We start from the raw sequence: 229,588 nt of genomic DNA on the forward strand, positions 1-229,588 counted from the left end.
ACCAGGCTGATCAGCAAGGCGGCCAGCGAGCACAGGACTAGAAGCACGATCAGAAGCAGGCTGCCTGCGGTGTAGCGGGCTAAAGAGTAATAAACACTCCAAAAGTGCTTAAGCGCTTGCATACCTTAGTTTCCGGCGCACCTTATGGCCAACTGACTGGAACCACTGCCTAGCAAATTGTGATACGAAGGCGCCTTGCCTTCCATTTCCACTACATCAACACGGTGCCCATAACCGCGCAGCATCCAGGCAAACTGAACCTGCAGATGGAATGGCGTATTGGTATCCCGAGGATCACCAACGATATACAGCTGACGAGTGTCATCAGGCACCACACCCTGAACATGGAAAACAGGGTCATAACGATCAAAAATTCGCTGGCTCGCCGCATTAAAGTCCAGCGAACGATGTCGACTCATGCGCCACAAAATGTTCCTGGCCATATAGTTGTACGTACCTGAACTCATGACAGCGCACTGTATATCGTCTCGTCCCATTGTCAGCAAAGACGCAATCACGGTAGCCCCACCACTATGCCCCAACAGAACCAGCTTTTTAACGCCATAGCGCCTCTTGAGTTCATCCAAGGCCCGGCCTAAAACCACAAACTCTTCTTGATAACGACGCTTTCGATGGTCACCGCTGGAACCGTACGTCCCTGGCCTGGCCATGACCAGCCATGGCCGACCAGCCAATGCCGCTTGCTTTTCGGCATAGGCTTGTTGCGCCAACAAGGTATTGTTTTCAATATCCTCGGGCGCTTGCCGCAAGGACTTATCCCTATCGCCATAAAATTGAACGATAAGCACCTCGGCCTTCTCCAACTGCCCTGCCGCAAAATATCGAATGCACGCAGGCCCCACACCCCCTTCAACCCACAAGTAGCTAGGCGCATTGGGGCACTGCTGGCTATTAGCCTGGGCACTCCACGCCAAAGGCGCCTCGTCCACGGCGACCGTATACGCCCAAGCTGGCTTGACAGAAAGTCCGGCCATCAAAATAGCGAACACGCCCGCCCGGACACGGGCTTGTAAAACGTAGCGCCCTTTCATGCATCCACCAGTTCAAGAGAAAACGCATGCGTCAACAGGGCGTGCACCACATCACGTCCGCCTTGGCTAAAGCAGAAGCGGGCAAACAGAGGGTCAGTCGTCACATCGACGACATGCCATTCTTGTTCATCTGCCGACTTCCGCACCGACTGGGCTCGAATACTGAAACCGAGGTGCACCGGTCCATACATGGCCTGCCTAAGTTGGCTCGCAACCCGAGCCCAGCTGCCATGTACCTGTTCCGTGCAGTCCACGTACGCTTTTGCATCATCCTGTGGTTGCGCAAGAGCCGCCACAATCGAGTTGCCCACCACAAAAAAGTGGAACTCGCTGCCACTTACCTGCGCCTCGCAATACATAGGCCGAAGTTTGCGGCTGAGTTTGTCCCATTCCTGCTCGAAGGCTTTTCCGTCAGACTTGTTAACGGCATAGGAAAGCAGGTTGCCCCTCTTTAGATTAGGCTGAACAAGCATCTCCGTCTTTTTCGAGCATACATATTTCCACGCTTCCGACACCTGCTCAGGCTTGAACAAACGGCCTGCGGGAACCGGCAAAGCGGCACGCTTCAACGCCCTTAAGGTCCAATCACGATCATTGCTGGCACGACGTGCCAACGAACGACTTAAGGAGCACAAGCCCTTCTGAAAACCCAAGCGCTGACTCTCGGACGAAACCACGGTCAGGGTTTCACTAATGGCATCCAGCTTCAAGCCCAAGGCCAAGGCCGAACGACGCAGCAAACTCACTTGATCTCTCTGGCCTGCTAGCTCATTTGCAAGATTCTCGTCAAACAGAGGAGCAGGCTCTATCTGAACCGGACCAGTCTGCCTGTTGGCAGTCATGTATTCCCCACGCTCTATAAACTCCAGCAACTTCAAAGGGATATTGACGGCCTTGCCATAGACATTGAAATAAGGGCTGGTCGTGCCGCAGTTATAGTTAATTTCAAGAATAGCGATATTGCCCGGTTTGCCATCGCCCTTGAAATCCTTGATCAGTACATCAAAGCCCAACAAGGTCGCACCAGGGATGGCCGCCGCAGCCTGCTCAATGCAACGAATAATCCGTTTATCGATCTGCTCAGTCAGATTGACGCTATCGCCCCCCATGCCCAAGTTGGACACTGAGCTTAAACGGACATGCTCTCCTGCCGCTGGGACATCCGACAGCTCTCGCCCTTGCGCAAGAAAATAGTCAAAGTTACGAATGGGATGAATCCCCAAAAGCGGGTTCAGCATCCGGTGCTGATTCTTCGTGTCGATCAGTTCCTGCACGGTGCTGCTGCCATCGCCCACTACAAAAGCAGGTACCCGACACAGAGCCGCCGCATACTGACCACCTACCGTGATTATTCGTACCTCATCGCCCTGTACAAAATCCTCTACCACCACACGCCGCGCACCCCGCTCGGTCGCCAGACTCCAGGCACGATCAAAAGCCTGCCTTCCTTCAATATTGGTGCTGATCCCCTTCCCGCCCGAGCCTTGAACAGGTTTGACAACCTGCGGGATACCCCGCTGCTGCAAATAGTTGAAGGCCTTTTCCTTATCTGTAAACTCCGCGCCTTGAGGGCATGGAAAACCGTAATACTGCAAGAACCGCTTGGTTAAGCTTTTGTCGGCCGTCAACGCAAAAGCGAACATCGAACCCGCCGGATTATTCTGTGAAAAATACTCTGTACGGCCCCCATCAGGCAGCGTCACACTAAAGACCAGTCCCCGTTCCGAACGCACTGTGCAAGCTTTTTTAACTGCGTAATGGCTAACAACCGTCCGCACAATATCGCCCTTCCAGCCCAGAAAAGGAGAGTCCTGGAACAGGTTTTCTCCCTGTGCCACCACCTTCTGAATAATTTGCTGGTTAGCGGGCAGGTCGGACTTTCCCAGGATTTCTCCAATCGTCCCGAAGTCCGAGTCTCGTCGAGACCCCTTCAATAGCACCAAGTCGCCTGTGCGAATTTCCTGATGCAGAAACTCAAGGACTTCAGCTGCATTCTGGCAATGCGGTCCTAATAAGGAAGCAGGCAACTTGTTGCGCAAGGCCAGCATTTCCTCGCCCTGTGTCACAACAAGAGAAAAACCGGTTTGCATGACAGGCTCAGCCAAACCGGCATGCAGTTGCTCAGCCATATCCCCTAAATGAACAATCCGGCCCAGTACGGCTATTTTTCGGCCAGTAACCTCCATGGCGCCCACCACAGAAAACGCATTAATCATCGACAACACCTCTGCGTTATAGCTGTCGTCAATCAAATCAAATGTGCGATCTCCCAGCGAGGCACAGATACGCTGCAAGCGCGCATGCGGCAACTGATAAGCCTCAACCCCCTCTCGACAATCCTCCAGGTGATACCCGGTTGCCAAAGCCGCGGCGATTGCGGCGGCGGCATTGTGCCTGCCCCCCACGCCAGGAACAGGCACTCGGATTACTGCGGTATCCGTCCCATAGGTGAATTTGATGAGCGAGCCCGACTCATCCTCTGACACCAGCTCCAACTGCAGTCCACACGTGCTGGACTCCCCGTACACGATGACCTGGGAGGCAAAGTTACGTGCCTGCTCCAAAATGTATTCAAAATGAGGGAGGTGCTCGCCAATCACAGCGACGCCACTGTCTTGCAAGGAATCAAAGACTCTGGACTTCCAATGGGCAACATCTTTCAGGCTGCGAATATTGGCATTGGTTTGTGATAAACCGACCTCCGTCAAGATCGCCACCGTCGGCTTTAGAAGGCGGGTGACCGGCCCCCGTTTCATCCAGAGTGCACTTTGCGCGACCTCAACAATCGCCGCAGAGTAGTCTTGAGCAAGGCTGGCCAGCAATGCGGGCGCACCAACACGCGAGTTGTAGTTATCAATACTGGCCAGAATCTTCCCGCCATGCCCTTGCAAAATGCCTTTGAGCATATCGGAAGTTGTTGACTTACCAACTGTTCCCGTCACAGCAATCAAAGGGCCGGTATACCGTTGACGGGCCGCCAGACCTAGTTCTATCAAGGACTTGATCGGATCTGCTACATAGAGCACAGGGAAATCTGCCGGTAAGCCCTGCACAGGCTTGCTGACAATAGCACCAACCACTTTGCCGCAAACACGAGCCAGGACGCGGTGCCGGTCAAAATTCCTGGCAGGCATACTGGATTGCTCATGCCGTTGTCGATCAAACGAATCGTGAGCAACAAACAAGCTCGGACCAGGCAACATATCAATATGCTTTTCGCCGGCGACAAGGGACTTTACATACCAGCCCTCTGGAGGCTGAACCAACCAAATGCCCCCTGTAACCTGAGCCAGCTCGTCGGCCGTCCATGTCTTGTCTTGCTCATCCCTGCGAGTGATAGCCGGATAGTCCGTGCGATATGTGTGCAGCCCTTTTTCAGGGCGTAGCTCTTCATCTCTACCTGGAATCGCCAAATGCACCACGCGCGGAAGTTTGACCCGCGCGAAAGCCGCCTCGGCACTCTTTAATCCCACTTCCAATTGAAGGGGGACGTTCTTGAGTTTGGGCAAGTACGGGGGACGCAGACTATAGAAGTCTCGGTATATTTTCCCCGCCTGCCAGCGAGAGGTCGGCATCATCCAATCGCAAGGATCATGATCCATGGCAATCCCCCATGGGCTCATGGAAGTGCGCCGTACGGGAGCTGCTCGAAAGTCCAGGCGAAAATCCGTTCCAACCGCCTCATCAGCAGTCCAGAATGACTCCACCCACAAGCTCGTACGGTGAGTAATCACCGAGGGCGAAACTCGCAGCCCTAGCAAACGCAAAGGGCCAATCTTTACCGGAGGAATAACAGCATCTTCCGGAACCTGCGCTACCGTCCACTCCTTATTTTCGGGTACACGCAAGGATTTTGCTCTGCGAGGCGCCGGAGTGGCTGCCAAATCAACAGTGCGCGGGGCGCCTCTGGCCGTCAGCACCAAGTCCACATAAACAGTGCCATCTTTGGTGCAGTGGACGGCGGTTCCTTGTGACTCACACAATTGGGCATAACGACGGGCGGCAGCGACAGCAGCGTCTCCCTCCAAACATAGGGTTTGTCCAAAGCCGACGCCGACTGGAATAAAGCTCACCCGCTTCACCCCCCTGGCATTGATTTCCAGCTTGAATACCCCGGAATCCACAAAATCCTGCCGGATCGCATCAAATAACAGGTCACCCGCATCGTGGATAATCGGGCGTCCCTGATAGATCTCTATACCTTGCAGTACGTGAGCCGACGACCCAAGAACCGCATCCGCTCCGGCATCAATCACAGCACGCGCCGCCACCACATCTTGCTCTGCCGGTTCGTCCGCCAAGTTCGCTCCATAGTGCACCGCAACCAGCACAACATGGGCTTGCTTGCGAGCCGCTTTCACCAAAGGAGACAAGGTCTTTCTAATCAGGTCTGGATCATCAGGCGCAAGATAGGCCGTCCCAGGCTCCGCCTCCTTCGCAGCGAAACGATGCTGAGTCATATCAATTGCAAATACCGCAACGGTCAGGCGGCCCGCTTTTGCAAAAAAAGGTTTGAAGGCTTGTCTGCGGTTCGCACCACTTCCAGCGTGAGCAATAGCCATGGCATCCAACAGCTCTGCCTGCTGCAGCAAGGCCTGCCCACCATAGTCACCCGCATGGTTATTCGCGGTGACTACCGCGTTCACCCCTGAGCGCAACAAGACTTCCAGCATTTCGGGTCTGGCCCTGAAGTAATACGGCCCCCCTTCCCCTTTGGAAATGCCTTGTGCGCCCTGCGTCGCAATAACGCATTCCAAATTAACGATAGACAAGTCCGCATCCCGCAAAGGAGGAACCTGCAAGACCTTGTCAGCGCCCAATTCTTTAGTTCGGTAATGCTGGCGCCGTCCCAAGTTCACGTCCCCGCCCCATACAATCGACGGGCCTACATCTTCCGGCGTGTCGACAAGAGGTCCTGCTGCCAGCTGTGGGGTCCCTATAGAGAGTCCGATGCCCTGGGATTTCAAATACTTCAAATACGCCACATACCCCGACAAATAGTGCTCAATATCATCAATCCGCACTCGGAAACTATGATGACGGATAAAGAAGCCATTCAGGATACGTGCCGGATTCTTGAAGTACATGGCCAGCTCAGGCCAAAAGAAACCATCCAGCAAGCTGCGGGCGCGTATTTCCAGTGCCTGATAAAAAGTGTCCAGCGGGAAGCCATCAAGCATGGCCTGGATCTGCGGATTGGCGTCAGACTGCATGCGCACAATCATGCGCTGGGCCGCCATCATCAATTCCAGCAAGGTAGGAAATGTGGTGATGCGGTTTTGTACAAAGTCCAGATAACCGTGCACATTGTCCAGGCCAAACTGGTAGTAGCGCGGCTCCGGTTTGTACAAGGTCAATTCGTTGACGCAGTAGCTCAACCAGTGGTCATGCGCGTTCCAGTGCTCGGCTTTGATGAAGAAGTCAAAAGCCTTTTCAACCGTGGACAACCAGCGGGCATCGCGGGTCAAACCATACAGGCGCATCAGGCCAAAGGCGGCCTCACCGTCGTAATAAATAATCCGGTGCTCGTCCTTCAAGGACAGATCAGGATAGTTCAACACATGCACAAAGGACCCGGACTCAGGGTCTTGCATGAAAACAATACCCAGCGCCAATTGTTCCAGCAAAGGCAGGTACCGCTGATCGCCCGTCAGCTCCGTATATTTCACCAGGGCCAGCAAACAAACAGCATTTCCCCCCAGCTTGATCTCATCGCCTGTGTCCACCAGAAAAGCGGCAGTAGAACCATCAGGCAGGCTCATTACCTTGATCAGGCTTTCAGTCAGATACTGCAAGGCGCGTTCAATCGCCTGCTTCTGATTGTCCAATCCCGTGACTTCCCATCCTTCCAGCAAGGCATAGGTGGAGCTGGCATGACGCAAGGCGTTGTAAGTGGGAATTGCACGGTCAAAACATGGAAACCAGCCATAGTGATACTGGCCAGTTTGTTTAACTTGCTCAGCCAGATACTGGGTACTGGCATCAATGGTATGACGCACACGCCCAGGCCCCCAGTCCAGCACCTTGCGGTAGCCACTGTGACGGCCCTGGTGTTCTATCTCATGCACGTCCTGGCCATCGCTGAACACGGCCATCGTCTTGAACCGCCAGACCGTCTCCTCGGGGTTTTGTGGCCAATCCAGCGCCTGACCAAAACGCAGGCGGGAATAATGGGCCAGATTCACCGCATTGGGTGTGGCCTCGCCCAGCTTGCCGTCATATAGAATCGCGTTGGCGGCCAGTTCCTGCTCCAAAAACGCGATTGAAAAATCTGCCTTGAAGGACAGGCCAAAACGAAAGTAATTACGCTTGGACAGACTCATGCGTTCTTGTTGATCGGCCCAGCTATACGCCTCTACCCGATTTACCAAATCCACACGCAACCATAATGCGGGCTTATCCTGCCCGGCCATCCAGGAGTTCAAGGTCTGACTGCCCTGCTCCCATGCCTGCTCAAAACTCTGCCCTTGAGAAATCTGCACATGGGCACGCTCCTGGCCATTGCAAACGCTGAAAAACAATACGCAAGCTGGTACGCCTTCTGGCAAGTCGCTCACCGGCTCGGAAGCCAGTTTCGTCGCTAATAGCGGCTTACATTGATTCAATAAAATAGACAGGCTCATCTCAACGCTCCCGCAAGGCTTCCTGCGCCCGATTAATAGGCTTGATCAGGTACTCAAATACCGTTTTTTCGCCTGTTTTGATGTCTACCGTGGCAATCATCCCCGGCACAATGGGGTAACGAATGCCGCTTTTCTCGTTCACCAAGGCGTCATCAGTGGTACGGATAAAAGCGCGGTAATAAAAAACTTCGGGTTTGATTTCGTCCTGAATCGTGTCGGGTGACACAGTCACCACCTCGCCATTCAAGGCGCCATAAATGGAGTAGTCATAGGCTGTGACTTTGACCTTGGCTTCCAGACCTGGCCGGATAAAGGCAATGTCGCGCGGCGAGATACGTGCTTCCACCAGCAACTGATCTTCCATAGGCACAATCACCATCAAGCGGCCATTGGGTGGAATCACCCCACCTTGCGTGGTCACTTCAATATCTTTCACCACACCGCGCACGGGCGAGCGCAAAGTCAGGCGGGACAGCGAGTCCGAGCGTCCACGAATGACCTCTTCCAAAGAGTCCGCCTCGGCCTTGGCACGCGCCAGCTCTTCGCGCGCTTTCACCATGTATTCGGCCTGGCGCTCGGTAATCTTCAAACGAATTTCCGACACCTGACGTTGCAGCTTGAGTACGTCCACATGGCTGGCAGCCCCGGCTTTGGCAAGCGACTGGGTCAAGCGCAACTCTTCGCTGACAATGCCCAAGGACTGCCTCAGGCCTGATATGGACTCATTCAAGCCAGCCTGACGCGTGTTGTACAAACGCGTTTCGGCCTGAATCAACGAGGGGAACTCGTTCAAGGACTCCGGAAAGCTCAACTTGGTGCCGTTCACTTCGGCTTCCAGTCGTGCCACGCTGGCTACTGCCGCCCTGTGTTTGGCCGCGCTTTCACCGACGTTCGCTTCTGTTTTAGTCAGATCCAGCTGAGCCAGAATTTGCTGCGGCTCCACAATGTCGCCCTCGCGCACATAGAGATGGGAAATAATCCCGCCCTCCAGGGACTGAATAACCTGCTCACGCGAGTTGGGAATGATCTTGCCGGTTCCCGAGGAAACCTCTGTTAACTCCGCAAAGTAGGCCCAGGCAATCAACACCACCAGGAGCAAACCAAAGAACCAGATAATGCGGTTGGAGCGCACAATCTGCGCTTCGCTTACGTCGTCCTGATATTGGTGCTGGTCCCGATTGGGATCAAAAAGCAACACCGCGTCCAGACTTTGATCCGACTTATCCGAGCTCTTGGACTTGTTTGAGTTCTTAGTTGTCATTGGCGGGCTCCTGCTTTTTCTTTGTGCCTTGAGCCAGCTTGTCCAGCACGACTTGTTTCTTGTCATCCATCACGATCTTGCCGTTGCTGACCACCAGAATCCGGTCCACTAGTTCCAGCATGCGCAGCTTGTGCGTAGCCATAACCAGAGTCTTGTCTTGTGCCCAGTGATGAAGATGACGAATGAAGTGCCGTTCGCTGGCATCATCCATGGCCGAAGTAGGCTCGTCCAACAACACCACATCCGGATTGGCCAGAATCAGGCGTGACAAAAGCAAAGCCTGCCGCTGCCCGCCCGACAAACCTTTCCCACCCTCGGTCAACACATGATCCAGACCAGTGGGCAGACGTTGAATGAACTCGATCGCGCCTGTCATGGTCAAGGCTTTCAGAATGTCCTGATCGCTGGCCAGCGGTGCACCCAGGGTAATGTTGTCGCGTATGGTTCCGTAGAATAAAGACGCGCTCTGACTGAGCAGGCCCATATCGCGTCGCAAATCTGCCGTATCAATGTGCGCCAGACTGACACCTTCGATCGTCGCGGTGCCTTCAGACGGAATCAGCAAACCTGACAGCACTTGCAGCAAGGTCGATTTCCCCGCCCCGTTGCGCCCCAAAATACCGATTTTTTCACCGGCATGAATCTGCAGATCTTTAATGGACAAGGCCGGCGTGGGATTGTCGGAGCGGTAGCTGACCTGGCAATCCTTGAACACATAGTTGCCACGAACATTGGCAACATGAATGCGCCCTTCTTCTGCGCTGTCATCATCAGTAGGCAAGGCCATTAATTTGTCGACCGCCCCAATGGCTACTTTGGTCTGCTGCCAGCGCGATAGAACCGCTGTCAACTTGGCCATCGGAGCCAACATACGCGTGCCCAAAATAGAAGCGGCAATGACAGAGCCTGTGCTGAGCTCACCGTCAATGACCTTGAAGGCGCCAAACATCACGATCAAAGCAAACACCGAACCTTGCACAGTACTGGTCCAACTGCTCAGCCAGCTGTTTAACGAACGCAGCTTCAAGGCTACATCCGCGCTGGCAGCGTTGAAGTTATTCCACTGATTCTGAAAGCGCAGCTCCGACTGCGTGGTTTTGATGTCCTCGTAGCCTTGTACCGCTTCCACCAAAATGGCATTGCGTAAGCTGGCCTCGCGAGCGGACTGGCTGGCGTACTGTCGCAAACGTGGCTGGGCCAGCAGGCTGGGAGTAACCATCAAGACCACGGCGATCAAAGGCACCCACACCAGGCTGCCGGCCAGATACCAGAACACGACGCAGAACAACACAAAGAACGGAATATCCACCAAGGAAGTTATCGTGGCAGAAGTCAGCATTTCACGGATGCTGTCCAGCTCTCGAACCTGGGCAATCAGACTCCCCGTGGACTGTGGCCTGTCACTATTGCGAATGCGTAACACCCGGCCATAGACCCGGTCGGATACTCGTAAGTCAGCTCGCTTGCCCAGCATGTTAATAACCTTGCTGCGGGCAATTCTGAAGATGAAAGCGAAGACCAGGGCCACCATCACGCCGCTGAACAGTACATACAAGGTGGGATAGGACTCGGCCGGAATCACCCGGTCATAGACCTGCCGGGTAAATAAAATCCCCGACAAGCCCAACACATTGATCAGAAAAGACGCCACAAACAAATGGGAATACGGGCGCCACTCACTAAAGACAATTTGCTTGAGCCAATGCTTTTCAAAAGGTTTGACGTAATCATCCACGCGGGCATCGGCCACGGCATGAATGGGCCGCATCACAAACGCCGCCCGAACATTGCTCAGCAGATCCGCAACCGCCACTTCGCTAAGCAAACCTTCATCGCCGCTATAACGGATACCCAGCAAACCGCCTTCATTGATCTGTTCAACCACCCCGACCTGGCCATTCTCCAGCTGTACCAGCAAAGGCAGGCGCCAGATATTCAAGTCCCCCTCGCTTAAGGTAACCGGCTTTACGTAGAGGCCGGCTTCTTTTGCCAGACGGCGCAGGACGTAAGCAATGTCTTTTCCTTTCAACCAGTTGGCCGTCAATTCCAGATTCTGGGGCGAGACATCCAGGCGGTAATGTCTGGCAATCGACAAAACAGCTTCAATCCAGGGTTTGTACAAATCCTGGGGCCTGGCCTCGGGGGCTGCGTCAACAGATACGGCTTCCTGCAATGGCATGCATTCATCCTTGTGAAATACAACGATCAAACGTCTTGTCATTGACCTGCCTACAGGGCAGTGACAAGAGGTCTGCAAATAGGCAATCGCTACAAAGACAGCGCAGACAGAAAAGCACTGGGCTTTACAGCCCAGTGCTCCCGGAGATGAATTAGCCTACAAGGCTGTGCTCATCCAGCTCGTCAATGACGGGGTCAACTTCGACTTCCGGTACCAGCACGTCTTCTTCGCTGATGCCTTCAAACGAGGTTGGCTCGCCAGCGGCTTGGCCAGACTGCTCCTGTTCATCCTCCAATGCGCCCAGATCAACGTCCGTTTCCTCGGTACCCTGAAGCTCAATGCTCTCTTCAAGAACCGCAGGCTCTTCTGTTGTCTCTGGCGTATGGTCTTCAACGTTGTCCAAGGACAAGGCGGATTCATCTGCCCCCACCTCGTCAAAGTCAGCGCTGAAGGCGGACGCTTCAGGAACATAAGGACCGTCACCGTGCTCAACGCCCACCGTCAGGGTGGCATCAGCCGTAGTGCCGTTTGGATGCTCCAGACGGTACTCAAAGACATCCTCATTACCAGTCTCTTCCAGACCAGGTTTAGGCTGGTAGGAGTAGCTGCCGTTGGTGTTGATCGTCAGCGTGCCATGCTGACCTTCCACCGTGGTTTCATTGATAACTTCCACAAAGTTGCCGTTGGCATCCTTGATCAGGAACTTGGTGTAGGTCGAGGCCAGATGATCGTCAGCCAGAACATTACCGCTCGCGCCGTGAATGTTCTTGATGACATATTCATCCAGATGCGTGACCGACTGAGTCTCGTAACCCAACTCCAGCTTGCCGCCCGTGCCTGTACCACTACGCTGATACGTTGCCGTAACGGTGTAGTTTCCAGCCTCAAGCCCTTGCAGCATTTCCTGAACACTCAGGTTGCTGAGCAGACCGCCCGACCCGGTGTACGTCTTGGAATATCCACCAGGACCGGTCACCGTCACCGTCAAGCTATCGGTAACGAGAAGCTCGTCGGGTGAAGAGGCCGTGATCTTGACGTTAGCCTTGCTGTTTGGATCAACCGTAAAGCTGACCGATGTGGTCTTGGTAACCGCTCCATCAAAAACTCCGCCAATATTTTGGCTAGGAGCTTTCTGGCTAGGTCCACCTTGGGTCACACGGTAGTCACTGTCGATAACAGCTTCGCCCGTGTTGCTGTTGGCAACCAAGTCAACTTCAGCTGGCTGGGACGGATCTTCGGGCCAGATCAGGCCTTGGCCATCACTGTCGATACGGACGTGGATCTTGGCGGTGCTGATGGAACCATCAGCGGCCTTGATCGTGTACTCGAAGGTTTCCACCTGGCCAATACCGGAGCCATCGGTGTTGTTTGGCGTGTAAGTAAACTCGCCATCTGCACCAATAGTCAGCGTGCCGTATTCACCTTCAAACGTCGTTGTACCGTTGGCACCTACTTGCTCCCCATTGATATGGGTCACTTTGGCGCCTTCGCCAGCAGCGTCGTTATCGAGCACATTGCCGCTTACAGCGGTAACATCAAAACCGCCAATTTCAGTATGGTCAAACAGATCCACATCTGCATTAACGGTCAGAAGCGTACCAATGCCCACTCCACTGGCACCACCCATCACGCGATATTCCCCAGCAGGCAAATCTTCCAGCGTAATACCGGCCTTGCTTCCACCTAGTCCAATCAAATCAATGATGCCATTGTTGCCAATGCTATTGACTGGAACCCAGTTGCCGTGCTCATCCTTGACTTCAATCTTGGCCTGAGCACCGGAGAACAAGCCCACCAAAGAACCGGCACTGACAGTAATGGATGCATTACCGCTGTGATTCTCGTCAATGGTGAAACTTACGCGTGGATACTGATTGAAAATCGCTTGCCCAATGCCACCCAGATCAACCAGGATCAATGCCGTATCTGTCTCATGCAAGGAACCATCAGAAGCAGGCAAGATGCTGACGTTCGCCGTGAAGTAATCGTCTGAGACATCAGCGTCGGCATCGGCGTCAGCGTCTGCGTCTGCGTCTGCGTCTGCGTCAGCATCGGCATCGGCGTCGGCATCAGCATCCGCGTCGGCATCGGCGTCGGCGTCAGCGTCTGCATCCGCGTCTGCGTCGGCATCTGCATCGGCGTCTGCATCAGCGTCTGCATCAGCATCCGCGTCAGCATCGGCATCGGCATCGGCGTCAGCATCAGCATCCGCATCGGCGTCAGCATCCGCGTCAGCATCAGCATCGGCGTCGGCATCCGCGTCGGCATCGGCATCGGCGTCAGCATCAGCGTCAGCGTCGGCATCTGCGTCGGCATCGGCGTCAGCGTCAGCATCCGCATCGGCGTCGGCATCAGCATCAGCATCGGCGTCGGCGTCGGCGTCAGCGTCGGCATCCGCATCAGCGTCGGCATCCGCGTCGGCATCTGCGTCAGCGTCGGCATCGGCGTCAGCGTCGGCGTCAGCATCTGCATCGGCGTCTGCATCCGCATCAGCGTCTGCATCCGCGTCGGCGTCAGCGTCGGCATCTGCATCGGCATCGGCATCAGCATCGGCATCCGCGTCGGCATCCGCATCTGCGTCGGCATCGGCGTCGGCATCCGCATCAGCGTCTGCATCCGCGTCGGCGTCAGCGTCGGCATCTGCATCTGCATCGGCATCAGCATCGGCGTCAGCATCTGCATCTGCATCAGCATCCGCATCTGCGTCTGCATCCGCATCAGCGTCTGCATCCGCGTCGGCGTCAGCGTCAGCGTCGGCATCTGCATCGGCATCGGCATCCGCGTCGGCATCGGCATCCGCGTCGGCATCGGCGTCAGCGTCGGCATCCGCATCTGCGTCGGCGTCAGCGTCTGCATCAGCATCCGCGTCGGCGTCGGCATCGGCGTCGGCATCAGCATCGGCATCCGCGTCAGCATCTGCATCAGCATCTGCATCCGCGTCAGCATCCGCGTCAGCATCTGCATCCGCGTCAGCATCGGCGTCTGCATCGGCGTCTGCATCCGCGTCAGCGTCAGCATCGGCGTCTGCATCGGCGTCTGCATCAGCATCCGCATCGGCGTCGGCATCAGCATCGGCGTCGGCGTCGGCATCCGCGTCGGCGTCAGCGTCTGCATCAGCATCCGCGTCAGCGTCGGCATCCGCATCAGCATCTGCGTCAGCGTCGGCATCCGCGTCAGCATCGGCGTCAGCATCAGCATCGGCGTCGGCATCCGCGTCGGCATCTGCATCCGCGTCAGCGTCGGCATCTGCATCTGCATCGGCATCAGCATCGGCATCCGCGTCGGCATCGGCGTCAGCGTCGGCGTCAGCGTCAGCATCGGCGTCGGCATCCGCGTCGGCGTCAGCGTCTGCATCAGCATCCGCGTCTGCGTCGGCATCGGCGTCGGCGTCGGCATCAGCATCGGCATCAGCGTCAGCATCTGCATCCGCGTCAGCATCTGCATCCGCGTCAGCATCGGCGTCGGCATCCGCGTCGGCATCCGCGTCAGCGTCGGCGTCAGCGTCGGCATCCGCATCAGCATCGGCGTCAGCGTCGGCATCCGCGTCGGCATCAGCATCCGCGTCGGCGTCGGCGTCAGCATCTGCATCAGCATCAGCATCCGCATCAGCGTCGGCATCTGCATCTGCATCGGCATCAGCATCGGCATCCGCGTCAGCATCAGCATCGGCGTCGGCATCAGCATCAGCATCAGCATCGGCGTCGGCATCTGCATCCGCATCGGCGTCGGCATCCGCGTCGGCATCGGCGTCAGCGTCAGCGTCTGCATCCGCATCAGCATCCGCGTCTGCGTCAGCGTCAGCATCCGCGTCTGCGTCGGCGTCGGCGTCGGCATCTGCATCGGCGTCGGCATCAGCATCAGCGTCTGCATCTGCATCAGCGTCTGCATCGGCGTCAGCATCAGCATCCGCATCAGCATCGGCGTCGGCATCGGCGTCAGCGTCGGCGTCAGCGTCGGCATCCGCATCAGCATCCGCGTCTGCATCGGCATCGGCGTCGGCGTCAGCATCCGCATCGGCGTCGGCGTCAGCGTCTGCATCCGCGTCTGCGTCGGCATCTGCATCGGCGTCTGCATCAGCATCCGCGTCAGCATCGGCATCGGCGTCAGCATCCGCATCGGCGTCGGCATCAGCATCGGCGTCGGCATCCGCGTCGGCGTCAGCGTCTGCATCAGCATCCGCGTCGGCGTCGGCATCGGCGTCAGCGTCGGCATCAGCATCTGCGTCAGCGTCGGCATCCGCGTCGGCATCTGCGTCAGCGTCGGCATCGGCGTCAGCGTCGGCGTCAGCATCTGCATCTGCATCTGCATCAGCATCCGCATCTGCGTCAGCATCGGCATCGGCGTCAGCGTCAGCATCGGCGTCAGCATCAGCATCGGCGTCTGCATCAGCATCCGCATCTGCGTCGGCGTCTGCGTCTGCGTCGGCGTCGGCATCTGCATCGGCGTCTGCATCAGCATCCGCGTCTGCGTCGGCGTCGGCATCTGCATCGGCGTCGGCATCAGCATCAGCGTCTGCATCCGCGTCTGCATCAGCATCGGCGTCGGCATCCGCGTCGGCATCGGCGTCAGCATCGGCGTCAGCGTCAGCGTCAGCGTCAGCATCCGCATCGGCGTCGGCGTCGGCGTCGGCATCCGCATCGGCGTCTGCATCGGCGTCGGCATCAGCATCCGCGTCGGCGTCGGCATCGGCGTCAGCATCCGCGTCGGCATCGGCGTCGGCATCTGCATCTGCATCCGCGTCAGCATCAGCATCGGCGTCGGCATCCGCGTCGGCATCGGCATCAGCATCCGCGTCTGCATCGGCATCGGCATCGGCATCGGCGTCAGCGTCTGCGTCTGCGTCCGCATCTGCATCAGCATCGGCGTCTGCATCGGCGTCCGCATCGGCATCAGCGTCCGCATCGGCGTCGGCGTCTGCATCAGCATCAGCATCAGCATCAGCGTCGGCATCCGCGTCAGCATCAGCATCGGCGTCCGCATCGGCATCGGCATCGGCGTCCGCATCGGCATCGGCGTCAGCATCAGCGTCGGCATCAGCGTCTGCGTCCGCATCTGCATCTGCGTCAGCATCAGCGTCCGCGTCGGCATCAGCGTCGGCATCTGCATCAGCGTCAGCATCGGCATCGGCATCGGCGTCAGCATCTGCGTCGGCATCGGCATCAGCGTCTGCGTCTGCGTCTGCGTCGGCATCAGCGTCGGCGTCGGCGTCGGCATCAGCATCAGCATCAGCGTCAGCGTCAGCATCAGCATCAGCATCTGCATCGGCATCAGCGTCGGCATCCGCGTCAGCATCAGCATCGGCGTCCGCATCAGCGTCGGCGTCGGCGTCGGCATCAGCGTCGGCGTCGGCGTCGGCGTCGGCGTCTGCATCGGCGTCTGCATCGGCGTCAGCATCTGCATCGGCGTCCGCATCAGCGTCGGCGTCAGCGTCCGCATCTGCATCAGCGTCAGCGTCCGCATCTGCATCGGCGTCAGCGTCAGCGTCAGCATCGGCGTCCGCATCTGCATCGGCGTCAGCATCAGCGTCCGCATCTGCATCGGCGTCAGCGTCGGCATCTGCATCAGCATCAGCGTCTGCATCGGCGTCAGCATCTGCATCGGCGTCAGCATCTGCATCGGCGTCAGCATCTGCATCGGCGTCAGCATCTGCATCGGCGTCAGCATCTGCGTCGGCATCAGCGTCAGCGTCAGCATCTGCATCTGCGTCGGCATCTGCATCAGCGTCTGCGTCTGCGTCGGCATCTGCATCTGCATCTGCATCAGCGTCAGCATCTGCGTCCGCATCGGCGTCAGCATCAGCATCAGCATCTGCGTCTGCGTCTGCATCAGCGTCAGCGTCGGCGTCGGCGTCAGCGTCGGCATCAGCATCGGCGTCCGCATCGGCATCGGCGTCAGCATCAGCGTCGGCATCAGCATCGGCATCAGCATCGGCATCAGCGTCAGCATCGGCATCGGCGTCCGCATCAGCGTCTGCGTCTGCATCGGCGTCAGCATCTGCATCGGCGTCCGCATCAGCATCAGCATCGGCATCTGCATCGGCGTCGGCGTCAGCGTCCGCATCTGCATCGGCGTCAGCATCAGCGTCAGCGTCTGCATCAGCATCAGCATCAGCATCAGCATCAGCGTCGGCATCCGCGTCAGCATCAGCATCGGCGTCCGCATCGGCATCGGCGTCCGCATCGGCATCGGCGTCCGCATCGGCATCGGCGTCAGCATCAGCGTCGGCATCAGCGTCTGCGTCCGCATCTGCATCTGCGTCAGCATCAGCGTCCGCGTCGGCATCAGCGTCGGCATCTGCATCAGCGTCAGCATCGGCATCGGCATCGGCGTCAGCATCTGCGTCGGCATCGGCATCAGCGTCTGCGTCTGCGTCGGCATCAGCGTCGGCGTCGGCATCAGCATCAGCATCAGCATCAGCGTCAGCATCTGCATCTGCATCGGCATCTGCATCACCGTCGCCATCATCAGGATCTACTGGTCCCTTGCCGCCCGAGCCACCGGAGGAATGGCTGGATGCCATTGCAACGCCTGTCAAGCCAGCCAGCAGCAGGCCAAGGACCCACGGTGGAGGTGTGCTAGTGCCAGCGGCAGCAGCGCACACAGTTTCGGAAACAACAGGAGCCGTATTTGCAAATACGGCATCCTGGGCGGAGATTTCTACCAGCTCTCCGCTGCTATTGAGCCACCACAGTTGGCAGGCTGAATCTTCCAGAACCAGCTCGCTATGTTCGCCGTCTGGGTTTTCGTTAAAAAAACCTTGCAAGGTGACCTGTTGACCATTGGCCATCACCAGGACAAGGTTATTTCCTTGGCGGGTAATACTGACAATATCGCCAGGACTCGCGTTCAATTTGACGAGATGTGGGGTGGCCAGCACTTGATCCGCTAATTGCGTCTCCAGTACTGGCTTTCCCACTCCCGATCGTTCTGCTAGGATCATTTTCATGAATAGCCCAACCTTTTAATAATAAAAATGGCCACAAGGCCCCTCTTCACAACGGTTAATTCAAGGCAGGCACATTGAATCCAGCGCTCAACAATCCCTGGGAGTAAGCGCACTCAATCTGCGAAGCTTTCAAATCCAACTCACTGTTCAACACCTCGACACGGGCCTGGTGGTATTCCTGTTCGGCATTCAATAAATCGACCAGTGAACGCGTACCTAAATCCAAATACTGTTTTCTGTACAAATCTTTCGTGCCACTAATGTTCACGACACGATTGGCCAGCAGCGTCTTGCGACGCTCAAGACCTTGATAACGATTGACCTGGTCGGCCAGGCGCTGCTCCACCTGCAGGCGGACTTGAGATTTTTCAGCGCTGGCAGCGCGCAAGGCGCCCGAGGCTGCGCGTTTACGCGCCGACAGACCGCCCCCTTGATAAAAGGGCATGGAGAAATTCAGGCGTACCCCGGTCTCAACACGGCTGCCATAGAGCGGGGTCGCATTCAGAGCACGGGAGGCATTAGCTTGCAAAGAGAGGGTTGGCCATTCTTCTGAGCTGGCCAGATCGACATCAGCCACCGCTTCTTCGGCCGCCATGTCAACCATCACCACTTCAGGAATGCGCTCCCAATTGATGCGGGAGATCGTGCAGCTTTGATTGAGTTCAGGTGGGAACTGCGCCAAGGACACGGCGCTAACGTCAGGAAGTTGTGCAAGCAATGCAATTTCCTGCAGCCATTTGCGATATTCCGCTTCGACGTTCAATACCAGCGCCTGAACGGAATCCAGGCGGGAACGCGCTTGCAAGACGTCCGACAAGTTGCTGGCGCCTTTTTCGTGGCGCTGCTCGACCAGACGGGTTAGCTGTTCCACTTCCTGGACATGTGCTTGGGCCAAATCCAGAAAGCCCTGATAACGAACCGCTTCCAGAACCGAGTTAGACGCTTCGCGAACCAGTTGCTCCACGACCAGGTCAGTTCTGGCCTGGGCTTTGAGTTCTCCAAACTCGGCCTTTTTAACGGAATTGGCGGTTTTGCCGAAGTCGTACAGCAACTGCTGTACATTCACATCCAGGCTTTGCAAGGCCTTCTCGTCATAGCGACCGGAACGGTACTTTTCATAGCTACTAGAAACACCTCCGCTGACTTGCGGGTAGTAATGCGCTTTGGCGACATCAATCATCTCGCGTGCGCTTGCTTCGTAACCCATGGCACTTTCCCGCCCAGGGTGACGCGCAAGGACGCGATCAACCACGTACTCAATACTTAAGGGTGCGTCACGATCGGCTTGCTCCTGAACGGCTTTCTCCTGAAGACGCTCAAGCATCGTTTGGGCCTTGCTCGATGTAGCAAGAACGGCCAGAGCCAACACGATCCCCACTGTTTTTGTTCTAGTCATAAAGCACCCGGGCAAGTGACTTTCTATATCCACAACAGCTGGAACAAAAAGCCGCACATTCAACACAAACGCACTCTCAAGAGGTAGAATCACCGGACGCAGGGCGCAAAAAAGCCACCTGCTCATCCAAAAAGCAAGCAATGCAAAACTGTCATTTACCTGGATTGCGCGCTACCTCCGACACGCCTCACACAAAGAAGCAGACGCAGCACAACACATTCTTATCGAGAGAATCGATTTTGTGAAAAAAGAATAACCTGTCGCCTGAAATTGGCGTTTTTGTGTAAAAAAGCGTATTTCCGGTTAGTTTTCTGTTCAGGAAGAATATTACGACAAGATCTTGTCGCTATCAAGCGATTACTTGTCGACATTGAAAAGAATTGACAAGAACATGAAGAAAAAGACGCAGGATCATAAACTAGAACTGTTGGGGCCCCTTACCACCACAACCTTTGGGCAGACCAAACTACACACATATGGAAAATGAATTTAAAGACTTCTCGGACCGGATAAATCTAGCGATCGCTCGTGCAGGCGGAGCCAAGAACTTGGCGGACAAAATGGGAATGTCCACTTCTGTACTGCGAAGCTGGCGCTCTGGAAACTCCGACCCATCCCGATCCAGCCTGGTCAAAATGGCTCAGGCCAGCAACTTGTCTGTCAGCTGGCTGGCCTCGGGAGAAGGCAACCCATCCCCCTCGGAACCCTCTTCAACCTTGGTTGATCTGGACATCCTGGAAGAGATCATCGCCAAGACCCAACAACTATTCCAAGGTCAAAACGTGAACTTGAAGCCAGAAGCCGAGGCACGCATCATCCGCTTGGTCTATGAGTTCTACTTGCGCCAGGGGCAACAAATGGATGAAGCCAGTTTGAATAATCTGATTGAATTGGCTTCATTTCGATAAAAACACACCAGAATACTCAGGCTGGGACCGGGAGCCGCCTGCGAAGTGACTTCGCTTGAATATGAAAGTCATAAGCAACTTCATGCCTGGCGATAACCCAGCCTGTTATTCACTCCCCTTCTTTAAAACGATCAGGGTTTGCTCACGACTCAAAAAACAAATTCTGGCTAACGAGCAGAAAACACATAACCTACGCCCCATACAGAACGAATGGGCAAACGCTCGCCGTGCTGTGCCACCTTACGTTTCAAGCGGCTAATGACGACATCAATGTAGCGACTAGGTGTTTGATCCCCTTCCTTTTCGCTCAACAGTTTTTCCCGTGCAACAGGCTCAGGGCTTTCCGCCAGCAGTATTCGCAGTACGCGTCGCTCCGCCCCTGTCAAGGTAATGGCATGTCGTTGTGGTGTCATCAAGCGCCACCCGTCCTCCAGCAAGTCCCAGCCGAACACAGGCTCCTGACCGATTCCGTTCGACCGGCTTTCTGAAAGCGCGATCGACAGGGACTTGTCGTTTACATCCGAATACTTGGCTCTCAGAGCCAGCTCCCGCCTGCGCAAGGCCTGGATACTGGCCAGCACTTCCATACTGTGAGTTCGTTCATCAAAACAGATATCTGCGCCAGCCAATAGCAAGAGGCTGCTATGTTCAGGAGTCAGCGTTCCCTCAAAGCGCAAGACCACCAAACCCATTGCGGGAGACTGAGCCCGCAAGCGCCCCACATCCCTGAGCAGATCCTCATTCGAAGAGTGCAACATGATCAGCTCACCTGCATCGGTCTGTTCATCGTGAGTGAATGACACCGCACTTTGTGCTGTAAGCACTTGCACTGGTATGCCCCACAAGGCCAAATCATCGATCAGCTTTTGTATCAAATCGCCGTTATCGAATAACAGCACGATTCTCTCTGTTTTCAACAGTACCAAGCCTCCCTCTCCCCAAAACCGTGGCTATCATTGCCCTGTAGGCCTGCACGCGTTCATGCGGCTTTGCCCGGCGCTCACCAACGTCTTTTTTTGTGTTTCTTACTCACCCAAGACCTGGCGCGCCTACAGCCGATCTGTTAGCAAGGCCACTCTGTCTTTCTGCTCCTGGCCCTCAAGGGCCCGATGCGCATCCCTTCCGTGACGCGCCCCACTCAGCATAAGCACAAAATCTTGCCTAAACAGTCAAGTTCTTAAAACAAAAGTAAGAAAACCACATCATTTACATTTTTTATGCAAATTCTTGTGTAGTTAACTTGGTTTTCTGTTCAAATTGAATAATAAGGCAAGTATATATCACCATCAAGCACTATCTTGGCCAAATAACCAATAACGACAAGAACATGCAATCTCTGGAGGTGGCAATGTATTTCAAACACTCAGTAAAGCGATTAAGCCAGGCCGGTCAAAATAGCGTAGAGGAAAGCTCCCCCAACTTCCCGGAACGAATCAAACTAGCGATTGAGCAGGCAGGAGGAGCACAGAAGCTGGCAGAAAAAGTTGGTGTGTCTCAGCTGATACTACAAGGCTGGCAATCAGGGAGAACAGAGCCATCTCGACTGGCTTTGATTAAGTTGGCAAACGCTTCCAAGCTGCCCATTCAGTGGCTGGCTTGCGGCGATGACAGGCTTGGTAAGCACGCTTATCCCCAAACAAATCCCAGCGTGGTGGACATGGACTCCCTGGAAGAGATCATTCTAAAAATACGGCGGCTGTTTGTGCAGCAAAAGCTCAGCCTGCGTTCTCGAGCTGAGGCCCAAGCGATTCGTCTCGTGTACGAGTTCTATCTGCTTCAAGGACGCCAAATGGATGATGCCAGCCTGAACAGTTTGATTGATCGCCTGACGCCTCAGTAAAGGTCTGCTCACGAAATAAAGCACCTATGTACAAGCCAATAAGCGGGTGCCCATTCGTCTTCTATTGATTCAACCCCAAGTCTTCCTGTATTGGCGGGCGTTTAACCTGCCCGCCCTGCAAGATCCTGCTTTAAAAAAGCATCGTTATGTTCTATCTGTATCAAATTCTATTCTCCGTTCGCCACATGAGTTCTTATTTATATAAGCCTGAAGGTTTCAGGTTTGAATGAAAGAAACTTAAGCTTAATAAGCGAAATTCATACAAATCTCTCCAGTGGGAGATAAGCATAAACCCTAGGAAAAGTTATAGGCTTCAGTTTTATCCGAGCAGAAAATTAAAGTATCAGGCATCTGATGAGATGCAGAAAAGGAAAGATGAGACTTAATGAAAACCTGCCTTTAAACGCCTTAGCCATTATTTTTATGTATAGATAACAGGCGGAAATCGAGTCATTTTTTTTGAGCAGTTTAGTGTAGTCAGAGAGCGGACCCAGACCGGGCGCCCAACGACACATAAGGGATTGAGCTAAAGCTTACTGTCCAGTGTTAAACGACATTGCAAACAGGCCCCAGCCCCCTTAGACACACGTTTCCAGATACTTCGCATCTGCAGATACAAAAAAGCCTGCAGAATATGCAGGCTTTTTCTATTACAGCATCCCTAGTTGCAAGCGGGCTGATTCGCTCATGCGCTCCCGGCTCCATGGCGGGTCCCAAACCAGGTCCACCACCGCCTTTTCCACGCCCTGGATGGTCTCCAGCTTGTAGCGGGCCTCGTCGGCAATCATCGTACCCATACCGCAACCCGGAGCCGTCAGCGTCATTTCCATGGTGATGGAAAAGGTTTCAGGCCCGGTCTGGTTCACGTGACAGGCATACACCAGCCCCAGGTTCACGATGTCCACCGGAATTTCCGGATCGTAAACGCTGGAGAGCACAATCCAGGCAGCATCTTCAATGGTTTTTTCGCTCAGGGGCAGCTCGGGCACAAACACTTCGGGCTTGTCCTGGGACTCAAAACCCAGCGCATCGGCATCGACACCTTCAATCCGGTACAGGTTGCCCTCTACCATCACGGTATAGCTGCCACCCAGCTTCTGGGTAATCGTTGCTGTACAACCCGCCTCGATCGTAACGGGAGCACCGTAAGGGATACTGACAGCCGGACAATCCCGGCTGACCAGCACATCATGTCGTTCAAAATAGCTCATGGCTTGCTTGCGCCTTTATTCGGTTTGCGCGGTTTCTTTGGCCTGATTGATGGCGTTGTGCAGGGTATGCCAGGCCAGAGTGGCACATTTAACCCGTGCGGGAAATTCACGCACACCAGATAACACTTCCAGCTTGCCCAGATCTCGATCGGGATGGGCCTCTGTCAGCATGGCGTGCATATCTTGAAAGAGAGACTCAAACTCGGCCAGACTCAGGCCCTTCACGGCTTCGGTCATCAAGGATGCCGAGGCTTTGGAAATAGCGCAACCATGCCCCACAAAGCTGACTTTCTGCACAATGCCGTCTTCAACCACGGCGTACACAGCCAGTTGATCCCCGCACAGAGGATTGTGGCCATTGGCAAAATGGCTGGCGTTTTCTATTACTTCAAAGTTACGCGGGCTACGGTTATGGTCAAAAATGACCTCTTGGTAGAGCTCGCGCAGCCCGTTGAAATCCTGGCTCATTTAGCCAACTCCAAATAGTTTTTGAGCTTTGCGCAGGCTGCCCAGCAAAGCGTCAATATCAGCGTAATCGTTGTACAAGGCAAAAGAGGCACGAGCCGTACCAGGAATGCCAAAGCGCGTCATCAAGGGCATGGCACAGTGGTGGCCGGCACGCACGGCAACGCCGTCCATATCCAGGATGGTGCCCAGATCGTGTGGATGAATGCCGTCGACCAGGAAAGACACGATGCCTGCCTTGTGTGCGGCCGTACCGATAATACGAATGCCAGGCATGGCCAGCAAGGCCTCGGTGGCGTAATCCAGCAGCAGCGCTTCGTGATCAGCAATACGCTGCATGCCTATGCCCATCACATAATCGATGGCGGCAGCCATGGTAATGGCACCCGCGATATTGGGTGTACCTGCCTCAAAACGCTGTGGCACGGGCGCGTAGTTGCTTTGCTCGAAACTGACTGTGGTGATCATGTCACCGCCGCCCATCCAGGGCGACATGCTGTCCAGAATCTCATACCGCACGTACAGAGCACCCATACCGGTGGGACCGTACAGCTTGTGCGCCGAGAACGTGTAGAAGTCAGCATCCAGAGCCTGCACGTCCACCACACAGTGGGGAACGGATTGGGCCCCGTCTACCAGCACCTTGGCGCCGACGGCATGCGCCTGACGGATCATTTCAGCAACGGGGTTGATCGTGCCCAGGGCATTGGATACATGGACCAAGCCCAGCAAACGGGTTTTCTCGTTAAGCAGCTGCTTGAACGCTTCCTGATCCAGCTCGCCGTTGTCCAGCACAGGCACCACGCGGATGACTGCGCCCGTGCGTTGAGCCACAAGCTGCCAAGGCACGATATTGGAGTGATGCTCCAGGCCTGTCAGCAGGATTTCATCACCCGCCTTCAGGTTGTCCATGCCCCAGCTATAGGCCACCAGGTTGATGGATTCTGTGGTGCCACGCGTAAATACAATTTCTTCATCGCGCGCAGCATTCAGAAATGCCCGCACTGTACTTCTGGCCTGATCGTACAGCTCAGTAGCATGCTGAGACAGCCAATGCACACCACGATGGATATTCGCATTGGACTGCTCATAGAATCGCGCCTCGGCTTCAATAACCGAGCGCGGCTTTTGCGTCGTCGCCCCGTTGTCCAGATAGGACAGGCGTTGGCCCCGAATGGGACGAGCCAGGATAGGAAAATCCTCGCGGTGATTCAGCAAACCAGCAGCAGTTACGGGCATAGGCGCATTCATGCAAGATCTCCAAGGGCAAGACCGCCAGGCAACAAAGCGTTGATACCGACCGTGGCACGGCTACGCAGGCTCTCGGAAGCAATGCGTTCCAGGGACTGGGCCGCAAATGCGTAGATCAGCATATTGCGTGCATCTTCCATGGTCATGCCGCGCGAACGCAGATAGAACAGACTGTCTGCATCCAGCTGACCCACCGTAGCACCGTGTGCACACTTGACGTCATCAGCGTAGATTTCCAGCTCGGGGCGGGAGTCCGCACGGGCCATCTTGGACAAGAGCAGGCTGTCCGAGCGCTGTACCGAATCCGTACCATCCGCGCCCTTGCCGACCAATACACGACCGCTGAATACACCACGGGCGGTGTCGGCCAGAATACCGCGGTAAAACTCACGGCTTTGGCAGTTGGGCTGAGCGTGATCAATGATGGTGTTGTGGTCGACGTGACGGCGGCCGTCTACAAAGTACAAACCATTGAACAAGGTTTCGCAGCGCTCGCCATTGAAGACGGTAGCAATGTCGTTACGGGCAATACGGGCACCGAAGGACAGGGAGTGCGAATTGAATACCGAACCACGACCTTGCTGCACATCAATTGCAGCCAGGTGGAAGTCTTGCAGCGCTTCCTGCTGCAACTTCATATGCGTCAGGTTGGCATCAGGCGCCACGTTCAGGCGAGTCACGACGCTGCTCAAGGAAGCATCCGTTCCTTCCTGACCTACATAGTGTTCAACCACCGTTGCGCTGGCACCGGACTCCAAAGAAATCAGGTTACGCGTGAAGCTGGCGCTGCCACCTTGGGTGCGCACAAAAACCAGATGAACAGGCTGCTCCAGGTGCTTGCCCGCAGCGATGTGCAGGGCCGCGCCATCCTGGGCCAAAGCCAGGTTCAAGGCGGCGGTCGAGGCGCCCAGGGACTCGTCACCATAAGCCTGCTGCAACCAGTCTGCATCCTGTTCCAGACAGGTGCTAAGCGAAGACAAACGCACGCCCGCTGGCAACTCATTCAGGTGCGACAAAGCCGCATCGTAGTGACCATCTACGAAAACCAGGAAATACCCGTCTTCTTGCTGGCGCACCGACGCCACCAGTTCTGCAGCCGAAGCCGACTTCTGAGGCGCAAAGCTTTGTTGTTCCAACAAGGCCAAGGAGGTGTGATGCCAGGCTTCAATACGCGTAGTTGGCCAGCCTTCTTGTGCGAAACGATCCAGCGCGCGCTGACGCACAGCGCTTAGCCATGGCAGGCCGGCTCCAGGTGCTTGTGCAGCCTGAGCGGCAAAGCTGTTGACCCAATCCGGCAGACTCATACCGCAGCTCCCTTGGCTTTCTGTTCGGCGGCTGCTTGTTCCAGCACCCAGCCGTAGCCACGCTCTTCCAGTTCCAGAGCCAATTCACGGCCACCGGAACGAATGATCTTGCCGCCGGCCAAAACGTGCACAAAGTCAGGCACGATGTAGTCCAGCAGACGTTGGTAGTGAGTGATCACCAGCAAGGAACGCTCGGGGGAACGCAGACGGTTCACGCCGTCGGCAACCACGCGCAAAGCGTCAATATCCAGACCGGAGTCGGTTTCGTCCAGAATGGCCAGCTTGGGCTCCAGCAGGCTCATTTGCAGAACTTCGTTGCGTTTCTTTTCGCCGCCGGAAAAGCCTTCGTTCACGGAGCGGTACAGAAACTCTTCACGCATGCCAACCGTCTTCATTTCCTCTTTGACGCGCTTGAGGAAGTCCATGGCGTCCAGCTCGGGCAAGCCCTGATGACGACGCACGGCGTTCACGGAAGCACGCAGGAAGTAGGCGTTGGACACACCGGGAATTTCGATGGGGTACTGGAATGCCAGGAACAGACCGGAACGGGCGCGGTCTTCAATCTTCATTTCCAGCAGGTCCTGCCCCAGCCAATCAACCGAACCACCTTCCACGGTGTAGTCTTCACGACCAGCCAGAACCTGGGACAAGGTGCTCTTGCCCGAGCCGTTCGGGCCCATGATGGCGTGGACTTCACCGGGTTTGATTTCCAGGTTCAGGCCTTTAAGGATAGGTTTATCTTCAACCGAAGCGCGCAAATCTTTAATCGTCAGCATTTCATTATTCTCCTTAACCTACACTGCCTTCCAAGCTGACGCCGAGCAAATTCTGTGCTTCGACCGCAAACTCCATGGGCAATTCTTTAATCACTTCTTTACAAAAGCCGTTCACGATCATGGAGACGGCATCCTCGGCAGTCAGGCCGCGCTGCATGGCGTAAAAGAGCTGGTCCTCGCCAATGCGCGAAGCAGTTGCTTCATGTTCCACACTGGCGCTGGGGTTCTGCACTTCCATCGTGGGGAAGGTGTGTGCAGCGCAGCGCTTGCCAATCAGCAGCGAATCACACTGGGTGTAATTGCGGGCGTTTTCTGCCTTGGGGGTAATACGAACCAGGCCGCGATAGGTGTTAATACCTTGGCCAGCCGAAATCCCCTTGGAGATAATCGTGCTGCGGGTATTGCGACCCATATGAATCATTTTGGTGCCGGTATCGGCTTGCTGGCGGTGGTTGCTCAGGGCAACCGAGTAGAACTCGCCTTGGGAGTCGTCGCCGCGCAGCACCACACTGGGGTATTTCCAGGTAATGGCCGAGCCGGTTTCAACCTGCGTCCAGGAGATGTGCGAACGTGCGCCACGGCATTCGCCGCGCTTGGTGACGAAGTTGTAAATACCGCCTACGCCGTCCTTGTCGCCGGGGTACCAGTTTTGTACGGTGGAGTACTTGATTTTGGCGTCGTCCAACGCGACCAGTTCCACGACCGCTGCGTGCAATTGGTTTTCATCGCGCATCGGCGCCGTACAGCCTTCCAGGTAGCTGACCGAAGCGCCCTCTTCCGCAATGATCAAGGTGCGCTCGAACTGGCCGGTGTCACGGGCATTGATACGGAAATAAGTGGACAGCTCCATCGGGCAGCGTACGCCTTTGGGGATGAACACAAAGGAGCCATCGGAGAACACGGCCGAGTTCAATGCAGCGTAGAAGTTGTCGCTAGGCGGAACCACCGTACCCAGGTACTTTTTGACCAGTTCCGGGTATTCACGCACTGCTTCGGAAAAGGAACAGAAGATCACGCCCACTTCTTCCAGCTCTTTGCGGAAGGTGGTGGCAACCGAGACCGAGTCAAACACGGCGTCAACGGCCACACCGGCCAGACGAGCGCGTTCGTGCAAGGGCACACCCAGTTTTTCATAGGTGCGCAGCAATTCGGGATCCACCTCGTCCAAGCTCTTGGGGCCGTCGGCCTTGCTCTTGGGCGCGGAGTAGTAGCTGATGTCCTGGAAGTCGATAGGTGGATATTCCACAATCGACCACTTGGGATATTTCATGGTCAGCCACTGGCGGTAAGCAGCCAGGCGCCATTCCAGCATGAACTCCGGTTCGCGTTTTTTCGCGGACAGGAAACGGATGACGTCTTCGTTCAAACCTTTCGGTATGGTTTCAGACTCGATGTCGGTGACAAAGCCTGCCTCGTAATCACGATCGAGGAAGGTGTCCAGATGTTCGTTGACGGTACTCATTCGGTTAACTCCACGTTGGAGGTGTTCGCCTTGTTTCTGTTTTTCAATTCGGGACCCGGCTTGTGTGTCAGGGGAAATTCGTTAACGGGCACGCGTATCATGTCTGCAACACTGACCTCTTCGAGGGTGCGCCGGACAATATCGTTGATACGCTGCCAATTACTGCGTATATGGCAATCTGACTCCACGGAACAGGCTCCAGGAGTAGCTACACATTCAGTCAAGCCAAAGGGTTGATCTTCCAGTGCATCAATAATCTGCGCTACACTAATCTGTTTGGCGGGGCGGCCCAACACATACCCTCCGCGTGCGCCTCGGCTGCTGATTACCAGCTCGTGCTGGCCCAGCAGTTTAAGCACCTTGCTGACAGTTGGTTGGCCCAAACCCAGGATGGCGGCCAAGTCAGACGCACTGAACACACGGTCTGGATCGCCAGCCATGTGTGTCAGCACCAAAGTGCCGTAATCAATGATTTTACTGATTCGCAGCATTCCTTCTCTCTGAACAGGTCGTAGAGCCATATAGTACTGCTTTGGTACTATATGGTCAAATTATCCCTCCAGACTTTGCTGGATATTCCACATACGGGCATAGGCGCCATCCAGGGCTAAAAGCTCGCTGTGTGTGCCCTGCTCCACGATCTGTCCGCGCTCCAGAACCAGAATCAAATCCGCGTCCGTAATCGTGGAAAGACGGTGAGCAATGATCAAGGTGGTGCGGTCACGGGCAATCTCGTTCAACTCCGCCTGAATTGCCCGTTCCGTGCGCGTATCCAGCGCACTGGTGGCTTCATCCAGAATCAGCACCGGCGGGTTCTTCAGCAAGGTACGGGCAATGGCCACACGCTGCTTTTCGCCCCCGGACAATTTCAAGCCACGTTCTCCCACAACGGTTTCGTAACCATCAGGCAGGCTTTCAATGAAGTCATGAATACTGGCGGCACGAGCCGCAGCCACGATTTGCTCTTTGCTGGCCTCAGGACGGCCATAGGCAATATTGTGCAAAATCGTATCGTTGAACAGGACGGTGTCCTGGGGAACGATACCGATATGACGGCGCAAGCTCTCCTGCGTCCATTCGCGCAGCTCACGGTCATTGAACAGGATGCGGCCTTCCGTCACATCGTAGAAACGGAACAAAAGGCGCGACAAGGTGGACTTACCCGCGCCCGACGAGCCCACAACCGCTACAGTCTTGCCTGCGGGAATCTCGAAACTCAGGTTCTGGATGACCTTGCGGCGGCTGTCGTAGGCAAAGCTGACGTTCTCGAAACGAACACCCGCCTGTTCACAGGACAAGACCTGGGCATTCGGCGCATCCTTCACCTCTTGCTTGCGACGCAGCAAGGAGAACAGGCGCTCCATATCGGCCAGGGAGTTCTTGATCTCGCGGTACACAAAGCCCAAAAAGTTCAAAGGCGCATAAAGCTGGGTCAGGAAGGCAGACACCAGCACAACGTCCCCCACGGTCATGGTCCCGGCCAGCACACCTTGCGCCGACATGAACAGCAAGGCCGTCACCCCGACACTGATAATCGAAGCCTGACCAATATTGAGCAGATTCAAGGAGACCTGATTACGCACGGCAGCCTGAACCCATTGGCCCATATTCTGGTCATAGCGATTGATCTCGTAGTCCTCGTTACCGAAGTATTTGACTGTCTCGTAGTTGAGCAAGGCATCAATCGCGCGGGAATTGGCGCGGCTGTCCAAGTCATTCATGGCTCGTCGATAACGCATGCGCCGCTCGGTCACTAGCAAGGTGAACACAATATAGGCAGCAATCGTCCCCAAGGTGACCGCCGCAAAGGCCCAGTCGTAACGCCAGAGCAAGATGCCACAGACCAGTGCGATTTCCAGCAAGGTAGGCAGGATATTAAAGACCAGGAAATTCAGCAGAAAGCTGACACCTTTGGTGCCCCGTTCAATATCCCGGCTCAAACCACCTGTCTGACGTTCGGTATGAAAGCGCAAGGACAGATCCAGCAAGTGCCGAAAGACGTGGTTCGCAATCAGGCGCACCGAGCCTTGCGTGACTCGGGCAAACAAGGCATCCCGTATTTCCCCAAAAGCGCTGGAGGCCAGACGTACGGCGCCATAGCCCAACAAGGCCGCCACCGGCAGCATCAGCGCGGTAGCGGGCAGGCTCAGCGCATCGATTACCTGCTTCAGATAGATCGGCATCATCACCGTGGCAACTTTCGCCAGCAGCAAACAGGACAAGGCCAAGACCACGCGAGTCTTGAATCGCCAAACGTAAGGAAATAAGGATTTCAGGGTGCTCAGACCACCGGAGACACCATCAAGCACTTCAGGACGAGGAGGCACACGCAATAGGTCCGTGCCCAACAGCACAAAGCCGAAGAACCGCGGACAGCTTAAAAATAAGTTGCAGCACAACGCTGAAATCAAGGCAGGACAAGCGCAAACGCTTTCCACTGGCAGGCAGGCCCCTGCTATGTCCTTGATGCGAATACAGAAATGAGGCTCTTTGCCTAAGTAAAGATCAACAACACTCAGGCAGCACATAACTAATAAGTATAGCCTTTTGCACTGCTCATCCCCGCCAAGACCCTGCCGTCGGCGTGCTTGTTTGGCTGATTATTGGCCTGCAAACCACAGTCGTGAAAGCAATGGCCCCACCACCAAGCATTCCGTGCTGAAAATCAGGAAATTCACGTCTAGCCACTGCAAAGAAAATGCTGGCAATCCAGCACTTTGTTACCTTCAAGCCTTCAGCGAAAGGCATACAATACCTGCTTGTCTGAAACAGGCGCGGACAGAATGAAAACAGCGCCTGATACCGGACATCTGGCTCATGAATCCCTTTACCGTGCAAAATCCATCCATGCCGTCTTCTTCTTTTTCGTATTCTTCTTCCCTGGATCAGTTAGCCGCACAAGACAGCCAGGCGCTGGATGTGCTGTACGACCAGGAAGCACCCTTGATGCTGGCGTTGGGCCAGGCCGTATTGGGCCGCCGCATCGATGCCGAAGAGGTTCTGCGCGATAGCTTTGTCTTGCTGTGGAAGAATGCCGCCGGCTATGACCCCGAATTGGGCGAGGGGCGCGCCTGGATTTACAGCATTCTGCGCTTCAGGCTGCTGGCTCGTCTGCGCCAACGCACGCAAAGCGGCGACAACAATTACGCCCTTCCCGCCATCCAACCGCAAGCCGGTCAGCGTTTCATCCCTGCCATGGGCAAGCTGGATGGCACCAGTCAACGCGCCATGATCCATGCTTATCTGCATGGCAATAGCTACGAGCAGCTAGGCCCTCAACTGAACCGCTCCCCCGCCCAATTGCGTGCGGTGGTTCAGCATGGCTTGCAGCAGCTCACCCCCCTGATCAATGAAGGCAATGCCAACGATCCGCGTCATGCGGTGATGATTGGCGAATACACCTTGGGCCTGCTCAGTCAGCACGAACTGGCTCAAGCCCATACTCTGATGCAGCAGAACGATCAGGCTGCGCGTCTGGCTCTGGCTTGGGAACAAGCCTGGCTGGAACTGGTGGATTGCCTGACCCCGACATTGCCTGCGCCCACTAGCCTGGCTCACATTCACCATACCTTGGGCTTGCCTCCTCCTGCCTCACGTCGTCAGGCTGGGAGCACAAGCAGTCCGGCTGCTGAAGCTCCCAAATCGGAAAGCACCGGCAACGCCAGTACAAGCGCTCCAGCTATCAAAGCAGTGCGCCAGGAACCCAGTATCAAGATCAGTACTTCGGCAGACCAGGGCACTAAAGCGGAAGCTGCCACTCGCACTGAGCCTCGCTGGTCCGCCAACAGCTCGAACGACAAGACTGACGATCACACACCGCCCTTCCCCACCTTGCTGCGTGCAGACTCCGACCCAGCGACCAAAACAGCGACTGTCACAGCCGAAGCAGTGCCGACAGCACCAACCAAGGTCGCAGACAAGAAAAAGCCCGCCAAAAGCGAGCCTGAGTCAGTCACAGTAGAGAAGAAACGCAAACCCGAACCGGTTGAAGGCGAAGGCAAGTCCCGTGGCTTTGCCATGCCCATGCCTGTTTTGTGGGGCGGCTTGGCTGCGGTCGTGATTCTGGGCCTGGTGATTGCCTTGCTCATGAACATGAATTCAGAGCCACCCATCAACGTCATAGAAATGAAGCCACGTCAGGCGGCCATCCTGCAGGCCCCTGGCCAATCCTCTACTCCGGCCTGGATTGCGACGGTGGACCCACAAGGCAATGTCCTGCTGGTGCCCAAGGTCAGCACTGAAGTCAAAGCAACTCAGTCGGTACAGCTATGGACACACACCCCACGCGGCACACAAATTCGTTCATTGGGTTTGATTGATCCCAATCGCCCCATCACCGTTCCTGCAGCCTTGATAGGCACCGTGGAAGATGAGCAGATTTTTGAAATGACACTGGAAACGGAAGGTGGCTCCAATAGCGGTGCACCGGAAGGCCCCGTTCTGTATATTGGCCGCATCGTCAGTTTCGGGCAGCTGGATAACCTGCCCAAGCCCAATACCGAAGTTAACTCGTCGGCAACCCGCTCTTGAAAGCGGCATCCAGCCGTTCCAGCTCGTCGATTTCCTCGACAGTGAAGCCCGCCTCCAGGCGGGCTTCGCGATTAAAGGGGCCGCGCAAACGCGGTGCACGATAGCGCTGCGCCAACTCGCCATAGGTGTCAAAATCAGGCAGACCTTGCTCCTGACACACTTTGCGATACCAGTAATTCCCCAAGGCCACGTGCCCGACTTCATCGCGCAAGATGATGGCAATAATCGCAGCGGCTTTTTCATCACCGGCGTCCAGCAGCTTCCGGTGCACCAGGGGGCAAGCATCCAGGCCTCGCGCTTCCAGAGTACGGGGCACCAAAGCCATACGCGCCAGCAGATCAAAGCGCGTTCGCTCTGCCATCTCCCACAAGCCATCATGGACAGGCAAGTCCCCATAGCGGACACCCAGCGTTTGAAGATGGTTGCCAAGCAGTTCAAAATGCAACGCCTCCTCCACCGCCACCTGCAACCAACCTGCATAGAATGCGTCGGGTAACCCGGGATAACGCCACAGCACATCCAAAGCCAGATTGATGGCATTGAATTCAATATGCGCCAAGGAATGCAATAAGGCTGCTCGCCCCTGGATAGTCCGCACCGAACGTTTAGGCACCTGCTGAGGGCTCACAAAACGCAAACCCTTGGGCCGTCCAGGCACGCCTGGCGGCTCCTCCAAATGTTCATCCGCCCCTACGGGCAAGCCATGTGCAATCGCTCGTACCGCTGCCAGCTTGGCAGCCGGTTCTTGCACTAACAAGGCCTTTAAAGCCTGACGACGCAAGTTCACTGCTTATCCCTTCCATGAAAAAAGGCCGGCCCCAAGGCCGACCTTCATTCCTGCTGAACAATCCCGGTTTACTGGGCCGAGCCCGGATCCGTCATCGCCAAGGCTTGATCCAGCATCGCCTGGATCTGGCCCAGATTGGTGCGCAAGGCCTGCATCTCCTGACCGGTCAGTCGCACAGCGGCTTCCTGATCAAAAGGCATATCCGGACCATCGCCCAGACGATTGCGCGCACCACTGATCGTAAAGCCTTCGTCGTACAGCAAGCCGCGAATCCGGCGTATCAGCAGCACCTCATGGTGCTGGTAATAACGTCGGTTACCGCGTCGCTTGACGGGCTTTAACTGCGTAAACTCCTGCTCCCAATAACGCAGGACGTGGGGCTTGACCAAGCAAAGCTCACTGACTTCACCGATTGTGAAATAACGCTTGGCAGGGATAGGTGGCAAGGTCGCCGTCTTTTCGTTTGTGCTCATGGCCACTGATGCTCATCGACAATAGGAGTGATTTTACACGTTCAGTCAGGCAAAACTGTACGCAAACGTACCAAGGCTCAGTCCTGGTCATCCTCAGGCGCCACCGGCGCCCCTTCGACTACACTTTTGAGCTTCTGACTGGCATGGAAAGTCACCACTCGGCGGGCCGAGATAGGGATCACTTCGCCAGTCTTGGGGTTACGGCCAGGACGCGGGGGTTTGTCCCGTACCTGGAAATTACCGAAACCGGACAGCTTGACCTCTACGCCATCGGCCAAAGAATCGCGGATCTCGGCAAAGAAGGTATCCACAATATCTTTGGCTTCACGTTTATTCAAGCCAACACGCTCAAACAAGAGTTCGGCCAAATCCGCCTTGGTCAAAGTACGCTCTACGTTCATTGTGTCTCCTTATGCCCTTGCCCGTGCGCCATGCGCGGATACCAGTGCCGCCAACAATACCTCCAGGCATTGCTCCACGCGTTCATCATCCAGCGTGCTCGCGCTGTCTTGCAGCCAGAAACGAATCGCCAGACTCTTTTCCGATGCATCGTTCTTGTCGCGCCAGACGTCAAACAACTGAATGTCCTTGACGATGGCTGCTTGTGCTGCCGTGCTGCGCACCTGGTTCAATGTATCCAGCACAGCTTGATAGGATACGTCCTTATCCAGCCAAACTGCCAGATCTCGTTGCACCACAGGCTGCTTGGATACTTCCTGAGCATGCACTACGTCGTCGTGAGAGATGGCATCTACATCCACCTCAAAGACCACGGGTGCCTGATTCAGGCCAAATTCGCTCAACCACTGAGGATGGATTTCACCAATCCAACCTATGGTTTTACCATCCAGCTTCACACTGGCGCTACGGCCTGGATGCAAGGCGGGGTGAGCCTCAGGCTCGAAACGAACTTGAGCAGCACGTTGGCCCAACAAGGTTTCCAGATCGCGCTTGACATCAAAAAAGTCAACCAGACGATCAGGCTGACCCCACTGCTCAGTCACAACAGGCCCCCAGGCAGCGGCCGCAATGCGGTTGGGCTGATGAATACCCGCCACAGTCAAAGGACCGTTTTCTTGGGAAGCATCGCGCATGAAGACACGGCCGAACTCGAACACACGCACGCGCGACTGACGACGGTTGGCGTTGCGTTCAATATTGGCCAGCAGACCCGGAATCAGGCTGCTACGCATCACCGCCAACTGGCTGGCAATGGGGTTCAGCAAACGGATAGGATCAGCCTGCCCATTAATGTCTTTTTCCCAGGACTCCTGCACAAAGGAAAAGTTGATCACTTCCTGATAGTCCTGGGCAGCCAGCACAGCGCGCAAGGCGTGCGGACCACGCAAGGACTCGACCGGCACACGCATTTGCGCGGCGGCGACCGGAGGCAGGTCAGGAATATTTTCAAAACCGTAAATACGGGCCACTTCCTCGATCAGGTCTTCTTCAATCGTCAAATCGAAACGGAAGCTGGGAGGGTTGACCGTAAAGACACCGTCAGCCACCGAGAAGTCCAGGCCCAGCAAGGTGAAGATGCTTTCAACCTGCTTTTGATCCAGAGGAATACCCAGAACACGGCGGCAGCGATCCAGGCGCATGGCCACTGGCTTGCGCTCGGGCAAGGCCACAACCTGATCATCCATAGGACCGGCCTGGCCACCGCAGATTTCCAAAATCAGCGCTGTGGTGCGTTCCAGATGCTGGGTTATGGAGTCGAAGTCCACGCCACGCTCGAAGCGGTGGCTGGCATCGGAAGAGAACTTGTAGCGACGGGCACGGCCCATGATGGCTTCTGGCCACCAGAAAGCCCCTTCCAGATACACATCCGTCGTGTCCAGCGTGACGGCACTTTGTTCGCCGCCCATGATACCGGCCATGCTTTGCGGTACATCGTTAACCGCGATCACGCCAACATCAGTATCCAGCTCGACGTTCAAACCGCTCAGCAGCTCCAGTTGTTCGCCTTTACGTGCCCAACGCACTTCCAGACCAGACTGTACGTGCTGCAAATCGAACACGTGCGTAGGACGGCCCAGTTCCAGCATGACGTAATTGGAGATGTCCACCAAAGCAGAGATCGAACGCTGGCCGCTGCGCTCCAGACGGGTTTTCATCCAGTCCGGGGTTTTCGCACGCGCATTGACGCCGCGAATCACACGTCCGGCAAAGCGGCCGCACAGATCAGCGTCTTTCACGGTCACGGAAACGCGATCTTCAATCGTGACAGGAACAGGTGTGAAGTCTGGCAGTGTCAGTGGCTCGCCCGTCAGAGCGGCCACTTCACGCGCCACGCCCAGCACGGACAGGCAGTCCGCACGGTTAGGCGTCAATTTCAATTCAATAATCTGGTCGTCCAGATCCAGCAGTTCACGCAGGCTTTGACCCACTGGCGCGTCTGCATCCAGTACCAGCAAACCATCGTGATCTTGCGACAGACCCAGTTCGCGACCCGAGCACAACATGCCGGCGGACTCCACGCCACGCATTTTGACCGGGCCAATTTTCATGCCACCGGGCAGTTCTGCACCAACACGGGCGACCGGGATCTTAATGCCTTGAGCCGCATTGGGCGCACCGCACACAATCTGCAGCAGCTTGCCCGAGCCGTCATCGACCTGGCATACGCGCAGGCGGTCAGCGTCGGGATGAGGGGCAATCTCGGCAATAAAGCCAACGACAACATTCTCGAACGCTGGCGCGGCGGCTTGAATTTCTTCAACCTCCAGGCCAGCCATCGTCAGTTGATGACCCAGTTCTTCAGTTCCCAGTTTGGGATTCACAAAGCGGCGCAGCCACGATTCGGAAAATAACATGATGCAAAGATGGAGACGTAAAACGGCGTATACCGGAACCGACCGGGCCTAAGAGGCCCAGCGGCGCGAAGTAGGAATCAACGATTGAACTGCTTCAGAAAGCGCAGATCGCCTTCAAAGAACTGGCGCAAATCGTTAACACCATAGCGCAACATAGTCAGGCGCTCCAGTCCGGAACCGAAGGCGAAACCGATGTAACGCTCTGGGTCCAAACCGAAATTGCGCACCACTTGCGGGTGAACCTGCCCGGAACCGGAGATCTCCAGCCAACGGCCCTTGTTGGGACCGGAGGAGAACATCATGTCAATCTCGGCGGATGGTTCGGTAAAGGGGAAGAAAGAAGGTCGAAAGCGTACGACCAGATCGTCGCTTTCAAAGAAGGCACGCAGAAAGTTCGTGTAAACGCCTTTCAGGTCAGCAAAGGAAATATCCTCGGCAATCCACAGCCCTTCCACCTGGTGGAACATGGGCGAGTGGGTGGCATCACTATCGACACGATAGGTACGGCCGGGGGCAATAACCTTGATAGGTGCCTGATTCATGCGGGCGTAACGCACCTGCATGGGGCTGGTGTGCGTGCGCAGCAAATAGGGCAAACCTTGCTCGTCGTTCATATCGATATAGAACGTGTCTTGCATCGAACGAGCGGGGTGATTCTCCGGATTATTCAGAGCGGTAAAATTTGTCCAGTCATTTTCGATTTCGGGGCCGTCAGCCACATCGAAACCGATAGAGCGGAAAATGGCTTCGACACGCTGCCAGGTCTGGATCACCGGGTGAATACCACCGGTGCCACGACCACGGCCGGGCAAAGTCACATCAATCTGTTCTTGAGCCAGTCGCTGGTTCAATTGTTCTGCCGCCAGGGCAGCACGACGATCGTTCAGCAGATCTTCAATTTCGCGCTTGAGCACATTGATGCTGGCACCTGCTGCTTTTTTCTGCTCCGGCTCCATCTGGGCAAGGCCTTTCATCAAGGCAGTGATGGCACCTTGTTTACCCAAAAATCGAGCTTTAGCGTTTTCCAGCGAGGCGGCGTCCTGAGACTGCTCAAATAAGGCCCGAGCCTGGGCAATCAGATCGTCGTGAGAGGAAGTCATGGCGTGTTACTTTCCAAAAACAAACGGAGCCTCAAAGGCCCCGTTTGTGAACTATACAGTCAGATACCGCTTAAGCAGCCAGAGCGTTCTTAGCCTGTGCAACAACAGCAGCAAAACCTGCCTTGTCTTTAACAGCCAAGTCAGCCAGAACCTTACGGTCCAAAGCGATGGAGGCTTTGTTCAGGCCGGCGATAAACTGGCTGTAGCTCATGTCCAGTTCGCGGCAAGCTGCGTTGATACGGGTAATCCACAGCGAGCGGAATACGCGTTTCTTGTTACGGCGGTCACGGTAGGCGTACTGACCTGCCTTCATGACAGCCTGTTTGGCTATACGGAATACATTACCGCGACGGCCGCGAAAACCTTTGGCCTGGGCAATTACTTTCTTATGGCGTGCGCGTGCGTTAACACCGCGTTTTACTCGTGACATGTTCGATTCTCCCTAATCAAGCGAAAGGCATCATTGCTTTTACGGAAGCGACGTCGGCTTTATGAACCTCGACGGCACCGCGCAACTGACGTTTGTTCTTGGTCGTCTTCTTGGTCAGAATGTGACGCTTGAACGCTTGGCCCCGCTTGATGGAACCGCTACCACGAACCACAAAGCGCTTGGAGGCGCTTTTTTTGGTTTTCATTTTAGGCATGAAATTACTCGACTAATTTGTGTCTGCGGGTGGTCGCCTAGGAAGCTGGCTGACACTTGTATGACCCAAAACAGGCACTTATTTTTTTCTTTGCCCGCCGCCAGAACAGATCCAAACAGGGGAAAAGCTCTTGATTATAGGGTGATTCTTGAAGGATTGTCCAGATATCAAAGGGATTTTTTGCAGTTGAACCGTTGTTGGCAGGCCATCAAGGAAAACAAGAAACGGTGCCCTCGGCCGGATGCGCGTCAGCGTCATGGCGCCTGTCGGCCCTTAGCTTGTCCGATCCTGCCACACCTGGCGACGTCCGCCTTCCTGTTGGCTCGGATTCACGGCAACTCAGGCCTGAACTGCAATGCTTCGGCAATATGCGGTCTGGCAATCTGATCTACTCCGGCCAGATCCGCAATTGTCCGCGCCACCCGCAAGACTCTACCCTGCACGCGCTCAGACCAATGCCAGCGTTTGCGTGCACTGGCCAGCAGTTGCAAGGCCTCCGCAGACAAACGCCCATACTCCTTCAAACTCGCTACCGATAGACGAGCGTTACGTACCGTCTGGCGTGCCAACTGCCTCTCGATCGCCTCCTGTACCCGCAGCCTGACCTGACTGGATGCCTGAGCGGCCTGATCACGCTCCGGATCGGACTCGCTTAAGGTCACCAAAAGATCAATTCTGTCCAGCATCGGCCCCGATAGGCGCTGCCGATACAGCTCTCGTTGAGCAGGAGAACATCGACACGCCCGATGGCGACTTGCCGCCCAGCCACAGGGACATGGATTCATGGCAGCCACAAATTGAAATTGTGCCGGGAAGACTGCTTGCTTCTGCGCACGAGAAATATGTACGCAGCCCTGCTCCAGAGGCTCTCGCAAGGCCTCCAGAGAGCGCCGGCTGAACTCGGGCAGCTCATCCAGAAACAGCACTCCATGATGCGCCAGCGAAACCTCCCCTGGCCTTGGGCGGCTTCCCCCGCCAATCAAGGCAGGAGTCGACACGCTATGATGCGGGGCGCGAAAAGGCGGTCGCCTGCTGAAAAAGTCCTGCTCTTGCACAAAGGAATACAAGGCGGCCACTTCCAGCTGAGCGTACCGATCCAGATCAGGCAATAAACCCGGCAGGCGTTGAGCGAGCATGGTTTTACCCACACCCGGCGAGCCATTCAACAAAAGGCTATGTCCACCAGCCGCAGCTACTTCCAAGGCACGACACGCCAAAGCTTGTCCCTGCACGTCCGACAAACAAAGCTGTTGAACATCATTCGGCTCTGCCCAAGGCTTGGCCAGCGCAGGTTCCAGTTCCTTGTCCCCTCGCAGATACCCCGCTGCCTCAGCCAGACTGGCAACCCCGCAGACCTGCAGATCAGGAACATGGGCGGCAACTTCAGCACTCTGCGCGGGCAAAAGCAAACAAAGTTCCGGATGCCGACGCGCCATACCCAAGGCGATCGTCAAGGCGCTTTGAACCGGAACCACGGCTCCGGTCAAAGACAGCTCTCCGGCCATGACGTAACGCTCCAGGCCTGTAATAGCCTGCTCACGCTGCTTGTCGTCTGGACGGCTAAGTTGGCCGCTGGCCAGCAAAATTGCCAAAGCCACGGGCAAATCAAAGCGCCCCGAATCCTTGGGCAAATCAGCAGGCGCCAGATTGATGGTCAGTCGGGCTGCAGGAAAGTCAAAACCACTGGCTTGCAAGGCGGCGCGTATGCGCTCCCGGCTTTCGCGAATACCGGCATCGGGCAAACCAACAATATGGAAGGCGGGTAATCCTGGAGCGACATGCGCCTCGACACGCACGTCTATAAAATCCAGGCCCGACAAAGCGCAGCTATTTAAAACGGCCAAGGACATATGCCCTTCTCCCTTTCCAAGGCAAACGTTCAGTCTGCCTGTCAGGAAAAAGAAGCTCCAGATATCTGCCTTAAAACATCACTGGGTACTTGTACGACACACAGGTCTTACTGAACCTGCACGCCCATGGAGCTGACCAGCTGGACGGCCTGCTCTACGGACAAACATGCGCCTTGGAAAGAGTTATTCAAGTCGTACAAGGTGATGCTGCCCAGTTCCACACTGCGAAGGTCTGCTCCCTTGAAGTTCACCCCTCTCAGGCTGGCGCCCCTCAAGCTGCCGCCTTCAAATACGGCATCCTGAAAATTGCAGCCGCCCAGATCGGCATCGGAGAAATCCAGTTGCACCAGATTTTGTTTACGGAAGTTAATCGCACGCAAGGTGGCACCGACCAGCTTGCATTCACGCAGACTCAAATCCAGACCACGGGTTTCGTTGAAGATGGCCCCGCTTAGTTTGGAGTCCTCGATGTGCATGGAAGCAATCTGGGCACGCACCCACTTGCTCAAGTGCAGATCACACACCCGAAAGCGCGCCGAACTTAAATCAGCCAGGCTGAAATCCACTTGTCCCAGCTTGCAGCGTTGCCAGACTGTGTCTTGCAGATGCGCCCGTGCAAAGCGGGTATTCAAAAAGCTGCAGCCCGAAAACTGCACACCGTCCAGTTCCAGACCCGACAGATCCTCATCATCAAAGGTGCAGTTCTCGAAATTCAAAGACTCATGCGAGGCGGCCAAAAGATCGACCAACTCATCTCTTGTGACCTGGACATTACTGGCGAGCATCTTGCTGCTTTCCCCTCAAAAAAAACAGAGCCAGCATTATCGAGCTGGCTCCTTCATGATCTGATTCAGACGACCCGACTCCGATCAGAGCAACGCTTAACGGCCATTTGGCAGAACCAATCGAGACAAGCACCAGGCAATGATCAAGCCCAAAACAGCAAAACCAACTGTCGCGATCCAGGCCCACTGCCATCCGCCCAAAACATGCACAACCGATGCCACAACAGGCGGCCCTACAAACTGCCCCAATGAAGAACATTGCTGCACCCAGCCCACCGAGGTTGAGGTGGTCTCTGGCGAGGGGGCTGCCGTGACTGCCAGGAAGAACAAGGTAGCGGGAATTAAGCCACCCACAATCGAAAACAGCAGGATGGCGACAAACTGAACCACCAAACTTTGTGTCAGCCCGAACGCAACGATAGCACACGCGATCATACCCAAATAGCCTGCTTGCAGCAGCCTATGGGGCGGAATACCCGCATGCAGACAACGCCCTGCGCCCAGATTTCCCACGACATTCCCGGCCGCAATCAGGGCCGTCAGCAAACCGGCGGTGCCGACTGCTATCTCTGCCTGGTTATAAATAGTGGGCATAAAACCGACGACCGCCGCCCACTGTGCGGCATACACACCGAAGGCCAAGGCCAGCAACCAAACCCGGCCGGAACTTAAAGTGGTGCGCAGCAGACTGGACCAGCGATGAGCGGAGGCATGCTGTGCTGCACTTCTGGTTTGAGTCTGAGAGTCTGGCGGCACCAGCAGAAAGGTCAGGACCATGAAAATGACCGTCAATATGCCCAGAACCACCCACAAGGTACGCCAGGAACCAACTGCCAACCAGGCAGCGCCAGCCCACAGCATCAAGACTGCCCCGGCAGGCATGTAACAGCCCCACAAGCCCATGACTCGGCTCAACCGCGCCGCATCAGTAATACGCTTGATCAAGGCCGGAATGGGCAGCACCACCATCAGAAAGCCACAGCCTTCTATCATGCGGCCCAGTAAAACCAGAGAACTGTGCTCAAACACGGAGCCAATCAGCGAGGCTAGGCTCAATATACCCAGCCCGATCAAGATACAGCGGCGCAGGCCGATTTTCTCGGAAATCAGGCCTATGCATAAGCCCAGCAACATGCCAGCCATCTGTACGCTGGCCAGCAGGAACCCGGATTGCACCAGGTCCATGCCTAATTCCCGCTGCATAAAAGGCAAAGCCGGGGGTACCTTCCACACATGCAGTGCGGCGCACACCCCAGTCAAGACAAGAAAAACAGCAATGAAAAAGGGGCTGGCCGATTGTGTGCCCCCAGGCCTGGCGACCGTATTCAAATGAAGTGATCAGCCTTGGCTGCCCTCTTGAGCAGAAGTATCGCCATCTTGAGGAACAGGAGTTTGACGCCCTTCCAGGGCTTGCAAACGTGTTTCCAGAGCCGCCACACGAGCCAGTGCGCGTTCCAGCATCAGCTTGTAGGTATCAAACTCTTCACGGGTGACCAGGTCCATACGGTTGAAGGCCTGGCCCATAAAGGCTTTTACATTGCGCTCAATATCGGCAGCCGGACTTTTGGCGATCAGCTCCGAGACGTTTTTTTGCAAATCTTCCAGCCACTCGCTACGATTAATCATGGTCCTCTCCTGAAAATATTGACACTACCAGCAGTATAGAAAAAGCGGGTGCCAAAGGCACCCGCTTTTTGCATCTGGCCAGACAATCAGCCGAATTATTCAAACCTCAAGGTTTGGATTGCTCAGAAGGAACCGAAGATGGCGAGGAATCTACACCATTACCCAGCTTGTCCTGGATGGCTTTGTCCGCTTTGGCTGCACCATCTTTAATGGCATCACCAGTACGGCTGGCCGCATTGGCCACAGCGTCCTTGGCTTCACCTGCTTTTTCAGAGACTTTGTCGCCGGCAGCCTTGGCATCTTCCTTCAAGGAATTGGTATTTTCCTTGGCGTTTTCTTTCTGTTCCTCTGCTTCTTTTTTGACGTCGTCAGCAACTTTAGCGGCGTCCTGCTTCAGTTCTTCCGTTTTTTGCTCCAGGGACTTGTCAGCCTCAGGTGCGGGTGGAGTGGCAGGTGCTGTCGATTGTGGAGCAGCGACAGGAGCAGGTGGCGCGCTCGTAGCGGCTTTATCGTCCTCTTTGGAACACGCAGCCAAAAGAGTCATCGAAGCAGCAGCGGCCATGACAGCAAAATGAGCACGAGTCAGTTTCATAAGATTTCCTTCCTACTATTCCAAGGTCGCTAGATAGAATGGGCCGATGCCTGGTGCGACTTCCGGCTCGGCCTTGGGTCTGTTACAACTCCCCTAAAAGCCATTCTATCGGTGCTGGGCACGCAGACCAATCTATTAGTGTAAATCCTGATTTCAATTATTCTGACGATATAGCTCAAGCTTCATGACAAACCCTTTAACAACAAGCACCTAGCGGGAAGCCCGGTTCAGGTGCGTTGTTACAAATGGAATCCCTCATAGGTTTACAGCCGGGGTTTGTTACAAATTTGCCAAATTAAATTGACTATTTTCAACCACTTAGGCAGCTAATGTGGCCAGATCGATGCGCTCGGCCCGGTTCAAGGCACTGGCAACCTTTACGCGCAAGGCATTGGAATGCGATAGACGCACTTCCTTTTTCACATCCAACAATTGCTGCGGATGCATGGAGAATTCTTTCAGGCCCAGCCCCAGCAACATGCGAGTGACCGAGGCATCCCCTGCCATTTCCCCACAGATCGCCACGGGTTTGCCGGCCCGGTCTGCCGCGTTGATTGTGTGTGCAATCAAACGCAGGACCGCCGGGTGCATGGGGTCGTACAGGCTGGCAACCTCGGCATCACCCCGATCTACCGCCAGGACGTACTGGATCAAATCATTGGTGCCGATGGACAGAAAATCCAGTTCCTGCACAAAGGGCTCGATGGCTATGGCGATAGCGGGCACTTCCACCATCGCACCCAATAAATAATTGCGCGCAAACGGTGTACCCGATTTTTCCAGCTCCCGGGCTGCCGACTCAATAGCCTGACGACTGGCATGGACCTCGTTCATGGAAGAGATCATGGGAATCAAAATACGGATTTGCCCATGCTGACTGGCGCGCAACAAGGCACGCAGCTGTGTGGCAAACATTTCAGGCTTGTCCAGACAGTAGCGAATTGCGCGTAAGCCCAGCGCCGGATTGGTAGCGACCGTTGCGTCGCCATCCAGTGTTTTGTCAGCGCCAATATCCAGTGTACGGATAGTGACGACCTTGCCTTTCATGGCCTTCACCACACGGGAATACGCTTCGTACTGTTCCTGCTCGGAAGGCAGATCCGTGCGCCCCATGAAGAGAAATTCGCTGCGAAACAGGCCAATACCGTCGGCGCCCGCCTTCAAGGCCAGCTCAGCTTCTTCAGGAAGCTCGATATTGGCTTCCAGGCGAACGTTAATGCCATCCAGTGTCACTGCAGGCGCATCCAGCAAGGCTTCCAGCTCGGCTCGCTCACGACGATAGGCTTCCTGACGCTCCCGGTATTCAGCCAGAACCAGCTCGGACGGATTAACAATAACCGCACCTGAAAAGCCATCCACGATCAGAAAATCGCCATCGCGAATCAGACTGCGGAAGCTACCCAAACCCACTACGGCTGGAACACTCAAGCTGCGAGCCACAATGGCCGTGTGCGAAGTGGGCCCGCCCAAATCTGTCAAAAAACCGGCGAAATGACCACCGCGCAAGCGCAGCATATCTGCTGGGGAGATATCACGTGCCACCACGATCAGCGGCTCTTCCTGGGCTGCTGAAAAACCGGGAAGCAATGCTGGCTTACCGGCCAGAACACGCAATACGCGCTCGATGACCTGGCGCACATCAGCGCCACGCTCGCGCAGGTATTCGTCTTCCATTTGGGAGAACTGCTCGACCAGCATCTGACCTTGCGAGGTCAGAGCCCACTCCGCGTTGTAGTGACGCTCGGCAATGATGGCACAGGTTTGCTGCGTCAGCATGGGATCATCCAGCAGCAGGCTGTGCACCGTCAAAATAGGTGCCAGCTCGCGTGGCGCATCCACAGGCAACTGATCAACCATGGCTCGAAGTTCGTCGCGAGTGCTAGCCATGGCACTTAACAAGCGCTGGCTTTCAGAATCGACGTCTTCGGCGGCAATCCGGTAATGAGGAACTTCCAGTGCTGCTGCGCTCATCACCACGGCTTTGGCGATGGCATACCCCTTACCGACTGCTTGGCCTTGAGCGGTGAACATCGCGGGCAAATCAGAGGCCGGGGTTCGAGCTGCAGCACTATTCATGACCAGATTTCTTCCTTATTCGTTTTCACCAAACTTGGCGTCAAACAACGCCTGAATGTCATTAAGGGCCTGATCGGCATCATCGCCCTGGGCGTCCACAACCACGGTGACCCCCATTCCGGCGGCCAGCATCATGACACCCATAATACTTTTTGCATTCACGCGCTGAGAGCCACGCGCGATAAAAATCTCACTGCTATAACGGCCGGCCAACTGTGTAAGCTTGGCTGCTGCCCGTGCATGAAGACCTAATTTATTACTGATCGTGATGGATACGCTAGGCATAAGGGCAACTGGAAAAATGAAAGTGAAAATTCAAATTAGCAATGGCAGTCGGCGTGGACAATGCCACGCAACGCGCCTGCCATGACATCCTGAGCGAACTGCTCAGGATTGTCACGTCGCTCGGTCAAGGCTTTCAACACCATGCACATATTGGTGCCGGTCAATAAATAAGCGCCCTGCCCTTGATCTTGCAAAGCTTGCTGGACTCGACGGGCCACGTTAAAGGGCGTGGCACCGTAAAGATCACACAGTATCAGTGTGGCGGGCGAGTCCGGCGCTTGCGTTTGCAGTTGCCCCAGCAAGCGGTCCACCGCCGTATCCGTGCATTCGTCGGCCTGAATGTCAAAGACAAACAGATCAGGCTTTTCGCCCAGGACGTGCTCGGCACAGCTGGCAAACGCACTGGCCAGAGGCTCGTGCATGATCAAGGCAAGGCGTATCACGCGCGTCCCGTCGCTTGTTCGACGGCCTCGGCAAAACGCTGTGCAACGTCAAAACCTGTCTGCTCAGTAATTTCAACGAAACAAGTTGGGCTGGTCACATTGATTTCGGTAACGTAGTCACCAATCACATCCAGACCAATCAGCAGCAAGCCACGTGCGGCCAGCACAGGGCCCAGGGTACGGGCAATATGCCAATCGTGTTCGGACAAGGGTTGGGCAACCCCGCGACCACCGGCTGCCAGATTGCCGCGAGTCTCGCCCGCCAAGGGAATACGAGCCAAAGCATAAGGCACAGGTTCGCCGTCAATAATCAGGATGCGCTTGTCACCCTTGACGATTTCAGGGATGTAGCGCTGCGCCATAATGGTTTGCGTCCCATTGGCCGTCAACGTTTCCAGGATCGCGCCCAGATTGGGCTCGGGATCTTGCAGACGGAAAATACCCATGCCACCCATGCCGTCCAGCGGCTTGACGATCACATCCTTGTGTTCCTGGTGAAAGGCACGCAAGCGGGCCATGTCACGGGTAACCAAGGTGGGAGGGGTAAATTCCGGAAATTCGGTAATAGCGAGTTTTTCAGGGTGATTGCGAATGGCCGCACCCGAATTGAATACCTTGGCCCCCTGCTCCTGCGCAAAGCTGAGCAAGTGTGTGGAATAGGAATATTCCATATCAAAGGGCGGGTCCTTGCGCATGATGACTGCGTCAAAGACATTCAATTCCTGCTCGGTAGCAGCTTCGGGATAAGTCCACCACGACGGCGCACGCAAATCAGCATCAGCGGCAATGCTGACAGCCTGACTGCGCGTACGAACCCGGCTTTGGGAAATGTACAAATCAGACTGCAAGGTCACGCTGACGCGATGACCACGCGCCAGGAATGCACGCATCATGGCAACGGAGGAATCCTTGTAAGCCGACAGGCTGGGCAAGGGATCAATGATGAATAAAACGTGCATATCACACCTAGAGAAAAACGCCTTTGCAGACGGGCTGCAAAGGCGATTGTGCCCGACTCGCTACTTGGGAGCGAATCGGGCGACGCATAATGCTCCTGGGCGGACCCAGGCAGTATCGTGCAAGAGTATCAGGACGCTTTCTTGCGAGGCGCCAAGACCATGACCATTTGACGGCCTTCCAGCTTGGGCATGGCTTCAACCTGACAGATTTCGCTGACTTCGTCGCGAATCCGTTCCAGCACACGCATCCCCAATTCCTGGTGAGCCATTTCACGACCACGGAAACGCAAAGTCACTTTGACCTTGTCGCCATCATCGATGAAACGCTTCACATTACGCAGCTTGACCTGGTAGTCGCCTTCATCCGTACCGGGACGGAATTTGACTTCCTTGATCTGAATGATTTTCTGCTTGGCCTTGGCTTCTTGTTGGCGCTTCTGTTCCTGATAGCGGAATTTGCCGTAATCCATCAAACGGCACACCGGTGGCACAGCCGCAGGGGCGATTTCCACCAGGTCCACATCATGCTGTTCTGCCATAGCCAAGGCGTCAGGCACCTTGACGATACCTAGCTGCTCACCCTCGACTCCAATGAGTCGCACCTCTGGAATACGAATTTCACCATTGATGCGATGTTTTTTCTCGGTTGCGATGTCGAAAACTCCTAAAAATGTCGATAAAAACGATAGCGTTCCTGTTTTACTGACGGCTATCGATCTCTTGCTTCAATCGTGCTGAAAAATCGGCTACTGGCATGACGCCCAAGTCCACGCCACCACGCGCACGTACGGCAACTGCGCCGTTTTCACGCTCTTTCTCGCCCACGACCAGAATATAGGGCACTTTTTGCATACTGTGCTCACGGATTTTACGAGTGATTTTTTCACCACGCAAATCAGAGGAGGCACGGAATCCCATTTTCTTCAGGTTTTGCGCCACGGATTGGGCATAATCCGCTGAACTTTCGGAAATGCAGCATACCACCACGTGCTCCGGCGCCAACCAGGCAGGCAAGGCGCCGGCGTGGTTTTCAATCAGCATGCCGATAAAGCGCTCGAAGGAGCCCAAAATAGCACGGTGCAACATCACGGGCACGCGACGTTGATCCTGAGCATCCACATACTCGGCACCCAAACGGGCCGGCATGGAGAAGTCCACCTGGATGGTGCCGCACTGCCAATGACGACCAATGGCATCTTTCAGTGTGTATTCAATCTTCGGGCCATAGAAAGCGCCCTCGCCTTCCGAGATCTCGAACTCGCAGCCGGTACGGCGCAAGCTTTCGATCAGGGCTTGTTCAGCCTTGTCCCAGACAGCATCGTCACCGATACGCTTTTCTGGGCGAGTAGCCACTTTGTACAGAATTTCGGTAAAGCCGAAGTCCGCATACACGGCTTGCAACTGAGCCGTAAAGGCAGCGCATTCGTCTTGCAGTTGATCTTCGGTACAGAAAATGTGACCGTCGTCTTGCGTAAAGCCGCGCACACGCATCATGCCGTGCAAGGCACCCGAAGGTTCGTTGCGATGGCACTGACCGAACTCGCCGTAACGAATAGGCAGTTCACGGTAGGAATGCAGGCCGGAGTTGAAGATTTGCACGTGGCCGGGGCAGTTCATGGGCTTCAAGCCATAAACACGGTTCTCCGACTCGGTCGTGAACATGTTTTCAGCGTAGTTGTCCCAGTGGCCGGTTTTCTTCCACAGCGACAAATCCAGAATTTGTGGCGCTTTCACTTCCTGGTAGCCATTGTCCTGATAGACACGGCGAATGTATTGCTCGACCTGTTGCCAGATCACCCAACCTTTGGGGTGCCAGAAAATCAGGCCGGGAGCCTCTTCCTGGAAGTGGAACAGATCCAGCTCACGGCCCAGCTTGCGGTGGTCGCGGCGCTCGGCCTCTTCCAGCATGGTCAGGTACGCTTGCTGATCTTCCTTGGTCGCCCAGGCAGTGCCGTAAATGCGTTGCAGCATTTCATTGTTGCTGTCGCCACGCCAGTAAGCGCCGGCCACTTTCATCAGCTTGAACACTTTCAACTTGCCGGTGGATGGCACGTGAGGACCACGGCACAAATCGATGAAGTCCCCTTCACGGTACAGGCTGATTGGCTCGTTGGAAGGAATGGAGGCAATGATCTCTGCCTTGTAGTCCTCGCCAATGCTCTTGAAGAACTCGACCGCATCGTCGCGCAGCCACTCTTCACGAGTCACCACTTCGTCTTTCTTGGCCAGTTCTGCCATTTTCTTTTCAATGGCTTCCAGATCCTCGGGCGTAAAGGCGCGCTTGTAGGAAAAGTCGTAGTAAAAGCCGTTGTCGATGACCGGGCCAATGGTGACCTGGGCATCCGGGAACAGACTCTTGACCGCGTAAGCCAGCAAGTGGGCAGTAGAGTGACGGATCAAATCCAGACCGTCCGCGTCTTTGGCGGTGATGATGGCCAAATTGCTGTCCTGGTCGATCACATACGAGGTATCCACCAGACGCGACTCGGTACCGGGCGTGCCGACACGGCCTGCCAGGGCGGCGCGGCCCAGGCCTGTGCCAATCGAGTTCGCCACTTCGCTGACGGAAACCGGGCCCTGAAACTCTCGCTGGGAGCCATCGGGCAGTGTGATTCGGACCATAACACTTCCTGAAATAAAAAACGCGGCCTTGAAAAAGCCGCGCTTTTGAATTGAACGTTCTTGGAAAGCAAACGAAACGCTACGCGGCCACGGCTAGATTTGCCGACGGGTAGTTCGCGTTGAGTTCATAAGATTCTGCTTCCCAAATAACACATTTGATTGGATAAGTTTATCACCTTCGCCCGCTATCGCGGCGCTGTATCGCCACAAAAACCACATTTGGCAAAGAATTCAGTCCATCCGGGGATACCAGCTACGATAAAAGGCCCATTCTTCGGACTCCGAGCCATCTTTCATCAAACAGGTTCCATAGGCGCCACGTCCACTTTCATGAACAATGGTTTGCCCACCCATGCGCTGACAAAAAGTGGAGGCCAGATTGGCTTGCCCCGCGGGTTTGGTGGCCGTTTGGGTAGAGCTGGCGCATGCCGTCAACATCAAAGAGCCTGCGCAGGCAGAAACTAAGCGGAAAAACATGATTTCCTTCTCCTTGACCTGAAGTTTGCTGATGCCCGGCGAATCGTTCGAGATGAAGACTGCCCAGGCCGCGTCTGCTGTTAGCACAAGGTAGAAAAAACCATCAAGCGCTGGTCGCGAAACAGATCGTGGAAATAGCTTACTACACTTGTCTGATATGAGAAGTGAGCGAAGGCAAGCGTGCAGCAAAAGCAACACGTCAGGTAAAAGATGGCGCTGAAATCAAGCGTAAATATAGGTGCTTTATTGCAAAGCACTACAAGGCCGGGCGTAGATCAAGAGCGATGCAGCCAGAAAGACAACAAAATAAAACCCAAAATACCGCAGCCAGCCAGCATTAATACCATAGGTACATAATCAATCAGATTCGAGGCATTAATCATGGCGTACATCCCAAAGTCCCAACTCAACAAGCTTGAGACTATGGTAACGGGCCACCTTCAGAACATGAAGTCAACGATTGTCAAGATCCGACACAGAGGCGACACAAAGACTAGGATTGGGCTACATGAGCTTACCTTTACGGCAGAAATCTTTGCAAAAGCTCATAACACGCAATAAAAGACCAGGAAAAGGCGTTTTGTGCCGGAACCCTTATCCATTGAACATCGTAAAAATGGCGTAAACCACGGGGACAGCCAGGGGAGTAATCATTAATAAAGCCGTATCGCGCTTCCACGTCCTGGGACGGGTATAACAGAGTGTGACACCCAGCAGAACCGTCACCAACAGATACAAGCCCACAATAATGATAGTGGCTGCCATATCCTCTCCCCCTTGCGATTTGTTTTGCTGCGCTTTTTGTATTTACAACGTCAGGACTTCCGCCGCATCTTGCCCGAACATGGGCGGAAAAGTATTGGCCGCCCACTGCCCTAATCGTGCCGCCGCGGCCTGGCTGGCCAGCTTCAAGGCGTCTGACGGCTCCAGGCCCCGTTTCCAGGCTAGGGCAAAGCTGGACAGAAACGCATCCCCTGCCCCCACCGTTGAGCACACCGCCACCTTGCACGCTGGTTCCGCATACTGCTGCCCATTGAAAGCCAACACCGCCCCCTGCACACCCAGGGTGATCAACAAGGCTTGTTGGGGGTGATGTTGCAGACGCGCAGCCAGCTCGCACGCTTCCTGAATCGACAATTCCAGCTGAATATCGGCATCCTGAACACCTGCCAACATCTGGGCCTCTACCGCATTCAAGCCCAGCACATCGGCTTGTGCGTAAACCTGCTTGAATCCCTCACCTTGATGCTGCAAACACGCCACACTGGGATTTACCACCAGGCAGGCCGAGGTATCACTTCTTTCCGCCAAGGCTTGCGCCAAACTTTCCATAGGCTGCAAGGCCAAGGGGGCCACATAAATCAGGTCTGCTTGCAGGTCTTGAGCCTGAACACGCAGGCAGGCATTTGCACCGCGCCGGGCCAGTACCGAGGCACTTCCGGATGGCTCTACCAGAACGATGGCTTTCCCTGTGGGTTGATCGGGGCAAGTCTGCACACTGCTGACATCAATACCCAGTTGCTCGATATGCGCGCGCAAACGATCACCCAGGCCATCCTGACCCAGCGCCCCCAGAAGTCGTACCGATTCACCTTGCTCCATAAAACTGGCTGTGGCATTGAGTGCACCACCACCAGGGTACAAATCAATCGAGCCCACTTCCTGCTTGTCGCCACGCGCCAGCTCGGCTGGCATGCCTGAGACCACAATATCAACGGTAATACTGCCTATCGCTACAAGCTGCACCCTGAACCTCGGCCAAGAAAAAAGAGAGCGTGAATCTGCTTGCAGCAGTATACCCACGGGCTGGAGCACGTAGTCTATGGTGGAAAATCAGGACTGGGTGAGCCGCGTAAAACCGAGCAAAAGTGCAGGCCTGTTCAAGCCGTTTGTGGATGCAACAGACATCACAAAAATCTGGCTCAAGATAAAAAGACATGCTAAATTACTGTTTATCCATACAGCAAAAAGAAGCATCATGTCCTATAACATCACTTTGCACGACGCTCCTTCCGATATCACCGAACGCGGCCGCCGCGAGGCTGAGGAGCGTTTTCGCCGCAGCTTAGAAAAAGTCATGCAAGGCCCGGAGGCCGTGGTCCAGGCCTATCGAGCGTGGCAACTGGCTGAAGAAACAGCAGAGACAGAATTGTCCGGGGAGGACATTGCCCTGGCCAAGAAATGGATTGCCGCCGCCACGCGCGCCATGAGCGATGGCTTTCGTGATCTGGGCGAGTCCGAAGCCTACTTTGAAGTCCGTATCGAACGCTAATATAAAAGCCAGCGAATAGCTGGCTTTTATTATCTGGCATCAGGACTTTGCCGAAGGGTGGTCGCGGCGCATCAGTTCCCACTCTTCAATCACCGTGCCATCCGGCAAAGTGCACATGCCCACCTGCCCTGTCGGTGTATTTACAATGTCCAAACGCCCGCCCTTCTCCACGCAATAAGCCGAAGCCGGATTGGCAATACCCACGGGTGGTTGTGTCGAGGGCTGATTGGCACAAGCAGACAAGACGCCGACCAATCCCAGGATTCCCCATTTCTTCATCGTGTTCTCCGGATAAGTTCTGTACTGCAGTGTACTGTGTGCGGACTAGTTTTCGGGCCGATCTTTTGATGCTGTCAAAGGATTGGAAATATTTTCCCAATGCTGGCAATGAACCGAACGGTGTTCGCCGTGCGGAATGAGCTTGCAATCCATGCCGACCTTGGCTTTGCCATCTACAAAGGGAAAGGCGAAATCATAACGGGCCGGAATCCAGATTTTCAGTGACTGGTCGTGAAAGCCCATCTTCCCCTTGGCGACGAAACGGGCCAGACCTTCTTCAAAATAATCAGGGCCATTGTCGTAAATGAAGGGGCGCAGAACGGCTTTGCCCTTTTCATTCACGTACACCCAGCCTTGTTCATCCTGTATCAGGCTTTGCCCTTGAGCGACGGGGACAAATACAGGCAGTAGCGCCAACATCAAAGCAGACAGGGTTGAAACAATCCGACGCCCGGATCCCAGTCCAGCAGCTTGCAACCCTGCAATTGCCGTTGCTGTTGCTGTTGCTGTTGCTGTTGCTGTTGCTGTCGCCGCACCAGTATCCATGTACGAACCCATGTCATTGCTCATATCGCGTGCAGTTTCCACCTTAGCCACCACACTAATACGATTACTGGCACCAAGCCCAGTCCCAGTCCCAGTCTTACAGCTTGCGCGCTTCAAACGAAATAATTCCGTCAGTGTCCTGCGGTGTCTTGCCGTACTGATACCCGCCGGAGATAACAATCTCGCCAAAACCCACTTGCTCCAGCGCCATGCGCAGTTCCTGAACACCCCACCAGCGCAGCGAGAACTGTTCCAGCTGGGTTTCCAGCAAGACACCATGCTCCCACAACTCGTAGCGATGCATTTCACGGCTTACCTGAGCGCAATAGTCCTTGTCCAAGGCGGTGGCATTGAGAGTAATAAGTCCATGCGGAGCGGCCGACCAGGTCCGCATGCCTGGATGCACACTCAAAATCGCCGCCACCGGGTCCAGATCCAGCAACAGCCGTCCACCTGGCTTCAGGCTGGCATGAAAACGGCTTAGCGCGGCCATGCCTTGCTCAAACGAATCCAGCAACTGGAAAGAGCCGGCTGGTACCACAATCGCCTCCAAGGGGCGGTCTGCTGTGAAATCCGTAAAACCGGCCAGTTGAAGCTGCGTCGTCAAAGAGCGCAGTTCCAATTCACGGTGGCAATAATCCAGCATTTCCTGCGACAGATCGAAGCCGCTGATATCCAGCCCCGCCTGCAGCAAGGGAATCAGAATGCGCCCTGTACCTACTGCAGGCTCGAGAATCGGCCCCCTTGTGCCGTGCAAGCGCTCCAGGTAGTACTCCACATCTCCAAAAGATCGTCCTACTGGCTTGTCCAGGTGATATACCAAGGAAGCCAGCTTGCCGTAGCGATTGTTCATCATTGTTCTACATCCTGCTATTTGTCTTGCTCAACAGCCTGAACACGCATTTCGGCGCCTTCCACCGCCAAGACCACAACCGCAGCGCCCTGCTCCAGATTTTGGGTCGCCGTGGCACTGTAATAACTATCGTTAAGCCGAATACGTCCACGGCCATTCACAAAGCTTTCGCTGACCTGCGCACGTGCACCCACATAGGCGCTCAAGCCGGTATTCAGAATGTCGGGCTGATTGGCCCGGCTGCGCCGTTGCCAACGCACACCGACAACCACCCACCCCAACATGGCAACAGCCAGAATCAGCCACTGAAGCCAGTTGGGCGCGTCAGGCCAGGCGGCAGCAAACAAGCCCACCGTCAGGGCTCCCAGGCCCAGCCACAGCAGATAAACGCCGGAGATGACAACCTCGGCAGCGATCAGCACAAGGCCAGACACCAGCCAATACCAGAAGGAATCAAAAATGAATGACAAGATCAGCACCTCCAGCTGTCCGCTTAGCCTTGTCCCAGCTTGCTGCCGGTGGTCTTGAGCAGCTCGGTCACACCCGCCACGGCACCGGTAATGCCGCTGGCTTCCAAAGGCATCAGCACCAGCTTGCTGTTAGGACCCGTGCCCACATCTCGCAAGGCTTCCACGTACTTCAAACCCACAAAGTACTGCAGGGCCTGCACGTCACCGCTCTTGATGGCTTCGGACACTTCGCGGGTTGCACGGGCTTCAGCCTCGGCTTCACGCTCACGCGCTTCAGCACGCAAGATGGCAGATTGTTTTTCACCCTCGGCACGCAATACGGCCGCCTGCTTCTCCCCTTCGGCTTGCAGCACCTCGGCTTCTTTCTGGCCGCTGGCCTTGGTCACGGCAGCACGACGATGGCGCTCTGCCGTCATTTGCAGGTTCATGGCTTCCTGCAATTCGGGAGCCATATTCAAATCACGGATCTCCACCCGGGTAACTTTCACCCCCCAAGGCGTAGTGGCCGCATCCACCGCGGCCAGCAGGCGATCGTTAATGAGCTCGCGGTTCGACAGCATGTGGTCCAGTTCCATCGAACCCAGAACCGAGCGCAGGTTGGTGGTGGTCAGGTTCACAATGGCCATTTCCAGGTGATCAATTTCGTAAGCCGCCTGGGCAGCATTGTCGATGCGATAAAACACCACACCGTCCGCGGTCACGGCCACGTTGTCGCGGGAAATCACATTTTGCGAGGGCACATCCAGCACGGATTCCATCATTTTGAGCTTGCGGCCCACGCGGTCCATAAAAGGCACCAGCAAGGACAAGCCCGGCGTCAGGGTACGGGTGTAGCGACCAAAACGCTCGACCGTCCATTGCTGGCCCTGAGGCACGACTTTGACCCCAGCCATCACCACGACCACAGCCAAAAACGCCAACATCACCACAAAAGTAAAGGAGCCACTCATGTCGATACCCTCTCCAAGAACACAACTGAAAAAGCGATTTTAGCCCAGGCTTAATGACAGATCCGCTAAAGAGGATGTTTGACCGCCCTATAGCCTATAGCTGAGCGATCAGACTTGGAAAGCAGTGAACCGTGGGTTCGTCAAAATCAAATGCAAAGGGCTCAACAGCAGACAGGCCTTATGACTTCAAGGGCAGATCAGCAGTAGAAAATGACCGGCGGATTCAATTCAGAATGTCGTACAGACGGAAAATCCACAGCCCTTTATAAACTATCGTCAACACCACCAACGCCGCCTGATAAGACTTGCTGGGCACCACCATGGCAATCAAGCCCATGACAATGAACACGGCCTGCTGCACGGGGTACTCCAAACCCAGACTCAAGAAATAATCTTTCCCTTTAATGGCGGTGTCGATTACATCCATGAGCTGAATCAACACAAAAAAGCCGTAAAGCGAACGCCGCCGGGTCTGGAAATAATCTTCCAACCCCCGGTATTCCTCCATATTGGATGGAAACAGCAAGGACGCCATGATGGCAAAAACACAGGTATACAAAATCAGGAAAAAATACAGCTGAAAGGACCAGACCTGCACTTTCACCAGACTGAACTCGTACCACCAAAAATGAATAATCGTCAGGAATAGATACAACACCCATCCCAGATGAATGGGATAGATACGCTTGGCTTTGGGGTGCTGGATGAATTCAGAGACGCCTACGATCAGCCTGGAAATACTGATCCCCAGCACCATGCCGATGATGATGCGTACGTGGACAAAATGCTCTGAATGGATCAACTCTGGCGGCACGGGACGTCCTTGCAAAATGGCTAATCCTGGCACACCTTAGCAGAGTCACAGCAGGGCTCCAAGCGCGTACTTTCCCCTTCAAAGCCCTGACTTGATTGCTAACGTTTATTGGCCACTCAGCAAAAATCTGAACACCATATTGATGAATGGCCCTTCAAACCTTAGTAACGAGGCGGTGGCGCGTATTGGCCATTTCCCTTATCCGCAGGAAAAGGATTGGGCGACTGTACGGCAGGTTGAGCCGGAGTCACCGGGCGTACTTCGTAAAGTACCGTACCGATCACACCGATATTGCGGGTATCGCCAGCCAAGCTGTTCGCGGCATACGCTCTGTCCTTGCTTGAGAAACGGAAGGCGGCCACTTCATTCGCGCTCTTGCGAAAGCCTTCGATACGCAAGACAGCGCCAGCCTGCAAGAGATAGCCGTTATGGCTACGACTACCTGCTTTGCCCGACAAGACATCCAGACCATCTACCGTGGTGATGATTTCATAAGGCGTGGAACTGCGATTGGTGTAGACCAGCACGTAACGTTCACCTGATTTGCCGGCCAATTGATAGTTCCGCAGCCCAATGCTGCTGAAAATAGTCAAAGGTGTGTCGCGTCCATCATGGACAGACAGCTCCACTTTGCCTTGATCCAGCAAGATGCTGCGCTGGGCATCCAGATTTTGGCCCAAAGCCTGGCGAATGCTGCGCTCATCGGAATAGGCTAATTGCAGCTCATCGCGCTGCGGTTCGATGCGCTGAGCCTGGACAGAGTAGGCTCGTGATTCACGTCCTTCTCCCCACTGCGTTCCCAAGGTCGAGGCTGTTTGCGGCGCTGCAGCCGATACTGCCTCACGCTGTACCGACTGCTGAGGCAAACTGCTACAGGCAGACAGCAAGAACGCTGCGGCCAGTATGCTCCAGCGTCCACAGTGCCGTGCAGATAAGAATGATTGAGACAGACTCATGCGCTTCCCCTTTTATCAGTACAAGTGCCATGAAGAGCCCCTGTTGAACGCGAGTATTCCTGATCTCCGCGCATTTGTGACGTCATTAAATTTCTAAATTGAAATCGCCTGTATCAAGGAAAAATAGTAAGGAGACAAACCAGGCTGGCCAAACAGGCCTACTATGAAACCCATCCCTTCAAACGAGCCACAAACATGGATATTCAGAACCTACCCTTTTGCACCGTCAACTGGTCCGACATCACTCCCACTGAACACAAAGGCGAAACAGGCATGGCCCTGTGGCGCACACAGCAATTTGGCCCTATCCGAGTACGCATGGTGGAATACAGCCCCGGCTATCTGGCCGATCACTGGTGTGTAAAGGGCCATATGTTGCTGTGCCTGGAAGGCAAGCTGGATACCGAGCTGGAAGACGGACGCCGCTTCACCCTGGAGCCGGGACAGTCCTACCATGTGGCCGACAATGCCGAGCCACATCGTTCCTCCACCCAGACGGGGGCCAAACTCTACATCGTGGATTAAAGCCTGTTACGTAAAAACGCCCTTTAGGCAGTCGGGACTGGCTGCCTGAGGGGCGAAAAATGCAGCGCACCTTCCGACGTCTATTCTTGCCGTCGATACTTTCCAGCAGTCGCATGACTGCCTCCTCTGCCTCCAGCAGGCTATTTCAGTCTAACGAAATAATCCTTATTCGATTTCTACATCGACTTTTCAGAAAAGCATAAATACACTACCAAAACGTTTTGGTTAGTTTTAAAATCACAACCAAATCGTTTTACTCATAACGCAACAAAAACCAAAGGACTGCGGTAGGCTCTTGAAAGCCTGACCACGCAGCACAGGAGACACTGATGAAAGACACCCCCACTGCGCAAGTGGATGAGCTGTATTCCCCTCAGCGCATGATCGCCTTCGGGCTGCAACACGTACTGGTCATGGCCGCCTCCCCCATCGCGGCTGTGTTCTTGATGAGCAAGGCCCTGGGTTTTGATGCAGCCCTGACCACTCAACTACTCAGCGCCACCTTTCTGGTCTGTGGCATAGGCACCTTGATCCAATCTTTCGGCCCGGCCGGCATAGGCGCCAAACTGCCTTTTGTGATGCTGCCCGGTGGTGCACCCATCATCCTGTTCATTCTGATCGCGCAACAAACCGATCTGCCCACGGCCTCCGGGGCGGTGATTCTATCCGCCCTGCTGTACTTTCTGATCGTCCCTATCTTCAAACGCTTTTTGCGTTACTTCCCATCGCTGGTGATCGGCATCATGCTCTTGCTGGTTGCCATCAATCTGGCGCAAATCTCCGGTAAGCTGATTGCCGGCACACCGGGCTCGGCCAATTTCGGCAATACCGACAATTTGTTGCTGGCCCTGATCACCATTGTGTCTACCGTGCTGTTTGCCCGGCTGCTCAAGGGCATGTGCCGCCAGCTGGCTATCTTGCTGGGCTTGATTGTGGGTGCCTTGTCCGCTGCCTTGATGGGCGACATCAGCTTGAGCGGCGTGGGCAGCGGCCCACTGCTGGCCCTGCCGTCCCCCTTCCCCTTTGGCCCGCCCAACTTTGATTTGATTGCCGCTTTGCCGCTGCTGCTGTTCACCTTGATTTCCATGGTTGAAGCCACTGGCCAGACCATTGCCTTGAATGAAGTCCTAGGCAAAGAAGACGAGGCCGAGCAACAGGCACAAGTCCCCAATACGATCCGAGGCGACGGGCTGGCTTCTTTGCTGAGCGGGATTTTCGGAACCTCGCTGATCATTACCAGTGGCGAGAACATCGGCATCATCCGCGCCACCCAAGTGCGTTCCCGCTATGTCACCGCCGTCGGTGGACTGTTCCTGATTCTGTTCGGCGTGTTCTCGCCACTGTCTGCCCTGATCAGCGTCATCCCTGCCTCTGTCATTGGAGCAACCGGCCTGGTGGTCTTTGCCATCGTGGGCACCATGGGCATAGACATGTTGCGCAAGGTAGACCTGCGTGGCCACTCCGCCATGTATGTCGTTGCCACGGCCCTGGCAGTCGGCTTGCTGCCCATCGTCGTTCCCGGTATCTACGACCAACTTCCCTCCCAACTGCGTTTGCTCTTGTCCAACGGCGTTGCCATGGGTGCGCTGACGGCGGCTGTCCTGAACTATCTGTTCATTCACGTCGGCCAGCGCTCCCCCAAAACCGCCCCCCTTCAACATTCTTGATGAGCTGTGCCATGAATCACGCTTCTTTATTCCAATCCCACGACCTGGCTCAGGCCCGCATTCTGGAACCTGAACACCTTTTGCTGCCGCAAGGACCTGTCAGCGGACACGCTGTACTGATTGAAGAAGGTCGCTTCAGCGATATTGGCACGGTAGAGGAAATGGCTGCCCGTCACCCTGGACTGCCACGCCTGGGCTTGCCCGGCCATTTGCTGATGCCTGGTTTTGTGGATGCACACCATCACGTCACCCAGTCTTATGGGAAATCGCTGGTGTATGGCGAGCCCTCGGAGATTTTCCGCCGGGTCTGGGTGCCTCTGGAAAGCACCTTGAATGCCCGCCATCTGTATGCCTCCAGCAAGCTGTCGGCACTGGAAGCCTTGCGAGGCGGATTCACCACGGTTTGCGACGCGGGCACCCGATCGTCCGAGGATCTGGATGCCATTGTGCAAGCCACCACAGACGTAGGCATACGCTGCGTTCTGGGCCTGATCTGCAATGACAAGCACAGCGCGGTACTATTGGACGCCGAGCCTATTGTGGCTCGCGCCCAGGCCCACCTCCAGCAATGGGAGCACCATGCTTTGATCAGCCCCTCACTGGCTATCTCTATCCCCGAAGCCGCCAGTGATGCAATGTTGCATCGTATCTATTCCATGAGCGAAGAAGCAGGCCGAGTGTTCCAAACCCACGCCAACGAGCATCTGGTTGCGGTGGAGCGTTCCCTGAATGCCCATGGTCGCCGCCCAATCGAGCATCTGGCCCATATTGGTGCCCTGGGTTCGGCCTCCTTGCTGGCCCATGCCACTTTGGTTACCCCCAGCGAAATCCGTCTGCTGGCCGATTTGAATGCCGCCGTTTCCTACAACCCGGTTGCCAGCGCCTGGAAAGGCAATGCGGTCGCTCCGGCAGAAGCCATGCGTGTTCAAGGCATACGTCTGGGCATGGGGACGGACGGCACTCGCAGCGATGCCTTTCGCATGATGGATTATGGCGAGGCCGCACAACGCTTTGCCTTCGGCATGATGGTGGGCGACTCCTCTTGCGGCGCGGGTTGGACCTGGCTGGACATGGCGACCCGAGGCGGTGCCGAGGTCGTTGGGCTGGGTGCCCAAACCGGACAGATTCGGGTGGGTGCTCAAGCCGACTTCCTGGTCGTTGACCTGCAAGTGCCCGAGATGACGCCTTCCTGGGATCTGCCTTGGGAGCTGGTCCGGATTGCCGCCCGCGATCAGATCCGGGCTGTAGTGGTCCAAGGCAAGCTGCGTCTTTGGGAAGGCCAGCCTGTGGATTGGGATCCCCTGCCCTTACTGGACGAAGTGCGTGAACTGGCTCGTCATGCCGTCGCGCAATCGGACATCCGCAAGCTGCATGCCCCGTCTACCGAGCACCTGGCTCGTCACGCAGAGAAAGAAAAGGCCTTGGCATGACCGCTGGTTTGCTGATTGCTTTTGCCGCCGTGCTGGCGGGCGCCTTCATTCAGGGTGCCAGCGGTATGGGTTTTGCCCTGATCGTGGTTCCAGTACTGGCTTTGGTTCATCCCGAGGCCATACCGGGGGCATTGTTGTTCCTGATGCTGCCGCTGAATGCCTATGTTGCCTGGCGTGAACGCGAGGGGATTGATCGCACCGGTGCGGGCTGGATCACCGTCGGACGTTTTGCGGGGACTTTTGCCGGTTTGGGGATTTTGCTGGTGCTGTCGACCTACTGGTTAAACCAGTTCGTGGGCATCAGCACCTTGCTGGCTGTGCTGGCGTCGGTGCTGGCCCCCAGCTTCACGCCCGGCAAAAAGGCGTTTATCGCCACAGGTCTGGTGACCGGCATCACTGAAACCGCAACCGGTATTGGCGGCCCACCTTTGGCTCTGGTCTACCAGCACGCCCCCGTGGCTACCCTGCGCTCGACAGTCGCCTTGTGCTTTCTGGTGGGAGAAATAATCTCGCTGGTCGTGCTGGGCATCTCCGGTGCACTGCAGTGGTCCCACCTGAGCTATGCCGTCTTGTGTCTGCCCGCATTGGTGCTGGGTATGGGCCTGAGCAGCCTGGTTCATCACAGGCTGGATCAACGCCGTCTGCGTATTGCGGTTCTGGTGTTTGCGACCGTCTCCGGTCTTGCCGTCATGCTGACTTAATCATCCAGCTGTGTAGAGGCACGGGCCCGAAGCTCCGGCTTTGGGCCCAAAGCCGACTGGCGGCTTTTATCGCCCGACAAATGTTCGAACAGCAGCTCGACGGCCAGGGTTGCCACTTGTTCCAGATGCAAATCCACCGCGGTCAGAGCCGGTTCTGCGGTACGAGCACGCAGGCCATCGTAACGGGTCGCAATCATCACATCTTGCGGGACACGCAAACCGGCTTGCTGAACGGCGGCCAAAGCGCCCACCGCAAAGGCATCCACGGGCACACATAGAGCATCAGTATCGGGGTACTGCGCCAAAAGCCGGGAGCAGGCATCAAACCCACCCGCTTCACCCAAGCTTTCCTCTACCTGCATATAGCGCACGGGCATGGCGTGAGCCGCCGCGAAGTTCTCGTAGGCTTTCTTGTGACTAGCGTAGGAGTCACGCGCGGCACTGCTTTGCACCAGAGCAATACGTCGCCGTCCTTGCTCCCACAAATGATTTAAAAGCAGATGCGCAGTTGCGGTGGACTGCAGATCAATAAAGGGAATGCTGTCTGCAACGCCCCCCTGACGGCCAATCGACACCAAGGCTACGCCCCGTTCCTGCAACAAGCGCACATTGGGATCATCCGTCATGGGTTCCAGCAAAATCGCCCCATCAATATCCAAGCCTTCCAGAAAGGCCTGGGCACTTTCCAATGGAGGTACGAACACCAGAGCCAGGCCGCGCCTCATGGCCGCTTCCGCCGCAATACCCGCCACTTCCATCATGAAGCCTAAACGCGACACACCACCCGACACGGCAAAAGGCATGGACGATACCAGTGCGATGCTATTGGCCGCACCGGAGCGCAAACGCTGTGCTCGTACATTGGGCCGGTAGCCCATATCAGCCGCGATCTGCTTGACCTTGGCACGCGTTAGCGGGTCCACCACACCTCTGTCATTCAAGGCGTGTGAAACCGTAGTCAAAGACACCCCTGCCGCTTTGGCGACATCGCGGATGGTGATACGACGAGAGGGGGGAGCAGAGGAACGTGGCAAGGCTGGATCAGTCAGAAAAGGGAAAGAGAGGAAAATAGCATAGCCCTGGTCACTTGTTTAAGTGAAACAAAACTGTGAATCAGCCAAGATCAGTCAAATTTAAAAGCAAAGAGTCTTGGCTAGTGTGCTTGGCCAAGATCAGTCAGGGGCCATATTACAAGTTAATACCCGCCCAAAGGGGCACTAACATTTTGACTTCCCCTCTAGCAGGCAATTGGTTTTACGCTGCTCTCGCAGTTGGGCTTGCATCAATCTGCGGTTTTCTTCTTGCTGTTCCCGCATCTGGCGCAGAGTCTGTACACGCAAACCGTAATCCGCGTCCTGCGCATAACCATCCCCCAAAGGCCGTTTGGCCATTTGATAGCCGAAAACCGGAATCGGGGGTAGATGTACCCGATTGGTATACGAGACCCGGTATCCGCTAAGCCACTGCGCATAACAAGGGTCTGTGTAAAGAATGCCCAGGTGTTTATCGACATCCCGAAGCTTATAGTGAATGGTCAGTGGTGTCTCGCCATAGACACTGCCATTGCAAACGACAGTAGCTCCTTCGGGGTCGCTATGATAAGTAACGGCAATACTGGAGCAGGCGCCAAGAAACAGGAAAAAACACAAAACCAGCAAGACCTTGATGCAAGTCATTCTTTTTCCGCTCCGTATTTTTCCACGCCACCCAATGCATTAAAAAAAAACAAAACTTAATTTAAAGTAGCCGTATGAAATTTTCCAGTCTTGCACGCTTCAGAAATTGAATATTATCAATAAATTCCCAGCGTATTCTCAGGGCACATGATATAAAAACCAGTTCAACCAGGCGCCCATGAAAAAGCCGCCCATAGGGCGGCCAGGCTGGTTAATGGTCTCCGTCTTTCTTGGAAATTTTATATTGAATCGTGTTTGCTCGGAAAATCACTGGGCCAGTTCATGGGTGTGTCATTCATATCCAAACCTCCTGCTATTTATTTAATCAAGAAAGCCTAGAACGAGTTTTTATCCTAGCAAAAAAAATACAAACTTCAAGCATTAAATAGCCTATTCAGTGTTAACCCTGCACAAATAGAAACATCAAAAAGACAGAGACTCTACCTCAACCCTATGGGGTTTATTCAGTTCGGCAGATTGAACATGAAAGCATCATTAAAAACAGCGGGCTCAGACTGGCCGAATACATGGCAAGCATAAAAAAGCTCTCACAAGGAGAGCTTTTTGCTGTGTGGCCTGAACTGCCAGATCAGGCATCCAATCAGGAACGGCGCGCCATGGCCAGAATCACGCCAAAACCTATCATCATGCTGCCACTAATGCGGTTCACCCAGCGCAGACCATGCGCATTTTGCATCACGCCGGACAGCCTGGTCCCCACATAGGCATACGCCGCAATCGCGAGCACTTCCAGCAGCAGGAAAATCACACCCTGTGTCATGAAGCTGGCCCAATAGTTATTCATATCCACAAATTGCGGGAAGAAAGCGGTGAAAATCAGAATGGCCTTAGGATTACCAATCGCCACGAAGAACTCCTGACGCACCAGGCCCCAGATATCTTTTTTGCTCACCTCAGTCTGCTCTGCTGACGTTTTACCACTGGCACGCAGCACCTTGAGGCCCAGCCAGATCAGATACGCCGCCCCCGCGAGCTTGACCACGGTAAAGGCCGTTTCCGAGACCATCAACAAGGTTCCCATTCCCAAGGCCGCCACCACAATCATGATGGCAAAAGCGACCAGACGCCCCATGGCCGCCACCAGGGCAGTCGACACGCCTTGCTTGGCCCCTACCGTCATGGACAGCAGGTTGTTGGGGCCGAAGGCCATATTCAGAGCAAAACAGGCGGGTAAAAATAACAAAAGACTGCTGGCGGTCATGATTTTGACTAGCTCCATAGACAATGCCAGCCATTCAATTTGAAAGGCTGGCATGCGTCGATTGAAAACGGTGTAGATGAACCTTGCTTCTGGCAGCCCCACAATCAGGAAGCTGCCGGAAGGCACAAGTATAACGATCTGTAGCCTGTTGGCACGACTCAAGCCCGTTGTGAACTTGGTATGACCATTTCTCCACCTGTCCTGGTATTTTCAACCCACCACAGCATTGAAAGCCACTTTAGGTGATGAACGCGAGGATGCCAGAAACACCAGAAACGCGAGCATGGCGATAAGTCCCGGCACGGCAAAGGCCATGAAATTCATCTGCAAGGGCAACTTGGCCGCCATCAGGGTACCGCCCAGGAAAGGCCCGGCAATGGCACCGATTCGCCCCACGCCTGACGCCCAGCCCAAGCTCGAGGAACGCATGGACAAGGAATAAAACTGCGCCGTATTGGCGTACAGCAGGATCTGCGTGCCAATGGTGGTGGCACCGGCAATCACGATCAACACGTACAACACCAGAGTCGGGCTCTTGAAACCCAGCAAGGTAATGGACACCGCCGACACCAGAAAGAACCAGGCAACCACTTTAGGCAAGCTGAAACGATCCCCCAGCCAACCACCCAGAATCGCACCAAACATGCCGCCCAGGTTCAAGGCCACCAGGAAGGACAGGCTGGAACCCAGGCTATAGCCCGCATTGGCCATCAGTTTAGGCAACCAGGAACCCAGGGCATAGACCATCAAGAGGCAGCAGAAAAATGCCACCCAGATCATCAAGGTGCCCAGCAAGCGTCCTTCCTTGACCAGATCCAGCATGGGCACGCCTGCCTTTTTCTGCTCATGCAAGGTCAAGACGGTATCTTGGGACACGCCCAATTCAGGAGCCAAGGTCTGCACAATGCGGCGTGCTTTTTCCTCTTGCCCCTGACGCATCAGAAACGCCAGCGACTCGGGCAGTTTCCAGACAATAAAAGGCAGCAACAACAGCGGAATGGCCGCGCAGAAAAACATGGACTGCCAGCCAAAGCGCGGCAGCATGTAGATGCCAATCGCTGCCGACAACAAGCCACCCAATGAATAGCCGCTGAACATGATGGCGACCAAGGTGCTGCGCGAACGCTTGGGCGAATACTCATTCATCAAGGCCACGGCGTTGGGCATCAAGCCGCCACAGCCCAATCCGGCCAGAAAGCGATAGACACCAAACTCGGTCGGTGAGCTCGCAAAGCCATTCAAGAACGTGGCCAGACTGAACAAGGCAAAACAGATCGTCACGCCCTTTTTTCGGCCAATCTTGTCTGCCAGCGGCCCAAATACAAACGCGCCAAACATCATGCCGAACAAGGCGTAACTACCCAAGGCCCCGGCTTGCACCGGCGTCAAATTCCACTCGTCCATCAGCACCGGCAAAACCACACCGTAAATAAACAAGTCATAGCCATCGAATACCAGCAACAAGGCACACAGGCTCATCACCATCCAGTGAAAGCGCCCGAAGCGCGCCTGCTCAATCACTTCATTAACGTCTAGTGTTTTCATGATTTGTCTGCCCCAAATGGAGTTTTTTTGTCTTGATGCCCTTCGCTCTACCAGCCGTGCGCATCGATTGATCAGCCCTGGTCGCCGCCTCCTACTGGCAAGACAGTGCCGGTGATATACGAAGCCTCGTCGGAGGCCAAAAACAAAATGCTGGCGGCCTGTTCATCCAGACTGCCGTAACGCTTCATCAAACTGCTGGCCACGGTCTGATCCACAATCTGCTGATACCAGATCGCTTCCTGGGGATCTTCCTGGTTCTGGGTATTGCGAGGAATGCGCCGTGGCGGTGCCTCGGTCCCGCCGGGTGAAACAGCATTGACCCGAATGCCGCGCTGGGCATTCTCGAAAGCCAAAGAGGCGGTCAAGGCATTGACGCCGCCTTTGGCCGCGGCATAAGGCACACGATTGATGCTGCGAGTGGCAATCGAGGACACATTCACAATGGCCCCACTGCCCTGCGCCTGCATGCTGGGCAACACGGCATGACAGGACCACAGGGTTGGAAACAGGGAGCGGCGTATCTCGGCCTCGATCTGCGTCGGCGTGTAGTGCTCGTAAGGACGCGTCCAGATCGTGCCCCCGACGTTATTGATCAAAATATCAATACGCCCCCACTTATCCAGCGCCGCCTGGGCTGCAGCCTGAGCGCCTTCAACGGTTTCCAGATCTACTTCCAGTGTCAGGACCGTATCACTGGCCAGTTCCCGCACCAGTTCAGAGCGGTCTACCGCCAACACCCAGGCCCCTTCAGCCTGCAAGCGCTCGGTAACACGACGGCCAATGCCTTGGGCCGCGCCCGTCACAATGGCCACTTTTTGATGAAAACGCACAGGCGCAGTCATGATCTTTCCTTGTAGGAGTCATCCAGCACAAGACGCCCCGCAAAGGGGCGTTGCTTGAATGCATTTACTGGCTGGTGATGAATTTTTCGTAGTAGAAATTCGCGGGAGCATGGGCTTGCGCATCAATGAACTGGCTGACGGCATCCACCATGGGTGGCGGCCCGCACAGGTACACATCCACCTGCCCGTCATGCCAATGCGCCGGATCCAAGTGCTGGGTCACGTAGCCTTTGCGTTCGTGGCGGGATTCCGGATCGACCACGCAGGTGGTGTAGCTGAATCCGGGCAAACGCTGGGTAAAGGACTCCAGCTCTGCCAGCATCACCAGATCCTGATCACGGGTGACGCCATAGACCAGATGCACAGGCTGCGTACAGCCTTGCTTGACCAGCACTTCCAGCATGGACAAGAACGGCGCCAGACCCGTGCCACCGGCCAGGAACAGCAAGGGGCGCGTTACCTGACGCAGATAAAAACTACCCAAAGGCCCGGTCATTTCTACCTGCTGGCCTAGCGGCTGCGCCGCCAGCCAGGAACTCATCAGGCCTCCCGGCACTTGCTTGATCAGGAAACTCAAACGCGGCTCGCCCGGCGCAGAGCTGAAGGAATAGGAGCGATGCGCCTGCCCGCCAGGCACCGTGATATTCACGTACTGCCCAGGCAGGAAAGGCAAGGCTTCATCGGCCGCATCAATCTTCAACTCGTAAGCCGCATCCTCATACTGACGGCATTCCGATACCTGTCCCTGCCACTTGGCCACGGCGGTTTTGCACACACCCGATGAAATCGGCACAGCAATCACGCAGTCCGACTTGGGGATCATCTGGCAGGTCAGAACCAAACCCTTGTCCGCTTCCTCTTGCGTCAGGGCATCCTCGATATAGTCATCGCCCTGCTCATACTGACCACTTTCGGCCTGACATTTACAAGTGCCGCACACCCCGTCCGAGCAATCCATAGGCAGATTGATCTGATGGCGATACGCGGCATCCAGCACTTTTTCGTGTTTCCCACAGTCCACGAAACGGGTGACGCCGTCCTCAAAATTCAGCGCAATACGATAGCTGTTCACGACTAACCCCCAGCTTTAAATGTGATACACATCAATCACTTGACGGATGTAGTCGTTCTTGAGCACTACCTTCTTTTGCTCGATCAACCAGCCCTTATCCTGAGACGACAAAGTCAGATAAATGGTGCCGAAGAACTGATCCGTCACCCGGTAGCGATGGTTCATCGTCAGAAAGTTGTAGCGGACATCCACCTGCCCATCGCGCTCGGCCAGAATCTCGATATTGCTGAGCATATGAGCGGTACGCGGCTCGGGCGTGGAGGCACCGGAGCGCTCGGTCTTGATGCGGAACACCCGATCTTCCAAACCATTGCGGTTGGGATAAAAGATCAAGGAGATCTCGCTGTGCGGATCTTCGGTCAGCTGATCATCATCGTCCCAGCAAGGCATCCAGTATTGGGCGTTGGGGCTGTAGCACTCCAGCCATTCATCCCACTGACGGTCATCCAGCAAACGGGCTTCCCGATACAGGAAAGCGCAAATAGAGTGATAGGTTGCGTTCATGGCTTAGGCCTCCCCGCTTTCTGCTTTCAGTGCCTGGCTCATGGTCTTGGCCCAGTACTCGTGCTGGCAGACAAACAAGCCTTCATCTTCACTACGCCCACCACTGATCAAGGGCTTCATGCCCATGGCGGTCGCGTTCTCGTCCGGGCCTTGGACCCACAGGGGGGCGCCTCGGCTCAAGTCATTCCAGGGGGCGGCAATACCGGCATAGCCTTCCTGACAAGCACGGAACTCTTCCAGATCGTCTGCCGTTCCCATGCCAGACACGTTGAAAAAGTCTTCGTATTGACGAATGCGGATGGCACGCTGCTCGGCGCTCTCACCCTTGGGGCCAAAGCAGTAAATCGTGACTTCCGTCTTGTCCACGCTGATAGGACGCGTTACCCGAATCTGGGTAGAGAACTGGTCCATCAAATACACGTTCGGGTACAGGCACAGATTGCGGGTCTGATTCACGATGAACTCGGCACGGTCCTCGCCCAGACGCTGCTTCAGCTCCTCGCGATGCTCGTAGACCGGCCGCACGGTTGGATTCATGGTCTTGGTCCAGAGCAAGATATGGCCATAATCAAAGCCATACACACCGCCCAGGCTTTTGCTCCAGCCGTTCGCATCCACCGCTTGCGTGCCGCCCTCTTTGCGACGACCCATCGTGGCGGAATAGTTCCAGTGCACGCTGCTGACGTGGTAGCCGTCGGCCCCGTTTTCCATCTGCAGCTTCCAGTTGCCGTCGTAGATATAGGAAGAATTGCCGCGCAGCACTTCCAGGCCTTCAGGGGCTTGGTCCACGATCTGGTCGATGATGACCTAGGTTTCACCCAGATATTCATCCAGAGACACCACATCCGGATTCAGACTGCCAAACAGAAAGCCGCGATAGTTCTCAAAGCGCGCGACACGCTTCAAGTCGTGCGAGCCTTCGGTATTGAACTGCTCGGGGTATTGGGTGTTTTTCTCGTCCTTGACCTTGAGCAGCTTGCCGGCGTTATTGAAGGTCCAGCCATGAAAAGGACAGGTAAAACTGCCTTTATTGCCATGCTTGCGGCGGCACAGCATGGCGCCCCGGTGGGCACAGGCATTGATAAAGGCATTCAAGCCGCCGTCTTTGCCGCGTGTCAGAAACACGGGCTGGCGGCCAATATAGGTAGTGAAGTAATCATTCACATTGGGCAACTGGCTTTCATGCGCCAAGTAGACCCAATTGCCTTCAAAAATATGCTTCATCTCCAGCTCGAACAGATCCGGATTCGTGAAGATGTCACGACGGCAGCGATACACGCCTGTTTCTTGGTTTTCTTCCAGGGCAGTATCAAGCAAGTGCCTGATATCGTTGGTTTTATCCATAAGGACTGACATGATGTGGCCTTTATGAGAGTTGCAGCCGTCCCTGCCCATGTCCATGAAGACATAGCAAGTACGCGTAATAGAAAAGAAAAATCGCTCCTGATTGATACCGGACTGGCTCGTGGCAGCGTGTTGCTGGCTTGGCATTGAGCCTGATTCAAGCCCGACAGGGACAGCATCGGGCTGATCTTGCCCAGCCCGTTTTATCTAACATCCTGGGGCTGTTCTGCATGGCTTTCATTACAGTCTTTGAATGGACAAGCTTCCAATACCATATCGGTCCCGCTCCATAGCAAAATGCTATAGCTTGTTTTTTTATTAATAAAATCAGTTACTTAAATCATTATAAAAACAAAACCTATCGTTAACCCTAGAGCTTGTCGGGTATATGCTTGAACCTTGGATGGTCGAGATAGGTGATATATTGATCCGGATTTTCTGGACCTGGACCACGGGCAAAGCATATGGACTTGAAACAAATCCGCTACTTTGTTGCGGTCGCCAAAGAGCGTAATTTCACTCGCGCGGCCGAGCAGTTGCACATTGCCCAACCTGCACTCAGCAGACAGATCCAGTTGCTGGAACAAGAGCTCAATGTCCTCTTGCTGTCACGCGAAAGCCGCCCTCTGCAACTGACCGAGGCGGGCCGCATTTTTTACGAGCAATCCCTGCAATTGCTCAATCGTGTGGAGGTCATGAAAGCGGCGACCACCGAAGTCGGTCTGCACCAGCGCCCGCAGTTGTCGATTGGCTTTGTGGCCTCCACCTTGTACGGTGGCCTGCCCATCCTGATCCAAAAGTTCCGCCACGCCTACCCGGATATCCGCTTTCACTTTCTGGAGCTGACCTCCAGCCAGCAAATTGCCGCCTTGCGCGCCGGACGCATTGATATTGCTTTTGGGCGTGTGCGCATTCATGACAGCGCGGTCTGCCGCACTGTCTTGCGTGAAGAACGCCTGGTTCTGGCGATCCCGCCCAAGATTGATCTGGCCAAGGACCGGGGGCCGGTGTCCTTGCAGGTCATCGCTGATCACGCCTTTATTGTGTATCCCAAGTCCCCGCGCCCCAGCTTTGCCGATCATGTGCTGAATATTCTGCACGACAACGCCATCTTCCCCACCGAAGTGCACGAGGTACTGGAACTGCAAACGGCCATGGGACTAGTCGCAGGCGGCGTGGGTTTATGCCTGATCCCTTCAGCCGCACAGATACGCAGTGATCTGGTCTACCGGCTGATTGACGATGAGAAAGTGACTTCGCCCATTATTTTCAGCCACAGGAAAAACGACAACTCCTGGTACATCGCTCAGATGCATGCCTTTATTGAGGAAATGTATGCGGAGAAACCGCCCTGGCTGATTCCGGGACACAGTGCCTTGAGTAACGGGCCGCCACCCTGTTGATGGCTGCAAGCCTATGAGCAACTGGCCTGCTCTGGCTTGCAGCGAAACCTTCTGCCTCACCTGCTTGCGCTGATACGGTCAGACGGCAAAGCTGCCACCGACTAGTACAAAAAGGCCCTGCAAAGCGTCGTTAACGCTTTTTGCAAGGCCAGAAAGCTGCGGCGTTCACGACCACCAGCCGCAGACCTTTTCACTAGAAAAAGTCTGGTCGGCAGTCAGTTAAAACCGCTTAGATACGCTTGAACAGCGCCGAACGTACCTTGCCGGTTGCGCCATCCGCGGCTGTCAGGAATTGTTCCATGTGAATGTCACGCTCGAAGAGGCGGCTTTGCATCAGCGTGGAAATCGCCGCTTCGATCATGGGAGGCGGGCCACACAAGTAGGCCTTGTTACCCGAGCAACGCTGCTCAAAGAACTGCCCCACGGCTTCATGCACAAAGCCCACAAAGCCTTCCCAGGCATCATCCGGCAAAGGCGCATTCAAGGCCGGAATGTAGTGGAAATTGTCGTGCTTTTCGGCCAGTTGATAGAAATGATCCGCGTGATACAGCTCGGCTTTATTGCGCGCCCCCTGGAACAGATAAATAGGACGGGTATCGCCCTCTTCCAGCAAATCCATAATCATGGATTCGGGGCTGGACAGGCCCGAGCCACCGGCGATGAAAATCGCACCTTGCGGGTCGGACTTGCGCACAAAGAATTGGCCGTAAGGGCCGGACACATCCAGAGACTGCCCCACTTGCAGTTCATCATGAAGCCAGGTGGTGCCGGCGCCCCCTTCTACCTTACGTACATGCAAATCAATAATGCCGCTCATGGAGGGCGGATTCGCAATGGAGAAAGCACGGGTGCTGTCAATGGACGGCACATGCAAGTTGATGTATTGCCCGGCCTGGAACGCCATCGGGCGATCCAGTTCCAGACGAATGTGCTTGATCGTGGGCGACAAGTCTTCAATCAGGACGACCTTGCCCTGATAGTCCTCCACTGGCAGGCCCTGGAAATCCGGGTCCACGTCCACGTCGGCCTCGATGACCATATCGGATTCGGGCAGACAGCAGCAAGCCAGCAGCTTGCCTTCGTCCCGCTCCGAATCCATCAAGGCAAAGCTGGACGCATCGCCTGCGTCTGCATAGCCTTCCAGCACCTGCACCTTGCAGGTGCCACACGTGCCATGTCCACAGGCAAAAGGCAACCAAACCCCTTGTCGCAACGCAGCGTCCAACAAGGTTTGTCCATCTTCCACCTCTACCACATCACCTGTGGGTTCTACGGTTACCTGATACGTCATTGCTGCCTCCGCCTCTTATACGCCCGTACCCTTGTAGCCATTCAGGCCCGGGGTCTTGAAACGCAACAAGGATTTGTGATCGAAGCCCTTGGCACCCAAGGTGTCGTCCGGGTTCAACTCAACGGCCTCGCCATTCAGATTCCATTGCACCTTGCTCCATTCGATCTGCTCAAAGTCAGGGTGCTGGGCAAAGCCGGCAGGCAACAGTTGCTGGATCATCTGGGACACGGTCATCTCGGGCTGAACCAGAAAGGCCTTGGCCGAGCAGAACAAGAGGTGCTCGTCCCAGCCTATATACAGCAACATGCTGTCGCCATAGTGCGACTGCTGGTCGCGCGCATAGCCTTGGTAGTCCGGGGTAATTGCAGTAACTGCCATATTGATCTCCAATTTTTATAGGTAGTGGCAGTGCCCACCGAGGCACTGCCCTTTTTCTCGTGTGACTAGGCCGTCACTCCTTTCCATTCGTTCCAGCGTGCCTCGTCCACCGAACCCTTGAAGTCCATATTGTCGACACCCACGTTCAGTTGGTAATAGTCGCTCAGGATCTTCTCCAGTTCGGGGCCACCGCAGCCGCCTTGCAGGATCTGGTTCACCGGCAGCCAGGCCTGGATGTACTTTTCAGGCTCGTGCTCGAAAATGTCGCGGCAGCCATCCGAGCAAGTGTGGTAGCGCTCACCCTTGTACTGGCTTTGGCGGTAGGTAATTTCGTCGGGCTTTTCCATGTCGGTAAAGGTCATGGGCACCTGACATACCTGGCACAGCTGGGGCAGACCGCTGGAATAGAAACGCTTGCCTTCGGCTTCCATCTTCTTGGCCATTTCCCAGCGTGGGCGGTAGTACTTGTCGAAGGTGTCGGGGTACTTGGCGCTGAGCCAATCCAGTTCCTCGTCGCTGGGGATCCAGGTGTGGAAACCGGCAGCGTGGCCGAAGTTGTAGAAAATCCACCAGGCCTGGTGCGAGATGTGCTCTTTCTCTTTCTCGATCACTTCGCTGTACTTGGGCATGCGAATGCCGTAGCGGGCCAGATCCTTGAACAGAGCGCCACCGGCCTGCTCAAAATAGACCTCCCAGGCCTCTTTCCAGGACATGACCTTGTTGGGCAGCATGTAGTCCATCATCATGCCGACCACGGACAGCAGACGGGTACCACGCCAGAACCATTTGTCGATCCACTGCTGAACGATAGGCACGTTGTCTTCGTGCTGCTCCAGCAGGAACTTGATCACTTCCAGGCCCAGCGTCATGTGGCGTGCTTCATCAGACTGCGAGCTGAAACCGAAAGTCACCGTGGCCATATCGCCGTTGTAAGCCGCGCCCGACATGAAGGGCACGAACAGCAGGTTGGTTAGCACGTACTCGAAGGAGAAGCTGATCGCCAGCAGGAATTCGAAGGGGCCAGCAGCGCGGGCATCTTCAAAGAAGGACTTGGGCACGGACAGGTACCAGACACGGTCGTGCATATGGCTCCAGTCCTGGAAGCCATTGAAAAACTTGTTGTAGTGGCTCATGGCGTGAACCTGCGTCTGGACGTGACGCAGCTCGTCAATCGACTGCATCTGGCACGCAATACGTGCACCGATGCCGCTGAATTGACGTCCCACATGGGAGTAGCCCTGGTAAGCCTGGTATTCCAGCGGGGTCACCGCGGTCAGGAACACCTTGATCGCGTTCAGGTAACGCGGATCGGAAATATTCATCTGGCCATTGTTTTGCGCGAAGGCATCAAAAATGGCGTACAGCTTCTTTTCTTTTTCGGCCTGGTACTTCCAGTACGCGTCCATTGTCAGACGGAACGGGTCTTCCCATTTGGACCAATCAGTAATCTTGATGCCCTCGAACTCCTCGTAGGGGAAGGCATCCTTGCGATCCTGGTAGCTGAATTCCCAGTCCAGATCACGAGTCAGATAGCGATATTTGTCTTTGATATTTAGTTTTTTCGTGGCCATATTGCCCCCTTTTCTGATTTAGCTGTTCCAGTGCAAAAACAAGCGGTCTTCATCTTCATCCACGTTGCCACCCAAGGTGATCAGATTCAGATGCAGTTCCTGCATGTCCCACTGCTGCCCATACTTTTCTTCCACGGTCTCGCGCTTGACGGTCAGCTGGCCCACGCACTCAATGCGAATCATGGCTGGCTGATAAATCACCGTGGCGTCCGGATTGTCTTCTTCGATGGCCTCGACGATGTAGCGCGACATGTCGTTGTCTTGCAGACCGATATAAACCTTGGATGTCATCAGGCTTCTCCACCCAGGCTCAGGCCTGCTTTCGTGACGCGTTTGGCAATGGTTTCCTGCGCTTGTGTCCAGACTTGATCAGCCTGGTCGGCAAAGGCAGCCTGGATATAGGGCATGAAGGCGGCTTGCACTTGCGGCAACCACTGATTCAGCCAGTTTTGCAGTTGCTGCTTGTTTTCCTCGCTTTCAGCAGCCGCAATCTTGAAGACGCTATCGCTCCAGTTGGACAGGTCCTTATGACACTCCAGCATGAACTCCAGCAGCATATCCAGATCGCGGCCGCCTTCCTTGGCTAGATCCGCCACCAGACCCTGATACACCACTTGATGCACCACGGTGTTGATCAGCAAGGACTGCACCAGCAGCAGTTCAAACCAGTCTTTTTGAACCAGCGTTTTTTCGCACAAGGCGCGCAGACCTTGCCAGGCCGCATCCTGCATCCAGGCCTCTTTGGCCTGGCTCAGGGAGTCGGCACTATTGCCATCAATCAGCAAGCCAATACGGGAGACGTATTGCGCCATACCCAGCGAGTCCATCCCGGCATAGAGACAGGCTTGGGTAATGGTGGTGCCATAACCGTAGGCCGAGCCGGACATGAAATTCAGGTTGGCGGTTTGCTCGATGTGACGCAAAGGCAGCAGCAGGCGGGTGACCTTGGCTTTGACACCCTCGCTCAGGTACTGGGCCAGCTCGCGCTTTTCAAAAAAGCCGTAATTGGTTTCAGCCGATTCCTGCATGCGGGCACGGTTTTGCACGTAAGCGCCGTAGTAGAACTGGCGGGGGTCACGAAACACATACCAGTCCTTCATCTGAATAGCAGTGTGTGTGGGGTCGTTCAGGGTCTTGTCCGGCATCCACAGGGGCCGGTAATGGAAGTTGGCGGTGGCCTGGGCGTCGTATGTTGCTTCCTGGTAGCGGGTAGCCGGCTTTTCACCAAAGCGGCGGGCCACGTTGGCGAAGGTTTGCCGCACGGGCTGCAAACTGGCCGTTTTAATTTCTAATGTCATCCTCTTGTTCTCCTGAATAAAACCTACTGGGCTTCAGCCTGGCGGCTGTTACCGACCAAAGTGTCATAACCAAAACGCCATTTTTCTTCGTTCTCGTCATTGACCCGCATTTGCTCTTCGCTCATGGGCTGGACATTGTTCTGCAGGCAAAACTGCTCAAATGCCGCCGGTGGCATGACCAGTTCCACAAACAGGTCCGCCTGGCCAATCGCAAAATCAAATTCCACAAAGCGCGCATTGGCGGGACTGCGTACGCGTACGTACTTCGTCAAAGTGGGCAAGCTCGTGTCTGCCATCTGTTCTCCTCCTGATCAAGCTGTTGCATGAGTGTCCACAGCCTGTTCATAGCAAACCGCGTGCCAACTTTAAATTTGAAGGATTTAACCCTTTAGGATTAAAGAGATAGGAGTAGTCAGGGCCAGACGCCATGCGCTGTTGGCTGGCGGCCTGAAAAGAAAATTGATCATTTGATCAAATGCTTAGCGCCGTTTTCATCAAATGCTGAGTTAGGGTAAAGCCCTAGAAAAATCCGTTTTATCCGTCCTCTGGACACTATTATGTTTTCCTTGAGTCACTAGAAAGACAGGCGGCATACTGGTTTTAGAACACTCAAAACCACAATAAGAAATCACAGGATGGAGACAGCCATGGGGGCTACTGAACTCACACTGCCATTAAGTCAGGACCTGATCGACGCCATTCGCTTTGATGCGCGGGAAGGAAAAATCTGGTTTGGCGAGCAGCGCATGCTCTTGCTGCATGCCAGCGGTTTTGGCCAGCTACGCAAGGAGCTGATTGCCTCTTTGGGCAGCGAGCGCGCCAAGTACTTTCTGATGCGCTTTGGCTACCACGCTGGCATGAAGGATGCCGAGGTATCACAAAAAGTGCGCCCGGACCTGTCATTGAAAGAGACCTTTCTGGCTGGCCCACAAATGCACACCATCCGCGGCATGGTCAAAGTGGTGCCTACTTCGCTGACCTTTGATCGCGCTGCCGGCCAGTACTACGGCGAATTTGACTGGTTTGATTCCTACGAAGTCAGCAATCACCAGAAAGAGCACGGCCAATCCAGCGAGCCCGTCTGTTGGAGCTTGCTAGGGTATGCCAGTGGCTACACCAGCTTCTATATGGGCAAGAGCATCATCTACAAAGAAACCCAATGCGGCGCCATGGGCCACAGCCACTGCAAGATCGTGGGCAAGCCTGCCGAGGAATGGGAGGCTGATGATCCCGAGATCGACCGCTTCATGCTGCCTGACCCGGTTCAGGACGAACTGTTTGCCTTGCGATGTGAACTGGTAAAGTTGCGCGAACAGGAGTTCAAACACTCCAGCGCCAACTTCACCTTACCCAACTCCATTGGCCAGTCCGCCGCCTACCAGGCTGCCTGTCATCTGTTGGAAAAAGCCGCACAAAGCAAAGTCTCCGTGCTGCTGCTGGGGGAAACCGGCGTAGGGAAAGAAGCTTTCGCACGTGGCCTGCACGCGGCCAGCGACCGGGCGGATCAGCCCTTTATCGCGGTGAACTGTGCGTCCATTCCCCCGGAGCTGATTGAATCAGAGCTGTTTGGCGTGGAGAAAGGCGCTTATACCGGCGCGCATAAATCCCGCCCCGGTCGTTTTGAGCGTGCCCAGAGCGGCACCATTTTTCTGGATGAAATCGTGGAACTGTCACCACGCTCCCAAGCCGCCCTGCTTCGTGTTTTGCAGGAACAGGAGCTGGAGCGCGTGGGTGATGAGAGCATCCGCCATATCGACGTGCGTGTAGTGGCAGCCACTAACGAAGATCTGGCCGAGGCCGTACAAAAAGGCACCTTCCGTGCCGACCTGTACTACCGCCTGAACGTCTTTCCCATCCACATCCCGCCGCTGCGAGAGCGCAAGGAAGACATTCCGCTGCTGACCGAATACTTTTTGAACAAATACTCCAGCATGTACAAAAAGCACGTGCTGGGAGTGAGTGACCGTAGCCGGGAATTGCTGATGCAGTACGACTGGCCAGGCAATATCCGCGAATTCGAAAACATGATCGAGCGTGGCGTCATCCTGACCGAACACAGTCACGAAATCGAAACCCACCACTTGTTCCCGCAGCAGAAAAGCGCCTTGCAGTATCTGAGCAGTTTGAATACGCAAGGCTTTATGGCAAAAGAGCCCTGTTTCAGCGCGAACCAGACGCAATATCTGGAGCATCTGCTGGAAACGCCCTTCAATCTGGATGATCTGGAAGAACAAATCATCCAGCTGACGTTGAAAAAGACGAATGGGAATATTTCAGAAGCTGCGCGCAGGCTGGGGCTGACTAGACCTGCTTTGGCATATCGGCTGAAGAAGGTGGCGATGCCGACATAGGAACACCAGCACTTCTCATGCTATTGGCTAAGCCTGACCGTACAGAATAGGCTTGACTCTGCAACAATTCCTCAATCGTGGCACTTAACCAAAAATATGCTGACCTTGCAGTAACCTAGCACCTATGCCTAAGCCCCCCAGCATGAACAAGCCAATCAGAACGGCATAGAGGACACTCAACGACCAACCCAGAAGCCTGGCGTCACGCTTTGCGCCCGTCGGCAGGGATCGACAAACCCTGCTGTAATACTGGTTCACAACAAAGATCAGCGAGGAAAAGCCGACACCAACAATGGCAAATACATAATTGATTGCCGCATACTGGCCCTGTGGATTGGCCAAGCCATCAAATAAAAAGATCAGGGCCAGAATAGATACGAGCACACAAAGAGCTGTCGCCAGCACAGTAGCCACTTTATGAAACGACGTCTCCCACTTAATGCCCATGTCCTCTCCTTACCACCGCATGCCCCCTAAACCAAGCCAGACGCGGCCTCACTCTCGCCCGCATACCTCGGCCTCCTCTTTTTTGACATCGCCATAACGCCCTTGGCTAGTCTTAACGGTGATACATGTCTGGTTTGAATCGTTCCACCATACGGTACTTAAGCCCTGCACTCTCACTGGCGCGTATCCTTCTTTTTGCAACCGCATTTCCCCGCCTGCCGCACGAACATCTTGCAGGCTAAGCGGATTGAACTCAGAAGAAGGTCTTGAGCTTAGCTCAGACTGCACCAACGCTTGTACCTGCACTTCAATCACAGGACCCCGTCTACGAATAACAGCCTCCTGAGCATGTATGACGCTCTCCTTGCCGGTTACTGTCACATTGCCCGAAGCTTTCAGCTCATGCGTGCTCAACACGTCAACCTTGTCCGCCTGTATGTGTATCCGGCCCAGTTGAGCACTCTCTTGCATGCTTGAAGCAAAGGCTGGTACAGAGGCAAAGGTCAGGCCCAAGACCAAATTAGAAAATAACTTATGCACTGTTTATCCTCGACATTTCCAAAATAGCACTTGATTACCCCCCAATCCCGAGACTATTTATACCCCAGCAGCTAAACACCAACCAAACACCGTACTACGCCCAACACTGACCTGATTTCCCCCACCTACTACAATGGAGGCTTATCTAAGGAGTCTTATGTTGGAATTTCAGCCCCGTGAACGGGCGTATTTATCTGGTATCCGTGCCCTGTCTCAAGATCAGGACGACAATGAAGTGTTTGTGGGTATGACCGTAGCCGAGTCCATTTGGTACGCAAACTACGTAGCACAGTCATACAAAGGAGATGTAGCGCGAGGCGATGAGGCCGAAGCACGTTACCTGGCCCTGCATGATCAGCACGAACAGGCACGCCGTGCCGTACTGGCATCAGAATCTCTGCTGCAATCGTTCGACACAGCCACTCAGTCATCCTGAGCACATCGCGACACTCTCCAGGCCGGGCAAGCATGTCATTAGCCCTGTTTCATCAAGCCTGGTTTGCTCGCCCATAAAAAAGCCCGCCCATTTTTCAACAGGCGGGCTTTTTTTATAGATGCGGGCTCCAGCGTCTGCTACGCACAGCTTGGCTTGGCTTGGCTTGGCTTGGCTTGGCTTGGCTTGGCTTGGCTTGGCTTGGCTTGGCTTGGCTTGGCTTGGCATTCATCAAACCAGCTGCCATGCAAAGACACAAGCTACAGACGCAGTTCCTTGGACAAAAAGGTTTGCACGCGCTGTGGCCGGCCTTCCAGATCACCAAAGAATACATCGGTGGGCACGTCCTCCAGAATCTGGCCCTGGTCCATGAAAACCATCCGATCCGCCACCTTGCGAGCAAAGCCCATCTCATGGGTGACGCACATCATGGTCATGCCCTCTTCCGCCAAGCTGACCATCACGTCCAACACCTCGTTGACCATTTCCGGATCCAAAGCCGAAGTAGGCTCGTCAAACAACATGCAGACCGGGTCCATGCACAAGGCCCGTGCAATGGCGACACGCTGTTGCTGCCCGCCCGACAAGCTGGCCGGATAGCGATCCGCCATCGCTTTCAAGCCCACGCGATCCAGATACAGCAAGGCCCGCTCATTGGCTTCATCACTATTCCTGCCCAGCACTTTACGTTGTGCCAAGGTCAGATTGGCCAAGACATTCAAATGTGGAAACAGCTCGAAGTTCTGAAAAACCATCCCGACCCGACTGCGCAAGTCTGGCAGATTCGTTGCCGGATCACCGACGGAAATCCCATCCACAACAATCCTGCCCTGCTGAAACGGTTCCAGACCATTGACGGTTTTCAACAAGGTGGACTTCCCGGAGCCCGAAGGCCCGCACACCACCACCACTTCCTGACGGTCCACTTGGGCCGTGCAATCCTTGAGCACCTGAAACGTGCCATACCACTTGGAAACACTATCGATACGGATCATTTACCATCCAGTCGCAGATGTTTGTCATAACGTCGGGCCACCCGATTCGCAATCAACTCCAACGTTGCGCAAATCACGTAGTACATCAGCCCGACAAACAAGAAGATTTCAGTGGGGTGCACCATGACCCGATTACTGACCTGAGTGGCAACAAAAGACAGTTCCGCTACGCCAATGACATAGGCCAGCGAGGTGTCCTTGATCAAGGCAACCCACTGATTAATAAAAGAAGGCAGCATCACCGGCAAGGCTTGCGGCAGGATGATGGACTTCATGATTTGAGCGGTTTTCAGGCCCAGGGCCTTGCCCGCTTGCCATTGCCCCGCCGGCAAGCTGCTGATGCCCGCAAACACCGAGTGCGCCAGATACGCACCGCCAATCAAGGACAAGGCGCAGACCACGGTAAACAAGCCCGGCACATCCACCTTGAACAGAATGGGCAGCAGAAAGTACACCCAGAAAATCAGCATGATGACGGGGATGGCGCGGAAAAAGCCCAGAAACAGCAGCAAAGCGGTATGCGCCACACCGCGCGTCAAAACCAGAGCTACCCCGAACACCAACCCCAGAACGGCCGACAAGCTTGCCGAGAGCACACTTAACAAGAGCGTCAGCGCCGCCCCACCTAAAGGGCCATGCGGATACGCCCCCACCAGGAAGTACAGCAGGTTGTCATGAATTACGTCGAAGTTCATTACAGCCCACCTCGCACTTGCAGACGATGACGCTGCAACCACTGCCCACCTACCTCCACCAGCATGACCAGCAAGACATACAACAGCGTTGCAATCCCAAAGGACTGGAAGGTCTTGAAGGTTTCAGTTTCCACCTGACGAGAGGCATAAGACAGCTCTGCCAAACCAATAGCCATGGTCAGCGAGGTGTTCTTGATGACATTCATGTACTGCCCGATCAGCGAGGGAAAGGTATTACGCAAAGCCTGCGGCATCACTACATAGCGCCAGACCTGCATGGACGACATGCCCAAGGAGGCTGCTGCTGCCCATTGACCTTTGCGCACTGCCCGCACGCCGGAGCGGAACTCTTCAGCCACAAACGCCGTGGTGTAGATCGTCAAACCCACAAAGGCGGCCAGCATCTCGAAACTGGGCCAATGCACATCGAATAAAACCAACTGCAAGACATGCTGAGTATTCAACCATTGAACCAGCTCCGGCGGCATCAAGGCCGAGGCCCCGAAATACCAGAAGAACAATTGCACCAATAGGGGCGTATTACGAAACAAGCTAAGGTAAGCACGTACCGGCCAGGCCAACCAGGCAAAGGGCGACAGTCTGGCAATACACACCAGAAAACCCAAAACAGTTGCAGCGAAGGAGACGACTAAAGAGAGCTGAATCGTGACCCAGAACCCTTCCAGCAACCAACCCACATAGTGGGGTGCCAGCCAGAAATCAGAAGACGGCATAGCAAACACCAAAAAGCAGGATCAAGCGATCCCGCTGTTAAAAACACAAACAGGAAAAGGCCAGCCTGAACATTCAAGGCTGGCCTGCAAGCAAGTGATGACTTACTGTTGCTGACCGATGCGGTACAAACGCTCCAGGGGCGTTTTGGACTGAGGGCCAAACCAGACGTCGTAAATGGCTTGTGCCTTGCCCTGGGTTTCCAGCTCCAGCAAGGTTTCATCCACAAAGGACTTCAGTGCTGTTTCGCCTTTGGGGATACCAATACCGATCAAGTCCTCGGAAATGCTGAAGGCCGGAATTTCATAGTTTTCCTTGTCTGGCACGTTCGCCAACAGACCGATCAGCTTGGGACCATCCTGAGTGATGGCCTGCACGTTGCCGTTACGCAAAGCGGTAAAAGCAAAGGGGGTATCGTCATAAGCAACCAGCTTGGCCTGGGGGTATTTTTCACGCAGGACGATCTCATTGACCGTCCCTTTATCCACGCCAATACGCAGCGAGTTCAACTGCTCGGGCGAGGACAAGACGCCTTTTTTAGCCAGGAACTGCTGGCCCGATGCAAAGTACGGAATACTGAAATCAACCTGCTTGGCGCGCTCTTCCGTGATGGTGAAGTTGGCCAGAACCAGGTCTACTTTATTGGACGTCAGCAGCGGCACACGATTGGCCGGATTGGTTGGCAAGACTTCCAGCTTCACGCCCAGCTTGTCAGCCAGAGCCTGGGCAAAATCCACATCCAGACCAGTGATCTGACGGGACTTCTGATCCACAAAACCAAACGGTGGATTGCTGTCGAAAGACGCTACTTTCAAGACACCCGTTTTCTTGATGTCATCCAGACGATCAGCCTGGGCCACTCCAGCCACCAACGCCAGGGTAAGGGTCGCGGCAATGCTTAAAAACGACTTCATGATAAAAACATTCCGATAAAAAAATGGCACGTCCGATACATACCGTCGTGCCATTCGACCACAGCCGCAAGCTCTTCAAAACGATCTAATTTCCCCATGCTTATTACTAAAAACGCTAAAAGGATGTTCTGATCTGTGCAGGTGCTGATCGAGCGATTACCGAATGCGTGCTACGGCTTGGTCGATACCACTTTTTGCACAGAAAAGCCTTGTGCCGCGGCGTAATCCAGCAAGTCGCTAACGACTTGTGGATCAGCCTGTTTTTCCCGGGACAGGACCCAGAGATACTTCCGGTCCGGCGTGCCGACCAAAGAATACTGGTAGTCCCCTTCCAGCTTCATGATCCAGTAGTCGCCCCACACCATGGGGAACCAGGACAACCACTTCGGAGCAAAACGCACTTCCAATATCGCCGGGTCAGCAGGCTCCATACTACTGGACAAGCGCCCCTGCCCGATGGCTTCCTTCACTTCCCCGTCCGTACCCTGACAGCGATTGGTGACGGTGATCGTCTTGTCCGCTTCCATCACGTAATTAGCTTGCACATCCCCGGCACATTCACGCTGAAAGCTATTAGGTAAACGCGCCTGCTCATACCAGGTGCCCATGTACTTGTTCAGGTCTACGTCTTGTTGAGTCGCGAGGTCAGCGTTGGAAGAGGCGCAAGCGGCCAGTAACGCAGACAGCGACAGGAAAAGGATTCGTTTCATCACAGAGCTCTCCTTGTACGTGAACCAGGATCAGGAAAACAGCTTAACCACCTCTTCGCCTGTCATCTCTCGCGTTTTGTTAGCGAACGTATAGTTATCAGGCTTGTCATCAATAAAGACCTGCAGCTCGAACGGCCAGTTCCCGCTGTCCTTGAACAAGCCAGCTGAAATGGCATGGAAACCACCCGCCTTAAGCTTGTAAAACAAATGCGTGCCGCATACATCACAAAAACTGCGCTCTGCCCACTCCGAGGAGGCATAGGAACGCACGTGCTCTTCGCCTTCGATCACCGGGGTTTCATGGGACTCCAGCGACAAGAACGGGCCGCCGGACCAATTGCGGCAGATACCGCAATGGCACGCACTGATCGAAGGCTTGTGCTGCTGCAAGCTGATTGAGACGGCGCCGCACAGGCAGTTGCCGTGAATCATGGATTTGTCGTTTGCCATAGGAGCCTCTATAGGTAGATAGTTGAGTAATTCTAGCGGCTGAATCATCAATTTATGGCAACGCGATGTAATACATTTCCGAGCTTTCCAGGCCTCTATCCTGCAAAAGCAGTCACAGCTACGCAGATCGTTCCCCATCTGGACTCCGAACGAGGCAGATCGAATAAGAACAACCTTAGTGCCCGATAATCAGATGATCCCAAGCGCAGCCCTTGTCTTCCGGCACAAAGCCCCAAAGTACGAGCCTGGCGCGTGAACACACCGCCTCAACTGACTTTCCCTGTATTTATCAAAATGACAAAAAGCGCTATTAATCCATCTACCGTATTCAACTCCCTGCAATACGGTTTCAGCCAAGGCCTGGTGGTCACCGGCAACCGCCGCGTCATGCTGTCTGGCCAAGTAGGTGTGGATGCTCAGGAACAAACCGTAGCTGGCGGTATGCGCGAGCAAACAGAAGCCGCCCTGGACAATATTGAACTGGTCCTGGCCGAGGTTGGCGGCAAGATTGATCAAGTGATCATGCTGCGGATTTTTATCCGGGAAGACGCAAGCTCACCGCAAGAGCAGGATGAGATCGCCGCTGCGCTATTGAAACGATTTCCAGTGAACCCACCGCCCTCTTCCTGGATCCTGATTAGCGGATTGGCCAAGCCCGAGTGGTTGATCGAGATTGAGGCTGAGGCAATGCTGGATTGATTGCCTGCTGTTAAGCCTCCCGTGTGGATCCAGCTGATAAAAAAGACCTCGGAGCTTGGCGAGGCCTTTGAACTCCCTTTTACCAGGGAGTTTTTTAATTCACGGGACTAAAGGCTACGCGTAGAGCCTCGTAGAAAGTCTGTGTTTACTCCTCGACAACCGGAGCATCAGCCATCCCTTTTTTCACAGACTCGATGCTGTGTTGTGCGCTCTGCTTGCTGCTGTAGCCTTCGGAGCTGACGCAAATAATGTTCCCATTCGCGGCTTTGAATCGCCACCGCCATTCACCACTTTTGTCCTTGTAAAGCACAAATTTCATGATGAGCCTCTTTAGGTATGAGCGCACGTCGCGCAAACCGTATCCTAAAACCAGGTTTAATCAGCAGATATTGGGGTTTACCTGACAGGTATACGAATGCTTTGGATGGCCAGCGTACCGCACTCGACGCCGACCGTTCTTGCCCCCAAGCACAAGAGATATACACACATCCATCAAAAACCGAGGCAACGCGATAAGGGGACAGATCACAAGGCTTTGAGTGTTGAGCACCTTGACCGATATTCCTCATCCAACGCAGCAAACAAATGTACGGTGCTGACCTAATAGAGATCAATACGGGAGCTTGACTTATGCGCTAAGCTTTTCCGACCACGACGACAGTCTTGCAATCGGCGTGCCGAATGTTTGGAGAGAAAAAGCATCATGTATTACGGTGAACGTTTCAATGCCTGGTCACACCTGCTCGGTGCCGTTCTGGCGGTAGGCGGCGTATCCTGGCTGATTGTCATGGCAAGCCTGACCGGAGACCCCTGGCGCATCACCAGCACGGCAATTTATGGCACTACGCTTGTCCTGCTGTATTTGATCTCCACCCTGTACCACTGCTTCAAGGGACGAGCTAAAAACGTATTTCGCAAGATGGATCACTTCTCCATCTACTTGCTGATTGCTGGCAGCTATACACCCTTCTGCCTGGTCACACTGCGGGGGCCTTGGGGATGGAGTCTGTTCGGTGTGGTCTGGGGCTTGGCGCTGATTGGCATTCTTCAGGATATCCGCCCGCGTTCACCTGCACGCATATTGTCGCTGGTGATTTATGCCGTTATGGGATGGATTGTGTTGCTGGCGCTGGGGCCATTGGAATCCAGTCTGGGCTCGGAAGGATTTTCCTGGTTGGCGGCCGGTGGGGCCATTTACACAGCCGGAATTGTCTTCTTTGTGTTTGACGAGCGTTTTCGACATTGGCACGGTATTTGGCACTTATTTGTGCTGGCCGGCAGTGCAGCGCATTTTCTGGCTATATCTCGGTATGTTGTTATGTAGCGCCAAGTACAGAGCGTGAGCACTCAATAAAAAAAGCCTCTTCCGAGGCTTTTTTGTTGGCTGATACAAGCCCTGTTATATCTGAATAAGTCTGATTACATCTAAAGGTACTGATCTGTAGCGAATATCTACTCGTGCTCCTAGAATAAAGCAACGCAACTAGAGGCGAGGCTTGAATGATCACACTAGAGACGGGACTATATCTTCGTGTTCAAGAGCTGAAAGATGGGCCCAAGCCCCACCCGCTTCAAAGCGGATTCAATATGCAGACCGCTTACCGTGCCCTGGGGATGTTCAACCCGTCGGAAACGTCAGACGCTTTTTTTATTTTGGCTAATGACAGAGACGAGATCTGGTTTATCTGTAATCGTCATTTACGGGCCGTTGGAGTAAGCCCGGAACCTAGAGATCTACGGCGAGCGCTCGAATCGATGTCGCCGGTGACGCAGAATTACCACCAGCACAGCTGACTGCGGACTGCGGACTGCGGACTGCAAAGTAAAGCTGTACTTAAATAAAAATAAGACCCGCACTGATCCAGTGAGAGTCCTCTCATTCAAGGAGCGTCATTTAGCCATCGGCTTACACTGCAAACCAGTTTCCGACCGGGCGTCTGTATATAGCTCAGCCCTTTGGCCACTATTGAGCAGCGCGTAAAAGAGCACTAAAGGTGTAACGGTACCAATTATCTGCCCACGGATTAACTCTCGCGCGCAGGCCCATAGCGCTTGATGAGAGCGGACGCCTTCAGGGCAAGACGAGTCTTTATTCTTTACGAACTAACAGAACGACACCCGCAGGATCGTTTGTCCAATGGCCTTCAACGCTATCAAGTGGCTCTAGATAGTCACGAGCCGGTCCACCCAGTTGCTCTATTGCGGTATCAGGATCGTCACTGAAAAGCTCAAGCCATACATCAGTCTGGCTCTGTTTTTCAACACGATCCAGCCAAAGAGTCATTTCACCAAACTCAAAGCCGATACTTTCATTCAGTATCCTCTTTACCGTTAGCCCGACACGGTCCCGGTAGAACTCCACGGTTTCCTGCCATTTATAGGACGGAATCTTTATAGCGATGTTTTTACCTGGCTTGATCATGGCTTCCTCGTATCGCAAACGAATTGAATTTCACGCACTTGGCACAGCCTGGAGCTGTGTGCATGTATTCTGGTAGGCAGTACTGCAACGGGGGTTGCTAGGCTCTTGTCATGCTTGGGATTCATCTTTCGAGGACGGGCTTCATACCCCAAAAAGAGAAAATGCGTCTACGGGGAGCGGGATGACTCCCCTACGGATTAAGCCCCAACACGTCATCGACAGCCCGCCTTAGAGCGGGCTTGTTTGCGTCTGGAAAATGGTTAACCCTCCCAACATGCACCGTTAAAGCCCTGGCAAGTGCTAACCTGCCGACAAAAATCAACCCGAATGTGCGCGCTTGCCGGGGTTTTTCTTGCTGCGGGTATGCGCGCCACGCTCCTGGCTAACACGCTGGCCCCGGAATTTTGTACTCAGGTTCACGCCCTTGGGAGTGGCAGGAGGAGGAGTACGCTTACGGTCGGCTTCAGTAAAAATTTTGGTGCCCATGGAAATCTCTCCAGTTTGGTTAACTTGCTCTTGTTGATCGAGAACGCGAATTAATCTTTGCAACAGGAATCTTCAGGAATAACCTGCTACCTCATCTAGCATAGCAGGCATTGCTAAAACCGGTTTGAACGGTCCAATGGGTCGATGACATACACCCATGGAATGACTCACTTATAAGAGCCAGCAACCAGACCTTGATAGAGAAATGCCTGTGTGGACAGGGGAAACTGACGACAAGCAGCCACGGCATTCATGCCAAGGATGAGGAACTGCTCTACATGGCCGCAATAACAGCGTGACAGCCAGGCAAAAACGAGGATGTTGAGCATGGCTTTGCCATTGCCACCGTTGCCAGCGCGGGCGGCATAGTCGATATTCACGACCGCAGACCAGTAGTTTTAACGCCAGAAGCTGCGCCGGAGCGGACTTCGTCGGACACCAACGTCGAATCAGCGCTGGAGCTGCTGAGCAGTCCGCCATCTGAGTCTGCATTCAAGTGGTGTCCCCTAACTCGTCAGATGAGCAATGTGAAGTATCAGGCTCCAAACACAAATCATCCTACAGCCATATAAGCATTCTTCCCACACATTGCATTACATCCGTAACTTTTTGAGCGTTTTAAAAGCTCACCTGAGCGTAAAGTCAGAAAGAACTAATAGCAATGAGAATTATTTTGTAGTTCCAGGCTCGTTAGAGCTTAGCTGTTACCCGTATCAACCTTTACCAAAGGAGCAATATATGGGAAAGCTAGACCACGGCACAATGTGCATCATGTGCCAGACATTGCCACTCTCGAAGCCCCACACAACGGGCCATCCCAACATGACAGCGTTAACCCCCAAAGAGGATTTTGGAGAGTTTGGTATTCAGCGTCTTTATCGGTGCTCAGTCTGCCACACGCACTGGCTTTATCAGCAGGACAAATGGCAGGCCTGCTTAGGGTTTAAGTTATGGTCAGGTACATTGAACACCTTTCTGACTCACGACAACCGGCAAGTTCCTCAACCTGCAATACTTTCGACGACCAGCACAAGCAAAGCTGCGGTTCGCTTTAATTAAGAGGGATGATCCTGCCACCAGAAAGCAAGGCAGACGTCCTTTAAAAGACCCACGAAACCAATTCGCCCAAATTAGGTGAAAAAATGACTAACTCAACGACTATCTCTAAGCTATTGGCAGCCTCAGCACTCAGCTTTGGGTTAAGCGCCGGCGCCCTGGCAGAGGACAGGCCCTCCCATCCTGACCTTTCCGCAACAGCCGGGAAAGGAGCAGCTGAGGAGAAAACCCCAGGAGAAGCGAACGCTAAAGAGGTGCACAACCGCGGGGCTGATGCTCATGAAAACGCACCTGACGCGGAAATCACAAAGCAGGTGAAGGCTCACCTAGCCGCCCAAAAAGGACTGCAGAGCAACAGCATCTCAGTCGAAACCAAAAATGGAGTCATTACGCTCACTGGCAAAGTTTCAGATGACAAGCAGCTTAAGCAGGCAATTTCAGAGGTTGAAAGCATCAAAGGCGTGAGCAAGGTTGATGCCGCCGGCTTAACAGTCAAGGCCAACTAATCCGACACCTTTTTGCCAAAGACATACTAAAAGCACTACCGCATTTGGACTTTCGTGTATCCAGCCTCACACGCAAACCCAGCTAATCTGTAGTAAATCAGATTTAACTTGGCAATACTTGGCATGTTTGGTCCAGAATTAAGAATGCAGAGAAGGACTGCATTCGACCATAACCAGATCCTCCTGGCTGACCTCCAATATCGCCAAAAAAGGACTTTGGGCCATCGGTACCCTGTCACTTTCAAAATCAATACCGAACCCGAGACATCACAATGACCGGTGGGAAGTGATGATGCTGTCGAAGACAATGAAAGCAGCCTTGAAATGTTGGGACGATAAAGTCATTTTCTTCATGTCCAGGCATATACCAAATATATCTATCGCGCCAATTTGCCTTCAGCTTTCCAGGCTGCTTTTTGAAAGATTGCCCTGCGTGTACTGGGACCGTTGCGTAGGGCCTGCTCAAATTTAACGCAGAGAGCCTTGCATCTGGGAAAGGCAGGCTGCCGCATGTCCGCCGTATGCCTACGCATCGTCATAACGCCCAAATTTGGGCTCAAAGATTAGAGGATGCTCCGAGGCTTCTTGAGCAAAACGCAAAAGATTCTGCCGCTGCCTAGGGCGGTATTCAGTGGTAAAGCACATAGCCACCAAGTCACTTTTGCCCCGAGGACAAACCTCTGTATGGCTTATTGCCATTCCTTGGGTAATAGCCCAACTGTGAACTAAGCGCCTGACGACCGCTTGATCTGACTGGCGACATTGCAGTGAGATTCTTGTACGGCCAAGCATACCTTTGCCTGTCGCACCTAGCTTTTTTCCGTCACTAAAATACGTCCTTGCCGCCAAAAATCGGCGTGTGAACAGTCTTAAAAAAGACACTTCAACCTCCCAAATTACAGGCAAGGCTTCTAGGCGAGAGAATAGCCAGGCGAGCGCCCGGCATGGACGAGCAGGATCCAACATGCAAAAAATGCATATTGATTGTCTTAGTGCGGGAAAGTTTTAGCGGTGCAGTCCAGCCGCCAAAGATTGCCACATCCTTTCAGCCCTTTAGGATGTGCCGTTTATCATCCCCCCAAGGACTTTGGCAATGCCATCAATCTGCGGCTTGATGCGAGCAAAGCGGTTTTCGCTCAGAGGTGATTGAACGGCAGCCAGCCCACCGTGATCGCAACAAAGTGCGCCGTGCCTACAACCATGCTCAGTACATGGCAGAGCGCCATGGGCTTATGCCATGGTGGTCGGACTACTTGGACGAATAGCTGGAGAGAGCATCAAAATAGCCATGCCCCCAAAATACCTTGGCGGGGCTTGGCGCAGCTTGGAACGCTGGGCAACAAAAAAGCCCCAAAGCATTGATCTTTGGGGCTTTTCTTGGCACAGCTTGGAGCTGTGTGCATGTATTCTGGTAGGCAGTACTGGATTCGAACCAGCGACCTCTACGATGTCAACGTAGCGCTCTAACCAACTGAGCTAACCGCCTGCGGTGAAGAAATGAAATAATAGATCTTCCCTATGGAGCTGTCAACACTATTTTGCGTTTTCCTATAAAAAAGATGATCTTTTTTTTATGACTCATCTACACAAATAGCCCTCAAAACTCGGAAAACATCGCAATTCATTGTTTTATAAGAGTTAAACAAAAGACAGGCAGATTTCCAGAAATTTACGCCTTTCCTGGCCAGGCGGATCAATGAAATATATAGATACACAAAATCTGTCTCCAGCCAGCATCAAGCCACCCCACTGTCACACGATTTTTCTATTCAAGTTCTTCGGGCAAAAATAAAATAATTGCTTTACGCCTGCAGATCATCGATCTCGTCTGAAACGGATCTGCGGCCGCTACGGGACACCTACGCACATGACTTGCTCTTCTCTCCCGCCCACCCCGACTCAACTGCTGGATTTGCCTGGCGTTCAGGAAACTACGCTGGAAGCGGTGCTTTATACGCCCCCCAATGACGAGATTTTTGACGAGAACCCCTGTTTAAGCTGTGGTGTGTGCTGTTCGCACTTTCGGGTGTCTTTTTATAGTGGTGAGTTAAGCGGCGAGACTGGCGGTACGGTGCCGGTCGAGTTGACCACCAAGGTTGGTCCGCTGCGCGCCTGCATGAAAGGAACCGAGCAAGGTGAAGGTCGCTGTATTGCCTTGCGTGGCACTTTGGGCCAGCCCGGGATTCATTGCGCTATCTATCCGGATCGTCCTACCCCCTGTCGTGATTACCAAATCTGGGAACTGGATGGCAGCCCAAATGTGGATTGCCAACGTTTGCGCAGCAAGCACGGTTTGCCTTTGCTGCCGAATCGTCCACTACCTGCTCCCCCTGCCTTGCCGGAGCATGATGAGGCGGCCTAAAACAGCTCAGCACTACAGTAGTGCCTCAACGCAAAACCATCGCAAATAACTTGCGATGGTTTTTTTATGAAGAATCAGTTCAATCGGCACAGCGGCAGGCTGGCTAAATACGCTACCATGCACGGTTTGTAGGGCCGCCCGGCCCTGCGTTTTCGGGAGTCGAAGTAAATGAAATACCGCAAGCTGGGCAATACAGACCTGGATGTCAGCCTGATCGGTTTGGGCACCATGACTTACGGGGAACAGAACAGCGAGGCCGATGCACACGCTCAGCTGGACCTTGCCCTGGAACTGGGTGTGAATCTGGTGGATACCGCCGAGATGTACCCTGTTCCCCCCATGGCGACCACGCAAGGTTTGACCGAGCAATATATCGGCACCTGGCTGGCTAAAACCGGCCGCCGCAAGGACATTGTTCTGGCCAGCAAAATCGCCGGTCCCCAACGTGACCCCAAGCGCCCTGGCCACATCCGCAATGGCGGCACTAGCCTGGATCGCAAGAATCTGGAACAAGCCCTGCATGACAGCCTGCGTCGGCTGCAAACAGACTATCTGGACCTGTATCAGCTGCACTGGCCAGATCGCAGTACAGTGACGTTTGGACAGCGTAGCTACCCGTGGAAAGAAGAAGACACCATCCCTATTGAAGAAACCTTGTCGGTACTGGACGATTTTGTGCGTCAAGGCAAGGTACGTCACATAGGCGTGTCCAATGAAACGCCCTGGGGTGTCTCGCGCTTTCTGGAGTTGTCGCGTTCCCGCTCTCTGCCTTTGATTGCCACGATCCAGAATCCCTACAACCTGCTGAACCGCGTGTTTGAAGAGGGGCTATCCGAATTCTGCCGTTACGAGGGCCTGGGTCTGCTGGCCTACTCGCCTTTGGCGATGGGTGTGTTGACGGGCAAATATGACAACGGCGCCCGCCCTGAAAAAGGACGTTTGACCTTGTACAGCCGTTTCACCCGCTACGATGCCCCTCGTGCTCGTGAAGCGGCATTGGCCTACAACGAACTGGCTCGCGAAAACGGTTTGACGCCCACTCAATTGGCCCTGGCCTGGGTGAACCAGCAAGCCTTTACCAGCAGCAATCTGATCGGTGCAACCACGCTGGAGCAACTGCGCGAGAACATCGCCAGTGTAGATGTTCAGTTAAGTGATGAGCTGATCGCCAAGATCAACGCTATTCATCACCAAACCCCGAACCCCGCGCCTTAAAGGGTTTACACCCCGCTTTGGGCCCAAGTATCCAAAGCGGGGCACCCCTCTTTTTTCTTCCCCTATCCTGTTCTTGTGCTTGCAGAACACCGATTTTTTATTTATGCTCAAAAAAAGCATAACAATAGAGACACTCTTCTTTTCGCTCAAAAAGTCATATTTCCCATTTTTTTAATCCACTTATGCTCAAAGTGAGCATCAAGGACGAACATGATTCAGCATTTCCCCGTTGATGTCTGCCAGCCCGACGCCAAGGACGCTTTGAGCCGTCATATTACCTGGCATGAAGTCCCTTCCAAATTCAGCCTGCAAAGCGATAAGGCCACGTTGAAACAAGCTTTGGCCAAACACTTGAAGGAGCAAGACGCCGTACTGGTCGCTCACTACTACACAGATCCCGATATTCAGGATCTGGCCTTGGAAACCGGCGGCTGCGTGGGAGACTCGTTGGAGATGGCGCGTTTTGGGCAAGAGCATGAGGCCAGCACGGTGCTGGTAGCCGGCGTGGGTTTTATGGCTGAATCCGCCAAAATCTTGAGTCCAGAAAAACGTGTACTGGCTGTGCATGACGAGGCAACGTGCTCTCTGGATCTGGGATGCGCCCCCGAGGATTTCAAGCAATTCTGTGCTGCGCATCCGGACCGGGAAGTGGTGGTGTATGCCAATACCAGCGCAGCCGTCAAGGCACAGGCCGATTGGGTTGTGACGTCCTCCATCGCCCTGGACATCGTGCGGCATTTACACACACAAGGGAAAAAGATTCTATGGGCACCGGATCGTCACTTGGGCTCCTATATTCAGAAGCAAACCGGCGCAGACATGCTGCTTTGGCAAGGTTCCTGTCTAGTCCATGACGAGTTCAAGGCCGATGGTTTAAAAGCCTTGATGAGCGAGCACCCCGATGCCCAGGTTCTAGTGCATCCCGAGTCACCCGCTTCAGTGGTTGCGCTGGCCGATGTGGTTGGCTCGACAACTCAGTTGCTGCGCGCTGCCGTCAATCATCCTGCCAGCACCTTTATCGTCGCCACTGATCAAGGGATTTTACATGCCATGCGCCAGCAGGCTCCGGGAAAAACCTTTCTGGCGGCACCCACGGCAGGCGAGAGCGCCACCTGCAAAAGCTGCGCCTACTGCCCCTGGATGGCCTTGAACAGTCTGGAAGCCCTGCATCAACGCTTGAGTCAGCCAGGCCCTGGTATTCAAGTGGCGGCAGAGTTGCGTGAAGGTGCGCGACGCTCCTTGCAACGCATGATGGATTTTGCCGCTGCACAACAAAACAATCTGCGCGTGAGTGCAGACCTGGCCGAGCACAGTCAGCAGTTCCAACATGTAGGAGCCGCTTGATGCAATCAGGCTCAACACAGACGGATGTGTTAATCATCGGTGTGGGGTTGGCTGGCACCAGTCTGGCCCTGTCCTTGCCTTCCTCGATGAACGTGACCCTGCTGAGTAGCGCCCCCGTTCCTTGCGGGGCCAGCCCTATGGCCTTGGGCGGTCTGGCCGCCGTTCTCAGTGCCCAGGACAGCCTGGAACAACACATTGAAGACACGCTGGAAGCCGGTGCTCGGCACTCGGATAAGAACGCGGTACGTGGGATTGTGCAAGCCGCTCCAGATGCGGTGCACTGGCTACTGGAAAGGCAGGTGCCTCTGGACAGAACCGAAGATGGCCAATTGCATCTGACCCGCGAGGGTGGGCATAGCCAGCGACGCATCGTGCACGCGGCTGACGCAAGCGGCTCCGCCATCATGCAGGCACTGGTTCCCCAATTGGCTCAAGCCTCTCATATTCAGCAGCGGACAGATTGCCTAGCATTGGCTTTACGCCGTAACGAACAAGGCACGGTGGCTGGCGTGGATATCTACGACAAGCACACTCGTCGCTACGAGACTATTTTGGCGGACCATGTCGTGTTGGCAACAGGTGGACTGGGCAGTCTATATGCACACAGCACCAATCCCGGCAGCGCTTTGGGAGAAGGGATTGCCTTGGCCTGGCGTGCAGGTGCGGCGATACGCGATCTGGAGTTTGTGCAGTTTCATCCGACCTGCCTGCATGCAGAGGGTCCGACCTTTCTGCTGACTGAAGCCTTGCGTGGTGAGGGTGGTCATTTATTGGACAAGCAAGGCCGCCGCTTCATGCCGGACTACGACGCCAGAGGGGAGCTAGCTCCACGCGATATTGTGTCGCGTGCTATCGCAGCGCAGATGCGGCATGAAGGTAGCAACCATGTCTGGCTTGATGTGCGCCATCTTGGTGCGGACACTTTGCAGCAGCATTTCCCGAAAGCGTTGGAAGAAGGTTTGCGGCGGGGGCTGGATTTACGTAAGGATTGGGTGCCGGTAGCGCCTGCCGCGCACTACAGCTGTGGAGGGATTGAAACAGACTTGTCAGGCCGTACAACGGTAGCTGGTTTGTACGCCGTGGGTGAAGTAGCCTGCACAGGTTTGCATGGAGCGAATCGCTTGGCCAGCAACTCCTTGCTGGAGTGCGTCGTCATGGGGCGGGCAGCTGCCGAGGCGATTGCTAGAAGCAAGAGGACCCAGCGTTCAGCTTTGGTCCCTGAGACAGATGTTGCAAATACAAGTTCGATTTCAAGCTCATGTTCATACACAAACTCAAAACCAAACTCCAGTTCCAGTTCCAGTTCCAGTTCCAGTTCACAGGCTAGTGTCGTCCCCAATTGGGGTTTGGGTTTGAACTCTAATTCGAGCTCGAAGCCAAGTCCAAGACCTTCCCTTATGACTGCGGCGGCAGCCAATGCAGTGGAAAACATAACCACCACCAACAACAAAGGTTGCCACCATGGCGAAAGCAATAGCTATGGCAACGGCAGCAGTAGTAACCACAGCCCCTCCACCAACAATCCCCCCTCCCTCACCTCCTTACGCAACTTAATGCAAGAGCATGTCGGCTTGCTACGCAATCACCAAGGACTGATCCAAGCCTTGCACACCCTGGACCATTGGCGCAGGCAAATGAGCCTTCTCCCCCCCAGCCTCGACCAACGAACCCTCAGCCTGCAACTGGACACTGCCTGGCTGCTGACCCAGGCAGCCTTGGATCGGCCACACAGTCTGGGTGCGCATTACCGCTTGGACTAAGTCCATAAAGAAACAAGCCCCGCTCTGGACTCAACGAAATATCGGACCCAAATTAGGCGAACAGTAAGTAATAACTCGGCATCAAGGACCGGCAGACTCAACAACTTCCCGGGCTTAGCCAACAATCGCATCTATCCATGGAAACCCTCCAAGCGCTGCATGCAGCTCCCGGTTTACCCTGATTGCAAACTTTTGTAAGCACAGCTACTGTAGTCGCGTCACTACAGGCGGTATGAAAGAGACCTGTTCAGTCAGGCGCCGACGGAGCAACCACCCCGGAATCTCTCAGGCAAAAGGATCGTACCAGCCCGACACTCTGGAGAGCGGCGCATGACGCCCACCGAAGGAGCCCAGCCTGATACATCGGTTGGATAAACTCTCAGGTCACAGGACAGATGGGGTATTGCCACTACTCGGTGGTAATTCACCTGTCAGGAGCCTGTTATGTCGCATATTGCCGTCATTGGCGCCGGTATTTCCGGAATCACCACCGCCTACGCCCTCAGCCTGAAAGGCTATCAAGTTACCGTTATCGACCGCCTGCGCTACCCCGCGATGGAAACCTCCTTCGCCAACGGCGGGCAGTTGTCCGCGTGCAATGCCGAAGTCTGGAACAGCCGCAGCACCATTCTCAAGGGTTTGAAATGGATGATGCGCAAAGACGCCCCACTGCTGTTCAACCCTAAGCCAAGCTGGCACAAATACAGCTGGATGGCGCAGTTTGTAGGCGCGATTTCCGGTTACGAGCGCAACACCGTGGACACCGTCAAGCTGGCCATTACCGCCCGCGAGAATCTGTACCAATGGGCCAAGGACGAAAACATTGATTTCGACCTGGAACAGCGCGGCATTCTGCACATTTACCACACCCCCGGCGGCTTTGAATCTGGCAAGAAAGTCAGCCAGCTGTTGCAAAAAGGCGGTCTGGAGCGCCGTACCGTTACCAACGAAGAAATCCACCAGATCGAACCTGCCTTGCAAGGCACTTACTACGGCGGTTTCTTTACGCCTTCGGATGCCACGGGCGATATTCACAAATACACTCGCGGCCTGGCCAATGCTTGCGCCAAGCGCGGCGTGAAGTTCCTGCAAGATACAGAAGTTCTGGGTATTGATTGCGGCCCACCACATCGTATCCAGCTGCGTACCGGTGAAGGCGCTGAAGCCCACACCCATACGCTGTCTGTCGATTCTTTGGTGGTGTGCGCCGGCGTAGGCAGCCGTCATCTGGCCCATATGCTGGGTGACTACATCAATATCTACCCCGTCAAAGGCTATTCGATCTCGGTGTACCTGGATACGCCCGAAGCCCAACATGCAGCCCCTTGGGTCAGCTTGCTGGACGAAGAAGCCAAGATTGTGACCAGCCGCCTGGGCAAAGATCGCCTGCGTGTGGCCGGTACGGCGGAATACAACGGCGCCAACAAGGACATTCGCGCCGACCGTATTGCTCCGCTGACCAACTGGACCCGTCGCAACTTCCACGATGCGGCGACCGACCGTGTTGTACCGTGGGCAGGTTTGCGTCCCATGATGCCGGACATGATGCCGCGCGTAAAAGCAGGCAGCCGCCCGGGCGTCTACTACAACACCGGCCACGGTCACCTGGGCTGGACGCTGTCAGCCGCCACCGCACAAATCATTACCGAAGTGATTGCCCAGAACGAGCGTCAGTCCGCACCTGCTCAATTTGCCACCAGTCCGGCAGCAGCTGCTGCACCCGCCGCTGCCCATAGCGCTCGTCCAGCAGATACACAAAGCCTTGATCCAGTTCATCGCGAATCACACGACCCGCGGCCTGTGTAATCTTGCGTAGTCCGGGATACAGATAGGTATAGTCATAGGCCCGCCGCTCCCCAAAGAGCCGGGCCATGACTTGCCGCACCGACTCATTGGCCGGATTGAATTGCGGCAAACCCAAGGTGGCAATAAAAGCACCGATCAAGCGTTTACCGGGTAAATCTACCCCTTCTGAAAACGCCCCTCCCAGCACTGCCAAACCCACTCCCCTCCCGTCCAGCGTAAAGCGGTCCAGAAACTGCGTTCTTTGCAGATCGCTCATGCCCGGTTGCTGATGCCAAAGCGGCATATCCGGCCAGCGCTCCTGCAAGGCCTGGCTGACCTGCTCCAGATAATCAAAGCTGCTCAAGAACAAGAGATAGTTGCCCGGCTGCTCTTGATAGGCCTGCCCGACAATGTCGCAGACCCCGCTCAGGCTCTGGGCCCGGTCAGCATAGCGCGTGGACAGGCCAGCATACTGGCGTACCCGTAGCTGCTCGGCCCGATAAGGGGATGCCACGTTCAACTCAGCCGTGCTTGGCGGCAAACCCAAGACATCACGATAAAACTGTGATGGGTTCATGGTGCCGGAGAACAGCACCACACCGTGCGCATCGCCATAGCGTTCGGCCAGAAATGGAGCAGGCACGATATTGCGCAGGTTCAGGAGTACACCATCGCGCTGCGCCAAAATATCAAACAAGGAATGCGAGCCGAACTGTCCGGCCAGGTCCACAAAGTACAGCAACTCGAAATAAAACTGCAGCAAGGGGCTGTCTTGTGGCATGGGGTTCTCAGCCACATAGGCCCCTAAACGGGCAGCCAGATATTCGCACTGCTCCAGCAAATCCTCCGGGATTTTTTCCAGTCCCCATTGGTCGCCGCCTTCCTCGGGTATCAAGTCCTCCATCAAGCGAGTCAAGGGAGCGAAATGACGCTTCAAGGCCGAAGGCGCGGCTTTACGCGCCATACGTAGCTGCACTTGCGAGAAAGACGCGGAATACATGGAGCGGGCGCGTTCTACCAAGTTGTGTGCTTCGTCCACCAGAACAGCGCTGCGCCATTGCTGGACCAGAGTCTGGCTATACAGCACCGCATGCGTGTCGAAAAAATAGTTGTAGTCGCCCACAATGGCGTCCGCCCAGCGCAGCATTTCCTGGCTCAAGTAATAGGGACAGACCTGGTGTTCACTGGCCACTTGCTGCAAGCGCTGGCTAGTCAACATGGGTTGTTCCAGAGCTTGCTGACGAGCAGCAGGAAGGCGATCGTAAAATCCTTCGGCCAGGGGACAGGATTGGCCATGACAGGCTTTATCCGGATTGGGACACTGCTTGTCGCGAGCCACCATTTCCAGCACCCGCCACGCGCCCTCACCGTCCGGGCTTAAGCGCTGCAAGGCGTCCAGCGCCATTTGCCGACCCGAGTTTTTAGCCGTCAGATAAAACAGCTTGTCCAGTCCCGCCTCCGGCATGGCTTTCAGGCCGGGAAATATGACTGCCAAAGTTTTGCCAATACCCGTGGGGGCTTGCGCTAACAGGCACTGTGCATCGCGCTGAGCCCGGAACGCAGCTACAGCCAGTTGCCGCTGACCCGCACGAAACTGCTCATAGGGAAACTGCAGGGCTGTACAAGCCTGATCGCGTGCAAGCCTGTGCTTTTGCTCCTGCCGCCCCCACGCGACATAAGCGCGGCATTGCTGCTCAAAAAAAGCCCACAGATCCGTGCGCTCCAGATACTCGGAGATGCTGGTCTCTTTGTGCTTGTCCACGTGGTAATACACCACGCTGACTGTCATCCCCGGCAAATCGCGTTCCTGGCACAACATGGCAGCGTAGACCTTGGCTTGCGCCTGATGCAGGCGTCTATGGTGCTCGGGGATGGCATCAAAAGCACCCCGATAGGTTTTCAGCTCTTCCAGACAATTGCTGACAGGATCAAACCCATCGGCTCGCCCACGCACCAAGAGCCCTTCCATCTCATATGACAGCGGCACTTCGGCTTCATAATGCTCGGGGCGACGCAGCTTTAACTGCTGGTGGCCCAGCATACCTTCTTGCGCCGTGGCCGCAGGTGTAAAACGCAGGTCCAGATCCCCGCTACGGGCGGTAAATTCACATAAGGCTCGTACGCCGACCGTCCAGGCTTTCATGTGGATTCAGGCCGTGTCACATAACAGACACGCGCAGGGATGGCGTGCTGCTCGAAATAACTTAACCAACGTCGCTGATTGTCCTGCAAGCGGTCTCCGGGGCCTTTTACTTCAATCAATTCATAGCCTTGCTGGGCAGGCATGAAGCGCACCAAATCCGGCAAGCCGGAACGGTTGTCCCGCCAATCCTGCAAAATGCGCTTGAACACCAGCTGTAAATGCTGGGCGGGGATGCAATGCAAGGCCTGCTCGATCAAGGATTCATCCAAGGCGGGCCAGATCAGCAAGGGGCACTGTATGCCGCGCTTTTCCTGCCAGCGTTGCCAGATCACGGTTTTATAGTCTGCGCCGTCCAGCACACTTAAAGACTGATCAAACAAGTTCTGCCTGCGCGACACAAAATCCGGATTCCCCCAATCGGCCGGACAGGCTTGATAAGGATGGAAAAACGCGCCGGGCAAGGGAGCAAAAATGGCATCCCAGCTCAACAAGCCCAATAAGGCCGGGAACAAGGCGTTCTCTACGTAAAACACCGGAGCCAAAGGACTGTCCCAATGGGCCAATACCTGCGACTCGACCCGATTTCCATCATCAAACAGAACCAGATCACTACGTTGCGTGCGGCTTGCCGGTTTATTGGACGGCGAGCTGGGCGGAGCTTCTACCGCCAGTTTGCGACGCATGCGAGGCAACATACGCAGCAACTTCTGGGTTTCGCTTTCATTTTCAGGCTGGTTCCAGGCCTGACAAAACAAGGGCCAGGCGCCTTGATGATTCTCCTGACGCTCCAGTACCCGCAATTGGCGGTAACGGGCTCCCGGCCAGCTTGTGTGCAAATACGCTTGTTCGGCCAAGGTCCACCAATGTTGACGTTCGGCTTGTTGACCTAGCTGAAACAGGGTTTTCGCCTTGCGTCGTTGAAGCCAGTCGCTGTCGGTCTCAATGGCCTGGACGGCTGCAAAGCGCTGGGCCCACAGATCCGGATCGGCCTCATCCTGTGCGTCTCGCAGCTCGGACAAGGTTTCATATAAGCGCACGTCCTCATTGTGGCGAAACGCCCGGCTGGCCTGATCCAGAACCACGGTTTCGTAGCGATATAAGCCCAGATCGCTCAGCACGAACTCGGACCAGTCCTGGTAATGATTACCAAAGAACAACAGCTGCAAACGCTGTGCCCAATGCATGACTTGCGGTGATAGGCGCAGCGTCGGAGCTTGCAGGCTTGAGTCTGCACACCACTCCCGAAAGGATCGGGCATGGTCACCATGAGCCTGCCCAATCCACTCCAGATAGTCCGATTTGCGCCCGGTGGCTGGCAGATCACTAAACAGGCGACGAAGTTCGGGCACCGTATGGACAGCAAACAAAGTTTCCAGATCCAGTTCAGGATCAGTTTCTATCAGCTCGCACGCTGCCAGCTCTTGCACTGCCGCATCCAGGTTTTCGATCTCGGCATAACGCAGCTTGTCGATACGAAATACCGGGCCTTTACGCATCAGCAAGCGCACCAACAGGGCTTGTGCAGGCTGGGAAGCATGCACAAAACGATGGCCGCACTGGACGTGTTCAGGCTCCAGCAGGTCGGAACTGGCGTGCTGTACCCACTGCAAAACCTGATGAAAATTATGCAGATAGTAAAAAGGAGGAAGCTCGGGCGGGGTCATAAGTAGGCTGTGTATATATCCAGCTACTTTAGCATTCCTTCAAGCCGGGCGCGACTCCAACAAACGCATCCAGTCGCGCAACAAGGTATCCAGACTTTGCCGCTGCGTGGCATCCAGACCCTCCAGCAAATTTTCTTCATTGGCCAAATGGTCCACCACAACGGCATCCACACAGGCCAAACCCGCCGGGCTCAAACGCACCAGAATACGGCGGGCATCTTCCGGGTCGGCAATGCGCTCGATCAGGCCCTGCTTTTCCAGGCCCTGCAAGCGATGCGTCATGGTGCCGGAGCTGACCATCAAGGTGGAAAACAAAGCGGTGGGTGCCAAGGTGTACGGCGGGCCGGAACGGCGCAGGCTGGCCAGCACATCAAACTCGCCCAACTGCAGGCCATGACGCCTGAAGTTTTCGCTCATTTGTTTTTGGACCAGTTGGAAGCAGCGCGTCATGCGGCCCAGCAAGGCCATGGCCTCCAGGTTCTGTAAGTCTGGCCGCTGTTCGCGCCACTGATTGATGATCAGGTCTACCGCGTCGTGTTCTTCGCTCATGATTTCTCGTTGTCGATATTTATCTTGATATTAAGATAAATCATCCCTACACTGGCATTTATCTCGACATCAAGATACTTTTACCATGAACCGACTTTCTCTTTGGCTGGTGACGGCCTTGACCGCCCTGGGGCCCGCCATCTGGGGTTCTACCTACATTGTGACCACAGAAATATTGCCGCCCGACCGCCCTTTTATCGCGGCCTTTTTGCGTTGCTTTCCGGCTGGCGTCATGCTGCTCTTGTGGAGTCGGCGCATGCCTGCCCGAGGCGACTGGGGCAAGACCCTGATTCTGGCGGCCTTGAATATCGGGGCATTTCAGGCCTTGCTATTCGTCGCAGCCTATCGCCTGCCAGGTGGTTTGGCTGCCGTTGTGGGGGCCGCTCAACCCTTGGTCGTGATTGCGCTGGCCTGGGCTTTGGAAGGTAAACGCCCGGTCACCATGGCTTTAGTCGCTTGCGTGATCGGCATTGTCGGCATGGGTATTTTGCTGCTCTCACCAGAGAGCCAATGGGATACCTGGGGCATGGTCGCGGCCATTGTCGGGGCCCTGTGCATGGCCTTGGGCACGTACCTGTCGCATCGCTGGCGTAGTGGCATGCCGATTCTGGCCTTCACAGCCTGGCAATTGATGCTGGGTGGTTTGATGCTGGCCCCTCTGGCCTTATGGCTGGACCCGCCGCTGGACAGTTCCCTGAGCGGAATACAAATCGGCGGTTATCTCTACCTGTGTCTGGTCGGTGCACTGCTGGCCTATACCCTGTGGTTCCGCGGAATTGCCGTTTTACCCTCTGTGGCCGTGTCCTCGCTGGGTCTGCTTAGTCCTTTGACCGCTGTAATTTTGGGGTGGCTGATTTTGGGTCAGGCCATGACAGGCTCCAGCCTGCTGGGCATTATTCTGGTGATGGGCAGTGTGCTGGCGGTGCAGTGGATCAGCAATCGGCCCGCCAAATAAGCATCTTGCGCCCATAAAAATAGCGCCCCTATTAACTATCTGGATGGGCGCGTAAGAGAGTTCACTATCTTGCTACTCCGTTAGAAGCAGCAAGATAGTGACTAATAACGTTCTTGCAGAACTTGAGCCAAATCGGTTGCAAAGCGTTGCGCGTCTTTGGCATCCAGATTCGCAAAACTGACACGCAAGCCTTGAGCGGGGTTGCTCACCCCAAAGACCTGTCCGGATCGAACCAGCCAACCACGTGCGGCCAAGCCTGCCAATACCGGCTCGGCTTCCCGATCCAGCGGAATCCACAGATTGAAGCCTTCCTCGCTATCCCAAAAAGGGATGCTCTGCTTTTTCAGGGCTTGCATCAGATCGGCACGAGCCTGTACGTAAGCGGCTTGTGCAACACGAGTCTGCGCCTTGATGTCGGCATCGGTCAGCCCATGAACCACCATTTGCTGCAACAGATGGCTGACCCACTGAGCCCCCGAAGCCAGACGTTGCGACAAACGCTCGCTGGTTTGCAGGTCTGACGCGACCAGAGCCACACGCAAATCCGGGCCCAGGCCCTTGGACACGGAACGGATCAAGGCCCAACGCAAATGATCGGCTGGAATCACGTTTCGATAAGGACTGCTGGCCAGCATCCAGAAATGGTCATCAATCATCAACAACAATTCGGGATACCGTTTCAGGATTTGCTCGATCTGCTTGGCGCGGGCACGGCTTAACGAACATCCCGTAGGGTTGTGCGCACGCGGAGTCAGAATCAAGGCGCGCAAACCATCTTCCAAAGCTGCTTCCAGCGAGGCCGGCACGATCCCTTCGCTATCAACCTCAATCCCCACTGGCTTGTAGCCCAGTGTATGCACGGAGTTGATGCTGTTCAGATAGCCGGGATCTTCAATCCCGACCTTGTCGCCCGCCAGCAAAAAGGCTTGCAGCAAACGCTCGATCGCGTCGACCGCACCATAGCTGACGTGGTAATCAGTATCGGGGGGGGTGTCTTTATGGAACACCTGCTGACATACGGCGCGCAGTTCAGGCACCAACGGGTCGGCGCCGTACAGAGCCTGGGTTTGACCCCGCACCCCGGCTATCAATTGGGTAGGGGCTGGCAAATAGCCCAACGCCGGATTACCGCTGGCCAGATCCTGCAAGGCCGAGCTGGCACCGTGCCCTTCCCGCGCCAGCTCCCGGATTGCTTCACGAATCCGTGTACCGCGACGGCCTTGTGCATCGGCCACCCCGGCAGAGACCAGGCGCTTGTATGCCAGGGCAACCGTGTTCCGGTTCAATCCCAGTGTTTGAGCCAGTTCGCGTACCGGCGGCAAAATCTGGCCCGGAGCAATTCGCCCCAGTGCCACTTGCTGTCGGATATCATCGAAAAGTTCCTTCGCATTGCTTCCCTGGATATTCATTTTGACCTATGACATAATAGTTTATGCGCGACCCGCAGGGTCGAGTTTATCTTTTTTTTCTTCCTTACTGGTGCGCCATGTCCGAATCCGCCCCTGATCTACTTCACACCGAGCATTATCCCACCTCCACCAGTGTAGAGGCATTTCGGGAACGCATTGCCCTGGTACAACAAAGAATTGATGCCGCCTGCGTGCGCTACGGGCGCGCCGCTGGCGATGTACGTTTACTGACTGTCAGCAAAACCTTCGGGATTGACCGCATCCGCCTGGCTTACCAGGCTGGTTGCCGATTGCTGGGCGAAAACAAAGTGCAGGAAGCCGAAGGCAAGTACGAAGCCCTGCGCGAAGAACTGCCGGATTTGGAATGGGCTGTTATTGGACACCTGCAAAGCAATAAAGCCAAGTCCGTTGCACGTTTTGCCTCCGAGTTTCATGCACTGGACAAGCTCAAGACCGCTGAAGCGCTAGACCGCCGCCTGCAAATTGAAGGCCGCAGCCTGGACGTTTTCGTACAGGTAAACACCTCCAGCGAGGACAGCAAGTTTGGTTTGCCACCCGAAGAGGTACACGCTTTCGTGCGCGAACTACCGCAGTTTTCTGCCTTGAAAGTCAAAGGCCTGATGACCTTGGCCTTGATGGACGCCGACCCGGAACGGGTACGTCCCTGCTTTGCCCTGCTGCGCAATTTGCGCGATCAGCTGCGCAATGACATTGCCCACGCTGAAGACATTCGTGAGCTGTCCATGGGCATGTCGGGCGACTACGAAGTCGCTATTGCCGAAGGCTCTACCATTGTGCGCGTTGGACAAGCTATTTTTGGTGCACGCGCCACGCCTAACAACTTTTACTGGCCCGTCTCCGATACGGCAACAACATCATGAATCCACTACGCCTGATCATCCGTCAAAACGGCAAAGAAGTCGGACACTTTGAATCCAGCCCTTGCTGCCCACCCGAGCAGCTGATTACCGTCGCCCGCCACCTGATGATACTGCCTGACAGCGAACTGGAACTACAACAAGCCAAAGGTGAGCACCGTATTCTGGATAGCGGCCCGCACGGCATACGTGTTTTAAGCGCACAGGTTTTGTACGAAACTGTTGATTTGCAGGCCTGGTTGCAACAGGGCAGCAAAGTTACTGCCTGAACCTGATTGGTGTTCGGCCACAAGCCTGACACCGTGGTTCGGCAAAGCGGCGTGCCTAAGACGCCGCAACCATAAAAAAACATACCCGGTTAACAGCCGGGTATGTTTTTTGTGTTTCAGACGACAGGAGCAAACAGCGACTTAGCGGTTCACCTGTTTGGCTGGCAAGGCGAAAGCCAGCAAGCAGCTCACCATCAAGCTACCGGCAAACAGCCACAGAGCGGCGCTGCCCGAACCTGTCAGATCGGTTACCCAACCAATCAAGGAGTTGCTGACCAGACCGGCGATATTGGCCAGCGAGCAAGCCAGAGCAAAACCGGTTGCCGCAGCGGTGCCTTTCAGGAAGGTTGCTGGCAAGCTGAAGAACACAGGTACCGCACCCATAATCACAGCCGAAGCCACGGTGAAGGCCAGAACGGTCAACCAGGCGTGATGCGCCACAAAGGTACTGGCAACCAGCGCAATTGCACCGATGGTCAGCGGCACGATCAAGTGCCAACGGCGTTCACGGCAGCGGTCCGAGCTGGCACCAATCATCAACATGCCCACCACACCGGCTATCGATGGAATCGCCGTCATCAGGCCAATCTGGAAAGGATCCTGCACACCCGCCGCACGGATAAAGGACGGCATCCAGAAACTGATGGAGTACGTGCCCAACAGAATGGAGAAGTCGATTCCGCCCAGCATCCACACTTTCAGGTTGAAGAAACCATCTTTGAAGCTGTGCTTGACGCCCTTGCCTTCGGCATCGTCAGCGGCCAGATCCGCAGCCAGACGAGACTTTTCGTCATTGCTCAGCCACTTCGCGGACTGATAGTTGTTCGGCAAGGCCCAGAAGGTCAGGATACCGAGCAGCACACTAGGAATCGCCTCCAGGAAGAACAGCCACTGCCAACCGCGCCAGCCATTCATGTGATCAAAGTGACCGATAATCCAGCCGGACAAAGGACCACCAATCACGCTGGACAGGGGCAAACCGATCATGAACAAGGCGATGATCTTGCCGCGTCGGTAAGTGGGGAACCACAGGGTCAGGTAGTACAAGACACCTGGCAGGAAGCCGGCCTCTGCCGCACCCAGCACGAAACGCAGGATGTAGAACTGCGTGGGTGTGGTGACAAACATGGTCAGGCCAGACAAGATGCCCCAGGTAATCATGATGCGGGCAATCCACAACTTGGCGCCCACACGTTCCAGAATCAGGTTGCTGGGTACCTCGAACAGGATGTAACCCAGAAAGAACAGGCCCGCGCCCAGGCCGTACGCAGTCTCGCTCCACTGCAAATGATCGAGCATTTGCAGCTTGGCAAAACCTACATTGATTCGGTCCAGATACGCAGCCAAATAACAAAAACACAGGAATGGGATCAGACGCCAGACGATCTTCTTGTAGAGATCTCCGTTTCCGTCCCGGCCTGCAGGCACAGCCGTGGGACTTTGGATGGATGAATGCACCTTGTATATCTCCAGATAATTATTGGTATGCCTGGTGAACCAGAAAACTGCCTGATAACAGCGCCTGACATAACACAGCAGGGCCCTGAACGCGTCCGCATTCCCCCCATTGGGCTGCAGACCGTTTACAGATGAAGAATGATGTATCAACGGTGACTCCCGACTGGACATGCCCTGCTCTATCTATAGAGAGGTCAAGCACAGCGGGACCCGATCAGATTGATGCGCTGAGCCCGGATCGCTCCCGGGTTCAGCGCAGTGCACTGCTTAGCTGGACTTCAGGTCCTGACCGTACAGGTCGTAGCCGTAAACCCAGGCCGGATCTTCTTGCGTGCGCAAGAAGGTGTTGGCGTTGGACACGGACTGGACACGAGTCGCGCGCTCTTTGCGGTTGAGCTCGTACAGATCAAAGGCCGTGCGGAAATCCGACAAACCGGTCTCTTGCAAGCAGCGAGTCAACATGGCGGCATCTTCAATAGCCATGCAAGCACCTTGAGCCATGTGTGGCTTCATGGGGTGACATGCATCGCCCAACATGACCAGACGACCACGGCTCCACAAAGGCAGCGGATTGCGGTTGCGCAATGGCCACTTGGTAATGCTTTCGGTCGATTTGATCAGGTTCTGAACCGTGGAATGATAGCCTTCAAATGCGGCCAGCATCTCTTCTTGCGAGCTGTCTACGTACGCACCCTGGAAATCCCAGGCAGGATGTGGCACGCCAGTCACAAAGTAGTATTCATCGCGCTTGCCGGTGGTGTAGTACACCATCATGTGACGGTCGTCAGTCCACCATTTCACACAGTCCTCGAACTCGTCGGCAAAGCGAGCCAGATTTTCGCCACGGATCAGGGCACGGTGTGCCACCCAGCCGCTGTAAATCGGGTCTTCTACGCCCAGCAGGGTTTCGCGGATCTTGGAGTGAATGCCATCGGCACCAATCACAATGTCAGCCGTCACGCTGGTGCCATCGGCAAATTCCAGCAAGACGTCGTCACCACGATCCACCAGGTTTTGCAAACGCTTGCCAAAGTGCACGGTGCCCGGCTTGATGCTGTCAATTTGCAAGGCGTGCATATCGCCACGGTGCACAGTGATGTACGACGCACCGTATTCTTTCTTGGCAAATTCACCCAGAGGGATACGGGACAGGTAGTCGCCCGTTTCGCCATCACGGCTGAACCAGAAATCAGGGTGCGAACCCATATCGTCCAGTGCTTTTTCCAGACCCATGCGGCGGAAAATCTTCATCACGTTGGGGCCCACGTGGATACCGGCACCCAAACGCGAGAATTCTGGCGCCTGTTCAAATACTTCTACCTCAAAGCCAGCTTGCTGCAACAGAGTCGCCGCAGCGGCTCCGCCAAGACCGGCCCCTACAATCGCAATCTTGACTGTTTTTTCCATCGTTAGCTCCAAATCACGGCACTCATCAAAAGTGCTCACCACATGTTTTTTAGTAGTGTACACACTAAGTTTAAGCATGAAAACAGGTGATTAAGCTAGGGTTTATACCTACCTAAAGCCAATTTAAATGACTAGAAAAGCAGCTTTTAGTTAGCCTTTAATTCAATAATATCAACAAGTTAAAAGAAAAAACCAAAATAAAACCAAGCCTTTAATATCTAGGCATCAAATTTATTTAATTTTCAGATTTAACAGCGTGTAGACTCATTTATTGCGGTGCACACTCTGAAATGATGGATACTTTAAATGCAAAACAGCTGATCTGGATCAGGCGTGAACAGGCCCCTGGGAAGGTATACTTGCCCAGTTGTTACGCAACTGGCCTGCCCATTCCACAACAAGACAGAAAGACTATGCAGCCTACCTCCCCCGTTTCCGAGCCTCAAACCTTGTCCTACGATGTCACCGAACAAATCGGCCACCTGCTGCGCAAGGCGGGCCAACGGCATACGGCCATCTTTCAGCATTACGTGGGTGACAACCAGCTAACCGCTATCCAGTTCGTGACCTTGTGCGCCCTGCGCGATCACGGCCCCAGCTCGCAAACCGAGCTGGTCGAAGCCACGGCAGTAGACCAGGCCACCATACGGGGCATTATTCAGCGCCTGAAATCGCGCAATCTCATTGAGCTGGCACCGGACAAGGACGACAGACGCAAGGTGATTGTGGAGCTGACCCAGGAAGGGCTGAACCTGCTCGATCGGGTCATCCCACGCGCCCATACCATCAGCGAACTGACCATGGGCAATCTGAACCCCGCAGAACGCGTCGCTATCGTCTATCTGTTGCGCAAGATGATCGACAGCACGCTGGATATGAGCGACAAGGAATAAGGCCAGACATCACTTGAAGACACTATGTTTTATTCGGTCTTTAAGATATATTTAAAATACATCTTTTAACTGATACGCCATGACTCCTTTGACTGCCTCCCCCGCCTCTACCCGCCCCGAATGGCGCGCATTCCTGGAACTGGGATTTCGTCCCCTCTATCTTTTAGCCACACTGTGGGGTGCAGCCAGCATTGCGCTTTGGCTCTATACACCCGGCTGGCTGTCCAATACGGCCATTCCATCCCTGTACTGGCATGCCCATGAAATGCTCTGGGCGTTTATCGGCACGATTGCCGTGGGATTTTTGCTGACAGCCAGTGCCACCTGGACAGGACAGCCCACCTTGCGCGGCCCGTCTTTGGGCGCCTTGTGTCTGATCTGGATTCTGGCTCGTTTCAGCCTGCTGCTTCCCAACGGCTTGATCGCGGCCTTGATACTGGATGCCTTGTTTTTCGTTATTGCCGCCGCTGAGCTGGCCCGCGTGATTCTGATCGCTCGCAACAAGCGCAATTACGGTATCCCCCTGGCCATGCTGGCTTTGGGTCTTAGCCATGCCTTGTTCATGTACAGCCTGATGCAAGGGCAAGACCCCATGCCCTACTTCTACAGCGGCTTCTGGACCATGGGCTTGATCACCTTGCTGATTGCCCGTCGCATCATTCCCTTTTTTGCCATGCGCGCCTTGCCGGGCTTGAGCTTGCCTGCGCAAATTCGTAGCGGTCATTGGCAAATGGGTTTGAGCGCTGTCGCGATTGCCTTGTCACTGAGCCCCTGGCGTTTGCCTTTAGCCATTGTTCTGGCTGCATTGGGCTTGATCGCCTGCTTCCAGTGGGTACGCTGGAAACCTTGGGCCAGCCGCAACACGCCACTGTTGTGGATTCTGTACCTGGGCTATGCCGGTTTGGCTATAGGCTTGTTAAGTGCTGCCGCCTACGAAGCAGGCTGGATTCTGCGCGCTGCCTGGCCGGTACATATTGTGGGTTTGGCAGGTTTTAGCGTCATGATTATCGGCATGCTGACCCGTACCGCTCTGGGCCATTTAGGCCGCCCCCTGCGTGCCACGCCCAAAGTGGTGCTGGGCTATGGACTCCTGATTGCCGCCTGTGTCTTGCGCTTGCTGGCCCTGGTTCCCAGCAGCTGGAGCTTGCCTTTGTTGCATGCCGCTGGCCTGTGCTGGATTCTGGCCATGCTCAATTACCTGCATCAGTTTGCGCCCATGTTGATTCGCCCCAGACTGAACTGATCGCAGCGTCGGCGCCACACTTTAAAAAACAAAATCCCTGACGCCGTTTATCTTTATTTTCTGCCTGACAGTGCCTGCTTATACTAAGCAGGCACGTTGTTTGCACCCTCTGCAGGCAACGCGGGACGGATCGTTCTGATCCTTGTTTATTCCGCGCTCGTATCCCCATGCCTCTTGCCTGTCTGACTGGCTCTTTTCTGAAACACACTCTGCTTGGCGGACTGTGTGCTCTGCTCTTGCCGCTTTCTGCCCAGGCCACCGATGCCTGTCATGGCAGTCGAGACCTGGTCGTCGTTGGCCATATGGACGACGACCTGCTGTTCATGAACCCGGACCTGTCCAGCAATATCCAGGCCGGTGTCTGCATGCAGGTTCTGTATCTGACCGCCAGTGAACGCAAAGGCGGGCTGGAGTATATGTACAGCCGCGAACAAGGTGTACGCGCCGCCTATGCGTATATGGCCGGGCTGGTCAATGAATGGCAACAGACGCGCGTGATGGTCGGCAGTGCGTCAATCACACAGTTCAGCTTGCAAGCCAGACCGGGCATTCAACTGAGCCATTTACGCCTGCAAGATCCTTGGCTGGGTCCGGGCTGGGGAAGCCTGACGCCCTTGAGCCGCGCAGAATCTGTACCTGGTCAAACCGTACAAACTCTGGACAGCCCGCAACAGACACTGAACCGCGAGCAGTTGGTCCAGACACTGGCCGCCTTGATACGGCTGTATCAGCCCACCAGTGTTCGCTATCTGGATGACACCAATCCCGTGCCTTACACCCAGCTGTGCTGGCGTTGTACCGGACACGGACACCCGGACCATATCGCCAGCGCCCGCCTGGTTCACGAAGCCATGCTGGCCGCCCCCGGCAATTACGCGCAAATTGGCTATGTGGACTACCCCATTCAAGAACAGGCCCGCAACCTGACCTTGAATGAAATTCACAGCAAAACCGAGATTTTCCGGCGCTACGCCTGGCACGATCAACATGCGTGCAAAGGCCCCACCGTGTGTCAGGAACCCGCTGGCCCTGCCGCTGCATGGGTACAGCGCAGTTACTACACCAGCCGCGCGGACTACCCCGCCAGCCTCTTGAGTGACAGCGAAGGCAGACTCAGCTTTTTCGCATCGGGTGAACAGAACGACGCCATCAATCAATGGGATGTGCAAGAACAGCGCTGGATGACCTTGGGCGGACGCACAGCCGATACCTTGAGTGCTTTCCAATACGCAGATGGCAGCCCCGGCCTGTTTGCCCGTGATGCCACCGGGCAAGTCTGGTTCAGCCGCTCCGCTGACGAGGATGACTGGCTGGCCTGGCAACGAATACCCGGCCCTCGCATGTTGCACACCCCCATGGTCAGCCGCCGTGACAGTCAGGCTGTCGCCATGGGAACCGATGGCCGTTTTTATTGGAGCGCCGCGCGCCAGCCTGATTACGGCTGGAGTGCCTGGAAAGCCCTGCCTGCATTGGAACAGGCCGCCTACCCCGCCACTCTGAGCCTGGATCAGCAAGGGCACGCCCATGTATTCGCCAGCAATCTGCAGGGCCAGCTTTTTCAGACCTATCAGCAAAGCGACTCGCAATGGCGGCCCTGGCAAGCAATTCCTGCTCCCCCCATCAGCGGAGGGCTGGCCTCCATCCTGAATGCGCAAGGCCATATTGAGCTTTACATGCGCGACCGCCAAAGCCAGCATTTGCTGCGCCTGGCACAAAGCGGCAAGCAAGGCTGGACAGCCCCCCAAAACCTGGGCTTGAACTATGTGGGAACACCCGCACTGAGCCTGGATGAGAAAGAACAGGTCATTGTCGCGGTTCAAAAAAACCCCGGCGGTGCGATTGTGATGCTTGATCAAGGGCAGGAGCAGGAAGTCGCCAGGCAATCTGCCTCTCAACCCACTTTATACAGACTGAACGGCATCTTGTACCTGGCCAGCCGCCCGGTCGGTCCCGAGCAGCGCTATCGACTGCTGGAGCGCCGACACGGCAAATGGGTGCAAGTTGCCCTGACCCAGCCCCCGCCACCGGGAGGAGGACAGTCTTTTAGCGAAGCCCCCGCCTTCATCACCCAGCCCTATGTGCAGCCTTGAAGCCCAATCACGCTTTTAAAACGTAACAAAGTACGCTAGGACGGCCGTTGCTCCCAAGGCGAGGCCGGGCCAACAAGCGAATCCAGTTATTGATTCACGCCCCAGCGATAAACCCGGAATACACGCCTCTACCGTAGTATCTTGTTGCAATAGCGTGCGCTGGCTCTCCCAGCTCCAGTACAATCGCCCGCTAACGGCCGCCGGCTCATCGGTGCCTTACTTTTACTCTTCAGAGATCATGAAGCCAACTACCCTATTTGCAGCCTTGTTGGGCGTCGTCATCGGCGCCGGTGGCGCTATTTATTACGCCAAAAACGTACCCGTACCGGCAAGCGGCCCGGTCAGCGCCCCCAGCACCATCGGTGCTTCCCAAACTCTGGTGTTGGGCCAATCTGTCTCTGGCGAATTGACCAGCAAAAGCTTTTTGAACCTGAGCGATGGCGTACGCAGCAGCTTGTTTGATGTGAAGGCTGAGGCTGGCCAGATCATCAAGATCAGCGTTAGCGGCCCTTTGCGTCCGCAAATCAGCGTGCTGCGCAACGGCGAGCTGGTAACACGTACTCAGCGCTGCGAGGACTGCCCCGAGAGCGAGACCAAAGGCCAGGCCACCACACTGGGCTTCAAGGCTGATTTCAACGACACCTACCAGGTGGTTGTCAGCGGTTTCAACACCAGCTCCTACGGCCCTTTCCAGGTCGTCGTCGACACTCTGAAAGCCTACACAGGTGACCCGCTGACCCAAGACCAGACCATTCATGACTGGGCATTGGGCGGCCAGAAACGCTACCGCCTGAATATCGAGAAAGACGGCTTGTACAGCATTGCCATGAAGGCCGAGCAGAACAGCCTGGACGCCTATCTGAAGCTGATGGACCGTCGCGGCATGGAACTGGCCTCGGATGATGACAGCGGTGGCGGCACTGATGCACGTCTGCAGGTTTACCTGAAAGCGGGCGAATACATTGTGCAGGCCAGCTCGGCCATGGGTTCGCAAAACTTCCAGGGCGGCTTCTCGCTGCAGATCAAACCCGAAGAGATGACCGGCGAGATCGAGCTGAAAAACGGCGACAGCCTGACTCTGGACGGCGATGGCAAAACTGGCCTGTTCACAGGTGAAACCCAAACCTACAGCTTCACCTTGTCCGAACCCAAACTGGTCACCGTGCAAATGGATGCCCAGGGCTTCCAGGCCACGATGGAAGTGGATTCCACCAGTGCCAACCAATACGGTGATGAAGCTGGCCAGCAACGCGTCCGCGGCGTACTGGCTGCAGGCGAACACCAGGTGAAGATTTCTGGCTCCAACCAGGCCGGCTTGTTTGCCCTGTCCGCCTCGGCCGATGAAGTCCCTGCCAATGCCGGCGGCGGTACCATCCGTGTGGGTGAGCCTCGCCAGGCCCTGATGCTGCAAGGCATCACCAGCGACAGCTACCAGTTGACCGTACGTCAGCCTGGCAGCTACGTCATTGACATGACCTCGCCTATCTTCGACACCTACCTGGTGCTGCGTAAAGACGGTCAAACCGTTGCCGAAGACGATGATAGCGGCGGCGACATGAACGCACGTCTGGAAGTCCAGCTGGAAGCGGGCGAGTACGAAGTCAAAGCCATGTCTTTGGGTAGCTACGACCAGGATATGGAATATGAGCTGTCGGTAAAACGTCGTTAAGACGGTTCAGACAAGCGGAAATCAAGGCTGAAAGCTCCCGGGCTTTCAGCCTTTTTTCTTGTCCTGCAGCCAACTTGGGCTTGATCTGAAACAAGAACATTGACGCTACAGGGTATACACCTAAGTACGCCTACCAAGCCTGCAAAGCCGCATCACTACTGGCTTCAGAGACCGCCTCCTGCCTCTCTCCGACTGGCGTTTGATCTGCTTACGATTTGCTTTTTGGATTTCCTTGATAATATAAATGCAAATCATTATCATTAATTTCACTATTGATGCGCTACCTTTTATCAGGAGCAATGCATGCAGACACTCGCCCAACAGCCCCAACACGCTCTTACCCAACGCGACGAACTGGCCTCCTGGCGCAGTTTGATCACGCAAGGCAACCAAGCCTTTCAATCCCACAATTACACCGATGCCATCGCGCACTACCAACAGGCGCGCGCGTATGTAAAACCGCTGCTGTTTGGCTCTTGTGAAGGGGCCGACGCCACCATTGCCGCCTGGGTCATTGCCCATTTGAATCTGGCCGATGCCTGCGAACAGCTGGGTCAAAGCGACGAGCAGGGCCTGCACCTGTGTACCGCGCATGAAACCTTATGCTGCGCGGCAGCCAACACGCACTTGGCCGATGATTGGCGCATGGCCGCCTGGCAACATAGTCGACGCACCTATGCCGAGCTGGCGCGCTATGCACGCCGCTATCCCCATCATGTCCCTACCTGCTCTGCCCTGTTCTTAGGGGCGGTCAGCCCGCAGGAGCGCTCTTTTTCTCATTAAGTTTCATTCTGTCCCCCAGGCGCGACCGGCCTGGGGCTTATCGAGGAGTGCGTTTTGTCTTACACCTTACCTGCCCTGCCTTATGCCTACCATGCTCTGGAACCTCATATCGACACCCAGACCATGGAAATTCACTACAGCAAGCACCATCAGACCTATATCAACAATCTGAATGCAGCACTGGAAGCGGCCAACTTGCCCAGTCCACCTATTGATGAACTGGTTGCCGGGCTGGAAAAACTGCCCGAGTCCGTGCGCAATGTAGTGCGCAACAACGGCGGCGGCCATGCCAATCACAGCCTGTTCTGGACGGTCATGACACCGGATGCCGATACCAGCGTACCCAAGGATCTGGCCCACGCCATAGACCGGGATCTGGGTGGATTCGAGCAATTCAAGGGCGCCTTCACCAAAGCGGCAATTTCACGCTTTGGCAGTGGCTGGGCCTGGCTGAGTGTGACGCCAGAAAAGAAACTGGTGGTAGAGAGCACCGGCAATCAGGACAGCCCACTGATGCACGGCAACACACCCATTCTGGGCCTGGACGTATGGGAGCATGCCTACTACCTGAAGTATCAGAATCGTCGGCCTGAATACATTGCAGCCTTCTTCAATGTGATCAACTGGCCCGAAGTGCTGAGACGATATCTGGAAGCCGTTAAATAAGGCAGTTTTACAGCGTGTCGTTTTACAACCTGCCGTAACCCTATCTCTCTACTCGGAGATAGGTGACGTTAAACGCTTCGGCTTGCCGCCTTTTTCAAGCAACCCTCCACTTCTGGAGGGTTTTTGCTTTGGGGATGCACCCATACTCGGCCCCACTTCCAAGCCTGGGTTTGGCCCAATTGCGCTCTCAATCACCAAACGCTATGTTGATTGTTAGCACCCTTACCAAACTCGTTCTCAGGCCCCGTCATGTTGAGTCTCTGCGACCGTATTCAATCCCTGCGTTCCCTGTTTCACTTCGATGCGGTGCAGCTTTTGGGGTGTGCACCGCAAAGCCGTACACATCTGGAGTTGCATTGCGAAGGCTATAACCTGAACTGTGCCTCTGCCTTGGGAACGGGCTTTCCACAAATCTACGCACCGGGATTTACAGCACAGGCCTCTCCGCACGATTTGCTGCCGCCTTCTATTTCCGAGTGCTCGGACACCATGGATCCACCCTTTCGCAGTACTGCCATTTATACCGATGCTCTGCTTCGCGGCGGGTTTCAGGATGGGATGACGGTAGAACTACAGCGCGGGGACTCGTACTTGGGGATGATCCACTTCTCTTCCCAACAAGCAGGAAGCTTCAATCGCCACGTGCGTACACTGGCACTGGGCGCGAAAATCTTGCTGGAAGATGCCATGCAAAACATGGTCTCGCAAAACGGCGTCGTCTTGCATCTGGTGCCACAGGCAGGCGGGCTGATCATGCGTGAGGACATGCTCTCTGACGCTTCCCAGTTCAGCCCCGCACTGGCTAAAGCCTTGTCCTTCATGGGCCAGGAAACCTCGACCTTGCAAGCGTTCTGGCTGGAAGGCAAACGAAGCTATCGACTGCAAGCGCAGCGTTTTCCCAAGGGCGATGTTCTGGTGCGACTGGTGCCTGCCCCCTTACCCGCTGCGCTCAGTGCCAAGGAAATGCAGGTGCTGGGCTGGCTAGTGACGGGCTATACCGACCGGGAAATTGCAGCCAGTCTGTTTTTGAGCGAGCGCACCGTGCATTCGCATGTCACGTCCTTGCTGCGCAAGCTGGGCATTACCAGACGAACAGAAGCCGCTGTCCAAGCGGCTCTGAATCATTGGTATGTGCCGGATGCGCATGGTGCGATCCTAGCGGCGGTGCCCGGACTTTGCCACTAAACGGCAAGGTCCGAGGTGCCGTTCAAGCCATGCGCATAAAGGCGAGTTAACGCAGACCGCTTAGCAAGTTTGCCGCCTCATCCACGCAAGCACGTTCTGCATCCAGCAGCGTATCGCCACCCATCCCGCCCAGGAACTCCGCGTAAGGATCAGCCAGCGTACGTACGCCAGTCAGCTCTTCAATCACGGCCTGACCGCAGAATGGCAAGTAATGTGGGCTATAACCCCCTTCCTGCACAAAGGCGATACGTCCTTCGCAGACTTCCTCGGCGCAGTCGATCACCTGACGCGCCATTTGCCGGAAACCGGAAGCCGTCACCATCATGCGTGCCAGTGGGTCCATCATGCTGGCATCAAAGCCCGAACCCACAATAATCAGCTGCGGTTTATAGGCGCGCAGCGCAGGTAACACCACTTTTTCCATGGCATAGAGGTAGGCGGCATTCCCGCCGCCAGGAGGCAGGGGGATGTTCAAGTTGTAACCCAGGCCTTCACCCTCACCACGCTCAGTCGTAAAGCCGCTATTGGCCGGAAAGCACAGATGCTGGTGCAGAGAAATAGTCAGAACCGAAGGATCATTCCACCAGATATCCTGCGTGCCATTCCCGTGGTGCACGTCCCAATCCAGAATGGCGACACGATCCAGACCCAATTCCTCGCGAGCATACGCCGCCGCCACCGAGGTGTTATTGAAAATGCAAAAGCCCATTGCCCCGGCACGGGGGGCATGGTGACCAGGAGGGTTCACCAGCGCATAGCCATTGCTGACTTCCCGGCTGACCACTTTCTTGACCATCTCAATGGCGCCACCCGCGGAAAGCATGGCAATTTCAAGGCCACCATTCCCCATGGTGGTTATGCCATCGCCCGTATCGCCGCCGGTTGGCAAGGCGCTGACACGCTTCATGTTTTCCAGATGCTCGGCCGTATGAACACGCAAAATATCCTTGTCGCGTGCAGGCTTGGCCTGGATGCTGGTCAGATGATCAATTTGACCGGAGGCACAAACCAGCTCGTGAAAGCGGCGCTTCGTATCGGGATGAGCCAGGTGGTGGCTGATCGGCTGCAAACGGGCACCCAGATTGGCCGAGGCAAGACTGCCCGTCCCGGTATCTACCCAGCCGTAAAGTGTGTTCCAAATATATCCTGTTGCCATGTCGTCTCCTTTCTTTTGGTTTGGTTGGCAGAACCATAGTAGGGATCTGAACGGCGGAAAGAATCCGTAGGATTGCCGAATTTATGGGCTGATCAGGAAACACTCACGGCAAAAGAGGCAGAAGACGCTTGTTCTCCAAAGCGTTCTCTGCCTCTTTCTTCAGGCTGATTAACTTGTAGATAGCGGGCACGGCCCCAGGTCTAAACCAGCTCGGCAATATTGATTATTTCTGCTCCGCAAGCCTCAAGCAACTCGGCATCGTAGCTGGCGAACAGCACAACACGTTCTTGCGACCAGATCTGGAACTGCTCCGCCAAAGCGGCACGAGCCTGCGTATCCAGGCCGTTGCTAGGGCCATCGGCAATAATCACAGCTGGGTCACCCAAGGCCGCCGCCGTCAGAAATACCTTGCGGCGCGTGCCTGTGGACATCTGCTCAAAGCGCTTGTCCAAGTGTGGCTCCAGCCCTAATCGGCAGGCCAGATCCAGCGCATTGTCATCCACATGGGTGTTCTTTTCTGCGGCGATTTGTTCCAGCAGTTCGCGGCCTGTCTGGGACGGAAACAGCATGCAGTTGTCCGGCACATAAGCCATACGGGCGCGGGCTTGTCGGGGGGCTTTCATCAGTGAATGCCCGTCTATCCACACTTCCCCCGCATCCGGTTCGAGCAAACCTGCAATGATATTCAGCAAAGTGGATTTACCGGTGCTGTCTTCTTCACAAAGCGCCACGCAGCCTGGCTGAAATGTATGAGTCAGCCCTTTGAAAACGGGATAATCGCCATAGTTTTTACTGAGATTTTCTATGCGTAGCATGCTGGAAATCACTGCCAAAGAAGCGCCTGGACAGATACAAGATGCTGTGACGAGGCGGGATAAAAAACAAGCTCGGGGCTACCCCAAACAGGGGCCTTAGTATAGGTCTTTATTAACTGATGTTCGGGCTGCTTGCTGCGCCGTGACCATGCAGGGTTCAGCAGAAATAAAGCAAAAACCTTGTCGGGAACAATCTTGCCAGGCATTCATGCGCGGATCTAAAGCCAAAGCCAAAGCCAAAGCCAAAGCCAAAGCCAAAGCCAAAGCCAAAGCCAAAGCCAAAGCCAAAGCCAAAGCCAAAGCCAAAGCCAAAGCCAAAGCCAAAGCCAAAAAAATAGCCTGAAACAAGACAAGCTTGTTCAAGCTATTTTTTTGCGGACCTGCTTATCCTAAGGCCGTATCTAGCAACATCATCAGGACAAAGCCGATCATCAAACCACCCGTCGCAAAGGTTTCATGTCCTTGCCGGTGCGATTCAGGAATGATCTCGTGGCTGATCACAAACAGCATGGCACCCGCCGCAAAGCCCAGACCAAAAGGCAGAAGTACCAGCGAACTGCTAACAGCCACCGCACCCAGCACCGCCCCGACCGGCTCAACCAAGCCACTGGCCATGCCTAAAACGACAGAGAAAGCACGGCTGTAACCGGCGGCCAGCAAGGCCAGCGCCACCACCAAACCTTCAGGCACGTCCTGAATGGCAATACCCGTGGCCAGCGCATTGGCGCGCACACCTTCATTACCCACATAGCCCACGCCAATGGCCAAGCCTTCCGGGAAGTTGTGCAACGTAATGGCAATCACAAACAGCCAGGTGCGGCGCAGCTTGGTAGACGAGGCGCTGCCAGGGCCTTCACGCCCTTTGATAAAGTGCTCGTGTGGCAGGATGCGATCAAGCAGCATCAAGGCTGCGGCACCCAACAAGATGGACAGGCCCACAGCGGAACCTGCGCCCCAAGCACCACCGCCAAACACTTGCTGGCTCTGTGCCGCTTCCAGACCCGGCAGAACCAGCGAGAAAGCACAAGCGGCCAGCATCACCCCCGCCCCAAAGCCATACAGCGTATCTTGCGTACGCTGCGACATGGTTTGAGAAAACATGACGGGCACGGTGCCCAGTGCTGTGGCCAGTGCCGCGATGGAGCCGCCCACCAGGGCCTGCAAGACCACCGGGTGATCTTGTGCGTACAGCCAGAACTGATGACAGAGCGCCCAGACGCCCCCCATGGAGATGATGAGTCCAACCCACAGGCGCAGGTGTTGGCGCCAGTTAGGCGAGCTTCCCTTATTGGGTAAAAAGTAGTGGCTTGTTTTCGGTTTCATAGCCATGCGCCCCCAGAAAATTACGCAATCCAGGTTTGCCTACTACAGACGCCAAGAGCCGTAAAACGGCTCTTGGCTAAGGCATGGATGCTGTACAAACCATCATAGCGACTTCATCTTCGATTTAAAACATAAATATCGAAATGCTAACAATTCTCATTAGCATTTCAACAAATAAGCCACAATCCATGAAATCAGCTTGGGGGTTGACCGCTATCCAGCCGGTTTTCTGTGTTTTGCATGGCAATGCAAAACCGAATTAATACTGCCTCACGCAGCGTGCAATTGGTGCTTGATTGCCTCCAAAGCCTGAGCCTGATCAGCCACAGCATCTTCCAATTCAATCAACTCCTGCTTGAGCTGTTCCAGACTTTGTTCAGCCTGCTCCACCACCTGTTCCGCAAGCTCCTGGGCGCCATTCATCACCCCATCATTCAAGCTCATGTACAGACGGTTGTAGTCGATCAGCGGCGCTTGCCCTTCCCCCTGCTCCTGGAACACCTCATATCCAATATGTGCAGGCAGATTCAGTGTCGGCAAGTCTGGTTGAGTCAGCTGGAAATTCGCCAGAACCGTCTGGCTCAGCTCTGCAAATGCCTTGCCTATGTTCTGGCCAAGCTCGGTACGCACAGCGGCAACATCTTGCTGAGCGGCATGTTTTTCCAGCACCTCGGGCAATTGGGGCACGACTCGCCGCCAGGTGCCTTCGGTCAGAGCCTGGACGGCTCCTTGCAAGACTACTGTTTGTTCTTCAATACGCTGACGCAATTGATCAGCGGCCTGCTCCAGCGTTTGCGTTAAAGGACTCAGGATTGCCTCTTCAATATGGTGCAATTGCAGCTCGGCAGGTTTGCGCTGCTTGTACGCCAAGGCAGGTTTCAGCAAGTTTTGCACCGCCAGATACAAGCGCTCGAAACCCGCTTGCTCCAAGCCCTGCTCTTCGTCCTGCTGACTGCGCGCCATATGCACGGACAGGGAAACGGCCGGTTTGAGCAACTCACTGCTCAGACCCCAATGGTTCAGCGCCTGCGCTGCCCGCGTCATCACGTCCTCTTCCTGCAACTGGCGGTTATCGGCCGTCTTGTTGCAAAGCACTTTGACGATCTCGTCGTCGATCTCATCTTCTTCGATGCGATCGCTGCGGGTAATTACCGGCAACAAGGGTTTGTTGCGGCGCAGTTCCACCAGCAAATCGCCCAGTTCCTGAACCTGCCCCGGTGCGCTGGAGCTGCTCAGCCACAAGAGCGCATCCGTGCTTTCCAGAAACTGCTGCGTCAAAGCAGCGTTATGCGCATTGGCCGAGTGCAAACCAGGGGTATCCAGCAATACCAGCTTCTCGCCCAGACACACACCTTGCAAGGCAACCGTGGTTTCCGTTGCGCCTTCCTGAAAACCCTCAGGCATGGGCTGCATCTGTCCATCGGCAAGACGGAAGAAATCAACGCTATGACCCTGACGACGAAAACGATCCGCCAGGAAATTGCACAAGGAGCTTTTACCAGCATTAAAGGAGCCAAACACCAGCAGCATGATGCGATCGCGGAAACGGTCCGCCAATTCCTGTGCCGGTGCCAATGCAGACCAGGAAGCCGCCCAGGCTTCTCTTTGTGCTTGCAACTGTTGATTCACTTGTTGAGCACTTTGCGCCAATACGCCCTGCTCGACCAAAGCCGTGCCGGACAAGGATTGCGCCACGGTCGTCTGGCCCAAATCCGCCAGCCACTGCTCCATCCTGGCAATAGCGGGCTGCATATCCTGACTGGCAGGATTGAGCTCCGCAACCGCCTTGATAAACGTACTTTCCACGGACATTACGCATGCTCCAATGTGGACAGACCTTCCAACGCCTGGCGCGTTTGCTCAAGCTGGCTTTCAGTCGTTTCGATCTGCTTTTCCAAAGCCACGCGGCCGTCCGAAACTTCAAAATAATGGGTGAAGTCCTGAACCAGCTTGTCGCGTCCGGCCTGTTCGCAGAAGATGCGGCGCAGATCCGCACGGTACTTCACTGAAACGCCCATCACCGCAATCATGACGGTATCCATGCTGCGCACCGAGGTACGTTGCGCCGCTGGCAAGCCTACAGCACCGTACTCTACCAGGTGACCATTGATCGCGATACACGCACGCGAATAGGCAATCTGCAAACGGGCACGCTCTTGCTTGCCTGCCGTCATCTTGAAACCAAACTCGAAGGTATCCGGCACCAGGGAATGATCCACACCGGGGGCATTGACCACCGGCTCCAGATCCTTCTCGATACCTTCCAGAATCTTGCGCAGACCTTCAACAAAATCACTATGCTGCTGCTTTTGCGTCTGCTGCAGGCTGTGCAAACTTTGCTCTTGCATTTGCTGCAAGGCGTTCAATTCTTGCGTCAGCTCGGTCAGCAAGGCTTCACGCTCGAACTCGCGGGCTTGCGGCACACGCTTCAAGGCAGCTTCCAAAGAAGCCTGCAAAGCCGGGATTCCGCTTTTCTCCAGCATGCGCTGCTTGCCACCTTCACGACCCTGGCGATAGCGGGTGCTGGACACCGGATGCAACGTCACACCGGCACACTGCTGCTGAATCGCACCCAGCACTTTCTCTTGTTGTTCGTCATCGGCCAACTGGTCAATCTGGCTGATGACCATCAGGTTCTGACGCTGCGAACGCTGATGATCTGCAGCCAACTCTTGCAGCAAATTGCTTTCCAAGGCATCCAGCTCACCTTCTTTGGCAGCGTGTACGAACAGGCGAATATCCGCCTGCAAGCCCATGGCTTCACGTGCCAGGGCATCATCCTGCAAGGCCACGTCTGCATACAGGCCCGGCGCATCCAGCCAGCGCACACCTTCATGCACATGCTCGGCCAGCGCGACAGTTTCACGGCGGTCAGCCACATTGAACACATCACTGCCCATCAACTCATTGAGCAGACGACTTTTACCGTGATTGTATTTACCGACTACGGTCACCGTTGGCGACACGTTCAATTGCAAGAGAACGCGCAAACGATCCAGATCCCAGCGGCGCTGTGGCAATACGGCCAACACAGGCTCCAATACTTGATCAAGGGATAGTGCCAACTGATTCATAGTCTCTTCCTTTTTTTCACTTATGTTTGGACCCAAGCAGGCGATAAGCCACCAAGCCAAACACCACGCCCCAAAATGCGGCGCCCAGTCCAAACAGGCTCATACCTGATGCGGTAGTTAGAAATGTGATGACAGACGGCTCGATATAGCCGCTTTCACTGACCATCACCCGCACATTGGCCACAATGGCCCCTATCAAAGCCAGACCCGCCAGGGCTGCAATCAAGGAGGCGGGCAAAGCGGTAAACAAATACACAATCGAGCCGGCAAAAGTGCCGCCCAAAAGATAAAACACGCCATTGGCAATACCGGCCACATAACGCTTGTCCGGATCGGGATGGGCATCCTTGCCCGTACACAAGGCAGCAGTAATGGAAGACAGCACAATGGTGATGCCACCAAAACAGGCCACCAGCATCGAGGCCAAGCCGGTGCCTGCCAGCACGGGGCGCGATGGTGTGGGGTAACCCGCCAACTGCAAGACCGCCATGCCGGGCAGATACTGCCCCGTCAAACTGACCAGCACCAAGGGCAAAGTCAGGCTCAACAAGGTCGCGATATTGAATTCCGGAGTCACCCACACCGGGTGGGCCAGCTCCAGCTGGAACGCTTCCATATGCACTTGGCCGCTGGCCATGGCCATCACAAATCCAGACAAGGCCACCAGCACAATCGCATAACGCGGCAAGAAACGCTTGCCCAGCAAGTACACCGCCAGCATCACCAGTACGATGGGAGGCATGTCGCTGCTGGACTTGAACGCCGCCATACCGAACTGGAGCAAAATACCGGCCATCATGCCCCCGGCAATGCCTTTGGGGATGAAGGAAAGAATCTTTTCAAAACCGCCTGTCAGACCAATGACGACGACAATCAAGGCGGCGCTAAGATACGCCCCCACCACTTCAGGCATGGTGATGCCTGGAAACAGGGTCAGCAGCAAGGCGGTGCCCGGCGCGGACCAGGCCGTAATAATGGGCAGCTTCAGATACGCACTCAGGAGCAAACCGCTCAAACCAGCGCCTATGGAAATTGCCCAGATCCAGGAGATCAGCTCCGCATCGGCAATCCGGCCTACTTGTGCGGCCTGAATAAAGATCAGCAAAGGCCCGGCATAGGCAATCAACACCGACAAAAAACCGGCCACCCAGACCGACGCCGATCCACTTTTCAATCCCATCGTTTTGTCTCCCCAGTCTTGTTGTTTGAATTCTCAACTTTACTCGGTGCTCAGACTGCGCTGGGATCGCAGCCTGAGTTTTTTACTGCTGCGTAACTTAAATGGCCGAAGGGTGTGTCGCCAAGGGAGTCACGGAAATCTGCATGTAAGGGAACAAGGGCAAGGCGCTGAGCAGGTTGTGCAGCTCTTCATTGCTCTCTACATCGAACACGCTGTAGTTGGCGTACTGACCCACCACGCGCCAGATATGCGGCCACTTGCCCGAACGTTGCAGATCCTGCGAGTAGGCTTTCTCTTCGGCCTTGATACGGGCAGCCTCTTCGGCTGGCAGGGAATCAGGGATATCAACAATCATGTGAACCAGATAAAGCATGGTGTTCCTTTCTAAAAACAAGCGCTCGGGCACTCAGGCCTGGGCTAAAAAATTCAATACGGCGCGCTCGAAGGCTTCGGGCGCTTCCAGATTGGACAGATGCGAAGCCGGTACGACCGCCACTTTGGAGCCAGGAATACTGGCTTGCATGGCCTGAGCATCGGCAACTGTCGTAACCGGGTCCCATTCGCCAGCGACCAGCAGGGTCGGTGCCGCAATACGGCTGATCTGATTACGCAGATCCGACTCGGCCAAGGCATCGCAGCAGGCGGCGTAACCCAGTGGATCCAGCTTGGCCAGACTGTCCTGCATGGCTTTGACCAATTCGGGCGATTGCTGGATAAAGGCTTCACCAAACCAGCGCGAAGGCGCCGAGTCCGCCAGAGTACGCATCTGGGCGGCACCGCCTTGGCGCAAAGCGTCGGCCCGTTCCTGCCAGGCTTGGGCAGTACCAATCTTGGCCGCGCTATTGCACACGATCAGCGCATTCAAACGCTCCGGTGCATTCACCCCCAGCCACAAGCCGGTGTGACCACCCATGGACAGGCCACAAAACGCAGCGCGTTCGATATCCAGCGCGTCCAGAATCGCCAGCACATCACGGCCCAAATCCTTGAAACGGTATGGGGCGGGGGTGACCGGGCTGCCGCCATGACCACGGGTGTCATAACGAATCACACGGTAGGACTGGGCGAAACCTGCCACCTGCGGGTTCCACATTTCTTGTGTAGTGCCCAGGGAGTTGCTCAGAATCAGGGCCGGAGCCAGCGGATCACCTTCCACGCTGACGCGGAACATGCCCCGTTCGGTATTCAAGGCGCTGGGGCTGACCGTCATTGGCCCTCTCCCTGCTTGGCCGCGGCAATAGGCAAACCAATCATTTCTTCCAGTGCCTCATGGGTCAAGCCGGGCACCAGATCAATCAGCTGCAAACCCTCTGGTGTGCAAGCCAGGGTGGCCAAATCGGTATACACACGCTTGACGCAAGCCAGGCCAGTCAAGGGGTAGCTGCATTGTTCAACCAGCTTGCTGACGCCTTGCTTGGTCAGCACATCCATCATGACCCAGGTCTGTTTCGCGCCAATGGCCAGATCCATGGCACCGCCTACGGCGGGAATCGCGCCGGGCTCGCCCGTGCTCCAGTTGGCCAGATCCCCGGTAGCCGACACCTGAAAAGCGCCCAGCACACAGATATCAAGATGGCCGCCACGCATCATGCCAAAGCTGTCGGCATGATGAAAAAACGCGCCACCGGGCAGCAGCGTCACCGCCTGCTTGCCCGCATTGATCAAGTCGTAATCTTCCTGCCCGGCTGCCGGTGCCGGGCCCATGCCCAGAATACCGTTCTCGCTATGCAGCACCACTTCCACACCGGCGGGCAAATGGTTGGCCACCAAGGTTGGCATGCCAATACCCAGATTTACGTAGGCGCCGTCATGGATGTCCTGAGCGACGCGCTGCGCCAATTCGTCTTTACTGCGGCGCTGATAATTGAGCGTCATGCTGTCCCCCTTCATGCTCTGTCCGTTCATGCCTTGAACCCACCTGCTTCTGTGCGACTGCGCGGCACCACCACGACGCGGCGCACGTGAATGCCGGGCGTCACAATGGTTTCAGGGTCCAGTTGACCCAGTTCCGCCAGTTCAAACACACTGGCAATGGTGGTGCGGGCCGCGGTCGCCATGACCGGACCAAAGTTGCGCGCCGCCATGCGGTAGGTCAAATTCCCCCAACGGTCCCCCCGCTCGGCCTTGATCAGGGCGACATCTCCATGAATGGGCTCTTCATAGACATGCCAGCGACCATTGATCAAACGTGTTTCCTTGCCCTTGGCCAGTTCTGTGCCATAGCCTGTGGGGCAGAAAAAGCCACCGATACCCGCACCGGCGGCGCGCAATCGTTCGGCCAGATTGCCTTGAGGCACCAGCTCCAGCTCGATCTTGCCGCTGCGATACAAGTCATCAAATACCCAGGAATCAGCCTGACGGGGGAAGCTGCAAATAATTTTGCGAACCCGGCCTGTTTTAAGCAAAGCCGCCAGCCCCACATCGCCATTACCCGCGTTGTTGTTAACGATAGTCAGGTCACGAGCGCCTTGCTCGATCAGACCGTCGATCAACTCTGTGGGTATGCCAGCCGTTCCAAAACCACCGACCAGAATCGTGGCGCCGTCCTGCACATCATGCAAAGCCTGTGCAACACTGCTTACCTGTTTATCGATCACTCCGTTCTCCGTATAAAGCGCTGACGCTACGGATGGGCTTGGCCCTTACGTCAGGCACAGCAAAAACAAGTCAGCCCAGGGCCTGGTTTGACTAGGCAAACACAGGCGCTGGACTGAAGCAAGACTTAGGCAGCCAGACGTGGACGATTCACGATCTGGTTGTCCTTGCCATCGACCAAGGGGGTCAAGGAAATATCAAACACGATCTCTGCAAAAGGACCATCCAGGTTTTCAGCAGCGATACGGGCAGGATCGGTGTGCTCGGTCAGTGGTGGCACCAGACCGTCGCGAGTGGCGTAGGCGAAGTCGTCGTACACCAGCGGATCGCCGTCGATATTGATCTGCGTGGTCAGCTTGCGGTGGCCAGGAGCCGTCACAAAGAAGTGAATGTGCGCAGGACGGTTACCGTGGCGGCCCAGCTCGTTCAGCAGGCCTTGGGTAGGACCATCCGGAGGACAGCCGTAGCCCTTGGGCACAATGCTCTGGAACTTGTAGCGACCGTTCTCATCGGTAATGATGGTGCGGCGCATATTGAAGGGCTGTTGCTCGCCGGTGGGGTCAAAGTGCGAATAAAAGCCTTTGGTATTGGCGTGCCAGACTTCAACCTGAGCACCCGCGATAGGCTTGCCGTCCGCAGCAGCCACGACACCGTGCATGATCAAGGTTTCGCCAGCGGTATCGGAACCGTCATCCAGGCGAACAAAACCTTGCGCCACAGGAGCGCCCGATACGTACAAAGGACCTTCAATGGTGCGTGGAGTCCCGTTGTCCAGACCCAGTTCCTTGTCCATGGCGTCCATGCGCATGTCCAGGAAACGGTCAAAGCCCAGACCGGGAGAAAGCAAACCGGCTTCGCTGGCCGTACCCAGACGGTTCAGGTAAGCCACGGCTGCCCAGTACTCGTCGTTGGTAATTTCCAGATCTTCAATGGTCTTGAACAGATCGCTGATGATGCGGTACATGATCTGCTTGACGCGTGGATTGCCACCAGGCTGATCCAAGCCGGAAGCCAAACGCAGGAAGTCTTGTACATCGGGGGTATCAAAAATCTTAACGCTCATTCTGTGTCTCCTAATATCCTGAAAAAAGTGTTCCAAGCAAAGCCGCTACGACTGGCTTCTTATTGCGCCTAGGCAGCCGAGCCAACACTGATTTGTGTCCTGTCGCGGCGGAAATACTGGACACGATCCTCGTCCAGTACGATACCCAAACCCGGCCCTTGAGGTATCTGTAATTCAAAATTGCTGTAATTCAACGGCTCTGCCAGGATTTCCTCGGTCAAGAGCAAGGGCCCGAACAGTTCCGTGCCCCACTGCAATTGGTTCACTGTGGCAAACACATGGGCAGCGGCAACCGTACCGATCGCGCCTTCCAGCATGGTGCCGCCATACAATTCAATACCAGCGGCTTCGGCAATCGCGGCGACTTGCAAGCCTGCACGCAAACCACCGGACTGTTCAATCTTGATGGCGAACACGTCGGCAGCACAGTCACGGGCCAGCTCAAAGGCAGAGGCCGGGCCAGTCAGGGATTCATCGGCCATCAAGGCAATCGGGAAGCGACCTTTCAGGTCAGCCAGCGCATCGGCGCGTCGTACCGGCTGCTCTACCAGGGAGCAACCTGCATCAACCAGACCAGCCAGCCCGTACTGGGCTTGCAAGGGGCTCCAGGCCATGTTCACATCCACGCGAACATCTGCACGGTCACCCACCGCTTTCTTGATGGCCGCCACGTGCGCCACATCGTCCTTTACCGGGCGGCGACCAATCTTGAGTTTGAAAATACGGTGACGAGCCTGCGCCAACATGCGCTCGGCTTCATCAATATCCTTGGCGGTATTGCCCGACGCCAGTGTCCAGGCCACCGGCAGGCTGTCGCGCATGCGACCACCCAGCAGGTGCGAAACCGGCAGACCGGTGCGCTTGCCCAAGGCATCAAACAGCGCCGTTTCGACCGCACTCTTGGCAAAACGGTTATCCTGAATCGCCGTGTTCAAGCGGGCCATGATGGCAGGCACAGCATTGGCATTGGCGCCCAGCAGCAAGGGAGTGAAATAGGTGTCGATGGCCAGCTTCATGCCTTCGGGCGACTCGGCGCCGTAGGCCAGACCACCAATGGTCGTGCCCTCGCCGACACCCACCGTACCGTCCGAACAGTACAAGCGCACCAGCATCAAAGTCTGGCCTTGCATGGTCGTCATCGCCAATTGATGAGGACGGATCGTAGGCAGATCCAGCAGCAAAGTCTCCACCCGTTCGATCAGGGCCGGAGCTGCTAAAAGTTGAGAAGATCGCGTGTGTTCCATGGCTTGATTGAACACGAATCAGGCCCGCTATTTCCAAGACTAAATAGGTCTAGTTCTATACCTTAAGAGTATAGTTTCTGATATAAATATTAAAAATCAAGAAACTAAACACCATCAATTCAGCCTAGGTATGGTTTTCCCTTATGGATCTACGTCAGCTCAAATATTTTGTGGCCGTTGCCGAAACCCGCAACTTCACGCGGGCGTCCGAACGCCTGCATATGGCCCAGCCCCCGCTTAGCCGACAGATCCAATTGCTGGAAGAGGAGCTGGGCGTCACACTGCTGCTACGCAATAACCGCCCCTTACGGCTGACCGAAGCCGGACGGGTGTTTTATGAGCAGGCCTTGCAGATATTGAGCCGGGTGGATCAACTGGTGCATACAACACGGCAGATCGGGCTGCATCAACGACAAACCCTATCGATAGGCTTTGTGGCTTCTACTCTGTATGGCGGCCTGCCCGCCTTGATGCGCAAGCTAAGGCATCAGTATCCGGAAGTGGATATGCAAACGGTGGAGCTGACCTCCATGCAGCAGTTGGAGGCTTTGAAATCGGGACGGATTGATGTGGGCTTTGGGCGTATACGGCTGAATGATGCGTCGGTGCAAAGAACGGTGCTGCGGGAAGAGCAACTGGCCCTGGCCATTCCACCCAGTTCGGATCTGGCCGATTCGGACAAGCCTTTGAGCCTGAAAAAAGTGCAAGGCCAAAAACTGATTGTGTATCCCAAAGAGCCCAGGCCCAGCTTTGCAGACCACGTTCTGCACCTGTTGCACGATCACAGCGTGCGCCCGGCAGAGGTTTATGAGGCCGGGGAAATTCAAGCAGCCTTGGGCTTGGTGGCGGCTGATTCCGGATTGTGCCTGATCCCTACCTCGGCGCGCCTGCGCAACGATTTGCACTATCGCCTGATAGAAGAACCACAGGCGACTTCACCGATTATTTTGACACACAGGATTAATGATCAGGCCTGGTATATCGAGGCAATCAAGGGCTTGGTCGCAGAGATGTAAGGCCTGGCTGCAAGCACAGGCCCCTCTTCCCTCTTTGAGACAGGATTGACTCACTTCTGAAGCCACTCTAATATCGTTAACACATTAACTAAAATTAGAGACAAGCATGCAACAGGTGACGATTCAGCAAGCTGGCAAGGACCCGATCAGTGCAACCCTATGGCCTGCTGCTGATGCCAAAGCGAGCATCATCATCCACCCCGCCACAGCCGTTCCACAGGATTTTTATCGTCCTTTTGCTGAGCATCTGAACAGCCTGGGTTTCATTGTTCTGAGCTACGACTACCGGGGCATAGGCCGATCTCGTCAGAAGGACATACGGCAATGCGATGTCTCCATGTCCGACTGGATGCTGGAGGATGCGGTTTACGTCACGGATTGGCTTACTCATCATTTTGAAGGTCTGCCCATTTTGGCCATTGGTCATAGCGTTGGTGGGCATGCGATTGCTATCTCTCCCGCGACACGTTCCGTGAAAGCGGCCGTCATGATTGCGTCTCATGCGGGGATTACCGCTTTGATCGAAAAGCCCATGGAGCGCTTTCGGGTGGGTTTGATCATGCGAGTGCTCACTCCTGTGCTTTGCGGCATTTGCGGCTATATGCCGACTCGGCGTTTGGGCTTTGGCGAGGACCTTCCGCGTGGCGTCATGCAGCAATGGAGCCGCTGGACGCAAAAGCCCCAATATTTTTATGACGACCCGCAGCTGGATGCCAAAAAACGCGCCAGCCAGGTCGATATTCCCTTACTGGTTCTGGGTTTTGATGATGATCCCTGGGCGAATCCGCAAGCTATTTCCCGGCTGCTGGAACAACTGAGCAAAGCCCCTATAGAAAGGCTACAACTAGAGCATAAAAAACTGGGTTTGGCGCATATTGGGCACATGGGCTTCTTTCGTAAACGCAATGCCGAGGCACTTTGGCCTATAGTGATTGACTGGCTGATCGCACAAAGCGAATCCGGCCCGGCCTCAAACCCGTAACGCCTAACCCATACCCCTTCAGCCGTCGCCAAAATGAGCCAGAAATCACAGCCACGCTTTGTCTTTTTGTTGAACCACGCCCACAAGGCTTTGCAGCGCTGGATTCAGAAGCAGCCTTCGGCCTGGACAGATATCAGCGCGGCTCAGGTTGGCATGTTGTTCTTGATTCGCTCTCAAGGCTCGGTCACAGTGGGAGAAGCAGCCAGCGCTTTGCAAGTGGCTCCGGCTGCGATTACCGGGCTATCCAAACGCATGCAAGCAGCAGGCTTGATTCAACGCCTGACGGATGATGTGGATACGCGCAAGATTTGTTTGACGCTGACTCCGGCTGGTGAGGAAGCCAGCATCAAAGCCAAATCAACGTTACAGGGCTTGAATCAGCAACTATCCGACGGCTTTACGGAGGATGAACTGCAGGTGGTGGCACGCTGGTTAAGCCAGGTGGTGAATCTAGACCTGCCCACAGACAACTATGTAAAGCATTCTTCAAGCAGAGTCGCCCCCTGACTCAGAGCCACTTACCCGTCAAAGGTGGTCCGCGCCGTTGTATTACACACAGAAGCTAGCGCGGCCCACCGCAGCTTGATAGCTGCTTATGCCTCCACCTCCTCGAAACGCGCCGCCGCATTCATCACCGCCATCACACTGGCCGTAATGATATTCGCGTGCTTGCCCACGCCAAATTTCGATCCAGGCACACCCGGCATGACCGCTTCCACAATCGCCATTGCGCAGGCGTCTGCACCAGAACCCAGGCTACGTTCCTCGTAGCTGTCGATACGCAAAGGCAGACTCAAGGCTGCCACCGTCGCCGCAATCGGGCCATTGCCTGTTCCGGTATAGGTTTCAGTCTCGCCATTGGCATTCACGCATTGCAGCTCTATACCTTGCTGCCCTTGTGCCTCATCGAACAGACGATGGGTACGGTAGCTTGTGTTGCCTTGGCGCTGACTGGCTTGCAGATAGGTGGTTTCAAACAGTTCCCAGATCTGCTGACTGTTCAACTCCGTTTCGCTGGAATCGGCTATCTGCTGAACAACGGCACTGAACTCCACTTGCATGCGGCGCGGCATCACAATGCCGTAGTCGCGTTGCAGCAGGAAAGCGATGCCGCCTTTGCCAGACTGACTGTTGACACGCACGATGCTGTCGTAAGTACAGCCCAAATCCTTGGGGTCAACCGGCAGATAAGGCACACGCCACGGGGCGTCTTCTTTCTGCACCGCGAAGCCCTTGGCAATCGCGTCCTGATGAGAACCGGAAAAAGCGGTAAAGACCAGATCACCCACATAGGGATGACGCGGGTGGATGGGCAAGGAAGTCGCCTCTTCCGCGATACGGGCCACTGCTGAAATGTCGGAGAAATCCAGGTTTGGCGAAATACCCTGGGTATACAGATTCAGAGCCAAGGTCACCACATCCAGATTGCCACTGCGCTCGCCATTGCCAAACAGGCAGCCCTCGACACGCTGCGCACCGGCCAGCATGGCTTGTTCAGCGCAGGCAACGCCTGTGCCACGGTCGTTATGCGGGTGTACCGACAGGACGATATGTTCACGTCTATCCAGATGGCGATCCATCCATTCAATCTGATCGGCAAAGACGTTCGCGGTCGTCACTTCTACTGTGGTGGGCAGATTGATGATCATGGGTCGAGCTGGACCTGCATCCCAGGCATCAATGGCCGCATTGCAGACAGCCAGCGACACTTCCAGCTCTGCCATACAAAAGGTTTCAGGCGAGTATTGCAACACCCACTCCGTTTCCGGATGCTGGGCCGTCAGGCGCTTGAACAGCTCCACCTGGTGCCGCACCATTTCAATGATTTGCGGCACTTCCATACCAAAAACAATTTCACGAAACGCTGGTGCGATGGCATTGTAGAAATGCACAATCACACGACGCGCCCCCGCCACGCTGCGTACCGTGGTTTCAATCAGATCCTCTCGCAGCTGGGTGATGACCATGGGCGTGACGTCATTCGGGATCATGCCCTCGTCAATCAGCTGGCGGACGATATCAAAATCCGTTTGCGAGGCAGACGGAAAACCCACCTCGATTTCCTTGAAACCAATGCGGACCAGCTCCTGAAACAGGCGCAATTTGCGGTCGCGATTCATGGGCTCGAACAGGGCCTGGTTGCCATCACGCAAATCGGTAGACAACCATACGGGCGCCTTGTTCAGGGTGCGTTGGGGCCACTGGCGATCGGGCAAGTTGACGACAGGAAAGGGACGGTATTTGCGGGAAGGATCAGTCAGCATGAAAACCTCGAATATAGGGAATGACATACCTGGCTTCCCTACTCCAAGGAGCTGGCTACAGTCGGGGTCTGGGGAAACCAGGATAGGACCATTCGCACACACAGGCGTACGGACCCCGACCGGATGTCAGGGCTAGTAGGCCTAGCGATAGCAAGTGCAAATGAGTCACAGCTGGTTCAATCCCAAAATGCTTGATGAAGACGATAAAAGCACTTTAGACTGCAAGGCACTTGGCCTTCTATCAAAAAATAGTCATTTATTTTATCTTTTTGGACATTCCTGAACATGGGCTACGCATCCCCTGAACGCGGTGGGCGGGCGCTGGACTTGTCGCACTCCGATACCTCGCCCTTGCTGGTCAGCGGGGTGATCGAGCATTACCCGGCCGGGCATGAAGTGCCCCGCCATAGCCACCACCGTGGGCATCTTTTGTATGCCACTGAAGGCGTACTGCTGGTGCAGGCCGATACCGGTCAGTGGCTGGTGCCCCCTACTACGGCTGTCTGGTTGCGGCCCGGTGTGCCGCATCAGCTCAATGCGACCACCGCAGTGAATGTACATGGTTTGTTTATTGATGAAATTCTGGCCGCGCAACTGCCGGATCATGATTGCGTGATCCATGTCACGCCACTGGTACGTGAACTGATTGCCGCGCTGGTACAGGTGATTCCGCAAGAAAACCCACCTTTACGAGACGCACTGCTGGGCCAGCTATTGATTGAAGAGCTGCGCGTGCTGCATCCCCTGCCTTTTCATTTGCCCTGGCCAGAAGATGAGTTGATGCGGCGGATTTGCGAAGATCTGGTGCGCTCGCCCGCACAGCAAAAAACGATGGATGAGGTGGCGCAGCAATACGCCTTGACGCCGAAAACCCTGCATCGGCGTTTTCTGAAAAGCACGGGGATGAATCTGGGGAAATGGCGGCAACAGATGCGGCTGATGGCCTCGATCCAGTTTCTGCTGCAAGGCAAATCCATCACGCAGGCGGCGCTGGAAAGCGGCTATGAAAGCCTGAGCGCGTATTCAGTGGCCTTTAAAAAGACCTTTGCCTATCCGCCTTCGGAGTTTTTGGCGACCTTGAGCCAGTACCCCGATGCAGGGCAGGATGCTGACATGGTCTGAGGCCGATCTGTATGGCAAGAGTGCCTGGCAGACTGCAGTAGCAACTCAGTCCACCAGCCTGCTTCCAGGCTAATTCAATGCTCTATATGGATATTCATGCGACCACCCCAGGTCGCTCTACAAGACCCATCGCCCCCTTGAGCACGTCAAGAAATCGGCCGCTCAGCAGAAATAAAAGTACCGTATGAGCAGGCCAGAACAGCGATAGCAGCCCAGCGTCATCAGCTCTTGCAGACTTCCTGCCGCAATTGCTCTGCCGAGAGCTTGATCATCTTGCCGTTCTCCACCAACACCACCGAGGTATTGGTTTGCATGGCCACAAAACGTGCCGACTGCGCGGCACGCTCCAGAGCGGCCAGGGAGGCCCGCAAGTCCGGGTTCTTTGCTTTGGAAATATCTTCTTTATTCATCTTTCTCTCCCCACTCCAACAGGACTGGCACACTACCTGCGTTATCGTACAAAACCCAATCATCCACGGTATCCCGATAATGATGCAGGAAGTTCTTCATGCCAGCCGCAAAGCGGCGACGAATGACGGGTTCGGGGATGTTATGACCACCCTGACGTACCCGTTCTGCCACCCGCGCGATCGCCATATCCGCATCGGGTAGACTTAAAAAATACAAGCTGACTCGATAGCCCTGCGCCTGCCATTTTTCAATATGACGCACATAGCCTTGGCCAGACAAGGTCGTTTCCAGCGCGAAGCTCTCGCCCAGGCGAACCGCTTCTTTCAGCTCATCCAGCATCAAACGACCGGCTTTGATAGCCGCGCTTTCTGGCGCAAACGGAGACAGGCCCGCTGCGATCAGATCTGCATTGATAAAGCGCAGCACTTCCGCCTCGGCCGGGAGGAAAGAACGCGCAAACGTCGTCTTGCCTGCCCCGTTCGGGCCAGCAATGATCAGAATCTTTTTGCTCTTGCCCGTGTCAGCGTTGTTGCCAGACATAAATACACCTAAACAATGTCCACATTGAACAGATTTGTATCATACATTGGCGAAAAGGCCAGCCAAGCGCCTTGCTTTGGCCGCCACGCATCCGCTGGGCAAAGCCGATTCTCAGGCAATAAAAAGGCTCCTTGAGCCGAATGAATCCTCTCAAGGAGCAGGTGGGAATGGCCCGCTGTTGGGCTATGGGGACTGATTTACTGACGCTTTTTCAGCGGGCAGGTACTCAGACCCAGCATGGGGTACAGCGGGCAGAAACCGACCAGGCCCGTGATCAGGGGAATCAGGCCCAGCCAGCCCCACCAGCCTATGACCTGCGTGGCTGCCAGCGCAATCAGCACCACACCCACAACGATACGAGCAATACGATCCAAACCACCTACATTGCTTTTCATGGCGAATCCTTTCAACAAAGAAGCAAGGGAAAAACGGGTCGGGCGATGGCTGGAAGGCGATGCGCCCTGCTCCCTTCGGCCTTCAGGCTCAGGGACAGAAAATATCTTTCAAGGTGCCAATCAACTTGGCGACGTTCGGGTCCTCAATGCGGTAATACAAGGTCTGCGCCTCGCGCCGGTAGCTGACCAGGCCTTCCTGGCGCATACGCGCCAAATGCTGTGACAGGGCCGAAGGGCTTAGCGCCACCATCTCGTTCAGTGCTCCCACACTCATCTCGCCTTGCTGAATCAAGAGACACAAGATCACCAGGCGTTTGGGATTGCCCACCGCCTGCAACAAGGCCGCGGCCTGATCAGCGCTCTCTTGCAAGAGCTCGATGTCCGATTTGCTTTGGATCATGGTTTATCCAGCTTTTCTTGCTTTTTAATTTAGATAAATCTTAATTTAGCATATACTGAATTAATGCAGTCAACAATTTCAGCATTCCTTTGCTTTTGTTAATACGACAGGAGTTATGCATGAGTGAAACTAGCTACAAGCAACTGACCCAAGGTATTTCCAGCAATCTGGCGCAGCTACGCCAGACCCAACCTGATGTGATGAAAGGATTTGGAGATCTGGGCAAGGCCGCCATGACTGGCGGTGCCATCGATGCCAAAACCAAAGAACTGATGGCTTTGGCAATTGGCGTAGCCACCCATTGCGAGGGCTGCATAGGCTTTCATAGCAAGGCCCTGGCGCAGATGGGAGCCAGTCTGGAAGAAGTGCACGAAGCCTTGAGCGTGGCGATTTATATGGGCGGTGGACCGTCCGTGATGTATGCCGCCAATGCCGTTGCGGCATTCAACGAATTCAAGTCTTGAACCGGAAACAAGGAGAACTGTGATGCCTAAACCCGCTGCTTTCGTATCCACGCTGTTTCATGCACAGGGCAATCCCGACAAGGTAACCGTGGCCCTGACCATGGCGGTCAATGCGGTTCAGAAAGGACATAGCGCCTGCCTGATTCTGATGGCTGAAGGAGTCGCGCTGGGTGTACCCGGTGCCGCCGAACCTATCAGTATTGGCGCACCCTTTGAACCGGCCGCAGATCTGTTGAAGAAGTATCTGGAGCAAGGTGGACGCGTGGCCGTGTGCAAGTCCTGCATGCTGCATAACGGCCTGAGCGCCGAGCAGATGGACCCGCGTTTTGAGATTATTACCGCACCGGATGTGATCGACCTGTTGATGGGTGCGACCGGGTCTTTACAGATTTCCTGATACGCTGCATCGTCAAATGCAAAGCAGGCCAAAACCATTTCTGTGTTTTGGCCTGTTTGTTATCGACACGCCATGCCCCTGTTCAGTAAAGCAAGCAACCGACCTGTAAGCGCATCAAGTCGAATGCGCCAGCAAGGCCTCCAGCAAAAAGAAGCTGGCGCAGGCCGATTCCACCAGTTCAGACTGCCCCGGCGCAACTTTATAAAGATGCCCCACAAAGCGCCCTGTCTCACTTAACTCGGGAGTCAGCAAGGCATCCAGGTACAAGCGCGATTGCTCGTGCAGCCATTGTTGTTCCGGCAGAATCTGCCACAGCTCGTACATGGCTAAAGAAGCAATCGCCCAGGCTGAACGGTCTACCGGACTTAGTGGAGATTCCTGCGTCAAAAAGCCATACGCAAACTTCCCCCAACGCTCGTGCCAATATCGGCAGGCATTCAGGGCTGCTTGAGCATAGGACTTTCTGTCATACAAGCGCGTTGCGGTTGCCATTCCCAACATGGCCCAGGCCTGCCCTCGTTGCCAGGTTTCAGCCCCCTGCTCGGCCAGCACATCGTTCCCGCGTAGCAAGACCGTATCCCGCCAGGCTCCGCTGCGCTTCTGCAGATACCGCAGGCAGGCATCCACATGCCATTGCCCAAACTGACGCGCCACCGGCCCGCCCTGCGCATCCAGCACCAAGAGCGTAGGAGCCAGAGCATCCACATTCAAAATGTGATTGCCCGCTTCCCCGCCCCCCATTCCGGAACCCAAGGGCCAGAATCCGCTGGAGGCATCAAAGCTGTTCAGCAGAGCTTGAGCAGCCTGATCGACATGGGCTTCGGCCTCTCTATCCCCATGCCAGATGCTGCCCAGGCCGGAGCCATACCAGAACACAAAGCTTCGATTGATGCTGGGCTCTTCCAGCCAGACTTGCAGCTTCTGACTCCAGTTCAGCGCCTGCTCCCTATCCTGCTCCTGACCGCTGATCAAGGCGCGTCGCCACCACAAGCCCGCCCAGAAGCCCCCTAACCAGGAGCCACGTCGCGACAAGGTCCATTGCTTGGACGAGGACTGTCTGAACAAGGGAAACTGCTCTCCACATTGCTCTGCAACCTGGTCCATATTCGCAAAAATGGACTCGATGCTGGCTGATCCCAATACCTCTACAGACATTCCATCATTCCCCTTTCGCCATGCGACGAACCTGGTACAAAATCAGGCACAACAAGCTGGCGCACACCAGAATGCCCATCAGGAAAGGCCAGGCAGCAGCAAAGCCTTCGGGCGAGCGCAGCAGCACACCAAACAGTGGCGGACCAAAGGCAAAGCCACCAAAAAACCCGACGGACAACAGCCCTGCGGTACGAGCCGGCGCCCCAAAACGGGCATCCCGCAGCAACATGCTCATGGCAATGGCATTGGTGGCAACCAGGGTCAAGCCAATGGCCAACACCCCGGCTCCCAGGGGCCAGAGTCTGTCCGGCGCGGCCATCATCATCAGCAACAAGGCCACAATCGGGATGACAAACAGGATGCCCAGCAACAAGGTTTCATCCCCAAAGCGGGCAGCGATAGGCGTCAAGAGCACTCGAGACATAATCCCCATCACCCCAAAGCCACTGACCAGCATCCCTATCCAGTACGGCGACACGCCCAGCTGCTGCGCAAACACGCCCAGAAAAGTGATGAAGGACGACAGCACCAGACCCGCGCACAGCTGAATGGCCATTAACAGCCAAAGTTGTTGGCTGGGCCAGGGCAAGCGCCAGGACATGCTGCCGGCTGCGGTGCTGGCTCTGGCTGGCAAAAGCTGCAGGGCAAAGTAGGACAGGCACAGCATGGCAGGTACCCACACCACAAACGCCCCCCGCCACCCCAATTTGTGGGCCAGGGTGGGTAGGACCAGACCGGCCAGCAAGGCCGAAGCCTGCACGCCGGACTGCTTGATACCAACCAGCCCCGCCTTGCGCTCTGCCGGTACCAACTGGGCAATGGCCTGATTGGTCACCGGGTTGGCCAAGGACTGCGCCAGGCCGCACAAGAGCAAGGCCGTCAGCACACCCCAGAAACCCGGCAACACCGCAATCAGGCTAAAGGACATGGCCACCAGCAGGAACAGCAAAAACAAACCGTGCCGATTGCCCATGCGCTGCACCAAGGCCCCCGCCCACGGCGAAAGCAAGGCAGCCAGCCCAAAGGTGCTGGTGGTCAACCACCCCAGTTGCTCGCGCGAGATGCCCAGATCCTGAATGATTTGCGGACCCAGCACGCCGATGGCGTAAAACACCATCATGGGCATACCCATCGCCAGAGTCATCAAACTGGCCAACACCCAGGGAGAACGGCTTGCCCGTGTCGATAGCATCATGCGACTGCCTTGTTCATGTCTGCCGTCTCCTGAATGGCGTAGTGGGCTTGCAGCAAGTGCTTGCCGACCGTACTGATCAAGGCATCGTCCGCCCCATCCAGAATATGCGTGGTACGCGCTGCCCGGTAAATGCCGGACAAGGGGCTCCAATCGGCCAGCCCTTCGGCCCCCATGATCTGGATAGCGGAATCTGCCGCCTCGCTGACCGCATCCGACGCCGCCAGCTTGGCCACATTCACCTCCACGGAATTGGGCAAGCCCGCATTGAACTTGACGGCGGCTTCACGCAGCAAGCACCGAGCCGAGGTAATGGCGCGATACACCTGATAGACCCGCGCCCGAACCAGTTGCTTGTCTGCCAGACGGGCCAGTTCTCCGCGCTCTGAATGAATGCGCTCGCACATGATTTCAAAGCTGCGTTGCGCCAAGCCCAACCATTGCACGGATCGCAGAATACGGCCCAGGGCCAGGCGCTTTTGCATCAAGGCAATGCCCTGCCCGGCGCTGCCCAGAACATAGTCCTCCGGCACGGTCACATTGTTGAACAGCAGCTCGTTCTGCCCCTGATAACGTCCCAGCAAAGGCAAGGGGCGCACGACTTTAAAGCCCGCCGCATCCGTGGGCACGATCACCATGGACAAGGACTCATTCACGGGACCGTCCGCGCTGCGCGCCACCACGGTCGCGAAGCTGGCCAGTTGCGCCCGGCAAATAAACCACTTGCGGCCATTCACATGCCATTGCCCGTCTTTCAGGCGGGCCTGACATTGCATGGTGGCCGGAATCGAACCAATGCTGTCCGGCTCGGACATGGCGTAGCTGGACACCGCATCGCCCTTGAGCAAGGGCGTCAGAAAGCGCTGTTTGACGCTGGCCGAGCCATGATGACTCAACATATACGCATCCAGCGTGGCATCTGCCCCGAAAATGCCGGGGCCATATTCGGAGCGTCCTTCCTGTTCAGCCACGGGCAAGTATTCGACCAAACTGGCGATCCGACCGCCGCGATGCATGGGGTAAAAACTGCCGAACAAACCCGCCTGTTGAGCGCGGCGTGTCAGGTCCAAGGTCAGCTCGCGGGCCAGATTATCTCCCTGTGCCAGAATGCCCTCGTTGGGGATGATCTCGGTATCCACAAACTGCCGCAGCTTGCGGCTCAAGGCCGCGCTGGAGATGGCAAGGTGGCTCATGCTGCTATCCCCGCTGCAGTCTTGGCCCCGGAACCCAATGCAGCAGCATCAGCAGCCAAGGCGCGCTTGTCGATCTTGCCCGCAGGCGTCAGCGGCAAGCTGCGGTAAAAGCGCAGATACTCGGGCAACTTGTTCACTTCCAGACCCTGCTCACGCAAGAAGTCGGTGATCTCTTTCAGGGAGAAACGCGGCACGCCTTCACGCACTGTCACGCACAAGCAAATACGCTGACCCAGATCCGCATCGGGGACCGGCACGCAAGCCACGGTAACCACATCCGGGTGAGCCATGACCAAACCTTCAATTTGCACCGGGCTGATGTTCGCACCACCACGAATGATGATGTCTTTCTTGCGACCAGCCAGCACCAACTGCCCTTGGGCATTGATGTAACCCAGATCGCCCGTTTTCACCCAACCCTGCTCGTCCCGATACTGGGCATCCAGTTCCGGGGCGTTCACATATTGCATGGGGCTCAAGGGACCGCGTGCGGTGATTTCGCCTACTTCGCCTTGCGGCACTTCGGCACCCTCATCGTCAATCAGGCGAATCTCGCACACTTGCGGATTGGGGGTCCCTACACTGCTCAAGACCACGTCGATAGGATCATCCAACGTGTTGTGGCAGTTCACCCCATCGGCCGAGCCGTACAGGCTGATGAAGCCGCAATCAAACGCTTCCACGCAACGGCGTACTGTGGCTTCGTCAATGACTGAACCACCCACAATCAAGCCGCGCAAGCTGGCTTTATCGGCCTTCTCCAGCTCGGGCGCTGCCGCAATACGCTGGAACATGGTGGGCACGCCCAGAATAAAGCTGGGTTTGAAGGCATTGATGGCGGCAATCGCACTAGGCACATCAAACTTGGGCAAGACCACCAAAGAACCACCCAACCAGCACAGCACGCCGAAGGTGGCCGTAGAGCCAAATGAAGAACCCAGCGGCACCAGATACATGCCGCGGAACTCCACATCATTGGGGGAAATGCGTTGCAGGAATCGACCACGCCCGCCCACCAGCGCATTATGCGAATAGGCCACCAGCTTGGGTTCGGACTCGGTGCCCGAAGACACCAGCAAACGCACGGGCGAATTGGGTGACACCACCGGCAATTCGGACAAGGCCAAAGGCTCGCCCTCGAACAAGGAATCCAAAGTCATCCAGCCCGGGCGCGATGGGCCTTGCACAATCAGGACACGCAAGGACAGCAGCGTAGGCCGCAAGGACTCGATCACTTCGCACAAATCAATGCCTGCATATTCATGCGGCACAATCACCGCCCGTGCATCGCAACGACGCACCAGCGACTGAATATCCAGCTTGCCCCGTCCGGGTGGGAAAGGCGCCACAATCGCCCCCAAAGCAGCGGCGGCCAGATCAATGGCGCAGCACACCCAATGGTTGCTGAGCTGATACGCCACCACGTCGCCCGCCATAATCCCTGCGCGACGCAAGCTGCCTGCCAGACGCAGAGCCGCGTCCATCAAGGCGCTATAGCTGATATTGCCTTCGGGCGAGAGCACCGCCAGCTTGTCCGGATGAGCCTGGGCTTTTTCCGCGAACAGCGTAAAGACCGGCTTGTTCGGGTAGGTACCGTCCTCTATCCAGCGTTGGCGCAATGACGCAGGGACCAGATCGATGATGCCAGCGTGATTCATAAAAACCTCCAGGGAGAATTAACAGACGAATAGCTCTTGTCATGGAAATGGGACGCCAGGCGTGGATCAGCACGCAGTTGTGCCAGATTGCTATGGACACGGCGGGCCGGTATGCCCAGCACATCCAGTTGCGCTTCCAGGCTCAGGGCAGACTGGGACAGAAGACGATCCGGCAAGACCGTCCAGACGGCATCGGGCGACACATTCAACCACCCGGCCAGGGCATGCAGATGCGTTTGATCCTGACAGTCGATGACCATGAAGCCCTCGCTCGTCTGGAACACCGCCGACACGCCGGTTTTACTGATGGGAGAAACGGCCTGGGCCAGATGATCGGCCGTGGCCAGCAAAGAGCTGTCGACCCGCAAGCCCGACCCGCTCAGGCCCCGGCGCAGCAAGGCGGCACTGATACCCAGCGCGGCCATCACCCCGCCCAGCACATCCAGCACCGTAAACAAAGACCCACCCCGTGCATCCGAGGTTTGCGAAATGGTGTGAGCAATGCCCGACCAGGCTTGCACCGTGAAGTCCGTACCCGGCGCGTCCACTTGCTCCTGGCCCCAACCGCCCGCATAGGCGTAGACCAGATCCGGGCGCACTGCGTGCAGGTCCTGGGCATCCAGTTGCAGCTCGGCCGCCTTGCCCGGTGCCCAGTTATGCAGGAACACATCGGACTCGCTCACCAGCTCGTAAATGGCCTGGCGGCCTTGAGCCGACTTGATGTCCACTTCCTGCACCGTCTTGAGTTGATTAAGCGCATCAAAGCGCACCGAGCAGCCATCCACGCACGGCGGCATGGCACGCAAGGGATCACCACCGGGCGGTTCCAGACGAATCACCTCCGCCCCCAGCAGCGCCAGCAAATGACCGGCAATAGGCCCTTGAATTCGGCGGCAGGACTCCACCACCCGCAAACCGCGCAGGGGCAAATCGGCGTTGGACGGCAAGGTGCGCAATGAGTCGGGCGCGGTATGAGTCTGGTGCTGCCACAGACCGGCCAAGGCCGCGTAATCACTATCGCTCTGGCGTTGAGCCGGGGTACGTACCGGCAAGATGGCCATGCCGGTCTGCAAGGCCAGTTCCTGCAAACGGCCAAAGTTCAGGGTTTGCAGGCTGCTTAAACACGCCGCTGGCATGGGGCACACCGCCTTGGCATAGCGCAGCAAAAACGCTTTCCAGGCCTGACCGGCCAGATCAGCCGGTATACCCACCGCTTCCCAAAAGGCGCGCCAGGGTCGGGGGTCCAGCGTTTCCAATTCAAAGACCACGCCATCCTGCGAAATAAAGGGTGGCCGCAAGCCGGGATCGTAACTGCCTGCCAATAACTGTTCAGGGTCCTGAGCCGCCGTTGCCCCAGCCAGATACTGACCGATACTGAGCAAGCCACACCCCAAGGGCGAGACCGACACCGTGGAGAAACGTCCGCCACGCAACTGACCCAAGGCGGCTGCCAAGGTCGCCTGCAAGCTCATGGCTGAACTGAGTACAGCCAGATAATCCAGACCCAGCGTGCCCGACGGGCCACTGGAGCGTCCATGCACGGACAAGATACCGCTGGCGGCCTGCATGCTCAGCTCGCTGATCGCGGCTTGCGTCATGCCACCTGCCTCGGTTTCCAGACGCGTGCTAATCGTTCCAAAATCAGGCGAATGCAGGCTGAATGCTGCTTCGTCTTGCTGGCCTGCGGCTTGCTCGGACAAACCCAGCAATCGGGCCTGACGGCTCAAGGCAGCGGACAAGCCCGGCCAATACGGGGACTGTGAGCCCATCTGCCAACGTAATCCGCAGCCATGTAGTAATTCAGACATAGTTCCAAACCAGAGTGATGCGTACGCCAAGTGCTGATTGCAGAAACCAGCACTTGCACCATGAAAATCCAGACCAGATGGTCTTAGCCCCCTGCTACGGCAGGCAGTACGGTCAGGCTGTCGCCAGCACGAATGGCGGTTCTCAGGCCATCACTGAAACGGATGTCATCTTCGTTCACGTAAATATTCACGAAACGGTGCAGGTCTTCGCCGCTCATCAGGCGCGCCTTGATGCCGGGAAACTGGCCTTCAAGATGCTCGATCACTTCGCCTACCGAAGCGCCCTGGGCCTGGACTGTCTTCTCGCCGTTCGTCAGTGGACGCAGCAAGGTCGGGATAGAGACTGAAATGGACATGCTTAAAACTCCTTTGAAATAGTGGTTTCCAACAGCCGGGACACACGCTCCCCTTGGGGGAGCGACGCTGCTCCCTAGACAATCACGATGGTTTCTTCGGTCACACCGCCGTCGATAATCCGGAAGGATCGAACCGGCACGGTGGCCTGATCCCAGGTGGACACGATCAAGTAATGCAGTTCGGGATGGCCCGCAAAATCAATGTCATCCTTGCTCGGGAAAGCCTGACTGGCGGTATGGGAGTGGTAGATCACGCAGCACTCCTGATCGTCCTCATCCAGACGGCGGTAGACCTGAAATTGCTCGCGCGAATCGAACTGATAAAACACCTCCGAGGCCGCCCGGTTTTGCATGGGCAGCACGCGTTCGGCCACCAGCGAGCCCTCCTGGGCGGCAATCAGTCCGCAGGCCTCGATGGGGTGATCCTGCTTGGCATGATTCAGAACTTGCTCCAGAGCAGAACGACGAATCTGCAAGGCCATGATGTGCTCCCTCCCGAACTTAGTAAGACGCCAATTCGGGAGCGACCTGCTCCACCCAAGCCAGCACGCCGCCTTCCAGATTGCGCACCTTGGAGGCATTCAACTTGATCAGCTCTTCGCACACGGTCCTGGAACGCGCACCGGAGCGGCACGAGATCACCAGATCCGCATTCGGACCAAAGGCAGCCAGAATCTCGGCAGCGACGGTGGGAGATTTGGGCATCAGAATCGCGCCAGGAATGTTCACGATTTCCCATTCATTGGGATCGCGCACGTCCACCAGGACGGGGGCCTGTTCTTGGTCCAGCCGCTCTTTTAGCTCCAGCACAGTCATGACAGGCACGGGGATGGCCATGGCATCAGCCGGTGGATTCAGGCCGCAGAAGGTTTGGTAATCACCCAGCTCGGTCACGGGCTTGCGATTGGGCAAGCGACGGATGGGCAGTTCGCGGTAGCACATATCCAGTGCGTCGTAAGCGATCAGACGGCCGATCAAAGGATCGCCAATGCCGGTAATCAGCTTGATGGCTTCGGTGGACATGATGGAGGCAATCGAGGCGCACAAGACACCAAACACACCGCCCTGCGCGCAAGAAGGAGCCAGCTCGGGTGGCGGGGGTTCGGGGTACAGGTCGCGGTAGTTCAAGCCTATGCCACCGGGTGCGTTTTCCCAGAACACCGAGACCTGGCCTTCAAAGCGGAAGATCGAACCCCAGACATAGGGTTTATCGGCCAGCATGCACGCGTCATTGACCAGATAGCGGGTCGCAAAGTTGTCGGTGCCATCCAGAATCAGGTCGTAGCGCGAGAACAGCTCGACCGCCATGTCCGGTTCCAACCTGTCGGTATACGTTTCTACCTTGACGTGGGGGTTGAGCTTGTGAATCGCACGCTTGGCGCTTTCCACTTTCAGCTCGTCAATGCTGTCTACGGTGTGAATGATCTGGCGCTGCAGATTGGATTCATCCACCCGGTCAAAGTCGATGATGCCCAGTGCGCCCACCCCGGCTGCGGCCAAGTACAGCAAGGTGGGCGAACCCAGCCCCCCTGCCCCGATAACCAGCACTTTGGCATTTTTGATGCGGCGCTGGCCTTCCATGCCCACATTGGGAATCAAGAGGTGACGGCTATAACGGTTAACCTCTTCGCGGCTTAAAGGCTCACCGGGCTCAACTAAGGGGGGCAAGGTCATAATGACTCCTGGTTAAATACATATGAATACGAACAAGACTTATTCTCAAATATGACTGAAAATGACACAATAGCCTTTGGGTTCTAATTTCTATGCGAAACGGAGCAAAAACGATGAACGCCAACGCAAGCTGTGTGCGCTGGCGTTTTCAGGCCCTGACTTACTGACTACGCAGCAAAACTTCGGTGCTGGCACCAACGCTGTGGCGCACGCGCCAGGCCAGTACAAAGGCGAACAGAACGCCCAGGGTGAGCACGCCCAACATGACAACCTGACCGAAACGGTCCAGCAAGATGCCGGCGGCAATGGGGACGGCCATACGGGCCAGGGTGAAGATGGTCGATTGCAAACCGTAGTCCGAGGCATTGCGCTGTCTACGGGTAAAGAACATGGTCAGCCCAAAGAGCAAGGCCGACACCGCCCCCATGCTGGCTGCAATCAACATGGCACTGCTGATCAGCCACACCGGGCCCAGCTTGGCCCAGACCGAGACCATCAGCAGAATCAGGGACAGCAAGGCCGCCAGCAGATAAATCGGAATGGCGCGTGCGGCACCCAGCAAGGAGGCCAAGCGACCACCAATCAGGCTAAATACAGCACCGGTAATGCCACCGGCAATCCCTACCGTCCAAGCCACCTCTTCCAAGGGCATGCCTTGGTCCAGCATCAAGGGTTTCAGGTAAAACCAGACAGCGCCAATAAAGGGAAAACTGGTCAGTAACAAGCTGGTCCATTGCTTGGCTCCCTCCTGCCCGAAAAAGCTGACCCAATCGGCAACAAAACCGGGCGGTGCCTGCTCGGTCTCAGCCGCTTGCAAACCGGCTTTGGAACGCAAGAAGACAAAGGGCAAACAACCAATCACCAGCCCCAGGCCCATCAAGGCGAACGGTGCCTGCCAACCCCAGCGGGCCTGCACCAGCACCATCACTCCCGCCCCGACAATCGCGCCCAGAAACAAGGCGGCAGAACGAATACTGCCCGCACGCAACTGTTCCTCGCGCGGCAGGTATTGCACGGCCAAGGCATTCAAGGGAATGTCCATCCAGGTCGCCACAATGCTGATGGCAAACGTCAGGGCAAAAAGCAGGGTCCGCTGATCAATCAGATTCTCGCGGCCTATGCCCACATACAAAGCCAGCAACAGCACAGCCATCAACCACAGCCAATGCACAAAATGTCCGCCACCCAGGCGGACACGCTGCACCGGCATGGCCAGCACCAGCTTGAAAATGGCGGGCAGGGCCGCCAGCTGGAACAAGCCTATCTCGGTGCCGGACCAGCCATGCTGGCGCATCACCAGGGGCATGCCCAGCATCAGGTAAATACTGGGGACGGCCAGCACCAGATTCATCCAGCCAAACAGCAGCTGCGCCCCCCACGCTTTCCACGTCTTCATTGTCATCACCCTTTGCACGTCTTGCGCGCAATCAATGCAGTGACGGGCGCAACCGGAAAGCGCACCTCATCAAACTGCTGAACATCATCAAATCCGGCTTGTTCCAGCAACTGGGCCAACTGCCCTTCCGGCAGCACATGGCGGCCTTGCATGCGCATATGCAGGTAGTAATGCAAAATCCGTTTGGCCTTGCTGACCTCGGTATGCACTTCGGCGTGACAGCACACCAGCACCCCGCCGGGACGCAGCGCACGATACAGACGGGCCAGCAAAGCGGGGATGTCCGGCACAAAATGCAGCACGGAGGAGCACCAGATCAGGTCGTAATCCGACCCGAAATCGTCCACCAGCAGATCACCGGCCAAGGTGCTGACACGCGCTTCCAGACCGGCATCAAGAATTTTTTGTTGGGCGACAGCCGCCGCCGCTTCATACTCGAACACCACGGCATTCAAGTCCTGCTGCTGTTGCGCCAAGGCGATGGCTACCAATCCTGGCCCACCGCCCAAATCCAGCAGACGTTGCGCCTGCCAGAACTCCGGCACGGCCCCAAAAATCTCACAGGCCACCTCGGCCGTGACCGCCGTTTGTTCCTGGGCAATTTGCGAACGTGCCGCCGCTGCCCAGCCTTGCTCAATCAATGCCGGATCCGCTGGAGGCGATTTGCCATTACGCAGCAGCTCATCGAGCTGATTGCCCACCTGACGCAAGACGCCATGCCGAAACAGCAAGGCATCGCCACAATATTGCGCCGAACCCGGATTCAGATAACGTGCCGTTTGCGGCAGGCTGCGATAGCGTCGCGGACAGGTCCACTGACACTCCAACAGCTCCAGGCTCCACAACAACTCCAGCAGGTAGGCTGTGTTGTCGGCGTCCCACTTGAGCACAAGCGCAAGTTCCTCCGCAGCGATAAACTTATCCAGATGCGCAAACACGCCATACCCCAAAGCCAGGTTCAAGGCATCTGCACTTAAACCCGCCAATTGCGCGTCCCAACAGGCTTGCAGAGCATGCGACTCCAGCAATTGCTCCGACAAAACGACTTCTCCTAGCGATCGATCCAGCACTGTTTTTTACCTCCGTGAATTCCACAATGGCCCTTCCCTCTGCCATCACAGCTAGAAATGATATATATTTAATGAGAATTATTTGCATTAAGATCTATGCTGAACGGAGCAATTCATATGCGAGGCGCTTTTAGCAGGAGAAATGATGAGCACGCGCAAATTTGGCTATCGCTTAACCACGGATGAACCCAGGTCATGCCGCGCTCTGAGCGATGGCCGAGTCCGGCTGCAACTACCCGAAGAACTGGGCCACTGCTATTCCGAATGCGTGGAACTGGAACAAGGGTTTTTGTTGGGCCGTTTGCACTATCACCCCAGCCGATCGCTGGTTGAAGAAAGCAACGGCCCCCATGCGGGCCGTGTCATTGTGGTAACCGTGGGTCTGCAAGGACAGTCGGCCTATCAGGGTCGGGAGAGTTCAGATCTGCTGTTCAAGGCAGGCCATACCACGGTGACGGCTTTCCGATCCCTGCGGGGGGAACGTCACTATCAAGAGGACCAATCCGTATCGCAATTACGGCTGGTCATCAGCGAGGCGGCCTTGAACAAATACGTGGGCCCGGATCGCGCCACCGAGTTGATGGATTGTGTGGGACTGCATCGCCTGTCCTTTCATGCCAGCAGCCAGGCCACCATGGCCCATGCGGCGGCACTGGCACGCTATATGCAGCCGTGCACCCCGGAGCAGCCCATCCATAACCACAGGCTGAACCTGCAAATCCATGCGCTAAGCTTGCTGGCCGAACAGTTCAACCGCCTGGCTCCGCCCGACGCCCCCAACAGCGCCCCGCTGTCGGTGGATGATATTCAGCGGGTTGAGCGAGCACGCGATTTGCTCAGCTCGCAACTGGACCAGCAAATCACGGTAGAGTATCTGGCGACGACGGTGGGCATTAACGAGCACAAACTTAAAGAAGGTTTTCGCTATCTGTACGACAACACGCCTATCGGCCTGCTGCTGGAACTGCGTATGCGCAAAGCCTATACCTTGCTGGAGTCCGGCCAACAAGTAGCCCAGGCCGCCTGGCAAGTCGGCTACAAATACCCCAACAATTTTTCCGTCGCCTTTACGCGCTACTTTGGCCGCTCGCCCAAATCCATTTTTGGCAACAAGCGCGCCTAAACCCTTGTATTTCCGCTGTTTTCGGCCTCTGCATTCATAGAGGCCCACCCTTCTTTTCGGGCCGCCCCCTGCGGCCCTCTCCCTGAAAAGTTCCCTTTCTGCTTTGACAAATTCCTGCAATTGCAGCGGATTTCCGATCCTGCATAGGAATTGCTCCGTCCCGCATATCAATCTAAGTGATAATTATTCTCATTAATGTGAATAATATCCCCGTGCCTTTCCTCACCTTTTGAGACAAGTGGTGAGCCTGGCCATTAAACGGGAAGTATTTCCCCACGACAGATTGTTATTTTTCGCACGGAGCCCTGGTTCGTTTTATGTCCGCTACCCTTTCACCCTACACAAAAAAACACGCGCTCAAGCCGCTGGTGTATGCCTTGATTCTGGCCTCCTGGGCCGCGCAGACACAGGCCCAAAGCGTGGGCAGCTCCCCCCCCTCCTCCCGTCAGGACGAGAGCCAGAAAGACACGGACAGAGCCACTCGCCTAGACACCATTACCGTCGTGCGTGAAACCCGCGATGAGGCGGGTAAAACCGATGTATTCGAGAAAGACGTCTCCAATGTGTACGCCGGCAAGGAAGAGATCGAGCTGTACAAGGGCAGCTCCGTGGGGGATTTGTTCAAGGGCCTGAACGGTGTGTATGCGGGGGACTCTCGCAATAGCGGTGCGCTGGACCCGAACATTCGCGGTATCCAGGGTGAAGGCCGTATTCCCCTGACGATTGACGGCACGGAACAGGCAACATCGGTCTGGCTGGGACCGGCCGGGGTGGCCAACCGCAACTATGTTGATCCCAATATGATCAGCAGCATTCTGGTGGAAAAAGGCGTGTCGGCAACGTCGGGAGCCAGCGGGATTGGCGGATCGGTGCAGATCCGCACGCTGCAGGTGGAGGATATTGTCAAACCGGGCGAGACCTTCGGGATTGAGCTGAAGGCGGAAACGGCGACGAATTCGACCAAGCCGAATGAGCGTTCGTTCGGAGTGTTCGGTAAAGACTATAGAGACATCCCTGGCGCAGTATTTGATAAAGGTGGTACTAACGGCGTCATTCTGCCGGGATCCGTTTCGCCAGAGCGTATGCCTAAAGAAGGCAATGGCGGCAAGAACTTCAACTTCGAAGACCACTCCTATCGCCTGGCAATCGCAACCAAACAAGAGAACTTTGACCTGCTGGCTGCATACAGCTACCGCAGTCGCGGCAACTATTACAGCGGTAAAAAGGGTAGCGAGAAATACGAGTACGACTCGTGGCAAGAAGATGCGAAAAACGATAAAAGGCCGGGCTTCTCATCCCCAAGCATCAGCTACATCGCCAAATATTTCCGCCCCGGTGAAGAGGTCCTGAACACTTCCAGCGAACTGGAAACCACCCTGCTCAAGGGAACGCTGCGCTTACCTCACGATCAAGCCATTGATATGAGCTACATGCGCAGCAACCATACCTTTGGCGAAAGTGTGCCTTGGAACGTGGTCTGGGCCGTGCATGCGCTGGATGGTCAAGGCGAAAAAAAGATTCTGCAAAACGAGAACCCCTATAGCAAGGTCAAACAAGACACCTGGAATCTGAACTACTCCTGGAACCCCGAAGGTAACCGTTTCATCAACTTGAAAGCCGGCGCCTGGATTACCCAAAGCGACAGTGCTCGCCATCAGAACGGTGACGTGATCTATGGCACTCAAGGCGACGGGTGGAATGGTCGGGATAACGCGTGGGATGACTATACGGATTGCCACATCCTGGGCAGAGATCTACCCATGTGTGCCAACGTCCCTACGACTCCACCCGATAAAGAATCCAATGCGGATGGTCGTTTCAACATTGTGCCTCGCGCCTTGCAAATTACCGATCACCGTCGCACAGGTTTGAACCTGAGCAATGAAATGACTTTGCACTCCACCCTGGACTTGAGCTTGCAAGCGGACTTTACACGCGAAAAACTCAAACAGCATGACGCTTCGGAAAACCTCACGCACCTGACTGAACTGAACTGGGGCGTAAACCATATGGGGCCGCGTTCGGGCACCCGCCAACAATGGAACTTTGGTTTTAATTTTGATTGGCGCCCGATCGACTGGTTGCAGGTGAATGCTGGCGCTCGTTACAGCGACTATTGGTCGTATGACGACAAGCTGGCCGAGATGCGTAGCCAGCAACATAAGGATTGGGCCATTAGGCCCGCTCTGACAGGCTACAACTATCAAGTACAGCGTTTGATGACGGATCAAGAGGCAAACGCGTATGAGAACAAGATTATTCAAAGCTTGACGCCAGCCTATGAAAAATACAAAGAAGACTGGCAAACCTGGTATGACTTTGACCCCAGTTTTGTTGATGGCCCCCTCTTAACCCCTGAGGAGTTTATGGGTGACCAACTGCAACGAGGGAAAGTCAACGGGTATCGCTACACAGACGAATCAGTTTTTGTGCCATCTGGCCAATCACATGCCGGCTTTACTGCAAACAACCCCTTCACGAATGGCGAAATCGATACAAGTGAGAAGGTCACCGATGCCCAGGGCCAAAAAGGCACAGTGGATAAATATATTGCATCGAATGCCAACCGAAAGCCAGTTTATCAAGATGAGTCTGAAATACCGAATAAATGGGAAGAGCCCAAAAAGCAAAAAGATCACGCTTGGGTTCCCCATATTGGGCTGACTGCTTTCGTCACAGACGATATCCGTATCTATGCGCGGTACAACGAGTTTGTCCGCTTCCCTAGCCTGTTTGAGTCCTCCATGGCAATGGCTGGCAGCAGCAAAAGCTCCACAGGTGTCGCAGTTAGCCCGGAGCATGCCTACAACTGGGAAATTGGTTATGCCCACAACCTGAGCAGCTACTTTCCCAGCCTGGACTACGCAGACATCAGGATCAACTACTTCAATAACCGCATCAAAGACTATATAGACCGGGATTGGGACTTCAATGTCGTGCAATTTGCCGAGAAAAAAATGTCCGGCATTGAACTGCAAGCTCGGGTGGATAGTGGCAAATACTTTGCCAACTTTGGTGGCACGTACCGCCTGAAACAACAACTGTGCGACCACGACTACGCACAAACTTTTAATCCCATTCCTGGAGCGTCAGGTGGTCGCAACGTCCCTGGCTGCGTAGATGGTGGCTTCCCTCGCTCCTTTGCCAGAACCAGTCTGCAACCCCAGTACTCACTGAATCTGGATGTAGGTGCTCGTCTCCTGGAAAAGAAGCTATTGCTGGGTGCACGCGCCGTTTATCACAGTGCCGCCAAGAACAAAGACGAGGGTGCCTTTGGAGCTATGGGCTGGGCCTATAACCGAGCCAACTACTGGAACCCAATCCTGGTCTTTGATGCCTACGCCAGCTATCAGGTGCAGAAGAACCTGAATGTAGACGTGGCGATCAGCAATCTCACCAATCAGTACTACCTGGATCCCATGGCCCGCACCTCTATTCCGGCCCCTGGGCGAACAGTGCGCGTCGGTATGACAGCACGTTTTTAAGTTAATCAGTTTTTTGGGTCGTTTTCGTAAAAACGCCCTTTTTCTTCACTTAATGGAGTTCGTAATGAAAGCAAGTCTGAATGTACAAAAACTGGCTATTGTTTCGGCTTTCCTGCTGGCCTCCGCCAGCAGCTTCGCCGCCCCCGTTGCAGGTGGCGCTTCCAAAGGTTTTGTCGTTGCTGACAAACCCTCCACGATGATGGCTATCGGCGAAGCAGGCATCTCCATGCCCGGCACCGGTCCTTACACTGCGAACCCAGCCGATCAGTCGGGTGTGGTCAGCTTCAAGAGCGGTCCCATTTGGCAAACAAACCAGGTGTTAAGCAATGCAGACGGCCATGGTTACATTGAAATGCCTGCTGGCACGAAAATCTCTGAAACTTGGCGTCACACGATTAGCAGCGGTACTGGTGCCGGCACTCAAATCTACGCTTATCGTCAAATGAACGCCCCCCTGACTGGCTACCCACACTTCGGCGGTGAGGTCGTGGCAAAAGTTTCTGGTCAAGAAGTGTATTTTGGTGAATGGGCTCCGCGCGTCGCCAACCCTAGCCAAGGCAGCAGCACCAACTTGAACATGAACAGCGCAGACCGCACAGTGTTCTACACAGGCGAAAACCCAACCACTGCCATGCCTGCTCTGGTCAATGCTGAATACAACGTTGTAGCTGTACGTAAATACAATCCAGGCACTCAAGGTGGTGTATTTAGCGGCGTTTTGACAGCTAACTACGGCGGCGGTAGCGGTACATTGGCTGGCTCTGTCGGTGGTGTGAACTTCAACGGCACCTCCATTGCTTCCAATGGCCAATTTGCACAAGACTTTAGTGACTCCTCGAAAATTCGAGGCCAATTCTACGGTTCCCAAGCAGAAGCCTTGGCAGGTATTTACTACAACCCAGCCAACGGTGCCAAAGACATGGCCTTCGGCGGTGCCCGCTAATAACGGGTAGCTGACAACACTCTAGTGTTGCCATAAGAAAAGAGGGATCGACAAGCTCGATCCCCTTTCTCTCCGGACCCTGCGTCCATCTCCCCTTTTTCTTGCAAGGTTTTCATTCATGCATGGGCGAGCCCTTCCCCTTTTGTGCCTGCTGCTGGCCATGGCATCCAGCGCGGTGCAAGCCAACGACGACGATACGCGCCGACTTCTGAATCAAATCGACCGCAATCTGAACGAACGCGAACGCTCCCATTTAGTGGAAGAAACCCCGCCTGATGTGGACCCATCAGCCCTGATCACCATCAACGGCACAACCTATAGCGTCGATGCCACGCTGACCGATCTGGAACCGGCCATTTATGTCGCCATCAATCTGCAACAGTGGGCCAAGGTGGATCAGTTTGTAGAAAAGTATCAGGAGCTGCCCGGCCACAACCCTGCCCTGGTGTTGATGGCTCAAGGGATGGTGGCCCGTAGCAAGGACAATCACAGCTTGGCTATCAGCAAGCTGCGCCAGGCTCAGGAAAGCGATCCCAATATGATGCGCGCCAAGCTGGAACTGGCCCGCCTGCTGTTCGAGGACTATCAATCCAGCGAAGCCAAGGAGCTGTTCAGCCAGATTTCCTCTGCCGGTATTCCAGAAGAAGTACGGCCCGTGATCGAAGGCTTCCAGGGTGCTTTGCAGGACCGCAATGCCTGGCATGGTTCAGCCTCGATTGGCCTGGGCTACAACAGCAATATCAACAAGGAAAACGGCCAGGAAGACACCTTCTTTACCTGCTATTTCTTTGGGTGCTTTCCGTCAGTGCGCAAGATGCCAGACCCGGTCAAATCCACGGCCATGGTCTACGACCTGACCTTGAACCGGCGCTTCCAGCTAAGCGGCAACCACAATCTGCTTCTGCGCGGTCTGAGCTACGGCAATCTGTACGACAAGCATAAGGAAGCCGAGCCCAAGGACATTTATTACAGCGACAACACCAGCATTATTTACGCGGGCTACAACTACCAGGATGCTAAAAACGATCTGTCGATTACGCCCTTGTTCGAGAACAATTACACCAACCGTCGCACCAGCTATCAGTCCTGGGGCGGGCGCGTGGACTGGAAGCATAATCTTAGCGACAGGCTGCAAGTAGGCGTGAATGCTCAGCACAAGAGTCTGTCCTACAAAGGCGATTTACGGCAGTACTTTGAAGGCGTCAAAGAGAACCAGATAGGCTTGTACGGCTCGTATCTGATTGATGCCAAAACCGTGGTCTACGGGGGCCTGAATTACACCCGTAATCTGCAGTCTCAACAAACCGCGCAAAGCCGCAGCTATATGGCAAACCTGGGAATTTACAGGGCCTTTGATGCGGGTTTCAACATCAACGCCACGGCACTGTACCGGCAGACTCGACACGATGCCGAGGACTTGTTTTTGGGTGGACTGCGCAAGGACCGGCAACAGATTTATATCCTGAACGTGGGCATGCCACGCTTTGCGTTCCAAGGCATTACACCCAATCTGTATGTGAAGCACACCTTCAACAACAGCAATATCGACTGGGCTTTCAAATACAAGCAAACCGAAGTCGCGCTGAAGCTGGAAAAGCGTTTTTAAGCAGGGACTTCTTCGACCTTGGCGGGCTGATCTGGTGCAGTCCCGTTTTAGCATCAAGCGCCTGTAGCGACAGGTATCTTTTTTAGTGACAGGGAGCGTCGTGTCACTGTTGAGAGAAGCGCTTCCAATGATGTATCGGGGTCCTGTGGCAAGTCTCCAGGCCCAGCGGCAGCGTGTAGATCAGCCCTTCCCGTAATGCTGGTCCAAGAGACAGGACTATAAGGTCTTGTTCCCTGGATAAAACACGCAACAAGCATGAGACTATGATCAGCTTGCAGGGCCGACCGCCCTGCATTTGCTTTGTCTGCTTGCGTTGCGCCCTATTGCGGCCCCAGGCCCGGACAAAAAAAACCACAAAATTTGCCAAGTGAAAGCCCGGTTGACCATCAGCCGGGATATAGTCGAGCAATCGATTTTCCTTAGCAGACAGAATACTTATCCCTTGGAGTCTTTCCCCATGCTTGGCCAAGAAAAAGAAACTCGCTCTGATACCAGCCCTCAAGACAGCGCCTTTCTGGAAGAAAAAACCTTCCGCGCCCGCACTGTGCTGGTCTTTGGCACCATCACGGATAAGCTCGCCTCGGAAACCGTGCGCAAGCTGCTGGCGCTGGATGCCGAATCCACCGCCCCCATCACCATGATCGTGTCCTCGCCCGGTGGGCACCTGGAATCGGGCGATGCCATCCATGATGTGGTGCGTTTTATTTCCTCGCCCGTCACCATGGTCGGTACCGGTTGGGTTGGCAGTGCTGCCACCCACCTGTTCCTGGGTGCGGCCCGCGAGCGCCGCGTGTGCCTGCCTCAAACCCGTTTTCTGATTCACCAACCCAGCGGTGGCGCCGGTGGTCAGGCCAGCGATATGGCCATTCAAGCCCAGGAAATCATGAAAGCGCGCGAACGTATCGCTCAGGTGATTGCCCGTGAGACTGGCCAGCCTATCGAACGTGTACGTGACGATATCGAACGCGACAAATGGATGGGTGCCGAGGAAGCCATTGAGTATGGCCTGATCTCTCGCATTATCGAACGTCGTGACGAACTGCTGCCCGCCAGCAAGTAAATATCACCTGAGAGCCCCATCATGCTGACTATTCTTGGCAGAGAATCCTCCATCAATGTGCGCAAAGTCATGTGGACCTGCGCGGAGCTGAATCTGGAATTTGAGCGGCAGGATTGGGGCATCGGTTTCAAGGACGTCAACACGGACGAGTTCCGTGCGTTGAACCCCAACGCCAAAATCCCCGTCCTGCTGGATGGGGATCACGTGCTGTGGGAGTCCCATACCATTGTGCGTTATCTGGCCAACCGCCAGGCACCAACGGCCTTGTATCCGCAAGATGCCTGGCAACGAGCCAAAGTGGATCAATGGCTGGACTGGCAGGCGTCCGAGCTGAACCCGACCTGGACGTATGCGTTCTGGAGTTTGGTGCGTCAGTCGCCCAAGCATCAGGACGCCTCACAGGTTCAGGCATCCTTGGCGGCCTGGACGCAGGTAATGGGGATTCTGGAAAAGCACTTGGCGCAGACCCAGGCCTATGCGGCCGGACCGGAGTTCAGTCTGGCCGATATCATTCTGGGCCTGTCCATTCACCGCTGGCTGAATACGCCGTTTGATCGCCCGCTGCTCAAAGCAGTCGAAGACTACTATCACCGCCTGGCCGCGCGGCCTGCATTTGTAGAGCAATGCGCCGGTTTTCCCTAAGCACTGCGTTGCCTTGCCTGACCAAAGCCGCGTGCTGTGTTCGCGGCTTTTTTTATGCGTGACTGAACATCGGGGCCACTTGACGCCCTTTTTACAAAAACGGCAACGGCAACGGCAACGGCAACGGCAAACCAGCAAACTCTAAATCCAAATCTACTTAAAATTTGGCGCCAGATAACTGGCAAATACCTCATCAGTCGGCCACCACTTTTGTAATATACTTTTCCGCATGCGCGCCCTGGGTCCCCGTTTCGTTTTCCGCGAAATCCGAGTTTGGCAATTTCTGTTTTGCCTGGCTCTGCTGGCCTACGTCTGTCGCGCCATCGTCCCCGCAGGCTATATGCCTACCCGCTCTGCACAAGACAATGGCTTTGCCATTACCTTCTGTACGGCTGGCAATTCGGCCAATACGCTCTGGATTGATCTGGTCGGCCAGGATGGTCAGGCGGATTCCGATACGCATCAAAACCAGCAGGATTGTCCCTTTGGTATCGCGGCGTCCCCCGCCTTGTTGCCGACCTTGGATGCGCCTGTCCTGATCAGCCTGATTACATATCGGCGGGTTTTGTTGGCCGAGAGCAATCAAACCCGGCCACCGCTACCTGCACAAGGCCCGCCTTTAGGTTCACGCGCCCCACCCTTACGCCTCGCTTGATATATCCCCGTCCTTGGACGGTTTCTCTTTTTTATCTAGCCGAGGTTTTCAATGTCGATTTCTTCTACGTCTTTCCGTGCCACTCTGGGCATGGCTGCTGTGCTGTTCGCCTCTTCCGCTGTTGCACACGTTTCCCTGCAAACCAAGCAAGCCCCGGTGGGCAGCAGCTACAAGGCGGTTCTGTCCGTACCGCATGGTTGCAAAGGCTCTGCCACCACCAAAATCCGTGTCCGTATTCCTGAAGGCGTGGTCGGCGTCAAACCGCAACCCAAAGCCGGCTGGACCCTGGAAACAGTAAAAGGTGACTACAAACAGGCCTACACCCGTTGGGGTGCCAAGGTCAGTTCCGGTGTTCAGGAAGTGGTGTGGGCTGGCGGCCCCTTGCAGGACGAGCACTATGACGAGTTCGTGTTCATCAGCTATCTGGCCGATGAACTCCAGCCCAATAGCACGCTCTACTTCCCGGTTGTTCAGGAATGCGAACAAGGCGTGGAGCGCTGGATTGATCAAGCAGCTCCGGGCACCAAGGAAGCGGCTGACCATTCCGACACCCCCGCTCCTGCGCTGCAACTCTTGCCCAAGCCTTAAACACCCAGGCGGCTGGTGCCCTTGGGCATCAGCCTGAAGGAGATCTTATGCAAACGCAGACCCTGCGTGGGCGGGCTTATTGTCATCCACTGTCGGTGTTATTCCTTGCCCTGCTGTTGCTGGCCTGGACGCCCGTCCTTTATGCCCATGCGTCCTTGGTAGCCAGCAAACCCGATAGCGGCACAGTACTGGCTCAGGCTCCCAAAACAGCCAGCCTGAATTTCAACGAGTCCGTATCCCCCTTGCTGGTGAAGTTGATTCGTCCCGACGGCTCCTCCGAAGAGCTGGGGGATGTACTGACCCAAGACCATGGACTGGAATTGGCCTTGCCCCCCATGGACGCAGAAGGCACTTATGGTTTGAGCTGGCGGGTGATTTCAGCTGATGGCCATCCCGTGGGCGGGACGCTGACGTTTTCAGTTGGATCGCCCAGCACCAATCTGGTGGAAGATGCCAGCAGCAATCCCGTCAGAAACAGCCTGATCTGGCTGGCCCGACTCCTGGGCTATCTGGGTCTGTTTACGGGGATAGGCTGGGTGATCTACCGCGCCCTGATTCCAGAATCAAACGACGCATCAAGCCAGCAAAGCCGTATCGCACCGGGCATGCTGGCTTTAGGTGCCGTCGCCTTATTGCTGAACCTGGGCCTGGTCGGTGTCGATGCGCTGGACTTGCCCTTGTCCGCCTTGTTAAGTACAGCAGCCTGGAAAACTGCTGCATCCACCTCGATGGGCTTGGCAGTGCTGCTGGGCTGGGTCGCCCTGGCCTGTGCCGCCCTCTCCTGGAAAGCAAAAAACGTCACTAACCAGAAATGGCTGGCTGCTTTGGCGCTGATTCTTTTGGGAACTTCCTTAGCTTCCAGTGGCCATGCCAGCACCGCAGATCCCGCCTGGTTGTCCCGCCCCAGTGTCTGGCTACATGTCGTGGCGGTGACACTGTGGATTGGTTCTTTGCTGCCTTTGGCCTACGCGCTTCAACATGCTCAGGAATCCCGCCTGCTGACGCTGTTCTCACACTGGATTCCCGCCGTCCTGCTGGTTCTGATTCTGAGCGGAGCCGCGCTGATCTACGTGCAATTCGATCAGCTCGCCTCGCTATGGGAAAGCCGATATGGGCAAGTGCTCAGTGCCAAGCTGATTCTGGTCCTGCTTCTGCTGGGCCTGGGCGCCTACAACCGCTATCGCCTGACTCAATCCGTCTTGCAACAGCGTAGCGATGCTCGGCAAGCTCTGCGACGTGTGGTTCGTCTGGAGTATGTGCTGGTAGTGCTGATCCTGGCCGTGGCCGCTTTGTGGCGCTTTACCCCGCCTCCACGCGCCTTGGCCCAGCTAGTCCCACCCAGCGTTTCCAGCCATATTCATACCGAGGCAGGCATGGCGGACCTGTTGTACATCCCGGCTACAACACAGCACCCAGCCATTCTGACCGTCTCTTTATACGAGCCGGATTTCAGTCCCCTGAAGGCTCAAGAGGTGGAGGTGATTTTCAGCAACCCGCAGGCCGGGGTGGAGTCCATTACCTTTCCGGCCGAACTCACGCGTCAGGATCAATGGGAGGTAAGCAATATCCAGCTACCGCATCTGGCCAGCTGGAATATTCGTATTCAGGTACTGATTTCAGACTTTGAACGCATCCACCTGGATAGCACGCTGGATCTGCAAGCCGACTAAAGCCGGCGCCCCGAAATCAGAAGGGTTTCATATAACGCTTGATGGCCTCGATAAAGGCGCGAACATTGGGATGATGTTTGCGCCCGCCTTCAAACAGTAAAGACACGGGCAAGGCTGGCGCTTCATCATCACGTAGCAATGGCTCCAGCCGCCCAGCCTCTATCTCGCCCGCCACCTGATAAGACAGGGTGCGCAACACACCCAGACCCGCCACCGCTGCAGCAATTGCCGCATCCACATGGCTGACAGACAGACGCGGCACCCCACCCGCACGACGCACCTCATCCAGCCCCCAACCGCGATGCGGCCCTCCTTCATCCTCGACCCAAATCAAATCGTGATGCCGCAAATCTGCCAATGAAGCCGGTCTGCCTTTACGCGCCAGATAGTCGGGACTGGCACTGAAAACACGCCGAACTTCTCCGACCGGCACCACATGCAAGGAGCTGTCCGGCAAGTCGGCAATGCGGACCGCAATATCTATCCCTTCCTCCACCAATCGCACCAGGCTGTCGCGCAGAATCAGGCGGATTTGCAGTTGTGGATGCAGGCGCAACAACTCCAGCACCACCGGCATCACATACATTTTTCCGAACATGACGGGAGCCGTGACTGTCAGGGTGCCGCTGGGTTCAGAACGGCTCCCCTGCACACTTTCCACGGCCTGATCGATCTGGGCGATCCCCGCCCGGCAGCGCTCCAGAAACAGGCTGCCCTCTTCCGTCAGCCGCACGCTGCGCGTAGTGCGCATCAGCAATTGCACGCCCAGGCTGGTCTCCAACGCCGCGATGGTGCGCGACACCGTGGTGGGCGACATATTCATGCGCCGCCCGGCCTCGGCAAAGCTGGCCTGCTCCGCCACACAAATAAAAGTACGTAGTGTTTTCAGCCTGTCCATGCGCTCCGCCCTCAAAGACTATGCTCAAGAATCGCAATAATGAAGTGCAATTTTAGGTGATTGTTTCGCACTGTCATAGAAAGCAGAATGAATACCTCTTGTTTATGACTGGTGAACTGCCATGAAGCTCTATCACTACGCCCTGTCCGGGCACGCCCATCGCGCCGCCCTGTTTCTGTCTTTAAGCGGCTTGCCCCATGAGTTGATCGAGGTCGATATGGCGGCCAAGGCGCACAAGCGGGCGGAATTTCTGGCCCTGAATGCCTTTGGGGAAATTCCTGTACTGGATGACGATGGCCAGATCATTGCTGACTCGCTGGCAATTCTGGTCTATATCGCCCGCAAAATTGGCCCCTCGCACTGGCTGCCCAGCGATCCGTACCAGGAAGCGCAAGTACAACGCTGGCTGTCCGTGGCGGCGGGCAAGATTGCCTACGGCGCCTGTGCGGCTAGATTGGTCACCGTGTTTGGTGCCAGCTTCAATCCCGAAGAAGTAATTACGCGCGCCCATGCCACCTTGGCCACTATGGAACGCAGCCTGAAAGACCAGCGCTGGATTGCCGGAACCGAAGATCCCACGATTGCGGACATTGCACTGTACAGCTATGTAGAACGCGCCCCCGAAGGCAATGTAGATTTGTCCGCCTATCCCCGCGTTCAAAGCTGGCTGCGCCAGATCGAGGCCTTGCCCGGCTTTATCCCCTTTCAGAAAACCCGCGCCGGCCTGCAAGCCTGACGACGCTCTTGGAGCCAAACACATCATGAACTTCAACAAACTGGAACTGGACCATATAGGCATACGGGTAACGGACCTGGACATTGCCGAAGCCTTTTATGCCAAGCTGGGTTTTCTGCGCGACCCCGACGAATTTGCACCCCAGGCCAAAGCCTGCGGCCTGGTTCACACCAACGGAATGCGTATTCACTTGATCTATAACGGCCTGGCCGCAGAGGAAGGTAATGTGCTGCTGGATGCGCCTGTGAAACGGCCCGGCTACACCCATGCCGCCTTCATCATCGACAGCATGGACGAATTGCTGGGCTGGCTTGAACGGGAGAATATTCGCGTCAGTGAAGGTCCGGTGATGATGGGCCATGGCCGTCGCATGGTCTGCTTTATCCGCGACCCAGATTTGAATGTGCTGGAATTTAACGAGATTCTGGCGGCCTAGTTTGGTACGCAACGTAGGTGCATAACAGCCCCGGCAAGTATTTAAAACTTGCCGGGGCTGTACCCAGCTTTTTCTGACAAACCTGAGCTGCGCTGACTTACGTTGGCACTTGCCCTCTATCGAAGAAGAATCCATTGAGACAAGGAATTCAACAACTTGATATGCAAGAGACCCGCCCCTTTATCCAGGCCCTTCTCTGTTTTGCCAACACGTCAGCCTCCGACTAGCGCATCAAGGCTTCGATCGCCGCAATGGCCACCTCCACCCCATCTTCCTTCTCCATATCCCGCGCGATGTCTTGAGCACGGGCCCGCACAGCGTCTTGCTGAACAAACTCCAAAGCCGCTTTCAGCTGAGCACTATTGACCCGTTTTCCGGATAAAGGCTCCGGCGCCACACCCAACAAGGCCAGCCTGTGTGCCCAGAAAAACTGATCGCCCGCAAAGGGCAAAACAATGGACGGCACACCCGCTCTGGCTGCTGAATGCGTAGTGCCCGAACCGCCATGATGAATCACAGCGGACATGCGGGGGAATAAATGCTGATGCGGCACCTCGTCCACCTTGAAGAAGTTGTCCGGCAAGACCGCCTCTTGCATGCCACTCCAACCGGGGCTGAACACCACACGGCGACCTTGCATGGCTTCAATCATCATTTCAACAAAGCGCGCACGATCAAAACCGGCCATGCTGCCAAAGCCTATATAGACCGGTGCCTCCCCTACTGTCAGAAAGGCTTCCAGTTCCGCATCCATTGTCCAGTCCTGTGTCGGCATGATCCATTGACCACACAGCCGCGCACTGGCGGGCCAGTCTTTGGGTGGAGCCAGCAAGCTGGGGGAGACCCCGTACAACATGGGATGATCGGACCAGACCTTGTCCTGGGCGGGCAGCCCGCAGATCTGCCGCCGTGCCTGATTGGTGACCCGCTTGAACGCACGCCACAGCAGTGCATTCACCCATTCATGACTACGTTTATTCAAGAAGCGCGGCACCTTGTTCGGTGGCAGAAAGGGAGATGGAAAATCAGCGGTGGGAGTAATGGGTATCAGCCCGGTGCCAATGGCCTTAATGCCGCGACGCTCTGCTACGGACAGCCCCACAAAAGCGGCCAGACCCGAAACGATAATCGCATCACAACCCTCGCTGGCATCCAGCACTGTTTGCATCCAGGACGGGGTATTGGCATTGGCAATCGCCGCCAGCGCCTTGGCCGTTTGCTGAAAACCGCCCTTTTCCTGCACCGCACTGGACAGAATCTGCCCAGGCATCAGGGCCTGCCGTATATCACCGGCCAGGGGTAGACATGGCACACCCAAGGTTCGAGCAGAGCCTAAAGTGCCACCATCCGCCAGCAGGCAGACCTCATGCCCCGAAGCCATCAAACCCGCCGCCAAGGTGGCAAGCGGACGTACATCCCCCTCGGTACCGTAAGTCACAAGCGCAAGTTTCATGATCTGGCCTTGTTGGCGATAGCATCAATGGCATCATAATATTGCACGTCGTATACTTATGCAATTCGTATACTTTTAAATGCCTACCATGACTACAGACCACGATCCCGGTCGCCGGGAACGCAAACGCTTGTTGATGCTGGAGCAAATACGCCAGACAGCAGCAGCCCTGTTCGAGGAGCACGGCTACGAGGCCGTCACCATGGAGCAGATTGCGGACGGGGCCGACATTGCCAAGCGCACCTTGTACAAGCACTTCCCCAGCAAAGAGGCGGTGGTGGCGTTTCATGTGGATGCGCAGCTAAAGCAGGATCTGACTTATCTGCAACATGAAGTGGCTCAATGCCCTACGTTCCAGGCGCAGGCTTTGTGCATACTGCGTGCCTCGGCAGACTGGTGCACGCAGCACCCTGAGTTTCTAAAAGCCTATCTACGCCATCAATTGCTGAATACAGGCACAGCCAGCAAGGACAGTGACATCACTCAAACCTGGCAGGCATTGATGGCCTTGGCCCAAGACTCGGGGGAGCTGAACTCCTCGCTAAACCCCGAGCAATTGGCCCATTGGTTTCATCATCTGTATTTCGGAGCCATGCTGCGCTGGCTGAATCAGCCCGAGCTGTCCTTGCATCAGGAATTCGAGAACATGACCCAGTTGTTCTTGCATGGCGCGGCAGTAAAAGGCCCGGCATAAAAAGGCAGGAAACACTCCTGCTTTTTCGTGACTGACCAGATCAATCAGAATCAAGTCGCGCCAGCATGGCTAGATGCCCAGCCATAGCTCCGGCTCTGCCGTGCAGTCGGCCAGCAGCGCCAGGCCAGCATTCAGAATATCCTCCCGTGTCAGGCCGGCGCCTCCAGCCGGCCGCCCTCGCCCCCAGCTCATGACTTGGGCTGATAGCGCCTCTGGCAAGCGCGTCGCCTGCCATTTAGCGGGCCAGCAAACGGCTGGCTTCAAGCCGTGCTTCGCCCTCATCCACAACAAAACTGAATTGCAGGCCCAGCACCCGGCCCAAGGTCTGTTGCGCCAAACGTACTGCAGCGGGAATGGCCCGCCCCTTGTTTATCACCACCATGCCAGCGCACAAATCCTTCAAGCGCTGCTTGTTCTGCTTGAAGAACAAGGCACGTTGCTTGCGATCTTCGTGGCTTTCTTCATGGGCATGTTTCTCACCGCCCAGCCTGTCAGTCAGCAAGACAAAGCGTTGGCCTCGACTCAACAAGGCCTCCAGTTGATCCTGCGCTTGTTGCGGCGTTTGCGGCGTGCTGTGTTCTCTTAGAAACACCAATGGAAACTGCGTGTCATCAAGCTGCATGAACGGCTCCTTGCCATCAATAAAGACAGCCACTATCAAAGCGGCGCACGCCTAAATATGGGACGCCTCCAAAGGCGCGGCTCAAGCCGCCGGGCAAATACAAGCAAGCGGTGCCGCGCAGCAAATACGGTCGCACCGTAACGCCTTCACTTCTCATCACAGCCTGGACTCCACAAAATCGCGCAGTTGGGGATCTCGAATCTCCAGTGCATCAAACAGGCCCAAAGCTTTCAAGGCGGGCAAGGCCGCCACAATATCGTTCAAGGCGCGCTGTCGTTCCGCATCGCTGACATCAGGCTGGCGCAAGGCCGCTGCATTGGCCAGAAACGCGCCCACCGTGCCTTTACGAATGGTGGTGCCATTGATCTGAACTTCACTGGCATGATCGGGAAGAATGTCGTGTGCTTTCATCTCAGCTCCTTTTTGACTTGCTTGCTGCTCAGTTTAAGCAGAAAATATTTGGCATATGTACAACAAATCAGCCATTAAATAGCAGAATTACGCCATGAAAGATGAGCATGAGCTGCATGCCCTGGTCACGGCACCGGGCGATCCAATCATGATTGCGGCCGCAGGACACTACAACAAAGAGCTGGCCTCACAAGCCCATCAACATGCTCGTGGGCAGCTGTTTGGTTCTTTCCGCGGCCTGCTCTCTATTGGAGTGGAGGATGCCGTCTGGGTAGTGCCGGCCATTCACGCCGTCTGGCTGCCCCCCAACACCTTGCACTCAGGGCAATCCCACGGCCCCTTCCATGGCTGGAGCGTGTTTATCGCCGAGTCTGCCTGCCAGGACCTCCCCAAACAGGCTTGCACGATCCGCATGTCCGGCCTGCTGCGCGAGGCTGTCTTGCGTGCCAGCTCCTGGAAACCAGCGCTCGCTACTCCCTTGACGGATACCCAGGCCCACATCGCGGCCGTCATCCTGGATGAAATTCGTACCCTGCCCGTCGAGCCTTTTGGGCTTCCCCTGCCCCAGGACCCGCGCTTGCAACGCATTGCCCGCGCCCTGATTGCCGACCCCAGCAACAATCAAGGCGTGGAGCATTGGGCCGACTGGGCGGCTGTCAGCCTGCGCACCTTAAGTCGCCGTTTCGTGACCGAAACCGGCTTTAACTTCACCGCCTGGCGGCAACGCGCCCGCCTGATGCGCTCCCTGGAAATGCTGGCAGCCGGTGAGCCGGTTGCCACTATTGCCTACGATCTGGGTTATTCCAGCCCCAGCGCCTTTATCAGCCTGTTCCGGCGCAGCTTTGGGCACACTCCGGCCAGCTACCGCAGCCAACTGTGAGCCCTAACCCTAAAGCGCTTTACGACTGCCAAGGAATGCCATAAAGTGATGGAATAAAAACTCAAGCATCACTTTTAGACATAGGATGACCAACATGGAAATGCGCCAATTACGGATTTTTTGTGCCGTTGCCGAGCATGGCAGCTTTACGGCCGCTGCCCAGAAGGTGCACACCGTGCAATCCAACGTCACCATGCGCATCAAAGAGCTGGAGGCCGAACTGGAGCAGCAATTGTTCATACGCCAGAAAAGCGGCGTGGTGCTGACTCCGGCCGGACATACCTTTCTGGCCTATGCCCGCCGTATCTTGCAATTGACCGACGAAAGCCGTGCCGCCCTGCAAGACACCGGCACTCCCAGTGGTCTGCTGCGTCTGGGTTCCATGGAAACCACGGCCGCCATCCGTCTGCCCCAGGTTCTGACCCAATACCGCGAACGCTACCCCCAGGTTCAGCTGTCCTTGCAAACCGGCACCACGGCCGAGCTGATCAAGGCCATTGAGACCCACCAGCTCGATGGTGCTTTTGTCGGTGGCTTTCATCAAAACGCGGCCCTGACTCAGGAGGAAGTGTTTGAAGAAGAACTGGTACTGGTCAGCAGCAAGGCGGTGGAATCCCTGCCTGCCCTGATCGAAAAAATCCCCCAACAAACGGTTCTGGTATTCAGGACAGGCTGCTTTTACCGCTCCACGCTGGAACACTGGTTTTATCAGGCCGGGCTGGTGCCCAACCAGATCATGGAAATGGGCACACTGGACGGCATTCTGTCCTGCGTGGCCTCGGGCATGGGCATTACCCTGTTGCCCAAAGCCATCGCCCAGAACGGCAGCTTGCGCCTGCCCGTGCAATGCCACGAACTGCCGCCTGAAGTGGCGCGGGTGAAAACCGTGTTTATCCGTCGTGCCGACGCGAATCCTGGCTCGGCCCTGCGCAGCTTTGTGGCCCTGGCTCAAGCGCAATTCGCCCAATTGCCCAAGCTGGATCAGGGCGCGGCTAAACTGCCTGATCTGACGGGTCAGCCTGTGGGTCTGCCCAGCAGCGCCGCACAGGCTTTGCCGCAGTAAAGCGTCAGGACAAGCCCAAGGCCAGCTCCGCGACCCGCTCTGCCGCTGGCACAATGCTGTGGATCTTGCCCACGCCCTGACCGGCATACAAAGACAGTTTCCTGGCCATTCGGTCCTTATCAATTGCCCGCGCCCCACCCCCGACCAGACGCAGCACATTCCACTTGTCACGGTTGGGAATCACGCGATGCGGCGTGCCATAGGTCCAGCCAAAGGAATAGCCGGTGCGATATTCCGTATCGTCCGTGCTGGCTTCCAGAATCTTTTGCTTATAAAGCGGGTGTGCATTGGACTCCTCGCTGGCCAGAAAGGCCGTGCCCACCAATACGCCGGACGCCCCCAGAATCATGGCCGCCCTGACATCCTGGCGAGTAGTAATCCCGCCTGCCGCCAGTACGGGACGGCCTTGCGCACAGTCCAGAATCGCGGGTAACAACGACATCAGGCCAATCGTGCCGCGATTCAGGTGGCCACCACCCTCACTGCCTTGGGCGACGATAATGTCAGCCCCATGCGCAATCGCTTTGCGAGCCAAGGCCGCCGTGCCGGTCTGCACCATCACGATCATGCCGGCGTCTTTGGCGCGGGGAATCATGTCGGCGGAATAGTCCTCGGCATAGAACAGCGACAGGATGCGGGGCCGCTCCTGCAAGATCACCTGAAACTGGGCTTCGAACACCTCCGGGCCACCAAACTGCGGCACCACATTCACCCCGAAAGGCTGGTCCGTCAGCGCCCTGGTTTCCCGCAGCCATTTACGCAGCATCAAGGGAGCCAGACGCAAGCCGCCCAGCACACCCAAGCCGCCCGCATTCGCTACCGCCGCCACCAGTTGCGGCCCGGAAATCGCAGCCATGCCCGCCAGAAAAATCGGATACTGCACACTGCACATCTCCGTGATGATATTGCCCGCAAAGTCTCGATTTGCTTCGCTCATGATTTACAACTCCACCTGTTTGCCCAGCATGCGTCGCAGGGCCAGATTCTTCAGTACAAAATGGTTCTTGAATGCCCCGAAAAGATGCAAGGCCAGCCCCGCCAAAAAGGCCGTGGCGCCAATATTGAACAGCACATCAACCACGGCTTTGACCTGCTCATTCGGGCGGATCAAGGTAGGCAAAGCCAGACCACCGGGCAGCTCCACCGCCACTCCAGCCGCCGCACGGGACAACCAGACAGCGACTGGCAACAGCACCATCGCCAAGGCCAGGGCTGTCGCCACGGAACGGGCCACAATCACTTCCACCGGATTGGGCGACCCCACCGGCAAGGGGTGAAAAGACGTCACCCGCGCCCAGAAGCGGTAGATGGAAATCAGGAACAGCAGCGTCCCCAGCAGATTTTGCAGCTGCACCAGCCGCGCCTCGCCGGGGCTTTGGGCAATGGCCACCCCCAAGCCCAGAATGGAAAACAGCAAGGCCGCTACAAGCCAGTGCAGCACAATGGTGATGGGCGAGAACCTGAGTCCGTTGTCTCGCAATTGCATGATTAGCTCCTTGAAAAGGTCGCCGGGGGCAAATCCTCTACAGTGCAATACCAAGAGTGATCTGCTGGCCTGGGCCTGTGTCACAGTGGCCTTGGAACCTTGGCTGTGCCAAGAACCGTCGTTTAGGAGCCTTGACGATAGGCATAGCCATCGATCAAGTAAAATGATCAATGCTGATGAATGAAATCTTTTTTAATGATTGATGAACATAAGATTCTTCTCAGTAAGTCACGTGGCAGGCGTGCAACCTTCATCATCAAACCAGCCAACGGCAATGAGCCCTATCCGCAGGTAGTTCGCAAGAAAACCGCAGGTTCACCCAGGCCTCGCTTACATGAATCGGTTTTTTATCATCATTAGTGATTCATAGAATCACTATTCATCATTTTACTTGATTCATTCAGTCTTCTATCTTCCCTATCGATAGCACTGCTATCCCGACCTCAAACCAGGAGACTGAAACCATGACTCACCTTACTGTCTATCTTGACCACTGTGAAAAAAGCTACATCTTGCCCGGCTTTTGATTCTTATGGTGACGGACGCTCAACGCGACATCATCAGGACCGCTGCCCCGCTGCTGGCAAGCGGCAGCAAAGCCCTGACCACCTATTTTTATGAATTGATACTGCGCGACTCCCCACCGATAAGCCCCTTGGTCAGCCAGATCGCCAACAATCACCTCGCTCTGCAGATCCAGCCCAAGCATGACCCAATGATGGACACTTGCCAGCTGCAAGCCATACGCGAAGAGCTGATCGCGAGGATGACAAGCAACGAGCTCATAGATGGATGGGCCGCTGCCTATCAGCAGTTATCGAACTTGCTAATCGAAGCCGAACGTCTGATTTACGACGATATGGCTCTCACTTCCGGCGGCCTTGCAGACCGCCCTCTCAATCAAGAATGAACCATCATGCCACTACTGAAATTTGATCTGATCCAAGGCCGCAACGACGAAGAACTGCGCCTGCTGCTGGACACCGCGCATCAAGCCATGGTGCAAGCCTTTGATGTTCCCGCCAGCGACCGCTACCAGTGCGTGACCCAGCATCGTCCCGGCGAGCTGATACTGGAAGACACTGGCCTGGGCTATCCGCGTAGCGACAAGGTGGTACTGCTGCACATCGTGTCCCGCCCCCGCAGCGAGATCCAGAAAGTCCAGTTCTACCGCTTGCTGGCAGAACGGTTGGAACAGAACTGTGGTGTGTCGCCCAATGATCTGATCATCGCTCTGGTAGAAAACAGCGATGCTGACTGGTCCTTCGGGCGTGGGCGAGCGCAGTTTTTGACGGGGGAGTTATAGGCTAAAGACAGGTATACTCGCCCAGACCGTTTTTACAGGAACGGTCTTTTCACCGAGGGGAGCCTGGCGAGCAGGCTGAGAAACTGCCTGGCCAGATTGCACCGCAGTGACCCGTTGAACCTGATCCGGGTCATGCCGGCGAAGGGACGGGTATGTACCTGCTCGCCGCTTGCTGCCGGATGGCTATCCTTGACTAGGAGTTGCTATCTTGTCTTCTGACCACTCTCCCTCCCCCGTCGGCCCAGTTGCCGCCACCCTGGCTGCCGTCATCCATCAAGACCGGATTTTGCTGATACGCCGCGCCAATCGGCCCGATGCCGGACGCTGGGCCTTTCCAGGCGGCAAGATTCGCGCGGGTGAAACCATCATGGCGGCGGCCCATCGGGAACTGGCCGAAGAAACCGGCGTACAAGGCCAGGCCTTGCAGGTCTTTGATGCATTGGATGTGTTTGACCGCGAGCCCAGCGCCACACCTTTGGCCTACTCGCACTTCATCCTGATTGCCGTGCTGTTTCGCTGGCAACAAGGTGAGCCGCAGGCAGGCGATGACGCTCTGGACGCGCGCTGGTTCAGCAATGCCGAATTGGACAGCCTGGATGTGGCACACAGCTTTGATGTAGTCCAAGTTGCCCGTCAGGCACTGGCATTGGCTGCCACTCAAGATCAGGCAGGCCAGGCATGATTCCCAATGTATTGAGTATTGCGGGCACGGACCCGACCAGCGGTGCTGGTATTCAGGCTGATCTGAAAGCCATGTACGCCTTGGGCACCTACGGCATGAGCGTGATTACGGCCGTAGTCGCGCAAAACACCCAGGGCGTGCGGCGTTTTGTGGCGCTGGAGCCGGAGTTTGTGGCGGACCAGCTGGACGCGGTGTTTGAGGATGTGCGCGTGGATGCCATCAAGATCGGCATGATCGCCAATGCAGGGATTGCGGAAGCAATTGCAGACCGCCTGCACCATCACGGCCTGGACTGCCCGATTGTGCTGGACCCGGTCATGGTCGCCAAAAGCGGGGATCGTTTGCTGAGCCCTGAAGCCGTGTCCGTCTTGCGCGACAAGCTGCTGCCCATGTGCACCCTGCTAACCCCCAACTTGCCCGAAGCGGGCGATCTGCTGCACAAACCGGAACCCGCCTCGCTGCAAGAGATGCACAGCACCTTAAGCGAACTGTGCTTGCTGGGCCCTGAGTGGGTGCTGCTCAAGGGCGGCCATCTGGACGGCCCGGACAGTGTGGATTTGCTGCAAGGCCAGGGGCAAAGCCATGTTTTTCAGTCGCCCCGCATCCCGACACGCAACACGCATGGCACGGGCTGCTCACTATCCTCCGCCATTGCCGCGCTGCTACCGGGCCGCAGCGTGCCAACTGCGGTGGGTTTGGCCAAGGAATACCTGAATGGCGCTTTGGCCGCGGCTGATCAATTGCAGATCGGCCTGGGGCAAGGTCCGGTCCATCACTTCCATGCTTTGTGGCCGCAGACAGAGCCTATAAGGACACCGTAAACCCAGAAATAGGGCCGACCCTGCATTTAGCAAGCCAATCCTACCTGTCCCACGTCGCCTTCGCCCAGCGTTTAGGCTACACCTTGCAGGCGACGTTCAGCCGGGCCTACAAGCCTCTGAAAGGACAGGCTCCCGGTGCAGTTCTAGATTTTCAGCCCGACAGCCCCGGAATTTTTACTAGAATAATGTGCTGACTAATTACTCCTATAATTCAGAGCACAAACGGGTTTAACAGGATGAAGTAATTTTTATATTTCCTGACATCAAACATTACCGTTTTGTCATGTTCGCCTCATAGTCGGCATCAGCCTTTTTGATCAATCCATTTCTTTAATGGATGAGTCTGCCAGCTCATAAAGCTCCGGGAAGCCAAATGTGGAATTGTTTACTGATTGAAGATGACCGGGAAAACGCCCGGTATTTAGTGAATGGCTTATCCGAGCTGGGTTATTCGGTGGTGGCCAGTCATGATGGCGTTTCCGGTTTGGAAAATGCCATGAAAGATGTATGGGATGTGATTATTCTTGATCGCATGTTACCCAACAATGTTGATGGTCTTTCCATTCTTTTTACCTTGCGATCTTTAGGTAAAAAAGTTCCTGTATTGGTATTAAGCGCTTTATCCGGCGTGGACGATAAAGTGGATGGTTTAAAAGCCGGTGGCGATGATTATTTAATCAAGCCTTTTTCCTTTCAGGAATTAGCCGCCCGCTTGCATGCCCTGATACGCCGCAGCAGTGACAGTGCGGAAATCAAGAATTTGCAGGTGGATGATCTGGTCATGAATATCCGCAACCAGAAAATCTCCCGTGGGGACGAGGTGCTGGAGTTGCAACCACGCGAAATCAAGCTGCTGTCCTACCTGCTGATGAATAGCCACAAGATCGTTACCCGCACCATGCTGCTGGAAGTGGTCTGGGGCTATAACTTTGACCCGCAATCCAATGTCATTGATGTGCTGGTCAGCCGTTTGCGGCGCAAAGTGGACAAGGAAGGCGCGACGCCCCTGATCCATACCGTGCGTGGCCGTGGCTATGTACTGAGCGACAAGGACAGCATCGACGGATTCAAGCTAAAGCGCTGCGATGATTGAATTCATCAAACGCCTGTGGGAGTCCACCTCCTTCCGGCTGACCCTGAACTACAGCATCCTGGCCATCTTCACCACGCTGTTTTTAATCGGCTTTTTCTATGTTCAGGTGTTTGGGGCCTTGCGCGACGAGCACCTGCGGCAGATTAACGTCGCCGTGCAGCGGCTTAGTATTGCCTACGAAGTGGGCGGGCGCGAAGAGATCCTGCGCATGATCGAGCTGACCCTGTCAGACCGGATTGATTCGGGCCAGGAAATCTATCTGCTGCTGGATGAATTCAACCACACCCTGGTGGGCAATATCAGCGAAATTCCCGGTCTGGACAATCTGCCCGAACGACAAGTGGTGGAAGTGCAGATCAAGCATATCGACGCCCTGTCCGAAGGCAATGTCCGCGTCACCAAGCTGTCTGGCGGCGAAACCCTGGTGGTCGGCCACGAGCTGGGCACCTTGATCGAGCTGCGTGCCATGCTCAGCCGCATCATCGTCACCTCCATGATTCTGGCCTTGATGCTGGTGATTCTGGGGGCCTATGTATTCAGCAATGAGCTGAAATACCGCGTGGGCCGCATCCGCTTGCTGACCGAACAAGTGGGCGCGGGCGACATTTCCAAGCGCATCACCTCCGAGAGCGAGGACGTTTTTGGCCTGATCCACCACGACATCAACCGCATGCTGGACAAGATCGAGAGCCTGATGCAAGGCGCACGGCATATCTCCGATACCGTGGCCCACAATATCCGCACTCCACTAACCCGTATTGTTGGCAAGCTGCGCGAGACCCAGAACCTGCCCGGCGTCCCGCCCCATGTCCGGGAGGCACAGCAAGACGCGATTGAAGAAGTAGAAAACCTGAGTGTCCTGCTGGGCAAGTTGTTGCAAATTGCCGAACTGAATGCCGGTGTGCAAAGACAGAACTTTAAGGCCTGCAATCTGGAAGTGATTGCCGAGGACGTGCTGGACCTGTACAGCTTCTTCGCTGAAGAAAAAGGCGTCACGTTGCAGAAAAAGAAAATCGATAGGGTCATTATTAATGGTGACAGCAATTTATTAGCCAGCGCTTTAGCCAATCTGGTGGATAACGCCGTTAAATACGCCCATTCCCATGCCAGTGTTGAAATTAAAAAACGCTTTGACAATAAAATCGCCATCATTGTGGAAGATGACGGCCCCGGATTACCGGAAAGCGAATACGAAAATTTGGGCAAGTATTTTTATCGATTCAATAATGACAGCGAAGGTTTTGGATTGGGATTAACCAGTGTTGCCGCCATTATTGAATTACACCGGGGCGAGCTGATTTTCTCCAAAGGGGTATCCGGTTTGAAAGTCACCATTGTGCTGCCTGTTTAAGCCTTACCAGCCCATTCAAACATGACCAAAAGGTAATGAAACTGTCACCCTAAGCCATCTCCTGCTCCGCTAAGCTAGCCTCATTTTTAATTGCTCTTTTCAGGGTTTATAAAAATCATGCTTGCTTTAGGGGAATGAGGAGATTCATGAGCAGACAAAAATATTATTCAGCCGGCCTGATGGTGGGGGTGGGCGTATTTACCGTCCTGATGGGACAGAAATACTCCCTGGGCACCATGGCCCGCATGGGACCGGGCTACTTCCCGTTTCTGCTGGGCATCGTGATGATTGTGCTGGGCGCGCTGTACCTGTTTGTAGAGACCGCCGCACACGACGATGAGCAGGAAGAAGACTACGGCCCGCCGCAATGGCGTGGCTGGCTGGCGATTGTGAGCGGCATCATCGCCTTCATTATTCTGGGTCGCTACGGCGGACTGGTTCCCGCCACCTTTGCCCTGGTGTTCATCTCTGCCATGGGCGACAAAGAACATTCCTGGCTCACTGCCCTGCTGCTGTCCATTTTTGTGACGCTGCTGGGTGTGGTTATTTTCTCCTGGGGGCTGGAGCTGCAATTCCCCCTGTTCACTTGGGGCTAAGCCATGGAAATTCTATCTAACCTGATGCACGGCTTTAGCGTTGCCTTTCAACTGGACAACCTGATGTGGGCCGTGTTTGGCGTGTTCATGGGGAACCTGATCGGGGTGCTGCCCGGCATGGGGGTGCTGGCAGCCATCTCCATCCTGCTGCCCCTGACCTACGCCATGACCCCTACCGCCGCCCTGATCATGCTGGCCGGTATTTACTACGGTTCCCAGTACGGCGGCGGCATTACCTCCATCATGTTGAACCTGCCCGGTACCGCCTCGCACGCGGTGGCGTGTCTGGACGGCAACCCCATGGCTCGTAACGGCAAGGCCGGGTCGGCCCTGTTCATGTTGATGTTGTCCTCCTTTTTTGGCGCCACCATCGGCATTCTGGCCATGATTCTGTTCTCGCCCGCTTTGGTCGATATCGCCTTCAAGTTCGGCCCGGCTGAATACTTTTCCATGATGATGCTGGGCCTGCTGGCTGGTGCCACCCTGGCCAAAGGTTCTGCCATCAAGGGCGTGGCCATGGTCGTCATGGGCTTGATCTTTGGTGTGGTCGGTACAGACGTGAACAGTGGTGTCTCGCGCTTTGACTTCAATATCCCGGAACTGCAGGACGGCTTGCAGATTGTGGCGCTGGCCATGGGGCTGTTCGGTATTGCGGACTTCCTGAAGAACATCAACCGGATCAATAGCGGCCACACCAAGGCCATTGGTAAAGTTTCCACCCGCTCCCTGCGTCCGGAAAAAGGCGATATCAAACAATCCAAAGGCGCTCTGGTGCGCGGTACTGCCATTGGTGCAGCTTTCGGGATTCTGCCCGGCACAGGCCCGACCATTGCGTCTTTCATTGCCTACGCCACGGAAAAGAAAGTTGCCAAGAACCCCGAGCGCTTTGGACGTGGTGCGATTGAGGGCATTGCTTCGCCCGAAGCCGCCACCAGTGCCTCTACCCAGACCAGCTTCATTCCTACCCTGAGCCTGGGCATTCCCGGCGACCCGGTCATGGCCTTGATGCTGGGCGCGCTGATCATTCACGGCATCCAGCCTGGCCCGCAAATGGTGGTCGAGCACGCCGATATGTTCTGGGGCCTGATCGCCAGTTTCTGGGTGGGCAACATCCTGCTGCTGGTGCTGAACCTGCCCTTGATCGGCATGTGGGTGCGCCTGCTGTCCGTGCCCTTCAAGTACCTGTACCCCGCTGCCTTGTTCTTTGTGTGCGTGGGTGTCTATAGCACCAACAACAACCTGTTCGATGTGAATATCGTGCTGCTGTTTGGGGTGCTGGGTTACTTCTTCATGCGCCTGCGCTTTGAGGCGGCCCCCTTGCTGCTGGGCTTTGTCTTGGGACCGATGGTAGAAGAAAACTTCCGCCGCGCCCTGCTGCTGTCACGTGGTGATCCGATGATCTTCCTGGAGCGCCCGATCAGCATGGTCTTTATCATTGCGTGCATCTTGCTGATTCTGGGGCTGAGCTACTCATTCTGGCGCTCGAACAGTCAGAAAAAGCTGGGGGCCTTGGCCAAGGCCTAACAAAAGTGTACTGGTTCGTTCAGGTACTAATTTGAACGCTGCACCCAGCTGAAAACAAGAAAAGACGCCGAGCAGAAATGCTCGGCTTTTTAGCGCTTTCCTATAAAACCCCGGTGTTCTCAGGCCAAGCCAGAACTCATCGATCCTCACACGCAGTAACAAGCGCTAAAGCACAGTAGGATTGGGCACATCCCCATACACTTCTTGGGGATCAAAGGTCTTGGCGGACTCCACAAAGACCAGATTCTGATCCTTGCTATGTTCAGCACCAACCGGCACTTGTCTGTAGAAACAGGAGTAATAGCCCACGTGGCAACTGGCCCCGGAACCGGCTACCCGCACACGTAGCCACACGGCGTCCTGGTCGTCGTCGATACGCATTTCCTCTACCGTCTGCACCAGTCCACTGCTGGCACCTTTATGCCAGAGCATTTGACGCGAGCGGCTCCAGTAATGGGCTTCACCTGTCTGTATGGTTTTTTCCAGGGCTTCCCGGTTCATGTAACCCAGCATCAAGACCTCGCCATTATTAGCGTCTGTCGTGATGCAGGCAATCAGGCCATGCTCGTCAAACTTGGGGGCCAGTTCGTGACCCTCTTCCACTTGCTCTACCGAAATTCGGCGGCTCATTTGTACTGCCGTATTTTCAGCAGACCTTGTGTCTTGTCCTTTAGTCTTCACGTTTCTTCCTTGTCATCATGGGTTCCGGGCGATATTCGCAGTCGGGTTTCAGGCAACGGCCATACAGCACATGGCTATGTTCCAGAATCTGAAAACCCCGTTCTTGAGCAATCGCTTTCTGTCGCTGCTCGATAGCCTTGTCATGAAATTCCTGCACACGCCCGCAGTCCGTGCAGATCAGGTGATCATGATGCTCGCCGTCATCCAGCTCATAGAGCGCCCGGCCGGATTCGAAATAAACCTGCTTTAACAAGCCTGCCTGTTGCAATTGAGTCAGCACGCGATAGACGGTCGCCAGACCAATCTCGCTGCCTTGTCGGATCAATTGGCGATACACATCGTCCGCCGTCAAATGACGAATACCGGGGGCCTGAAAAATCTCAAGAATCTGGATACGAGCGGTGGTCACCTTCAGGCCACGCTCTTTAAGCTCTTTTGAATCCGTCATGGCGCACTCCTTGCTGAATTGGCGGCTAAGGGACTTCCAGAAAACGCAGCGGCCTGCCTTGCGCCTGCCCTGCCAAGGCTTCATCACGAACAACACAATGGCCATGAACAATGGTGTGAATCGGCCAACCCACAACCGGCATGCCATCGTAGGGAGACCAGCCACTGACGCTGGCAATCCAGTCATTGCGGATACGGCGGCGCGCCTTCAAATCCACGATGCTGAAATCCGCATCAAAGCCCACAGCAATGCGTCCCTTGCCTTCCAGACCAAAAATCCGGGCAGGCCCGGCACTGGTCAAATCCACCAGCCGTTGCAGGCTTAAACGGCCTGCATGGACATGGTTCAACATCACGGGCAGCAAGGTTTGCACGCCAGTCATGCCGCTGGGTGAAGCGGGATAGGCCTGGGATTTTTCCAACAAGGTATGGGGCGCATGATCGCTGCCGATAACATCCACCACACCCGAGCGGATCGCCTGCCATAGCGCGTCCTGATGGGCTTGCTCGCGCACCGGCGGATTCATTTGCGCCAGACTGCCCAGACGCTCGTAGCATTCCGGGGCTTGCAGGCTTAAATGATGCGGGGTCACTTCTACTGTCACTCGGTGTTTGTGTGCGGCCAGAAACTGCATTTCCTCTGCGGTAGACACATGCAGCACATGCAAACGGCGATTCACCTCTGCCGCCAGACGAACAATGCGTTGGGTGGCCTTCAAGGCACTTTCCACATCACGCCAAACGGGGTGTTGGCGCACGTCACCACTATCCAGAGCGATATGTTTGCGTTCACGCAGCCTGGCCTCGTCCTCCGCATGCACCGCCATTCGTCTGTGGCCATGACGCAAGATGCGGCGCAGGACTTCGTCCTCATCCGCTAATAGGTCTCCAAAGGAACTGCCCATAAAGACCTTGATGCCTGCACAACCTGGGAGCTGCTCCAGTTCCTGCAAAGACTCGGCATTCAAGGCCGAGCCACCAATATAAAAGGCGTGATCACACCAGCTGCGGCCTTGGGCGGCATCCAGCTTGGCTTGCAAATCGGCAGCTCCCAAGGTCAAGGGATGGGTATTAGGCATCTCGAAAACCGCAGTCACCCCGCCCAGGACCGCGCCCCGTGTACCCGCCTCCAGATTCTCCTTATGCTCCAGCCCTGGCTCTCTGAAATGCACCTGACTGTCGATCACCCCTGGCAATACGTGCAACCCCGTAAGGTCCAGCACACAGTCTGCACTCCAGCCGGGCCGCAAATCACCAAGAGCCATAATCCGGCCTTGTACACAGGCGATGTCGATGCGCTCGGCACCGTTAGGTGTGAGCACCGTGCCGCCACAGAGCAGCAAATCGGCATGACGCAGATCATGCTGCTTGGTCGTCTCTGCGGTTCGGGAGGTAGGAACCTTCGGGGTTTCTAGCGTCATGGTTTTGCCTTTACAACTTCCGCATCCAGAGCGTCTTGTGCCGTCAAACGAATCCGCTCCATCATGTGAAACAGGCCATTGGCGCGATTCGGTGACAAGTGCTGCTCCAGTTCAATTGCCCGTAAAAAGTCGGGGGGATGGGAGATGATTTCTTCAGGCGGACGCCCCGAATACACCTTCATCAATAAAGCCAACAAGCCCGTGACAATGGCGGAATCACTACGAGCCTGAAAAAACAAGCTGTGATCACGCAATTCAGCGACCATCCAGACCTGTGCCTGACAGCCGTGCAAGCGGTTCGCCTCCGTACGCCATTTGTCCGGGAAGTCCGGCAAGGAGCGTCCCAGATCAATCAGATATTCGTAGCGCGCCATCCAGTTACCCAGGCACTGGAAGCTGTCCACAATGGATTGCTGGACTTGGGCTATGGGCTCTTGCGCGGCTCCCTTATCCACGGCCGTCTCCTGAATGCTTGGATGTGTGGCTGTCCTGATCACCAAGAGCCGGAACAGGGTCGTGCCCGCCCGGATACCAAGGGTGGCAACGGACAATACGCCGTGCGGCCAGCCAGGTTCCTTTGAAGGGGCCATGCGTTCGCAAAGCCTGAATCGCATACTGAGAACAAGTCGGATAAAAACGGCAGCGTGGCCCCAGCAATGGGCTGATAAAAAGTTGGTAGCCGCGAACCAGCAGGACCAGGACAGAGACAAGAAAGGCTTTCATCGCCGCTCCGAAAGACGGGAGCGAAGCATCAGGTCAGACGGGCTGATCGTGATCTTGCTGGCCTGCTCCAGCAGCAAGAAAGTTTGATGTTGCCGCTGTGTGTGGCAAGGATCAATAAGGGCTAAAACACTCATAGCACCACGCCTTCCTTAAGCCCTGAAAGAGACATCTCTGCTGACAAAGGAGTCTTGAACGCCACCGCGTCATGGGGATGCAGGCTCTCCAGATGGCGGACCTGAATACCAGGGTTCTGATAGCCCGCCAAGGCCGCTTCTATACGACGCGCTGCGTCCTCCACAAACATCAGGTTCTGGCCATTCAAGGCCGCAAAGGCCTGCTCGTCGGCCCGTTTGACGGCGGTTTGCAAGGGTGTTGCCAGTGCCTTTTCAACACGATCAATCAAGGCTAAAAACCCAAAATTCTCGCTATCTTCCGCTACTTCAACCTGAACCAGAGCCTGACTGCGCTGGCTATGTGCAGTGGCCAGACTGGCGTGCTTATGCAGCCAGGCAGCTACCTCATCAGCGTGCAAGACAGGCTGCTTTCCAAAGGCCTGCATAAAGCCCTGTTCAATCAACTGCCGAGCCAGCGCAGCCGAACAAGGACAGGTCGACGAATAGCCAATCTGAACCTGCACCTTGCACACAAAGATACCGTCCAAAAGTCTGGCTTCCAGCACGACGGGATAGGACTTCCAGCCTGCCAGCTTCTGCGTCACCAAGGCAGGCCGTCGCACCAGTAAATCAAAGCTGAAACCCAAGCGCGCACTGCGCGTACCGCAGTCCTCCTGGCTATCCACCATGCTTTGTAAAAGACGTCGCAACTCCAACGGTGACAAGGCTTGCTCTGGTGGCACATCATTCAGCAAGCGGTACAGCCTGGACATATGTATCCCTTTCACATGCGCCAGCGGCAAATCCACCTGGGCATCCACACGCGCATGAAGTTGGCGCGTATAGCCCGGTTCGACCACGGTAATGGGTAAGTCGATTTCCTCCATGCCCACCCAGGAAAGCGGAGTCAGACCATAGCTGGAATCGTTCAGAGCCGGGTCGGGAAGTACAACAGTCATACTCAACATCCAATCAAAAGGTCTTGCTCTGGCCGACAGGGACTTGGCAAGACCTCAATTCCATCAAGGCCAGTCTGAAAACGGATTCGTCCATGTGGTCCAGGTGCTGGGGCCGCTGGCCATTTCTTCATCGTTTAACAGGCAGGCATCGAAACGGGCGCGCAATGCGGCCTCGTCCATATCCATGCCAATCAGAACCAGCTCCTGACGCGCGTCCCCAACCCGCTCATCCCATTTCTCCTTGATCAGCGCTACCGCTTCGGGATCCTCCGGCCAACGCTCAGGCGGCATGGATGCCCACCAGTACCCCGCCACGTGATAGCGAGCCACCGCACCAGCCTGGGACCAGGAGCCCGCCAGAGTGGGGAAATTTGCCAACCAGAAAAAGCCTTTGGAGCGCACCACCCCAGGCCATTCACTTTCGACCAGTTCCTTGAAACGCTGCGGGTGGAATGGGCGGCGTGCACGATAAACAAAATTGCCTATGCCGTACTCTTCGGTTTCCGGGGTATGAGTGCCACGCAATTCCTGCAGCCAGCCTGGGGCCTTGGAAGCCTCTTCAAAATCGAACAAGCCGGTGTTCAGAACGCGGTCCAAGGGCACCTGGCCGAACTCGGCTGTTTCAATACGAGCACGAGGATTCAGACTGTTCAGAATGGCCATCAGGCGCTCGCGTTCTGGCTCGCTGATCAAATCAATCTTGTTCAGAACCAGCACATCACAGAACTCGATCTGCTCAATTAACAGATCCACAACAGTACGCGCGTCTTCTTCACCCAAGGATTCGCCACGGGACTGGATGCTGTCTTGCGAGCTGTAATCGCGCAGGAAGTTAAAGGCGTCCACTACCGTGACCATAGTATCCAAGCGCGCGACTTCACCCAGGCAACGGCCATCCTCGCCCTCAAAGGTGAACGTTTCAGCCACGGGCAGTGGCTCTGAAATGCCGGTGGATTCAATGACCAACTGATCAAAACGCCCTTCTTTGGCCAGACGGTCCACCTCCAACAACAAGTCCTCGCGCAAGGTGCAGCAAATACAGCCGTTGCTCATTTCCACCAGCTTTTCATCGGTGCGCGATAGCTCGGCACCACCGTCACGAACCAAAGCGGCATCAATATTGACCTCGCTCATATCGTTCACGATGACGGCCACGCGGCGGCCTTCGCGATTGTTCAGGATGTGGTTCAGCAAAGTCGTCTTGCCCGCCCCCAGAAAACCGGACAAAACTGTTACGGGAATGCGGGCTGCGGGATCGACTGGCGTGTTATCGAGGGTCATCGTCATTTCTCTTCTTCCTTGAGGCATCAATGGGCAGTTCCTTGCAGAGGACTTCTGTCAATTCTGATATGTTATAACATAACAATAATTGACCAAGAAAAAACCCTCTTACAAGGAGGGCTTGACGACCAGGACAGAGAAACTGGTTTTCACAAAGCAAGGTCACAGGAGTCTGGAGTCTGGAGTCTGGTGTCAGGTGTCAGGTGTCAGGCACGTAGCTTAGCTCTGTTTGTGTTGCCCGCCACTGCTTGAACAAATCAGCCCGATGTCGGGGATAAGACTCCTCCAGACAGACCAAGCCCTGTATCCTGTCCGTCCGGAAATGCCGGAAGTCCCCTTTCAATTCGCACCAACCCACCAGAATCCGGAAGTGCTGAAAGTAGCCCAAGGAAAAAGGCCAGATCACTCTCTCCGATTCCTGGTCTGCCCCGTCTATATAAGTGATGCGCAGCTTGCGCTGCAAACGAATCGCTGTACGCGCAATGCCGAGATCAACAAGCTCAGCATCCTGAATCACTCTAGGCCCAACCCGTAAAGCGGTGCTGTCCAGGCCGTCTCTCAAGCTATCGGGCAAGACCGCAGAGATCTTGGCCATGGCATCGCCAGCCGCTTTGGTCAGCGGCTCGTCCGCAAACTTTTCTACCCAGCGAAAACCCAGTATCAAGGCCTCCAGCTCTGCTTGAGAAAACATCAAGGGTGGCAGCATGAAACTAGGTCGCAGCACATAACCGACTCCCGGCTCCCCTTCTATATCGGCACCTTGCGCCTGCAAGGAAGCAATGTCCCTATACAAGGTCCGAATGCTGACACCCAACTCTTGGGCCAGCCGCGCACCACTCACCGGGCGCTTGTGTCGGCGTAGCACTTGTAAAAGGGAAAGAAGTCGTTCTGCTCGGGCCATGCCAGATACTGCCATTTTTTGGCAGCATGGTCACCCATAATGATCTGCTCAATCACCTTGTTGGAGCGATCATGAATCACCCAAACCTTTTGCTGCTCTATGTCCAAGACCCCGCCGCCAGCAGCCTTTTCTATGAAAAGCTGCTTCAAAAAGCGCCCGCTGAATCCTTCCCCACCTATGTCGCGTTTGAACTGAACAAGGGCCTGACCTTGGGTTTGTGGTCTACCCAAGCAGCCAGCTTTGTCTCATCCGGAACTGGGCATCGCTCCGAGCTTTCTTTTTTAGTGGACGATGATGCGGCTGTTGATCAGCTGTATCAAACCTGGGTGACAGCGGGTATCACCATAGAGCAAGAGCCCATGACAGCCGTTTTTGGGCGCACATTCGTTGCACTGGACCCGGATGGACACCGATTAAGGGTCTGCACAGCAGCGTAAGACTGACGCTGCATTACGTGCAAAGCCGTCGGACTCCAAAGAACAAGGGCTATCCCGGACTTGATCCAGATAGCCCCTGCTCCCTCCAGGCTCTGCGAACAGCACAAATCAATCTGTCACCATCGCTCTGCGCATAATTTTCTGCGCGACTGACGAAGATGCCATCGTTCCCAAGGTACCGTAATGCGCTCCCCAAGCTCCCACTTCCCCGCCGCAACGCGTACTTAAAAACACATCCGCCACTTCTTGAGAGCTATAGCGCAGCAGCTCGGCCGCCTGCAAGACGCGGGCGACGGCTTCGGTCATGGGGCGGGCCAGAAACTCATCCTCGATTGCCGCCCGAACCAAACGCTCAGTGTGCTGTACCAGTGCATCGAATCGCTTGTCTTGCCCAGCCAAGGGTCTGATTTCATTGAAAACCGCCTCCACCGTAAGCGGATCTCTGATCATGGCGCGCCGCACATCCATGCACATCATATTCGCCGTCCCCTCCCAAACACTGTTCAAGGGGGCCTCTCGATACACACGGGCCATGGGGTTTTCTTCAATAAAACCATTGCCGCCGTGACATTGCAAAGCCTCATTCGCAATGGAGGGTGCACGCGAGCAATTGAAGTACTTAGCCGCAGGCGTGGCCACCCGAGCCAGCAGCCTTTCGTGTTCACTGCTTTGCATCAGATCAGTGGCCTTGGCCACGCGTAAGGACATCAAGGTTGCCGCTTCCACTTCTACCGTCATATCCGCCAGCACATTGCTCATCATGGGCCGATCGGCAATGGAGGTTCCAAAAGCCTTGCGTGATGTCGTGTGACGCAGGGCCAAGGTCAGCGCCTGCCGCATCAAACCCGCCGAGCCAATAGCAAAATCCAGACGCGTCAAATGCGAGTGCGACAGAATTTCCCGAATACCGCGCCCTTCTTCCCCAACGCGAATTGCCAGCGTACCCGCATATTCCACTTCACTGGACGCGTTGGAACGATTACCCGCCTTGTCCTTCAAGCGTTGTACAAAAAAGCGGTTATAGCTGCCGTCCGGCAAGGTACGGGGCAAGAAGAAACAGGTAACACCGCCATTGACTTTAGCCAACGTAAAAAAACCATCAGACTGCGGCACTGAGCAAAACCACTTATGCCCCGTCAGCTCATACCAATGCGCCGTAGCGCCGTGATAATCCGCGCTATGGGAGAAGCGCGCAGTAGTCTGCGTCTCGCGCAGATCTGAACCGCCCTGCTTTTCTGTCATCGCATAGCCAATGACCACCGAGGGCTTGTCCCCCACTTCGCGACGACTGTATTCGTAGCGCGTCCCTTTGAGCTTGTCCGCCCAGATCGCCAAAGCAGGTTCAGCCTCGAAACCGGCATACGCCGCATACGCCATGCCGGTCGGGCAGCCCGTACCATGCTCCACCTGATTCCACAGATAGGACAAGACCGCACGAGCGAAGTGGCCGTTTTTCTCTTGCGTACGCCAGCTTAAATTCGGCACCTCGTGCTGCCAGGCCAGGGTCATCAACTCATGCCAGCTGGGGTGAAATTCCAGCCAATCAATCCGGTTGCCGAAACGATCATGCGTTTTAAGTTCAGGGATATGACGGTTCGCCAAACGGGCCAACTCCTGAACATTTTCATCACCAGCCACCGCCCCCAAGGCCTGACAACGCGATGCAGCCCAAGGGGTTTCGCGGCGAATGGCCTCAGTTAAAACCTGATCTCCCGTAAAAGCATTGAAACCACTGGCGGGCAGAGCCTGATTCAAAACCTGATGCGTGCTGTAACGGTCCTCGGGCGCATTCAAAATGCTGGAGGGAAGCGCTTGGTTCATGGTTGTCTCCGAACTGTTTTTCTAAGGAGTGGCAGAAAGGACTGCCACGCTGGCGCACGCCATCTGGGCAATCTGGTCAGCCAGCGCGGCCACTTGGCGCTGGTAACTGTCCGTACCATCGTGCTGCTGACGGCTTAAAGGAGAAAGCGGGCCAATCAGCCCTTCCATGAAACCGCCCACAATGACAGTCGCCGCAATATCGGGCTGCACATCCTGGCGCATTTCCTGAGCGCCCTGACCTGTGGAAACAAGGGAGTGGATGACCTGGCTGATCGCGGCGCGATACACCAGACGAGCCGCGTCGATTTCCTTATCGCAAGGCTCGGCAATCAAGGCATAGGCCAATCGAGGATTACGCATGGCACGCTTCACGAACGTGGAGACAGCGGCATGCAGGCGCAGCATGGAAGAACCATCCGCCTGCGCAATGTCCGTGAGCACATCAACCTCACGCTGGGACACCAGCGACAGAACTTCCGCGAACAGCTCGGCCTTGGAGGGGAAGTAACGATAGACCGTCCCCGTGGCAATACCGGCTGCGGCCGCCACACTGGCTACCTGCGCTTCCTGCCAGCCACCTTCACTGACCAAAACGCGAGCCGCTTCCAGAATACGGCTGCGATTGTCTTGCAGACGGGCTTCAACGGCGGGAGTTTGACGATAGGCCATAAAGAAGTGAACTCTGATTCATTACATGAGTGAATCCTAATTCATTTCTTTGTGGTGGACAAGAATTTCTTTGGCCAGAGCTGTCAGAAGACTCACCTACTGAGCTTGCAGGTTGCTTGGGAGCATCTGTTATTTGAAGCGACAAAATCAGCAGCGCCAATAAAACTGCCCCCAGCAACAGCGATGGCGAAACCATCAATACTGTTTGCTGGGGGCAGCCTGAACTCGCTAGCGTGCAGGTATCAAGCCTATCAGGCCGACAGTTCCTTACGAACGATTTCAGCACCGGCGCTCAGGGCGTGCAGCTTGCCACGAGACACGGCGCGTGGCAAAGGTGCCATACCGCAGTTGGTGGAGGGGTACAGCTTGTCAGCGTCCACAAACTTCAGCGCCTTGCGCAGTGTGTTGGCCACTTCGTCAGCGGTTTCAATCACGTTGGTGGCCACGTCAATGGCACCAACCATCACTTTCTTGCCACGGATCAGTTCGATCAAATCCATGGGAACGTGGGAGTTCTGGCATTCCAGAGAAATGATGTCGATCTTGGATTGCTGCAGCTTCGGGAAGGACTCTTCGTACTGCCGCCATTCCGAACCCAGAGTCTTTTTCCAGTCCGTGTTGGCCTTGATGCCGTAGCCGTAGCAAATGTGCACGGCGGTTTCGCATTTCAGACCTTCGATGGCACGTTCCAGAGTAGCAATACCCCAGTCGTTCACCTCGTCAAAGAACACGTTAAAAGCGGGCTCGTCAAACTGGATGATATCCACGCCTGCGGCTTCCAGCTCTTTGGCTTCCTGGTTCAGGATCTTGGCAAATTCCCAAGCCAGTTTTTCACGGCTTTTGTAGTGGTTGTCGTACAGCGTATCGATCATGGTCATGGGGCCAGGCAGCGCCCATTTGATCGGCTGCGAGGTTTGCTGACGCAAGAATTTGGCATCATCCACAAACACGGATTTGGGACGAGTCACGGCACCCACAACGGTTGGCACGCTGGCATCGTAACGGTCACGAATACGCACGGTCTCGCGCTTTTCAAAATCCACACCTTCCAGATGCTCGATGAAGGTGGTGACAAAGTGCTGGCGGGTTTGTTCGCCGTCGCTAATCAGGTCGATACCGGCATGCAATTGTTCTTGCAAGGACAAGCGCAGTGCATCTTTCTTGCCTTCGACCAGGTCCTCACCTTCCAGTCTCCAGGGCGACCAAAGTTTCTCGGGTTCAGCAAGCCAGGAGGGTTTAGGCAAACTGCCAGCGGTGGAGGTGGGTAGCAATTTTTTCATAATAAATAACCTTGTTGTTTTTGATGAATCAAAGCGCGTAACTGGCTGCCCATTGATCAAGAATCACTTTGTATGGCTTGATAAAACTTTCTTCAGTAAACCGGCCCTGCTCAACCGCCAGACGGCTACGTTCTTCGCGATCGTAGACAATTTGCGTAACCGAATGATCCGCATTTTTCAGGCTGGGCTGATAGCGCATTCCTGCTGCCGAGTTGGCATTGTAAATCTCGGGTCGATAGATTTTCTGGAATGTCTCCATCGTACTGATGGTACTGATTAATTCCAGATTCGTGTAGTCACTGAGCAAATCGCCACGGAAGTAAAAAGCCAACGGCGCAACGCTATTTAGGGGCATGAAATAACGAACCTGCAGACCCATTTTTGCGAAGTACTCATCGGTCGGCGAGAACTCATTTTGCTGGTATTCAACGCCCAATACGGGATGCTGATTACCTGTACGGTGGTAGACCTTGCTGCTGGACACGCTCAGGCAAATCACGGGGGATTTGTTGAAGTTTTCCTGATACAGCGTGGAGTTCACGAAAGCCTTGAACAACTTGCCATGCAAGTCACCAAAGCCTTCCGGAGCGCTGAAACCATTTTTGTTCTTGTTGTGCTCCAGCAGAACCACGCTGAAATCGTAATCACGCACATACGAAGAGAAGTTGTTGCCCACAATCCCTTCAATACGCTTGTTTTCCTTGTGGTCAACGATATTGGTTTTCAGGATTTCGATGGTAGGGAATGTAGAGCCATTGCCTTCAACATCAATATCAACTGACACAATATCCAGTTCAACCGAGTAACGATCCCCATTCGGGTTGTCCCAATGGGCCAGATTGTTGAAGCGATTGTCGATCATCTTCAGGGTATTGCGCAGGTTTTGCTGACGGCTTTCACCACGGGCCAAGTTGGCAAAATTGGTGGTGATGCGTGTGTTGTCGGATGGACGGTAGTTTTCATCAAAACGGATGCTTTTGATGCTGAACGCGAATTCTTTGTTCATTTTTATGTATGCCCTAATTTCTGATTTCAATCTCGAATTTATTTTCAGCCCAGCCACTGATCTGGAAAAATAAATTCATCTTATTTATGTATATGTTGCACTGTTTGTCGGATCTGCTTCGGGGGCTGTACTGCTTGCTCTCTTCTTCCTGGTGAAGCCAGAAAACAGTGTTGAATCGCCCTCAAAAAAAGTCCCGGCATTTGGCCGGGACCTTCCGCCAAACTCACTCCTGATCGGATCAGGTACTTGCCCGCAATGCTTTCGCTGCGGCCACCATATTGGTCAAAGCTGGAATCACCTCAGCCCATTGGCGTGTCTTCAGACCGCAGTCGGGGTTCACCCACAGACGTTCTGCTGGCACGCGCTCGGCGGCTTTCTTCATCAAATTCACAATGTGCTGCTCGGTCGGAATATTGGGCGAGTGAATGTCGTACACGCCAGGGCCGATCTCGTTGGGGTACTGGAAGTTTTCGAAGGCTTCCAGCAACTCCATGTCCGAACGGCTGGTTTCAATGGTGATCACGTCCGCATCCATATCAGCGATGGAGGAAATGATGTCGTTGAATTCCGAGTAGCACATGTGTGTGTGGATTTGCGTCTCGTCACCCACGCCGTTGGCGGTGATGCGGAAGCTTTCCACGGCCCAGTCCAGGTAGCTTTGCCATTGCGATTTACGCAGTGGCAAGCCTTCACGCAAGGCGGCTTCGTCGATCTGAATCACATGCACACCGGCCTTTTCCAGATCCAGCACTTCTTCGCGAATGGCCAGCGCCAGTTGCAGGCAAGAAGCCGAACGAGGCTGATCATCACGCACAAAGGACCAGTTCAAAATCGTCACAGGGCCGGTCAACATGCCCTTCATGGGTTTTTGGGTCAGGGACTGGGCGTAGGTGATCCACTCCACCGTCATGGCTTGAGGACGGCTGATGTCACCAAACAGGATGGGTGGTTTAACGCAGCGCGAACCGTAAGACTGCACCCAACCGAATTGGCTGAATGCGTAACCGTCCAGCTGTTCACCAAAGTATTCGACCATGTCGTTGCGCTCGGCTTCGCCGTGCACCAACACGTCCAAACCCAGTTTTTCCTGCTCACGTACGCTGCGCTCAATCTCGGCACGCATGGCGGCCTGGTAGCTGTTTTCGTCCAGACGACCGGCCTTGAACTCGCTACGAGCACGGCGAATTTCTACCGTTTGCGGGAAAGAACCAATCGTCGTGGTGGGGAATGCGGGCAACTTCAGGAATTCAGCTTGCTTGGAGGCACGCTGTGCGTAAACGCTCTTGCGCTTGCCCAGCTCGGCCGAAATACGAGCCACCGCTGCTTTCACCGCAGGATTGTTCACCCGGGGCGAGTTGCGACGGGCAGTCAAAGCGGCCAGGTTCTCGGCCAGTTCTGCCTTGACGGCATCACGACCTTGGCTCAAGGCTTTACCCAATACCCGTAGTTCGCCCAGCTTTTGCAAAGCAAAGGCTAACCAGGACTTCACATCAGCATCCAACTTTTGTTCGCTGTCCAGATCAACCGGCACGTGCAGCAGCGAGCAGGAAGGAGCAATCCACAAACGGTCGCCCAGTTGCTTGGCGATGGGCTCAACCCAGTCCAGCACGGCGGTCAAATCTGTTTTCCAGATATTGCGACCATTGATCACGCCCAGGGACAAGACCTTCTCATCACCCAAAAGCTTGAGCAGTGCATCCACGCCATCACGATCATTGATGGCATCCACATGCAAACCGGCGACAGGCAAGCTGGCGGCCAAAGCGGCATTTTCCAGCAGCTGACCAAAGTAAGTCGCGACCAGCAACTTCACGCCAGCAGCCTTCAGTTGCTGATAAGCGGTTTTGAACGCTTGCTGCCAATCGGCATCCAGTTCGGTAACCAGAATAGGCTCATCAATCTGCACCCACTCCACGCCTGCTTTAGCCAGCGTATCCAGCAATTGGACATACACGGGCAGCAAGCGATCCAACAAGGCCAGCTTGTTGGATTCATCCTTGGCCTTGCCCAGTGCCAGATAAGTCACGGGGCCAATAATCACAGGCTTGGCTTTCACGCCTTGCGCCTGGGCTTCAGCCAGCTGCTCCAACAAACGGGAGGCGTCCAGCTTGAACTGGGTGTCAGCCGTAAATTCGGGGACGATGTAGTGATAGTTGGTGTCGAACCATTTGGTCATTTCACCGGCAGCCACGCCACCGCAGCAGGCGCTGTGATCTTCCAGACCTTTGGCCGAACGACCCCGTGCTACGCGGAAATAGTTATCCAGCTCGTCACCATGAAAGCCCTGCACACGCTCGGGCAGGTTGCCCAGCAAGAAGCTGGCATCCAGCACCTGATCGTAAAAAGAGAAATCTCCAACGGGCACCAGGTCCAGACCGGCCTGGCTCTCCCAGTGCCGCTGGCGCAGTTGAGCGCCCAGCATCTTGAGTTCGTCACGCGAAGACTCGCCCTTCCAGTAGGACTCCAAAGCGAACTTCAGTTCCCGTTTGGCGCCAATGCGCGGAAAGCCAAGATTATGAATCGTCGTCATGTGCTGCTCTCAATAGGCCAGTGGATTAAAGAATGACTTGCATTGTAGGAAGCCGAATCAATGAAGTAAAATGGTCTTATCTCACCAACCCATGAATATCATTCACGTATTATGTTAGAGCGCATCCATCTGGCCGTCGTCCAGCAAGTTGACAAGCAAGGGTCCCTGACCGCCGCTGCTGCCGTGCTGCACGTTACCCAATCCGCCCTTAGCCACACCATGCGAAAACTGGAGCAGCAACTGGGCACAGAAATCTGGCGTCGCGAAGGCCGCAACCTGCAATTGACGCAAGCTGGGCAGTATCTGCTGGCCGTTGCCAACCGCGTCCTGCCGCAGCTGGATCTGGCCGAAGAACGCCTGGGCCAGTTCGCCCAAGGCGAGCGAGGATCACTGCGTATCGGCATGGAATGCCACCCCTGCTATCAATGGCTGCTGAAGATCGTCTCGCCGTATCTCAGCGCCTGGCCAGACGTGGACGTGGACGTGAAGCAGAAATTCCAGTTCGGCGGGATTGGCGCGCTGTTTGGCTATGAGATTGATCTGCTGGTCACCCCAGACCCACTTTACAAGCCAGGCCTGAAGTTCGAGCCCGTGTTCGATTACGAGCAGGTGCTGGTGGTCAATAAAGCTCATGCACTGGCCAAGGTGGACTATGCCAAACCCAAAGACCTGGACCGGGAAGTGCTGATCTCCTATCCGGTGGACATAGACAGGCTGGATATCTACAACCAGTTTCTGCTGCCCGCCGGCATCGCCCCCCGACGCCACAAGGCGATTGAGACAACAGACATCATGATGCAGATGGTGGCTAGTGGACGTGGAGTAGCCGCGCTGCCGCGATGGCTGGTGGAAGAATATGCAGAGAAGCTGGATGTTGTGCCAGTCAAGTTAGGCAAGCACGGGATCGCCAAGCAGATCTTCCTGGGGATGAGGGAAACGGAGGCGGTGATTGACTATCTGCAGGCGTTTATGGAGCTGGCTCGAGCGCCCGCACAGGCTTTTCCCGCAGGCCAGAGCAAGACGTAGAAAAACAGCCAAGCTTGCATCACACCTCCCCCAGCTGCTCGCGGATAACAGCGGATGAAAGCCGTTTCCCTGGAGAGCCAGGCCAGAAACATTACTTGCAGAACCTTATTTAAACGATCAGTACAAAATCCTTGCCAAACCAAACGAATGGATTTATATTTTTTTAACCGATCGGTACAAAAAAGGATAAGCAATGCAATTTCATGGCAAAGTCGCCCTCGTAACTGGAGGATCTCGCGGCATTGGTGCTGCAATTGTTCAACGCCTCGCCCAAGAGGGGGCCGACGTTGCTTTCACATACTCTGCATCGGATCAGGCCGCCAAAGTTTTGACCAACAAACTGAACGGCCAAACTGGCCGGGTTCTGAGCCTCAAAGCAGATAGCCGCGACCCGCATGCGGTACGCGAGGCGGTAAATCAGACAGTCCAGGAACTAGGACGGCTGGATATACTCGTCAATAGCGCGGGAGTGTTTTATGCCGGTGCCATTGAAGGCGCCACGCTCCAGGAAATCGACGACACCTTGGCCATCCACGTAAGAGCCGTATTTGTCGCCTCTCAGGCCGCGCTTGCATACATGGGCTCAGGTGGACGCATCATCTCCATCGGTTCTTGTTTCGCACAACGGGTACCCTATGGCGGCGTAACGCTCTACGCCATGAGCAAATCTGCCCTTATAGGTTTTACCAAGGGCTTGGCGCGGGAGGTCGGCGAACGCGGTATCACCGTCAATATCGTTGACCCCGGCTCGACCGACACAGACATGAACCCCGCTAATGGACCCGCAGTTCAGGCAGAGCTGGAATTAATGGCCGTCAAACGATATGCACACCCGCAGGAGATTGCGGCCGCCGTCGCCTATCTTGCACAAGCCCAGAGCCAATTCATCACCGGAGCCTCCCTGGCCGTAGACGGTGGTTTCACCGCTTAACGCTTATTCGTGTGTATCGCTTGGAGCATTGCCCTGCTCCATCGCATGTTGCAACGACAGCCCGATAGCAGGCTCAAGTTCAAGCTGTGTCGTATAAAGGAATAAAAATGCTCAAGGCTTGGGGATTATTAGTCGTTGCTGGCATGCTGGAAATAATCTGGGCTTTAGCTTTGAAACAAGCCGATGGCTTCACCAAGCTCTGGCCTGGCCTGATCGGCATCGTTGTTGCCATGACAAGCCTCATCTTGCTGGGACTGTCGCTCAAGCATCTGCCTGTGGGGACTGCCTATGCAATCTGGGTAAGTATCGGCGTATTGGGGGCTGCCGTTGTCGGCATATTGTTTTTTGGCGAGCAGGTGACAGCCATCAAACTTCTCTTTTTAGCCTTGATCATCATCGGGACAGCAGGTTTACGGATCATCGAAGAATGAGTGCAGATAAAATAGAAAAAAACGCTGAGCAGCGAACTCTGGGCCGTCCTCGACGCTTTGACAGGGACTCCGCTCTTCTGGCCGCCATGCGCGTTTTTTGGGCACAAGGCTACGAGGGCACTTCAATCCAGGACCTTGTCGCTGCCATGGGCGTCAATAAACCAAGTCTGTATGCGACATTCGGCTGCAAGGAAGCGCTCTTTCAAGAAGCAGTCCAGTTGTACGATCGTCTTGAGAGTCGAGCTACCACTGAAAGCCTTGCAAATGCCAAAACAGCCCGCGACGCTGTCAGGGCAATGCTCGAGGCCAATGCCCATGCCTATTCGACTACAGAAGGCCCCCGAGGCTGCATGATTGTCTTGTCGGCCCTGCTCGGCACCCCTGACAATCAGCCTGTCCGTGCTTTTCTGGCCCAGAACCGCTTGGAGGGCGAGCGGGCTTTGCAAAAACGACTCGCCCGTGGGGTGACAGACGGAGACCTCTCGCCGTCCGCCGATATCGCCCAATTAGCAGCCTTCTACACGACCGTTCTGGAAGGTTTGTCCATCCAGGCTCGAGACGGAGCCTCCCCAGAAAAGCTCAAGAGCATCATTGAGGCGGCGATGCAGGCCTGGCCAGCCGACTCAAAGCCTTGAGTCAGACATTTAGCGCAGAAAAATGGAGACTACTAGATGAAGAATGTTGACGTATTGTTCTTTGACATTTTGGGTACGGTTGTCGATTGGCGAGGCAGCATTACGGATAAAGTTGAAGCATTCCTGAAGCGTCACGACATGAGCCATATTGACGCAAGAGCTCTTACCGACACATGGGTCGGACACTATGACCGTGCTATTGACCCGATCCGTAAAGGTCAACGCAGCTTCACCTCTCTGGACACCATCAATAGGGAGAATCTGGAAACCTGCCTGGCACAACTCAATCTCCCCCCTTCCCAGTTTGATCACGAAGAGCTGAATATACTCAATCACGCTTGGCATACCTTAGACCCTTGGCCCGATGCTGTGGAAGGCATCACCCGATTAAAAGAACACTACATCGTTGCGCCCTTATCCGATGGACATACCCGGCTGCTGATCAATATGGCCAAACATGCGCACCTGCCATGGGACATGATTTTTGGTGCTGATATGTCCCAGTCCTACAAGCCCAGCCCTCGGGCCTATCTCCATGCCTGCGAACTGCTCAACATCTCACCTCAACGGGCCATGCTAGTCGCCGCTCACGACTACGACTTGGAAGGTGCACGTTCGTGCGGGCTAAAAACAGCTTTCGTCCCGCGCGAACAAGGGGCTAATCCGTCGAAAGAAACTGACGCACCACTACCAGATCAATGGGATTACAAAGCCGGGAATCTGCTCGAATTGGCAGCGCTTCTGAACAAAATCAGGTGACAGTCACAAGATTTTAAGAAGCTTTTGAAAACACACAAAAAAGCCCGCGTTATCGCGGGCTTTTCGACTTCCTATGCCATTAGATGTCTGGGTGTGCCAGACGCGGGATCATTCCCACTCAGTCATAAATAAGAAATTATTAATCTTAAAAAACAATAACTTGCATATCACAAATCATCTAACACCATTAAAAAAACCATACTCAAAAAAGCGCATAAAAGTATGCGCAACATCTTAACTAATCATCAACTGCCTTATCGAGCCCAGTCTCACAGTTTCATCAATGATGTGAATTAGAATCAAAGCTCAAATGTGCGGACTAGGCTGAGGCTTTATAAAAACACTGCCCTGACGTTTATCCAAATTTAAAGCAATGGCATCTGTATTTTGAGGTTGGTGCAATATGATGTGTGTTTAATCGAAGGTGAATGTCGAGAGCAGCCCATGCTGCTGCCAGCGGAACCGACTAGGAGCAGGCCCAGCAGTACGACATCGATTTTGATAAAGTGCACGACTTAAGTTATAGGCGCCCCGGCTAAAGACAGCGCTCAATGCAGCCTTCACAGTTTGCAAGAAGCTGTTGCAGACCCTACGCGGCGCAGCCAGGCCACGCACCTCCCGAGCAAAGGTAGCTTTTCATACAGTTCTTCAGCTGTTCCAATAATTACGGTGGTCTAGCACAAGGCCTTGAGCGTTTAGCCGCAAGAACGTCCCTCCACGAATGCACTGCGGCACACTTTTGCGCCAGCGACGCATACGAAAGTGGAACTCCCAAGCCAAAAACGCTCGTTGCCCTTGCGCCAGTTGCTCCGTCACTATAAAACGAGGAACATCCACGATCGTAAACATATGCGCAAAGATTTGCCGAATACCGTCCTGTCCGCGCACTTCATTGAAAGGGTCCTTAAAGGGCACATGCGGTGCATAGCATATGTTCAAGCGGCTGAGACACGCCGGAGTGAGCTGCTCATACAACTCCACTAGACGCTGCAAGCCAACTTCGATTTCGGGAGCAATGACAAAGTTCTGCGGCATCTGGCTCACAAGCCCGTCATGCGGTGCACCAGCGCAAAGCACCAGCGGTAAGGCAGCGCCCGCAGCCAGTCGGTAAAGCTGCGTAGCCACAAAACCCGGGTTCTCCACACTCACTGCCCCCCTTAGTTCGCAACGGCACCCAATCAGGTTTGGTCGTGGGATATCACTTATCTGCCTAGTGCTCTTCGCGGGCAGTTTTACCGTTTGTATATGACTATTGATGTTTTTAGTCGCCTGATTACCGGCTGGGAAGTGCATCTTGATGAATCGGCACAGCATGCAGCCATCCTCATTGACAAGGCGTGCCTCAAACACAGAGTTAGCAAAGATCGGCCTTCGGTCGGCGATCATAATCCGTACTCCGAGGCCCTGTTCCGAATGCTCAATATACACCGGCCTATCCCGCAAAGCCGTTTATGAGGCCGCCAAGCAGGTTAAGCATGCGCTATAAGAATCATTCTGCCCGTAACTGGAAACCGGTTGAAGAAGTCTGGCTTAACCCGGCCAAGGAGCACGACATCCCACATGAAAATATAAGGTTGGTTGCATAGATATCGGTCAACTTGTTTGACTAACACCGGATACCCATTCCAATATTTCGTGGACAACTCACCATTCCATTTGGACACCCTGCTACTTCGGCTATCGGCCAAAAGCAGAAGTTCAGTGGGTACCGCTACTTGTCTGCTTTGCGGGGATCTCGGTCGTGCGTACCCTCATGTCAGGTGGTCTGGCAGGGGGACAGTCCACAAGCACCGCATCCTATGCAGATCCACGAACGATGCGCCACCAAAACCGACAGCTCTGATATACTTTTCTGCCTGCGAGATAAGCAGGTGCTTTGAGTAGAAACAGCGAGTCCCCACGAAATGATGCGTCTGGTAGATCGCGTATTAGTTTCAACCACAAAGCGATTCGGTATTTCAACAATAAAAAAGGTAGTTTATGAAACGTTTGCTCAAGGCTACAGTCGCGGGGGTACTGGTGGTTGGATTGACTGGTTGCGCGCAGCTCGGCAGTGCTGTCAATATGCAGATACACAAGGCCAGGATTCGTGGCGAACCCGTTGACAAATTCGTGGATTATTTCGGCCGCAATATCGCAGTTGCCACTGTTCTGAACGGGAATCCTGCTTACACGTGGAATGCGTCCTATACAGAAGCCCGTACTGTTGAAGTGGACAGTTATGCGTACTACAACCAGGATCGCCCAGGCATGACCACAGGCATCGTCTACGGAACGCGTACGTTTGACCGTGATTGCAAATTGACGATCGCCTACGATGAAAGCACACGCTTGGTGACAGACCTGGAGCTGACAAATGAATTCGAGTGCACGCATGTTCGCGCGGAACTCGCGAAGATTCAGCCAGTGTGGGGCTTCTAAGCAAGTATGCTCCCACCCGGTCGGTACCAGGTGAGCTAACGACCCAAAGTTACCTGCAGAAGGTAACGCAAGATGTCCTGAAGGAATGCTCGTTTTGACACTGTAGACGCAAGATCAATATCAACTCGAAGATGATCCTAACATTACTAATAGCATTGGGTGCTTTGGCTTCTCTGTTCTTCAACTCAGGGAGCTATTACCACCCTTTTCCCTCTAACGCAGAATAAGTCTGCAACTCTGCGTTAACTGTCTACTGTTGATAGTACGGCAACGTACCCTAGTCCCTAACGTCACCCACGAGCAAACCAAGTGCACAGCTTGTACTAAGCAATAGTTGATTAAACTAAACTCAAAGAGAACAACATGAAAAATAAAAAATCTTCATGGTACTGGCTACATCTGCCGTTTTATGTCTCGGTGTTCGCCATACGGGAAACTGCCTGACAATGAGCATCTACAAGGTAAAGCCATAAATCAACAACTCGCTGAAGCTCAAGAACAGAACTTAGGCATTGTATTAACGCCTATCCTCCACGTCCGAGACATTGAAAAGTGAAATCTTGCTTTAGACGATGCAATGAATCAACGTGTGCTAACAAGCTTATGCACGCAAGTAACAAGCAACCGAACTCTAAACGTTCTCTTTGAAAAAACCGTTCAAGCAGCTACTCAATCAGTAACAGCAAACCAAAATAACTGTTGTAAAATGCAAGATTCTCACTAAGAATCTAATTGGGCAGTAAATATATTTACTGCCCATTCAATTGCTTTATCTATTGCACAACAAGCTCAACCCGCCTATTGCGAGAGCGACCAGCTTCCTGCGCATTACTTGCTACTGGCGAAAAAGAAGCTACCCCTTTAGCAACCAACCTTGCCACATCAATACTATACGAGTCACGTAAAGCCTCAACAACCGCTTGTGCTCTACTCTGAGACAATGCAAGATTTGTATCAAGTGAACCTTGGTTATCCGTATGGCCTACTACATACACTTTCAGACCAGCATTACTGGTCAGTAATTTAGCCATTTCTGACAAAGCCGCACTAGACTCCGGCTTAATCTCTGCTTTAGCGCTATCAAAGTAAATACCTGGAATAGCAACATATCCGTGACGCTCAAGTGATTGCTGCAACTCATCAGCTTGGAGAGTTTTTATTTGATCTAGCTCCAACTCTGTACCTTCTATAATTTGCTGATAGAGATACGTTCTATTGTTAGGAGTATCCTCCACTACGTGTAGAAACACGTGCACCTCCCCTGTTTCATCGCTACGACGCGACAGTACAATCCGCTCACTTGCACTACCAAAGACAGCATCACCAAAGCTTTGCGGTCGTACACGCCCCTCCAAAGAAATAAAAGGCATCATGTCCGTTCCACATGTTTCTGGACCGTGACAAGCAAACAATGTTTCAAAACCTCCTTGCTGCAGTGCCTTTTCATAGTTTCGAAAAACTTCTAGGGCGGAGTGTTCACCCGGGATTCTGTAAGAGATACTAGTAACCTTACCTTCCAGCTCAAGCAGCTCACTCGGTGCTTTTCTATCATCAATCTTAGCTCTTGGCAAAGACGCTGCATCGTAATTTTTTTGCAAGTAACTACGAATCTCTGCTCCAGGAAACCGATTTAATAGCTGATGATCCGATGAGCCTTTCACATCAGCAGCTAAGACAGTAGTTACACCCCCAGCTAATAATACTAAAAGCATTGATGAAATCGTTTTTTTCAACATATTCTTAAATAACCCGCAAAAAACTTAATCGCTAGAAATTGCTCTTTACAAGAGCCAACTACTACACACTCTTATACATAAAAACTTTACAGATCTTTTGGAAAGCCTATATTTTACGGAATGCACTACGCACCGCCCCACACTTCGTTAGGGCGGTAAGCTCAAAATTCGTAACCAAACGCGTCTGAGGATCATATAACATGGTCAACTGACACAAACGTAATACGTCTCTATCTTCATAAATAATACCTGTCCTCATTCCTGGGCGATCCAAATTATGATACGCATAAGAAGTATCAACTTCTACAGTCACTCTTTGATAATAGGAAAGATCCCATGTGTAGGCAGCCTCTCCATTCAAAACTGTTTCAGCCTCAACGCTACGACCAAACACACCGCGATATTTCTCTATTCTCTCGCCTCGCACCATAGGTTTCTCTATGAGGAGAGAACACCAAGAGCAGAACCAATCTCAGCTGCGCAACCACTCAAGCTTAGTGCCACAAACACTGTTAAAACCATTATATAAAACGTGTCATTTTTAGATCAAAAACATCAATTAAATAAAATTTTATCTTAAATAAAAACACGGAATTCTAACAATAATTAATAACGTTCACAATTACAAATCACATCAATTTCCAGATCGATAAAAGCCACAGAGAAAATAACTGCCGCAGATAGATTTTTTAATCTCGAATAAAGCGTTAAACTTCTCTCAGAATCGTTATGCAAGTAAAAACTGTTCGCTTTCGTAAAAAACGCAGAAAAAACTTTCAACAATAAAAATTATATTGTCGTGTGAGTATTATTGATCTTTAACAGCACAGTTTTGCCACTCAAATTTCCCTGAATGGTAACACCAGCCGGCAGCCTCCATCGCATCTTCCAAGACGAATAATGGTGCAATACTGGTTTGGTTATCCGACTGGCAGGTAAAAGAGGCAATATTTTCATCCCCTTTTGATACATTAACACCAGCCTGTAACTCAGCCTCTTCGTCCAGACGGTCGAAGCTTTGCCACACATGGTATTGATATCCCTGATGGTTAAATACAACACTTGAGTTGATAACTCTGCCAACGCCTTTCCATGGCGACACCGTTTTGGCGGAGAAATTTTCGCTTAGCGAAAGTCCCTTCTTTTCTTTCTCACTGAACTTATAGGTAAATTTCGGCTCTGCGTTGTCAGTGGCAGGCTCTATGCAAACCTGTAAATGTTTATTCTTAGCAACATTGCAAGAAACGAATACCTCTCCGATACAACTTTCTGCTACTAATGCCGAAACAGGATAATTAATAAGAAAACCAGCAGCCAATACTTTCATGCAGAAAATTGAAGCACAAAATCTATAATTTTTCATCAACTCACACCAAATCGCTATAATGCATCGACAAGTTAATCGGTGAGTGTACAGATTAACGCATTAGGCATATAGAATATTTTAAACATTTTGAAACAAAAATCAGGATAGGCATGAAAAAAAATGCACTCATAGTACTATCTGGCCTTATCCTTGGGGGCATATTCGGTTTACTTGATGTCAGCAGCATGATCGCTGATCAGAACGTAAACCCTGTGATTGGCTACGGCTCTGCTGGCGCTGTATTAACCATTCTTGCAACAGCCGGAATGATACAGTTGCCATGGGTCATTGCTGGTGCTGTTCTCAACGGACTGATCATCAGTTTTTTAGCTTCTTTTGCCACAAGCGGCATTCTCACCGGCGAATATTCGGGGCAAACGGTCAATGCAACCCCCATGCTGATGATCATCCTATTGCCACTGCCGTTTTTAGTGGCTTACGTACAGACCCGTCGTTTTGATTATGCCATCATCTATCAGTCCGCATGGAATATCTGCTGGCGCGTCTTCACAGCGCTTGCCTGCCTTTTTTGGGTCGCTATTTATTCTACGGCTTCGGGCATCGGTACCGATATTGTCGATCCTGAATTGATGCGCTTCATTTCCTGGCTCATTGCTGGCGCGATAGCAGGTGTCGTTGCCATATTAACAGATCGTCTTGAACCGTCTTTTACATCACCAAGATCACGTTTTATTGCTCATCTGATAGGGCCACAGCTATTGTTGCCGCTCATGGCGCTAATGATGCTCATCGTGTTTTTTGGCACGGAGTCGAATTCCGACTCCCAGCTTTCAATCAGCCTCACCGTGTGGGCAATGTTAAGCTGCTCTATTATTGCAACCATCATTAGTGAGCGTAATGAAACTGAGCGCCTGCAAGGAGCTTACGACAAATTAGGAAAAATCGCAGCGATTGCTGTATTAGTGTTCGGTTTCCTGTCCGCACAGCTGCTTTATGAAGACTTTCAAAACTTTGGCCTTGCGCCCGTTGATGTCACATTCATTTACCTGACAACCATCGGCCTCGTATACGGATTTTCCTATCTATGGGCGCTCACAGGCGGAGCAGTCTGGACACAGCGTTTACGGCGCATCAATCTTGTCATGGTGCTTCCTGTTTACGGTATCTTTGCTCTAACATTGACTGACGCGCTATCGCCATTGCGTATTGCTGCTCAACAACAAGTAGCGATGGCTCTTTCCAGCGATAAGCGTTTTACCGAAAACAATGTACGCCAGCTTATAAAATGGGGGGAGCCCGGTAAAAATGCATTAAAACAATTAAGAGAGGCAGCCGTTGATAAGCGTGACCTTGCAATCACCTTGGGCACACTGCTCCCCAAAAAACCTACAGCCCTCTCCGTGCCTGCTCAAGTTATCACGCCAGAACAAGGACTAAAATTACGTGATGAGTTAATCAATCAAACCGTTTTTGTGCCTAACACTGAGCAAACCCGCCTGGTTACCCGCGACGCGTTTTCACTGATGCCTGATTATTTATTCCAAGATTATGCTCATGCCTGCAAAAGCACCGACACACATAAAGGCTGCACGATTTATCTTGCTAACTTCTTGCCGCAAGTACAAGGCGTCACGATATTGATCGATACTCACAAAGCCAATCCGTTTCGTTTTCAGGCCTTACAAGTCAATGAGAAAAATTCGGCTTCCCTGCAAGTCTTTGTTAATGGTGACATTACCGATCAAGACAAAGGCAGCACCATGGTTCCTGTTGCGGGATGCAATGTTAATGCCATGCAATTTGGCAAGTCACTGGTTTTGGTATTGGATGGATTGGATAAGAAAAAGGCATGTCAACTATGAGCAAACCATTAACTTCTCTTTTTCGATCAGGATTTATCCTAGTCGCTGCTTTGAGCCTGTCCCAACCATTATCAGCGATCGCTAGTGAAGCAAACGGCGATCTGAAAGGAGCAAAACTACGCGAGCTACTGGATCAATCTGGCATTCAATGTCATGATGAAAAAACTTTCGACTGCGCCACAGACCCCCACAAGGTCAATATTCATAGTGACTGTTCTGTTGCACCTTACTATGGGGCAGTTTACGGCCAACCTACCAAACTCTACACAAAAGCAGACAGTGTTGAGAATGATCCGAATACTCTCACCAGTCTCGCTGAAGATCAGCTCATTTGCATCAAGGCTACCGCCAAATACGGTATTTCTGATGTGGCATATTTCATTATGGCGATGCAAGATGATCGATTCGAAAACTGCAACACAGCAGATATTTTATGTCGCGTCTCTGCCCCCTTGCCTGAGCCGTATAGCACGGCTATGAAACACTGTAAGCGCTTAGAAAATGGGGAAATTACATCCTGCCCGCAAGGTTGGGTAAAAGCGGACGCTATCGAGCCTTACCCGAATGGACTGCAATAGATAAGAGCAAAATAAAATGTTGCTATATACCGATCAGGTTGGGGGCAATGCTTAGCCCAATGAAAAACAGCCCTCCTTGCATAAAAAAGTTGATTGCCTCTATTTCTCGACCAGGCAAAGCGTATATGAACGCAGTTTGAAACCATCATCAATACGAAAACGATCCTGCAAAACGATTTTTAGCTGTGCTTCATTTAAAAACTCAGCGCGCAGTTCGGGTTGTGCGCATGTTGCCTTCAATGAATACTCTCCGTCACCGATTAATGTTGGCTCGGAAAATTCACATCGACTTTCAGCTATGCTGATATGTTGATTACTCAGCAAAGCCGTATTGATATTGTCAACCGCTTCACACTGTGTGCTCTCAACTGTATAGCGCCCTTCTTTCAAGGGCAAACGATCATCAGCAAGACTTGGAAAAGAAAAAAGGCAGAAAATTAGCAAACTGCGTATCGTAAAACTCATCATCAGATATTAGTCCCATTTATGCGGGGGCTGCGGTGGCGGTGAAAAATTTTCTGGTCCTAATATCCTATATCGCTCAGCCAGCATGGCAAGCTCTTTACATTCAGAAATCAACAGGGGCAGTAGTGTGCCGCCTCCAGCTTCTTTTTCAGCATCTGCATGACAGCGAGATTGAAGCTGTTCCTTCCACTCAATATAATCTCTATTTCTCTTTGCTTCGGTCGTTTCAATCGCATCATCTAGCAATCGCTCGGCCACAATAGCACGCTGAAAAGCACATAAATTAATATCGCGTTGGTTCAATTCACAAGCTTTAAGTGCAGATTGTAAATCACCAACTACAATACCACTTCGGTTCGCAATCTCGGCCAACATATGCTGCTCCATATTCCCCGAAGGTTTTTCGGCCAATACGCTTGATAACAATAAAACCAACTTAATTACAAATAGTATGAAAATTTTATTTTTAATCAATAAGTTGAAAAACGATATCGCATTGATACTACAATCAAAATTGGTATCAAAAAACTTCTTGTACCCTAAATAACTAGCTGCTCCAGCGTCTTAACATCTTTGAAGACAACATCTGACACTCACTTGAAGTGCTCGCGACCACATTCAATTTTCAGGTTCTCCTTGCTTCTTCGCTCACCCGTAACCGTGCTCGACTTAGTTTCCGCGACAAAGTAGACACGGGTGTCATTCTGAAACACCACCGCGCAGTCTGGGTTGTAGCTCCCCAATGGGGTATTAATATTGTAGCAATTGATAAACACGTAGATGGGAAGATGCTTGGCACAGGAAAGCCTGTAATTTCATCCAGGAAAGTCCGTGGGCAGGAAGGCCGATCCATCAAGGTATGAGCCCATCCTTCTACACTTGGCGTTACGCGGACGCTTAACTTTGAATTCCGTTGTGATCATACTTGCGGGATCATAGTATGCTGTAACGCTGCAGTGGCGCACTCGCTGTTCGTCTCTAAAGGCAAGGCCGCCGGATACTATAGGTCCACCAGGAATTTGTCGTGTGGTTCCGTACGAAATCGAAATTGTTTCTGTTTCCGTAAATTTCCACTGAAAATAGGGGCGACCTTTGTCGTCAGTGCCTTGATCAATGCCATAACGGGGCATCGTCGCAATCACATCCGAGACTGGATGCCCCACAAAACGTCGCGGGGAATCGTAATTGGTGGCGCACCCAGCCAGCCCCATCGCGAAAGTACCTATAGTAAGAGCAAAACGCAGAAGTCTCTTCAACAATTTCCAGTCTTCTTTATTTTGAAACAAGCTGTTTGGAGAAATTTGAAGCGCATCGCTTTCTAACCGTTTGTTGTTTTTATCAGGCATGATTGCTTTCCGTTTTTAGCTCGATGGAAAGTATACCTTAGAACTTTAAAAAAGAAACGCGGCATGCACCTAGATCAGCGGATTCCAAACTTCCAGTTTTTATTTGCCATTTTTCTCGGTCGCTACAGCTCTTTTTAATTTGCGCGCTTCCCTCAAAAAACAATCAAAAAATGACTTCTTTAGATCATTAGAAGACGACCAGAAAAAACTTTTGTAAAACAATGCATTACCAATGATGGGTGTGACTCCCAGGAGTCACACCCTGTGACAAATACTCAAACTGAATCGCCCCGGGAATCGCGGAGGCTGTTTGGTTAAAGTACAGCGTTCATCGGCACGGCAGCGGGGTGAGTACGGTGATAGAGTTCCTCCGCCTGTGCAGGAGGAATATACCCGATGGACCCGAGCAGACGCTGATGGTTGTACCAGGCGACCCATTCCAACGTTGCCAACTCCACAGCAGCCCTGGTTTTCCAGGGAGCTCGGCGATGGATCAGTTCGGCCTTGTACAGCCCGTTGATAGTCGCAGCCAGGGCGTTGTCGTAGCTATCGCCTCGGCTACCGACAGACGGCTCGATGCCTGCCTCGGCCAGGCGTTCGGTATAGCGGATGGACACGTATTGCGAGCCCCGGTCAGAATGATGGATCAGAGAGTCTGCGGGGCGCCGGTCATACAGTGCCTGTTCCAAGGCATCCAACACGAAGTCTGTACTCATGGTGTTGCTCACGCGCCAGCCAACGATACGGCCGGCGAATACGTCGATGACGAAGGCCACATATAGCCAGCCTTGCCAGGTCGACACGTAGGTGAAGTCCGAGACCCATAACTGATTGGGCCTGTCGGCATGGAAGTGGCGATTGACGCGATCCAGTGGGCATGCCTGCGAACCGTCGGCAATGGTGGTGCGCACCCGCTTGCCTCGGCGCACGCCCTGCAGACCCAGGTGACGCATCAGGCGCTCAACCGTGCAGCGGGCCACGGCAATGCCTTCGCGCTGCAACTGGTGCCATACCTTGCGTACGCCGTAGACTTGCATGTTGGCTTGCCAGACACGCCGAATCTCAGCCATCAAACCCTCGTCGCGCTGGCTGCGCGCACTGCGCAGTTCTGGACGTCGTTGGCGGGCGGCATGACGCCGATACGCCGATGGGGCAACCTGCAACACCTTGCAGATCGGCTCGACCCCGTAGACGTCCCGGTGCCGGTCGATATAGGCGTTTACTTCTTCAGTTCGCGGTCGAGCGCCGCCTGGGCGAAAAAAGCACTGGCCGACTTCAGAATCTCGTTGGCTCGGCGCAGTTCCTTGACTTCGCGTTCCAGGGCCTTCATGCGCTCGCGTTCACTGGTTGACATGCCATCACGCATGCCGCTGTCGATCTCGCTGCGCTTGACCCATTCCAACAGCGTGGCCGGCACGCAGCCCATCTTCGGCGCTATGGACTCGACGGCCGCCCACAGCGATGGATACTCGCCACGATGCTCTTGTACCAGACGCACGGCGCGGTCACGGACTTCCGGGGAAAACTTGTTCTGCTTGCTCATAAAGGCTCCATTCTCTCAAAGGTTGGAGCCTCCGCAAAACCCGGGGCAATTCACATGGTATCGGCTATCACTCATGGCATCATGTCTCGATAATACCACCTTGGATACCACGCTCAAGCGGTGCTTCCCGCTGCCATCAGTTGCCATATACTGCCAGACACAAATACAAAAAAGCCCGCAATTACGCGGGCTTAGCGGCTTTTTATGCCATCAGATGCCTGGCCGTGCCAGACGCGGGATCACTCCCACTCTATTGTAAATGGAAGATAAAAAGCCTTTAAATTCAATAGGTTATAAAAATATATCACATTAACACCATGTAAAATACCATGTCCGTTACAGCATCCGAATACTTCGCATGTACCACTAGAAACTCTTAGGATGCTACTTGGTACCTTGAAAAAACATCTCGTTCGTCTTCAGAAGCTTGATTAGCCGCAAGCCATTTGATTTCAGAGCAATCGATGCTTCATCTTTCGATACACACCATACCTTGGCGAGCTTTGCTGCCACGGTATTTGCTTCCCATGGCATCACATGCATACCCCTCACCTTTGCAAATGGTCCATCGCTCTCCGAGACAACGCGGTCACGGGGCATCAGTGCTGCCAGCTTGAGTCCATTAGCAGACTCCGTCATTGCAGGTCCAACGCTGAACCAACACCCGAATTCAGCAGCTCGCCGAAGCAGCGCAGGTGAGTCGGTAAACCAATGAAGGATCGCAGTGCCGAAACCAGGATTCGCATCAAGAATATCTAAAACTTCTTTGGCAGCAACCCTCGAATGGATGCTGAGAACTCGCCCCCCCAGTCTGACACAGTTTTCTACAACGGATTTGAATATGTGTGTTTGAAGTTCAAAGTGCTGGCGATACCGTGCGGAGCCATCTAGACCAATTTCACCAACCCCAGTGCAAGCCTCCATTTGCGACAGCAGCATCTCCAGTTCGCCATGCTTCTTATCTGCGACTTCTGGGTGGAGGCCTGGGGAAATAAACAACTTCTGCGTGGCTGCTAGAACTCTAGATGTCGCAGCATATGCCCTTGGACTCGTCGTCACCAACCACACAAACTCGGTTCGCTGCAGCGCTTCAATGTAAACCTGCTTGGCGTCGGGATAAAGATCCATGTGGCAGTGGAAATCCATTACAGCACACCATCTCTTCGAAGCAATGCCGCCAACTCAGCCAAACCCTGTTCAGCAACACGACGGTAATGTGGACGGTCAACGTCAGAGGCAAAAGTCAACGTGGCCCCCAGGAAGGAATCAATCCCTCGCTCTTCTGCAGTGAGTACAGCGCAAGCCACCGCCATCGGATCGTCCGCACTCGTCTTTCCAGCCGCAGCAAGGGACGAGAATTTATACCTCGTCGTGTCAGAAGAGTCCCAGCGCTGAATAGCTGCCTTACGCACCATACACGGTACGCATCGACCGCAGTGCGTTCGGTTGTAGGTGCGAAAGCGACCACAACTCGTCGTATCACAGGCATAGCGCGCCAGTAGTGTTTGATCCGCGCACTGAACCAACATCTCACCCTTCGTTTTGAACCGATATGGCAGAGACAATTGGGCATCGACGCCAACCGCATCGAGCAGCTTCTGAAGCAAGGACATAAACTGCGGATGTGTTGTTCTGGTGCTGAGGCTTGCCATTCGCCCTGGAAGCAACGGAGGGTTGATACTGATGAATCCGTTTTCTGGCACCAAAATATCAGGTCGGTTGACCGTCAGTAACGAAGTGGCAAGCACAGCGAGTCCATAGAACGCCATGGAGCGTGCTCTGGTCGACGTCTCCTTTTGGCTGCTGAAAACTACTTTATGGCTCCACTGCTGGTGCCAATCGCCACCACCTAATGCATTGGCGTAGGCAATCTGTCGAGCGGAGTCTTCAAAAGCTAGCTGCGATATAAATATTGGTCGGCGGCCCTGAGCTGTCGCATCTATTCCGCCTATCAGACTATCGAGCCCTCCAGAAAGCAAAGACACACAGTCACGCTCGCAAAGTCGACGATTACCTTTTGGTGGTGAGGGGCCGTCTGGTAGGAAGCGAAGCGTCCAGAAATCACCGGAGAGTATTCGAAGCATCTCCTCGATAATAGTTCTGTTTGCCTCCCACGGCACAGGATTATTGAGCGTGATATCGAGCTCAATTTGGCGCGTCCAGCCATCAGCACTGCCTTTACGAAGAACGGCCACATCTGCCGCATAGACAGCAAAACAAAAAAGCATGAAATCCCACACCGGGATTGACGGAGCATAGCCGGCTTTTTCAAGTTCACGTTGCCAACCACAGGCGATGCGCCCAACGTCAGCTCTCGATGACGGCTCCAAGAAGGTGAATGCCTGAGTGCCTGCAGGTAAGATCTTAGGCAGCGCATTAATACTAGAACAAAGTATCTTCATGATTCTGCAAACACCGTAAGCGCGTCTTGCAACGCCGAGGCCGCAATTTCTCGCATAGAGCGCGGCACACTGCCAGAGCGGACCTTTTCCATCGAGCGATTAACAACAACCATGATGTAGTCGAGCGCCTGTGCCAGGCGTTCTTGTATAACTCTGGGCGCGTACTCGAGCTTCTCAAAAACTCGCCCAAGTTCAAGCTGAACACGGTTGTAAACATCAAACGCCACCGTGTACGCCATTACGTTGGCAATTTGGTCGTCTGCAAGATTAAAGATGTCAGCATTGGGGTCCACTTCGTAGAGATGAGCAACGGCTTGGCTCATCGCGTGCTTGGCTGACTCCTCGTCAATGCTTCCCCCTGTTGGCACCAGTTTCTGCACAACCTCAAGTGCCGCATCCTGAGCTGAGAGGCCACGTTGTTTTACCGAAGCAACCCACGCATTGATACCTGGGTCTGTTCCTTCACGGGCTGTCGCCAGAAAGCCCCCCAATGAGGAGGCTGCTACAGCGCTCGTGCGCATGCGATTCGCTGCCTTGGTTGCCCCCCCATGCCTTTTTTAACGAAACTCGACATACCTCGCCGCAAGTCCGAGCCACTGCCAGAGCGCACGAACCCCGTCAGGGCTCTGCGCGCTTCCTGATAACGGCCCGATGGGGCAACAGCCGGCCCAGGTTCAGGTGGCGTAGATTGGCCTCCGTCCTGATCCCTGGTATCTGTGTCATCGGGGGGATCTGTCGGTGCAGTACTCGGTGATATGGGTGTGTCGGCGTGGCTAGAATCAATGCCGCCTTCGGCACCATCTAACCATGGCGGATCAAAAGAGACACCCGAGCCGGCTCCCGCGCTTGAGGTCGACGTACCCATTTATTTTTTCCTCGCATTTTCAATAGCGCGCTTGACTGACTGCGGCGTTTGATTATCGCTCTCCCACTTTGACAGAACGTCTTTCATCCAATCGCAATCTGTCAGCGCCGATACCAATCCTGGTGCGAGCGAAGTGATAGGTGCCTGGCTCACAAGCGCTGCCGCACGAGCTCCAGCGCTGGGATGGACGCGAGAGACCTCTACCAGCATCAAGATCTCTTCAGCCTTCTGCCAAGTGCGGCTAGACCGCCGGAGTTCCCATGCACGAGCCATGGCAAGACCAGCCTGGAAGTCACCAGCATCTCGAATTTGCTGTTTCAGCGCTTCATTCGAATTTCGGGCAGCGACCAACGCATCACGCAATGCTTTTCCAGCAGCATTCAGATCATCAGCACCAAAATCCCTCACTGTGCTATCGCGGCTGAGATGCAAGATCGGCCGCATATCCATGTCGCCAAGCATAGGTTCAAGCTGCAGCCACTCACGCACAAACGATTTATCTCCAAAGAGTGCAGGAAGCGAGTCTTCCGGATCTTTTGCAACTGCCTCTGCGTCATGAAGGATACTGATCCTCCCTTCACTTTCAGCGGAGACTCTTTCTGCCAAGGTGTTCGCTATTGTCTCGTCGCATCGCTCAAGCAAGTGCCACTTAGCCAGCACTTGAACATCCACATAGATATTTTGCGGTTTGGCTAATGCCTTGCGCAGAAACACTGTATTGAGAAAGCGTTTGATTAGCCGAGGATTGGCTTGAACCGTGCTTGCGCTAAAAAGCAGTGGTGCCAGCCTCTCAGCCAACCCCATCAGGCTCAGCAACTCTGTATCGCCCTTCGGCACTAAGGTTTCGAGAAATTCAAGATCCACAACTTTTCCTGTCCAGGTTTCCCGCAGTCGAGCCTCCACATTGGCTTTAGCAGTCTCAAAATTCATGGCATCTAGCTGACCGCTGCGATGCGCTCGCTCCAGAAACAGCAGTGCCGTGTATGCCTTAGTCTCATTGGAACCAAGCCTCGGTACACGCAACGGAACTTGAATCAACTTATCGAAATAATTGGTCGCGACGTCGTCGTCCAAGCCGGTACCAGCAAAATGCACACGAACGGCACCACGGATAAACACATCGTCTGCCGCAATGACGAAAGCACTACGACGCAGAAATAGCAGCAGACGAATGGCCTCCAGCGTTGAAATAGCGGTCTTGGGTAAGCATCTGTCGAGGTCATCGACAAAAACCACTAACGTGATATCCAGCTCCTCGAGCAGCTCCTCTAATGCTTCACGGAAGGATTGGATTTCTTTGGGCAGGGAAATGGGCTTAGCTTCATTCAATAGGCCCTTGGTGGCTTCCGAGGCATCCTTCACGGCAGCAACGCCATCTTTAACTGACTCGCTTTTCCACGCGTCAGCACCTGCTTCAATGGTTTTCCCAATCAGACCGACCGGAACGCCCGTGATCAGCGTTGCGGCAACCTCACCGCCAAGTTGAGCCAAGCGTAGGAAGTTTATTCGCTTCACGAGAGATGTTGCCTTATCGAGAAGTCCAACGTCCTGGGCCGCCGCCTCAAGTACCACATCCCCAACCGTCTGTAGCAGCGCTGTGCGTGCATCTTCAAAGCCTTGGTAAAGCCATGGATTGAAGGTTACTACCACGTACTTAGAATTCTCTGCCCCGGCAACTTTTTTACCGGTAGCATCCTCGGGCGACAACTCAGATGCGACCATCCGCACCAGCGACGATTTCCCTGCGCCCCAACCGCCAGAGATACCAATCGAGATTGGCTCGCACCCGGTCTCTCGAATGAGCTCGGCGCAAGCCTTTGCGACCAGGCGAAAGTTAACGTAATCAACGGTAGTCTCGTTGTCATGCCACATAGCAGCCCCTTTGATTTTGCAGCCGATACAATGAAGCCGCAGGTCCCGCTGCCGTCCTAGTAAGCGAATACTCGGTTTCTGTGCGTGGTACCGTCATGCTCTGAAAATGTCCACTTTGGTTTCCAGGCACTTACGCATACTCAGATCATTCGCGCCTATTTCAAACCAGCCGCTCGGCTTCTGATAGAAGTCCAGGCCACGACCAATTTTGATGATCCAGCCATTGTCGAGACGGATTTCCCGATCATGCAGATTGGGGTTGAGCTTCACTTCCAGCTCGACATCCATCTCCAAGAGACTTTGCTTCAGTTCATCTAATTTCTCTACAATCTCAGTCAACTGCGTATTGTCATCGTATCCGGTGATGAGGTTGATCCTCTTCACCGTTCCGACCTTTAAGACGCACTCACAAAAGCGAACGAAATTTTGAATTTGGTGCGAGAGTCGAATATACGGGTCTTCAATGACAACCGTCTTTGCTCCTCGCAGGTAGGGGCCAATAATCGATTCGTAGCTGTGCCCAACGTCGCCATACATAATCGTGAAATGACGCTCAATCGGCTCGCTTAAGTAACTGAAAAAAGCTTTCAGCGACAGCATTATCATGGCAATTACCGCGGTGACTCATGCTTGGCTCTAGATTATGATTAGCCAGAAAAGTAGTCCACTCGTAACTCGTGAATTGACTGCCTTGATCGGAGTGCACCATGACACGTTGTTTTGGTTTGCTTCGCCAGACCGCCGACAGTAAAGCCTGTAAAGCCAAATCTTTACTCATGCGTGAGCTCATCGACCAACCGACTACTTGGCGAGAGAATAAGTCCAATACCACGGCCAGATACAACCACCCCTCATGGGTACGTATGTAGGTAATATCGGTTACCCAGGCAATGTTAGGCGCAGCCACATCGAACTGACGATCTAACGCATTAGCGGCGATGCTATTTGGTACTCCTCCGTATGAGCTCGGCCGACGCCGGTACCCGACCTGAGCACGCCAACCTTGATGACGCATCAAGCGTGCTACGCGGTGCCGGCTGCACGATTCACCCTGTGCACGCAAATCATGATGCACCTTGCGGTAACCATACACGCGTGCGCTCTCAAGCCAAGAGGCTTGCACTAAGGCCAATAAGCGTTGATCCTCTAGGTAACGCTGACTATGAGTACTGCGTCGCCATGCGTAATAACCGCTGTGGTGCACCTGTAGCACGGCGCAGAGTAGACGTACCGCATATTGAGTCGAATGCTGCTCGATAAACGCGTACTTCAGCCGGACTCCTTGGCAAAGTACGCGGCGGCCTTTTTTAAGATGTCTCGCTCTTCAGTAAGTCGCTTAACCTCATTGCGCAAGCGCTTGATTTCAGCCGCCTCAGCACTCTCTTGCTCTCGCTGCTCGGCTGGTTTGTTATAGCGTTTTAACCATCCATATATACTGTGCGTCGATACGCCCAAACGCGCAGCCACTTCCGCAACGGGGCGCCCGTGCTCAGCCACCTGTTTGATCGCTGCCATTTTGAACTCTTCTGTAAATCGAGCCTTGCTCATAAGCGTCTCCTTAGGACGATATTATGAGGCAAAAATGTGTCTAGTAAACCTTGGTCGATTCATAGCGCCCTTGCGCCTGCTCACACGCAGTGCTGGATATTTAGCAGAAAGCCGCAACCCTGCCATCGCACAACCGCTGATACGCTTATTCATGCGCAAACACGGCATAGACTTAGCTCAGGCGCTACGCACCTGCGCCAGCGACTATCACAGCTTTAATGATTTTTTCACCCGAAAACTGCGCCCCGATGCACGCCCGCTCGCTCACGCTGATTGGCTAAGCCCTGCAGATGGTGTGGTGAGCCAAATAGGCGTGATACAAGCCACACACATGATGCAAGCCAAACAGCAACAGTACAGTGCCAGCCAATTATTGGCCGATGCTGCGCTGGCGCATTATTTTGAAGGCGGGCGCTTTACTACGGTGTACCTAAGCCCTCGTGACTACCACCGCGTACACATGCCCTGCGAAGGACGGCTACTGGGCATGTGCTACGTACCCGGCAAGTTGTTTTCCGTTAGACCAGACATCGTTGCCGCCATAGACGGCTTACTGGCCCGTAACGAACGGCTCATCTGCTGGTTTCAGCACCCGCAGTACGGTATTTTTGTCATGGTATTAGTAGGGGCTGCCATCGTAGGCAGTATTCACACGGTCTGGCACGGTGCGATCAACCCCACTGCTGAAAAGCGCATCAAGCGATGGCGCTATAGTGACGACAACCCCGAGTTATGCTTTGCGCAAGGGGACGAGATTGGCCATTTTCAATTAGGCTCCACCGTTATTGTTCTGATGCCACAAAACGATGTCAGGTGGCATACGGCATGGCAGGTAGATCGCACGGTTCTACAAGGACAGGCCATGAGTACCCGTTAAACGGGCGCTATTCAGCATTTCCCTACTGTCACACCCTAAACGTTACGGCATATTATTCCTGATAGGTTGGTAGATTTTTGACGCTATTATAAGAGGGGGTCCCTCCCGCAAAAATAGACAAACAGGAGCAGCGCAGTATGACAGCGGACATTGCAGTGGTGTTGGGTTTAGCCTTATGTGCAATTGTGTTGTTTGCCACCGAAAAACTCCGAATAGATGCCATTGCTTTACTCGTGTTAGGTTCGTTGGCAGTGATGGGGTTGGTCAGCCCTCAGCAAGCAGTAGCAGGGTTTAGCAATGCCGCTACCATCACCGTCGCCGCCATGTTTGTGCTGGCCGCGGGCTTACAAAACAGTGGAGCCTTATCGAGTATAGGTGACATGCTCAGTAAAACGAAGTCTCCACTTCAGTTTTTACTGGTGTTGTTTCTAATTCTGGCGGCTATCGCTCCGTTTGTGAACAACACCGCCGTCGTCGCGGTGTTCATTCCCATTGTGATGACGGCTACAGCACGTATCAATATGTCTGCCTCTAAGGCGCTCATTCCACTGTCCTATGTATCGCAAATGGCAGGGGTCTGTACCTTGGTGGGTACCTCCACCAACTTGCTGGTGAACGCGATTGCCCGCGATATGGGGCACCCCGGCTTTAGTATGTTTGAATTCACCTCATTAGGGGTGATCTGCATGGCTGTAGGCTGCGTTTACCTACTGACCATAGGGCGCTGGCTTTTACCCGACACCCGCGGTGGAGAGCTGGTAGAAGAATACGAGCTGGGCAAATACATCACTGAACTACGCGTTATGCCCGACTCGTCATTAATTGGACAGTCTGTTGGCGACGCTAAACTAGGTGAAGAATATGGCGTATTCGTGCTGGAACTGCTACGCAATGGTCGCAAAGTCTGGGGGCCACGTGAACAAACCTTAGAACCCGATGACATCCTACTGGCACGTGGCGACTGGACCCAACTCGACGAGCTACGTAAACAAACAGGCCTAGAGGTAGACCCGCAGTTCAAGCTGGAACAAAAATCCTTCGAGCAAGTAGACCAAGTTCTGACCGAAGTCATGATCGCGCCACGCTCCCGCATCAGCGGACGTACACTCAGCAGCTTGGGCAATGTGGGCTGGTACAAAAATGTAACCGTACTGGGCATTCACAGACGAGGCCAAGTACTGCGCGAACAACTGAAAACCGTGCGCTTGCGCGTAGGCGACATACTGCTGCTGCTTACCCCCGCCACAGAAAAATCTGACTTACGTGCGGATAACAACCTTATCGTATTGTCTGAGCGTGAGGCCGAAAAAAAAATGGGCTGGCGCGCGCCCTTTGCCTTACTCACCATGGCACTGGTTATTGCCCTGCCAGCCATAGGCTGGGTTCCCATCAGCATCACCTCACTACTCGGCGCCGTCGCCATGACACTGGCTGGCTGCTTACAAGCAGATGAAGTCTATGATGCTATAGATTGGCGCATCATTATTTTAATGGCTGGCCTACTGCCTTTAGGTATGGCTATGAGTGAAACCGGTGCTGCTGCATTCTTGGTAGAAAATACCGTGGGCCTTGTACAGTCTCATGGCCCCCTAGTAGTGCTGGCAGTGGTCTACCTAATGGCCTTGCTGCTAACCGAGTTCATGAGCAACGCCGCTGCCGCAGTGCTACTCACCCCTATAGGCATGTCCACCGCACAGATGCTAGAGGTAGACGCTACCCCCTTTCTGATCGCCGTCACCTTTGCTGCCTCTACCAGCTTTGCTACCCCCGTAGGCTACCAAACCAACACCATGGTGTACGGTGCCGGTGGTTATAAATTCACGGATTTCATTAAAGTTGGGTTACCACTGAATCTTATTTTTTGGGTACTGGGCGTGGTGTTTATTCCCGTCTTTTGGCCTTTTTAAGCAGCAGGCCTCGCTGAGGCAGCCACTAAGCTACGGGTACGCCTCATCGCATAAGCACCTACCACTGAGCCTACACTTAACATGAGAAAAGCAGCGCCCCAGCCTGCATTCTGTACGACTATGGGTACCAACCAAATAATGGGCACCGTTAACAAATACCCTAAGGCCAACTGCAACGTCAGCACCGAGCCCACATACTCACCTTGCGCCACCTCAGTTAACAGTGCAGAAAACTGGGCAGAATCCGCCACGATACTGCTGCCCCACAGTAAGGCTAAGCCAAACACCAACCAAGGATAGCCTGTTAAAAACCCAATCACAGCCGCAATCGCCCCAGAGATCACCAAAGACCAGTACGCAATCGTGCTACGCCCAAAACGATCGCTGGCAGCTCCCGCCAGCACACACCCCACACTGCCTATACCAATGACCACAAAAGTAGCTGCGGAAGCCCACACTGCACTGTTTGCGCTACCCGCTGTACTCAGCACGTACTGATAAAAGACAGCAAACCACGCCCACATTGCATACAGTTCCCACATATGACCCAAATAGCCTAGAGTGACCCAAACCACCGAAGGGCTGCGAAAAGCACGTACAGCCGCTACCAAGCTAAATGGCTGAATCGGGTAAGGATAAGGCCCCTCTTTCACAAATACGCCCGTGACTACAGCCCCTGCCACCGCAAAACCTGACGAGCATAGAATCACGGTTTCCCACGCTAGTCCCCCTAAGGCATTGACCAAATGTGGCATCGCCGAACCCAGCGTAATCGCGCCTATTAGTACCCCCATCGCCATGCCTCGCCTTGAGGCAAACCACGTTGCGAGTAACTTGATGGCGGGTGGGTACACAGCAGCTAAGCCAAAGCCCGTTAAGAACCTAGCGATCACCACGAACAAAACCTGATCTACCACCAAAATCAGTACGTTCACCAGAGCGACAAACAGCGAACCAACCACGATTAAGCCACGACCAGAAAAACGGTCGGCCCAGCCTAGCAGCGCAGAACATAAAGCCCCTGCAACAAAACCAAGCTGAACCGAAATGGTGAGCCACACCCGCCCACTACTCGTGAGCTGTAAATGCTCAGTCAGTTGCTGTACCACCGCCGTCGCAGAAAACCACGTGGTCATCACCAATAACGCGGTTAAAGCAATCAACCAAAGTATTCTCCAACGGTGGTGGTCTGGTCTCATATTAGTCAATCAACCCTTTAAGACTGGCTGTAAATGTGGTCGCTTTTCCATCCAAACACACTTCTCCTTTTTGATTCATGATGACGGTTCTGATGACGCAGATAGGTTTATCTTCGCGCACCTCAAGCACCTCCACCGTAGCCGTGACGGTATCACCCAAATACACTGGTTTGGAAAAACTCCAATCCACATGCAAAAACACCGTACCAGGTCCGGGCAAATGCTCTGCTACCACGGCATTAAGTAAACCTGTGGTCACCCCTCCTTGCACTATCACCCCTCCAAACCGTGATGCTTTAGCCAGTTGAGGATTCGTATGTAACGGCTGTCTATCACCGCTCAGCGCACTAAACAGTTCAATATCCGATTGCTGCATTGTTTTAGACAGCTCAGCGGTTTGCCCTACCTCTGGCATGCTGTTGATGGTTGCTGCCCACCCATTAACTACTTCACTCATGTGTTTCTCCTTTCTAGTAACACGGCAAAACCTTGCCCACCACCTCCGCACATCGCGGCAATTCCGTATCGTTTACCCGTTTGCGCTAAGGCATGGGCCAGTGTCAAAACCAAGCGAAAACCACTCCCTCCTAAAGGGTGACCAATCGCAATCGCTCCACCATTGATATTGATCTTATCTAAGGGGATAGCGAGCTTTCGGGCACTCGCCAACACCACAGAAGCGAAGGCTTCATTGATTTCGAATAAATCTATGTCCTCAATCGCCAGTCCTGTCTGCGTTAACACCGCACTAATCGCATCGGCAGGCCGTAAATGCAGGCTAGTGTCCGGTCCTGCGGTTTGCGCTGCCGCGATCACATAGGCCAAGGGGGTGTAATGGTGGCGCTGGGCATAGGCCGCCGAAGCCATCACCCCAACCGAAGCACCATCACTCATTTGTGACGAGTTACCCGCGGTTAAGGTGCCGGATGCGGTGAACGCTGGCTTCAACCCTTGCAAGGCCTCCAGCGTACTTGTTGGCCTAACCCCTTCATCACGGCTTAACGCATACGCAGACGCATCAACCAGCATCTCGGCGTTAAAGAAACCGTGCTCCTGTGCAGCGGCAGCGCGTTGATGCGAGAGCAGTGCAAACGCATCTTGGTCTTCCCGTGATATCTGCAACTGCACATTTAACTCATCAGACAGAGGCCCCATACCGGCATTTTGAATACCACACCACAACCCGTCATGGAGCGTGGTATCCACAAAAGAAACCGCCTGCACGCCTTTAATACCTTCACGCAATACCGCCGCATGGCGGCCTCTACTCATTGAGTCAGCACCGCCCACTACATACAGCTCCCCCTCGCCTAACAGAATTCGGCGCCGTGCATCTGCGACCGCGGCCATGCCTGCTAGACACACGTTGTTTAAGGTGAGCGCAGGCACATCTAAGCCCAACCCTGCATCTGTCGCTGCCAAACGGGCTGGGTTTTGTCCCATTCCACCTTGCAACACTTGCCCCAAGATCACGCCATCACAATGCGCAATATGGGGAATGCGTTGCTGCAATGCTCGGATAACAATGGCGTTTAACTGGCGACTCTCTAGGTGTGACAGCCCTCCTTTAAATCTACCAAAGGGTGTACGTAGCCCATCCAGTAGCACTACCTCATGTTCTCGCTTCATGTGTACCCTCCTCTTGTGTACTGTGGCTCACGCTAAACAGCGGCAAAGTGAACCCATTTTGCTCTCGCCATAGCAGTTCAACTCTGGCACCAATATTCACCACTTCTGCTGGTGCTCGAACCACATTACTGACGATTCGCACCCCCTCATCCAAGTCTATGAGTGCAACGTAGTAAGGGGTATCCCCCTGAAATGCGGCGTGCCCAGCCTTATGCACCTCCACAATAGAAGCGACCGTGCCACGCCCCGCACTACGCGTTGTACTCAAGCGTTCGCTCCAACAATGTGGGCAATGCCGTCGAGGGTAAAAAATTGACTGATGGCAATCGTCGCAGCGCTGTAATTGAAAAATATGCTCAGCCGTTTTCTCCCAAAAGGCATAGGTCAACGCATTGGCTGTAGGGCTGGGCTTAGATAACACCATCGACATACTAGGACTCCCTTTGTAAGACCATCGCGCACGCTTCGCTTAGCGTGGCACCATTTCCGGTGACCAACGCCCACTGCGCCTCTGCCACTTGTCGACCTTCTGCTTCATGGCGCAATTGACGTACCGTTTCTATGATGTGCGACATCCCCCCTGCTAAGTCTGGCTGCCCAAAAGAGAGTTGCCCACCATGGGTATTGATGGGCATGTCCCCCTCCCAACGTGTATTGTGCTCAGCTAACCAGAACCCGCCTTGCCCAACACCACACACCCCAGCATCCTCTAGGGTGATGGGCAACATGATGCTGTAACAGTCGTACAGTGACAGGGTGTCCATGTGCTCTATTCCCACACCCGCCTGCTGCAACGCCTGTGCTATTGCAGGCTTTAACGGGCCGCTGGTTAGCGACGGTGCCTGCGACATGGCGCGGTGCGTCACCTTCTCGCCTGCTCCTGCTATACGAATCACCGGAGCAGAACGCCTACGTGCCTGCTGCACACTCGTGACAATAAAAGCTGCCGCCCCCGAACACGGCATCACGATGTCATAGAGCCTAAACGGCGTGGCTACCATCGGCGCCGTCAGCACATCCTCTACCGTGAGCGGCTGGTCTCTGAAGTACGCATAGGGATGGGCTCGCGCATTGTCTCTTTGCATGACTAGCGCCTTGGCCAACTGTTCCGAGGTAGTGCCATATTCATAGCTATGACGAGCGGCTAAGAACGCATAGCTGATATTGGCCCCCGATGCCCCAAACGGGACATCAAACTCACGTATAGGATTACGGTTAGGGGAACGGGGTGGAGAGGCTTCTCGGGTATTACCCAGCACACATAATGCGGTTGTACACATCCCTGCTTGTATTGCGGCGGCTGCCCGCCAAGCCATGCCAATCGCTGAAGCGCCACCTAAATCCACCACACTGCCCACCTTGGGCTGAATGCCCAGATATTCCGCAACAGTGGCTGGTACATGCTGAGGCGTTTCGCCTACCTGTACCCCCACAAATAACGCATCTATATCTTCGCGTTCCAACTTGGCATCATGCAGCGCAGCAATAGACACGTTAGCCAGTAAGCTAAGCGTGGTTTCATTAACGGAGTAGCGTACCGGTGCACACTCCGCTATGCCGAGTATGGCTGCGTCAGCACTCATGACTTAACCTCGCTTTGCTCTTCAACACTACGCTGTATAGAGTCCAACGCTTCGGGATTAGACAGCGACCCTACATTGGTCACCGCTTTACCTAATAACTTCTGTAATACGGCTTTTTCCACCTTTTTACCGCTTAAGGTATATGGAATATCCGCAACTTCTATGATGCGTCGCGGCACATGGCGTGGGGAGCCTTTATGGCGCAGCTCATCCACAATGCGTTTACGTAAGCCATCATCTAGGCTGACAGATTCCGCACACAGTACAAACAACCAAATTTCCATGTCATCATGCACTGGGTAACCAATCACTAAAGCGTCTTGGATTTCGTCCATCACCTCTAAAATACGGTAGATTTCTCCGGTGCCAATACGCACTCCACCCGGTTTAAGCGTAGTATCCGTGCGACCATAGATCATCACGCCGCCACTCGCGCGCACCTCTGCCAAATCCCCATGTACCCACACACCCGGCACATCAGCAAAATACTCATCATAAAAACGAGCATCGCCGTTCTGCCCCCAAAATGTCAGCGGCATTGAAGGGAACGCCTCGGTACATACCAACTCCCCTTTTTGCCCCAAAACGCTGACATTACGCTCATCAAACACATGCACTGCCATGCCTAGTGCTGGCCCTTGAATTTCTCCAGCTCGCACGGCCTGACTAGGGTTCCCCATCACAAAGCACCCCAATATTTCTGTACCGCCAGAAATACTGGCCACACACATATCGTGATGAATATTTTGATAGAGCCAGCTAAAGTTTTCTGGTGTGAGTGGTGCTCCGGCCGAGGCCACTACGCGTATGCTGGTTAAGTCCAGTTGCTGCGTAGGTGAACGCCCTGCTTCCTCTAATAAACTGAGGTACTTAGGACTGGTACCAAAATGGCTCACTTTTAACTCTGCTGCCAACTCCCACAACACGTCGTAATGCAGCCCGTTGGGGGTCTTAGGTATAGCAGCACCGTCATAGAGCACCACGGAAGCCCCCGATGCCATGGACAACACCAGCCAGTGATACATCATCCATGCCGTATTGGTGTAATACAGCATGCGATCGCCCTGCCGTACATCACAATGCAACGCATGCTCTTTCTTAAGGTTCACCAGAATCCCGCCGGTACGGTGCACTATGCACTTAGGCAAGCCGGTAGTCCCTGAGGTGTAGACAATAAACACAGGGTGATCAAAAGGGTAACGCTCGTATACTGGCTCAACCGCCGTGTTGTTGAGCAGCTCAGTAAAACGCTGCACCTGCACATGGCTCATTTCTGGCACGTCCCCCTCACCCACTACAATCAATAGCTCTACGCTGGGTAACACGGCCAACACATCTTGCAACTTATCTAGCATGTTATGATGCGTGCCGTTATATAAATACTCTGTGCAACCCATCAACACTTTAGGCTCTACCTGCCCAAACCTATCGGTAATGCCGGTTACACCAAACTCCGGTGAGCAGGTAGACCAAATTGCCCCCAACGATGTCACCGCTAACATCGACACTAGGGCCTCTACGTTGTTCGGCAACAAGCCCACCACGCGGTCTTCTGCCTGAATGCCCATGCCTTTAAGGCTACGCTGTAGCTGCGCTACCATCAGACGAATTTCTGCCCGTGTGTAAACCGCTTGCTGACCATACTCATTGGCCTCAATCACCAGTATGTCAGCCCCTTCTCCTGCCAACATATTCTCGGCGAGGTTCAGCTTCATGCCATGAAAAAAACGGGTCTCTGCCATAGACGTTCTTTTCTCTACCACCTGCTGCCAACTACCCTCGTAAATCAGGCCAGAAAAATCTATAAACTGTTCCCAAAAATCGTCTATATTCGCAATGGAATAACGGTGTAAATCAGCATAATTTTGCGGTGCTATTCCTACCCTTTTTGCAAACTGGTGGATCTGTGTGTGCTGCTGCTGTGTCTCAGTAGGCGACCAGAGAACGGGTACATGCTTTTCAAAAGACATAGTGATTTTCTCCTTTGTAGCGATTACGAAAATAAGAGTGGGAATACCGTAAGGCCGAGGCTAAAGATGATGAATGCAACGATCATCATCACGGCGGTGTAGCCTAGAATGTCGCGCGCTTTTAACGCAGCAATGCCTAACAAGGGCAACATCCACATGGGTTGGATGCCATTGGTCACCTGATCGCCGTACGAATACGCCATGACAATCAGGCCAATATCTACATCCAGCGTTTTTGCCGCCTCAACCAGAATGGGCCCTTGCACTGCCCACTGCCCACCGGCTGAAGGGATAGCAATATTGATCAGAGCGGCACTCACGAATGAGAAAAAAGGTAAGGTGAACTGGTTCGATACTGAGATGAGCAAGTTTGCAAAGATTTCTACCAAACCAGACTTTGCCATCATGCCCATAATCCCTGCGTAAAAAGGGAATTGCAGAACAATCTGACCACACGCGGTAATGCCTTGATCTATGGCTTTCACGTACGCAATGGGGGTTTTGTACATGGCCATACCAATAATCATTAAGCTGAAATTAATGATATTGAGGTTGAGATCAAAGCCACGTGTCACGAAGTGGTAAATGATGTAAACCACGCCACCCAGCACAATCAAATAGTTCAGTAACTTAGAAAGCTCTAACTTTTCTGCTAAGGTTTCAGCGCTTTGCACCTCTTCTGTTGCTGCCGTATCCAGTGCAGGGGCTCGATCAGGAATTTCTTCCACATTTGGCGCATCTGGATGCATCGCTCTGTAGACCAGCGGAATACATACGGTAAATAGCGCCAAGGTAATCAAGCTAGGCAGCGAGAAAATGGTTTCGGTTACCGGTATGAGCCCTATAGCATTCTCTAAAAAATGCCCCTCGGTATTCACCAACAATGGCGCAGAAGCTGAAAAGCCATTATTGAAGATAATCAACGCGGTAAAGCCCGCTGCCGCAGCAAGGGGGTAATGCACTTTGATGTGCCGTTTTTTCGCTTCATAACACACTTCTTTTGCGGCAATAGCCCCCACTATTAGCCCCAACCCCCAGCTTAAATAGCCAAAACCAATGGCTAATAAAGTGATCAGCACAATGGCCTGCCCCGGGTTTTGAGGTAGCTTTGCTGCTTTCCCAATAATGCGGCGTACCGGTGGTGAAGAAGCCAGTACATAGCCAAATAACAAAATGGCTACCATCTGCATAGAGAAGTTCAGTAGATCCCAAAAACCCAAATACCAAAATGACACCATCTCCATTGGAGAAGATGGTGTCATTAGCACGCCAAGCACAAATATAAAAAGCGTTATCAAAATCGCAAATACGAACGGGTTAGGTACGTACTGCTTGGAGAACCTGACGCAAATCGCGCCCGCTGTCTTCAACATAGTTGTCTCCTCTCTGAAGCTCTCTGCTTCATTTGTTATTGAAGGAACTGAAGATGTAGCCATTCAACTAAAGTATAAAAATATGTGTACCGACCGATCAATAAGTACTTTCCATATGACTGATCGGTACAAGCTGATCTATACTCTAGAAATCTAGGCTAACTATGTGAATCTGAAAGACATGTCCAAGACGACAAATCCCATCAATGACACAGCGCAGGCTACAGAAACCGTGACAAATGATGCGTTAAGCACCAAAGAAAAGATTTACCGCATTGCAGCAGAGCTTTTTGCAAAAAAAGGCTTTCACGCAACAGGTATGAGCGATCTAGAAGAGGCTACCGGCCTAGGTCGCGGTGCGTTGTACTACCACATTGACTCTAAAGAAGAGCTGCTGTTTAACGTTACTTCGCGCTATCTCATCAGTTTGAATAAAATCGCTGACGATATTTCACAACACCCCGCTAAAAGTGCCGAAGAAAAACTGCGAGAGTTTTCTAGAGTCGTTATGCGCACAATCAGCAATGATTTGGCAGAGCTAACGGTGTGCTTTAGAGAAACCCACTCTATAGTGGGTAATCGCCGCACAGAGTTGCTAGAACTACACAAAAACTATGAAACCCACTGGCGTACACTGCTCACCGGTCTGTATCAAGAAAATGACTTACAAACGATGAACCCGCTCATGCTAAAGGCCGTACTAGGGATGTATCACTATAGTTATTTATGGTTACGGCCTGACGGTTCTAAGTCCACGGACGAAATTGCTGACTATTTCAGCGATATTATTATTAGCCAGCTACGCACGGATATACAAAAAAAGCCCCTAGAAGGCTAAACAGCTTGCTGAGTAAGCCTAGAGAGCTAGGCACAAAAAAGCCCGCATGATGCGGGCTTTTTATTCTCTGTACGTAGTAGCAGAAAACACCTACTACTGGTGCAGTAATGCGATTACTTCCCAGCCAATTCGTTACGCACAATTTCTGCACCCGCACTCAATGCGTGCATTTTGCCGCGTGCCACATCACGCGGCAGTGGTGCCATGCCGCAGTTGGTGGAGGGGTACAGATTTTCGGCATCTACAAATTGCAGTGCTTTGCGCAGGGTGTTAGCAACGTCTTCAGGCGTTTCCACGTTGTTCGTTGCTACATCAATAGCCCCAACCATCACTTTCTTGCCACGAATCAACTCAATCAAGTCCATAGGCACGTGTGAGTTCTGGCACTCCAAAGACACGATATCAATTTTGGATTGCTGTAGTTTAGGGAATGACTCTTCGTACTGACGCCATTCGGAACCCAGCGTTTTCTTCCAATCGGTATTGGCTTTGATGCCGTATCCATAGCAAATGAGTACGGCGGTTTCGCATTTCAAACCTTCTATCGCACGTTCCAGCGTCGCAATCCCCCAGTCGTTCACTTCATCAAAGAAAACGTTAAAGGCAGGCTCATCAAACTGGATGATATCTACACCAGCCGCTTCCAACTCTTTAGCTTCTTGGTTCAGGATTTTGGCAAACTCCCACGCCAATTTTTCACGGCTTTTGTAATGGTTGTCGTAGAGCGTGTCTATAAAAGGCTGGTCGATTCAATAAGCCGCGCAGCCCCTTCGCGACGCCTGGGGCGGGTCACGATCTAGCACATCAAGTCAGCAATTCAAGCATCAAAAAAAGCGAACCATATTGCACAAAATTAAATTGCGTACAAGGATTGCCAAGAGCCCACTGGAAGGCTACACGCTAAATGCTAATTTTGAGGAACAATCATGAAAGCTTATCGTATCTCGCACGGTGGAACGAGTGGCAAGACGAAGTACTGCGTATGACCGACGGCAAGGGAGTCGATGTAGTGCTGGAAGTCGGTGGACAAGAGACCATCACCCGCTCTGTTACCGCTACAGCCGTGGGCGGCACCATTGCTACCATCGGAGGTGTCAGTGGTTTTGGTGGTGGTGTCAACCCGAGCACCCTTGCTATCGGCGCCAAGCGACTGATCGGTATCTACGTCGGTAGTCGGGCGATGCTTGAGCAAGCAACCACACTTGCTGCTGGAGCTGGCATAGCGCCGGTGGTCGACCGCGTGTTCCCATTTGCCAAGGCGAAAGAGGCCTACCGTTACCTTGAGTCAGGAGCGCATTTCGGCAAGGTCGTGATCGACCTGACGCAATAGGTGCACCAAATCCATTTCCCGACTTCAATGCGCCACTGCCAAACCAAAAGGTCGACGGCACTCTTGTGCGATTGAAAAAAGTAGGTACAATGGGCTACCTACTTTTAATAGGGAAAATTTGCATGCCCCTTGCCACCACAAACAAGAGAGAGAGCGCCCATGATCGGCTGCTGAATGCCGCCGCCATCCTGTTCTACAACGATGGCATCGCGGCCACCGGCATTGACGCCATCGTCAAGAAAGCCGGCGTCGCCAAGAAAAGCCTCTACAACAACTTCACTTCCAAGGCCGAACTGGTCGCGAAATACCTGCAAATCCGGCACGCTGAATGGCTATCGCTATACGAGACCCGCGTACGGCAGGCCCAGAAGCCAGTTGATCGAGTCTTGTCGGTTTTCGAAGCTTACGCGGACCATGCCGAACATGCCTATGAGCGCGGGTTTCGCGGCTGCGGGTTGCTGAACGCTGCCGCCGAGTTCCCGGCTGGAGACGCCGGTCGCAAGGCCGTACGCGCTCACAAGGAAGAGGTTCAAGCCCTCTTGAACAAGCACCTTGCCGAACTGATGCCTGGCGATGCGGAACGCGCCGCACAGCTTGCCCGACATCTGTCGTTCTTGCTCGAAGGCGCGATTGTCCGCGCCGGCCTGGAAGGCAACAGCGATTGCGTCATCCAGGCCAAGCACATGGCCGCCTCGATGCTGGAGGCCGCGTGACAGTTTCATCAAAAGAGCATCTGCTCGGGATTGCCGGCGTCCTGGTGGCCTCGGTGCTTTGGGGCACGACCGGCGTTTCCGCCACCTTCGCCCCGGAAGTCGGCGCAGCCGCGATTGGGGCGGCCGCGATGGGCGTAGGCGGTCTGCTCCAAGCTGCCATCGCCACCCGTGCCATTGCCCGCCATGCGGCCGTGCTGCGCCTGCAATGGCGCTGGTTGCTGTTGGGCGCGCTGGCCGTGGCCATCTACCCGCTGGCGTTCTATGGCTCGATGCGTCTGGCCGGCGTGACAGTCGGCACGGTGGTTTCCATCGGCTCCGCGCCGCTGTTATCGGCTGCCATCGAAATGCTCATGGACGGCCTGCGCATCGGCATCCGATGGGTCATTGGGGCCAGCCTGGGATTGGTAGGCATGGCCTTGCTCTGCATTGCGGAAAGCAGCGGCCATAGCGCGGCTTCCGCTACGTCATCCATCATTATCGGCGTGGCCCTGGGCCTGCTCGCAGGCTTGACCTATGCGCTGTACTCCTGGGCAGCCCGTCGCCTGATGCAGCGCCGTATCCCTTCGCGGGCGGCAATGGGCGCGATCTTCGGCATTGGTGGACTGCTGCTGATGCCGGTGCTGTTCGCAACGGGTGCGCCGTTCCTAGTCTCATGGAACAACGCCGCCGTAGGCATCTACATGGCTTTGGTACCGATGTTTCTGGGCTATGTCTGCTTCGGCTACGGACTGGCTCGCATTGCGGCCAGCACGGCCACCACGATCACCCTGTTGGAGCCGGTCGTCGCGGCGGCGCTCGCCGCCGTCATCGTGGGCGAGAGGCTGCTCCCAATGGGTTGGGTAGGCGTTACGCTCATCTTCGCGTGCCTGGTGTACATCACCTTGCCGGTGCGGGCGCGCAGTCGAACGAACCCGACCTGACGGCGCAACACCAGCCGGTCAGGTATCACATCACCCTCTTTCAACGCTAGGAATGACAGTAACCATCATTTCATGGAATGACTTCGGAAAGGTCGAACTGCGCGTGGGGCGCAACATCAAGGCCGAGTTGCTGGCCGGTGTGGAAGCCCCTCCGGGGCTAATAGCCGATACCCTATATTCAATGACTCGTTCAACATGGTATCGGCTCTTTTTTCAAGGCAGAGTCTCTGTGCACCATGAAAAATGCCATTAATGATGCGAAGCGCACCATCAATGGTATTTGATTTTCTGAGTTAAATCAACATGTTACAGGCCAACCTCACTCCCACTCTATTATAAATATTATGACAAAACCCTTAATTTACAACTATTTAAAAACATAAATCTTGGCAACACCATGAGAAATACCATATACAGATTAGCTGGCTGAAAATGGCTTGTTCTGCCGGTGCTTGGGCTCTTCGTCGGCGATCTCGCCCGGCTGCGATGCCAGCTCCGCATCGCTCATCCCCTCCAACACATCGCGCAGACGCAACGTGCAGGCAATGGGCGGTGGCTCGAACACATACCCGGCAGCGAGCAGCCCTGCCTCAACCTTCTCTGTGATGAAAAACGGCTTATCCTGATGCGGTTTCGCCATGTTTGCTCCTCCTTGTTCTTGCTTTCGGTCGCCAATATGAAAAATTTGCACTATCCTGTCATCTTTTACCACTAGTTGGCTCACTTATGCCCAGCAACAGCGAAAGCGGAATTCTGACGATCAAGGACGTTGCCGAGTACCTGAAGGTAACGGAGCGGACGATCTACCGGCTCGTGGCAGCCAAAAAAATTCCTGGCTTCAAGGTCGGCGGGATGTGGCGCTTCCGACAAGCTGACATCGACGGCTGGATCGCCGCTCAAGCGGACAAGCCGGAGGCGAAATGAGTGGTGAACGTGACAAGCATTCGAGGATGGACACCTGATGGAGCTGATTGACAACATCAGTCGCTTGTTGGGCGACGATCTCAAGCAAACCATCCAGCCTGGGGCACGACTCAAGATCGCCGCTTCGTGCTTCTCGATGTACGCCTTCGAGGCGTTGAAAGCCGAGCTGGAAAAGATCGACGAGCTGAACTTCATCTTCACCTCGCCCACCTTTGTGGCCAACGAGGTCACCGACAAAATTCGCAAGGAACGCAGGGAGTTCCACATCCCCAAGCTTGACCGTGAGCGCAGCCTTTACGGCAGCGAGTTTGAAATTAAGTTGCGCAACAAGCTCACCCAGCGGGCGGTGGCCAGGGAATGTGCTGACTGGATACGGCGTAAGGCTAAGTTCAAAAGCAATCACACCAAAGCGCCCATGCAGCAGTTCGCCTGCGTGCAGACAGGTGGTGCCAATACCGCCTATATGCCTCTACACGGCTTCACTGCCGTCGATCTGGGCTACCAACAAGGCGATGCTGTCTCCAATCTTGTGAACAAGATGGACGATGCCCCTTTTGCTGCCACCTACCTGAGCCTTTTCGACCAAATATGGAATGATCCCGAGAAGCTGCAAGATGTGACCGCGCAGATCGGCGAGCACATCGCCTCGGTCTATCAGGAGAACTCGCCCGAGAGCATCTACTTCCTGATGCTCTACAACATCTTCAACGAGTTCCTCGACGACATCGACGAAGACGTGTTGCCCAACGATCGCACGGGCTACCAGGACACGCTGATCTGGAACAAGCTTTTCAACTACCAGAAGGATGCGGCCACCGGCATCATCAACAAGCTGGAAACCTACAGTGGTTGCATCCTGGCCGACAGCGTCGGTCTCGGCAAGACCTTCACTGCGCTGGCCGTGGTCAAGTACTACGAGTTGCGGAACAAATCCGTGTTGGTACTTTGCCCCAAGAAGCTAGCCGACAACTGGCTTAACTACAGCCGCAACCTCAAGACCAACATCTTCGCCCGCGACCGGTTCAGCTACG

General features: G+C 54.7%; 219 protein-coding genes, 1 tRNA gene, 7 pseudogenes, 2 riboswitches and 1 other annotated feature (2 of these 230 only partly in view). Of the genes and pseudogenes, 77 read left to right on the forward strand and 150 right to left on the reverse strand.

The genetic code is table 11. The annotated features are described in order from the left end of the window. The 9 genes and pseudogenes from Q9R35_RS07740 to Q9R35_RS07780 form a co-directional block, all read right to left on the reverse strand. Positions 1-122, reverse strand: the 5' portion of a protein-coding gene (locus Q9R35_RS07740) for a hypothetical protein (protein ID WP_311219624.1). Its footprint begins 1,558 nt before the window's first position; the window shows 122 of its 1,680 coding nt (coding positions 1-122); its start codon is at positions 120-122; the stop codon falls past the left edge of the window. Between the two features lie 3 nt (positions 123-125). Continuing rightward, on the reverse strand, positions 126-1,052 hold the full coding sequence (locus Q9R35_RS07745; protein ID WP_311219625.1) for a hypothetical protein: 927 nt from the start codon (positions 1,050-1,052) through the stop codon (positions 126-128). Next, the gene (locus Q9R35_RS07750; RefSeq protein ID WP_311219626.1) at positions 1,049-7,675 is read right to left on the reverse strand and encodes a CapA family protein; all 6,627 of its coding nucleotides are present in this window, start codon (positions 7,673-7,675) and stop codon (positions 1,049-1,051) included. The genes Q9R35_RS07745 and Q9R35_RS07750 overlap by 4 nt, the downstream gene beginning before the upstream one ends. Position 7,676: 1 nt before the next feature. Then, the gene (locus tag Q9R35_RS07755) at positions 7,677-8,936 is read right to left on the reverse strand and encodes an HlyD family type I secretion periplasmic adaptor subunit (RefSeq protein WP_311219627.1); all 1,260 of its coding nucleotides are present in this window, start codon (positions 8,934-8,936) and stop codon (positions 7,677-7,679) included. Beyond that, complete coding sequence (locus Q9R35_RS07760; protein WP_086046101.1) at positions 8,926-11,115, reverse strand: type I secretion system permease/ATPase; 2,190 nt, start codon at positions 11,113-11,115, stop codon at positions 8,926-8,928. The genes Q9R35_RS07755 and Q9R35_RS07760 overlap by 11 nt, the downstream gene beginning before the upstream one ends. A gap of 151 nt (positions 11,116-11,266) precedes the next feature. Then, positions 11,267-13,075 carry a BapA/Bap/LapF family large adhesin gene (locus Q9R35_RS07765; RefSeq protein ID WP_311219628.1) on the reverse strand — a complete coding sequence of 603 codons (1,809 nt, stop codon included), beginning with the start codon at positions 13,073-13,075 and terminating at the stop codon, positions 11,267-11,269. After that, positions 13,030-17,580, reverse strand: coding sequence for a hypothetical protein (locus Q9R35_RS07770; protein ID WP_311219629.1), 4,551 nt, complete (start codon positions 17,578-17,580; stop codon positions 13,030-13,032). The genes Q9R35_RS07765 and Q9R35_RS07770 overlap by 46 nt, the downstream gene beginning before the upstream one ends. 256 nt (positions 17,581-17,836) lie before the next feature. Next, positions 17,837-18,061 (reverse strand): annotated as a pseudogene (locus Q9R35_RS18675) (BapA prefix-like domain-containing protein); the annotation flags it as partial. 55 nt (positions 18,062-18,116) lie between these two features. Next, complete coding sequence (locus Q9R35_RS07780) at positions 18,117-19,385, reverse strand: TolC family protein (RefSeq protein WP_311219630.1); 1,269 nt, start codon at positions 19,383-19,385, stop codon at positions 18,117-18,119. Between the two features lie 548 nt (positions 19,386-19,933). Between Q9R35_RS07780 and Q9R35_RS07785 the strand changes: the two genes are divergently transcribed. Continuing rightward, the gene (locus Q9R35_RS07785; protein ID WP_109089743.1) at positions 19,934-20,365 is read left to right on the forward strand and encodes a helix-turn-helix domain-containing protein; all 432 of its coding nucleotides are present in this window, start codon (positions 19,934-19,936) and stop codon (positions 20,363-20,365) included. A gap of 167 nt (positions 20,366-20,532) precedes the next feature. Here the strand turns inward: Q9R35_RS07785 and Q9R35_RS07790 are convergent, their stop codons facing one another. Then, positions 20,533-21,264 carry a winged helix-turn-helix domain-containing protein gene (locus tag Q9R35_RS07790; RefSeq protein ID WP_063692790.1) on the reverse strand — a complete coding sequence of 244 codons (732 nt, stop codon included), beginning with the start codon at positions 21,262-21,264 and terminating at the stop codon, positions 20,533-20,535. 428 nt (positions 21,265-21,692) lie between these two features. Between Q9R35_RS07790 and Q9R35_RS07795 the strand changes: the two genes are divergently transcribed. Next, positions 21,693-22,205 carry a helix-turn-helix transcriptional regulator gene (locus Q9R35_RS07795; RefSeq protein ID WP_311219631.1) on the forward strand — a complete coding sequence of 171 codons (513 nt, stop codon included), beginning with the start codon at positions 21,693-21,695 and terminating at the stop codon, positions 22,203-22,205. A gap of 650 nt (positions 22,206-22,855) precedes the next feature. Here Q9R35_RS07795 and sufT read toward each other — a convergent pair. The 8 genes from sufT to Q9R35_RS07835 are packed head-to-tail and all read right to left on the reverse strand — an operon-like array spanning position 22,856 to position 31,007. Next, the gene (sufT, locus tag Q9R35_RS07800; RefSeq protein ID WP_042480373.1) at positions 22,856-23,416 is read right to left on the reverse strand and encodes a putative Fe-S cluster assembly protein SufT; all 561 of its coding nucleotides are present in this window, start codon (positions 23,414-23,416) and stop codon (positions 22,856-22,858) included. A 15-nt stretch (positions 23,417-23,431) separates the two neighbouring features. Then, entirely contained in the window at positions 23,432-23,884 is a 453-nt protein-coding gene (gene sufU, locus Q9R35_RS07805) for a Fe-S cluster assembly sulfur transfer protein SufU (protein ID WP_009454366.1), read from the reverse strand. Further along, positions 23,885-25,132, reverse strand: coding sequence for a cysteine desulfurase (locus tag Q9R35_RS07810; protein ID WP_311219632.1), 1,248 nt, complete (start codon positions 25,130-25,132; stop codon positions 23,885-23,887). It abuts the gene before it with no gap. After that, on the reverse strand, positions 25,129-26,436 hold the full coding sequence (gene sufD / locus Q9R35_RS07815) for a Fe-S cluster assembly protein SufD (protein ID WP_042480368.1): 1,308 nt from the start codon (positions 26,434-26,436) through the stop codon (positions 25,129-25,131). The genes Q9R35_RS07810 and sufD overlap by 4 nt, the downstream gene beginning before the upstream one ends. Continuing rightward, positions 26,433-27,212 carry a Fe-S cluster assembly ATPase SufC gene (gene sufC / locus Q9R35_RS07820; protein WP_009454372.1) on the reverse strand — a complete coding sequence of 260 codons (780 nt, stop codon included), beginning with the start codon at positions 27,210-27,212 and terminating at the stop codon, positions 26,433-26,435. Before sufC ends, sufD begins: the two co-directional genes overlap by 4 nt. Before the next feature lie 13 nt (positions 27,213-27,225). Then, complete coding sequence (gene sufB, locus Q9R35_RS07825; RefSeq protein ID WP_009454374.1) at positions 27,226-28,674, reverse strand: Fe-S cluster assembly protein SufB; 1,449 nt, start codon at positions 28,672-28,674, stop codon at positions 27,226-27,228. Next, positions 28,671-29,165, reverse strand: a complete 495-nt coding sequence (locus tag Q9R35_RS07830; protein WP_003800349.1) for an SUF system Fe-S cluster assembly regulator — start codon at positions 29,163-29,165, stop codon at positions 28,671-28,673. Before Q9R35_RS07830 ends, sufB begins: the two co-directional genes overlap by 4 nt. Positions 29,166-29,225: 60 nt before the next feature. After that, on the reverse strand, positions 29,226-31,007 hold the full coding sequence (locus tag Q9R35_RS07835) for an ABC transporter ATP-binding protein/permease (RefSeq protein WP_042482103.1): 1,782 nt from the start codon (positions 31,005-31,007) through the stop codon (positions 29,226-29,228). 484 nt (positions 31,008-31,491) lie between these two features. Between Q9R35_RS07835 and Q9R35_RS07840 the strand changes: the two genes are divergently transcribed. After that, entirely contained in the window at positions 31,492-33,204 is a 1,713-nt protein-coding gene (locus tag Q9R35_RS07840; RefSeq protein WP_311219633.1) for an anti-sigma factor domain-containing protein, read from the forward strand. Here Q9R35_RS07840 and Q9R35_RS07845 read toward each other — a convergent pair. From Q9R35_RS07845 to Q9R35_RS07935, 19 genes are all read right to left on the reverse strand, one after another. After that, positions 33,179-33,991, reverse strand: coding sequence for a ferritin-like domain-containing protein (locus Q9R35_RS07845; protein WP_252606495.1), 813 nt, complete (start codon positions 33,989-33,991; stop codon positions 33,179-33,181). The genes Q9R35_RS07840 and Q9R35_RS07845 overlap by 26 nt on opposite strands. Positions 33,992-34,059: 68 nt before the next feature. Then, positions 34,060-34,464 (reverse strand): MerR family transcriptional regulator, encoded by a 405-nt coding sequence (locus tag Q9R35_RS07850; RefSeq protein ID WP_003800357.1) that lies wholly within the window; start codon positions 34,462-34,464, stop codon positions 34,060-34,062. Positions 34,465-34,541: 77 nt separating this feature from the next. Continuing rightward, positions 34,542-34,865, reverse strand: a complete 324-nt coding sequence (locus Q9R35_RS07855) for an integration host factor subunit alpha (protein ID WP_009454385.1) — start codon at positions 34,863-34,865, stop codon at positions 34,542-34,544. A 9-nt stretch (positions 34,866-34,874) separates the two neighbouring features. Beyond that, the gene (gene pheT, locus Q9R35_RS07860; protein ID WP_125304340.1) at positions 34,875-37,280 is read right to left on the reverse strand and encodes a phenylalanine--tRNA ligase subunit beta; all 2,406 of its coding nucleotides are present in this window, start codon (positions 37,278-37,280) and stop codon (positions 34,875-34,877) included. 77 nt (positions 37,281-37,357) lie between these two features. Beyond that, a complete protein-coding gene (pheS, locus tag Q9R35_RS07865; RefSeq protein ID WP_003800363.1) occupies positions 37,358-38,380 on the reverse strand; it encodes a phenylalanine--tRNA ligase subunit alpha in 1,023 nt (340 codons plus the stop codon). 70 nt (positions 38,381-38,450) lie between these two features. Beyond that, positions 38,451-38,810, reverse strand: a complete 360-nt coding sequence (gene rplT, locus Q9R35_RS07870; protein ID WP_009454390.1) for a 50S ribosomal protein L20 — start codon at positions 38,808-38,810, stop codon at positions 38,451-38,453. 16 nt (positions 38,811-38,826) lie between these two features. Beyond that, positions 38,827-39,024, reverse strand: coding sequence for a 50S ribosomal protein L35 (rpmI, locus tag Q9R35_RS07875; RefSeq protein WP_003800367.1), 198 nt, complete (start codon positions 39,022-39,024; stop codon positions 38,827-38,829). Between the two features lie 329 nt (positions 39,025-39,353). Next, positions 39,354-40,874: a YifB family Mg chelatase-like AAA ATPase gene (locus Q9R35_RS07880; protein WP_125304339.1), complete on the reverse strand. Its 1,521-nt coding sequence runs from the start codon at positions 40,872-40,874 to the stop codon at positions 39,354-39,356. Between the two features lie 107 nt (positions 40,875-40,981). Next, positions 40,982-41,659 carry a pentapeptide repeat-containing protein gene (locus tag Q9R35_RS07885; RefSeq protein ID WP_226348804.1) on the reverse strand — a complete coding sequence of 226 codons (678 nt, stop codon included), beginning with the start codon at positions 41,657-41,659 and terminating at the stop codon, positions 40,982-40,984. Between the two features lie 96 nt (positions 41,660-41,755). Then, positions 41,756-42,910 carry a CynX/NimT family MFS transporter gene (locus Q9R35_RS07890; protein WP_226348893.1) on the reverse strand — a complete coding sequence of 385 codons (1,155 nt, stop codon included), beginning with the start codon at positions 42,908-42,910 and terminating at the stop codon, positions 41,756-41,758. An 87-nt stretch (positions 42,911-42,997) separates the two neighbouring features. Continuing rightward, complete coding sequence (locus tag Q9R35_RS07895; RefSeq protein ID WP_009454398.1) at positions 42,998-43,285, reverse strand: accessory factor UbiK family protein; 288 nt, start codon at positions 43,283-43,285, stop codon at positions 42,998-43,000. 106 nt (positions 43,286-43,391) lie between these two features. Continuing rightward, positions 43,392-43,877 (reverse strand): hypothetical protein, encoded by a 486-nt coding sequence (locus tag Q9R35_RS07900; RefSeq protein ID WP_045931427.1) that lies wholly within the window; start codon positions 43,875-43,877, stop codon positions 43,392-43,394. Positions 43,878-44,195: 318 nt separating this feature from the next. Then, entirely contained in the window at positions 44,196-45,908 is a 1,713-nt protein-coding gene (gene ptsP, locus Q9R35_RS07905) for a phosphoenolpyruvate--protein phosphotransferase (protein ID WP_171902903.1), read from the reverse strand. A 60-nt stretch (positions 45,909-45,968) separates the two neighbouring features. After that, positions 45,969-46,238: an HPr family phosphocarrier protein gene (locus tag Q9R35_RS07910; RefSeq protein WP_003800381.1), complete on the reverse strand. Its 270-nt coding sequence runs from the start codon at positions 46,236-46,238 to the stop codon at positions 45,969-45,971. 35 nt (positions 46,239-46,273) lie between these two features. Further along, the gene (locus tag Q9R35_RS07915; RefSeq protein WP_009454402.1) at positions 46,274-46,681 is read right to left on the reverse strand and encodes a PTS sugar transporter subunit IIA; all 408 of its coding nucleotides are present in this window, start codon (positions 46,679-46,681) and stop codon (positions 46,274-46,276) included. Next, on the reverse strand, positions 46,678-47,640 hold the full coding sequence (gene gshB / locus Q9R35_RS07920; protein ID WP_042480343.1) for a glutathione synthase: 963 nt from the start codon (positions 47,638-47,640) through the stop codon (positions 46,678-46,680). Before gshB ends, Q9R35_RS07915 begins: the two co-directional genes overlap by 4 nt. Before the next feature lie 128 nt (positions 47,641-47,768). Then, positions 47,769-48,293, reverse strand: a complete 525-nt coding sequence (gene infC / locus Q9R35_RS07925) for a translation initiation factor IF-3 (protein WP_080584954.1) — start codon at positions 48,291-48,293, stop codon at positions 47,769-47,771. Positions 48,294-48,339: 46 nt separating this feature from the next. After that, complete coding sequence (gene thrS / locus Q9R35_RS07930) at positions 48,340-50,262, reverse strand: threonine--tRNA ligase (protein WP_042480340.1); 1,923 nt, start codon at positions 50,260-50,262, stop codon at positions 48,340-48,342. A gap of 231 nt (positions 50,263-50,493) precedes the next feature. Beyond that, positions 50,494-50,739 (reverse strand): DUF333 domain-containing protein, encoded by a 246-nt coding sequence (locus Q9R35_RS07935; protein WP_042480338.1) that lies wholly within the window; start codon positions 50,737-50,739, stop codon positions 50,494-50,496. 164 nt (positions 50,740-50,903) lie between these two features. On the opposite strand from Q9R35_RS07935, the gene Q9R35_RS07940 reads away from it, so the two are divergent. Then, a complete protein-coding gene (locus Q9R35_RS07940) occupies positions 50,904-51,080 on the forward strand; it encodes a hypothetical protein (protein WP_155274653.1) in 177 nt (58 codons plus the stop codon). Positions 51,081-51,333: 253 nt separating this feature from the next. Here the strand turns inward: Q9R35_RS07940 and Q9R35_RS07945 are convergent, their stop codons facing one another. Both Q9R35_RS07945 and Q9R35_RS07950 read right to left on the reverse strand, forming a co-directional pair. After that, entirely contained in the window at positions 51,334-51,504 is a 171-nt protein-coding gene (locus Q9R35_RS07945; protein ID WP_155274652.1) for a hypothetical protein, read from the reverse strand. A gap of 42 nt (positions 51,505-51,546) precedes the next feature. Further along, entirely contained in the window at positions 51,547-52,554 is a 1,008-nt protein-coding gene (locus tag Q9R35_RS07950; protein WP_307188514.1) for a carbohydrate kinase family protein, read from the reverse strand. 163 nt (positions 52,555-52,717) lie between these two features. Here Q9R35_RS07950 and Q9R35_RS07955 point away from each other — a divergent pair, with 163 nt between their 5' ends. Continuing rightward, positions 52,718-53,011, forward strand: a complete 294-nt coding sequence (locus Q9R35_RS07955; RefSeq protein WP_042480326.1) for a hypothetical protein — start codon at positions 52,718-52,720, stop codon at positions 53,009-53,011. 39 nt (positions 53,012-53,050) lie between these two features. Here Q9R35_RS07955 and Q9R35_RS07960 read toward each other — a convergent pair whose 3' ends face one another. From Q9R35_RS07960 to Q9R35_RS07990, 7 genes are all read right to left on the reverse strand, one after another. Further along, positions 53,051-53,290, reverse strand: coding sequence for a DUF333 domain-containing protein (locus tag Q9R35_RS07960; protein ID WP_042480323.1), 240 nt, complete (start codon positions 53,288-53,290; stop codon positions 53,051-53,053). 45 nt (positions 53,291-53,335) lie between these two features. Next, positions 53,336-53,953, reverse strand: coding sequence for a WG repeat-containing protein (locus Q9R35_RS07965; RefSeq protein WP_311219634.1), 618 nt, complete (start codon positions 53,951-53,953; stop codon positions 53,336-53,338). Next, positions 53,934-54,692 (reverse strand): class I SAM-dependent methyltransferase, encoded by a 759-nt coding sequence (locus tag Q9R35_RS07970; protein WP_311219635.1) that lies wholly within the window; start codon positions 54,690-54,692, stop codon positions 53,934-53,936. The genes Q9R35_RS07965 and Q9R35_RS07970 overlap by 20 nt, the downstream gene beginning before the upstream one ends. A gap of 14 nt (positions 54,693-54,706) precedes the next feature. Then, positions 54,707-55,168: an NfeD family protein gene (locus Q9R35_RS07975; protein ID WP_042480320.1), complete on the reverse strand. Its 462-nt coding sequence runs from the start codon at positions 55,166-55,168 to the stop codon at positions 54,707-54,709. 14 nt (positions 55,169-55,182) lie between these two features. Continuing rightward, positions 55,183-56,109 carry an SPFH domain-containing protein gene (locus tag Q9R35_RS07980; RefSeq protein WP_063692761.1) on the reverse strand — a complete coding sequence of 309 codons (927 nt, stop codon included), beginning with the start codon at positions 56,107-56,109 and terminating at the stop codon, positions 55,183-55,185. Between the two features lie 223 nt (positions 56,110-56,332). Then, positions 56,333-56,938: a hypothetical protein gene (locus Q9R35_RS07985; RefSeq protein WP_081251529.1), complete on the reverse strand. Its 606-nt coding sequence runs from the start codon at positions 56,936-56,938 to the stop codon at positions 56,333-56,335. 146 nt (positions 56,939-57,084) lie between these two features. After that, entirely contained in the window at positions 57,085-57,879 is a 795-nt protein-coding gene (locus Q9R35_RS07990) for a hypothetical protein (protein ID WP_125304334.1), read from the reverse strand. Positions 57,880-58,074: 195 nt separating this feature from the next. On the opposite strand from Q9R35_RS07990, the gene Q9R35_RS07995 reads away from it, so the two are divergent. The 4 genes from Q9R35_RS07995 (at position 58,075) to Q9R35_RS08010 (ending at position 62,202) form a co-directional block, all read left to right on the forward strand. Continuing rightward, complete coding sequence (locus Q9R35_RS07995) at positions 58,075-58,404, forward strand: DHCW motif cupin fold protein (protein ID WP_042482096.1); 330 nt, start codon at positions 58,075-58,077, stop codon at positions 58,402-58,404. Between the two features lie 329 nt (positions 58,405-58,733). Next, positions 58,734-60,071 carry a solute carrier family 23 protein gene (locus tag Q9R35_RS08000; protein WP_311219636.1) on the forward strand — a complete coding sequence of 446 codons (1,338 nt, stop codon included), beginning with the start codon at positions 58,734-58,736 and terminating at the stop codon, positions 60,069-60,071. Between the two features lie 11 nt (positions 60,072-60,082). Further along, complete coding sequence (locus tag Q9R35_RS08005; RefSeq protein ID WP_063692753.1) at positions 60,083-61,501, forward strand: amidohydrolase family protein; 1,419 nt, start codon at positions 60,083-60,085, stop codon at positions 61,499-61,501. Then, positions 61,498-62,202, forward strand: coding sequence for a sulfite exporter TauE/SafE family protein (locus Q9R35_RS08010; protein WP_125304333.1), 705 nt, complete (start codon positions 61,498-61,500; stop codon positions 62,200-62,202). The genes Q9R35_RS08005 and Q9R35_RS08010 overlap by 4 nt, the downstream gene beginning before the upstream one ends. Here Q9R35_RS08010 and Q9R35_RS08015 read toward each other — a convergent pair. The 8 genes and pseudogenes from Q9R35_RS08015 to Q9R35_RS08050 all read right to left on the reverse strand — a co-directional run bounded on the left by Q9R35_RS08015 (position 62,199) and on the right by Q9R35_RS08050 (position 70,419). Then, positions 62,199-63,236, reverse strand: coding sequence for a LacI family DNA-binding transcriptional regulator (locus Q9R35_RS08015; RefSeq protein ID WP_125304332.1), 1,038 nt, complete (start codon positions 63,234-63,236; stop codon positions 62,199-62,201). The genes Q9R35_RS08010 and Q9R35_RS08015 overlap by 4 nt on opposite strands. Positions 63,237-63,419: 183 nt before the next feature. Beyond that, positions 63,420-63,878: a PEGA domain-containing protein gene (locus Q9R35_RS08020; RefSeq protein ID WP_125304331.1), complete on the reverse strand. Its 459-nt coding sequence runs from the start codon at positions 63,876-63,878 to the stop codon at positions 63,420-63,422. Positions 63,879-64,479: 601 nt separating this feature from the next. Continuing rightward, positions 64,480-65,100, reverse strand: a complete 621-nt coding sequence (locus Q9R35_RS08025; protein ID WP_063692823.1) for a LysE family translocator — start codon at positions 65,098-65,100, stop codon at positions 64,480-64,482. A 210-nt stretch (positions 65,101-65,310) separates the two neighbouring features. Further along, on the reverse strand, positions 65,311-66,645 hold the full coding sequence (locus Q9R35_RS08030; protein ID WP_311219637.1) for an MFS transporter: 1,335 nt from the start codon (positions 66,643-66,645) through the stop codon (positions 65,311-65,313). Positions 66,646-66,716: 71 nt separating this feature from the next. Then, a complete protein-coding gene (locus tag Q9R35_RS08035; protein ID WP_063692745.1) occupies positions 66,717-67,487 on the reverse strand; it encodes a 1,6-dihydroxycyclohexa-2,4-diene-1-carboxylate dehydrogenase in 771 nt (256 codons plus the stop codon). Between the two features lie 64 nt (positions 67,488-67,551). Continuing rightward, positions 67,552-68,559: a benzoate 1,2-dioxygenase electron transfer component BenC gene (gene benC, locus Q9R35_RS08040; RefSeq protein ID WP_125304329.1), complete on the reverse strand. Its 1,008-nt coding sequence runs from the start codon at positions 68,557-68,559 to the stop codon at positions 67,552-67,554. 15 nt (positions 68,560-68,574) lie between these two features. After that, on the reverse strand, positions 68,575-69,063 hold the full coding sequence (gene benB, locus Q9R35_RS08045) for a benzoate 1,2-dioxygenase small subunit (RefSeq protein ID WP_026482701.1): 489 nt from the start codon (positions 69,061-69,063) through the stop codon (positions 68,575-68,577). A gap of 3 nt (positions 69,064-69,066) precedes the next feature. Then, positions 69,067-70,419 (reverse strand): annotated as a pseudogene (locus Q9R35_RS08050) (Rieske 2Fe-2S domain-containing protein). Between the two features lie 452 nt (positions 70,420-70,871). Between Q9R35_RS08050 and Q9R35_RS08055 the strand changes: the two are divergent. Beyond that, entirely contained in the window at positions 70,872-71,810 is a 939-nt protein-coding gene (locus Q9R35_RS08055; protein WP_063692741.1) for a LysR family transcriptional regulator, read from the forward strand. Between the two features lie 229 nt (positions 71,811-72,039). On the opposite strand, the gene Q9R35_RS08060 is transcribed toward Q9R35_RS08055, so the two are convergent. From Q9R35_RS08060 to Q9R35_RS08085, 6 genes are all read right to left on the reverse strand, one after another. Continuing rightward, on the reverse strand, positions 72,040-73,101 hold the full coding sequence (locus Q9R35_RS08060; RefSeq protein ID WP_035267734.1) for an NADH:ubiquinone reductase (Na(+)-transporting) subunit F: 1,062 nt from the start codon (positions 73,099-73,101) through the stop codon (positions 72,040-72,042). 15 nt (positions 73,102-73,116) lie between these two features. Beyond that, positions 73,117-73,479, reverse strand: a complete 363-nt coding sequence (locus Q9R35_RS08065) for a phenol hydroxylase subunit P4 (protein ID WP_045931447.1) — start codon at positions 73,477-73,479, stop codon at positions 73,117-73,119. A 65-nt stretch (positions 73,480-73,544) separates the two neighbouring features. After that, the gene (locus tag Q9R35_RS08070) at positions 73,545-75,050 is read right to left on the reverse strand and encodes an aromatic/alkene/methane monooxygenase hydroxylase/oxygenase subunit alpha (protein ID WP_021446663.1); all 1,506 of its coding nucleotides are present in this window, start codon (positions 75,048-75,050) and stop codon (positions 73,545-73,547) included. A gap of 18 nt (positions 75,051-75,068) precedes the next feature. Then, positions 75,069-75,341, reverse strand: a complete 273-nt coding sequence (locus Q9R35_RS08075; RefSeq protein ID WP_003800437.1) for an MmoB/DmpM family protein — start codon at positions 75,339-75,341, stop codon at positions 75,069-75,071. Then, on the reverse strand, positions 75,341-76,348 hold the full coding sequence (locus tag Q9R35_RS08080) for an aromatic/alkene monooxygenase hydroxylase subunit beta (RefSeq protein ID WP_311219638.1): 1,008 nt from the start codon (positions 76,346-76,348) through the stop codon (positions 75,341-75,343). Before Q9R35_RS08080 ends, Q9R35_RS08075 begins: the two co-directional genes overlap by 1 nt. 23 nt (positions 76,349-76,371) lie before the next feature. Further along, on the reverse strand, positions 76,372-76,644 hold the full coding sequence (locus tag Q9R35_RS08085) for a phenol hydroxylase subunit (protein ID WP_042480282.1): 273 nt from the start codon (positions 76,642-76,644) through the stop codon (positions 76,372-76,374). A gap of 351 nt (positions 76,645-76,995) precedes the next feature. On the opposite strand from Q9R35_RS08085, the gene Q9R35_RS08090 reads away from it, so the two are divergent. Then, the gene (locus Q9R35_RS08090) at positions 76,996-78,699 is read left to right on the forward strand and encodes a sigma 54-interacting transcriptional regulator (protein ID WP_311219639.1); all 1,704 of its coding nucleotides are present in this window, start codon (positions 76,996-76,998) and stop codon (positions 78,697-78,699) included. 84 nt (positions 78,700-78,783) lie between these two features. Here the strand turns inward: Q9R35_RS08090 and Q9R35_RS08095 are convergent, their stop codons facing one another. Beyond that, complete coding sequence (locus tag Q9R35_RS08095) at positions 78,784-79,146, reverse strand: hypothetical protein (protein ID WP_125304324.1); 363 nt, start codon at positions 79,144-79,146, stop codon at positions 78,784-78,786. Positions 79,147-79,194: 48 nt separating this feature from the next. Beyond that, positions 79,195-79,686, reverse strand: a complete 492-nt coding sequence (locus tag Q9R35_RS08100) for a hypothetical protein (RefSeq protein WP_311219640.1) — start codon at positions 79,684-79,686, stop codon at positions 79,195-79,197. A gap of 157 nt (positions 79,687-79,843) precedes the next feature. Here Q9R35_RS08100 and Q9R35_RS08105 point away from each other — a divergent pair, with 157 nt between their 5' ends. Next, positions 79,844-80,122: a hypothetical protein gene (locus tag Q9R35_RS08105; protein WP_086069692.1), complete on the forward strand. Its 279-nt coding sequence runs from the start codon at positions 79,844-79,846 to the stop codon at positions 80,120-80,122. A 257-nt stretch (positions 80,123-80,379) separates the two neighbouring features. On the opposite strand, the gene Q9R35_RS08110 is transcribed toward Q9R35_RS08105, so the two are convergent. From Q9R35_RS08110 to Q9R35_RS08135, 6 genes are all read right to left on the reverse strand, one after another. Further along, positions 80,380-81,114: an amino acid ABC transporter ATP-binding protein gene (locus Q9R35_RS08110; RefSeq protein WP_086069693.1), complete on the reverse strand. Its 735-nt coding sequence runs from the start codon at positions 81,112-81,114 to the stop codon at positions 80,380-80,382. Beyond that, a complete protein-coding gene (locus Q9R35_RS08115; RefSeq protein WP_109089717.1) occupies positions 81,111-81,809 on the reverse strand; it encodes an amino acid ABC transporter permease in 699 nt (232 codons plus the stop codon). Before Q9R35_RS08115 ends, Q9R35_RS08110 begins: the two co-directional genes overlap by 4 nt. Next, the gene (locus tag Q9R35_RS08120; RefSeq protein WP_311219641.1) at positions 81,809-82,543 is read right to left on the reverse strand and encodes an amino acid ABC transporter permease; all 735 of its coding nucleotides are present in this window, start codon (positions 82,541-82,543) and stop codon (positions 81,809-81,811) included. The genes Q9R35_RS08115 and Q9R35_RS08120 overlap by 1 nt, the downstream gene beginning before the upstream one ends. A 102-nt stretch (positions 82,544-82,645) precedes the next feature. Beyond that, positions 82,646-83,455: an ABC transporter substrate-binding protein gene (locus Q9R35_RS08125; RefSeq protein ID WP_042480263.1), complete on the reverse strand. Its 810-nt coding sequence runs from the start codon at positions 83,453-83,455 to the stop codon at positions 82,646-82,648. A gap of 170 nt (positions 83,456-83,625) precedes the next feature. Next, positions 83,626-84,165: a lipocalin family protein gene (locus Q9R35_RS08130; protein WP_086069696.1), complete on the reverse strand. Its 540-nt coding sequence runs from the start codon at positions 84,163-84,165 to the stop codon at positions 83,626-83,628. Between the two features lie 30 nt (positions 84,166-84,195). Next, positions 84,196-84,615, reverse strand: a complete 420-nt coding sequence (locus Q9R35_RS08135) for a GFA family protein (RefSeq protein ID WP_063692716.1) — start codon at positions 84,613-84,615, stop codon at positions 84,196-84,198. A 294-nt stretch (positions 84,616-84,909) separates the two neighbouring features. Between Q9R35_RS08135 and Q9R35_RS08140 the strand changes: the two genes are divergently transcribed. Further along, the gene (locus tag Q9R35_RS08140; RefSeq protein ID WP_045931798.1) at positions 84,910-85,314 is read left to right on the forward strand and encodes a RidA family protein; all 405 of its coding nucleotides are present in this window, start codon (positions 84,910-84,912) and stop codon (positions 85,312-85,314) included. Positions 85,315-85,459: 145 nt separating this feature from the next. Here the strand turns inward: Q9R35_RS08140 and Q9R35_RS08145 are convergent, their stop codons facing one another. Then, positions 85,460-85,633, reverse strand: a complete 174-nt coding sequence (locus tag Q9R35_RS08145; RefSeq protein ID WP_021446666.1) for a DUF1508 domain-containing protein — start codon at positions 85,631-85,633, stop codon at positions 85,460-85,462. Between the two features lie 384 nt (positions 85,634-86,017). On the opposite strand from Q9R35_RS08145, the gene Q9R35_RS08150 reads away from it, so the two are divergent. Beyond that, on the forward strand, positions 86,018-86,638 hold the full coding sequence (locus Q9R35_RS08150; RefSeq protein ID WP_063692711.1) for a hemolysin III family protein: 621 nt from the start codon (positions 86,018-86,020) through the stop codon (positions 86,636-86,638). Positions 86,639-87,403: 765 nt separating this feature from the next. Here Q9R35_RS08150 and Q9R35_RS08155 read toward each other — a convergent pair. The 3 genes from Q9R35_RS08155 to Q9R35_RS08165 all read right to left on the reverse strand — a co-directional run bounded on the left by Q9R35_RS08155 (position 87,404) and on the right by Q9R35_RS08165 (position 88,602). Next, the gene (locus tag Q9R35_RS08155) at positions 87,404-87,736 is read right to left on the reverse strand and encodes a hypothetical protein (protein WP_042480251.1); all 333 of its coding nucleotides are present in this window, start codon (positions 87,734-87,736) and stop codon (positions 87,404-87,406) included. 318 nt (positions 87,737-88,054) lie between these two features. Then, complete coding sequence (locus Q9R35_RS08160) at positions 88,055-88,222, reverse strand: hypothetical protein (RefSeq protein WP_165589468.1); 168 nt, start codon at positions 88,220-88,222, stop codon at positions 88,055-88,057. Positions 88,223-88,389: 167 nt separating this feature from the next. Then, the gene (locus tag Q9R35_RS08165; protein ID WP_086060583.1) at positions 88,390-88,602 is read right to left on the reverse strand and encodes a hypothetical protein; all 213 of its coding nucleotides are present in this window, start codon (positions 88,600-88,602) and stop codon (positions 88,390-88,392) included. Here Q9R35_RS08165 and Q9R35_RS18680 point away from each other — a divergent pair. Together Q9R35_RS18680 and Q9R35_RS08170 are read left to right on the forward strand one after the other, a co-directional pair. Next, positions 88,597-88,794 (forward strand): hypothetical protein, encoded by a 198-nt coding sequence (locus Q9R35_RS18680; RefSeq protein ID WP_404977944.1) that lies wholly within the window; start codon positions 88,597-88,599, stop codon positions 88,792-88,794. The genes Q9R35_RS08165 and Q9R35_RS18680 overlap by 6 nt on opposite strands. Before the next feature lie 570 nt (positions 88,795-89,364). Beyond that, positions 89,365-89,784 (forward strand): BON domain-containing protein, encoded by a 420-nt coding sequence (locus Q9R35_RS08170; protein ID WP_311219642.1) that lies wholly within the window; start codon positions 89,365-89,367, stop codon positions 89,782-89,784. 1,409 nt (positions 89,785-91,193) lie between these two features. Here the strand turns inward: Q9R35_RS08170 and Q9R35_RS08175 are convergent. Continuing rightward, positions 91,194-91,270 (reverse strand) — tRNA-Val (locus Q9R35_RS08175). A gap of 459 nt (positions 91,271-91,729) precedes the next feature. Here Q9R35_RS08175 and Q9R35_RS08180 point away from each other — a divergent pair. From Q9R35_RS08180 to Q9R35_RS08200, 5 genes are all read left to right on the forward strand, one after another. After that, a complete protein-coding gene (locus tag Q9R35_RS08180) occupies positions 91,730-92,146 on the forward strand; it encodes a YkgJ family cysteine cluster protein (RefSeq protein WP_035267876.1) in 417 nt (138 codons plus the stop codon). Between the two features lie 168 nt (positions 92,147-92,314). After that, positions 92,315-93,361 carry an NADP(H)-dependent aldo-keto reductase gene (locus Q9R35_RS08185; RefSeq protein ID WP_197314075.1) on the forward strand — a complete coding sequence of 349 codons (1,047 nt, stop codon included), beginning with the start codon at positions 92,315-92,317 and terminating at the stop codon, positions 93,359-93,361. Between the two features lie 210 nt (positions 93,362-93,571). Then, the gene (nadA, locus tag Q9R35_RS08190; protein WP_252606458.1) at positions 93,572-94,705 is read left to right on the forward strand and encodes a quinolinate synthase NadA; all 1,134 of its coding nucleotides are present in this window, start codon (positions 93,572-93,574) and stop codon (positions 94,703-94,705) included. Beyond that, positions 94,705-96,465 (forward strand): L-aspartate oxidase, encoded by a 1,761-nt coding sequence (gene nadB, locus Q9R35_RS08195; RefSeq protein ID WP_311219643.1) that lies wholly within the window; start codon positions 94,705-94,707, stop codon positions 96,463-96,465. The genes nadA and nadB overlap by 1 nt, the downstream gene beginning before the upstream one ends. Positions 96,466-96,688: 223 nt before the next feature. Continuing rightward, positions 96,689-96,776: riboswitch (glycine riboswitch) on the forward strand. Between the two features lie 133 nt (positions 96,777-96,909). Beyond that, positions 96,910-98,271 carry a D-amino acid dehydrogenase gene (locus Q9R35_RS08200; RefSeq protein WP_080723668.1) on the forward strand — a complete coding sequence of 454 codons (1,362 nt, stop codon included), beginning with the start codon at positions 96,910-96,912 and terminating at the stop codon, positions 98,269-98,271. On the opposite strand, the pseudogene Q9R35_RS08205 reads toward Q9R35_RS08200, so the two are convergent. The 3 genes and pseudogenes from Q9R35_RS08205 to Q9R35_RS08215 form a co-directional block, all read right to left on the reverse strand. Continuing rightward, positions 98,216-100,393: pseudogene (locus Q9R35_RS08205) on the reverse strand (ATP-dependent DNA helicase); the annotation flags it as partial. The gene Q9R35_RS08200 and the pseudogene Q9R35_RS08205 overlap by 56 nt on opposite strands. Next, on the reverse strand, positions 100,390-102,057 hold the full coding sequence (locus Q9R35_RS08210; protein WP_042480089.1) for a VRR-NUC domain-containing protein: 1,668 nt from the start codon (positions 102,055-102,057) through the stop codon (positions 100,390-100,392). The pseudogene Q9R35_RS08205 and the gene Q9R35_RS08210, both read right to left, overlap by 4 nt. A gap of 39 nt (positions 102,058-102,096) precedes the next feature. Next, positions 102,097-102,606 (reverse strand): MarR family winged helix-turn-helix transcriptional regulator, encoded by a 510-nt coding sequence (locus tag Q9R35_RS08215; protein WP_042480087.1) that lies wholly within the window; start codon positions 102,604-102,606, stop codon positions 102,097-102,099. Between the two features lie 85 nt (positions 102,607-102,691). Between Q9R35_RS08215 and Q9R35_RS08220 the strand changes: the two genes are divergently transcribed. Further along, on the forward strand, positions 102,692-103,561 hold the full coding sequence (locus Q9R35_RS08220; protein WP_197314079.1) for a DMT family transporter: 870 nt from the start codon (positions 102,692-102,694) through the stop codon (positions 103,559-103,561). A gap of 101 nt (positions 103,562-103,662) precedes the next feature. Here Q9R35_RS08220 and Q9R35_RS08225 read toward each other — a convergent pair whose 3' ends face one another. Next, on the reverse strand, positions 103,663-104,970 hold the full coding sequence (locus Q9R35_RS08225; RefSeq protein ID WP_252606453.1) for an aminotransferase class I/II-fold pyridoxal phosphate-dependent enzyme: 1,308 nt from the start codon (positions 104,968-104,970) through the stop codon (positions 103,663-103,665). Positions 104,971-105,047: 77 nt separating this feature from the next. Between Q9R35_RS08225 and Q9R35_RS08230 the strand changes: the two genes are divergently transcribed. Beyond that, on the forward strand, positions 105,048-105,851 hold the full coding sequence (locus tag Q9R35_RS08230) for a YggS family pyridoxal phosphate-dependent enzyme (RefSeq protein ID WP_063692813.1): 804 nt from the start codon (positions 105,048-105,050) through the stop codon (positions 105,849-105,851). Continuing rightward, positions 105,848-106,117, forward strand: coding sequence for a hypothetical protein (locus Q9R35_RS08235; RefSeq protein WP_311219644.1), 270 nt, complete (start codon positions 105,848-105,850; stop codon positions 106,115-106,117). The genes Q9R35_RS08230 and Q9R35_RS08235 overlap by 4 nt, the downstream gene beginning before the upstream one ends. Before the next feature lie 141 nt (positions 106,118-106,258). Here the strand turns inward: Q9R35_RS08235 and Q9R35_RS08240 are convergent, their stop codons facing one another. Beyond that, the gene (locus tag Q9R35_RS08240) at positions 106,259-107,575 is read right to left on the reverse strand and encodes an MFS transporter (RefSeq protein WP_042480076.1); all 1,317 of its coding nucleotides are present in this window, start codon (positions 107,573-107,575) and stop codon (positions 106,259-106,261) included. A 267-nt stretch (positions 107,576-107,842) separates the two neighbouring features. After that, positions 107,843-108,982, reverse strand: coding sequence for an FAD-dependent monooxygenase (locus Q9R35_RS08245; protein ID WP_009454531.1), 1,140 nt, complete (start codon positions 108,980-108,982; stop codon positions 107,843-107,845). A gap of 413 nt (positions 108,983-109,395) precedes the next feature. Between Q9R35_RS08245 and Q9R35_RS08250 the strand changes: the two genes are divergently transcribed. The 7 genes from Q9R35_RS08250 (at position 109,396) to Q9R35_RS08280 (ending at position 117,511) form a co-directional block, all read left to right on the forward strand. Continuing rightward, the gene (locus Q9R35_RS08250) at positions 109,396-109,875 is read left to right on the forward strand and encodes a MarR family winged helix-turn-helix transcriptional regulator (RefSeq protein WP_063692680.1); all 480 of its coding nucleotides are present in this window, start codon (positions 109,396-109,398) and stop codon (positions 109,873-109,875) included. 79 nt (positions 109,876-109,954) lie between these two features. Next, positions 109,955-111,118 (forward strand): NnrS family protein, encoded by a 1,164-nt coding sequence (locus tag Q9R35_RS08255; protein ID WP_197314081.1) that lies wholly within the window; start codon positions 109,955-109,957, stop codon positions 111,116-111,118. 167 nt (positions 111,119-111,285) lie between these two features. Beyond that, positions 111,286-113,208, forward strand: a complete 1,923-nt coding sequence (locus Q9R35_RS08260) for a PIG-L family deacetylase (RefSeq protein ID WP_311219645.1) — start codon at positions 111,286-111,288, stop codon at positions 113,206-113,208. Positions 113,209-113,446: 238 nt separating this feature from the next. Further along, positions 113,447-114,877 carry a hypothetical protein gene (locus Q9R35_RS08265; RefSeq protein ID WP_042480071.1) on the forward strand — a complete coding sequence of 477 codons (1,431 nt, stop codon included), beginning with the start codon at positions 113,447-113,449 and terminating at the stop codon, positions 114,875-114,877. Between the two features lie 303 nt (positions 114,878-115,180). Then, positions 115,181-115,660 carry a hypothetical protein gene (locus Q9R35_RS08270; protein ID WP_042480069.1) on the forward strand — a complete coding sequence of 160 codons (480 nt, stop codon included), beginning with the start codon at positions 115,181-115,183 and terminating at the stop codon, positions 115,658-115,660. Positions 115,661-115,714: 54 nt separating this feature from the next. Further along, a complete protein-coding gene (locus Q9R35_RS08275; RefSeq protein WP_311219646.1) occupies positions 115,715-116,326 on the forward strand; it encodes a superoxide dismutase in 612 nt (203 codons plus the stop codon). Positions 116,327-116,575: 249 nt separating this feature from the next. Then, positions 116,576-117,511 carry a helix-turn-helix transcriptional regulator gene (locus Q9R35_RS08280; RefSeq protein WP_109089642.1) on the forward strand — a complete coding sequence of 312 codons (936 nt, stop codon included), beginning with the start codon at positions 116,576-116,578 and terminating at the stop codon, positions 117,509-117,511. A gap of 46 nt (positions 117,512-117,557) precedes the next feature. Here the strand turns inward: Q9R35_RS08280 and Q9R35_RS08285 are convergent, their stop codons facing one another. The 13 genes from Q9R35_RS08285 to Q9R35_RS08345 form a co-directional block, all read right to left on the reverse strand. Next, complete coding sequence (locus tag Q9R35_RS08285) at positions 117,558-118,667, reverse strand: class II histone deacetylase (RefSeq protein ID WP_311219647.1); 1,110 nt, start codon at positions 118,665-118,667, stop codon at positions 117,558-117,560. 200 nt (positions 118,668-118,867) lie between these two features. Further along, positions 118,868-119,482, reverse strand: coding sequence for an ATP-binding cassette domain-containing protein (locus Q9R35_RS08290; RefSeq protein WP_042482050.1), 615 nt, complete (start codon positions 119,480-119,482; stop codon positions 118,868-118,870). Positions 119,483-119,578: 96 nt separating this feature from the next. Then, positions 119,579-119,845, reverse strand: coding sequence for a hypothetical protein (locus Q9R35_RS08295; protein WP_311219648.1), 267 nt, complete (start codon positions 119,843-119,845; stop codon positions 119,579-119,581). Between the two features lie 21 nt (positions 119,846-119,866). Next, complete coding sequence (locus Q9R35_RS08300; protein WP_404977945.1) at positions 119,867-120,709, reverse strand: ZIP family metal transporter; 843 nt, start codon at positions 120,707-120,709, stop codon at positions 119,867-119,869. 366 nt (positions 120,710-121,075) lie between these two features. Continuing rightward, a complete protein-coding gene (locus Q9R35_RS08305; RefSeq protein WP_311219649.1) occupies positions 121,076-122,617 on the reverse strand; it encodes a GTPase in 1,542 nt (513 codons plus the stop codon). Further along, positions 122,617-123,879: a GTPase gene (locus Q9R35_RS08310; RefSeq protein WP_311219650.1), complete on the reverse strand. Its 1,263-nt coding sequence runs from the start codon at positions 123,877-123,879 to the stop codon at positions 122,617-122,619. The genes Q9R35_RS08305 and Q9R35_RS08310 overlap by 1 nt, the downstream gene beginning before the upstream one ends. 16 nt (positions 123,880-123,895) lie before the next feature. Next, positions 123,896-125,059: a benzoate/H(+) symporter BenE family transporter gene (locus tag Q9R35_RS08315; RefSeq protein ID WP_063692660.1), complete on the reverse strand. Its 1,164-nt coding sequence runs from the start codon at positions 125,057-125,059 to the stop codon at positions 123,896-123,898. 97 nt (positions 125,060-125,156) lie between these two features. Then, complete coding sequence (gene catC / locus Q9R35_RS08320) at positions 125,157-125,432, reverse strand: muconolactone Delta-isomerase (RefSeq protein WP_009454559.1); 276 nt, start codon at positions 125,430-125,432, stop codon at positions 125,157-125,159. 33 nt (positions 125,433-125,465) lie between these two features. Then, positions 125,466-126,269, reverse strand: coding sequence for a 3-oxoadipate enol-lactonase (gene pcaD, locus Q9R35_RS08325; protein ID WP_063692658.1), 804 nt, complete (start codon positions 126,267-126,269; stop codon positions 125,466-125,468). After that, complete coding sequence (locus Q9R35_RS08330; protein ID WP_035268747.1) at positions 126,266-126,934, reverse strand: 3-oxoacid CoA-transferase subunit B; 669 nt, start codon at positions 126,932-126,934, stop codon at positions 126,266-126,268. The genes pcaD and Q9R35_RS08330 overlap by 4 nt, the downstream gene beginning before the upstream one ends. Positions 126,935-126,960: 26 nt before the next feature. Beyond that, positions 126,961-127,656, reverse strand: coding sequence for a 3-oxoacid CoA-transferase subunit A (locus Q9R35_RS08335; RefSeq protein ID WP_009454565.1), 696 nt, complete (start codon positions 127,654-127,656; stop codon positions 126,961-126,963). Between the two features lie 125 nt (positions 127,657-127,781). Beyond that, positions 127,782-128,717: a catechol 1,2-dioxygenase gene (gene catA, locus Q9R35_RS08340; RefSeq protein WP_042480043.1), complete on the reverse strand. Its 936-nt coding sequence runs from the start codon at positions 128,715-128,717 to the stop codon at positions 127,782-127,784. Positions 128,718-128,785: 68 nt separating this feature from the next. Beyond that, on the reverse strand, positions 128,786-129,961 hold the full coding sequence (locus Q9R35_RS08345; protein ID WP_171902900.1) for a muconate/chloromuconate family cycloisomerase: 1,176 nt from the start codon (positions 129,959-129,961) through the stop codon (positions 128,786-128,788). Positions 129,962-130,104: 143 nt separating this feature from the next. On the opposite strand from Q9R35_RS08345, the gene Q9R35_RS08350 reads away from it, so the two are divergent. From Q9R35_RS08350 to Q9R35_RS08360, 3 genes are all read left to right on the forward strand, one after another. Next, positions 130,105-130,977, forward strand: a complete 873-nt coding sequence (locus Q9R35_RS08350) for a LysR family transcriptional regulator (RefSeq protein ID WP_045931487.1) — start codon at positions 130,105-130,107, stop codon at positions 130,975-130,977. A 106-nt stretch (positions 130,978-131,083) separates the two neighbouring features. Further along, a complete protein-coding gene (locus tag Q9R35_RS08355; RefSeq protein ID WP_311219651.1) occupies positions 131,084-131,959 on the forward strand; it encodes an alpha/beta fold hydrolase in 876 nt (291 codons plus the stop codon). Positions 131,960-131,992: 33 nt separating this feature from the next. Beyond that, positions 131,993-132,466 (forward strand): MarR family transcriptional regulator, encoded by a 474-nt coding sequence (locus Q9R35_RS08360; protein WP_311219652.1) that lies wholly within the window; start codon positions 131,993-131,995, stop codon positions 132,464-132,466. An 86-nt stretch (positions 132,467-132,552) separates the two neighbouring features. Here Q9R35_RS08360 and Q9R35_RS08365 read toward each other — a convergent pair whose 3' ends face one another. Further along, positions 132,553-134,223: a 2-isopropylmalate synthase gene (locus tag Q9R35_RS08365; RefSeq protein ID WP_311219777.1), complete on the reverse strand. Its 1,671-nt coding sequence runs from the start codon at positions 134,221-134,223 to the stop codon at positions 132,553-132,555. Positions 134,224-134,508: 285 nt separating this feature from the next. Here Q9R35_RS08365 and Q9R35_RS08370 point away from each other — a divergent pair, with 285 nt between their 5' ends. Then, complete coding sequence (locus Q9R35_RS08370) at positions 134,509-135,345, forward strand: helix-turn-helix transcriptional regulator (RefSeq protein ID WP_311219653.1); 837 nt, start codon at positions 134,509-134,511, stop codon at positions 135,343-135,345. Positions 135,346-135,566: 221 nt separating this feature from the next. Here the strand turns inward: Q9R35_RS08370 and Q9R35_RS08375 are convergent, their stop codons facing one another. From Q9R35_RS08375 to Q9R35_RS08390, 4 genes are all read right to left on the reverse strand, one after another. Next, a complete protein-coding gene (locus Q9R35_RS08375; protein WP_009454580.1) occupies positions 135,567-135,755 on the reverse strand; it encodes a hypothetical protein in 189 nt (62 codons plus the stop codon). Then, on the reverse strand, positions 135,748-136,296 hold the full coding sequence (locus Q9R35_RS08380) for a zeta toxin family protein (RefSeq protein ID WP_009454582.1): 549 nt from the start codon (positions 136,294-136,296) through the stop codon (positions 135,748-135,750). Before Q9R35_RS08380 ends, Q9R35_RS08375 begins: the two co-directional genes overlap by 8 nt. A gap of 197 nt (positions 136,297-136,493) precedes the next feature. Further along, on the reverse strand, positions 136,494-136,691 hold the full coding sequence (locus Q9R35_RS08385) for a DUF2892 domain-containing protein (protein ID WP_045931494.1): 198 nt from the start codon (positions 136,689-136,691) through the stop codon (positions 136,494-136,496). 88 nt (positions 136,692-136,779) lie between these two features. Continuing rightward, positions 136,780-137,091, reverse strand: coding sequence for a helix-turn-helix transcriptional regulator (locus tag Q9R35_RS08390; protein WP_026482752.1), 312 nt, complete (start codon positions 137,089-137,091; stop codon positions 136,780-136,782). Between the two features lie 119 nt (positions 137,092-137,210). Between Q9R35_RS08390 and Q9R35_RS08395 the strand changes: the two genes are divergently transcribed. Then, positions 137,211-137,555 carry a carboxymuconolactone decarboxylase family protein gene (locus Q9R35_RS08395; protein WP_063692642.1) on the forward strand — a complete coding sequence of 115 codons (345 nt, stop codon included), beginning with the start codon at positions 137,211-137,213 and terminating at the stop codon, positions 137,553-137,555. Positions 137,556-137,577: 22 nt separating this feature from the next. Then, positions 137,578-137,952, forward strand: a complete 375-nt coding sequence (locus Q9R35_RS08400; RefSeq protein ID WP_042480014.1) for a DsrE family protein — start codon at positions 137,578-137,580, stop codon at positions 137,950-137,952. A 114-nt stretch (positions 137,953-138,066) separates the two neighbouring features. On the opposite strand, the gene Q9R35_RS08405 is transcribed toward Q9R35_RS08400, so the two are convergent. The 10 genes from Q9R35_RS08405 to Q9R35_RS08450 all read right to left on the reverse strand — a co-directional run bounded on the left by Q9R35_RS08405 (position 138,067) and on the right by Q9R35_RS08450 (position 149,424). After that, positions 138,067-139,107 carry a hypothetical protein gene (locus Q9R35_RS08405; protein WP_311219654.1) on the reverse strand — a complete coding sequence of 347 codons (1,041 nt, stop codon included), beginning with the start codon at positions 139,105-139,107 and terminating at the stop codon, positions 138,067-138,069. Positions 139,108-139,111: 4 nt separating this feature from the next. Further along, complete coding sequence (locus tag Q9R35_RS08410; RefSeq protein ID WP_311219655.1) at positions 139,112-140,302, reverse strand: MFS transporter; 1,191 nt, start codon at positions 140,300-140,302, stop codon at positions 139,112-139,114. Then, positions 140,299-141,492, reverse strand: a complete 1,194-nt coding sequence (locus tag Q9R35_RS08415; RefSeq protein WP_311219656.1) for an acyl-CoA dehydrogenase family protein — start codon at positions 141,490-141,492, stop codon at positions 140,299-140,301. The genes Q9R35_RS08410 and Q9R35_RS08415 overlap by 4 nt, the downstream gene beginning before the upstream one ends. Continuing rightward, a complete protein-coding gene (locus Q9R35_RS08420; protein WP_162090253.1) occupies positions 141,489-143,150 on the reverse strand; it encodes a class I adenylate-forming enzyme family protein in 1,662 nt (553 codons plus the stop codon). The genes Q9R35_RS08415 and Q9R35_RS08420 overlap by 4 nt, the downstream gene beginning before the upstream one ends. Beyond that, on the reverse strand, positions 143,147-144,958 hold the full coding sequence (locus Q9R35_RS08425) for a CoA transferase (protein WP_311219657.1): 1,812 nt from the start codon (positions 144,956-144,958) through the stop codon (positions 143,147-143,149). The genes Q9R35_RS08420 and Q9R35_RS08425 overlap by 4 nt, the downstream gene beginning before the upstream one ends. Positions 144,959-145,041: 83 nt before the next feature. Beyond that, complete coding sequence (locus Q9R35_RS08430) at positions 145,042-145,314, reverse strand: MoaD/ThiS family protein (RefSeq protein ID WP_311219658.1); 273 nt, start codon at positions 145,312-145,314, stop codon at positions 145,042-145,044. A gap of 74 nt (positions 145,315-145,388) precedes the next feature. Further along, complete coding sequence (locus Q9R35_RS08435) at positions 145,389-145,796, reverse strand: Mov34/MPN/PAD-1 family protein (protein ID WP_003801262.1); 408 nt, start codon at positions 145,794-145,796, stop codon at positions 145,389-145,391. A 19-nt stretch (positions 145,797-145,815) separates the two neighbouring features. Beyond that, entirely contained in the window at positions 145,816-146,988 is a 1,173-nt protein-coding gene (gene moeB / locus Q9R35_RS08440) for a molybdopterin-synthase adenylyltransferase MoeB (RefSeq protein WP_311219659.1), read from the reverse strand. A gap of 160 nt (positions 146,989-147,148) precedes the next feature. Next, positions 147,149-148,384 (reverse strand): MFS transporter, encoded by a 1,236-nt coding sequence (locus Q9R35_RS08445; protein WP_226348856.1) that lies wholly within the window; start codon positions 148,382-148,384, stop codon positions 147,149-147,151. Between the two features lie 5 nt (positions 148,385-148,389). Further along, a complete protein-coding gene (locus Q9R35_RS08450; protein ID WP_311219660.1) occupies positions 148,390-149,424 on the reverse strand; it encodes a class I SAM-dependent methyltransferase in 1,035 nt (344 codons plus the stop codon). 175 nt (positions 149,425-149,599) lie between these two features. On the opposite strand from Q9R35_RS08450, the gene Q9R35_RS08455 reads away from it, so the two are divergent. The 9 genes from Q9R35_RS08455 (at position 149,600) to Q9R35_RS08495 (ending at position 161,226) form a co-directional block, all read left to right on the forward strand. Further along, a complete protein-coding gene (locus Q9R35_RS08455; RefSeq protein ID WP_311219661.1) occupies positions 149,600-150,577 on the forward strand; it encodes an AraC family transcriptional regulator in 978 nt (325 codons plus the stop codon). 317 nt (positions 150,578-150,894) lie between these two features. Then, positions 150,895-154,062 carry a TonB-dependent receptor domain-containing protein gene (locus Q9R35_RS08460; protein ID WP_311219662.1) on the forward strand — a complete coding sequence of 1,056 codons (3,168 nt, stop codon included), beginning with the start codon at positions 150,895-150,897 and terminating at the stop codon, positions 154,060-154,062. Positions 154,063-154,075: 13 nt separating this feature from the next. Then, positions 154,076-155,005, forward strand: a complete 930-nt coding sequence (locus Q9R35_RS08465) for a Slam-dependent surface lipoprotein (protein WP_311219663.1) — start codon at positions 154,076-154,078, stop codon at positions 155,003-155,005. Positions 155,006-155,123: 118 nt separating this feature from the next. Then, a complete protein-coding gene (locus Q9R35_RS08470; RefSeq protein ID WP_042479982.1) occupies positions 155,124-156,611 on the forward strand; it encodes a surface lipoprotein assembly modifier in 1,488 nt (495 codons plus the stop codon). Positions 156,612-157,068: 457 nt separating this feature from the next. After that, positions 157,069-157,671: an ATP-dependent Clp protease proteolytic subunit gene (locus Q9R35_RS08475; RefSeq protein ID WP_311219664.1), complete on the forward strand. Its 603-nt coding sequence runs from the start codon at positions 157,069-157,071 to the stop codon at positions 157,669-157,671. A 21-nt stretch (positions 157,672-157,692) separates the two neighbouring features. Continuing rightward, positions 157,693-158,313, forward strand: a complete 621-nt coding sequence (locus Q9R35_RS08480; protein ID WP_042479975.1) for a glutathione S-transferase family protein — start codon at positions 157,693-157,695, stop codon at positions 158,311-158,313. A gap of 229 nt (positions 158,314-158,542) precedes the next feature. Further along, the gene (locus Q9R35_RS08485) at positions 158,543-158,968 is read left to right on the forward strand and encodes a DUF2946 family protein (protein ID WP_321331545.1); all 426 of its coding nucleotides are present in this window, start codon (positions 158,543-158,545) and stop codon (positions 158,966-158,968) included. Positions 158,969-159,019: 51 nt separating this feature from the next. After that, positions 159,020-159,556: a DUF1775 domain-containing protein gene (locus tag Q9R35_RS08490; RefSeq protein ID WP_311219666.1), complete on the forward strand. Its 537-nt coding sequence runs from the start codon at positions 159,020-159,022 to the stop codon at positions 159,554-159,556. Positions 159,557-159,603: 47 nt separating this feature from the next. Further along, on the forward strand, positions 159,604-161,226 hold the full coding sequence (locus Q9R35_RS08495) for a CopD family protein (protein ID WP_311219667.1): 1,623 nt from the start codon (positions 159,604-159,606) through the stop codon (positions 161,224-161,226). A gap of 16 nt (positions 161,227-161,242) precedes the next feature. On the opposite strand, the gene Q9R35_RS08500 is transcribed toward Q9R35_RS08495, so the two are convergent. Continuing rightward, on the reverse strand, positions 161,243-162,124 hold the full coding sequence (locus Q9R35_RS08500) for a LysR family transcriptional regulator (RefSeq protein ID WP_311219668.1): 882 nt from the start codon (positions 162,122-162,124) through the stop codon (positions 161,243-161,245). 121 nt (positions 162,125-162,245) lie between these two features. Here Q9R35_RS08500 and Q9R35_RS08505 point away from each other — a divergent pair, with 121 nt between their 5' ends. Both Q9R35_RS08505 and Q9R35_RS08510 read left to right on the forward strand, forming a co-directional pair. Beyond that, on the forward strand, positions 162,246-162,860 hold the full coding sequence (locus Q9R35_RS08505) for a glutathione S-transferase family protein (RefSeq protein ID WP_042479966.1): 615 nt from the start codon (positions 162,246-162,248) through the stop codon (positions 162,858-162,860). A gap of 25 nt (positions 162,861-162,885) precedes the next feature. Continuing rightward, entirely contained in the window at positions 162,886-163,296 is a 411-nt protein-coding gene (locus tag Q9R35_RS08510; RefSeq protein ID WP_042479965.1) for a VOC family protein, read from the forward strand. A gap of 223 nt (positions 163,297-163,519) precedes the next feature. Here the strand turns inward: Q9R35_RS08510 and Q9R35_RS08515 are convergent, their stop codons facing one another. Then, on the reverse strand, positions 163,520-164,749 hold the full coding sequence (locus Q9R35_RS08515; protein ID WP_042479964.1) for a glycosyltransferase: 1,230 nt from the start codon (positions 164,747-164,749) through the stop codon (positions 163,520-163,522). 88 nt (positions 164,750-164,837) lie between these two features. On the opposite strand from Q9R35_RS08515, the gene Q9R35_RS08520 reads away from it, so the two are divergent. Then, positions 164,838-165,443, forward strand: coding sequence for a TetR/AcrR family transcriptional regulator (locus Q9R35_RS08520; protein WP_252606563.1), 606 nt, complete (start codon positions 164,838-164,840; stop codon positions 165,441-165,443). Positions 165,444-165,678: 235 nt separating this feature from the next. Here Q9R35_RS08520 and Q9R35_RS08525 read toward each other — a convergent pair whose 3' ends face one another. Together Q9R35_RS08525 and Q9R35_RS08530 are read right to left on the reverse strand one after the other, a co-directional pair. Further along, positions 165,679-166,065 (reverse strand): hypothetical protein, encoded by a 387-nt coding sequence (locus Q9R35_RS08525; protein WP_063692599.1) that lies wholly within the window; start codon positions 166,063-166,065, stop codon positions 165,679-165,681. A gap of 156 nt (positions 166,066-166,221) precedes the next feature. After that, positions 166,222-166,476 (reverse strand): hypothetical protein, encoded by a 255-nt coding sequence (locus tag Q9R35_RS08530; protein WP_042479962.1) that lies wholly within the window; start codon positions 166,474-166,476, stop codon positions 166,222-166,224. A gap of 94 nt (positions 166,477-166,570) precedes the next feature. Between Q9R35_RS08530 and Q9R35_RS08535 the strand changes: the two genes are divergently transcribed. Together Q9R35_RS08535 and Q9R35_RS08540 are read left to right on the forward strand one after the other, a co-directional pair. Then, complete coding sequence (locus tag Q9R35_RS08535; protein WP_311219669.1) at positions 166,571-167,356, forward strand: helix-turn-helix transcriptional regulator; 786 nt, start codon at positions 166,571-166,573, stop codon at positions 167,354-167,356. A 94-nt stretch (positions 167,357-167,450) separates the two neighbouring features. Next, positions 167,451-168,419, forward strand: coding sequence for a LysR substrate-binding domain-containing protein (locus Q9R35_RS08540; protein WP_311219670.1), 969 nt, complete (start codon positions 167,451-167,453; stop codon positions 168,417-168,419). Positions 168,420-168,423: 4 nt separating this feature from the next. Here Q9R35_RS08540 and Q9R35_RS08545 read toward each other — a convergent pair whose 3' ends face one another. Continuing rightward, positions 168,424-169,356, reverse strand: a complete 933-nt coding sequence (locus tag Q9R35_RS08545; protein ID WP_311219671.1) for a nitronate monooxygenase — start codon at positions 169,354-169,356, stop codon at positions 168,424-168,426. A gap of 3 nt (positions 169,357-169,359) precedes the next feature. Then, a complete protein-coding gene (locus tag Q9R35_RS08550; protein WP_311219672.1) occupies positions 169,360-169,905 on the reverse strand; it encodes a cytochrome b/b6 domain-containing protein in 546 nt (181 codons plus the stop codon). A 532-nt stretch (positions 169,906-170,437) separates the two neighbouring features. Here Q9R35_RS08550 and Q9R35_RS08555 point away from each other — a divergent pair. From Q9R35_RS08555 to Q9R35_RS08590, 8 genes are all read left to right on the forward strand, one after another. Continuing rightward, positions 170,438-170,815 (forward strand): hypothetical protein, encoded by a 378-nt coding sequence (locus Q9R35_RS08555; protein WP_311219673.1) that lies wholly within the window; start codon positions 170,438-170,440, stop codon positions 170,813-170,815. Between the two features lie 6 nt (positions 170,816-170,821). After that, positions 170,822-171,211 (forward strand): tautomerase family protein, encoded by a 390-nt coding sequence (locus Q9R35_RS08560; RefSeq protein ID WP_086060638.1) that lies wholly within the window; start codon positions 170,822-170,824, stop codon positions 171,209-171,211. Between the two features lie 45 nt (positions 171,212-171,256). After that, a riboswitch (TPP riboswitch) is annotated at positions 171,257-171,375 on the forward strand. 44 nt (positions 171,376-171,419) lie between these two features. Continuing rightward, positions 171,420-171,893, forward strand: coding sequence for an NUDIX hydrolase (locus tag Q9R35_RS08565; RefSeq protein WP_311219674.1), 474 nt, complete (start codon positions 171,420-171,422; stop codon positions 171,891-171,893). Continuing rightward, a complete protein-coding gene (thiD, locus tag Q9R35_RS08570; RefSeq protein ID WP_197313783.1) occupies positions 171,890-172,714 on the forward strand; it encodes a bifunctional hydroxymethylpyrimidine kinase/phosphomethylpyrimidine kinase in 825 nt (274 codons plus the stop codon). Before Q9R35_RS08565 ends, thiD begins: the two co-directional genes overlap by 4 nt. Positions 172,715-173,087: 373 nt before the next feature. Further along, positions 173,088-173,807, forward strand: coding sequence for a response regulator transcription factor (locus tag Q9R35_RS08575; protein ID WP_035274335.1), 720 nt, complete (start codon positions 173,088-173,090; stop codon positions 173,805-173,807). Continuing rightward, positions 173,800-175,158: a HAMP domain-containing sensor histidine kinase gene (locus tag Q9R35_RS08580; RefSeq protein ID WP_311219675.1), complete on the forward strand. Its 1,359-nt coding sequence runs from the start codon at positions 173,800-173,802 to the stop codon at positions 175,156-175,158. The genes Q9R35_RS08575 and Q9R35_RS08580 overlap by 8 nt, the downstream gene beginning before the upstream one ends. Before the next feature lie 146 nt (positions 175,159-175,304). Continuing rightward, positions 175,305-175,754 carry a tripartite tricarboxylate transporter TctB family protein gene (locus tag Q9R35_RS08585; protein ID WP_125304259.1) on the forward strand — a complete coding sequence of 150 codons (450 nt, stop codon included), beginning with the start codon at positions 175,305-175,307 and terminating at the stop codon, positions 175,752-175,754. Between the two features lie 3 nt (positions 175,755-175,757). After that, complete coding sequence (locus Q9R35_RS08590; protein WP_045931534.1) at positions 175,758-177,278, forward strand: tripartite tricarboxylate transporter permease; 1,521 nt, start codon at positions 175,758-175,760, stop codon at positions 177,276-177,278. A 165-nt stretch (positions 177,279-177,443) separates the two neighbouring features. Here the strand turns inward: Q9R35_RS08590 and hisI are convergent, their stop codons facing one another. The 8 genes from hisI to Q9R35_RS08630 form a co-directional block, all read right to left on the reverse strand. Then, on the reverse strand, positions 177,444-177,908 hold the full coding sequence (gene hisI, locus Q9R35_RS08595) for a phosphoribosyl-AMP cyclohydrolase (RefSeq protein ID WP_042479912.1): 465 nt from the start codon (positions 177,906-177,908) through the stop codon (positions 177,444-177,446). 40 nt (positions 177,909-177,948) lie between these two features. Beyond that, the gene (fur, locus tag Q9R35_RS08600) at positions 177,949-178,407 is read right to left on the reverse strand and encodes a ferric iron uptake transcriptional regulator (RefSeq protein ID WP_042479909.1); all 459 of its coding nucleotides are present in this window, start codon (positions 178,405-178,407) and stop codon (positions 177,949-177,951) included. A gap of 25 nt (positions 178,408-178,432) precedes the next feature. Next, the gene (locus tag Q9R35_RS08605; RefSeq protein WP_311219676.1) at positions 178,433-179,827 is read right to left on the reverse strand and encodes a dihydroorotase; all 1,395 of its coding nucleotides are present in this window, start codon (positions 179,825-179,827) and stop codon (positions 178,433-178,435) included. Beyond that, positions 179,824-180,282: a SufE family protein gene (locus Q9R35_RS08610; RefSeq protein ID WP_311219677.1), complete on the reverse strand. Its 459-nt coding sequence runs from the start codon at positions 180,280-180,282 to the stop codon at positions 179,824-179,826. The genes Q9R35_RS08605 and Q9R35_RS08610 overlap by 4 nt, the downstream gene beginning before the upstream one ends. Further along, positions 180,275-180,550, reverse strand: coding sequence for a membrane protein insertion efficiency factor YidD (yidD, locus tag Q9R35_RS08615; protein WP_311219678.1), 276 nt, complete (start codon positions 180,548-180,550; stop codon positions 180,275-180,277). Before yidD ends, Q9R35_RS08610 begins: the two co-directional genes overlap by 8 nt. Positions 180,551-180,680: 130 nt before the next feature. Beyond that, positions 180,681-181,622: a GTP cyclohydrolase FolE2 gene (gene folE2 / locus Q9R35_RS08620; protein ID WP_311219679.1), complete on the reverse strand. Its 942-nt coding sequence runs from the start codon at positions 181,620-181,622 to the stop codon at positions 180,681-180,683. A 63-nt stretch (positions 181,623-181,685) separates the two neighbouring features. After that, positions 181,686-182,909 (reverse strand): zinc metallochaperone GTPase ZigA, encoded by a 1,224-nt coding sequence (gene zigA / locus Q9R35_RS08625; protein ID WP_311219680.1) that lies wholly within the window; start codon positions 182,907-182,909, stop codon positions 181,686-181,688. A 193-nt stretch (positions 182,910-183,102) separates the two neighbouring features. Next, positions 183,103-183,804: a YafY family protein gene (locus Q9R35_RS08630; protein ID WP_063692802.1), complete on the reverse strand. Its 702-nt coding sequence runs from the start codon at positions 183,802-183,804 to the stop codon at positions 183,103-183,105. Positions 183,805-183,875: 71 nt separating this feature from the next. Here Q9R35_RS08630 and Q9R35_RS08635 point away from each other — a divergent pair, with 71 nt between their 5' ends. Next, on the forward strand, positions 183,876-184,241 hold the full coding sequence (locus Q9R35_RS08635; protein WP_063692549.1) for a VOC family protein: 366 nt from the start codon (positions 183,876-183,878) through the stop codon (positions 184,239-184,241). Positions 184,242-184,349: 108 nt separating this feature from the next. On the opposite strand, the gene Q9R35_RS08640 is transcribed toward Q9R35_RS08635, so the two are convergent. From Q9R35_RS08640 to metE, 5 genes are all read right to left on the reverse strand, one after another. Continuing rightward, entirely contained in the window at positions 184,350-186,062 is a 1,713-nt protein-coding gene (locus Q9R35_RS08640; protein WP_311219681.1) for an acyl-CoA dehydrogenase family protein, read from the reverse strand. Between the two features lie 21 nt (positions 186,063-186,083). Then, on the reverse strand, positions 186,084-186,731 hold the full coding sequence (locus Q9R35_RS08645) for a TetR/AcrR family transcriptional regulator (protein ID WP_063692544.1): 648 nt from the start codon (positions 186,729-186,731) through the stop codon (positions 186,084-186,086). Positions 186,732-186,982: 251 nt separating this feature from the next. Next, positions 186,983-188,011, reverse strand: coding sequence for a methionine synthase (locus tag Q9R35_RS08650; RefSeq protein ID WP_311219682.1), 1,029 nt, complete (start codon positions 188,009-188,011; stop codon positions 186,983-186,985). A gap of 28 nt (positions 188,012-188,039) precedes the next feature. Next, positions 188,040-189,017 carry a DUF1852 domain-containing protein gene (locus Q9R35_RS08655; protein WP_311219683.1) on the reverse strand — a complete coding sequence of 326 codons (978 nt, stop codon included), beginning with the start codon at positions 189,015-189,017 and terminating at the stop codon, positions 188,040-188,042. A gap of 238 nt (positions 189,018-189,255) precedes the next feature. After that, entirely contained in the window at positions 189,256-191,547 is a 2,292-nt protein-coding gene (gene metE, locus Q9R35_RS08660; RefSeq protein ID WP_311219684.1) for a 5-methyltetrahydropteroyltriglutamate--homocysteine S-methyltransferase, read from the reverse strand. A 111-nt stretch (positions 191,548-191,658) separates the two neighbouring features. Here metE and Q9R35_RS08665 point away from each other — a divergent pair, with 111 nt between their 5' ends. The 5 genes from Q9R35_RS08665 to Q9R35_RS08685 all read left to right on the forward strand — a co-directional run bounded on the left by Q9R35_RS08665 (position 191,659) and on the right by Q9R35_RS08685 (position 195,329). After that, positions 191,659-192,573: a LysR family transcriptional regulator gene (locus Q9R35_RS08665; RefSeq protein WP_311219685.1), complete on the forward strand. Its 915-nt coding sequence runs from the start codon at positions 191,659-191,661 to the stop codon at positions 192,571-192,573. A 193-nt stretch (positions 192,574-192,766) separates the two neighbouring features. Next, positions 192,767-193,504: an SDR family oxidoreductase gene (locus Q9R35_RS08670; RefSeq protein ID WP_311219686.1), complete on the forward strand. Its 738-nt coding sequence runs from the start codon at positions 192,767-192,769 to the stop codon at positions 193,502-193,504. Positions 193,505-193,611: 107 nt separating this feature from the next. Beyond that, complete coding sequence (locus Q9R35_RS08675; protein ID WP_311219687.1) at positions 193,612-193,935, forward strand: multidrug efflux SMR transporter; 324 nt, start codon at positions 193,612-193,614, stop codon at positions 193,933-193,935. After that, positions 193,932-194,570, forward strand: a complete 639-nt coding sequence (locus tag Q9R35_RS08680; RefSeq protein ID WP_311219688.1) for a TetR/AcrR family transcriptional regulator — start codon at positions 193,932-193,934, stop codon at positions 194,568-194,570. The genes Q9R35_RS08675 and Q9R35_RS08680 overlap by 4 nt, the downstream gene beginning before the upstream one ends. A 36-nt stretch (positions 194,571-194,606) precedes the next feature. Then, on the forward strand, positions 194,607-195,329 hold the full coding sequence (locus Q9R35_RS08685; protein WP_311219689.1) for a haloacid dehalogenase type II: 723 nt from the start codon (positions 194,607-194,609) through the stop codon (positions 195,327-195,329). A 560-nt stretch (positions 195,330-195,889) separates the two neighbouring features. On the opposite strand, the pseudogene Q9R35_RS08690 reads toward Q9R35_RS08685, so the two are convergent. Then, positions 195,890-196,364: pseudogene (locus Q9R35_RS08690) on the reverse strand (nuclear transport factor 2 family protein). A gap of 171 nt (positions 196,365-196,535) precedes the next feature. On the opposite strand from Q9R35_RS08690, the pseudogene Q9R35_RS18685 reads away from it, so the two are divergent. Together Q9R35_RS18685 and Q9R35_RS08695 are read left to right on the forward strand one after the other, a co-directional pair. Further along, positions 196,536-196,616 (forward strand): annotated as a pseudogene (locus Q9R35_RS18685) (hypothetical protein); the annotation flags it as partial. Positions 196,617-197,309: 693 nt separating this feature from the next. Then, a complete protein-coding gene (locus Q9R35_RS08695) occupies positions 197,310-197,750 on the forward strand; it encodes a hypothetical protein (RefSeq protein ID WP_240208778.1) in 441 nt (146 codons plus the stop codon). Between the two features lie 773 nt (positions 197,751-198,523). On the opposite strand, the gene Q9R35_RS08700 is transcribed toward Q9R35_RS08695, so the two are convergent. The 3 genes from Q9R35_RS08700 to Q9R35_RS08710 all read right to left on the reverse strand — a co-directional run bounded on the left by Q9R35_RS08700 (position 198,524) and on the right by Q9R35_RS08710 (position 200,849). Next, on the reverse strand, positions 198,524-199,486 hold the full coding sequence (locus Q9R35_RS08700) for an OmpA family protein (protein ID WP_063692517.1): 963 nt from the start codon (positions 199,484-199,486) through the stop codon (positions 198,524-198,526). A gap of 106 nt (positions 199,487-199,592) precedes the next feature. Further along, a complete protein-coding gene (locus tag Q9R35_RS08705) occupies positions 199,593-199,916 on the reverse strand; it encodes a hypothetical protein (protein WP_157664277.1) in 324 nt (107 codons plus the stop codon). Between the two features lie 378 nt (positions 199,917-200,294). Beyond that, positions 200,295-200,849 (reverse strand): hypothetical protein, encoded by a 555-nt coding sequence (locus Q9R35_RS08710; protein ID WP_311219690.1) that lies wholly within the window; start codon positions 200,847-200,849, stop codon positions 200,295-200,297. A 113-nt stretch (positions 200,850-200,962) separates the two neighbouring features. Here Q9R35_RS08710 and Q9R35_RS08715 point away from each other — a divergent pair, with 113 nt between their 5' ends. Beyond that, entirely contained in the window at positions 200,963-202,675 is a 1,713-nt protein-coding gene (locus tag Q9R35_RS08715; protein WP_311219691.1) for a hypothetical protein, read from the forward strand. Then, positions 202,672-203,253 carry a hypothetical protein gene (locus Q9R35_RS08720; protein WP_063692511.1) on the forward strand — a complete coding sequence of 194 codons (582 nt, stop codon included), beginning with the start codon at positions 202,672-202,674 and terminating at the stop codon, positions 203,251-203,253. The genes Q9R35_RS08715 and Q9R35_RS08720 overlap by 4 nt, the downstream gene beginning before the upstream one ends. A gap of 99 nt (positions 203,254-203,352) precedes the next feature. Here the strand turns inward: Q9R35_RS08720 and Q9R35_RS08725 are convergent, their stop codons facing one another. The 11 genes and pseudogenes from Q9R35_RS08725 to Q9R35_RS08770 form a co-directional block, all read right to left on the reverse strand. Then, positions 203,353-203,721 (reverse strand): hypothetical protein, encoded by a 369-nt coding sequence (locus Q9R35_RS08725; RefSeq protein WP_311219692.1) that lies wholly within the window; start codon positions 203,719-203,721, stop codon positions 203,353-203,355. 6 nt (positions 203,722-203,727) lie between these two features. Continuing rightward, positions 203,728-204,093, reverse strand: a complete 366-nt coding sequence (locus Q9R35_RS08730; protein WP_063692509.1) for a hypothetical protein — start codon at positions 204,091-204,093, stop codon at positions 203,728-203,730. A gap of 218 nt (positions 204,094-204,311) precedes the next feature. Then, positions 204,312-204,494, reverse strand: coding sequence for a hypothetical protein (locus Q9R35_RS18690; protein ID WP_366612921.1), 183 nt, complete (start codon positions 204,492-204,494; stop codon positions 204,312-204,314). A 39-nt stretch (positions 204,495-204,533) separates the two neighbouring features. Further along, positions 204,534-205,064, reverse strand: a complete 531-nt coding sequence (locus Q9R35_RS08735; protein WP_063692505.1) for a hypothetical protein — start codon at positions 205,062-205,064, stop codon at positions 204,534-204,536. A gap of 314 nt (positions 205,065-205,378) precedes the next feature. Then, positions 205,379-206,607 (reverse strand): IS3 family transposase gene (locus Q9R35_RS08740; protein ID WP_311219693.1). Its coding sequence is split into 2 segments (ribosomal slippage): positions 205,379-206,328 and positions 206,328-206,607, totalling 1,230 coding nucleotides; the frame shifts between segments, so codons are not numbered across the junction. Further along, positions 206,213-206,329: a sequence feature (AL1L pseudoknot), on the reverse strand. It overlaps the preceding gene by 117 nt. Before the next feature lie 384 nt (positions 206,608-206,991). Further along, positions 206,992-207,753 carry a Qat anti-phage system TatD family nuclease QatD gene (qatD, locus tag Q9R35_RS08745; protein ID WP_311219694.1) on the reverse strand — a complete coding sequence of 254 codons (762 nt, stop codon included), beginning with the start codon at positions 207,751-207,753 and terminating at the stop codon, positions 206,992-206,994. After that, a complete protein-coding gene (qatC, locus tag Q9R35_RS08750) occupies positions 207,753-209,009 on the reverse strand; it encodes a Qat anti-phage system QueC-like protein QatC (RefSeq protein ID WP_311219695.1) in 1,257 nt (418 codons plus the stop codon). The genes qatD and qatC overlap by 1 nt, the downstream gene beginning before the upstream one ends. Next, complete coding sequence (locus tag Q9R35_RS08755) at positions 209,006-209,530, reverse strand: hypothetical protein (protein ID WP_311219696.1); 525 nt, start codon at positions 209,528-209,530, stop codon at positions 209,006-209,008. Before Q9R35_RS08755 ends, qatC begins: the two co-directional genes overlap by 4 nt. A gap of 344 nt (positions 209,531-209,874) precedes the next feature. Next, positions 209,875-211,746: a P-loop NTPase fold protein gene (locus Q9R35_RS08760; protein ID WP_311219697.1), complete on the reverse strand. Its 1,872-nt coding sequence runs from the start codon at positions 211,744-211,746 to the stop codon at positions 209,875-209,877. A gap of 93 nt (positions 211,747-211,839) precedes the next feature. Then, the gene (locus tag Q9R35_RS08765; protein WP_311219698.1) at positions 211,840-212,352 is read right to left on the reverse strand and encodes an MIT C-terminal domain-containing protein; all 513 of its coding nucleotides are present in this window, start codon (positions 212,350-212,352) and stop codon (positions 211,840-211,842) included. Beyond that, a pseudogene (locus Q9R35_RS08770) lies at positions 212,309-213,294 on the reverse strand (IS3 family transposase); the annotation flags it as partial. The gene Q9R35_RS08765 and the pseudogene Q9R35_RS08770, both read right to left, overlap by 44 nt. 151 nt (positions 213,295-213,445) lie before the next feature. Here Q9R35_RS08770 and asd point away from each other — a divergent pair. Together asd and Q9R35_RS08780 are read left to right on the forward strand one after the other, a co-directional pair. Continuing rightward, positions 213,446-214,171 carry an archaetidylserine decarboxylase gene (gene asd / locus Q9R35_RS08775; protein ID WP_311219699.1) on the forward strand — a complete coding sequence of 242 codons (726 nt, stop codon included), beginning with the start codon at positions 213,446-213,448 and terminating at the stop codon, positions 214,169-214,171. Between the two features lie 137 nt (positions 214,172-214,308). Continuing rightward, positions 214,309-216,078, forward strand: coding sequence for an SLC13 family permease (locus tag Q9R35_RS08780; protein ID WP_311219700.1), 1,770 nt, complete (start codon positions 214,309-214,311; stop codon positions 216,076-216,078). Here Q9R35_RS08780 and Q9R35_RS08785 read toward each other — a convergent pair. The 7 genes from Q9R35_RS08785 to Q9R35_RS08810 are packed head-to-tail and all read right to left on the reverse strand — an operon-like array spanning position 216,075 to position 223,832. Continuing rightward, positions 216,075-217,241, reverse strand: coding sequence for an MFS transporter (locus tag Q9R35_RS08785; RefSeq protein WP_311219701.1), 1,167 nt, complete (start codon positions 217,239-217,241; stop codon positions 216,075-216,077). The two genes, Q9R35_RS08780 and Q9R35_RS08785, sit on opposite strands and share 4 nt — an antisense overlap. 37 nt (positions 217,242-217,278) lie before the next feature. Further along, the gene (locus Q9R35_RS08790; protein WP_311219702.1) at positions 217,279-217,734 is read right to left on the reverse strand and encodes a MaoC family dehydratase; all 456 of its coding nucleotides are present in this window, start codon (positions 217,732-217,734) and stop codon (positions 217,279-217,281) included. Then, the gene (locus Q9R35_RS08795; RefSeq protein ID WP_311219703.1) at positions 217,731-218,906 is read right to left on the reverse strand and encodes a thiolase family protein; all 1,176 of its coding nucleotides are present in this window, start codon (positions 218,904-218,906) and stop codon (positions 217,731-217,733) included. Before Q9R35_RS08795 ends, Q9R35_RS08790 begins: the two co-directional genes overlap by 4 nt. After that, complete coding sequence (locus Q9R35_RS18695; protein ID WP_404977942.1) at positions 218,890-219,336, reverse strand: Zn-ribbon domain-containing OB-fold protein; 447 nt, start codon at positions 219,334-219,336, stop codon at positions 218,890-218,892. The genes Q9R35_RS08795 and Q9R35_RS18695 overlap by 17 nt, the downstream gene beginning before the upstream one ends. A gap of 1 nt (position 219,337) precedes the next feature. Beyond that, positions 219,338-220,489: a thiolase family protein gene (locus tag Q9R35_RS08800; protein ID WP_311219704.1), complete on the reverse strand. Its 1,152-nt coding sequence runs from the start codon at positions 220,487-220,489 to the stop codon at positions 219,338-219,340. Further along, positions 220,486-222,459, reverse strand: a complete 1,974-nt coding sequence (locus Q9R35_RS08805) for an acetoacetate--CoA ligase (protein ID WP_311219705.1) — start codon at positions 222,457-222,459, stop codon at positions 220,486-220,488. The genes Q9R35_RS08800 and Q9R35_RS08805 overlap by 4 nt, the downstream gene beginning before the upstream one ends. Positions 222,460-222,482: 23 nt before the next feature. After that, positions 222,483-223,832: a TIGR00366 family protein gene (locus tag Q9R35_RS08810; protein ID WP_311219706.1), complete on the reverse strand. Its 1,350-nt coding sequence runs from the start codon at positions 223,830-223,832 to the stop codon at positions 222,483-222,485. 166 nt (positions 223,833-223,998) lie between these two features. Here Q9R35_RS08810 and Q9R35_RS08815 point away from each other — a divergent pair, with 166 nt between their 5' ends. After that, positions 223,999-224,670 (forward strand): TetR/AcrR family transcriptional regulator, encoded by a 672-nt coding sequence (locus Q9R35_RS08815; protein ID WP_311219707.1) that lies wholly within the window; start codon positions 223,999-224,001, stop codon positions 224,668-224,670. 113 nt (positions 224,671-224,783) lie between these two features. Here the strand turns inward: Q9R35_RS08815 and Q9R35_RS08820 are convergent. After that, a pseudogene (locus Q9R35_RS08820) lies at positions 224,784-225,404 on the reverse strand (methionine synthase); the annotation flags it as partial. A gap of 170 nt (positions 225,405-225,574) precedes the next feature. Here Q9R35_RS08820 and Q9R35_RS08825 point away from each other — a divergent pair. The 3 genes from Q9R35_RS08825 to Q9R35_RS08835 all read left to right on the forward strand — a co-directional run bounded on the left by Q9R35_RS08825 (position 225,575) and on the right by Q9R35_RS08835 (position 227,633). Beyond that, entirely contained in the window at positions 225,575-226,000 is a 426-nt protein-coding gene (locus Q9R35_RS08825) for a zinc-binding dehydrogenase (protein ID WP_311219708.1), read from the forward strand. Between the two features lie 122 nt (positions 226,001-226,122). Further along, entirely contained in the window at positions 226,123-226,713 is a 591-nt protein-coding gene (locus Q9R35_RS08830) for a helix-turn-helix domain-containing protein (RefSeq protein WP_311219709.1), read from the forward strand. Then, on the forward strand, positions 226,710-227,633 hold the full coding sequence (locus Q9R35_RS08835) for an EamA family transporter (RefSeq protein WP_311219710.1): 924 nt from the start codon (positions 226,710-226,712) through the stop codon (positions 227,631-227,633). Before Q9R35_RS08830 ends, Q9R35_RS08835 begins: the two co-directional genes overlap by 4 nt. A 418-nt stretch (positions 227,634-228,051) precedes the next feature. Here the strand turns inward: Q9R35_RS08835 and Q9R35_RS08840 are convergent, their stop codons facing one another. Continuing rightward, a complete protein-coding gene (locus Q9R35_RS08840) occupies positions 228,052-228,273 on the reverse strand; it encodes a hypothetical protein (protein WP_311219711.1) in 222 nt (73 codons plus the stop codon). Positions 228,274-228,359: 86 nt separating this feature from the next. Here Q9R35_RS08840 and mads1 point away from each other — a divergent pair, with 86 nt between their 5' ends. After that, complete coding sequence (gene mads1, locus Q9R35_RS08845; protein WP_311219712.1) at positions 228,360-228,557, forward strand: methylation-associated defense system helix-turn-helix domain-containing protein MAD1; 198 nt, start codon at positions 228,360-228,362, stop codon at positions 228,555-228,557. Positions 228,558-228,594: 37 nt separating this feature from the next. Then, positions 228,595-229,588: the 5' end (the start) of an SNF2-related protein gene (locus tag Q9R35_RS08850; protein ID WP_311219713.1), read on the forward strand. It continues 2,312 nt past the right edge of the window; the window shows 994 of its 3,306 coding nt (coding positions 1-994); the start codon lies at positions 228,595-228,597; its stop codon lies off the right edge, out of view.

The sequence above is a fragment of the Alcaligenes sp. AB3 genome (assembly GCF_031844565.1).
GTDB lineage: Bacteria > Pseudomonadota > Gammaproteobacteria > Burkholderiales > Burkholderiaceae_B > Alcaligenes > Alcaligenes faecalis.

Bases quoted from the DNA above. Each gene is read 5' to 3' on its own strand.
- Q9R35_RS07745 (WP_311219625.1), bottom strand. From the start codon at position 1,052: ATGAAAGGGCGCTACGTTTTACAAGCCCGTGTCCGGGCGGGCGTGTTC.
- Q9R35_RS07750 (WP_311219626.1), bottom strand. From the start codon at position 7,675: ATGAGCCTGTCTATTTTATTGAATCAATGTAAGCCGCTATTAGCGACG.
- Q9R35_RS07755 (WP_311219627.1), bottom strand. From the start codon at position 8,936: ATGACAACTAAGAACTCAAACAAGTCCAAGAGCTCGGATAAGTCGGAT.
- Q9R35_RS07760 (WP_086046101.1), bottom strand. From the start codon at position 11,115: ATGCCATTGCAGGAAGCCGTATCTGTTGACGCAGCCCCCGAGGCCAGG.
- Q9R35_RS07770 (WP_311219629.1), bottom strand. From the start codon at position 17,580: ATGATGGCGACGGTGATGCAGATGCCGATGCAGATGCAGATGCTGACG.
- Q9R35_RS07780 (WP_311219630.1), bottom strand. From the start codon at position 19,385: ATGCTTGAGCGTCTTCAGGAGAAAGCCGTTCAGGAGCAAGCCGATCGT.
- Q9R35_RS07785 (WP_109089743.1), top strand. From the start codon at position 19,934: ATGGAAAATGAATTTAAAGACTTCTCGGACCGGATAAATCTAGCGATC.
- Q9R35_RS07795 (WP_311219631.1), top strand. From the start codon at position 21,693: ATGCAATCTCTGGAGGTGGCAATGTATTTCAAACACTCAGTAAAGCGA.
- sufT (WP_042480373.1), bottom strand. From the start codon at position 23,416: ATGAGCTATTTTGAACGACATGATGTGCTGGTCAGCCGGGATTGTCCG.
- sufU (WP_009454366.1), bottom strand. From the start codon at position 23,884: ATGAGCCAGGATTTCAACGGGCTGCGCGAGCTCTACCAAGAGGTCATT.
- Q9R35_RS07810 (WP_311219632.1), bottom strand. From the start codon at position 25,132: ATGAATGCGCCTATGCCCGTAACTGCTGCTGGTTTGCTGAATCACCGC.
- sufD (WP_042480368.1), bottom strand. From the start codon at position 26,436: ATGAGTCTGCCGGATTGGGTCAACAGCTTTGCCGCTCAGGCTGCACAA.
- sufC (WP_009454372.1), bottom strand. From the start codon at position 27,212: ATGCTGACGATTAAAGATTTGCGCGCTTCGGTTGAAGATAAACCTATC.
- sufB (WP_009454374.1), bottom strand. From the start codon at position 28,674: ATGAGTACCGTCAACGAACATCTGGACACCTTCCTCGATCGTGATTAC.
- Q9R35_RS07830 (WP_003800349.1), bottom strand. From the start codon at position 29,165: ATGCTGCGAATCAGTAAAATCATTGATTACGGCACTTTGGTGCTGACA.
- Q9R35_RS07840 (WP_311219633.1), top strand. From the start codon at position 31,492: ATGAATCCCTTTACCGTGCAAAATCCATCCATGCCGTCTTCTTCTTTT.
- Q9R35_RS07850 (WP_003800357.1), bottom strand. From the start codon at position 34,464: ATGAGCACAAACGAAAAGACGGCGACCTTGCCACCTATCCCTGCCAAG.
- Q9R35_RS07855 (WP_009454385.1), bottom strand. From the start codon at position 34,865: ATGAACGTAGAGCGTACTTTGACCAAGGCGGATTTGGCCGAACTCTTG.
- pheT (WP_125304340.1), bottom strand. From the start codon at position 37,280: ATGTTATTTTCCGAATCGTGGCTGCGCCGCTTTGTGAATCCCAAACTG.
- pheS (WP_003800363.1), bottom strand. From the start codon at position 38,380: ATGACTTCCTCTCACGACGATCTGATTGCCCAGGCTCGGGCCTTATTT.
- rplT (WP_009454390.1), bottom strand. From the start codon at position 38,810: ATGTCACGAGTAAAACGCGGTGTTAACGCACGCGCACGCCATAAGAAA.
- rpmI (WP_003800367.1), bottom strand. From the start codon at position 39,024: ATGCCTAAAATGAAAACCAAAAAAAGCGCCTCCAAGCGCTTTGTGGTT.
- Q9R35_RS07880 (WP_125304339.1), bottom strand. From the start codon at position 40,874: ATGTCCTTGGCCGTTTTAAATAGCTGCGCTTTGTCGGGCCTGGATTTT.
- Q9R35_RS07885 (WP_226348804.1), bottom strand. From the start codon at position 41,659: ATGCTCGCCAGTAATGTCCAGGTCACAAGAGATGAGTTGGTCGATCTT.
- Q9R35_RS07895 (WP_009454398.1), bottom strand. From the start codon at position 43,285: ATGATTAATCGTAGCGAGTGGCTGGAAGATTTGCAAAAAAACGTCTCG.
- Q9R35_RS07900 (WP_045931427.1), bottom strand. From the start codon at position 43,877: ATGAAACTGACTCGTGCTCATTTTGCTGTCATGGCCGCTGCTGCTTCG.
- ptsP (WP_171902903.1), bottom strand. From the start codon at position 45,908: ATGTTCACCGCTCAAGGCCAAGCAGTCGGTAAGGGGTATGCCATCGCC.
- Q9R35_RS07910 (WP_003800381.1), bottom strand. From the start codon at position 46,238: ATGCCTAGCGTATCCATCACGATCAGTAATAAATTAGGTCTTCATGCA.
- gshB (WP_042480343.1), bottom strand. From the start codon at position 47,640: ATGCACGTTTTATTCATCATTGATCCCTTGCCCAGCCTGTCGGCTTAC.
- thrS (WP_042480340.1), bottom strand. From the start codon at position 50,262: ATGGTCCGAATCACACTGCCCGATGGCTCCCAGCGAGAGTTTCAGGGC.
- Q9R35_RS07935 (WP_042480338.1), bottom strand. From the start codon at position 50,739: ATGTTTTTCCGCTTAGTTTCTGCCTGCGCAGGCTCTTTGATGTTGACG.
- Q9R35_RS07945 (WP_155274652.1), bottom strand. From the start codon at position 51,504: ATGGCAGCCACTATCATTATTGTGGGCTTGTATCTGTTGGTGACGGTT.
- Q9R35_RS07955 (WP_042480326.1), top strand. From the start codon at position 52,718: ATGTCCTATAACATCACTTTGCACGACGCTCCTTCCGATATCACCGAA.
- Q9R35_RS07960 (WP_042480323.1), bottom strand. From the start codon at position 53,290: ATGAAGAAATGGGGAATCCTGGGATTGGTCGGCGTCTTGTCTGCTTGT.
- Q9R35_RS07970 (WP_311219635.1), bottom strand. From the start codon at position 54,692: ATGATGAACAATCGCTACGGCAAGCTGGCTTCCTTGGTATATCACCTG.
- Q9R35_RS07980 (WP_063692761.1), bottom strand. From the start codon at position 56,109: ATGAGTGGCTCCTTTACTTTTGTGGTGATGTTGGCGTTTTTGGCTGTG.
- Q9R35_RS07990 (WP_125304334.1), bottom strand. From the start codon at position 57,879: ATGAGTCTGTCTCAATCATTCTTATCTGCACGGCACTGTGGACGCTGG.
- Q9R35_RS07995 (WP_042482096.1), top strand. From the start codon at position 58,075: ATGGATATTCAGAACCTACCCTTTTGCACCGTCAACTGGTCCGACATC.
- Q9R35_RS08000 (WP_311219636.1), top strand. From the start codon at position 58,734: ATGAAAGACACCCCCACTGCGCAAGTGGATGAGCTGTATTCCCCTCAG.
- Q9R35_RS08005 (WP_063692753.1), top strand. From the start codon at position 60,083: ATGAATCACGCTTCTTTATTCCAATCCCACGACCTGGCTCAGGCCCGC.
- Q9R35_RS08010 (WP_125304333.1), top strand. From the start codon at position 61,498: ATGACCGCTGGTTTGCTGATTGCTTTTGCCGCCGTGCTGGCGGGCGCC.
- Q9R35_RS08020 (WP_125304331.1), bottom strand. From the start codon at position 63,878: ATGACTTGCATCAAGGTCTTGCTGGTTTTGTGTTTTTTCCTGTTTCTT.
- Q9R35_RS08025 (WP_063692823.1), bottom strand. From the start codon at position 65,100: ATGACCGCCAGCAGTCTTTTGTTATTTTTACCCGCCTGTTTTGCTCTG.
- Q9R35_RS08030 (WP_311219637.1), bottom strand. From the start codon at position 66,645: ATGAAAACACTAGACGTTAATGAAGTGATTGAGCAGGCGCGCTTCGGG.
- Q9R35_RS08035 (WP_063692745.1), bottom strand. From the start codon at position 67,487: ATGACTGCGCCTGTGCGTTTTCATCAAAAAGTGGCCATTGTGACGGGC.
- benB (WP_026482701.1), bottom strand. From the start codon at position 69,063: ATGAACGCAACCTATCACTCTATTTGCGCTTTCCTGTATCGGGAAGCC.
- Q9R35_RS08055 (WP_063692741.1), top strand. From the start codon at position 70,872: ATGGACTTGAAACAAATCCGCTACTTTGTTGCGGTCGCCAAAGAGCGT.
- Q9R35_RS08060 (WP_035267734.1), bottom strand. From the start codon at position 73,101: ATGACGTATCAGGTAACCGTAGAACCCACAGGTGATGTGGTAGAGGTG.
- Q9R35_RS08065 (WP_045931447.1), bottom strand. From the start codon at position 73,479: ATGGCAGTTACTGCAATTACCCCGGACTACCAAGGCTATGCGCGCGAC.
- Q9R35_RS08070 (WP_021446663.1), bottom strand. From the start codon at position 75,050: ATGGCCACGAAAAAACTAAATATCAAAGACAAATATCGCTATCTGACT.
- Q9R35_RS08075 (WP_003800437.1), bottom strand. From the start codon at position 75,341: ATGACATCCAAGGTTTATATCGGTCTGCAAGACAACGACATGTCGCGC.
- Q9R35_RS08080 (WP_311219638.1), bottom strand. From the start codon at position 76,348: ATGACATTAGAAATTAAAACGGCCAGTTTGCAGCCCGTGCGGCAAACC.
- Q9R35_RS08085 (WP_042480282.1), bottom strand. From the start codon at position 76,644: ATGGCAGACACGAGCTTGCCCACTTTGACGAAGTACGTACGCGTACGC.
- Q9R35_RS08090 (WP_311219639.1), top strand. From the start codon at position 76,996: ATGGGGGCTACTGAACTCACACTGCCATTAAGTCAGGACCTGATCGAC.
- Q9R35_RS08095 (WP_125304324.1), bottom strand. From the start codon at position 79,146: ATGGGCATTAAGTGGGAGACGTCGTTTCATAAAGTGGCTACTGTGCTG.
- Q9R35_RS08105 (WP_086069692.1), top strand. From the start codon at position 79,844: ATGTTGGAATTTCAGCCCCGTGAACGGGCGTATTTATCTGGTATCCGT.
- Q9R35_RS08110 (WP_086069693.1), bottom strand. From the start codon at position 81,114: ATGATCCGTATCGATAGTGTTTCCAAGTGGTATGGCACGTTTCAGGTG.
- Q9R35_RS08115 (WP_109089717.1), bottom strand. From the start codon at position 81,809: ATGAACTTCGACGTAATTCATGACAACCTGCTGTACTTCCTGGTGGGG.
- Q9R35_RS08120 (WP_311219641.1), bottom strand. From the start codon at position 82,543: ATGCCGTCTTCTGATTTCTGGCTGGCACCCCACTATGTGGGTTGGTTG.
- Q9R35_RS08125 (WP_042480263.1), bottom strand. From the start codon at position 83,455: ATGAAGTCGTTTTTAAGCATTGCCGCGACCCTTACCCTGGCGTTGGTG.
- Q9R35_RS08130 (WP_086069696.1), bottom strand. From the start codon at position 84,165: ATGAAACGAATCCTTTTCCTGTCGCTGTCTGCGTTACTGGCCGCTTGC.
- Q9R35_RS08135 (WP_063692716.1), bottom strand. From the start codon at position 84,615: ATGGCAAACGACAAATCCATGATTCACGGCAACTGCCTGTGCGGCGCC.
- Q9R35_RS08140 (WP_045931798.1), top strand. From the start codon at position 84,910: ATGACAAAAAGCGCTATTAATCCATCTACCGTATTCAACTCCCTGCAA.
- Q9R35_RS08145 (WP_021446666.1), bottom strand. From the start codon at position 85,633: ATGAAATTTGTGCTTTACAAGGACAAAAGTGGTGAATGGCGGTGGCGA.
- Q9R35_RS08150 (WP_063692711.1), top strand. From the start codon at position 86,018: ATGTATTACGGTGAACGTTTCAATGCCTGGTCACACCTGCTCGGTGCC.
- Q9R35_RS08155 (WP_042480251.1), bottom strand. From the start codon at position 87,736: ATGATCAAGCCAGGTAAAAACATCGCTATAAAGATTCCGTCCTATAAA.
- Q9R35_RS08160 (WP_165589468.1), bottom strand. From the start codon at position 88,222: ATGGGCACCAAAATTTTTACTGAAGCCGACCGTAAGCGTACTCCTCCT.
- Q9R35_RS08170 (WP_311219642.1), top strand. From the start codon at position 89,365: ATGACTAACTCAACGACTATCTCTAAGCTATTGGCAGCCTCAGCACTC.
- Q9R35_RS08185 (WP_197314075.1), top strand. From the start codon at position 92,315: ATGAAATACCGCAAGCTGGGCAATACAGACCTGGATGTCAGCCTGATC.
- nadA (WP_252606458.1), top strand. From the start codon at position 93,572: ATGATTCAGCATTTCCCCGTTGATGTCTGCCAGCCCGACGCCAAGGAC.
- nadB (WP_311219643.1), top strand. From the start codon at position 94,705: ATGCAATCAGGCTCAACACAGACGGATGTGTTAATCATCGGTGTGGGG.
- Q9R35_RS08200 (WP_080723668.1), top strand. From the start codon at position 96,910: ATGTCGCATATTGCCGTCATTGGCGCCGGTATTTCCGGAATCACCACC.
- Q9R35_RS08210 (WP_042480089.1), bottom strand. From the start codon at position 102,057: ATGACCCCGCCCGAGCTTCCTCCTTTTTACTATCTGCATAATTTTCAT.
- Q9R35_RS08215 (WP_042480087.1), bottom strand. From the start codon at position 102,606: ATGAGCGAAGAACACGACGCGGTAGACCTGATCATCAATCAGTGGCGC.
- Q9R35_RS08220 (WP_197314079.1), top strand. From the start codon at position 102,692: ATGAACCGACTTTCTCTTTGGCTGGTGACGGCCTTGACCGCCCTGGGG.
- Q9R35_RS08225 (WP_252606453.1), bottom strand. From the start codon at position 104,970: ATGAATATCCAGGGAAGCAATGCGAAGGAACTTTTCGATGATATCCGA.
- Q9R35_RS08230 (WP_063692813.1), top strand. From the start codon at position 105,048: ATGTCCGAATCCGCCCCTGATCTACTTCACACCGAGCATTATCCCACC.
- Q9R35_RS08235 (WP_311219644.1), top strand. From the start codon at position 105,848: ATGAATCCACTACGCCTGATCATCCGTCAAAACGGCAAAGAAGTCGGA.
- Q9R35_RS08245 (WP_009454531.1), bottom strand. From the start codon at position 108,982: ATGGAAAAAACAGTCAAGATTGCGATTGTAGGGGCCGGTCTTGGCGGA.
- Q9R35_RS08250 (WP_063692680.1), top strand. From the start codon at position 109,396: ATGCAGCCTACCTCCCCCGTTTCCGAGCCTCAAACCTTGTCCTACGAT.
- Q9R35_RS08255 (WP_197314081.1), top strand. From the start codon at position 109,955: ATGACTCCTTTGACTGCCTCCCCCGCCTCTACCCGCCCCGAATGGCGC.
- Q9R35_RS08260 (WP_311219645.1), top strand. From the start codon at position 111,286: ATGCCTCTTGCCTGTCTGACTGGCTCTTTTCTGAAACACACTCTGCTT.
- Q9R35_RS08265 (WP_042480071.1), top strand. From the start codon at position 113,447: ATGAAGCCAACTACCCTATTTGCAGCCTTGTTGGGCGTCGTCATCGGC.
- Q9R35_RS08270 (WP_042480069.1), top strand. From the start codon at position 115,181: ATGCAGACACTCGCCCAACAGCCCCAACACGCTCTTACCCAACGCGAC.
- Q9R35_RS08280 (WP_109089642.1), top strand. From the start codon at position 116,576: ATGTTGAGTCTCTGCGACCGTATTCAATCCCTGCGTTCCCTGTTTCAC.
- Q9R35_RS08285 (WP_311219647.1), bottom strand. From the start codon at position 118,667: ATGGCAACAGGATATATTTGGAACACACTTTACGGCTGGGTAGATACC.
- Q9R35_RS08290 (WP_042482050.1), bottom strand. From the start codon at position 119,482: ATGCTACGCATAGAAAATCTCAGTAAAAACTATGGCGATTATCCCGTT.
- Q9R35_RS08300 (WP_404977945.1), bottom strand. From the start codon at position 120,709: ATGGGGGGCGTCTGGGCGCTCTGTCATCAGTTCTGGCTGTACGCACAA.
- Q9R35_RS08305 (WP_311219649.1), bottom strand. From the start codon at position 122,617: ATGTCCGTGGAAAGTACGTTTATCAAGGCGGTTGCGGAGCTCAATCCT.
- Q9R35_RS08310 (WP_311219650.1), bottom strand. From the start codon at position 123,879: ATGAATCAGTTGGCACTATCCCTTGATCAAGTATTGGAGCCTGTGTTG.
- Q9R35_RS08315 (WP_063692660.1), bottom strand. From the start codon at position 125,059: ATGGGATTGAAAAGTGGATCGGCGTCGGTCTGGGTGGCCGGTTTTTTG.
- catC (WP_009454559.1), bottom strand. From the start codon at position 125,432: ATGCTTTATCTGGTTCACATGATTGTTGATATCCCTGATTCCCTGCCA.
- pcaD (WP_063692658.1), bottom strand. From the start codon at position 126,269: ATGACGGTCAGCCCCAGCGCCTTGAATACCGAACGGGGCATGTTCCGC.
- Q9R35_RS08330 (WP_035268747.1), bottom strand. From the start codon at position 126,934: ATGACGCTCAATTATCAGCGCCGCAGTAAAGACGAATTGGCGCAGCGC.
- catA (WP_042480043.1), bottom strand. From the start codon at position 128,717: ATGAGCGTTAAGATTTTTGATACCCCCGATGTACAAGACTTCCTGCGT.
- Q9R35_RS08345 (WP_171902900.1), bottom strand. From the start codon at position 129,961: ATGGAACACACGCGATCTTCTCAACTTTTAGCAGCTCCGGCCCTGATC.
- Q9R35_RS08350 (WP_045931487.1), top strand. From the start codon at position 130,105: ATGGATCTACGTCAGCTCAAATATTTTGTGGCCGTTGCCGAAACCCGC.
- Q9R35_RS08355 (WP_311219651.1), top strand. From the start codon at position 131,084: ATGCAACAGGTGACGATTCAGCAAGCTGGCAAGGACCCGATCAGTGCA.
- Q9R35_RS08360 (WP_311219652.1), top strand. From the start codon at position 131,993: ATGAGCCAGAAATCACAGCCACGCTTTGTCTTTTTGTTGAACCACGCC.
- Q9R35_RS08365 (WP_311219777.1), bottom strand. From the start codon at position 134,223: ATGCTGACTGATCCTTCCCGCAAATACCGTCCCTTTCCTGTCGTCAAC.
- Q9R35_RS08370 (WP_311219653.1), top strand. From the start codon at position 134,509: ATGGGCTACGCATCCCCTGAACGCGGTGGGCGGGCGCTGGACTTGTCG.
- Q9R35_RS08375 (WP_009454580.1), bottom strand. From the start codon at position 135,755: ATGAATAAAGAAGATATTTCCAAAGCAAAGAACCCGGACTTGCGGGCC.
- Q9R35_RS08380 (WP_009454582.1), bottom strand. From the start codon at position 136,296: ATGTCTGGCAACAACGCTGACACGGGCAAGAGCAAAAAGATTCTGATC.
- Q9R35_RS08385 (WP_045931494.1), bottom strand. From the start codon at position 136,691: ATGAAAAGCAATGTAGGTGGTTTGGATCGTATTGCTCGTATCGTTGTG.
- Q9R35_RS08390 (WP_026482752.1), bottom strand. From the start codon at position 137,091: ATGATCCAAAGCAAATCGGACATCGAGCTCTTGCAAGAGAGCGCTGAT.
- Q9R35_RS08395 (WP_063692642.1), top strand. From the start codon at position 137,211: ATGAGTGAAACTAGCTACAAGCAACTGACCCAAGGTATTTCCAGCAAT.
- Q9R35_RS08400 (WP_042480014.1), top strand. From the start codon at position 137,578: ATGCCTAAACCCGCTGCTTTCGTATCCACGCTGTTTCATGCACAGGGC.
- Q9R35_RS08405 (WP_311219654.1), bottom strand. From the start codon at position 139,107: ATGTCTGTAGAGGTATTGGGATCAGCCAGCATCGAGTCCATTTTTGCG.
- Q9R35_RS08410 (WP_311219655.1), bottom strand. From the start codon at position 140,302: ATGATGCTATCGACACGGGCAAGCCGTTCTCCCTGGGTGTTGGCCAGT.
- Q9R35_RS08415 (WP_311219656.1), bottom strand. From the start codon at position 141,492: ATGAGCCACCTTGCCATCTCCAGCGCGGCCTTGAGCCGCAAGCTGCGG.
- Q9R35_RS08420 (WP_162090253.1), bottom strand. From the start codon at position 143,150: ATGAATCACGCTGGCATCATCGATCTGGTCCCTGCGTCATTGCGCCAA.
- Q9R35_RS08425 (WP_311219657.1), bottom strand. From the start codon at position 144,958: ATGTCTGAATTACTACATGGCTGCGGATTACGTTGGCAGATGGGCTCA.
- Q9R35_RS08430 (WP_311219658.1), bottom strand. From the start codon at position 145,314: ATGTCCATTTCAGTCTCTATCCCGACCTTGCTGCGTCCACTGACGAAC.
- Q9R35_RS08435 (WP_003801262.1), bottom strand. From the start codon at position 145,796: ATGGCCTTGCAGATTCGTCGTTCTGCTCTGGAGCAAGTTCTGAATCAT.
- moeB (WP_311219659.1), bottom strand. From the start codon at position 146,988: ATGACCTTGCCCCCCTTAGTTGAGCCCGGTGAGCCTTTAAGCCGCGAA.
- Q9R35_RS08445 (WP_226348856.1), bottom strand. From the start codon at position 148,384: ATGAAGACGTGGAAAGCGTGGGGGGCGCAGCTGCTGTTTGGCTGGATG.
- Q9R35_RS08455 (WP_311219661.1), top strand. From the start codon at position 149,600: ATGAGCACGCGCAAATTTGGCTATCGCTTAACCACGGATGAACCCAGG.
- Q9R35_RS08460 (WP_311219662.1), top strand. From the start codon at position 150,895: ATGTCCGCTACCCTTTCACCCTACACAAAAAAACACGCGCTCAAGCCG.
- Q9R35_RS08470 (WP_042479982.1), top strand. From the start codon at position 155,124: ATGCATGGGCGAGCCCTTCCCCTTTTGTGCCTGCTGCTGGCCATGGCA.
- Q9R35_RS08475 (WP_311219664.1), top strand. From the start codon at position 157,069: ATGCTTGGCCAAGAAAAAGAAACTCGCTCTGATACCAGCCCTCAAGAC.
- Q9R35_RS08480 (WP_042479975.1), top strand. From the start codon at position 157,693: ATGCTGACTATTCTTGGCAGAGAATCCTCCATCAATGTGCGCAAAGTC.
- Q9R35_RS08485 (WP_321331545.1), top strand. From the start codon at position 158,543: ATGCGCGCCCTGGGTCCCCGTTTCGTTTTCCGCGAAATCCGAGTTTGG.
- Q9R35_RS08490 (WP_311219666.1), top strand. From the start codon at position 159,020: ATGTCGATTTCTTCTACGTCTTTCCGTGCCACTCTGGGCATGGCTGCT.
- Q9R35_RS08495 (WP_311219667.1), top strand. From the start codon at position 159,604: ATGCAAACGCAGACCCTGCGTGGGCGGGCTTATTGTCATCCACTGTCG.
- Q9R35_RS08500 (WP_311219668.1), bottom strand. From the start codon at position 162,124: ATGGACAGGCTGAAAACACTACGTACTTTTATTTGTGTGGCGGAGCAG.
- Q9R35_RS08505 (WP_042479966.1), top strand. From the start codon at position 162,246: ATGAAGCTCTATCACTACGCCCTGTCCGGGCACGCCCATCGCGCCGCC.
- Q9R35_RS08510 (WP_042479965.1), top strand. From the start codon at position 162,886: ATGAACTTCAACAAACTGGAACTGGACCATATAGGCATACGGGTAACG.
- Q9R35_RS08515 (WP_042479964.1), bottom strand. From the start codon at position 164,749: ATGAAACTTGCGCTTGTGACTTACGGTACCGAGGGGGATGTACGTCCG.
- Q9R35_RS08520 (WP_252606563.1), top strand. From the start codon at position 164,838: ATGACTACAGACCACGATCCCGGTCGCCGGGAACGCAAACGCTTGTTG.
- Q9R35_RS08525 (WP_063692599.1), bottom strand. From the start codon at position 166,065: ATGCAGCTTGATGACACGCAGTTTCCATTGGTGTTTCTAAGAGAACAC.
- Q9R35_RS08530 (WP_042479962.1), bottom strand. From the start codon at position 166,476: ATGAAAGCACACGACATTCTTCCCGATCATGCCAGTGAAGTTCAGATC.
- Q9R35_RS08535 (WP_311219669.1), top strand. From the start codon at position 166,571: ATGAAAGATGAGCATGAGCTGCATGCCCTGGTCACGGCACCGGGCGAT.
- Q9R35_RS08540 (WP_311219670.1), top strand. From the start codon at position 167,451: ATGGAAATGCGCCAATTACGGATTTTTTGTGCCGTTGCCGAGCATGGC.
- Q9R35_RS08545 (WP_311219671.1), bottom strand. From the start codon at position 169,356: ATGAGCGAAGCAAATCGAGACTTTGCGGGCAATATCATCACGGAGATG.
- Q9R35_RS08550 (WP_311219672.1), bottom strand. From the start codon at position 169,905: ATGCAATTGCGAGACAACGGACTCAGGTTCTCGCCCATCACCATTGTG.
- Q9R35_RS08555 (WP_311219673.1), top strand. From the start codon at position 170,438: ATGGTGACGGACGCTCAACGCGACATCATCAGGACCGCTGCCCCGCTG.
- Q9R35_RS08560 (WP_086060638.1), top strand. From the start codon at position 170,822: ATGCCACTACTGAAATTTGATCTGATCCAAGGCCGCAACGACGAAGAA.
- thiD (WP_197313783.1), top strand. From the start codon at position 171,890: ATGATTCCCAATGTATTGAGTATTGCGGGCACGGACCCGACCAGCGGT.
- Q9R35_RS08575 (WP_035274335.1), top strand. From the start codon at position 173,088: ATGTGGAATTGTTTACTGATTGAAGATGACCGGGAAAACGCCCGGTAT.
- Q9R35_RS08580 (WP_311219675.1), top strand. From the start codon at position 173,800: ATGATTGAATTCATCAAACGCCTGTGGGAGTCCACCTCCTTCCGGCTG.
- Q9R35_RS08585 (WP_125304259.1), top strand. From the start codon at position 175,305: ATGAGCAGACAAAAATATTATTCAGCCGGCCTGATGGTGGGGGTGGGC.
- Q9R35_RS08590 (WP_045931534.1), top strand. From the start codon at position 175,758: ATGGAAATTCTATCTAACCTGATGCACGGCTTTAGCGTTGCCTTTCAA.
- hisI (WP_042479912.1), bottom strand. From the start codon at position 177,908: ATGAGCCGCCGAATTTCGGTAGAGCAAGTGGAAGAGGGTCACGAACTG.
- fur (WP_042479909.1), bottom strand. From the start codon at position 178,407: ATGACGGATTCAAAAGAGCTTAAAGAGCGTGGCCTGAAGGTGACCACC.
- Q9R35_RS08605 (WP_311219676.1), bottom strand. From the start codon at position 179,827: ATGACGCTAGAAACCCCGAAGGTTCCTACCTCCCGAACCGCAGAGACG.
- yidD (WP_311219678.1), bottom strand. From the start codon at position 180,550: ATGAAAGCCTTTCTTGTCTCTGTCCTGGTCCTGCTGGTTCGCGGCTAC.
- folE2 (WP_311219679.1), bottom strand. From the start codon at position 181,622: ATGACTGTTGTACTTCCCGACCCGGCTCTGAACGATTCCAGCTATGGT.
- zigA (WP_311219680.1), bottom strand. From the start codon at position 182,909: ATGACGATGACCCTCGATAACACGCCAGTCGATCCCGCAGCCCGCATT.
- Q9R35_RS08630 (WP_063692802.1), bottom strand. From the start codon at position 183,804: ATGGCCCGAGCAGAACGACTTCTTTCCCTTTTACAAGTGCTACGCCGA.
- Q9R35_RS08635 (WP_063692549.1), top strand. From the start codon at position 183,876: ATGAATCACCCAAACCTTTTGCTGCTCTATGTCCAAGACCCCGCCGCC.
- Q9R35_RS08640 (WP_311219681.1), bottom strand. From the start codon at position 186,062: ATGAACCAAGCGCTTCCCTCCAGCATTTTGAATGCGCCCGAGGACCGT.
- Q9R35_RS08645 (WP_063692544.1), bottom strand. From the start codon at position 186,731: ATGGCCTATCGTCAAACTCCCGCCGTTGAAGCCCGTCTGCAAGACAAT.
- Q9R35_RS08650 (WP_311219682.1), bottom strand. From the start codon at position 188,011: ATGAAAAAATTGCTACCCACCTCCACCGCTGGCAGTTTGCCTAAACCC.
- Q9R35_RS08655 (WP_311219683.1), bottom strand. From the start codon at position 189,017: ATGAACAAAGAATTCGCGTTCAGCATCAAAAGCATCCGTTTTGATGAA.
- metE (WP_311219684.1), bottom strand. From the start codon at position 191,547: ATGACGACGATTCATAATCTTGGCTTTCCGCGCATTGGCGCCAAACGG.
- Q9R35_RS08665 (WP_311219685.1), top strand. From the start codon at position 191,659: ATGTTAGAGCGCATCCATCTGGCCGTCGTCCAGCAAGTTGACAAGCAA.
- Q9R35_RS08670 (WP_311219686.1), top strand. From the start codon at position 192,767: ATGCAATTTCATGGCAAAGTCGCCCTCGTAACTGGAGGATCTCGCGGC.
- Q9R35_RS08675 (WP_311219687.1), top strand. From the start codon at position 193,612: ATGCTCAAGGCTTGGGGATTATTAGTCGTTGCTGGCATGCTGGAAATA.
- Q9R35_RS08680 (WP_311219688.1), top strand. From the start codon at position 193,932: ATGAGTGCAGATAAAATAGAAAAAAACGCTGAGCAGCGAACTCTGGGC.
- Q9R35_RS08685 (WP_311219689.1), top strand. From the start codon at position 194,607: ATGAAGAATGTTGACGTATTGTTCTTTGACATTTTGGGTACGGTTGTC.
- Q9R35_RS08695 (WP_240208778.1), top strand. From the start codon at position 197,310: ATGAAACGTTTGCTCAAGGCTACAGTCGCGGGGGTACTGGTGGTTGGA.
- Q9R35_RS08700 (WP_063692517.1), bottom strand. From the start codon at position 199,486: ATGTTGAAAAAAACGATTTCATCAATGCTTTTAGTATTATTAGCTGGG.
- Q9R35_RS08705 (WP_157664277.1), bottom strand. From the start codon at position 199,916: ATGGTGCGAGGCGAGAGAATAGAGAAATATCGCGGTGTGTTTGGTCGT.
- Q9R35_RS08710 (WP_311219690.1), bottom strand. From the start codon at position 200,849: ATGAAAAATTATAGATTTTGTGCTTCAATTTTCTGCATGAAAGTATTG.
- Q9R35_RS08715 (WP_311219691.1), top strand. From the start codon at position 200,963: ATGAAAAAAAATGCACTCATAGTACTATCTGGCCTTATCCTTGGGGGC.
- Q9R35_RS08720 (WP_063692511.1), top strand. From the start codon at position 202,672: ATGAGCAAACCATTAACTTCTCTTTTTCGATCAGGATTTATCCTAGTC.
- Q9R35_RS08725 (WP_311219692.1), bottom strand. From the start codon at position 203,721: ATGATGAGTTTTACGATACGCAGTTTGCTAATTTTCTGCCTTTTTTCT.
- Q9R35_RS08730 (WP_063692509.1), bottom strand. From the start codon at position 204,093: ATGTTGGCCGAGATTGCGAACCGAAGTGGTATTGTAGTTGGTGATTTA.
- Q9R35_RS08735 (WP_063692505.1), bottom strand. From the start codon at position 205,064: ATGCCTGATAAAAACAACAAACGGTTAGAAAGCGATGCGCTTCAAATT.
- qatD (WP_311219694.1), bottom strand. From the start codon at position 207,753: ATGGATTTCCACTGCCACATGGATCTTTATCCCGACGCCAAGCAGGTT.
- qatC (WP_311219695.1), bottom strand. From the start codon at position 209,009: ATGAAGATACTTTGTTCTAGTATTAATGCGCTGCCTAAGATCTTACCT.
- Q9R35_RS08755 (WP_311219696.1), bottom strand. From the start codon at position 209,530: ATGCGCACGAGCGCTGTAGCAGCCTCCTCATTGGGGGGCTTTCTGGCG.
- Q9R35_RS08760 (WP_311219697.1), bottom strand. From the start codon at position 211,746: ATGTGGCATGACAACGAGACTACCGTTGATTACGTTAACTTTCGCCTG.
- Q9R35_RS08765 (WP_311219698.1), bottom strand. From the start codon at position 212,352: ATGATAATGCTGTCGCTGAAAGCTTTTTTCAGTTACTTAAGCGAGCCG.
- asd (WP_311219699.1), top strand. From the start codon at position 213,446: ATGCGCAAACACGGCATAGACTTAGCTCAGGCGCTACGCACCTGCGCC.
- Q9R35_RS08780 (WP_311219700.1), top strand. From the start codon at position 214,309: ATGACAGCGGACATTGCAGTGGTGTTGGGTTTAGCCTTATGTGCAATT.
- Q9R35_RS08790 (WP_311219702.1), bottom strand. From the start codon at position 217,734: ATGAGTGAAGTAGTTAATGGGTGGGCAGCAACCATCAACAGCATGCCA.
- Q9R35_RS08795 (WP_311219703.1), bottom strand. From the start codon at position 218,906: ATGAAGCGAGAACATGAGGTAGTGCTACTGGATGGGCTACGTACACCC.
- Q9R35_RS18695 (WP_404977942.1), bottom strand. From the start codon at position 219,336: ATGTCGATGGTGTTATCTAAGCCCAGCCCTACAGCCAATGCGTTGACC.
- Q9R35_RS08800 (WP_311219704.1), bottom strand. From the start codon at position 220,489: ATGAGTGCTGACGCAGCCATACTCGGCATAGCGGAGTGTGCACCGGTA.
- Q9R35_RS08805 (WP_311219705.1), bottom strand. From the start codon at position 222,459: ATGTCTTTTGAAAAGCATGTACCCGTTCTCTGGTCGCCTACTGAGACA.
- Q9R35_RS08810 (WP_311219706.1), bottom strand. From the start codon at position 223,832: ATGTTGAAGACAGCGGGCGCGATTTGCGTCAGGTTCTCCAAGCAGTAC.
- Q9R35_RS08825 (WP_311219708.1), top strand. From the start codon at position 225,575: ATGCTAATTTTGAGGAACAATCATGAAAGCTTATCGTATCTCGCACGG.
- Q9R35_RS08830 (WP_311219709.1), top strand. From the start codon at position 226,123: ATGCCCCTTGCCACCACAAACAAGAGAGAGAGCGCCCATGATCGGCTG.
- Q9R35_RS08840 (WP_311219711.1), bottom strand. From the start codon at position 228,273: ATGGCGAAACCGCATCAGGATAAGCCGTTTTTCATCACAGAGAAGGTT.
- mads1 (WP_311219712.1), top strand. From the start codon at position 228,360: ATGCCCAGCAACAGCGAAAGCGGAATTCTGACGATCAAGGACGTTGCC.